The sequence below is a fragment of the Lacticigenium naphthae DSM 19658 genome (assembly GCF_000425865.1).
Lineage (GTDB): Bacteria > Bacillota > Bacilli > Lactobacillales > Carnobacteriaceae_A > Lacticigenium > Lacticigenium naphthae.
The window spans coordinates 1-230,686 of record NZ_AUEG01000001.1; the positions used below are offsets into that span (position 1 = coordinate 1).

Sequence of the window (230,686 nt, forward strand, 5' to 3'; positions counted from 1 at the left end):
AGCAACGAACAATGAAAAGCGCATAAAAAAAGGTAGAAAACAGTTCTGTTTTCTACCTCGGGAAATACTGACCAACACCATTTGACATAGAACCTTTATTATTTACGTGGGGGTCTTTTGCCCCAGTATTGGAAGTAGTCTACGCGTAAAGCACCGTTGTAGAGTTTTCTTTTCTTGGTCGCTCTTTTACCGTAGAATTGTTCAAAGTCTAGATCACTGGTCAAGATGTACTTGCTCCATGTGTCTAATGGTTTGAACGCTGCACCCATTTCTCTGTAGATCTGTTCAACTAACTCTTTGTCTCCTAACCGTTCCCCATAAGGAGGATTAGAGACGATGACGCCGAATTCTTTATCGGTACGGAAATCTTTTAACTGCAATTGTTTAAATACAATACTGTCTTGGACTCCAGCTTCCATGGCATTGCGTTTCGCAATTTCGATCATCGATCCGTCAATGTCGGTGCCGGTGATGTCTAATTCGATATCGTAATCGGCTTTGCTTTCAGCATCTGCCCGTTCTTCTTCCCAAACGGATGCATCAAACCAGTTCCAGTCTTCACTCATAAATGTGCGGTTAAATCCGGGTGCGATATTGTGGCCGATCAAAGCGGCTTCGATTGGGATCGTTCCTGAACCACAGGTAGGATCCACAAAAGGTTTGTCGGCTCTCCACGTTGTCAACATGACTAAAGCTGCGGCCATGTTTTCTTTTAAAGGAGCGCCCCCTTTTTCTGTCCGGTAGCCACGTTTGAACAAGCTTGGTCCAGTCGTATCCAATGTTATCAGCACGTGATCTTTTAAAATCGCTACTTCTAACGGGAATTTTGCTCCTGTTTCTGGAAGTTTTCCTCTTCTGTGGTAGACGTCACTGATTTTGTCTACAATTGCTTTTTTAACGATCGATTGACAATCCGGTACACTGTAGAGTTTCGATTTATGCGATTTTCCGTTTACTGGAAATTCGGCGTCCATGGGCAAGAAATCTTCCCAAGGCAATGCTTTTGTTTGTTCGTACAATTCGTCAAATGTGAAGGCATCAAATTCTCCTACAATGATTTTGACACGGTCTGCCGTACGTAACCATAAGTTTGCGCGTGCAATGTCATTGACGGTCCCTTCGAAACGGACACGACTATTTTCTGTCTCGGTTTCATAACCTAAGTCTTTCAATTCGCTGTTGACCAGCGCTTCAATTCCACTTGCGGCTGTTGCGAGTAGCTTAAAAGTTTTCATTTCAACATCCTTTCGTTCTCTGTTTTTTTTATGTTTAGTTAAAAAAGAATAATCCTCCTAAAAATAGGAGGACTACCTGAAAATGCAAATTACTGTAAGCCATGTTCTGTCTAGAAAGTGGATCAGGAATCACTTTCCGAGATAATCATCTGTCTGCAAAGTCAAAGACTCTGCCTCTTTCTTTCGTTCATTTCCGAAGAAAAAGTGCCCCTACCAATGTTTGGGTTGCTCGCTCGAGGGGTTTACCGCGTTCCACCATTTCCGTTTCCAAAAATGCTTCGTCACTGTGGCACTTTCAAGAATACTCAAGCATAGTCAAAGACCGTAGCTTTTTTTTCTGCCGTCTCTTTAGCAAATGCTAAAGGCCCCAGCTTATTTTTTCGCTGAGCACGAACACTACAAGCAATCTCAGCTTGTGCGAGCATGGACTTTCCTCACACATCTTTAAAAAGGTGTGCGATTATCCGTAATTTGCATTTAAATTATTCCTTTTAATCGTCTAGCTTTGAACCAAATACATGCCGCTCCAAATTTGACAACCGTTTGAGGATGTCAAAATTGGTGACCGTGGTAGTAGATCCTCCGCCACTTACGGAAGAAGATCCTCCTCTTGATGTTTCGTCTAATTTATTGACTAATCGATCATTTTCAGACCGCAAGTTGTTGATTTCACTTTGGAACGCTTCATAGTCGCGTATAACAACATCCAAAAATTCATCTACTTCTGTTTGGTTGTATCCACGCATACTGGTTTTAAATTCTTTTTCTAAAATTTCTTTAGGCATTAACTCGTTATTCATGTCAGATAGCACCTCTTCTGTTTAACTGGTTTACACAAGAATAGTTTTTCACTCCCTTAGTATACCAAATAAACTGTGAAAACAAAACACTTAACGGCATCCTTTCGTCTTTTTTTACTAATCGATAAATCCGTCATCTTCTTCGCGCACGCTTTCCTCCAGATCCTCGAATGTAATCAACTGTATCGGATACGGACTGTGTTCTTGCCGGTTTTTGAGATAGTTATATAAAAAGGTGCTCTTGCCTTCAAATTCCGTATCGTATAATAGCAGCGCTCCGTGCGTATGATCGACCATGAATTGTTGGTGCTGCTGCAATTGGCGAGGCTTCGTATAGCCCTCCTTGCTTGTCCAATTGACATAGTCCGCTCCGTTGGTCACTTTTTCTAAAAGAAGCTTGTTCTCTTCATTCCATTTTTCACCAAATCCCTTGAAGGGGAAAATAATGGACAAGCGAATGTCGGGATACTCTTTTTTTAATTCGATGAGCACTTCTCCGCTCCAGAGTTCGGTCCCGAGCTGCCCTCCAATCAAAAACCATTGCGTACCTTCTTCAATGGCTTGAATAAAATTCTCGCGTAAGACTTTCTTGATATAAGGTAACTTGGGATCTTTTCTATTAAAAACATTTAATTCGTAAGATCGGTACCCACTAATTAATAAGTTTTTCATAAATGTTTGCATACCTTTCCCTATTTAACTACAATTTGGTATAATACCAAAAGGAGCGTGATTTTTTTGACTATACATTATCCCAATGGTAAACTTTATCGACCTAAAAAATCAACTGCTTCAAAATCTGACACCCCTGCAAAAAAGAAAATCAATTACAGCAAACGCGGCATGTCTCTTGAACAAGAACTCAACGACAGCAATGAATATTATCTTGCAACAAATCGAGCAGTGATCCATAAAAAACCGATCCCTGTTCAAGTCGTGAATGTGCACTATCCAAAGCGAAGTGCGGCAGTGATTACGGAGGCGTACTATCGTAAAGCTTCCACTACAGACTATAACGGTCTGTACCGTGGGTATTATCTCGATTTTGAAGCCAAAGAAACAAAGAATCAAACCTTGTTTCCGCTAAAAAACTTTCATGAACACCAAATCGTTCATATGCGTCAATGCAGTGACCATGGTGGAATTGTATTTGTGATTATTCTCTTTTCATTTTACAATGAACTGTATTTAATTGAAACAAAAGATATCCTTCCCTTCTGGGATGATCAAGACACTGCATCTGGTAGAAAATCGATCCCGCTTGACTATATACGTGAAACAGGCTATAAATTAAATTATTCTCTTGCTCCTCGGATTCCTTATTTGGAAGCCGTCGATCAAATCATTGAGAAACACAAACAGTAAGGAGATACATTCATATGAGTAAAGATATGTCCCGTACAGAAAGAAAGCAAGCCAAGAAAAAAGGTAAGAAAACGACACCGGATAAAAAGAAATCTTCTTTATTGAAAAAAATCGTTATCGGTATTGTCGGTCTGCTCGTTTTACTATTTGTTGGAGGTGCCAGTTTATTTGCCTATTATGCTTCCGATGCACCCGAGTTAACAGACGAAGCGTTGGTTGGATTCTATCCTTCGACTTTATATGATAAGAATGGTGAAGAGTTCCATACGCTCGGTGCAGAAAATAGAGAACAAATCGAATACGAAGAAATTCCGCAAGTATTGGAAGATGCGATCATCTCGATCGAAGATCAGCGCTTTTATGATCACTTGGGCGTGGATCCTATCCGTATTTTAGGAGCGGTATTCGCAAATGTGACGGATGGCTTTGGCGCTGAGGGTGGAAGCACGATTACCCAGCAGTTGATCAAATTGTCAGTCTTCTCTACTCTGCAAGAAGATCAAACACTCGAGCGGAAAGCGAAAGAAGCTTGGTTGGCTGTTCAATTGGAACAAGAATTATCAAAAGAACAGATTCTTGCCTTGTATGTCAATAAAGTGTATATGTCAGACAATACGTATGGCATGGGTACAGCGAGTGAATATTACTATGGTAAACCCATCAGTGAATTAGAATTACATGAAGCTGCTTTATTTGCCGGTATGCCGCAGTCTCCTAATGGATACAATCCGTTTACAAATCCAGAAAGAGCAAAAAGTCGTCGCGATACTGTTTTATACGTGATGGCGCAAAATGAGGTCATTACGACTGAAGAAGCGGAAACAGCCATGAAGATTCCTGTTGAAGAAGGGTTGATCGATCATTCCGAAGAAAACATGGATGAATTGGTCTTCGATTCCTATATCCAAGAAGTGCTCGAAGAAGTACGTGAAAAAACGGATTTGGAACCCCAAACGGCTGGTTTAGACATTTATACCAATATCGATTTAGATGCACAACAGCGAATGTTTGATATTTTGAACTCTGAAGATTACGTCGACTACCCTCTTGAACAAATGAATGCAGCGATGACAATGGTCGATGTGAAAACCGGAGCTGTTCGCGCAATCGGTGGCGGAAGAAATCAAAAAGAGTTGCGTGGATTCAATTATGCGACGGAAAATAATAGCAGTGTCGGTTCAAGCATGAAGCCCCTTACGGCATATGGCCCGGCAATTGAATATTTGCAATATTCCACATACGAGCAAGTAGTTGATGAAGCTTGGCAATGGCCAGGTACCGATACAACATTGACGAACTACGATAACAGCTACAAAGGCCAGATGAGTATACGTGAGGCTTTAGTAGATTCAAGGAACGTTCCTGCAGCGAAGACGTTGCAAGAAGTTGGTCTAGACAATGCTGAAGGTTTTGTCAAAGGATTGGGTATCGATGTAGATAAACTAAATGCTGGCGATACAGACGGATTGGTTGCTTCCAATGCGATCAATGGAGCTATTTCTTCCTTTGATTTAGCCGCTGCCTATGCTGCATTTGGAAACAATGGTGTCTACAATGAACCGTATACCGTCAGCAAGGTCGTTATGCAAGATGGTCGGGAAATCGAATTGACACCAAAAAGCAATAAGGCAATGGAAGAATCTACTGCTTATATGGTTACCGATATGCTAAAAGATGTGACCAATTATTATCAAAGTTCTGTCGGCATTCCAGGATTGATCCATGCTGGAAAATCGGGTACATCAAACTTTGATGCTGAAGATTATAAAAAAATGGAAGAAAAAGGCGTCTCCGTCCCTTCTGACGGTGTTCCAGATACTTGGTATACAGGTTATTCTACAAACTATGCTATTTCTGTCTGGACAGGGGTAACCAACCGAACAGAAGGATATGGTTTAAGCTTCGAAGACGGCTCACGAACCACTGCCCGTGCAATCTATGCAGAAATCATGGGATATGTATCTGAATCGGTCGATAATGGGGACTGGAAGCGTCCAATTAATGTCGTCGAAGTGGCTGTAGAAGATGGCAGCATGCCCGCTAAACTGCCTGGACCGAATACTCCAGAAGATGAAATCGTCCGCGAACTCTTTATTAAAGGGACGGAACCAACCGAAGAATCGACTGAATTCGGTGTAGAATTATCTGAACCGACCGGCTTAAAAGCAACATACGATGAAAAATCAAATGAAGTACAAATTCAATGGGATGCGTACACATTGACAAATGAAGAGGATACTCCACTTTACGAAGTGACGATCAATGGTGAAACGACAGAAACCGAAGATACTTCTGCTGTCTACACTCCTTCTCCTGGTGAGAAAGTAACTATCAGTGTCGCAGTGGTCGCTTATGACATCACTGGACCTGCAGCTACCACTTCTGTAACTGTCCCGGGAATAGAGTTAGGAAAAGTCACCGGATTGAAGGCCACATACAATAAAGAGGCTGATCAAGTTCAAGTGAACTGGGATGATTATCCAAAAGATGACTCCATGGATTCTGTGACCTATAGTATTACGATCAACGGACGATCTGGAACTACTCAACAATCGCAGTACCAAATCGATGATCCTGAACCAGGTTCGACAGTTGAAATAGCTGTTGCAGTCGTTTCTAACGGAAAAACCGGACCAGCCACGACCACCAAAGTCTCCATTCCTAAAGAAGAAACCACTCCTCAAGACGAGGAAGAGCCTGAAAAAGAAACAGATGACACTTCCTCTCAAGAGCCTGAAGAAGAAACAACTCCAGATACAAGTGAAGACGATGGAAACACCGATGAGGCCGAAATGAATGGTGCCAATAAGCCCAATACCAATACGGCTGATGACACAGCAGATGAAGAATAATATATACAGATTTCAAGAGACGAGAGTGCCCCCCACTCTCGTCTCTTTTTCTCTTTCATTGGAACGATCAGCTGCGATCAATAGCCGCAAACAGCAAAAAAGCTAGGAGAGGTTTATTTTCTCCTAGCTTTTTTAGAACTCTTCTATTCGTTTGTGTTTGATTCTGTTCGTTTTTTATCTGCTTCGATCAGTTCTCTTAGCTTTTCCACACATTCCTCGTGATCGTGCGTACGGGCTGGACACTGATATCTTCCAAAGAATATCAAGCGATGATGAGCTACACTCCATAATTCTTTTGGAAGTTTTCGTTTCAATGTATTTTCCACTTCCAAAACAGTGGCCGATTGTTTCACTATATTCAACCGTTTGCTCACTCTTTCAACATGAGTGTCGACAGCGATGGCCGGTTCATTGAATGCTACACTCATGACAACATTCGCCGTTTTACGCCCCACTCCGGCTAACGATTGCAATTCTTTCATCGTCTGTGGTACTTCGCCATTAAACTCTTCCACCAATTGGCGTGCACATTTTTTGATGTATTTCGCCTTATTTCGATACAAACCAATCGTTTTGATCTGTTCCATGATATCTTCCACTGGAGCTTCCATCAGAGCCTCTGGGGTAGGGTATTTCTCAAATAATCTTGGTGTTACTTGGTTGACGCCCACGTCCGTCGTCTGTGCACTTAAAATGACAGAAATCAATAACTCAAAAGAATTTTGATGGATCAATTCCGCTTCTGCATGGGGAAACATTTTCCCCATGGCTTCAATAACATCCACCGTCTGCTGTTTATTTAGTAATCGCTTCTGTTTGATCATCCTGTTTCCTTTCTTGCTCGTTTCTTATTCCTCAGTTTCCAGCCAATTGTATAAAGAAATCGGTTTGTCATTGGTTTTTTTGTAAGAATCCGTAGACTTTTCAGCTTTCTTCTGCTTATACTTTTCACTTTCTTTTTGTACCTGTTGCAATGTAGTGATATTTTTCTTTTCCCAATTCAATAAAATGCGATCGACATAATTGAAATTATAAATCTGGTTCATCACAGCTTCTCTTAATGCGTATTCAATTAGATCAAGAGAATAATTATCCTTATCTATCCACGCACTGATTTTTTCTATCTCTATTTGAGACAATGGGCGACTAAATTCATGTTCAAATCGTTTGAAAATTTCCGTTTCAGATAATTCGTTTTTTGTATTTTCCACGCTTTTCTTTTCCTGCACTAACACCTGATACAATCTCTCCCACAACGAATCAAAGGAATAATAGTCTCTTGCTTTCCCCTCATCATTTTCTATTGTTTGAATGGAAAGAACTTTGTTTTGCAAAAGTTTGTGCAAAGTTGAATAGACTTGTTCAGTCGGTAATTGCATCGCTTCCCCAATGTTAGTCAAATCAGGAAAGGAGTTTCCCTTATCGATCTCATTTTTCAATTGTAAAATAAGAATAAATTCTTCATGTGTAATGCCTAATTTACGATAGTATGTCAATAACATACTGGGGATGGTCACATTGCCCTTACTGATCCATTCCATAAATATTGTTTCGTTCACACTATTCCTTCTTTCTTTAAGTGTAACTCCGTCACTCTCATCTCATAATTGAGGATGACAAAATGCATACAGACCCGCGTCACTTCATGAATATACTACGCTAGTCTACGACTAGGGAATACATACACAGTCTGCTGTAGTTGTCAGTTGCCAACTCCGTAAGCTTCGTTTCTTTGCATAAGGTACTGTAAACTGCTAAAACAGTGACAGCTTTTGCAAAGCAACAACAACTACAGCATCATTAAGTGGACGTCGGGTCTGCCTTTTGGAGCAGTTTCTTATAAACGGTTCCTTTGTAAAACCGGTAGAGGCTCGGACTGTTCGCCTAGCTTCTTGTGGTTATGGGTAAATCCTGTTCAACAAGCGTGGGAATGGAATAGCTTCACGAATATGTTCCGTTCCTGCTATCCACGTTACCGTGCGTTCTAGACCAAGTCCAAAACCTGAATGCGGTACAGATCCATATCTTCTCAAATCTAAATACCATTCATAATCAGCAACGGTCAACCCAAACTTCTTGATCTCTTCGAGTAAAAGATCGTAATGGTCTTCCCGCTCACTTCCACCAACGATTTCTCCATATCCTTCAGGTGCGATCATATCTGCACATAAGACGATTTCTGGTCTGTCAGGGTGAGGCTTCATGTAAAAAGGTTTGATCGCTTTAGGGTAGTTTAAAATAAAGACTGGACGATCAAATTGTCGCGCAATAAAGGTTTCTTCTGGAGAACCAAAATCTGCGCCCCACTTCACATCGAATCCGTTATCTTGAAGCAACGTGATCGCTTCATCATATGAGACACGTGGATAAGGTAATTTGGTATAGTTTTCAAGCAATGTTTTGTCTCTTTCCAAAACATCCAAAGACTGTGAACAATTATCAAGAACACTTTGAACTAGATAAGCTACATATTTTTCTTGAACTTCTAAACTTTCGTCTTGATCCATAAAAGCCATTTCGGGTTCGATCATCCAAAATTCGATTAAGTGACGACGTGTTTTGGATTTTTCAGCTCTAAAAGTCGGACCAAAAGAAAAGACTTTTCCGAACGCCATTGCCCCAGCTTCCATATATAATTGACCACTTTGTGTTAAATAAGCATCCCGATCAAAGTATTTGGTGCTGAATAAATCTGTCGTGTTTTCTGCTGCGGTCCCTGTTAAAATAGGCGGATCTATTTTGATAAAGCCTTCTTTATTATAAAATTCATATGTTGCTCGAATAATTTCATTACGTACCTGCATCACTGCATGTTGTTTTGAAGAACGCAACCATAAATGACGATTGTCCATCAAAAATTCTGTACCATGTTCTTTCGGTGTGATCGGATAATCGTGACTTTCACCAATTAATTCAATAGACGAAACATGAATCTCATACCCAAATTTGGAACGGGCATCTTCTTGAATCGTTCCCGTTACCCAAACAGAACTTTCCTGGTTAAGATTCTTAGCCAATAAGAATACTTCTTCTTCCACTTCACTTTTCACAACTACTCCTTGAAAGAAAGCTGAACCATCACGTAGTTGTAGAAATGCAATCTTTCCGCTTGAGCGTTTATTTGCGACCCAAGCTCCAATTTTGACCGTCTCGCCTACGTGCTGTTTAGAATCCTTGATTTGAATCTTTTCCATTCGTATAAACTCCCTTTTATCTAAATATTCTCAATATCTTTTATCCAATTTCCATTTTGCATTGAAAGAACGTAATAACCTAGTGACCCACTCTCAGAAAGATAACTCACTTCCCATACCGGTTCATTGTTCTCCATCCCTATTCGAGCTTGTAAAATTTCAGCTGGATTTTTTTCCTGTTTCGTTAACGCGATCGCTTCTTGTTCAGTCAAGCTTTCTTCTGCATCATGCGTCGTCACTTTGCCACTTTCACTCTCAATAATAGCAATGAGCTTTTTGTTTTCCGCATCATTTCCAATCACCGCAAAAAAAGTTTCTTCACCATTGTACCAGTAGAAGTCTTCAAATTCAGTTAAATCTGTTTTTTTTCTTACGTAAGACTCTGCCTGGGTACGTGCTGAATTATAAGGAGATTGGGTAGAATGGTAGACAGCTATCACTCCCAGTACAAAAAGTGCCAACAGAACGCTTATTCCTAAAATGATTTTTTTCATTTATTTTCCCCTTATGGTGTTTACAAAAGCAATGTTTTCATTATATCAAAAATTTAGTCATTTTCCCGTTAATTTTCAAAAAAATCTTTAAATTTCTGTTCATATTCAGTAGTGGCAACTGTTTGGATAGAAACTTCAGCGGGAAAACTCTTTTGGATAATTTTTGCATAGCTCGAATGGACAAACCGTTCGTCCATAATGATGAAAATCCCTTTATCTTCTTTTGAACGGATCAACCTTCCAAAACCTTGTTTCAAATTTAACATGGCTTTCGGCAATGTGTCTTTGATAAAAGGATTTTCTCCTTTTTTTATCCATTCACTCTGCCGCGCTTTCACTTCTGGTAAATCAGGCGATTCAAATGGCAATCGGGTCAAGCAAACGATTTTAAGATAATTTTGGGGAAAATCGATCCCTTCAAAGAAGCTGTTTGATCCAAGCAAAATGGAGCCTTTCGAGCGCATGAATCTTTTGTACAGGCGCTCTCTACTGCCACTGATGTTTTGAGCTAAAATTTCTCGGGAGTCGATTTTTCTAGATGTATACAATCTACCATAGACTTCTTGCAAGTCGTCTAAGGAGTTGAATAAGACAAGGAAACCTTCCTCTGTTGTTTTGGCGATCGTTAAAATTTCAGAAACAATCGCAGCAATATGTTCTTTCTTGGAAAACTGCTGTTTATCGATTGTGTTCTCTGGTATCCATATTTGTGCTTGTTTTGCATAGTCAAAGGAATCCGACAAGAAAACTTTTTCGATTTTCCCTTTTGTGTAGTCTTCAAGAACAAATTGATCCGGATAATAGAACAGCGTTCCACTCGTATAAACGATCTTCGGTATTTTTTTCAATGATTCTACAACAGTATTCACTCGTTTTCCTTGATAGTAACAAAGTTTAGCTGTATTTTTCGGGTTTTTTTCTTTAAATTCCAACCAAAACGAATCCAGTTGATTCGCCTGCTTGATCATCCAATCGATAAAGTCTGCGTGCTCGGCGATCCGTTCGATTAGAGCGAGAAAAAAGTTGACGGTCTCTTTTTGTTTTTCTGATAAATATCGTTCAGTCTCTATAAAAAGATTCCGTAATTTCTGTTGTAGAAATTCGTTCTCTTTTAAGAGGACTTGAATCGTTTTCAGTTGTTTTCGCAAATTAAAACGCGCATAGGAATCGTCCAGATTGATTTCGATCCGTTTATTTATTTGGGATTTCTTCCCTAAGTTTTGTTTTGCCTGATACAGATATTCTTCTAATAAATCTGCATATTCCGTTTCTAAGTATTCCAGATTCGCTGACCAGTTCGTTACTAGAGTGGGATTGTTTTTATTTACTAATTGAATCAATTGATCGATTTGAAAAACTAATGACTCTTCATCTTGTACTGATCCGACTTTTTTTCGCAGGTTCTTAATATACACAAAATCAAATTCTTGTTTGGATAAGGAAAAAGCTAAGTCGGCTAAGTGGTGGGCTTCATCCATAACCAGATAGTTAAAGCGCGGAAGGATGCGTTTATCCGATTGCAGCTGATGCAACAAGTACGCATGATTCGTCACAATAATTGCAGCGGATCGAGCTTTCCTTTTCATACGCTCGTAAAAATCAACTAACTCCCACTTTGACTGATGTTCTGGAAAAATCGACTCCACTTTCCGTATTCTTTCCCAAAAGGATTGGGTACTATTTTGAAGGGACAATTCATTCAGATCGCCTGTTTTTGTTTCCGTCAACCAAACGGTCGCTTGCATTAAATAAAAAGATTCCTGTGTATTCAAATCAGAAGTCCGTAGCAATTTAGAATAAAAAGCTAAATCGATAAAATGACGGTGACTTTTTAATAGAGCCACTTCTACAGGAAACGGCAGCATCTCTTTCAATTGTTCCATATCTTTATAGACCAACTGTTGCTGTAATAAAGTAGTATACGTGCTAATGACTGCTTTTTTTTGTTTTGTTGCTGCATAAAACAGTGGAAGCAGATAGCCATATGTCTTTCCCATTCCAGCTGGCGCTTCAATTGCCAGAGATTCTTTCTCCTGTGTCTGTGGTTTTTTTATATAGCGGTGAATAGCATCCATCATTTCTAGCTGATTTTCTCTTACTTGAAAAGAATCCGAGAGTATCGCCTGTTTTTCTTTAGTGGTTTCGGGGTAGGGAGAATCCCACTTATAATCGTATTCAAAACTTTCTCGATCATTTGCTAAAGCCAGTCCTTCAACGATTATGTAATCCTCAGAAAGTTTCGGTACATTCTGTTTGGTGCGTGCCAAAATCCCCTGAAAAAAGTCCACCGTATCATAAGACAACTGTTGCCCATGATCAACTAAGGTTTCTAAGGTGACCAAGGGTAACTTTTCAGCTTTTTGCGTGAGCGTTTCTAAAAGGTAGGCAGTTGCTTCGGCATCTCTAAGAGCATCGTGTGGACGGTTTAAATTGAGTTCAAACACATCAGATAAATCACTCAGGGTATAGCTATCGAGAGTAGGAAATAAAATTTGTGTCAACTCGACAGTATCTATTGCTGTATTTGTCAAGGGAGAAAGCCCCACTCGTTCCAGTTCATGATTCAAGAAATTAAAATCAAAATGAACATTATGCGCAACAAATATGCAATCCGATAACAAATTTTTCAAGTAACCAGCCACATCCTCAAAATAAGGAGCCGACTGAATATCATCCTGTGTTATTCCAGTCAACTTTTGTATTTGCTCTGGAATTTTGCGCAAAGGATGAACCAAGGTCCCGTATTGCTGAACAATTTTTCGCCCTTGTACAATGACACAACCAAATTGAATGATTCGGTCACCTTTTTGTGATCGACTTCCCGTCGTTTCTAAATCTACGATTGCATAATACGTGCTTTCATCCACTTCTCTCACCTCACCCTGCCTACTTCCTCTAATTAGTTGCTTCCTCTTTAAACCACGCTAAAATCTCTTCTCTCTGATTGCTCAACCTCTGCTCTACTATCGCTCTTTCAATGTCATCTAACGCATCAGCGATCCATTTTCCCGGCTTTCGCTCACTCGCTTGAATCAGATCTGTTCCTGTGATTGCAATATCTTCGCGCGTTTTGATCGGCAATTGATCCCATAGTTGATCTAATTCCGTAGAACTGTCTGGAAAATCAAACAACTCGACATAGCTTTCGATCGTCTTGACTCTTTCTAACCCAAACGTATACATATAATAAGCTGAAGGGATAGCTGTTTTTCGACAATAGACAGCCGCTAGTAATGCCTTAGACTCTTTGATTTCTTTCTTTGAGCATTTCCATTGTCGCAAGAATTTTTCCAACTGTTTGTGATTGAATTCCATAAAATAACCCAAAACAGCCCACATTTCTTCAGATGAAGAAAACCGAGTGGGGATTCCTTCTATTTTTTCTAAAGCTCGTTGCCCATTTTCCAGACTTGGACAATACCGATATAATTCAGATTCAATAAAATAAGCTAACCCTTTATTGCGTGCATTTCCTAACATCAACTTAATAAATTCGATTTGGATGCGTTCAACAGAAATCTTCTGCAGTAAAAAATTGTGTTCCTGGATAGCCAGAAAGGTTTCACTATCCAAATCGAAGTCTAGTTTGGAAACAAACCGGACTGCTCTCATCATACGCAAGGCATCTTCATAGAACCGTTCTTTCGGATTGCCGACTGCCCGAATTTTTTTCTCTTCGATATCTTTGATTCCATTGAAATAATCAAAAATTTCTCCCTTTTTATTCAAGGCGAGGGCATTGATGGTGAAGTCTCTCCGCTTCAGATCCTCTTTTAGAGAGCGTACGAAAGTCACTTCATCGGGTCTTCTAAAGTCTTTGTAATCCCCTTCTGTACGAAAAGTTGTTACTTCGTAGGTGCTTTCTTCGAATAAGACCATTACTGTCCCGTGTTCGATTCCAACATCTATGGTATGCGGAAAGATGTCTTTTATTTCGTAGGGAAAAGCACTTGTGGCAATATCGATATCATTTATCGTACTGTTTAACAGCACGTCTCTTACACTTCCGCCTACAAAAAAAGCCTCGAAATCGTTCTCTTCTATTCTTTTAATAACGGGCAATGCTTCTAAAAAAGGAGGAAATACATTTAAGTCAATTCGCTTTTTTTCCATTTAGACATCCCTTCTCATTCAGAAATACGTCCATCTTTTCGCTCAAATCTATACTTATCTCGTTCTGTAAATTTGTGCATGGTTAAAGCGAACGCCTCACTTAAATCGATTTCTAATGAATTAGCTAAAGAAATCAGAACAAATAATACATCTCCTAGTTCTTCAGTCAATTCCTTTGGTATCTCTGTTTCTTTCTTTTGCTTTTCACCATACACATGATTTATCTCCCGAGCCAATTCGCCTACTTCTTCTGTCATCCGGGCTAATTGAACAAGCGGAGAAAAATACCCCTCTTTAAATTGAGAAATGTATGCTTCCACTTCTTTTTGCATAGAGTGCATCTCTTTAGTCATTTAGGTGCTGCCTCCTCTATCGATCCGTTTCCAGTCCATTGTCGCTTTGTAAGCTTACAATAAAAACTTGAGACGAAAAGCAGTCTCAAGTCTCTTGCCTTTTCAATTGCTCCATATTCATAAAGAAAAATGCTTGTGCTCTTCTAGTTTCTTTTCTATTTCAATCAATTCTTGAGAAAGGACTGCAAATGATTCTTTGTTTTTATTTTCTAATGCTTTATCAATGTGAGATAAAAGGAGGTCCCTTTGTTGCAGGAGCTCGTACTCACTTATCCCAAGGGTCGCCTTTTGTTTGACTTGCATCGGAATGGTGTCATTCCAATCAAAATAAGGATTGTCTTCGAGTACGCCTAGGTATTCAGAAGACGTCCAGGCGTCGTTAAAAATCAATTCAATATACAAATCTTGATGCCAGTTTAATCTTACTTCGTGAAAGGCTTGTTCGGGGTTGTCAAAGGCGACACCTTCTTTAGAAAAAAGGAAAGAATCTGCATCACTTTCTATGGTCGACATAATGATCCCACGGGGCGTCTTATCCGCTCTTTCGACAAAATGGACCTTATTCAGCACAATGTCGTGATTGAGGAGATAATTTAAAATCCACATGGACTCTCTTCGCTTCAATTGATTATTTTCTAAAAACCAGCTTAAAAACTTTTTCTTTTGTTCTAAAGGAATCGTCCATTTCATTTTCAATTCCCCCTCTCAGCCCCATTAAAGATAGCTCTTTTACGGGACTTAACGTTCCTCTATGAAACTACTTAATTGTTCAATGAAAAGCAAGTCAGTTTCTTTCATCCGTTTATATACAGGCAAGATTTTTTTAATATCTTCTTTTCTTCCTTCATCACGCATGAAAGCAAGATAATCACTTAAGAACTGAATGTTATCTTGAAGGAAAGGGACGGCTTCCTGGTAATAGGTCAACGCCTGCTCGTATTCTTCCAATTCGTTATAAGCATAAGCGACTTTCCAATAGACCTGTGGTTCGATCCCTTCATCTTTACCCAATTCTTCATATTCTTTGATAACTGCTTCGTGTTCCTGGGTAGCGTTAAGGAATTCCAGATAGTGCAGCAAGATGGCTATATTGCTTGGAGCCAAAGTCCGCGCCTGCGTATAATATTCTGTTGCTTTTTCAAATTCTTGAAGTTGTTCAGCTAGTTGTGCAGCATTAGCATACAAGGCTTCATTCATTTGATCGTATTTCATTCCTTCTTCTACTGTAGCCAGTGCCTCTTTGTGTTCCTGCAATTTTTCTTTTGTGCCTGCCAAATATAGGTACACACTTGAATAGGTGGGATCGATTTCCACCACATTTTCAAAATGAGACCGTGCAGGGAGCCACTCTTCTAATTGATAATAGGTGAACCCCATTTGAAAATGAACGTCCGCTGTCTCTTCCAATTCCACTGCTTTTTCATAAAAGGGGATCGCTTGTGACCAATCACCCAAAGCACTGTAAGAATTCGCACAACGCAAGTGTAAATTAACACCTGCAAAAGTATCTGTCTGATCTTGAATAAGTTTTTCGTATAATTTGATTGCTTGAGCATATTTCCCGGCCGAAAAGAAAGACTCAGCTAGTGCAAAATCGATGACCGGTTCATCTGGCATCAATTTTTTAGCTTCTTGTAGTTTGTATTCGCTGACTTCAAACAATCCCTGTGACAAAGCTAAATCCGCTTGAACGAGTAAAGCTTGTGGATAGGCTGTGCTCGTGTCTTCAATGGATGCCAACCATTCGATCGCCTGACTTTCTTCTCCGTTCTCGATCGCAATTTCTGCTAAATTTATCCGTATTTCATCTTCATGCGGATAGCGTTCCAATAGATGGTGAAGAATTTTTTTAGTTTCTTCTAAAAATCCGAGTTGATAGAAAGCTTCTGAAAGTGCGAAGATTTCTTCATCGGAATCATTGTGGAGTGCATTAGAAACTAGTTCTTCATTGGTTTCATAGTATCCATTTTCTAATTGTTCTAAAATCATTTCTGCGTAACTCATAGTCGCTTCCTTTCTTTCATTCTTTCCTTCATTCTATCATATAACCGGGTGAAATTCATTGATTGTACCGAAGTTCTAAAAGAGGAAAAGGGAAAGGCATACCCGACTTTTGATTCCTCCAGCGTATGGGGACACAGATTATTTAAACGGTTCTGCATCTCTTGCATGCTTATTACTTTAGCGTGCAGTTGATCTGGATTTTTCCTTGTTCTAGCTTTACGTTAAGACCCATTTTAATAACCATTTCCAAAAAGAATTTTCCCCGTATTGGATGCTTATTATTCAGTGAACTCCTTTTTAGAAAATATAGCCGCACTCTTTTTCCTACGTTTAGTCAATACAGTACAAAAAAAAGTAGATCATCTCAAAGAGACGATCTACTTTTTTAAAAAATAACTTCAATTGATCTAATAGAAATTATTCAATTATTTTTTTACAGCATCTTTTAACGCTTTACCTGGTTTGAATGCAGGTACTTTGCTTGCAGCAATTTGGATTTCTTCCCCTGTTTGTGGGTTACGTCCTTTTCTTGCAGCACGGTCACGTACTTCAAAGTTACCAAATCCGATAACTTGAACTTTATCACCTTCGCTTAAAGTTTCTTTGATTGATTCAAAAACTGCATCAACTGCTGCTGAAGCATCTTTTTTAGAAAGATCTGTTTTTGATACTACGCTATCAATTAATTGTGCTTTATTCGCCATTTAACTTTCACCTCCCTCAAAAGAGAATCGATGTATTTTGAAAACAAAATAAACATCTTCAGTCACCCTTGAGTGGTCCAAGAATGAGTATAGTGAAATGCATAAGAAAAAACATTTCACTATAAAAGATATCACACAAATGTTGATATAGCAATGTATTTCCATTTAATATTCATTTTCATTCCCACTATTTGTGTAAATCTCTCATTTATTTTCGCTTACGTGGAATGAGTCGGATCGTTGTTCCTTCGAAAGTGAAAGTTTCTCTGATACGATTTTCTAAATAACGCGCATACGAAAAATGCATAAGTTCAGGATCATTTACAAAAATCACAAAAGTTGGCGGTTTGACAGCTACTTGAGTAGCATAATAAATCCTTAACCGTTTCCCGTTATCGGTAGGTGTTGGATTCATTGCTACAGCATCCATGATAACATCATTCAACAAGGAAGACTGAATTCTTAAGTTTTGATTCATACTCACTTGTTCAACTAAATCAGGAATTTGGGACAACCGTTGTTTCGTTTCAGCTGAAACGAACAAAATTGGTGCATAATGCAAGTAAGCAAATTCTTTGCGAACAGTTTTTTCAAATTCTCTCATTGTATTTGTTTCTTTTTCGATGACGTCCCATTTATTGACTAAAAGAACAATACCTTTACCTGCTTCATGCGCATAGCCTGCCACACGCTTGTCTTGCTCACGTATGCCTTCTTCTGCATTTAAAACGACTAATACTACATCTGAACGCTCAATTGCTGTGAAAGCTCTTAAAACACTATATTTTTCAGTGTTTTCATAAACTTTTCCTCGTTTTCTGATCCCAGCAGTATCGATGATGACATACTCTCGTCCTTCAGGATTTACAAACGTTGTGTCGATGGCATCCCGTGTTGTTCCGGCAACATTTGAGACAATTACTCTCTCTTCTCCGACCATTGCGTTAACTATTGAAGATTTCCCAACATTTGGTCTACCGATCAAACTAAATTTAATGACGGAATCGTCGTATTCTTCTCCATTGTTTTCAGGGAAATGTTTGAATACTTCGTCTAGCAAATCGCCGAGTCCTAATCCGTGACTACCCGAGATTGGATACGGATCGCCTAATCCTAATGAATAGAACTCATATATATCGCTTCTTTTTTCAGGATTATCGACTTTGTTCACAGCAAGCACGATCGGTTTTCCAGATTTAAATAAGATATTTGCAATTTGCTCATCTGCATCCGTGATTCCTTCGTTCACACTTGTTAAAAATATGATGACATCCGCTTCGTCCATCGCAATTTCTGCTTGGAAGCGTATTTGAGTCATCAATGGGGCATCATCCATTGTAATTCCACCCGTATCAATAACGGAAAAACTTTTCCCTAACCATTCTGCTTCTGCGTAGATTCTGTCACGCGTAACACCTTCAACATCCTCCACGATCGCAATTCTTTCTCCGGCAATACGGTTAAATATTGTCGATTTCCCTACGTTTGGTCTTCCTACTATCGCTACTACTGGTTTAGTCATATTCATCCTTCTTCCTTCTCTACCTTTTCCTTCATAAGAAAAGCGTTGCAAACCTACTCGCCTCATGCGCGAGTGGAGGCCTACATCGCTAGACATGTACTTGAGTACAAGCTAAAAATTGACATCAACAATAAATCAAGAAAAGACGACGTTTGGAATCACTGTCCCTAACGTCGTCTTCTGGGAATTCAGCGTTTTTATTCCTCTGAATCTTCGCCAGTAATCTCAGAAAGTTGATCACCTAACAAGTCACCAAATGTGAAGCCTGTTTCGGTTTCTTGATTTTGGAATTTTTCTTGTTTTGGTTGGTTTCTTTGTTTTTGTTTTGGTTCATCTGTTTCAGGTTTTTCTTCTAATGCTTTTATACTTAACGAAAGTCTTTGGTCTGTTGGGTTAACTTCCAATACTTTCACTTGGATTTTTTCTTCAGGAGTAAGCACTTCATGTGGAGTTGCAATGTGTTTGTGTGAAATTTGAGAGATATGAACCAAACCTTCTACTCCTGGGAAAACTTCAACGAAAGCTCCGAAATCAGTTAATCGCTTAACTGTTCCATCCACTACATCGCCCTTTTGAACTTTATCTTCAATTCCATCCCACGGACCCGCAAGTGTTTCTTTAATAGATAAAGAAATTCTTTCTTTTTCTTTATCTACAGATAGAATTTTCACTTCTATTTCTTCGCCGACTTCTAATTTATCGGAAGGATGTTTTACATGCTCATGTGAAATTTGGGAAATGTGAACCAATCCATCCACTCCACCTAAGTCAACAAACGCTCCGAAATCAGTTAGACGGGCAACTTTTCCAGTTACAATAGAACCTTCTACTAGATTATCTAAAATTTCGTCTTTTTTAACTGAATCTTTTTCTTCTAATAATGCTTTTCTTGAAAGGATCAAACGATTTTCGCTTGGTTCGATTTCAATGATCTTATACTCATATGTGTTACCTTTATAGGCAGAAAAATCATCTACGAAAGCTGTATCTACTAAAGATGCTGGTATGAAACCACGTACGCCTACATCTACAACTAATCCACCTTTAACAACATTTGTTACAGGTGCTTCAATTATTTCGCCAGCTTTATATTTTCTTTCAAGTTCTTCCCAAATTTTCTTGGCATCTACGCGACGTTTGGAAAGTAAATAGCCACCTTGTTCTTCATTTTTGATTTCCTTGATAACGACTACTTCGATTTCTTCACCTTTTTCAACAACTTCTGAAGGAGATTCAACTGGTGATGAAGCAAGTTCTTTAAATGGAATGACCCCTTCTTGACCATTTTCGAGACCCACAATTACTTGTTTCTCTTCAATAGCTAAAACTTTTCCTCGAACTGTATCACCAATAGTGATTTCTTTAAATCCTTCTAAAACGTCTGACATGGTTTGTGGAGATTCTTCATCTTGCGATGTATGTGTAGCTTGTACCTCAACTTCGGATTCAGCCATCACATCTCCAACTGATATGTCTAGAGGAGAGTTTACATCCACTTGCTCCTTGGCAACTTCTCTTGCTTCTTTACTTTCATTGGTCTCTTCGACCTCTTGGTTAATATCTTTTTCTGTCATAATCTACGTCCTCCTAATAGCCAATTATTCCTACATGCTTAATTGTAACGAAATTCCGGACAAAATTCCACCAAAACCTCTTGAAAATGCAAAACTATCGCTTTTAATTGGAATATTTTTCGTGTTTGATAATAATATCTTTGATTTTTCCAACTACTTCTTTAATAGATAAAGAAGTGGTGTCAACCAGTATTGCATCTTCAGCTTGCTTTAAGGGTGAAACTTTCCTGGTCATATCTTTATGATCTCGTTCTTTTATTTCTTTCGTTAATTCTTCAAGAGAAGATTCCATTCCTTTTTCAACGTTCTCTTTGTGCCTACGCATCGCTCTTTCTTCTACACTCGCATTTAAATAAATTTTCACTTCTGCATCTGGAAACACTACGGTCCCTATATCTCTTCCATCCATAACGACCGATTGATCTGCAGCCATTAACCGCTGCTGTTTCACTAATTCATTCCGTACATATGGGTGTGCCGCTACCGTGGAAACTGCAGCCGTGACATCCGATCGTCTGATTTGCTCGGTTATATAGTCGCCATTGACTTTTACATGTTGCCCACCTTTTGTTCTTTCAAATGAGATCTTGATAGAATGAATTAGATCTACTAATTCTGTTTGATTGGTAATATCCACTCCGTTTTTCAAGGCCATATAAGTTAAAGCTCTATACATAGCACCTGTATCGACATATATCATATTTAATTCATCCGCAAGTATTTTAGCTACTGTGCTCTTGCCCGAAGATGCGGGTCCATCTATAGCAATTCTCATAATTGACATATTCATCACTCACCTATAGTTAGTTTTCAACTAAAAAAGCTGAGACCTTTTGAGGTAAAGTCTCAGCTTTTCTCTTTTATCTTAAAAAAAGCTTGCTCATTCAACAATTAGTTCCGTTCCTACCATTACATCATTGCCTGTCATTCCATTTAACTCTTTCAATTCATCCGTTGTCATTCCATTGTTTAGAGCTATACGGTATAAATTGTCACCAGCTTGAACAACATATGTTTTCGTAGAAGCTTCTGGAGTCGTTTGACTTTCTTCTTCTACTACTACTTCCGTTTGTGTATCGGTTTCTTCTTCTTCAACCGGTTGTGTTGTTTCTGTAGTTTCATCTACTTCTTCAGGTTTCGATTCTTCTTCGGCAGCTTGTTCAGCCTCTTTTTGTTCTGCTTCTTTTTGTTTAGCTTCTTCTTGTGCAGCTTTTTCTGCTTCAAGTCGTTCAGCTTCTTCTGCCTTCTCTAATTCTTCATTTTCTTTTGTTTCCTCTTCTTTTGTAGCTGTATCATTCTCTGCTACCTGGACAGAACTTTCGTTCCCAGCGAACAGTGGAGAGACATCATTGTTTGTCCACCAGAAGTACGCTCCTGTTGGAAGAGTGATCAGTAAAATCAAAAATACAAACGTTAATTTAGCAAGCGGAGAAATTTCGCTTTCTGACTTTCTTTTTTGAGACCGAGAATAAATCTTTTCTTCTTCATTTTCTTCATCGAAGCGTTTAGACCATAATTCTTCATGATTGGACTGAGAATCTTTTTTAGTCATACTTCCATCCCCCCTGAACCATTTTTCACTCAGTATTATACCACACGTCAGTAGAGTACTTTCCTCTTTTTTATAATTTTAATAGTTTTTTCATTACAAATTGCCAATTCTCATTCACTGTTGCCTTCGATTTCACCATTTTTGTTTCTTTAAAGTGGGCGATCAACTGCTCATTGCAACTTGAACAACACCCATTGGAATTGCTTTTTATAGTTTCATCGAAGTACGCTAACAAGGTTTTTCGTTTGCAATCCGCGGTCCTGATAAAATCTAACATAAATTGCAACTGTTGTTGTTTTGTTTCACTGTACTGATCAACTCGATCGTAAGCCTCTTCTAAAGTAAAATGGTTGGAAAAATAATACCAACCAACTTGGGCTTGGACATTCTCTATTAATGCATGCGGGATTTTTCTTTCCATATAAATTTGATGAATGATTTCTTTGCTAGGAAAATTATCTGCTTGCAAGTATAAGGGAATTCTTTCATCTCCCGGTTCGTATAATAAAATAGCCAAACTTGCTTTTCCATCTCTCGCGCATCTGCCAATCTCTTGTAAGTACGATTCAGGATTTGCAGGCAAGTGGTAATGAATGACAAACCGTATATTTTGTTTATCGACACCCATTCCAAAAGCACTCGTAGCGCAAATAACTTGTAATTCGTCATCCAGAAATTGTTGTTGGATTTTAACTTTATCTTCTGATGGCACATCTGCATGATAAACCTCTACGGCTAAATCTGTCTTATCTTTTAACATTTTCGAAACTGATTGGGCCATTTTTTTGCTCGAAAAATAGATGATTCCCGGTTTTTGTAAATAATTCACATAATTGATTATCCGTTCATCTTTATCTCGTTGACAGATTTCCGTCATCAACTCGATTTCCGGACGATCCATCGAATAAACGATCTCGCTTGTCGTTTCTTTTTTCATGCCCAAGACTGTTTTGATATCTTGCTGAATAGCTTCCGTTGCCGTGGCGGTCAGAGCCATTGTTGTAGGAAAACCGAGTTTCGAGCGCACAGTTCCTAAGGATAAATATTCGGGTCTGAAATCAATTCCCCATTGGGAAATACAATGGGCTTCATCGATTACAAATAGAGAAATGTTTTCTTGCCTAAATTTTCTCAATACGTTCTCTTGTAACAGCATTTCCGGAGAAATAAATATAAATTGATAAGCAGACAACCGCTTCAAGATAGCCGTTTTCTCTTGATACGTTAACATGCTATTCAAGGCGACGACTCTTTTTTCTCCCTGTTGCTTCATTTTTTCAACCTGATCATGCATTAATGACAGTAAAGGAGACACAATAACTGTCAGTCCACCCAAAGCGTAGCCGGCCATCTGATAGCAGACAGATTTCCCGCTACCCGTCGGCAATAGTACGAGAGTATCATTGCCTTTCAGCGTCTCTTGAATGGCTTCTTCTTGACCCAACCGAAAAGATGCAAACTGAAATTTTTCACTCAGTAAATTCGTCAACTCATTCGTATCCATGTTTACGCATCCTTTCAATTTGAAGAAGGCGGTAATGGAAAAAATCAATCTCGCCAACTTTTTTTTGAACCATTTTAAAGGGTAAAAAGAACTCTTCCTCTTGTAATTTCTTGATTGTCTCTTTTCTTTCTTGGGGAATAAAATCAGCGACAGAAAAATGGTCCTGTGATAAAGCAATTTCTAATATATGTTCTTTAATTGTTCCAATTTTTAAATTGCGTACGTGCGCGATTTCTTCAATGGATTGGCTTTTTAATAATTCTACTGTAACAAAGGTACTTTCATTTAGTCCATAGAAGGTTTCTTTATCGACACTCGCTAGCAGCTTGGCGAGGTGTTTATATCGTTCAGGCGACTCCTGAATGTAGCGGACCAAAAGCAACTGTGTTTGAATAAGTAACAATAAAAAGCCGGTATTGCTTTTAATAGCCCATAGTTCTTTTAATTGATTCATGGTACGTCCATTTTTTTCGTGACCCGTTAGTAGAAGAGTTACTAATTCAGCTTTTTCTTGCGGCAAAGAAGCGAGGAGCGAAAAAATTTCTCCAGCAGCTTCTTCTGCCAAACCAGCAAAATCATCCTGGTTTTGAAGGATCCAGCCTTTGATCCACCTCTGATGGGACAATTCGTTTGTGATAGGCCGATAATTTACTTTTTGATGTCTTTTTTCAGAAACAATTTGGATGAACAACTGGAACCTGATCCAAAATACAGGCAAAAGTTTTTGGTAACGAAAAAAACCGAGCAGATACGTATCTAACTGATCTTTTGATGTATATCGGGATCTTTCTTTAACTGTTGACGGTACAGTATACACATCCGCTTCCTGCAGTTGAACGAATTGCTTTGTAATCAATTTTTTTAGTATCTGCTGAAATTGTTCACGTGTTAATTGTTCAAATAACGAAAAATAGTTCTCCAAACCCAATCGCTTTGCTTGAAAGAGGACAGACGGTGTCCTTTTCCCAACTAAAATAGAATAAAGCAAAGCAGCTTTCATTTCTTTTTGACTACCGATCAAGGCGAGTATAATTGTTTTTACTGTATATGCAGAAGTATCCATATAATCTTCCCTTTACTATCAAATTAGAATTTATATCGCATGACTTGATCCATTTTTTAGATCAACAAAGGCTTTTACTGAATATTTTCTATTAGTTTAACATAGATATCTATTTATCCTCGATTTAAATAATGAATGAATACTCATCACAACACTAGCTATCCAAAGGTAAATAAAAAAGACTGAGAATCAGGTCTCAGTCTTTTCCTATTATCTGCACAGGCTCAATTTAAATTGATTCTTAATGTGAATGTTTTCAAGAAGATTGAATATTCAATTTCGTTCTTTTTTTAATGCCTAATTTCTTTTTGTTTTTATCGATCCATGGTTTGAGTTTTGAGTAAACTGCAAAGAACGCAAATGCAACCATCGGCCCTTTCAATAAGTTAAAAGGAACAACTGCAAGCAGTAGATAGTTACGCATGGATCCCACATCAAATCCCATAACAGCCATATAAGCCGGAGCGATGACTGCCCAGTTCAAGAACGAAAGGACAATTGTCAACGATAAAGTTGCACTAACAGTCGCCGCAATTTTACTTTTTATTCCTGAGTAATGGTTCTTCACAATATAATAAATCGGTAACGTATAAACAATGGATGCTATAAAGGCTGTTGTGTCCCCAATTGGAATCCCCAATTCTCCACCTGTTTGTACGTAATGTAACAATGAACGGATAAATGCAATGACTATCCCACTTACCGGTCCGTATAAAAACATTCCAAGTATTACAGGTACATCACTGAAGTCTACCTTCAAGAAACTAGCAGCTGGAAGTATTGGAAATGATAATTGAGCGAGTACAAAAGCCATGGAAGCAAGCACCGCTATCCCAACGAGTTTCTTTGTCTTACTATTTTGCATATAAAATCCTCCTAAAAGGATTCATCGATTGGTGGCCGGGATTTTTAAAGTGAGTCATTTAGGCTGTTATCTAAAGTAAATAAGAGGATGGCATTCATGACCAATTTTTTCCAAAAGAAAAAAGCCCTATTATTTACTTCAGAGAAAATAACAGAGCTTAAATGATTTTGAGTTCACTTAAAAAGCCCCATCTTCTTTATCCAGACTTTACTGTCGGTACTGGAGTTACACCAGTTCAGCCAATCGAAATCAGCTCGTGGACTTTAACCACCGGTCGGGAATTACACCCTGCCCCTGAAGATGAATCTATATTTTTTTTAACACTTTTAATTATAGTTCATTTTTATGAAATGTCAAGACCTTATTCCTTCTCGCCTAACGGTAAATGAATAATAAATGAAGACCCTTTGTTTAAATCGCTTTTCACTTCAATTGTACCATCATGTGCTTCGACTATATTTTTTACTAAGGATAACCCTATACCTGTCCCAGAACGGTTTTCTGCGTTGTTGATGCGTGCTTTATCTGCTTTATAGAATCGTTCAAATATGAATGGAATGTCTTCTTTTGGTATTCCTGTCCCATTATCTTTGATGGTGATCAATAACTCGTCCGTTACCATTCCAGCTTCAACGATCAAAGAAACATGACCGCTTTGATTCTCAGCCTTGGCAGTATGACGAATAGCATTATTGATAAGATTGACAAACACCTGGTCCATTTTATCCGGGTCCATATAGATTTCGTTGATCTCTGGGTCAATTTGATAATCCAATACTACATTTTTTTCTTTAGCCATTTTATTAAACCGTGCAAGTAATTTCATGATGTAAGGACTCGTTTCGATCCACTCTTTATGAACATCGATGAAGCCGGCTTCCATTCGTGATAAATCAAGCATTTCATTGACTAAACGATTCATTCGTTGCGCTTCGTCTCGGATTATCGTAGCCATTTCGTGTTTCTCTTCTCGTGTTTCAGCTACATCATCTATTATCGCTTCGCTGTACCCTTGTACCATCACGAGTGGTGTCCGTAATTCATGGGAAATATTATTGATAAAATCAATGCGCATTTGATCCAGCTGATGTTCTTTCGTTAAATCTTGAGAAGAAACGACTACTCCCCTTACTTCTTGAGTGTCTTCATTCACTAAAGGCACGATATTCACAGAGAAATAATAATCGTTTACTGCAATGTCCAATTTTTTAGATTCTTTTTTCTCTATAACGATATTCATCTGATCATAGAGAATATCTTCATCATTCCTAATTTCATCTTTTTTGATTGTCTGATAATCAGTCAAAAATAAATCCCCCGTTGGATTCGAGAGTAAAAGCGTCTTTTCTACATCAAAGTAAAGCAGTCCGGGCTGAATATTGTTCAAAATTGTACTCAGTAGTTCTTTTTCTTGTCTAACAGCTGTCCCTTGCATTTCTAAGGAATGTCCCATTTTATTCATAGCCATCCCAAGTGCAGCTAAATCATCGCGCCCTTGAATAGGAACTTGCTTACTAAAATCATTTTTACTGTAGTCAAAAGCGATATTCGTCATCACATTTATTGGTTCAGATAATTTCCTTCTTAAATAATGATAAAAAAACAATACCAATAATCCATAGAAAAAAACTAAACTAACGAGTATCCACATCATGGTTGTTTCAATCTGGTGTAAAAAAGTTAGATCTGCATAAGAATACAGGATAGCTTCTTGATTCTCGTAAGTAAATTCTTTTCCTTTAAATAAAAAAGGAATAGCATCCCCCTCCTGATTCTCCAGCTCACCTCTAAGTGAAAATCCTTCATTTGAAGCTACAGCTTCTACTAGCATATTATTGGATAGAATATTTCCTCTAATAGCTTCTGGTAGCAGTTCAATACCGGCTAGCACATTTTCCTCTTTTTCATCCAACAAAGCATACGTATAAAATATTTTAGAGTTGACCAAGTCCAGGTCCGGTAACACATCGACCAACATATTTGTCCGGCTTTCGGCAATAAATTCCACCTCAGAAATCAACTTCTCAAAGTCTGTTAAATAGTTATTTTCTACTTGGTCAGAATAAAAATACCCATAGATAAAAGTTGTTGCTAGAAAAGAAAAGAGCGTGAGTCCAATAGTAAAGAGCCACACCCTTATTGCTACAATATTAAGTTTCAACAAATCCACCTACTTTTCATCAGTTGCTGGATAAGAATTGAATTTATAACCTAATCCCCATACTGTCTCAATCATCCTCGGGGCTTCTTCAGATTGTTTCGCCAATTTTTCACGTAAACGTTTGACATGTGTATCGACTGTTCTTAAATCACCAAAAAATTCATATTTCCATACTTCTCGTAATAATTGTTCTCTTCCGAATATTTGATCTGGAGATGAGGCCAGATAATACAGTAGGTCATATTCTTTTGGTGTGAGATTAACTTGTTTACCATCAGCGATCACACGGTGAGATCGGTTATCTATTTCAAGATGGGGTAGTTGAATCAAATTTGCATTTTTTATTTCAGTTTCCTTCAAAGATTGCGTACGTTTTAAAATTGCGGCTACACGTAACACAATTTCGCGTGGACTGAATGGTTTTACAATATAATCATCCGCTCCCACTTCGAATCCTTGAATTCGATTCAACTCTTCTCCTTTAGCTGTTAACATCATGATCGGCGAGTTTTTTTCTTCGCGAAGTTGTTTAGCCACTTCAATGCCATCCAGTTTTGGAAGCATAAGATCCAATAAAATTAGATCGTAGTCCTCTTCTAAAGCTAAATCTAAACCTTCCTGTCCGTCTGCTGCTTCTTCAATGATATAATTTTCTTTTTCCAAATACATTCTTAGCAAACGTCGAATTCTTTCCTCATCATCTACTATCAAGATAGTTTTTCTATCATCCGCCAAAATCGACACTCTCCTTCTACCTCAACTACATATTCTTTCAAGATTAAGTATACAGAAGAAAACGGTTAATTTCTATTGATTTGATTGATTTGCTTCTTTATAATGTTTTAACTATTCTTTAGAGCTTCTTTTTTCAACGAATCAATTTCGAAAGCTTTTAGTACTCTCGATTCACCTGGTTGCAAGCCTGCTAAATTTAATTGTCCGTAAGTTTCTCTCTTTAATTTTAAAACTGGATGTCCGACTGCTGTAAACATATTTTTAACTTGATGATTTCTTCCCTCATGAATCTTGATTTCAACCATAGTTACTTCCTTTTTTCTATCTTGTGAAATGACTCTGGCTTTAGCAGGAGAAGTTTTTTTACCTTCGATCACAAGACCCTTTTCAAGCTTCTTGATAGTTTCTTTTTTCACCAAACCTCTAACTTTGGCTACATATGTTTTTTCAATTTCGTATTTTGGATGCATCAATAGTTGTGCGAAGTCCCCATCGTTCGTCAGGATGATGGCACCAGTAGTATCGTAATCTAATCTACCAATTGGATAGATTCGCTGTTCCACTTGAGGAAAAAATTCTCGTACAGTCTTTCTCCCTTTATTATCTTCCACAGTTGAAATCACACTGCGTGGTTTATTCAGCAAATAATAAACAGGTTCTTCTTTATCTATGGGAACATTGTCAACTTTTATTTCATCTTGATTTGATACTTGAATTCCTAGTTCTCTTACAACTTCTCCATTGACTTTTACTCGTCCAGTCTTAATTAACTCTTCAGACTTTCTGCGGGATGCTATACCTGCATGAGCCATTACTTTCTGTAGTCTTTCCATGTTACTCCTCCTGTATTGTTTCAAAATTTTGATTGAAAGATTCAAAAAACAAACTTGTCTCATTTTCTGACTCTTCTTCTAATAATTGAATATCTGGTAATTCTTCTAAAGCATTTAAGTTGAAATAATCAAGAAAGTAATCAGTTGTAGCGTACAATATAGGCTTTCCTGGAACTTCCATTCGACTATGCTCACAAATTAAATCTCTAATGGCTAGCTTATGAATTGTATTTCCACATTGGACGCCACGAATTTCCTCTATTTCACTTCTCGTGATTGGCTGTTTATAAGCAACTATTGCTAATATTTCTTTCGCCGCTTTACTCAATGGAACAGTTAACGGTGATTGTGCATATTTTTTGATTAATTCAGAATAATGAGTTTTAGTGGCCAATTTATAGCGATGATTTGTTTCAATCACGGTTATACTTTTTCGTTCATCTTCTTCGTAGTTTCTTTTTAATTCGATAAGCCCTGCTTGTACTTCTGAATCTGAGCAGTTTAAAAGCGTTGCTAAATTCACGGATGTCATCCCTTCATCTCCGGATACAAAAAGCAACGCCTCAATTTGTCCAATCCCATTTTTTTCCATATTTACACCTACACCTTATTTTGCAGACTCAATTATAATTTCACTATAATTATTAACTTGGAATACAGCAATAGTATTTTCTTTCATTAATTCTAGCAATGCTAGAAAAGTCGATACAATTTCCTTGCGGTTCATCACTTCAAATAAATCTGCAAGCGAAAGTGGCGTACTTGAACCTTGAAGCTTTCGTTCGATCCACAGCATTTTTTCTTTTACTGAAATTTCATCTGCCTCAACCGTTGTTTTCAATGGCGCCTGATCTTTTTTCCTCTCAATGGCTTCAGAGAAAGCCGCAAGTAAATCCCTGGTATCTATCTGTTGCCTCTTCAAAGGGATTTTTTCTTGATAATGAGTTAAATCACTTTGTTCACGTGTGAAAAAATGCTGCCGTTCGCTTTCTTTTTCATCCAAGATAGTTGCCGCTTTTTTGAATTTCTTATATTCAATGAGCATTTCCACTAATGAATCTCTCGGATCTTCTTCATATTCAAAAGTATCATTGGCTAACTCATCAGTTCCAAGATCTACTCTTGGAATCAACAAGCGACTTTTAATAGACATCAACGTAGCAGCCATGTATAGATACTCTCCTGCTACATCTAGTTGCAGTATTTTCATCGAATGCAAATAGTCTAGATATTGCTCAGTGATTTTTGCAATAGGAATATCGTAAATGTCAATTTCCAACTTTTTGATTAAATGCAACAGTAAATCCAGAGGGCCCTCAAAGACAGTTGTTTTGATCGTCAATTCTGCCATTTACAAGGGACCTTCTTCTGATGTGATTTTTTGATTTGAAGAACGGTCATTAGCAGTCTGGTACTTTTGCCATTTACTAATTAAAGGAGCCGTTTCAAATGTCCCCATAATTTTTTTATCAAAAAATTTATGGGCTAATGCATCAAACATTTCGTAACTTAATTTTTCGTGACGAAAAGAAGGATTTAATGCAATATGCCTGATCAAGACAACATTATCGGTGATTTCTATACCAATAACTCCTACAAAATCTTCAGTTTCTTCACTTTTCCATAAATAAAGTACACGATTCTCTTCTTGATCGTACCAATCTAGTTCTGCCAATAGTCTTTTAGTTTCTTTTAAATCGGGTATAAAAGACAACAATCCCATCGTTATCTTTTGGTAATCAAGTTTGAATTTCACTAACATGTAAATTCCACCTATCAATTTCTTCCATTTTTTATTGTAGAGAATTTTCTAGTCTAAACATATCTTCCATTGTTTCTCTGCGAATAGCCAAAAAACTTTTCCCGTTTTCGACAAATACGACTGCAGGTTTCAAAAGTCGATTGTAATTGTTCGCCATACTGTATCCATAAGCTCCTGTAATGAATACGGCAAGCAGATCACCTGACTCTACTTCTGGTATCGGTAAATCCCATATTAACATATCGCCACTTTCACAGCATTTTCCCGCAATTGCCTGTTTTTTTAAGCTTTTTTCATTACTTATTTTATTCGCAACAATTCCAGTATATTTAGCACCGTATAAAGCTGGTCTTATGTTATCTGTCATTCCTCCGTCTACAGCTACATAGTCGCGCACATTCGGAATGTGTTTTTGCGACCCGATTGTATAAAGAGTCGTACCAGCTTCTCCGACTATACTTCTTCCCGGCTCTATCCATAAATCTGGAACAAATTTCTGCTGATTTATTGGTAAGTCGTGCAATTCCTTAGCTATGATATTAATTATTTCTTTGATCGGAAAAGTTTTGTCTTCTTCAGTATAGCGAATACCAAAGCCACCGCCAATGTTCAGAACCTTCATCGACAAACTAAATTTTTCATTCCATCCATGTAACGCTTTGCTCAATAGTTGGATCAAAAGTTGATAGCCTTTTGCCTCATGAATTTGAGACCCAATATGACTGTGAATGCCAATAACGTTCAAATGAACGGATTCGCTTAATAATTGAATGGCCTTTTCTGCTTGACCATTTTGGTAGTCAAACCCAAATTTAGTATCCACTTGTCCAGTCGATATATATTCATGCGTATGCGCAGATATTCCTGGCGCAATTCGAATGAGTACATCCATTGTTCTATTGGAGCGGTTCGTCAAATCGATCAAGCGTTCGATTTCTAGAAAATTATCAATGATGATGCTGCCAATTTGGTTATCCAAAGCAAATTGCAATTCTTCTAAAGATTTGTTGTTTCCATGAAAATGAATTTTTTCAGAAGGCAGTCCTGCTTTTAAAGCTAATTGCATTTCTCCGCCTGAAACAACATCAACAGATAAAGATTCTTGATTTATGATCTCGTACATTGCTAAAGATGAAAAAGCTTTGCTTGCATAAGAAATTTTCCCAACTAGAGCATTGTCTCTGTATGCTTGCTTAAATTCACTAATTTTATCTTTGATCAATCGTACATCATAAACAAAAGTAGGCGTCCCAAATTGCTCAGCAATTTTGACTGTATCCACTCCACCAATTTCTAGATGGTCTAAGTTATTGAATTTCATCGTTCCATTAAATTTAGTCATAGTTTAATCCCTTTTATTTTTTATCTTATATACTTTACCATAAACAAAATATGAACTCAATTTTTGCCAAGTATTCCCTTGGATTGCTTTATCTACTCCGAAAAAGCGACACCTCTTTCCCTCAAAGAGAACAAGCTCCATGTCACATTAAAAAATGACTTGGCGTCCGTTATCCATTGCAGAAAGAAATAAAACTTCCCTCAGTTAAAGAAAATTTTCTCTAACAGAGGGAAACTTTATTTTAGCAATCAGCCGCCTTAGATGAATTCGGCAACTGATTGCTCCAATAGATAGTGGTGATATGTTATTTGAATAGATTAGACACAGAGTGTTTAACCAATTTTTTAAATGTTTCTCTCACACGTGTTGTAGTTTCTACAACTTCTTCGTGATTTAAATTCGCTTGCATACCAGCTGCTAAGTTGGTGATACAAGAAATACCGACAACGCGCATGCCAGCGTGACGAGCAACGATTACTTCAGGTACAGTTGACATTCCTATCGCATCTGCTCCTACTGTCCTGGCCATTCTGATTTCTGCTGGTGTTTCATAAGTAGGCCCTGTCATGCCCATATAAACACCTTCTTTAAGGTCGATATTCAATTCTTTACCCGTTTGTTTAACGATATCGCGGTATTCTTTATCATAAGCAACACTCATATCAGTAAACCGTGGTCCCATATCTTTATCATTTTTCCCCATCAATGGATTGGTACCCATGAAGTTGATATGATCGGTAATGATCATCAAATCACCTGGAGTAAAGTTTTCATTTACCCCTCCAGCCGCATTTGTAACCAATAAAGAATCGATTCCCAATTCTTTCATGACGCGAACAGGGAATGTAACTTCTTTCATATCGTATCCTTCATAAAAATGAAATCTGCCTTGCATAGCTAGCACAAACTGGTCACCCAGTTTACCATAAACGAGTTGTCCAGCATGTCCTTCGACAGTCGAAACAGGAAATCCAGGTATGTCTTTATACGGAATAGTGATCTGGTCCGTAGCTTCGTTAGCTAATTCGCCTAATCCAGATCCAAGAATCAATCCAATTTTCGGGTTTTTGACACCTTGATTTTTTATATAATCTGCTGCTTTTTTTATAGAATCTTTCCATTCATTCATATTTTCCAAGTTAGTTGCCCCTTTATTTAATTTCATTTAAAAAACTATCTCCAAATCCAGTATCTTTTACTGCAAAGTTTTCGGCAATGGTTGCACCGATATCAGCAAAATGACCTTGCTTTATTTCTCCATGTCCCTCTAGGGATGGAGAATAGATGAGAACTGGTACATATTCTCTTGTATGATCCGTTCCTTCAGCAGTTGGGTCGTTCCCGTGGTCTGCAGTAATAATGAGCAAGTCATCTTCTTTTAACTTACTATACATTTCAGGAAGACGTGCATCAAATTCTTCTAACGCATCTGCATATCCTTGGACATTTCTACGGTGACCAAATTTCGCATCAAAATCGACTAAGTTCGTAAAACTCAATCCAGTGAAATCTTTCTCCATCACTTCAAAAAGTTTGTCTACCCCATCCATGTTATCTACAGTACGAACCATTTCTGTGATACCTTGACTATTGAAAATATCATTTATTTTCCCTACTGCGATGACATCTTTGCCGTCATCTTTCAGAAAATCAAGAACAGTTTTTCCAAATGGATCTAATGCATAGTCATGACGATTGCTTGTCCGAGCGAAATTGCCTCGAGTTCCTAAGTATGGCCGTGCAATGATGCGTCCGATCATATATGGTTCATCTTTTGTAATTTCACGTACATATTCACATATTTCGTATAATTCTTCTAACGGGATAACTTCTTCATGAGCAGCGATCTGTAAAACAGGATCTGCAGAAGTATACACGATCAGGTCTCCCGTTTCCATTTGATGTTCACCATATTCTTCGATGATTTCGGTTCCACTTGCCGGTTTGTTGGCAACAACTTTTCTTCCCGTATGTTCTTCGATTTGGTTAATTAAGTCCTCAGGGAAGCCTTCTGGAAATACTCGGAATGGTTTTTGAATATTTAACCCCATGATTTCCCAGTGTCCGGTCATGGTATCTTTACCGACAGAAACTTCTTCTAGTTTTGTATAGTACCCTTTTGCTTCATCGACAGGATCAATTCCTTTTAAACTTTCAATATTTCCTAATCCTAGTTCTTTCAGATTAGATAATGTAAGCCCTGCTTTTTCAGCAATGTGTCCCAAAGTATGTGAACCTTCATCTCCAAATTTCTTTGCATCAGGAGCTTCACCAATTCCTACAGAATCTAGTACGATTAAATGTATCCGCTTGTAATTCATTTGTGTATTCCTCCTATAATATTAAGCTCTTGGATGGTATGTCTTGTATACCGAGCTTAGTCTTTGTTTTGTGATATGGGTATAAATTTGGGTAGTAGAGATGTCCGAATGACCTAAAAGTTCTTGTACCACTCTCAAGTCTGCACCGTTTTCGAGCAAATGTGTGGCAAAAGAATGACGCAAAGTGTGTGGCGTGACCCTTTTTTTGATCCCAGCATCTCTAACAAGAGCATTTAAATTTTTCCAGATACCTTGCCGTGTGAGCTGTCCGCCTCTGTGGTTCAAAAACAAATAAGGGACTTCCTTGGTAACTTTTTTTAATAATTTTAACCGAGCTTCCGCTAAATAATATTGAATCCACTGTGATGCTTCTTCCCCAATAGGGATAATTCTTTCCTTATCCCCTTTACCTTTGGTTTGAATCAACCCCATTGACAAATGCAGATCGTCTACTCTCAAATCTACCAGTTCAGAAACTCGCAAACCGGTGGCGTACATCACTTCTAAAATAGTCCGATCCCTGATCCCTAAAGTTTTTTTCGTATCCGGCGTTTCAATCAATTTTTCAACTTCGACAGTGGATAAAATTTTAGGTAGCGTCTGTGCTTTTTTGGGTGTATCTATATACAACATAGGGTCATTGGTAACAATATTTTCTTGCTTCAAAAATTGATGAAATTTCCTAAGAGAAGAAACCATACGGATAATTGTGTTTGGAGATTTCTTTTCTTGTTTGAGTTCCTGCAGGAAATTCAAAATATCAAACCGATCGATTATTTCCCAATCTCCTATGTCTTCTGCTCTCAAGAAATGGGAATAACGCACCAAATCTCTCTGATAACTTTTAATGGAATTTTCGGCTAATCCCTTTTCAACAATTAAAAAAGTAACATAATCTTCAATGACTGCTGTCATTTTTTCGAATTGTTTCTCTTCCATTTTCAACACACCTACATTAGCTTTTTTTAGCTTTCTCCTGACAATCACTGCAAATCCCATGAAAAGTTAAGCGATGATCTTTCACGAAAAAATTGAATTTTTTTTCAACTTCTTTTTCAATCTCATCCAACATATCTTCATGCACTTCTTCAATATTGCCACATTGAATACAGAGAAGGTGATGATGGAAATGCCTTGCACCATCTCTATTCAAGTCATAGCGAGCTAATCCATCTTGAAAGCTGATTTTATTAACTATTTGCAAATCAGTTAAAATTTCCAACGTTCGATAAACTGTAGCCAGACCAATTTCAGCATGTTGATTTTTCACTTGCATATATATTTCTTCCGCACTTAAGTGATCCTTTTCATTTTCCAAAAGGATCTTTACAGTAACTTCACGTTGAGGGGTCAGTTTAAACCCCGCTTCATGAAGTTGTTGCTTGATTTTTTTTAGTGATTCTTCCATCACGATCATACGCTACCCTCATTTATCTCATTCATACAGAATGCATATACATCCAGTTTAATCAAGCAGAATAGAGTTTTCAACTTTTCTAAACACTCTTTAACCTTTTTCTTCTTCTTTCTCATCTAAAAGCCATGTTTCTTCTTTAGTCTGATTGATTTTTCTGCTTTTCATTAATCTACCTAGAGCTCTTTTGAATTGTGCTTTACTGATACCAAATTGTATTTTAATCGCTTCTGGATCACTTTTATCCGTAAAAGGCATTTTTCTTCCTGGAGAACGACTCAAGTATTCCAGTATCATCGCTGCATCGTCATCTATGACTTCGTGTGCGCGCGGAAGTAAAGAAACATTTGCAGTTCCATCTTCTCTTAAACCGATAACGCGGCCTTTCACTTGTTGACCCAAACGTGGTTCGATTTCTCTTTCGCTTGGATGGACAAATCCATGATAGCCATCATCAATGTAAATAAAAGTTCCAATCATTTTCGTAGAATAAGCTATTCCTTCGATATCTTTGTTGTGCATTTCTTTGGTAGCGGGGCGAGTCATTTCTTTCATGACCACATCATCTGCCAAATGGCCCCAAATACGGTCTTGGTTATCTACTTTAATGGAAATAAATAATTGATCACCTTTTTTGGGCCACAATTTGTTTTCGGAAGGTAAATCATCCATTGATACCACGATATCTTTATCTTCTAAACCGATATCAACAAAAACACCTAAATCTCTTCTCGTTTTAACGACCGTTCCCCAGCCATATTGATTTTGCGAGACAGTTGGGATTTTTGTAGTTAACTTATTGCGACCAGATTGATCTACGTAAGCAAAACCTTCAACTGTGTCACCAAGAGATAATTCCTTTTCTTGAACATTTACTATTTGATACGTGGTTCCTTCTTTTTGAGCAAAAATATCGTCTTCGTTTTTGTCCGTTACGAGTGCTGTAATTACTTGTCCTAAAGATTGATTCATACTTTCACCTATATCCTTCATTTGAATTCTAGAATAACCATACAAAAATCACTATGATGATCGTCCGGTTTAAATATTTTTTTAAAAAAGCCGTTTAACCTATATGAAGAACAATCAAACTCTCTTGATTTCCTCTAGATTAAACGGCAAAACTAAGCTTTTTTCAATAATTAATGATTAGATAGCTGTAGTTGCTCCACGGTATACAATACCACGACGAGAATCAACTGTTATTAATTCGCCATCTTCAATCAATCCTGTTGCATTTTCAGCACTTACAACCACGGGGATCCCCATAGCAATACCAATAACTGCAGCATGACTAGTTAATCCACCTTGCTCTACAATCAAAGCAGATGCTTTTTCAATTGCTGGCAAATAATCTTTGTCTGTTGTTTTTAATACTAAGATACTATCTTGAACTGCTTTTTCGTTTGCTTCTTCAGCATTTGAAGCCACAACAGCTTTACCAATGACGGATTCAGATCCTATTCCTTGACCTCTAACTAATTTTGAACCAATTAATTGAATTTTCATTAGGTTTGTTGTTCCTCTTTCACCAACTGGAACACCTGCTGTAATAATAATCAATTCGCCTTCTTTAGCAAATCCATGTTCTACTGTAATTTGTGTAGCAAGATTAAACATATCATCAGTAGAAGTAGGTTTTTTACTGATGGTTGGGTTTACTCCCCATTGTAAAGCGAGTCCGCGATAAGTTTCTTCAGAGAAAGTCACGGCTACAATGTTTGCTTTAGGACGGTATTTGGAAATCATACGTGCTGTATGACCAGATTCTGTAGCTGCAACAATTGTTTTTATATTTAAGTTGCGTGCAGTATGTCCGACAGCTTGTCCAATAGCTTCTGTCATGTCCGCTTCATCAAATGCTTTCAATGCATAGACATCTTGATTGCGAAGAGCTTCTTCTGTACGAATAGCAATGTTGTACATTGTTTGTACAGATTCTACTGGGTAATCCCCTGCAGCTGTTTCACCAGAAAGCATGATTGCGTCTGTGCCATCAAAAATAGCATTCGCAACGTCACTCGCTTCAGCTCTTGTCGGACGTGGGTTGTCTTGCATTGAGTCCAACATTTGTGTAGCAGTAATGACAGGTTTCCCTACCTTGTTACATCTTCTGATCATATCTTTTTGTACGATAGGAACTTCTTCTGCTGGAATTTCTACACCTAAATCTCCACGAGCAACCATCAAACCGTCAGCAACTTTAAGAATATCGTCTAAGTTGTTCACACCTTCTTGATTCTCGATCTTCGCAATGATTTGGACGTGTGTTTTTTCTTCTTGTTCTAATAATTCTGTGATTTCTAAAACATCTTTTGCTCTTCTTACAAAACTAGCAGCGATAAAGTCTATACCATTTTGTACTCCAAAACGAATATCAGAAGCATCTTTTTCAGTGATCCCTGGTAATTGTACAGAAACTCCTGGTACATTTACACCTTTTTTGTTTTTCAATGTTCCTGGATTTTGCACTGTAGTAACAATTTTACCATTTTTTGTATCGATTTCTGTAACTTCTAAATCAATCAATCCATCATCAAGAAGGATATGAGATCCCGGTTCTACATCTTCAATCAATTGTGGATAAGTGATTGAAAATTTTTCGGGTGTTCCTTCTACTTCTGTCATTGAGACACGGACGATGTCACCTTCATCAAATTCGATTTTTCCATCTTTCATGTTATGTGTACGAATTTCCGGACCTTTTGTATCCAGCATGATCGCAACCATTTTCCCAGTGATTTTTTGAGCTTCGCGGAGATTTTTTATACGGTTTAAATGTTCTGCATGATCTCCATGAGAGAAGTTCAAACGGGCAACATTCATTCCTGCCTCGATCAATTTGACGAGTAAATCTACTTCTTCACTAACAGGACCGATCGTACAAACAATTTTAGTTTTTTTCATTATTCATCCTTCTTTCTTATGATAGTTTCTTTATTTAGAAATTTCTTCATTTAACTTATACAATTCCAAATCTGGAACGTGTTTTTTGTTTTCAAGGGTGTCAATAATATCATTTACTACAATTTTATTATCTAAAATACCAATACATAGTCCACCTTCTTGATGTTCTTTCAAAACTTCAACTGCTTTGGAACCAAATATACTTGCTAAAACACGATCTCTTGCTGTAGGTGAACCGCCACGTTGAATGTGACCCAATACGGAAACACGCACATGGAAATTATCGATTTCTTCTAACTTCGCTGCAAATTCCGGACCGGACATGACGCCTTCTGCTAAAACAATAATGCTATGTTTTTTGCCCTTTTCACGACCTTCACGAATTGAATCGGCAACTTCTTCTATACTGTAATCCATTTCGGGCACAATGATTTGTTCTGCTCCACCGGCTACTCCAGACCACAAGGCAATATCCCCGGCATTACGTCCCATAACTTCAACAATAAATGTACGTACGTGACTTGTTGCTGTATCTCTTATTTTATCGATTGCATCTAATACTGTATTGATGGCTGTATCAAATCCGATGGTGAAATCTGTTCCAGGTATATCATTATCAATTGTTCCAGGAATTCCAACAGTTGGGTAACCGTGTTTGGTCAACGCGTATGCTCCCATGTAAGATCCGTCTCCACCGATAACCACTAATCCTTCAATACCAAACTTTTCTAATTGTTCGATTCCTTTGAGCTGACCTTCTTTGGTCTTGAATTCAGGATATCTTGCAGAATATAAAAATGTTCCTCCACGAGAAATTTTATCCCCTACATCTCTACGTGTTAATTTACGAATATCGCCAGCTACTAATCCAGCAAACCCATAATTGATTCCGTAAACTTCGATCCCTTCGTGGATTCCTTTTCTGACAACTGCTCTTACAGCAGCGTTCATTCCAGGAGCATCTCCTCCACTTGTCAAAATTCCAATACGTTTCATATTGATTCCACCTCATAGCTATTTTTTATGTGAGTCTTCATGAAACACAATTGAAAACTTGTGCCCACTACATTCACCATTTTAACATGTTTTCAAACACTTGTCTTATGAAATCTTTTAATTTATTCAATTTCTTCTCATTTTCGCTATTTTTTGACAACAATATTCTGAGAATCGACAATGGCAGCAAGCTCTTTTAAGAAGCCCGGTGACAATGTTATATTAAACTGTTTATTCATTTGGATTTTCTTTCCCGATTTTTCATCAAAGACTATTACAGGGACTGTTCCCGGATGGTTTTTCAACACTTGTTTGATTTCTTCAAAACTAGAGACCGTCTCAATAGCAGAGTGTATTTTTATAAAGCACGTTGCCGTTTCAACTGGATCCTCAGCTTGTTCCTTTAACACATTTTCAATAGCAGCAACTTTATTGACTAGGACATTCTTTTTCCCCTGTCTTGATTCTACTTTTCCCTCTATATAAATAACAGCATGCGGCTGTATCAACGCCCCAAATTTACGATAAACTTCTGGGAAAAAGGTCAAAGAAATCGTGTCTGTTTCATCCGTTACATCCGCAAATAGCATAAATTCCCCGTTTTTTGTCTGAATTCGTTTCGTGTTTTTGACATAAACGAGTGACCGAATCGGTTTACTCGGTTGATACTCCGAAATAAAATCTAACTTCTGTTGTTCTCTAAACACTTGATATTTTTCAACTGGATGACCAGACAAATAGAATCCTAAAGTTTCAAATTCTCCTTCTAATTTTTGTTCAACCGTCAGCTCTCCACCTTTTTCATATTTGGGTTTCAAAATGGCAAGCAACTCTTGGCTATCTCCGCTGTACTCAACACTCTTGATGATCCCTTCAACCGATTGAATCAACGCTCCCCTATTCATACCAAACGAATCAAAGCAACCAGAATAAATCAACTTTTCTAAATATTCTGATTTTCGGTATCTTTTTTCAATGCGTCCCACAAAATTGATGAAATCTTTATACGGACCGTGCTGATTGCGTTCAGATATAATGGACTCAATGAAATCCCTGCGTATCCCTTTGATTGCATTAAATCCTACGAGCAGATCATGAAAGTGAGTAGAAAAGTCTTTATTACTTAAATTAATATCAGGAGATAACACACTTATGCGTATTTTTTTTAATTTCAACAACATTTCAGCAGTTTTTTCCTTATTCCCCTTGACCGAATTTAATAAAGCTGTATAAAATTCAAGCGGATAATGTGTCTTGAAATAAGCTAATTGATAGGCCAACAACGAATAAGCAACAGAATGCGAACGGTTGAACCCGTAATTAGCAAACCGTTCAATATAATCATAAACTGTTTGGGCTACAGATTTTGAGTATCCCTTGTTTGCTGCACCTTCAATAAAAGCAATTCTTTTTTTCTGCAAAGCTTGCTGATCTTTCTTGCTCATCGCTCGCCGAAGTAAGTCTGCTTCCCCTAGACTGAAGCCAGCCATTGAAGTCGCAATTTTCATTACTTGTTCTTGGTACACGACTACCCCGTAAGTCACTTCTAAAATGGGTTTCAAATCAGGGTGCGGATAAACGATTTCTTCCTTGCCCTGTTTTCTCTTAACAAAATGAGGGATTTGTTCCATCGGGCCCGGACGATACAGAGCATTCACCGCAACTAATTCTTCAAGGGACTCAGGATGGATTTGTTTCAGCACATTTTGAATACCACGTGATTCAAATTGGAAAATACCCACCGTATCGCCTTTTTGAAACAGCTGAAATGTTTCCTCGTCTGTTGGAGAAATGGTTTTCAATTCAAATGCTGGTTCTTTTTTCTTCACAAATTGTAGAATATCAAAAAGAAGGGTCAAGTTTTTCAACCCTAAAAAGTCCATTTTTAACAATCCTATTTCCTCAATGTCTCCCATTGGAAACTGTGTTAATTGAAGGACGCCGTTCCCTTTTTGAAGTGGGATCCATTCATCCAAAGGACTTTCACTGATTACCACCCCCGCTGCATGCGTAGATACATGACGCGGGATCCCTTCTATCGTTTGGGCAATTGTAAAAACTTTTTGGTAGAGTGGTTTAGATTCTACCAATTTTTTTAAAGAAGCTGACTGTTTGTATGCCTGTTTCAACGTAAGTCCTTGTTCCTCGGGTATCGTTTTAGCAATCTCTGCTAATTCATTTTGGGATAACCCAAATACGCGGCCAACATCACGCAATGCTTGGCGCGCTTTGAATGTTCCAAAGGTAGCTATCTGAGCAACGTGATCTTTCCCGTATTTTCTTTCGACATATTCAAGGATCATCTCTCTTTTGTTATCTGGAAAGTCCAAATCAATATCGGGCATCGTTGCTCTTTCTTCATTTAGGAATCGTTCAAACAACAAATCGTACTGTATCGGGTCAACATCAGTGATTTTCAATACGTATGCCAATAACGAGCCGGCTGCAGAACCCCTGCCCGGTCCGGTCAATATGTTTTTTTTGCGGGCATACCCCATCAGATCCCAGACAATTAGAAAATAATCAGAAAACTCCATTTTTTCAATGACGGCTAATTCTTTTTTTAATCGTTGCAGGTATCGTTCGTCAAAGGACGGGACCCTTTCCTGCAATCCTTTCATGGCTAGATCTTTTAGAAAGATATTCCGATCCACACCTTCGCTCAAAGGGAAATGAGGCAACAATTTTTGATGAAGTGGAAAAGCAAGATCCATCTTTGAAGAAAATTCAGCAAATGGAGGAGTATAGTTTTTCGGAAAATAAGTATCCAGATGACTGTTTACTACCTGTGGTGTGTACAGATAAGTACCCTCTATTTCTGAATTCATCTTTTCTTCGATCTTGCTATTTTCATCAATGTATTTTAAAACCCCAACTGCTTCTTGCTGACTTTGGTGTAAGTAACGCACAGGAAAGAGTGGCAAAATATTAGCTGAATGATTAAACCATTCCTTTATTTCAGTTGGGGGTGCTTCTCTTATATAATCCTCCGGCATCCCTATATAAAAATCATCAGCAAATGACTCCTTCAAAAAATCCAGGAAATCCAAATCGACACGTCCACGAACTGTTTCCCCATTCATTTCTTTAGATTGTACAACTGGAACTAGTGCAACCAGATTTTCTTTCGATCGTATCAATTTTTCAATCGTTATTGCCTGATCGAACTGAGTTAGCGAAGAGAGCTTCGCTAACTCTTTAAATCCTTCATAATTTTTTGCATACAAAAGCAAAGAATACACTGCTTCTTTATGCTCGATCGGAATCGATAAACCCAAAATGGGTTTTATATTTTCTTTTTTACATGCCTTATAAAATTCAAGTGCACCATACAACACTTTTTCATCTGTTAAAGCGAGTGCAGTATAGCCTATTTTTTTAGCATAGTTGACATATTCTTGAATCTTTATTGTGCTTTGCAACAAACTGTAAGAACTTTGTACTTGAAGAGGTACAATCTCCATACTTTCCCCCCGTTAACAGATACTTTTCTTATAGTATACCGTATAAATTTAAATATAAAAATGAATGCCTAACTGATAAATAAATAATTTGAATTTTCTATTCTGTACAAAAGAATAATTACCTAAATCACTCGTCTTTTTTTCGCCTTTTCTTTTATAAAAAGAGAAGAAGCCAGGACAAAAGTCTCAGCTTCTTCGTTTTTATGAACGTTTCTTTTTAAAATGTGTCTCAAAAAGCAGACCCGGTATTCACTTTACACTAGGGAGACTACTATCTTTTCAATCTATTAGTTGGTCTCTTTTGGTTTGGTTTCAAATACAAGTGTATTGTTTTCTGCTTTGACATAAACAGTGTCTCCGGAGCCGATTTTTTCTTCAATGATCATTTTTGCAATCGGTGTTTCAACATACCGTGTTAAATACCGTTTAATGGGTCTAGCCCCATAATGTGGATCATAGGCTTGATCACCGATGAAAGCCGTCGCTACTTCACTGAAAATCAGAGAGATGTTTTGATCTTCCAATCTATCCATCAGATCTTCAGCAAGTTTGATTACGATCTTTTGAATGACTTCTTTAGTTAAGGGTGCAAAAAGAATCGTTTCATCAATTCGATTTAAAAACTCAGGTTTGAACGAAGAACGGAGTAAACTAAACACTTGGTTTTCTGTCGTTGCAGAAAGGTGACCTTCCTCATTTTCATCTTCTAACATCAAGTGAGACCCAATATTACTTGTCATTATCAAGACCGTATTTCGGAAATCCACAGTACGTCCATGTGAATCTGTTAAACGGCCATCATCCAATACTTGCAGAAGAATATTAAAGACATCCGGATGAGCTTTTTCAATTTCATCCAATAATAAAATACTATACGGATTTCTTCTAACTGACTCTGTGAGATGACCACCTTCTTCATACCCTACATAACCAGGAGGAGACCCAATCAGTCTCGAAACACTGTGTTTTTCCATGTATTCACTCATATCCAACCGAATCAAATGATCAACTGAATCGAATAGGTTCTCAGCCAATGTCTTCGCTAATTCCGTTTTCCCTACACCTGTTGGACCCAAGAACAAAAACGACCCCAAAGGCTTGTTCGGGTCTTGAATACCGGCACGTGCACGAATAACAGTATCTGTGATACTATCCACGGCTTTATCTTGCCCAATCACTCGTTCTTTTATCGTTTCGTTTAATTTGAGTAATTTTTCCCGTTCACCTTTAATCAACCGGTTAACCGGAATGGATGTCAGCCGAGCGACCACATGGGCTATTTCTTCTTCAGAAACAGTTTCTTGAATCATTTTTTTGCCCGATCCGTTGTCAGCTGCTTTTTCTAATTCAGCGAGCTCTTTTGTCAATTCCGGAATTTTTCCATGCCTTAATACGGCAGCTCTTTCAAGATTATACTCGCTTTCAGCTTCTTCAAGTTCTCTCTTGGCCCGATCGATTTCTTCACGTTTTTCACGAACTTTTTGTGTCTCTTCTTTTTCCTTTTCCCATGTGACCCGTAATTCTTTTTCTTGCTGATACAGTATGGATAACTCGTCTTGAATTGCTTGAAGTCTCTGTAAACTATTTTCATCCGTTTCTTCTTTTAGTGCTTCTTCTTCAATCTCCAGTTGCATCTTTCTTCTCAATACTTGATCTAATTCGGTCGGCATCGAATTCATTTCTACCCGAATCGTTGCACTAGCTTCATCAATTAGATCGATCGCCTTGTCTGGAAGGAAGCGATCGGTAATATAACGTTGTGAAAGCTTAACTGCAGCCACTAGAGCATTATCTTGAATAGAGACTCCATGGTGGATTTCATAGCGTTCTTTTAATCCCCTAAGGATACTCACAGCTTCTTCTGTAGTTGGTTCTTGGACCACCACTTTTTGAAACCGTCTTTCTAAGGCTTTGTCTTTCTCCATATAGAGTTTGTATTCATCGGTCGTAGTTGCACCGATACAATGCAACTCACCTCTAGCTAACATCGGTTTAAGCAGGTTCCCTGCATCCATACTTCCCTCTGTTTTACCAGCCCCAACAATCATGTGGATCTCATCAATAAATAAAATGATTTGACCGTTGCTTTTCTTCACTTCTTTTAAAACAGATTTTAAGCGATCTTCAAATTCACCACGATATTTAGCCCCGGCAATCAATGCACCCATATCAAGTGAATAAATCACTTTATCTTTTAAGTTCTCTGGTACATCTCTCTTGACTATCCGTTGGGCCAATCCTTCCACAATAGCCGTCTTGCCAACACCAGGTTCACCCATTAAAATAGGGTTGTTTTTAGTTTTCCTAGATAAAATACGAATGACATCCCGTATTTCTTCATCTCTTCCTATGATAGGATCTTGCTCATTTGATTGAATCAGTTCATTCATATTCGTCGCATATTGAGCCAATGCTTGATCAGTGTCTTCTTGATTATACGATTCCACTCGATCTCCCCCTCTTAACTTTTCTACGGTCTCCCTCATCATTTTTTCGTCTACACCAATTTTATTTAAATAGACTGTAATCGGATGCTTCTTGATCCGGTGTATAGCCACCATCACTGTATCAACTGAAATGAATTTGTCTTGCTGGTCAGTCGCTATTTTTTCTGCTTTTTCAAAAAGCTCAAATAAATTTCTGCTTAACGTTCTGCCATAAGACACCGAATCTCCCTCGACGACCGCAATTCTACTTAACTGTTCTTGAATATATCGATCAAATAATTTTAGCTGTTCCTCACTCAATACAAGACCATATACCTTTCTACCGAAATGTCCTGGAGCGAGCATGACTTTCCATATATGAAAAATAGAAACTTCTTGGTGTCTGCTCTGCTCGGCTAATTTTTGAGCAGATTTCACTGTTTCCTGTAATAATTGCGTCATTTTTTCTATATTCATCCGTACACCTCGCTTTGATAGTTTACTCTTATAGCCATAGTATACTTTCTTGGTCAATAAAGGTCAAACATTTTATCTAAAAAAATTAGCACGATGAAACATACTTTCCAGTAGTCATTCTGCTAATTTCTTACTATTATGTTTAACGAATCCCTAGGGCAATTCGTGCGTAGCGAGACATTCTATCCGTAGTCCAGGCAGGATACCAAATTAACTTGACCTCAGTTTCTTTAATTTCCGGCACATTTTTCATTGCATCCATAATATCTTGAGTAATGACATCAGCTAAGGGGCAACCCATGGTAGTCAATGTTATTTTAATTTCACAATAACCGCCGTTGTATAAATTCACTTCGTAAACTAATCCTAAATTGACTATATCGATTCCCAATTCTGGATCGATAACTTGTTCCAAATTTTCCATTATCACTTTCTTGATTTCTTCAATTTCTGTTTCAGACCACATTTTGTTTTCATCCATTATCTCTCACCTCTTCAATTACTTAGTTTATCTATTTCTCTTTAACTTGTCTAGTATTCCACTTTTTTTACATAAATTGCTCACAATTTATTTTGGCACTCAATACGTCCCATCAAAGAAACTGGACGACCGCTCATTCCATTTTCTGCAGGATCTATGGTATAATAGTAAAACAAACTTTTATACTAGAATAAAATCACGGGGGATATTATGAATAAAAAATTAATTGCACTAGATTTAGATGGAACAACTTTAAATAATGAATCTCAAATTACTGCACGTACAAAAGCTGTTTTGACCACACTCAAAAATGATGGACATATAATTTCTATCGCTACTGGAAGACCTTACCGTAGTAGTAAACAATATTATTCAGAATTGAATTTATCTTCACCTATTGTGAATTTTAACGGTGCCTTATGTCACAATCCTTATGACGACAACTGGAATAGACAATACCATAAAACACTCAGTCTAGAACTAGCTCATGACATGATAAAATTAAGAAAATGGAATCATGTTTTATTAGTTGCTATCGAAACAAAAAAACACGTATACGTAAGTGATTCGTTTATTCCGTATCCCGATTTTTTTGCAGATAGCAAAAAAGATATCCGTATCCTCACAAAGGATAATCTCAAAGAAAATCCAACCGCTATATCAATTTTCACTTCCAACAATGAACAACAACCCATAATCAAAAATCAAATCGTTGCAGAGTATGGCAATGCAGTTGAGGTACGCACTTGGGGAGGCGATGTTCCTTGTTTGGAAATTGTCGCTCCCGGAGTTCAAAAAGCATTGGGTGTTGAACAAGTTGCTTTTGAATACGCCATTGAACGAAAAGACATCCTGGCTTTTGGGGACGAAGACAACGACTTTGAACTGATCCAATTTGCCGGACATGGCGTCGCTATGAAAAATGGAATTACAAAACTCAAAGAAATTGCAGCGGATGTGACCACAGAAGAAAACAACGAGGATGGATTAGCAAATTATTTAATGCGCTATTTTAATCTCTCTACAGTTTAATTGAATAAAAAAGGTAGGAAGGTACCAACCCCCAAAAGTTAGAGTAAACAATCTAACTTTTGGGGGTCTTTTTGTATGGCTAAATATAGTGCTGAATTTAAATTGAAAATTGTGAAGGAGTATCAAAATGGAACGTTGGGATATAGTTTATTGGCAAAAAAATACGGTATGCCAAGTTCCTCACCTATAGAAAATTGGGTAAATCTATATACTCACTATGGGAAAGAAGGGTTAATTCGAAAAAAATCAAAAGAAGTCTATTCTGTTCATTTCAAACTAGATGTATTACACTTTATGAAACGAACAGGTGCTTCTTATCAAGAAACGGCTAATTCCTTCGGAATCAGAGAACCCTCTATCATTGCGAACTGGAATCGTGCATTTAATACAGAAGGTATAGAAGGCCTGGAATCTAAACTTAAGGGGCGACCTTCTATGTCTAAACAACCAAAGAAAAAGAAACCAAAAGATAATGGAACTATGTCTAAAGAGCAAGAACTTGAACGTGAAAATGAGCTTCTCCGTTTGGAGAATGCTTACTTAAAAAAGTTAAGAGCTTACGAGGAGAATCCGAATGCTTACCTCGAAAAGCACAAGCAGCGGTGGCATTCGAGCTCAAAGAAGAAGGATACAAATTAAAGGATGTCTTTATAGTTATAGGAATTCCAGAAGCTACGTACCATTACCATTTAAAGCGGTTGAACTCAGAAGACCAAGATAAAGATCTAAAAGATAAGATTTCAGAGCTCTTTTATCAATTTAAAGAACGCTACGGATACAAACGAATTACTAATGAATTGAATAATAATGGACTGGTGATCAATCATAAAAAGGTTTATCGTCTGATGAAAGAGTTGGGCCTGAAGTGCGTTAAATTCACTCGTAAGACTCGAAAGTATAACTCTTACAAAGGAACGGTTGGGAAAGTCGCAAAAAACCTACTAAACCGACGGTTTTCTACTCCATTTGCATTACAAAAATTGGTGACAGATATAACTGAATTTAAATGTTTAAATGATCAGAAACTTTATCTTAATCCAATTTATGATTTATATAATGGAGAAATCATCTCGTTTGGTATTAGTAAACGTCCAACATTAGACCTAGTATTAGGTCCTTTAGAAGATGCAATTCAGATAGTAAAAAAGAACGGTACAGTTCGCACAACGATTCACTCAGATCAAGGATGGCATTATCAGCATAAAAAATGGAGACAACATTTAAAAAAGAACAAAATCTTTCAAAGTATGTCTCGCAAAGCTACCTGTTCTGATAATGCCGCAATGGAGAATTTCTTTGGAATTATGAAACAAGAAATGTATCATGGAGAGCCTCTAGTTACCTACGATCAACTTAAGAAACAAATCGAAGAGTATATCGATTGGTATAATACAATCCGCACAAAACAAAAACTGGCGGGCTTAAGTCCAGTAGAATACCGAACTCAAACCAGCCAGTTGGCTGCATAATATTAAACTCTAACTTTTCGGGGTCAGCACCGAACCGTCAACAGTTCCTACCCTTTTTTCGTTTTCAGTTGTTTGCTCTCCTTGATGAGAATAGAGAAAAATACTCCTAGTCTTTTACAGGAGAACATACGCGTCAACGGATGATTGTTTCTTACCCGCACTCTACTTGAATCATCCCGTCTAGTTTAATTGATCGGTCTAGCTAAAAAAGATTTTTTGATTCAATTACAGTCACTGTTTATTTAGTTGTGGTTGTGTCTTCACCTGTGATTTTTTCGATTTCAGGAAGTAACGCTTTAGCAATGCTTCCACCCATGACCATCATTTCATATACTGGACGGATATCTTCTCCCGTTCTTGCCAAGAGACGCATGTATATTTCGCCATCCCCACCAATACATAAACGATAATAGCCAGCTTTCATTTCATTAAATTCATTGATCAAGTCCATCACTTCACTACGTTTACTATATTCTTTAACATAAGCTAATTTGTGATACACAATTTGATAATCCACTGTAGCTGAGTCTTTCGTATCAAATACGATCCCAAAAGGCAAACGTAGATTCTTTCTTATACGAAAAGCTCCTTTAAACAATATTTGACCATTTTTAATTTCTTGTTTCTTTAAAGGCATTTTTTTCTCTTCTAATACTTTCTCAAAATTCTCTGTTATGGTTGTCATGCTGATCCTCCAAAAGATTATTTGACTGATAAAAGCCATGTATTAGTTATTATAACTCAAAATAGGATAAAAAAACAGATAGCGTTTTCTCTTTTCCCTATTTTATACAAAAAAAATGTTGCATTAGAGACCAAATATGTAGCAAGAAAAAAGAAATGGGTTCATAGAGGATGCATTACACTCTGCTTTCTGCAAATCCCTTGTTGTTTATCTGGATAATCCCGTCACTTTTTTATGCAACGTGATCGTCCGCTCAACTAACCAACAGCCATCCCGTGAGAACCTAATTCATCGATAGTCTTTAGAAAACAGTCTGCACTTTTTACAACCGAATGATAACAATATAATTGAAAATAAAATCCTATCCAAAGAAAGTGATCTTCTAGGTATCTATAAAAAAAGAAGAGTTGAGTCTCAAATGAGAACTCAACTCTTCATCTTTTATCTTTTTAACGACGTCCGCGCTCAGGAATACGAGCAGCTTTACCGCGTAAGTTACGTAAGTAGTACAATTTAGCACGACGTACGCGACCTTGGCGTATTACTTCAATTAGTGCAACACGGGGGGAATGAACTGGGAATGCACGTTCCACACCTACACCATTAGAAATCTTACGAACGGTATACATTTCGCTGATTCCTTCACCACGGCGTTTAATTACAACACCTTCAAAAAGTTGAATACGTTCTCTAGTGCCTTCCACGATTTTTGCATGAACACGAACTGTGTCTCCAGGGCGAAAATCAGGAATATCTGAACGTAATTGTTCTTTAGAAATTTCTTCAATTAATGGATTCATTAATTATTCTCCTTCCGACAAATATTCTTATCATTTAAATAACAGCGGAATATTGTTAATTTTTTTGAGTAATCGAAATTACTCACTTAGATAATTTATCATAAATACACACCCGTGTAAAGTAAAATTGCTTACTTGTTTTCTTTTTTCCATTCTGTGATCCATTTTTTTTGTTGAACGGTCAGCTGATTAAAATGAATCAAGTCTGGTCTTCTTTCAAATGTACGCCGCAAGGACTCTTTATCGCGCCATTCTTCGATCAATTTATGATTTCCACTCATCAGCACATCCGGCACTTTTAATCCTTTGTATTCCGCAGGACGGGTATATTGAGGGTGTTCCAACAATCCGTTTGAATACGAATCGGTATGGGCAGATTCGGTATTTCCCAAAACACCAGGAATTAAACGGACAGTTGCATCCATGATCACCATAGTAGCCAATTCCCCACCTGTTAATACATAATCACCCAGCGAAATCTCATCCGTTACTAACTGACGAATTCTCTCATCATAGCCTTCGTAATGTCCACAAATGAATACCAAATGTTCCTCTTGTGACAACTCTTCTGCTACCTTTTGTGTAAAAGGCTTTCCGGCAGGATCCACTAAAATAATTCTTTTTTTAGTTTCCGGACTGTTCCGCTCGATTTGTTCAATTGACTCATAAACAGGTTCAGGCTTTAAAAGCATTCCTGCCCCGCCTCCATATGGGGTATCATCCACATGTTGATGTTTTCCTTCTCCAAATCGTCGAAAGTTCACATAGTTTACTGTTAGAGCTCCTTTATCGATCGCTCTTTTCATCATTGAATGACCTAGAGGACTTTCGAACATTTCTGGAAAAAGTGTCACGATATCGATATTCACTAATCATCCAGTCCTTCCATCACATCTACAATGACCTCTTGTTTTTCTAAATCTATTGATTTGATCACTTCATCAATATAGGGTAGTAATAAATCATTTTTATTTTGACGTTGGATCACCCAAACATCATTTGCGCCTGTGGCCAAAACCTCTTTTACTTTGCCTAAAATGTTTCCTTCAAGATCTTGTACAGTTAATCCGATTATTTCATAGAGATAATATTCATCTTGGGATAATTGTGTTAGATTCTCTTCGGAAACTTTCAGAACACCGCCAACAAATTCCTCCACATCATTGATTGTAGGGTATCCCGTCAGGGTCAACAAATCAAAAGTTTTATGTTTTCGATGTGCTTTTACAGTTACTTCGCGAACAAACTTATCCGCTTTGAAAAATGCAAGAACAGATCCAGGTTGATATCTTTCTTCAGGTGAATCAGTGAAAGAAATAACTCTGATTTCTCCTTTTAATCCATGTGTATTTACTATTTTTCCTACTTCATAATATTGTGTCATATTTTACTCCTAAAATTTCTTCATTTTTCCAGCCATTATGCTAAGAAAAACCATTTCATAAGGAAATGGTTTTTCTTTTTTATTCTTTTATTTGTCTTCTATAGTTAGTCGTACACGTTTATTATCCTCTGTACGAACACTATAAACAATAGTACGGATTGCTTTTGCAATACGTCCTTTTTTCCCAATAATTCGTCCTACATCATCTGAATGCACGGATAGATTGTATTCATGAAATTCATCTGATTCAGATACTTGAATAGCTATATCGTCTGGATAACTTACCAAGGGTTTTACAATTGTACAAATCAATTCTTTGATATCAGTCATCATTTTACATTCCTTTACTTGCTGTATTTAGCTTCATGGAATTTTTGCATGATACCTTCTCTAGAAAGGATATTGCGAACAGTATCGGATGGTTTTGCACCATTGTTCAACCATTTCATAACTAAATCTTCGTCTACTCTTATAGCTACAGGTTCTGAAACTGGGTTATACGTTCCAACTGTTTCGATATAACGACCGTCACGTGGTGAACGTGAATCAGCTACCACCATACGATAAAATGGATTTCTTTTAGAACCCATACGTTTTAGGCGAATTTTTACTGCCATTACTAACACCTCCATATTCAATCTCACAAGAAACATCTTACCAGTTTATAAAAGCTTTGTAAAGTGTTTTTTCTTTACAGTCTTATTTTTTCTTCTTTTTTATTTTCTTCTTGTTTTTATTCGCTTTGCGCGTCATCGTTTTCATAGCTAGTTTACTCATTTTTCCTTTTGGACCGTTCCCGAGCAACCCTTCCATTCCACTCATATTCCCCTTAGAAACTTTGCTCATCATTTTTTTAGATTCTTTAAATTGTTTAATAAGACGATTGACTTCCACCAAAGGCCTTGCAGAACCATTTGAAATACGTTTCCTTCTTTTTTGTGAAAGAACGTCTGGATCTTGTCTCTCATCGGGAGTCATGGATAAGACAATGGCTTTCATATGATCTAAGTCTTTCGGATCGACTTGCATTTGATCGAGTCCAGGCACGTTATTCATTCCAGGAATCATTTTGATCAAATCTTCTAACGGACCCATGTTCCGAACCTGGTCCATTTGTTCAATGAAATCATTTAAATCGTATGTGTTCTCTTTCATCTTTTCAGCCATTTCTCTGGCTCTATCTTCATCAACCTCTTGTTGGGCACGTTCAATTAAAGTGAGGATGTCTCCCATACCCAAGATACGATTGGCCATTCTCTCAGGATAAAACGGTTCTAAAGCATCTAGTTTTTCACCCGTACCTGTAAATTTGATTGGCTTCTCTGTCACAGCACGAATGGATAAGGCTGCACCCCCACGTGTATCTCCATCTAATTTAGTTAAAATGACACTACTGATTTCTAGTTTTTCATTAAAAGACTGCGCCACATTGACTGCGTCCTGACCGGTCATCGCATCTACCACTAGGAAAACTTCATCTGGGTCGACAACCGTTTTGATTTCGGAAAGTTCATCCATTAAACCTTCATCAATGTGTAAACGACCAGCCGTATCTATGATGACTACATCTCTGTTTTCATCTTTTGCTTGTTGGACCCCTCTTTTGGCAATTTCAACAGGACTGACTTGATCGCCCATTGAAAACACAGGCATTTCCAACTCTTTTCCTATCGTTTGTAATTGATCGATAGCAGCCGGTCTATAAATATCAGCTGCAACTAGCAGTGGTTTCTTATTTTCGTGTTTACGTAAATAGTTGGCTAACTTCCCAGCAGTTGTTGTCTTCCCTGCTCCTTGCAGACCGATCATCATATATACAGTTGGTGGTCTCTCAGAAAAAATGATTTTTTCCTGCTCGCCACCCATTAATTTCGTCATTTCATCGTTTACTATTTTAACAACTTGCTGACCAGCTGATAAACTGTTGAGAACTTCTTCTCCAATAGCTTTATCACGTACCGTCCGAACAAAGTCTCTCACTACTTTGTAATTTACATCAGCCTCTAATAAAGCTAAGCGAACTTCTCGCATGACATCTCTGACATCTTGCTCTGTAACTTTCCCTTTTTTTCGTAAAGCTGAAAAAGCATCTTGTAATCGTCCTGTCAATCCCTCAAAAGCCATAATAAGTTCCTCTCTCCATTCTTACTTCTTCAATAGTTGATTGGCTAGCTCTACTAGTCTTTCATCCGTAGAGTAATGCAAATCAATATAATCCTTCAATTGTTGAATTCGCCTATTGTTTTTGTTGAATTCTTCAACTAAGCGTAATTTTGACTCGTATGCTTCTAAAATTACTTCTGTCCGTTTAATATTATCATAAATGGCTTGTCGACTCACTTGGAAATCTTCAGCAATTTCTCCCAAAGAGAAGTCATCTGCATAGTATAATTGCATGTACGCTTGTTGTTTTATAGTTAGTAAGGACCCATAGAATTCAAATAGTGTATTCATATGATTCGTTTTTTCTAATTCCATACATATCCTCTTCTCATAGTGTATCTCGAATTAGCTCGCTGAAGAGACCGTAGACAAATTTTTCTGTATTGAATGGGCGCAAATCATTCATGGTTTCGCCCAAACCGACAAATTTGACCGGAATTCCTAACTCCTTGCCAATAGCCAGTACTATTCCACCTTTGGCTGTTCCATCTAGCTTCGTTAAAACGATCCCCGTAACATTGGTGGTTTCTCTAAATTGTTTTGCCTGATTTAGCGCATTTTGACCTGTTGTAGCATCTAACACTAACAATACCTCATGTGGTGCATCCGGTATCTCTCGTGTAATGACGCGTTTCATCTTATCCAATTCATTCATTAGATTTTTTTTGTTCTGTAAACGTCCAGCCGTATCAATAAATAATACATCCGCCTGTTGATCTTGTGCTTGCTTTATTCCATCGAACACAACCGCAGCTGGATCTCCACCTTGTTTGGTTGAAACTACCTCTGCGCCCACACGTGACCCCCAAACCTTTAATTGTTCTATAGCTCCCGCACGGAATGTGTCTCCTGCAACTAAAAGAACTTTCTTTCCTTCTTCTTTAAATTGATGGGCCATTTTTGCTATTGTTGTGGTTTTTCCGACACCATTGACGCCGACAAATAAGATAATAGTCAATCCATCTTTATTAAAATGAATACTCTCGGAATCCGGACTGACTTCACCATACATATCGACCATCGTTTCTACGATCACACGCTCGGCATCTTTCATTGATTTAACATTATTTACTTGAGCTTCGTATCTTAATTTATCAGAAATTTCCATCGTGGCTTCGAATCCAACATCTGATTCAATTAAGATATCTTCTAAATCTTCAAAAAAATCTTCATCGATATAACGAAAATTAGCAAACAATTCATTCATCTTACGAGAAAATGAACTTCTAGATTTTTCAAGACCTTTTTCGTATTTATCTATTTCGCCTAAATTCGCTTCCTCAGTTTTTTCTACTTTCTCGACTGGCTTATCTTCTACTCCAGTAAAAGCTTTTTTTATTTTATCAAATAGTCCCATTTGCTCACTCTTTCGTAAATTTATTAATGGCTACAGCTACACCATCATTTTGATAATCTTCTGTAATATACTGGGCTGCTCTTTTAACAGAGTCGATTGCATTTCCCATTGCAACTCCTATTCCAGCATACTCGATCATGGCCAAATCATTCTCTTGATCCCCTATAGCCATCACTTCTGATTGTTGGATCCCTAAAATTTCAACTAATTTCGCGATTCCGTTTCCTTTATCGACATCTTTTGGTAAAACTTCCAGCAATATCGGTCTGGATTTCATCAAAGTATATTTTTCAAAATACGATTGAGGAATCTTTTCGATTGCGTTATCCAGATGATATTGTGGAGTACAGAATACGATTTTGTTTATCTCAGCATCTGGTGTATTTTTCCCATTGATTTTTTCAAAAGGTAAGATGTTCATTATTTCTGGGTACATTGATGGGCGTCCCTCTGGATAAGAAGGTTCATAAACCTTTTCTAAATCAATGAAATTACAGGGCACGCCGATTGTTTGACTCATCTGATAAATATCTTCTACTTCTTCAAACTGAAAACTTTTGGAATAAATAGTTCCTCCAGTGTGCGTTTCTTGTACGAGTCCACCGTTATAAGTTATGGCATAATTCCCTGGATTATTCAGATCCAGCTCTTCCAATAAATGTTTCATTCCCAACAATGGACGACCTGTACATAGAATAACATGAATCCCTTTTTCTTTTAGCATTCCAATAGCTTTTTTGTTTTTTTCTGATACTATTTTTTTCTCATTCAATAATGTTCCGTCTAAATCTAACGCCACTAATTTAATCATTTGTTCTCCTTTGACCTTTTAATTTTTTAATGAAGTCATGTCTACTTCTTGTAATCTAACAGACACAATTTTAGAAACTCCTTTTTCCTGCATGGTTATTCCATACAATGAATCAGCTTCTTCCATTGTTCCTTTCCGGTGTGTAATTACAATGAACTGTGTATCTGTTTCAAATGTATGCAAATATTTCCCGAAACGCGCGACATTGGCTTCATCCAATGCAGCCTCTACTTCATCCAATACGCAAAAAGGAATGGGTTTTACTTGAATAATGGAAAACAACAAAGAAATAGCAGTCAATGCCCGTTCTCCACCAGATAATAAGCTTAACTGTTGTAATTTTTTCCCAGGGGGTTGAGCAATGATTTCAACTCCGGAAGACAAAAGATCTTCTGGATCTGTCAACTTGAGCTCTGCTTTTCCGCCACCAAACATTTGAGGGAAAACTTGTGAAAATCTTTCTTTAATATCCATGAAAGTTTTTTTAAATCGTTGAGATACTTCTGCATCCATTTCACCCATTGTCTCATACAACTGTTCTTTTGCATTAATCAAATCAGCCTGTTGTTCACTCAAAAATTCCCATCTTGATTTAACCTTGTGGTATTCGTCAATAGAGTTTAAGTTGACCGGTCCAATTTCGTCTATACTTCTTTTTATCAATTTAACTTTCTTTTTAGCTATTTCTAACTCTTCTTTCAAACGATAAGCTAGTTTTGCTTCTTCAAAACTGACTTGGTATTCTTCTTGAAGGTAAACCAACAAATGATCGATACCGACATCTTTCCTGTTATAAGCAACAGTCAAATCGGATTGTTCCAATAAATAGTTCTCTTTTTTATTCTCCAAACTTTGTATGGCTTCTTCAATCTGCTCCCTGTCTTTCTCTTTAGAATCCTTTTCTATCTTCATTTGGTGCAGTTGTATATTCAAATTTTCTTTTTCAGCCTTGAAATACTCTAGGTGCTTAATTATTTCTTCTATTGATAAAGAATTTTTAGTTGTTGAACGCAACTTCTTGACGTTTTCCAAGTCTTCAATTGTATTCTTTGCTTTTTCTATTTGCTTAGTTAAATGGTTCAGCTCATTTTCAAAATTTTTAATGATTTGTTCTAATTTGATTTTTCTTTCTCTTTCTTGACTCACTTTATCAATCAGATTCATTTTTCGCTTTTCTTTTTCATCTGTTTCTAAATTAAACAGATCCATTTCTTGTTTTAAATCTTTGATCTTACTAAGGGTAGACTCGATTTCCTTACTCGTTTCCCCTACCTTATTTTCGGCTATCAGACTGTCTTCGCTTAATTCACCTTTTTCATAACGAAGAGCCTTCATTTGTTTATTGAGTTGTTGCATACGTTCTTCTATTGCTTCTTTTTTGTTTGCTTCTTTTTGTTCGGCCAACCGCTTCTCTTCACCTTGAGTACGGATCGAATTAAACTGTTCCTCTAGCTTTTTTTTCTCTGACTTTAGTTTTTTTACACTTGATTCACGCTTTTCTAGTTCATCTTGTAACGTTTTCTTTTGAAGAGAGAGTTGCTTGATCTTGTTCTTTTGAGAAATCAAATTACGTGAAGAAGAATTCTTATTTTGACCACCAGTCATCGATCCACCGGCATTCATCAAATCTCCCTCTAAACTGACCACTCTGAATTTATATTGTAGTTTTTTAGAAATTTCCGTTGCTGCTTGTAAATTTTCTGCTATTAAAGTATTTCCTAATAAGTTTTTTATAATAGGCTGTAGTTTGGAGTCATAATCAACTACCTCAGCAGCTACTCCGATAAAGCCGTTACTGTTTTTTATCGTAGACAGCAGGGAATCGCTAATGTTTCTTTGCGATACAGTTGTTAAAGGTAGGAATGTTGCTCGCCCTCCCTTGATTTTCTTCAATAATTGTATAGCCTGTTGAGCATGTGTTTCATTATCCATAACAATAAATTGACTAGCAGAACCTAAAACAGTATCAATAGCTATTTCATATTTTTTCGAAACTTGAATGACATCTGCAACAGTACCTATTATTCCTGCTACTTGATCTTTTTGTTTCATAACAGTTTGAACACCTTGAAAGTATCCAGAATAATTGTTAACTATTTGCTGTAGGCTCTTCTCGTTTGCTTGAACTTGCTGTAAAACGCGTAAGGAATCATACATCTTTGTTTCATCGCTATCTAAATCCCGTGTTATCAATTGTATCTTATTGCTTATTTGTCTAAAGCTTTTAGTTAGCTCATCAAGTTCAGCTGTTATCTCTTGATGGTGTTGTGTTATGTTTTCTAAATTTATTTCTAATTTTATTTTTTCTTGGCTTAGTTTTTCAATCTCCAGTTGCAGTTTATTTAATGAAAATTCTCGCTGTTCCTTTTCTTTAGAAAAATAATTTAACTCATTTTTTAAAGCCGCACTTTTTTGTAGTGCAGAAAAATATTCCTCACGTAATGTTTCCGTGTTTCTCTGACTATTCCGATCAAATTGGCTCAAGCTTTTTTTCAACTGCGTAACCAAGCTTTGACTTTTTTTTAATTCTTTGTTTTTGGTCTCGATTTTTGCTTTTACTTCTTTTTTTACATTGATTAATTCAGTTAGTTCTTGATTATTTTGAACTAATTGTTGATCATAATAAGCTATCTGTTCTTCTGCATTTGTTTCTTTATAGTGAACGAGTTCTTTTTGAGACTCATATCTTTCAACATTTTTAACGGCCTCTAGATAGTTATTTTGAACAATTTGCTGATTACTTTCAATTTGATGTAATTCCACTTTTATTGCTCGAGTTGCCTCTTCTTTGCTTCTGATAGTCTCGTTGATTTGTTGAATATTTTTATTTGACTGACTGATTTTCTCGTTTAATTCTTTTGAATCTAGACTAAATTGTTCTATTTGAGTTACTGTTACTGAAATATCTAGGTCAGTCAATTCTTTTTTGTGCCCTACATAAGCATTAGCTAGACTTGCTTGCTCTTTTAACGGATCCACTTGCGCTTCTAATTCGTATAAAATATCTTGAACACGATCTAAATTTCCTTGTGTTTCATCTAATTTTTTTTCTGCAGCTTTTTTTCTTTGTTTATATTTCAAAACTCCCGCAGCTTCTTCGAAAATAGATCTTCTATCTTCAGCTTTACTGTTAAAAATTGCTTCAACCTGTCCCTGACTAATAATAGAAAAAGATTCTTTTCCTAATCCAGAATCCATGAACAAGTCCACTATATCTTTCAATCGACACGGTTGTTTGTTTAATCGGTATTCACTTTCACCATTTCTATGCAGGCGGCGACTGATACTTACTTCTTCAAAGTCTATAGGTAAGAAAAAATCCGAATTGTCTAAAAGCAAAGTAACTTCAGCAATATTAACTGGTTTCCGTGCATGAGTACCTGAAAAAATGACATCATGCATTTTTCCACCCCTGAGGTTGCGAGCTGATTGTTCTCCCATGACCCAGCGTAAAGCTTCAATAACATTGCTTTTTCCACTTCCGTTTGGACCTACAATTGCTGTGACTCCTTGATCAAAATCAATTGTAGTTTTATCGGCGAAAGATTTGAAGCCATTTAATTCTATTTTTTTTAATTCCACCGTCTCTGACTCCTTTACTGATCCATCGTCTGTTTGTTGTTTTCTTTTAAATGACGAAGGGCATTTTCAGCCGCAGCTTGTTCTGCATTTTTTTTGGAGGAACCTTTACCTTCCCCAACTACATCTTCTTCTACAAATACTTGTGTCACGAACTCTTTCATATGAGCTGGACCAATCTCTTCAACTATTCTATATTGAATAGATACTTCACCATTTTTTTGTAAAAATTCCTGAAGTTCGGTTTTAAAATCCATCCCATGTGAAAAAGCACCTGAGTCTATCTTCTTGTATACTGTTTTCTTTAAGAATGTTTGCACAGACTCCACGCCTTGATCCAAATATAACGCACCTATGAAAGCTTCAAATAAATCACAAAGTAAAGCGGGTCTCTGTTTTCCATTCATACGCTGTTCACCTTTGCCCAACAACACATACTGATTAAATCCGCATTCTTTTGCAAATTGGCTTAAACTCGCTTCACAAACTATGGATGCACGCATTTTAGTTAGGTATCCTTCTGGAAATTCGGGATATTTTTCGTATAAATATTCTGAAACCGTCAATTCCAATACGGCATCTCCTAAAAACTCTATTCGCTCATTATCATTTAACTTCTGTTTTTGATGTTCATTTACATAAGATGAATGTGTGAATGCTTCTTTCAATAGCTTAGGATCATTAAATTCAATAGCATATGTTTCTTTCAAAAATTGTTGCAATTTTTTCATACTGTGTTCTTCCTTTCTTTCAATCATATCCCTTTCATTATACTGGTTCTAATCAAAAAAATAAACCTTACGAATAATTGAATTTAAGCAAAAAAAAGAAAGCCGGTATTCCGGCTTCCCTTTCCTAATTTTTATTTAGTTATATTATTCGGTTGCAGCGTCATCAGACGTTACACCAACTGTGTGCCATCCGAAATCAGATGGAGCATCATAACCCCATTGATATTCACTTACACGATTATTGACCGGTAATGTTTCATTACGGAACAATGTAGGAATAATCGGTGCTTGTTCGCTAAAGTATTCTTGCCATTCGTGGAAGACACCTTCACGCCAATCAATATCAAAGGACTTATCACTAGTCATGTCAGCTAAGAACTGATCATTTTCTTCTGAAGCCCAACGAGTGTAGTTAAATGGAGCTGTACGGCCATATAAGCCTTCTGGAGTAGGATCTGTACCTGTTCCCCATGCTCCTTGATAAATATCGATTTCAGGATCATCCGCTTCAACACGGTCATAGAAACTATTGAATTCAAGCAAACGACCATCAGTAAGAGTTACGTTCAATCCTACTTGAGCCCATGACTGCATGTAATACTCAGCGATAGGTTCAGCAGTTTCTCCACCAGCCATTGATGCAAATTTGATTTCTAATGGTTTACCGTCTGGATCTTCACGGAATCCATCGCCATCAACATCTTCATAGCCAGCTTCGTCTAATAATTGCTCAGCCATTTCAGGATCATATGGATATCCTGCTACATCAGGATTGTGGTATCCACCAAATGCAGGAATGATAGCTGAGTTCGCACGGCTACGTAATCCATCATAGAATTGTGCCCCAACTGCATCGTTATCCATAGCGTATCCCATTGCTTGACGAAGAGCTAGGTCTGCCATCTTAGCATTTTCATCAGGAACAACTTCCCCAGCTTCAGCATCCCATTCGCCTAATTTAAATCCGATATAAGTATAAGCTAATTGCTCTCTACCTAAAATAGTATAACCAGGTAAATCAGAATAAGTTTCATACAAATCTGTTGGCATACTTAAAGCAAGGTCGTACTGACTATTTTCTAAAGCAGCCACGATACTTGAAGAAGGAACAACTTGAACAACTACTTTATCAAGCTGAGGTTCACCTTTATAGTAATGTGGGTTAGCTACGTATTCTACAGACTCACCTGCAACAATATTTTCAACATAGAAAGGTCCAAAACCAACTGGATTTTCTCTAACTTCTGGAGAAGATTCCAAATCAGCGATTGCAATGTCTTCTAGTTGATGTTTAGGCATAGCTCCTGACCAAATCCCACCACCAGATTGAAGCATTTGAACTCCAACTTCTTGATATTGAATTTCCATTGTTTGGTCATCGACCAATGTGATTCCAGAAATAGTATCAGCATCACCATTGTGATATTCTTCCATTCCAACAATGTTTGTCATTGTAGGGTCATAACGGATTCCTGTGTAATCAGGGTGTCCAATTACTTCATAAGAATAGAGTAAATCTTCAGTTGTTACAGCTTCCCCATCAGACCATGTAACACCATCTTTTAATGTAATAGTTGCCATATTATTTTCTTGATCTAAATCTAATGTGGCAGCACCTGAATCATCAATCTGGAAGTTTTCATCAGCTCCAAAAATTTCTTCGATTGTGAATTGGAACAAGTCTGCATCATATGCATCTTCATATAATTCATAACTGAATAATCCTTGGAATGGAGTGTCAGTAACTAATGCAACGTTTAATGTTCCACCATCTATTACTTCTCCATCATTTACTACTGCAGATTCGAAATCAACGACGCCTTCTGCTACTTCACCGTTAGAAGTATCTGAAGTATCGCCTGAGCCCGAAGAATCAGTTGTGTCGGTAGTATCCCCACTACCACCACATGCTGCTAATACAAAAGCAATAGCTGCCGTGCTAGTTAACAAACTATATTTTTTCTTCAACATATCTCTCTCCCCTTTTCTTAACCTAATCTTTGTTTAGCGTCAGCCGCACGTTTCAATGCTTGACCGACATAGTTTATACTCAACATCAGCGTTAAAATCAACAACGATGCTGGTAACCAAACCCACGTTTTATTCTCCAAAATATCTGGAGAAGATGCATAACTGACTAATGTTCCCAAACTAGGTGTGGAAGATGGTAATCCAAAACCTAAGTATGTTAAGCCAGTCTCAATACCAATGTTTGCCGCAAAGTTCAATGTAACGTTAACAATAATTAATGAACTAAGATTCGGCATGATTTCACGAAACATAATATATAGAGAAGGTGTTCCCATTGTCTTGGAAGCACTGATATAATCTCTTCTTCCTTCAGACAAAGCTTTACTTCTTATCAGGCGAGCTTGGCCGACCCAATAAAATGCGCTCATAATTAAAATGAAGGACCAGACATCATAGTTTTTTACAATAGTAACAAACACTATAATTAACATCGTTGTCGGAAGCAACATAATAAAATCTACAATACGCATGAGAATATTATCGATCACTCCACCATAAAAACCTGCAGTGATCCCTACAAGGACACCCAATATACTTGTAAGTATAGTAACGGCGATCCCGATAAGAATTGAGTTACGCGCTCCAACAATTAGTTGGCCTAATATATCTCTTCCGCCTGAATCAGTTCCAAGCAGAAAATCTGCACTAGGAGGTGCGTATTGGTCCATCAAACTAACCCGCATGACTTTATCTAAGTCAATCGCTAATGAACCCACAAAAATTCCTACTATCAATAAAACTAATATAACGAATGCTCCAAGAGCAACTCGATCTCTTAAAAATTCTCTTGCAATAACTCGAAATCCCATCGGTGGTGTACTAATGGGGATATCTCCAGTCATTACTTCAGCATCTGTGTTTTTATTTCCTGACATTCTTTTTCATTCCTTTCCGCTGTATGTTTCATTAGTCGATTCGGATACGTGGATCCACAATACTCATAATAATATCAGACAATAATGTCCCAAATAATGTAGCCACACCGAACAGCAGAACGAGCGCAGTAATTACACTGTAATCGCGACTATTAATTGAACTTACAAATAATTGTCCCATTCCTGGGAAAGCAAAAATTTGTTCAATAAATACAGATCCACCAATTAAGAAGGTAATTTGATAACCTAAAGTAGATGCAATTGGTAATGCAGAGTTTCTGAAAATATGGCGATTATAGACGACTGTTTCTGGTACTCCTTTAGAGCGTGCCGTTTTAACGTAATCTTGTGTTTTTGCATCAATGACTTCACTTCTTAAATACTGAATAATACTCGTTGTTCCTAGAAAGGCAGCTGTAATACCTGGCAAGACTAGATGGTATGCTCTATTTAAGAAGTAATCCATCGAACCGCTCGCATACGTTACGTCAACTGATCCGCTTGTAGGGAACCAATTTAATGTATAACCGAACAACCAAAGCATTAACAAGGCTAAAACGAATGTCGGAATAGCAAAACTGACATAATTGTAAACAACGACTGCTTTATCAAAAAACGAATCATTATATCTACCAGCAAACATTCCTAAAGGTAATGCGATCAGATACGTGAGTACCAATGACAAGGCAGACAGAAGTATTGTGTTTTGTGCACGCATACCTATAATAGTCATAACATCTTGTAAGGCATTTCCTAACCAACGAAAATATTGTACAGGGACTGGATCATTCAATCCAGCTCTTTCTCGAAGCATTTCGATAACCATAGGATCGGTTTCCGGTGTGATCAATCCTGTAAATGGGTCTCCAGGCATCAGTTTAGCAACACCAAAAACTAATATACTTAAAATGAAAATTTGCGGAATCATTAATAAAATTCTTCGTACAACTGTTTTCCACATTAGAGGTTCCCTCCTATACCATTTGGATTTAAGGCTACATAATGGTTTTCATTTAGAGGGCTTAAATCATATACCCGACCATCTTTGTCATAATATTCTTTTTCCTGATCCGTGTATTCTTTTTCAACTCTCAAACGCTCAATTTTATGTGCTTTTCGAGTCGTCGGATCCATATCTGGAATAGCAGATAACAAACGCTTAGTATAGATATGTTGTGGATTATTATATATTTCTGTTTTAGAGCCCTGTTCTACGAATCTACCTTTATGCATAATAGCTATATCATCAGACATGTGTTGTACTACGCCCAAATCATGAGAAATAAATAGGTAGCTCAACTCATATTCCTTCTGGATGCGTCTCATGAAGTTAAGCACCTGAGCTTGAACAGATAAGTCCAAAGCAGATGTTGGTTCATCTGCAATGATCAGCTTAGGATTACTTGCAACGGCTCGTGCGACCCCGATACGTTGTCTTTGTCCACCGGAGAATTCATGAGGATATTTATACATCGCCTCTTCATTCATCCCAACAATTTCTAAAAGTTCAATTACTCTTTTAGATGTTTCATCAGGTGATAATTTAAAGTAATTATCCATTGGTTCTGAAATAACATCTTTAATTCTCTTTTTAGGATTCAAAGAAGATGCAGAATCCTGAAAAATCATTTGAACATCTCGATTATAGTCTTTATATTCTTTTTTTCTACTTCTTGCCCGGTTAGTAACATCTATTCCATTGTAGAGTATTTTACCCGAAGTAATTTCTTCTAAACCAATAATAGATTTACCGATAGTTGTCTTACCAGAACCTGATTCTCCAACTAATCCATATGTTTTTCCTTTTTCGATTTTCAAATCAATTCCATCAACCGCTTTAACATGATCCTGAATTGTATTGAAAATCCCCCCTCTGATAGGGTAATGAATTTTTAAGTTTTTTACTTCAATAAATCCCATTATTACTCATCCTCTCCCTCAAAGTGAAAATGTTTCCAGCATGTGCATCTCACTTTATGACCTGGAGAAATTTCATGCAGAACAGGATTCTCTTCGTGGGCTTCAGCCGGTATCCACGGAATGCGTGGAGCAAAACGGTCACCTGTCCTTGGTAAATTTTGTAAAGATGGAACGGTTCCTTGGATAACATGCAGTTCATCATCGTCATCTTCTAGTTCATGTGGAATTGAATTCAACAACGAACGCGTATAGGGATGTTTCGGATTAGCAAACAATTCTTCAACCGGTGCTTCTTCTACAATTTGTCCAGCATACATAACGGCTACCCGGTCTGCAGTTGCTGCAACAACTCCTAAGTCATGCGTAATTAAAATAATACCTGATCCTGTTTCATCCTGTATATCATTCATCAAATCTAAAATTTGAGCTTGAATAGTAACATCTAAAGCAGTAGTCGGTTCATCGGCAATAATGATTGGTGGTTTATTTGCTAAAGCAATAGCTATAACCACACGTTGTCTCATCCCACCTGATAATTCATGCGGATATTGTTTCATTACCCGTTCAGGTTTTGGAATACCTACTTGATTCAATAATTCGAGTACACGTGCAGTTCGTTGTTGGCTATTCATACTTGAGTGATAAACAAGTGTTTCTGCAATTTGATCATGTATTGTCATCAATGGATTCAAAGAACCTAGTGGATCTTGGAAAATCATACCAATATCATTTCCACGAATTCCATTGTATAAATTTTCATTTAATTCTAACAAATTTATGTCATTATAAATTACTTCACCTTTGATTTGTGTGTTTTTTGCATCATGGAGTCCCATGATCGAAGTAGCAAGTGTGCTCTTTCCACAACCAGATTCCCCAACAATTGCTAGTATTTCATTTTTTTCTAAAGTTAATGATACATCATCAACAGCGTTATAATAATCGTCAGTAATACGAAACCCTGTTTCTAAATGATTGATTTCTAATAATGGACGTTCAATAGCCACTAAAAATACCTCCTAAACTATTCTCAACTTTATGAGAGAATTATTAAACGTTTATAAACATTTAATAATATATTCTGAATTATACACATTTTTTCAATACTAATCAACACAAATTTTAATCAGGCTATCATTATTCTTATACTACGCTCATTTACATTTAACAAATGTCATAAAAGAAAAAACAAACGTTTACTTATTCTTCTTGCTTTTCAATATAATCAACTGCTTTACCCACAGTAGTTATTTCTTCAGCATCCTCGTCGGATATTTCTGTTCCAAAAGTATCTTCCATTTCCATGACCAATTCTACTATGTCTAGTGAATCTGCGCCCAGATCTTCTTTAAATGTAGTCTCACGGGTTACTTTATCCTCGTCAACTCCTAGTCTTTCTACAATTATACCCTTTACTTTTAAAAATATTTCTTCGTTTTTACTCATTTATCTATACCTCCGATGTTTTTTATGCGTTACAGTTAATTGTACCTAAAGAAAAATGAAATTTCCATGATTAATTGGTGACTTTACTCATTTAATAAATTTAAACACTCAATTTTTATTACTATCTCCATTGTTAGATGTTTCAAAAAAGTTTACCACACCATTTACTACTTGTGAAGATAGCATCTCTTCAATTTGTTTAATTGTATAATAGACCGCTTCACTGTTTGCCGATCCGTGAGTTTTTACGACTGGAGCTTTCAACCCAAATAAAACAGCCCCACCGTATTTAGAGTAGTCCATAACATTTTTGACATTTTTTAGTCCATCTTTTAATAGAAGTCCGCCCAATTTTGATTTTGTATCTTTCTGAATACTTTCTTTAATTAAAGAAAGTAATGAAATTGCAGTCCCCTCAATGGTTTTTAGTACAGCGTTCCCTGTAAATCCATCTGTGACTACAACATCTACTTCTCCATTTAATATTGTCCGAGCTTCTATATTCCCTTTGAAAGTAATTTCTTTATTTTCTTTCAACAATGAAAAAGCTTGTTTAGCTAACTCATTGCCCTTGTTTTCTTCTGTTCCATTGTTCAATAGCCCCACCGTCGGTTTATTTCTTTTTAGTACATGTTTTGCATAATAGGTACCTAAAGTAGCATATTGATTTAAATTGATTGGTTTGCTGTCCGCATTGGCCCCAACATCTAACATGAGAAAAGAATCTTTGTGTTCAGACAAGGAAGGCATGATCGTCATTAATCCTGGTCGATCTATTCCTTTGATTCTTCCTACTATCAACATGCCCGCCGCAAGTAATGCCCCGGTATTCCCCGCAGAAAAGATAGCATCAGCTTCTCCATCTTTCACTGCTTGTGCAGCTAGAACCATTGAAGCTTTCTTTTTTCTGCGTACTGACCTTACTGGATTATCATCACTTTCGATTTTTTCATTTGTGTGAATTATTCTAATATTTTCTTTATTCGAATCATCTAAGTATTTTTCTATTTTTTCCTTGTCACCATATAAAAGAAATGTGACATGTTCAAATTGTTTAGATGCTTTATTCACACCTTCTACGATTGCTTGGGGAGCATGATCTCCCCCCATAGCGTCTATTGCTATTTTCATCTTTTTTCCTCCTCGTACTGTTAATCTAAAACGATTGAATCATCCATAGATATTTGACTATGTTTTTTTAGCTCAACAAATGAATCCTCTTGCTGGAATTCTTTTGAACGAATAAGTTTGATCGCTTCTTCTCTGGCAACTTGTAAAATATTAAAATCTTCCACCAAATCTCCAATTTTAAATTGTGGGACACCCGATTGCTGCTTTCCAAAAATATCTCCTTGACCTCGGAGTTCTAAATCTTTTTCACTCAGTAGGAAACCATCATTCGTTTCTGTCATAATTTGCATGCGGATCTTACCATTCTCTGTTTTGGGATTCGCTAGCAAAATACAGGTTGATTCTTTTTTTCCTCTTCCCACTCTTCCACGTAACTGGTGCAATTGAGCGAGGCCAAATCGATCAGCATCATTGATGATCATCAATGTTGCATTTGGAACATCCACTCCTACCTCTATTACGGTAGTAGAAACGAGGATTTGAATCTTATTTTGTTTAAAAGCCCGCATAATTTCTTCTTTATCTTTTGAAGGTAGTTTTCCATGCAGAAGACCTATTTCATACTCCTTGCCAAACTTATTGCGGTAACTTTCGTACGTTTCCACAGCATTTTGTAGGTCCATATTTTCTGATTCATCAATCAATGGATTAATTACATAAACCTGTGAGTTATTTTTTAATTGTTTCTTAGTAAAAGTATCGACTTGTTCTACCTGACTATTTTTTAACCAATAAGTCTTTACAGGTTTTCTCCCACTAGGCATTTCATCTAGAGTTGAAATGTCCATATCACCAAAAGCGCTAATGGCTAATGTTCGTGGTATCGGCGTTGCCGTCATGAATAACACATCAGGGTGAACACCTTTTTCTCTTAATACTTTTCGTTGATTTACTCCAAAACGATGCTGTTCATCTGTTATGACTAAACCCAAAGAATGGTATTCGACATCTTTTTGAATCAAAGCATGAGTACCGATCAGCACATCTATCTTTCCGGTTTTTAAATCGGTTAATATTCGCTTACGATCTTTAGCTTTAGTAGAGCCTGTTAATAATTCAATAGTTAGATCATTAGATTGAAACAATTCACTTAAATTTTTCATATGCTGCTCAGCTAAAATTTCTGTGGGAGCCATAAAAGCAGACTGGTAACCCGCAGTCCAAGTCGAAAACAATGCGGTCGCTGCCACTACAGTTTTCCCACTACCTACATCTCCCTGAAGTAAACGATACATTTGTTGAGGCAATTTCAAATCTTTTGCAATTTCATTGATTACCCTTTTTTGAGCCCCTGTGAGTTCAAAAGGTAACGTACTTAAAAATTCTTTGATTTTAGGCAAATCATATTCTTTTTTAATTCCATGATTCACTCTTTTGTTTTTTTCTTTCCATTCTTGCATTTTTAATTGATATACAAAAAACTCTTGAAAAATGAGAGAGCGCCTCGCAATCAAACTCTCCTTCTCAGAATTCGGAAAATGGATTATCTGAATAGAACGTGCGTTTGAAAGAAGTTTAAATTTCGTCACGAGAAAATCTGGCATGATCTCAGGAATTAAAGAATAGTAGTCTTTTAATGCACTATCAATTAACTTGACTAACGTTTTTTGTTTTATCCGCTTAGTAGTATGGTAAACAGGTTCATAATCTTTTTTTTCAATATCACTTGATAATAATTTAATTCCTTGTAAAGAACGCTTCTGACTATCCCATCGTCCGAAAACCCGGATGGTTTCACCTGTATTTATTTGATTTTTCAAAAAATGTTGATTAAAGAATGTTATAGGGATAACCACTTTATCAGAAACTATTCGAAAAGATAATCGATTTTTTTTTGGTGCATAGTAGCTGACCACCGGAGAAGCAACCACCTCTCCAATGAGCACGATTTTTTCTTTATCTTCTACTTCAGTTATATCTTTTACAGTTAAATCTTCATACCGAAAGGGGAAATGTCTAAGTAAATCGTAAATTGTAAAAATCTCTAACTCAGCCAATGCTTCTAAGCGTTTTTCTCCAACATTTGGTAGGTTTTTAACTGAATTATATATGGTTTTAGTTTGATTATTCATGGCACTCTATTCACATTCCTTCTCAAATCTTTATTTCATTTTTGATGATCATAAACTAATTACCCTATCGATACCTATTTCAACTTAATATAAGAAGAAGTAGACTCTGAGCAAAAGGTGAATACGACACCCTTGTTCAACAGTCTACTTTCTATTTTATCAATTATTCAACTGAGAAGAGGTACGGGTACACCGGTTGATTACCTTCATGGATTTCAATTTCAAGATCTTCATGATTTTTTTCAATCTGATTGGCTAATCTTTCTGCTTCTTCTTGAGAACCATCATCTCCTATGAGGATAGTCAAAATTTCACTATCTTCTTCTAACATCATTCCGACTGTTGCAAGAGCCGCCTCAAACAAATTAGCCTCCGCTAATTTAATTGATCCGTTAATAATACCCATGTAATCATCTTTTTTGATTTTTATACCGTCTATTTCAGTATCACGGATAGCGTATGTGACTTGACCGGTAATCACTTGTTCAATTTCACTGATCATTGCATCTTTATTAGATTCTAATTCATTGGTCGGATTGTATCCTAACATAGCTGTTAGTCCTTCAGGAATTGTTTTAGTAGGAACAACTACCGTAGGCGTTTCAGAAACAATAGCTGCTTGTTCTGCAGCCATTAAAATATTCTTATTGTTTGGCAATAAAATATAATGTTTGGCTGGGACGGATTTCATAGCTTTAAGGAAGTCTTCAGTACTTGGGTTCATCGTTTGACCACCCGAGATAACGTAATCAACGCCGACACTTTCAAACAGTTTTTTAATTCCTTCTCCAGAACTGACTGCAATTACACCATACTCTTTTAATTCTTTCACTTGTTTCTCCCCATCATTATCCATTAGGGAAGAATGTTGTTCACGCATGTTGTCTACTTTGATTTTCATCAATGAGCCAAACTTTTGACCATAGTTCATGACCTCGCCAGGACGTTCTGTATGAACATGAACTTTGACGATCTCATCATCAGCAACGACTAATAACGAATCACCTAATCCATCTAAATAATTGCGGAATTCTTCATAATCAAATTGGCTATCAACTGTTTCTCCTTCGTTCAATCGAACCATGATTTCAGTACAATATCCATAAGTAATATCTTCTGTATTAATATGGCTTGATACGTTCCTATGATGTTCAGCACGAACCATTTCATCTAAATTTTTCTCAGAAGCAAGATCTTCTAATGAAAAATCTTCTCCGCTTAACACAGACAAAAAACCTTCGTAAATATACAGAAGACCTTGCCCACCACTATCTACTACCCCCACTTCTTTTAGAATGGGTAATAAGTCAGGTGTTTTTTCTAATGCTTTATGTGCACTTTTTACAACAGTTTTCATTACTTCAACAATATCATCTGTTTCTTTAGATTTTCTTTCACCCGCTTTAGCAGATTCTCTAGCAACAGTCAAAATGGTTCCTTCGACAGGTTTCATAACTGCTTTATAAGCAGTTTCAACTCCATATCGAAAAGCTGATGCGAACTCTTCAGCAGTTAACTCTTCTTTTCCTTTTAAAGATTGACTAAAACCTCTAAATAATTGGGAAAGAATAACGCCTGAGTTCCCACGAGCTCCCATTAATAGTCCTTTGGCTAAAGACTGAGCCAGTTCCCCTATTTTTTCAGATGATGAATCCTTGACTGCTTGGGCGCCACTTGAAAAAGACAAGTTCATATTGGTCCCTGTATCACCATCCGGTACTGGAAATACATTTAACGAATTAACATAATCTACATTTTTTTCTAATCTTTGTTGTCCTACGGCAACCATTGCACGAAAGTTTTGTGCATCGAGTTTTTTAAGTTCCAATCACTGTTCCTCCTCCATTACTTACTTAGTTTAAGTAAACTAAGCATCTTGCATCACTTTCACACCATGAACAAAAACATTCACAGAATTTGCTTTAACACCCAACGTTGTATCTAATTGGTATCTCACACGCTCTTGAACATTTTTGCTAACTTCCGAAATTTTCGTACCATAGCTTACTACAACAAATACATCGACAGCCACAGCTTCCTCTTCTTGACGCACAACCACGCCGCGTGCATAGTTTTCTTTTTTCAATATTTCATTAAGATTATCGCGTATTTGATTTTTACTGGCCATTCCTACCACCCCGAAAATCTCTGTAGTGGCTCCACCAACAACCGTTGCAATAACTTCATTTGAAATTTCAATATTCCCATATTTTGTTTGCATGCTGATTCCCATAAATCTTTTCCTCCTTCTGACAAACTAGTCAAAAATACTCCACTATATTTTATCATAGCAGTCTTGAGAATGAAAGAACAAACAATATTGGAAAATCAGGAGCAGTTCAGTTTTTTGCTGTCAAGTAAAATTACTTGAATAAATATATTGCAAATTTTCCTGTTATATGATAAATTAGTCAAGTATGAAAAATGTTTCTATTTAATTAGAAGCTTGCTTAAAGGAGGATTATCAATGGCTAAAGAATGTTATGTAACAGGACGCAAAGCTAGAAGTGGAAATAATGTTTCCCATGCCCACAACAAATCTAAACGCACATTTGGAGCTAATTTACAGAAAGTTCGTATTTTAGTAGATGGCACACCTAAAAGAGTTTGGGTATCAGCTCGCGCATTAAAATCCGGTAAAGTTGAACGCGTTTAAACGTTTGCCTTTAATTGTTAACTGGGAAAAAAAGAGGTAGAGACAACTGTCTCTACCTCTTTTTTATTTAAAAATTTATTTGTAATGAGAGTGGGATAAAAACGTTCAGACCCGAATAGAGCTCCGCATGCTCTATCCGTAAGCCACTAAAGTGTCAACGGATACAGCAACTGGAGCGGATACTCAAAAGATAGTCGTAGACTATCGAAGAGTGTTCGTGAAGTGGCTGTCGGGTCTGTTTTTTGGAGCACGTTTTAGAAAGGAACGTTTGGAAAATGATTAGAGGCTGGGACTTTTGTCCCAGCCTCATCCTATTAAGCATCTTTACTTTGCACGACCATTATCAATCCTTTATTATAGGAAAAATAAGCTTCCTTTTCAACAAACTCATTGCTTACTAATGCAGGAGAGTACGCATAAGAAGTCGCATCTAAATTATATTTAAAATCTTTTAATACTAATTTTTCAATTGCACTTAATCCGATAAACGAAATGTATTTTTTATCTATTTCTTTTTTTATGAAATATTTTCCAGGCAAATAAAAAGAAATAGTATTTGTTTTATCCCTAAAAGTAATGCGGCTTGCAAACTGTTTAAACCGTGGTTGGTTGACCATTAACAAATTACTTAACAAATGATCGATACGACCACCTGTTGCACCAAATATATCTATTTTGGTTGCTTCCAGTTCATTCAAAGCATACAAAAGACTGATTTCTGTATCCGTGTCATCTTTTTCTGCTTCAAAAGCAATTACTTTTCGAGCTTCTTTTGTAATCTTTTCCATATTAGTTGCCGACACAGAATCAAAATCACCGATAGCTACATCAACGGGTATTTGCTTATTTAGTAAATAAACAGCTCCACCATCTACACCCAACCATTTATCGTAATCATTTTGAAAATCTTTTTCAAAATCGATCAACTCAATAGGCCCACCTAACATGATCCCTATCTTTGTCAATTGAAATCCACCTGTTTCAAAGATTCTATTTGTTGATGTCGATCCCCTTCATTGAATACATAGGACCCTGATACGAAAATATCTGCACCCGCTTTACGACATAGATAAGCTGTTTCCGGAACAATACCCCCATCAACTTCAATTTTAAAAGAATAATTGTTCATATCTCTTAATTCATCTAACTGTCTAATTTTGTGTAATGTTTGCTTTACAAAAGACTGCCCTCCAAAACCAGGATTGACCGTCATAACTAATACAAAATCGACCTCTGCCAGAATAGGTTTTATGGCCTCAACGGACGTCCCTGGGTTTATTGTTACTCCAGCCAAAACATTTTTTTGTTTTATTTGTTGAATAGCTTTATGGATATGGTTCGTAGCCTCTACATGTATAGAAACACTATCTGCTCCTGCATCGCAAAAGGCATCAATGTAATTTTCTGGGTTATCTATCATGAGATGAACATCCAAAGGTAACTGAGTATGTGGACGTAATGCCTTTACTATATTTGGTCCAAAAGTAATATTGGGTACAAAATGGCCATCCATCACATCCACATGTAACCAGTCAGCCCCCGCTGCTTCTAAACTTTGAACTTCTTCTTTTAAAATAGAGAAATCCGCGCTTAATAAAGATGGTGCAATAATCATATTCTTCCTCCTTTAAATTTTAATAGTGTGGTTTTCTGTTTTCAATTTCTTCTAAAAACATCAAATAATTTTCATACCGCTGTTTGCTTACGCCACCTACATCAACTTGCCTCTTCACTTCACACTTCGGTTCATTTTTATGCATACATCCACTAAACTTGCATTGGTCAGCATATTTCACGAATTCTGGAAACAAAAAAGGAAGATGATATTTTTCGATGTCATCGAGATTCAATGAACTAAATCCCGGAGTATCAGCGATTAACCCTCCATACATTTCTACTAATTCAACATGCCGTGTGGTATGTTTCCCCCGTCCTAATGCGGAAGATACTTCTCCTGTTTTTAATTTCAAGTCTGGTAACATTCGGTTCAACAAAGTAGATTTCCCTACTCCAGTCTGGCCCATAAATACAGTGACATTATTTTTGAATAACTCACTAAATTCGTTGCTTATATTATATTCTTCCAGAGAAGATTGCATAAATACTTGGTAGCCAATTTCCTCATATAAAGCTTTAGCCTGTAATATGGTCGCTAGTTCTTTTTCATTACATATATCTAGCTTCGTAAAATAAATGATTGACTGGATGTGTTTACTTTCCAACACAATTAAATAACGATCCAGTAGTCGATGAGAAAATGCCGGTTCTTTTGCAGATACAACGATCACTGCCAAATCGACGTTAGCGATCGGAGGTCTTTCCAATTGGTTTTTTCGGGGATCGATCGCTTGAATGACCCCCTCTTTTATGTTTGTACTTTCAAAATCTACAAAGTCTCCAACAAGAGGGGATTCATTTGTTTTTCGGAATAAACCTCTCCCCCTTGTTTGGAAAATTTCCCCCTCGGAATATACGTAATAGAAACCACTTAGTGCTTTACGAATCTGCCCTTTTTTCAATCTGTATCCTCACTTTCTTGGCCATCTACTCGAATTGTGTTATTTTCTTCGATAATTTCTCCATCTCTTTCTATACGATAAGCACCGACTGAATCAGGAGATAACAAGAACGTTAAAGTTATTTCACGATCTTCAGTAATTTCAAACTGCTGATGAATTTCATCTAGTGATCGTTCATTGTCTTCCAAGTAAATTATTACTTGATTGGTTGCGTCTGCTTCTTCACTTTCTGGATCGACATACGTGATGTTTACTGTTCGCGTCACCGTTTGTACTTCAATTTCTTCAGGTCCCAAAGAAATTTCTACAGAAATTCTTGAATTAGCATACAGAGTTTCGCCTGCTTCCGGCGATTGAGTAATAACTTGCCCTTCCGGTATATCTTCTGATGAGCGATAAGTCACGGCTACATTAATATTATTGTCTTCAGCATAGTCCATTACACTATTTTCTGAATAACCTGATAAATCAATTAATTCAAATCGAGGACGACCACTACTGACAACAAATTCTATCGTTGTCTCTAAAGGAACGACTTCAGCACCTTCATCAATTGATTGTGAGATAATATTTCCTTCTTCGATTGACTCATGAAAAGCCTTTGTACTTTCTACAGTGAATCCTAGTTCAGTTAGTTCTGCACGCGTTCGTTCATAGTTTTCATTACTATAATCCGCTACCGGCATTGTTTCTTTGCCAGTGCTGATATAAAGAGTAACTTCAGAATTTTCTTTCACAATACTTCCTATACGAGGATTCGTTCGCGTAACAGTATCTTCATCAAACTCATCGCTCGCTTCAAATAAAGTTTCTTTTATCACTAAACTTTGTTCAGTCAACGCCTCTTCAGCTTCTGTTTCTGTCATTCCTGCAACATCAGGAATAGATACATCATTAGGTAAGGACACAATATATATGATTCCCACTATAAGAGGAAGCAATAATAAAAATAACCATGGCCATTTTTTCTTTTTCGTATCTTTTTTCTGAATATTTCCTTCAGCTTTTGTCGATGATTCAATAGGAGTGTCAGACACCTGATCCACTTTTTTAGGAGGGACGATCGGGTTCAATACTTTGGTTTCTCCATTATCATCGATCACGGGCACAAATTTTTCTTCATGACTTCTTTCAGGAAACAAACTGGTCGCTAAATCAACCCGCATTTCTTCTGCACTTTTATAGCGATGCTCTTTTTCTTTCGCAGTAGCCTTTAACACTACATTTTCTAAAGGCTGTGGTATACGTGTATCCACATTTCTCAAAGAAGGGAGCTCCTCTTGAAAATGTTTTAAGGCCACAGAAACTGCAGATTCTCCATTAAATGGAACTTCTCCAATCAACATTTCATATAGGATAATACCCAGAGAATAAATATCTGATTGTTTAGTCGCCATTGAGCCACGCGCTTGCTCAGGGGAAATATAATGGACTGAACCCAAGAGCGAATTCGTTTGTGTAATTGAGTTTTGAGAAAGAGCAATAGCAATGCCAAAATCAGTTATTTTTACATTTCCTTCATGATCCATTAAAATATTTTGCGGTTTCAAGTCACGGTGTATTATTCCTTGTTCATGAGCGTAATTAACAGCTGACAACACTTGATCCATTATTGCTAAAACATTTTTATAAGAGATTGGATGATTTTCATGAATATATTTTTTCAAATCCATCCCCTCTACATATTCCATTACTATGTAGGGATTTTCTTCTTCACCAACGTCATATATAGAAACAATATTTGGATGATACAACTCTGTAGTTGAAAGTGCCTCTCTTTTGAATCTACGTATACTAGTCTCATCATTTCTAAAGTCATAACGCATAACTTTTACAGCTACATCTCGCTCTAAAATCAAATCTTTTGCTAAAAAAACATTCGCCATTCCTCCACTGCCGATGTTTTTTATAATTTTATAACGTTTGTTGATGCGTTCACCTATTTCCATATGAACTCTTTTCCTTTCTTATGCTTTTTCAGCATACACGATACTAATATTATCCGTCCCACCATTCTCTAAAGCACCATCTAGCAATGTATCAACTTTCTCTTCTTTATCTATATCTTTGCGTAGAATTGAATGAATAGTTTCATCAGACAACTGATTGGTTAAGCCGTCAGAACAGAGCAAGACACTTAGGAAATCAGTGTAGGGAATAGAAAAGTAATCCATTTCTACTTTGGATGCGATTCCCAATGACCGCGTGATCACATTTCGATTAGGATGTTTTTTTGCTTCATTCATCGTTATCTGTCCTTTTTTCATTAATTCATTCACATAAGAATGATCCTCTGTTATCTGGATCAGTTGATCATTCGTTAAAATATAACCGCGACTATCCCCCAAATTTCCAAACAAAACGACTGTTTCCAAAAAAACAGCTACAACGATTGTTGATCCCATACCTTGAAAATCTTCAAAGCGCAAAGACTTTTTATGAATTTCTTTATTAACTACATTAACCTCTTGTGTCATCCATTGTTTTATTTCTTCAATAGACAAAAGATTATTTTTACTCCAAGCATGACCCAAGTGCGTAGCTGCCATTTCACTAGCCACATCACCAGCGTTATGCCCGCCCATGCCATCACACAGAACAGCAAGAACTTGATCGTTTTTGTTCTTATATAAGCCAATATAGTCTTGGTTTGTTTTTCTCACTTTTCCTAAATGTGTTCGCATAGAAAACTGCATGCATACCACCATCTCTTTCTTACTATTCCTGAATTCTCTTTTTTCTCAATGTACAAATAAAGAAGCCATCTGTACCATATTGATGAGGTAATAACGAGATGCTACCCTCTTCATCATGTGTATCCATGGACTCATTTAATTTTACAGGAATCTGTTCAAAGTTCCCATGATAATCTAAGAATTCTTCAATAACTTCTTTATTTTCTTCTTTAGTAATTGTACATGTACTATATACTAATTTTCCACCAGGTTTTAATAAGGAAGAAACAGAATCTAATATCTCTAACTGTAAAAACTTTAATGCAATAATATCTTCAGGAGTTTTAGTATACTTGATCTCTGGTTTTCTTCTCATTAGACCAAGACCTGAACAGGGTGCGTCAACTAAAATCCTGTCAAAAGTTCCTTCAGAAAATTTTTCTGATAATTTTCTTGCATCATATTTCTCAACATCAATCAATTTTTCAACTTGTTGTCGCTTTGCATTTTGTTTAACCAAACTTACCTTGTGATCATATAAATCAAATGCCTTCACGATACCTCCGCCTTTTAAAGCTAGTTCTGAGGCGATGTGTGTTGTTTTTCCTCCAGGTGCAGCACAGGCATCCAATATTGTGAACCCTTCTTCTATATCCAAAGCAGGAGCTACAAGCATACTCGATTCATCTTGAATAGTTATTTTACCTTCTCGAAATAAGGAAGTATCTACAACATGTCCACTTTTAACTTTTAACCCTAGTTGGGATACTTGGCTTCGCTCAACCTGAATCCCCTCTTCATCAAGTCCTTTTATAGCCTCTTCGATAGATATCAAGTGTGTATTCACACGAATAGAAGTATGGCTTTCTTCAAGGAAAGCATCCAATATTGCTAGCTGTTCACTTTCATCATATTGATTTCCTATTTTTTTTACTAACCATAGAGGCATGCTATATTGAACCGATAACCGCTCTTCTTTATCGGAAATATCATCTAATGAACGTAGTGGATTCCTTAAAAAATTACGTAACACACCATTTACGAGTCCACTGATTCCTTTATGGCCTCTTTCTTTAGCGATGTTTACTGCCTCATTCAATACTGCACGGTCAGGTATTCTATCAAGATAAACTAATTGATACACAGAAAGCCTCAATAACTGGATAACCCAATTTTGTATTTTGTTTTTTTTCTTCAAATAAGGATCCAAATAATAATCTATGGTCATCTTATGTTGTGTGACTCCATAAACCAACTGTGTCAGTAAGTTGATTTCTTGCTTAGAAAGATCCTGTTTTTTTATCACTCGATTGAGTTCTAAATTAGAATAAGCCTGTTCCGCTTCCATGTTCTCCAATATTTCGGTTGCCAAATAGCGACTGCTCGTTTTTATTTTATTATTCTTTTTTGAATTATCCAATATAATCTCCTACTTCCAACTCTTTTCCTGCACCTGTTAGGAACCGTCTGACATTCATTCTTCCTTTTCCAGAAGTTTGTAGACTCAGTATGTCTACACATGTTTTCCCTCCACAGGCTACTCGAAGAGTATTTTTATCTACTTGTATTATTTCTCCGGGTTGACCTTCGCACTCCTCATCGACAACCTTAACGTCCCATATTTTTAGCCGTTTCCCATTTAGAAATGTATATGCTCCGGGAAATGGACGTAAGCCTCTCACGAGGAAATCGACTGTTTTCGCTTCGTTATTCCAATTGATTTGTTCTTGACTAGAAGTAATATTTGGAGAATACGTTACCTCTTCTTCGTTTTGTTCTCTTTCTTTTATTCTATCTTCGAATAATTGTGGAAGAGTTTCCAACAATAAACCTCTTCCTAAACTACTTAATTTACTAAACATACTACCCACGTCATCATTGTGTTCAATCGGGATACTCTTTTGACTTAAAATGGCACCAGCATCCATTTTCTTGACCATACGCATGATCGTGACCCCGGTTTCATCTTCACCAGACATCAAAGCATAATGAACAGGCGCTCCTCCACGATATTTAGGAAGCAAGGACGCATGGACATTAATTGCGCCATATCTTGGTACAGTCAATAATTTATTAGGCAAAAATTGACCATAGGCAGCTGTGATAATTAAATCTGCTGAAAGACTGATTAATTTCTCTAGTTCTTTCGAACCACTTAATTTTTCTGGTTGAAATATTGGAATATTGTATTTTAATGCAGCTACTTTAACCGGTGGAGGGGTAACTATTTTTTTCCTTCCAACTTTTCTATCAGGTTGAGTAACCACCGCGATGACTTCATAATTCTCATCTAAGACGAGTGCTTCTAAAATGGGAACCGAGAATTCCGGTGTACCCATAAAAATAATTTTTTTCATAACAGATTTCCTTTCTAATTAAATAAAATTGGTTGGTTCTGGATCAATTCCAATGCTCCATCCTTTTTGTAAATCTTTTTGAGTTAACAATAATAGTTCATGTAACTTTTCATATAAGGCTGGTTCATGTTTGTATTTTATGAGTACTTGATAATGGTATTTATTTTTTGTGCGTGCGATAGATTTAGGCGTTGGTCCCAGGACAATGGCTTGGTTGCTGATTGCTGGACGGATAAATTCAATAATTTCATTCATTTTTTTTGCAGCCTTCAATTCATTTTCATGACTCACACTAACACGTAATATGAAATAATACGGTGGATATTGACTTGATCTTCTTAAATTCATTTCTTTTTTATAAAATAAGTCATAGCGATGAGTTTGAGCTAGTTGAATAGAATAATGTTCTGGATTAAAACTTTGAACAATGACTTTCCCTTCTAGTTCGGCTCTTCCAGAACGGCCACTTACTTGAGTTAAAAGCTGAAAAGTTTTTTCGCTTGACCGGAAATCTGGCAAACTCAAAGCGGTATCTGCATTTAACACTCCCACCAATGTCACGTCCGGAAAATCCAATCCTTTTGCAATCATTTGTGTACCCAGTAAAATATTAGCTTTTTTAGAACCAAACTTTTTGAGTAATTTTTCGTGTGCTCCTTTTTTTCTTGTAGTGTCGACATCCATACGGATAATCTTTGCTTCAGGTATAAGTGCCTGCAGTTCTTCTTCAATTTTTTGTGTACCAGTACCGTAATAGCGAATACTTGCACTTTGACATTGCGGGCAACGGTTAGGAATGTTTTCCTCATGGCCACAGTAATGACATTTCATAGTTTTTGTGTCCATATGCAAAGTTAATGAGATATCACAATTTGGACAAGGCAAAACAAACCCACACTCTCTACACATCACAAAAGAAGAGTAACCTCTTCGATTAAGTAACAAGACACATTGTTCATTTCGATCAATTCTATTTTTAATTTCCTTTTTGAGCAATTCCGAAAAACTACTACGATTTCCTTTTTTTACTTCTTCTCGCATGTCAACCAAAGTTACTTCTGGTAATGGCTTTTTATTGGCTCTTTTTTTTAATTCTATGAGCTTATAAACATTTTTACTAGCACGCGCACGTGATTCCAAAGAAGGTGTTGCGCTCCCTAAGATTACTGGGCAATTATGGTGATTTCCTCTCCAAACAGCTATATCTCTAGCATGATAACGCGGATTTTCATCTTGTTTATAGGAATTTTCATGTTCTTCATCAATTATAATGAGCCCAATATTTTTTAAAGGCGCAAAAATAGAAGATCGCGCACCAACGACAACTTTTGCTTCTTCTCTATATATTTTTCGCCATTCATCATATTTTTCGCCGTTTGATAAGCCACTATGTAAAACAGCAACTTCTTCTCCAAATCGACTTTTAAATTGATTGACCATTTGCGGTGTCAATGCTATTTCAGGGACTAGCATCAATGCACTTTTATTATCCTTGAGGACTTCGGCTATAGACTGAAGATAGATTTCAGTTTTCCCACTTCCGGTGATACCCTTTAAGAGAAATACGGTTTTCTCTCTTTGCTCAATCGATTTCATAATATCTTCGTATGCGGATAACTGTTCCTCATTTAATGGGAGTGGATTTGTTTTTAAAAAAGTACTATTTTCAAAGGGATCTCTGTAAATTTCTTCTTTTTTTTGAAGTAGCCATCCCCTTTTTTCTGCTTCTCTTACGGTGGCCGCACTTATTTTTTTTTCTTTCACTAAACCATTTTTATCTATACCCTCGGCTTTCAATGATTGAAGTATATCTAATAGCAATTTTTGTTTGGTAGCTTGCGCTGTTAATCCAATTTTTATTTCTTCATATTCTTCGTATTTAAGTTGAGGATATATTATTGTTTTTTTCTTTGTTGTTGAACGATCAGAGACATTATAAATAATTTCTATTTTATCTAACTTCTTCAATTTCATTATTTCAGAAACTTTATCTTGCTCTACAACTATTTCCCATGGTATTTCATGTTTTCCTTTAAATAGAGAGAAGAGTAATTCTTCCTCTATTTCATCTATGATTCGAACAGTTTTTTGATAGGAAGCACGTAAAACTGAAGGCAACATGGTTTGATAACAACTGATTTGAAAACTGAATGTTTTATATGCCATATCTGTCCCCAATTGAATCAGTTCTTCACTTAGCACTTCGTCTACATCCATCAAATCATCAATTTCTTTTAAATTTCCATCAAATTCGGAATAATCAGTTAAATCAATAACAAAACCCTGAACCTTTCTTGTTCCTTTTCCGAAAGGCACGATTACACGCATTCCTTTTTTTACAGCATCTTCAAACTTTAAAGGCACTTTATAATCAAAAGGTCTATTGGTTTGCATAGTTGGAACATCAACTATTATTTTTGCGATTTGTGTCACTTTCCTCATCCTCTTTTTCCTGAATCATACTTATAATCTTATCAACTATCTTTTCAGCAATGACTTCTTTTTTATTTAAAGATAATTGAAGAGGTTCTCTTTTTAGAGTAAAGAGTGTTACTTCATTAGTATCAACATTAAACCCTCTATCTTTTTGACTCACATCATTCGCAATAATTAAGTCACAATTCTTTTCTATTAATTTTTTTTGTGCATTTTCTTTTAAATCATTTGTTTCTGCAGCAAATCCAACTAATAGTTGTTTTTTCTTTTTACTGCCCATTGTCTTCAAAATATCTACTGTTTTCACCAATTCTAATTGCACTAATTGATTGTCTTTTTTTATTTTTTTGTTTTGTTCGTATTTTGGAGAATAATCCGATACAGCTGCTGCCATAATCAAGCTATCCGCTGTTGCGAAATACTTATCCACTTCTTTAAACATTTCATGTGCTGAAGATACTGTTACCTTCTTTATTCCAGCTGCAACGTTCAATGAGCTAGTGGTTATCAGTAATACCTCCGCACCTTTATCGCGTAGTACTTTTGCTAGAGCATGACCCATTTTTCCCGAGGAATCATTTGAAATATACCGAACAGGATCGATTCTTTCTTTTGTGCCTCCAGCCGTAACGATGACCTTTTTTCCTTTTAATGGAAGATTGATTTCATGTTTTAAAATAAACTGTTCAAATTCACCCATTATACGAAAAAGTTCTGGATAGCGTCCCTTGCCTTCGTATCCTTCTGCTAAAAAACCTATATCCGGTTCCATTAAAGTATATCCAAATTGACTGATTTTCATCCGATTATTTTTTGAGGCGGGATTCATATACATGTTCGAATTCATTGCAGGAATAATAAATACGGGACAATGAATGGCTAACAAAGTCGTAGTAACAAAATCGTCGGCTATTCCATTCGCAATTTTTGCTAACACATTAGCCGTTGCGGGAGAAATGATTGCATAGTCTGCCCAATCAGCTAAGTGTATGTGACTAACATGTTCACTATCCTCTTCTTCAAATGTATCAAGAAAAACTTTGTTTTGACTCAGCACTTGGAATGTTAATGGAGCAACAAATTTGGTCGCATTCTCTGTCATTGCGACTTTGACTTGTGCGCCCTGTTTAATCAATTCTCGCACAAGAGCAACTGTCTTGTATACGGCTATACCCCCTGCTACAAATACGATGATTTTTTTATCTTTTAACATGACTTCACCTTCTCTTTTCTTGTATCTCTATTTTACTAGAAATCAAAGCGTCTGTCTTAACTTATTTGGTCTGTCTTTTATATAAAGATTGCTCATTTTTTATATAAAAGAAAAAAACGCCATTGAACAAAAGAAAGCTAGAAAAATAATCAGCTTACTTCATCATCCAATTGACGTTATCTTTATTTATTATTTCTTTTCACTGTAATCGATAACTAAATCCCCGGCTTCGATTTCTTCTAAAGCCTGACCTACTTCTTTGACAGATTGATATTCTGTTAACAAAGGCATTGCTCCATTTTGCAATTCGTGAGCTCTTTTACTAGCCAATATTACCAAAGAATATTTTGAATTAACCTTTTCCAATAGATTATCTTGTGAAGGGTATAATAACATTTATTCCATCTCCTCTATAAATTTAGCATACGTTTTAATATTCCGCGATACCTTCAAATGTTCACTCTCAATAATGTGCCTAATTTTTTCAGCAGCATTTTCTACAGTATCGTTTTCTACAACATAATCATAGAAACGAATCAGCTTCATCTCTTCTTTAGCTTTCTTCATTCGTTTTTCGATAATTTCCTTTTCATCTGTTCCACGATTTACAATTCGTGATTTTAATTCATCTAAATTCGGTGGGGCTAAAAATATAAATATTCCTTCAGGCATTTTTTCTCGTACTTTTAATGCCCCTTGAACTTCAATCTCTAAAAAAACATCTTTCCCTTTATCCAATGTTTCATTCACGTATTGAAGAGGTGTTCCATAATAATTACCAACGTATTCCGCATATTCTAGTAAGCCATCTTTTTCAATAAGATTCTCGAATTCTTCTCGTGTTCTGAAAAAATAATCTTTTCCTTCCATTTCGCCCTTTCTCTTATCGCGAGTGGTCATGGAAATTGAGTATTCAAATTCGTTATCTTTAGTGTCGAAAAGCTCTTTTCTAACTGTCCCTTTTCCAACACCCGAGGGACCCGATAAAACAATGAGTAATCCGCGTTCGGTCATTTTATTTCCCTTTCTGTCGATACATTTTCATAAAAAACTTGCTAATTAATAGTGTACCATATTTTTGCGAGAATATACTATTTTTCAGCCAGAAAATAAATAATCTAAATAAAATGCTAAAATCACAATTGTTGGTTTGAGCACAATTAACCATTCTATTCTGTTGAGCCAATCCTTCTCCTTTCCACAAAATAAAGCCTGATAAACTTTTTTGATCATTTCAATATCAGCTGGTAATAAAAGCTTTTGTTTCGTTTTGTTCTTCCAGTCCGCAAGAAAAATTTCTTGTAAATATTGATCTTTTGATTTATTTATTTCGTTGTTTTCAATTCTTTCTTTCAATTCTTTTTTAAATGATTGAAATGAAAAAACTCTATCCGGATAAATATAATTTGATTTTCCGATTAATTCGAGTAAAGCTAAGGGCAATGTTTCACCCTTTACACGTAGCCCCCACTCCTCTTTCAGTTTTTTTATTACATGTATTTGTAAAGACTCCTCTATAAAAATTGGATGTTGATAGGCAGCGTGGGACGAGGATAATCGTTTTGCAAGAAATTGATAGAATCTATCTTGCTCATCTTGCCAATCCTGTTGATTAAACGTATACCATCTTCCCATGTAGTCATTTGTTAAAACCTTTTTAGTTTCTAAATAACCTAATTGACTGTTCAAATGCATTCTTTCGCGATTAAAGACCAATAACCCACCTAAGTCCCAAGGAGTTTGAATCATTATTATTTTTTTATTTAAAGTTGGGTTCACTGATTTTGACAATCCGGGTCCTTGTACGTCCACAACAATAAATTGATTTCCACCTAACTTAACAGCAAAATCAATAGGTATATTATCTTTGATTCCACCATCAATATAATATTTTCCTTGAATTTTCACTTTTTCCATGGCTGGAAAAAAAGAAGCGCTCGCGAGCAAATAATTAGCTAACTGCCCATTGGGGATGTCTTCCAATGTATAGTATTCTGTCTGCAATGTTTTAAAATTTGTAACAGTGATCCCTAATTTTATTGAACTTTGTCGAATAGCATTCTCGTTTTCAATTGATCTGCGTATTAATTTTAGTAAAGGCTCTGTAGAAATCCCTTGTTTTAAAATTGATTCTTTAAATAATTCTCTTGCAACTTGTGTCTTATTTTCAGTGTTTTGCATTTCGATTGCTAGAATATTGTTTAATTCAATTTCTCTCCACAGATCTTCAGCAATTTCTCGTTTTCCTTGAGCATACATTACAGCATTCAATGCTCCAACAGAAGATCCAGTTACAATATCCACATTAACCTTCAGTTCTTCTAACGCTTTCCAAACGCCCAATTGAAAAGAACCTTTTGCTCCCCCGCCCCCAAAGACTAAAGCCGTCTTTTTACAAGGATCCATGTCATCACCTTCTTTTTTATCTCCTTATACACTTCATTTTATGTTTTACAATGCATTATAATTAACCTCGAAATTTTATAGTAACTTGATTTTAGTATACCCCACTTCATTATTTTATTAAAATAATCAGAAAAAATGGAGAACCTCATCTGATTGATATGAAATTTAAAATTGACAAAATATAGACATAAATACTCAAAAAAAGAGCCTAGACAAATTGTCTAAGCTCTATCGTTAATGTTCTTAAAAAATCTAGCCCATATCTTTGACTTTCATCAAGCGAGTAATTGCTGCACGTTCAGATTCATCTAATTTCATTTGAATGAAGTAAACCGTTTCTTTCAATTGAGGTATTGTCCGATATTCAAGTGCATTTACTCTTCGTCTAGTTTTTTCAATTTCATCAGCCATTAACTGACAAGTTTTTTCTATTTCAGATAACTCAAGTAAATCTGGCATTACGTCTGTCAATTCAGCTAATGAAGTGTCCAATTCACTATTTGAGTTCAAATAGCCATATTGCAAATTCTTAGGATCTGTATTTTCATCATACCGGAAATTCATGGTCGGTACACGCACGCTCATAATATTCCTTTGACCCATATCCAATTTGACTTCATGCTCAGGAACAGCCATTAATTCCTCAATAAAACTTTCATGTAGCAATGATTTAGCCATCATAAAAGATTGCATTGCATCAGTTAATTTTTTTTCAACTTCAGTTCTTAGTTCGTTATTCTTTCGAATTAAAGAAATGAATTGACGCATTAATTCATCTTGTTTATCTTTAAGCAATTTATGACCACGAGTAGCTAGTTGTAGACGATCTTTCAAGTTTGCCAGTTCCATACGAGTCGGATTGACATTTAATTTAGCCATCTAACTCACTCTCCTTTAGGCAAGTACTTTTTAAGCATATCATCTTTAATACGTTTCAATTCTGATTTAGGTAAAATAGAAAGTAATTTCCATCCTAATTCAAGTGTATCTTCAATTGAACGATTAGTGTAGTTTCCTTGATTGACATATTCTGCTTCAAATTTATCTGTAAATTGTACATATTTCTTGTCCGCCTCAGAGAGAGCAGCCTCTCCTAATACAACGGCTAATTCTTTTGCTTCACGACCTTGAGCATAGGCAGCAAATATTTGGTTCATTGTCGCTGCATGGTCTTCACGCGTTTTACCTTCTCCGATACCTTTATCTTTCAAACGAGAAAGAGATGGGAGAATATTAATTGGAGGTTGAATTCCACTGTTATACAAATCACGTGACAAAATGATTTGACCCTCAGTAATATAACCTGTTAAATCAGGGATTGGGTGCGTAATATCATCCTCTGGCATCGTTAATATAGGAATCTGTGTAATAGAACCTTTAGATCCTTCTAAACGTCCAGCACGTTCGTATAAGGTTGCCAAGTTAGTATACAAGTACCCTGGATATCCACGACGACCTGGCACTTCACGACGAGCAGCAGAAATTTCACGAAGAGCTTCTGCATAGTTTGTCATATCTGTCATAATGACCAAAACATGCATATCTTTTTCAAACGCTAAATATTCAGCAGCTGTTAAAGCCATTCTTGGAGTAGCGATCCGTTCAATCGCTGGATCATCAGCTAAGTTGACGAAGATAACAGAACGATCGATAGCACCTGTTTTCTTGAAATCATTTAGGAAAAATTCAGCTTCTTCAAACGTGATCCCAATGGCAGCAAACACTACAGCAAAGCCTTCGCCAGAGTTTTTAACGTTAGCTTGACGTGCAATTTGCGCGGCTAACTCTTTATGTGGTAAACCTGACCCAGAAAAAACTGGAAGTTTTTGTCCACGTACAAGAGTGTTTAAATGATCGATCGTGGATATACCGGTTTGAATAAATTCATCGGGATAATCACGTGCAATAGGATTGATTGCCTGACCATTGATATCTAGAGTTTTTTCTGGAATCAATTCTGGTCCTCCGTCGCTTACACGACCCATTCCATCAAAAGTCCTTCCAATCATATCTTCGGATACATCTAAAGAAAGTGGGCGTCCTAAGAAGCGCACCTTTGTATCCTCTAAGTTTATTCCACTAGATCCTTCGAAGATTTGGACCATAGCTTTGTCTCCATCAATTTCGAGAACTTGTCCACGACGGCGTTCACCAGTTTGTAATTCAATATCAACCAGCTCGTCAAATTTTACGCCTTCTACGCCTTCAACAGCCATCAGCGGTCCAACAACTTCACTAACTGTACGGTATTCTTTAAGCATCTGAGTCCATACCTCCTTTTTCAATAATTTCTTGAACAGTGTCGGTGATAGCTTGACGTAATTCTTTGTATTTAGAAATTTCCTCTTCAGGAATATATTTCATACGTCCAATTCTTTCACGCACATCAGCAGTTCCATCAATTAGTTCATCATAATAGGAACCCAATTCTAATCCACGAGCTGCTTTATCTTCAAAATGCAATAGTGTGCTGATCATTTCCAACTGCTTGTTTTGAGAAGTATACGTATCAACATCATCAAAGGCATTTTGCTGCAAGAAGTCTTCACGAATCATACGAGAAACAATCATTCTCAAACGGTCACGTTCAGATAACGATTCAATACCGACTAAACGCACGATTTCTTCTAATTCAGATTCAGTTTGTAACAATGCTTTCGTTCTAGTTACTATTGTTGGCCAATCAACATTCAATTTTTCACCAATAAACTTATTCATTTCATTTGAATAAAGTGAATAAGAATTCAACCAATTAATAGCTGGGAAATGTCTTCTTTGAGATAAAGAACTGTCTAAACTCCAGAAAACTTTCGCTACACGTAACGTGTTTTGAGTAACTGGTTCTGAAGTGTCTCCCCCTGGAGGAGAAACCGCACCAATAGCTGTTATGCTTCCTTCTCTTCCTTCGTCTCCCAAAGCAATTACTTTCCCTGCTCGTTCATAATACTCAGCGATTCGGCTACCTAAATAGGCTGGGTAACCTTCGTCCCCTGGCATTTCTTCAAGACGACCTGACATTTCACGTAATGCTTCCGCCCAACGTGAAGTAGAGTCTGCCATGATTGCAACGCTATAACCCATATCGCGGAAATATTCAGCAATTGTGATCCCTGTGTAAATTGAAGCTTCACGAGCCGCAACAGGCATATTCGAAGTGTTTGCTATTAATACTGTCCGTTCCATAATAGATTGTCCAGTATTTGGATCAATTAACTCTGGAAACTCATTGATAACATCGGTCATTTCGTTACCACGTTCTCCACAACCGACATAAACAACAATATCCACATCTGCCCATTTAGCAATTTGGTGCTGAACAACTGTCTTACCAGCACCAAATGGCCCTGGCACTGCCGCTGCTCCACCTTTTGCTACAGGGAAAAGCGTATCAATAACACGTTGTCCAGTAACTAGCGGTTCTACAGGATTGATTTTTGTTGCAATTGGACGTCCTTTACGAACAGGCCACTTCTGTAACATTGTGTAATCTTTGATTCCATCCTCAGTCTTCACAGTGTATATAGTATCTTCTATTTTAAATGTTCCACTTTGGATGGATTCAATTGTTCCATTTACTCCATTAGGTATCATTATTTTATGTTGGATAACAGAAGTCTCCGGAACGGTACCGACTATATCTCCAGGTCCTACTTTCGTTCCCGGTTCAATCGTAGCTGTAAATTCCCATTCATCTTCTCGACTCAATGGATCAATTTGCATTCCACGTTCAAGGAAATTGCTCTTTGTCATTTCCCTAAATTTATCTAAGGGACGTTGAATTCCATCAAACATCTGAGAAATCATACCTGGAGCTAATTCTACGGATAAAGCTTCTCCTGTAGAAACAACCGGTTCACCCGGTCCTACCATAGATGTTTCTTCATATACCTGAATAGATGCAACATCTCCGCGCATCTCAATAATTTCACCAATTAATCCAATCTCACCTACACGGCAAATATCTTGAATATTGGCAGTTTCCATGCCTTCAGCCGTAACTAACGGGCCTGAAACACTTACAATTTTTCCTTTACTCAAACTGGTAACCTCCTATAAAATATTTTGACCCACAGCTTTTTCGACATTTTCTTGGACTCGTTTTTTTCCAATTCCGAGCGATCCAGCATGATTTGGGATCAAAATGACGGCAGGTGTTATTTTTTCGTCATAACGCCGTATTGTATCAGGGATTTGTTCTGCGAGTTGCTCGGTCAAAAAAATGATTCCATAATCTTCATCAGCTAAACGGTCGACTGCTTTTCTTGCTTGAATACCTTCATCCGCAAAATAGACGTCAAAACCAAGCATCTTAAAAGGTAAAACGGAATCTTTGTCTCCGATGACTCCTATTTTACGTGCCATAGTTTAACCGCATCCTCTCTCTAATTTGTTCTGCAGGCAACCCATTTTCTTTTCCTGCTAGAACGAGACGTATATTTTTCACTTCTATTTCTTTTGCATAAAGGTAACCTAACGTAGGTAGAGGTCCAAAAGCTTGTAATCTGGCATCTTGCATTTTTTTCATATATGCATCATCTGTTTCTAAATCGACTTTCACTGGATCAAGTTCTTTAGTTTCAGAATCGATTGACCGTTCAATGATCGACCGATATTTGGTTTCGCTGAGTATTTTTCCCGCGGTGACCAAATCCTCTTTACCAAGCTCAACTAATTCTTTTTTTGGAATAGAGCCAGAACTAGACAAGATAGTTGTCAAAAAATTCTGGGTACGCTGTTGTTTGATCGCACGAGATACTGTTGATAAATTATTTAAATCAATATAATATTCGACGATTTCCATTACTTTAGGATGTCCGATTTTTTGTGCCAAAATCTTCAAATGCGTAAAGTAACGACGATCTAAAATAATGTCGACAGCTTGAACGTTATGGTACTCGTCAAGTTCCTGTTTTACCTCCTGAATACTGTCAATGTATTCAGGATCTAGAACATCTGATTTACCCGAATGAATTGCTTGACGCAATTCCGCAACAGGATATCGTCCAATAGGGATGAGTAAAGAAGAAAAATCATTCCCAGTATATTCTTCTTTAAATAAGACTTTTAAATTATGATAACTATAGCGAAGTGAGGAAATCTCCACTAACTCTGGTTGAGGTACAAAGCTGAATAAATCCTCATAAGCCATATGAAATTCATTCATCAATAATTCGTCATATTTTTTTGTTTCTTTAACAAAATCAACATCATTTCTATATGGTGTATCTTTGAGTATATTTACAGCCTCTTCAAAGTTAGAAGCTGAAAGCATTCTTTCATAATGTCCGCGTGTTAGGAGGTTATTTTCATAAACACGTATACGCACATTTGCGGAAGCATAAGCAGTATCTTGCATTTACGTCCCTCCTCTCATTGGAATAAATTTTTCGTAATAGCTGGAATCAAATCATTTCTAGAGGTTTCAATTAAATCTTCGAATAAGAAATTATATTCAATTCCTTTCTTGCGTAATACGAATCCAGATTGCCCTTTAATTTCGTCAGATGATAAAGTCAAATTTAAATGAGTCGGACTCATGCGATCTAATTTTTCTTGAGTAAAATGATTTAGCGATTCCTCACCAGGAACCACTTCAATTTCATTCGCTTCATCGAAACGATCAAGTACATTTTTTAAGAAAAGGTCAAAAGTTTCAGGATCCAACTGTTTAAATTTAGTTTTTGCATCATCAAAAACAGCAGTCAATATTTTTTGTTTACCCGATAACACATCATTGCGTTGTTTAACGTGAAGTGTGTTATTAGCAATTTCATATTCATGAAGCAAGTTCGCATCAATTTCTTTCTTTTTAACCTCTTTTTGTGTTTCAGCTTTTTTACTTTCATTTAGAAAGAACTCTTTTGCTTCTTCTTTCGAAGTATTAATTCTTTCTTGAACAGCTGCCTTTTCTTTCTCAACTACTCGTTCAGTAAGCAATTTTAAATCAGCCATTTTCTCCCTCCATTCACGTTAATTTTGTTTATCGTAAGAAAATTAAGCATTGAATACAAGTAGGAAGGAAATAACGAATCCTAAGATCGCATATGTTTCTACCATTGCTGAGTAAATAATACCTTTAGTTGAATGTTCAGGTTTTTTAGCTAAAATTTGAATACCTGCTGCTGCAACTCTACCTTGATACATTCCTGAAAATAGTCCAGTAAATGCGATAGGTAACGAAGCCATAAATAAATATAAACCTGTTGAAGCTGCAATATCAGGAGTTACGTTCAAGTAAATTAAAAATGCAATAACGAAACCATAAAGACCTTGAGTACCTGGAAGCAATTCAAGAATCAATGCTTGTCCAAATTTTTCAGGTTGTTCGGTTGTTAACGCTGCTGCTGCCTCACCTGTCATACTTACACCTTTAGCTGATCCAATACCAGAAAAGATTGTTGCCATTGCTATACCAAATGCTGCCCATACCATTCCACTTGTTTCTCCAAAAACTGTTGCTAAACTATCCATGTTTGTTTCCTCCAATTAGTATGATTCTTTAGTTTTTATTATCTATAAATATATATTTTTCTAATGTTCTCAGCGGATTTAATTTTTTCCCGCCACCTTCATAAAACTTCCCGAAAAATTCTACATATTGTAGACGTGCAGTATGCACGTAAGCACTCAAGAAGGTTAAAAAGATGTTTAAAGAATGTAACGCGACGATCAAGACTATCCCAACAGAAAATTTAGCTGCCGTTGGCAAGAAACCAACAATCATATTAAAGGCAAGTGCAATACTTGCACTTGATACTGCTAGAGCCATTAGTCGAGTATAACTTACTATGTCTCCAACATAACCAGTTATTCCGTAGATGTTATATGCACCTAAAGCAAAACCCAATCCCTTTTTCTTACTTGCCAATGTCGAAACGAATAATATTCCAACGACATTTAACACAGCAACGATTATTCCGATGGTGCTTAATAATGAATTATCTAATACCATTGAACCAAGTACCCATAGCAGAACACCTAAAAGTATCATCGCCCAAGAGTACCCATCAATATAAGCTGCTGCTTTTTGTCCTTGCTTACCTTTAACGATTCCCATCGTAATTAATCCTGTAAACATTTGAACAAATCCAAGTGCCACAGAGATGATTAATATAGGGATAACATCCTCTTGAACAGATAAGATTACAAATGGAAGTTCTCGGCCAAAAAAGCTACCGAATAAAACACCAAATGCCATTACACTATAGGAAAGAACATGGAAAAACTTGAGGTTTTTCCGCATACTACCTTCAATATTTACTCCTTTTAGAGCGAAGAGCGTTGCAGCGAATAATAACAATCCATAACCTAAATCCGCACTCATCATACCAAAGAAAATCATATAAAACGGCATCATCAACGGGGTTGGATCAATTTCATCATATTTCGGTAAACTATACATTTCTGTAACTGTTTCAAAAGGAGTGACCACTGCATTATTTTTCAATACAATTGGTACCTTTTTGTACTCATTCAATTCAACGTCTTCATCTAAAACAGCCACATTCTCTTTTCCTACAACTTTATCTATAGAATCAATTAATTGAGGAATTCTTTCTTCTTCAAGCCACCCATATAAAAGGAACAAGCTTTCCGAATTCATCAATAGCTGTTTCGCCGATTCTCTTTGAGAATAATTGTAATAATATTCTTCAGCTAATTCTAACTCTTTCATTGCCTCTTTAAAACCGGCAATTTCACTTGTTAAAAATTGCTTTTGGTGAATAATATCGTCTTGAACTTTTAAATTCTTTTCTAATTCAACTTGAGGTAAATCATTAAATAAATACTCTATTGGATTAAATTGGAAATTTTGCAAGACTTGTTCAATTTCTTTTTGCTGCTCTTTATCTCCAATAATTAAATAAGCAGAATCATCTTTACGAGAATAAATCTCCTCATAATACGCAGAACCTACGTTTTTCAATTCTTGCTTAAATTCATATGCATCTTCTGAATGAATTGTACCCAATTGAACAGTCATCAAGTGTATCTCACCAATTGTATTCGGATTGAACTCTAGAGTTGACCATTTTCTTAAGAAAGCTTCATCTTCTCTTAAAACTTTACGCTTATCCGAAAGACGGATCATTTCTTTTTCTTTCTCCAAAACTGTTTCGAGCAATTGATCAATGTTTTTTGATTCAATACGTTCCTCAAGATCAGCAAGAGACATTCTTTCTCTCTGCGTTTTTAATTTTTCTACCAAACCAGGTCCCTCTATATAATCATTCAAATAATCAATAGCATGTTGAATATCCTTTAATTTCGAATCAAATTTAGAAGTTTGGTTATTGGTGTCTTCAAAAGAGAATTGTTCATATAATTCATCTTCATTAGAATCTGAAAGAGGAATAATTTCCAAGCTTTGCATTTCTTGCACGGCTTTCAGTAAAGGATCTTTATTGGACTGTTCCGCTAAAAGCGTCATTTTCTTCATCTTGGCTATTGCCATAGCGACGCAATACCTCCTTCACAATAAAATTAGCTACATCGTCTTTTTTATCTTGATAGACGTTAGCAAACCGCTCGGATTCAATTGAAACCGTACGATTCACTTCTTCACGTTTCTCTTGAAGCTTTTTATCGTACTGCTCTTTTTGCATCCGTTTGTATTCATCTAGCTGTTTGTTCATTTCTTGATGAATCTCATCGATTTGTTCTTGTGTTTCTTTTTGGATCTTCTTTATTTCTTTTTCTCCATCTTTGCGTAGCTGAATAGCACGCGCCTCAGCTTCTTTCACGTAATCAATTGCTTCGCGGTTCATGAACATCCCTCCTTTCAATAAAAAAAGGACGTAGCTAACAAGCCTCTTCTCACCCCAGAAGAAGGAAAACCTTGAAAGCTTACGCCCAACCGTAATATTATTTGTTTAGCACTATACAATAATAGCACACAATTTGAAAAAATGTCAATCTACTGGACTCTTCTCAGGCAACCTTCAGACTTGTCTTATTCCAAAAAAAAAAAGGATATAATTGAACCAAACAATTTGTGTGATACGATGATCTTTCTTTTTGAGTGTTATAGATTTTCTCAATCTCCAACTTACTTTCGAATTTACTTCAAAAGCATTTTTCATCTCTCAGTATTCAATTGAAAATCGCTGTTATATATTTTTACTTCAATTTCACAAAAAACTATTTGCATACTAGCTCCTTTCCCTATTATCTATCGCTTTCTTCTTATCGCTTTAATTGTAAAACTAATTATGTCCATTTTATTGCAACTATATACACACAGTGAAGTGCAACAGAGAGTGATCATCCGTTGCGTTGTCCCATTGTTCATTGTTTTATATATCCATTCACTTACTTTGCCGCGTTTTAAAAAAACAAAAGAAAGAAAGAAAAAAATAAGTTGCTTTTTTGAACGTGTGTTCGTATAATAGAAATAGACAAACATACGTTCGAAAGGTGGAACTTCACATGGAACTCTTACTCGAAGAAAAAAATTATTTAAAAGAACAGATAAAAAAGACACCTTCTTTCATTCGCAGATGGACTATCTTTGAAAGTCGTTTACCCCAAATGCCTGAAAAACAAATTAGTTATTTTTTGAATCAGGCTACTCAAAAAAATAAAGCTATTGTTATTCAAATGAATGAATTAGACGAAAATGATTCCCCCCGCGAATGCGTGGGAATTCCTCAAAACTTTCGGAATAAAGAACAAATCATTATTAAACAAATGAATACACTATTTTTATGTAAATTTAATTCTATTCGTCATATTCGCCTTGTTTAAGCTTATTTCGTTATTTAAAAAGACACCTATTCCTTCCTAATTAATGATTAGGAAGGAATAGGTGTCTTTTGTTGTTTATTGAAACATGAAATATTGACCTAAAAAATTTAGTCTATTTCTATAGAGTGATAAGTCATACCAAGAATCTCAAAAAATCATAATACAGGAGATAATAACCGACTAGCTTTTTGTTTAAATGATTCCCATAGTGAAAAATTATCAATCATGTCTACAGTAAGTAGATAACTGTTCTCTCTATCTTCAAAAAATAATTTTTCTAATTTTTTAGTTAGTTTACGATCATAAATAAAAGTGTTTACTTCAAAATTCAGTTTAAAGCTTCTAATATCAAAATTGGCTGTTCCTACTGATGAAATTTCCCCATCGATCATAATAGTTTTGGAATGTAAGAATCCGTTGTCATAAATATATACTTCTCCACCCTTTTTAACTAATTCAGCTGCATAATATAAAGTAGCGCGATAAATAAAAGGATGATCGGGTTTGTTGGGAATCATCAATTTCACATCGATTCCTGATAATAAAGCGACTTCAAGTGTTTCAATCACCGATTCATCCGGTACAAAATAAGGTGTTTGAATATAAACGGTGTTCTTTGCCATACTGATCATTTTGAGAAAACCTTTTTTGATTGCCTGTAACTCAGAGTCCGGACCACTAGATACGATTTGTAGATCTGTAGAACCTTTTAGTGGGGCTACTGGAAAATAATTCAGATCATAATTCATTTTATGTTTTTTGACCGAGGCATTCCAATCCATTAAAAATCGTGTTTGCAATTGTAAAACTCCATTGCCTTCAATACGTAGATGAGTATCCCGCCAGTAGCCCATTTTCTCATATTCCCCTAGATAGTCATCTCCCACATTAAATCCACCAGTATAACCAATTTTACCATCAATTATAACTATCTTACGATGGTTGCGGTAGTTTAATCGTAAATTTAATAAGAGAAAAGGAGAACCAAAAAAAGGTTCAGCCTTTCCACCTAATTGAGTAAGTCTATCAAAAAAATCATTTCCAAGAACCTTTGCACCTAAAGGATCATATAGGATTTTAACTTTCACGCCCTGTTCAGCACGTTTTTCTAATGCATGTAATAATTTTCTACCTATTTTGTCTGCTCGGAAAATATAATAGGTTAAGTGTACGTGATCCTGGGCAGTATCTATATCTTTTATTAATTGTTCAAACTTTAACTTCCCATCGTCTAAAATATCCACTTGATTCCCTTTAGTTAAAACAGCAGCACTCGATTCGAGAAATAAATTGACCATTTCCATTGTTTTATCTACATAACGACTTTCTGGTAAATCAAAATTATCCTCATCGATTAATTTTTTTTGGGCTTCAACCAGTTGAGGAACACCAATTGCTTCCTGTGATTGAATATCAAATATTTGATTTTTAGAAATTTTCCTTCCTAAAAACAAATAAATAATAAATCCCAATACTGGAATTAAAACAAGAACTAACAACCAAGCCCAAGTGGCAGCTATATCTCTTTTTTCACGAAACACCGTAAAAATAGCTAACACTATATTTGCAAATAAAATAAATGAAACAATAAGTTGAAAAAGATCCATAGTAAATTCCCCTCAGGTAAACTTTATTTAATTGTACTAAACATATATAGAAAATGCTAAATAAAGCCCTTTAATAAATATTCAAAAAAAGTAGCTGGAATCAAATAATCTTTGAGTAGCAAAAAAAAAAAGGCAGATCACTCATCTAAATTCAATGACCGGTCCGCCCTCTCTCATTTTAAAAGTATGATAAGCTTTACCGAAGAAAACACATACTTCTTAACAGTTTTTTTCTCCTAGACTTTTTATTAATTGGATCAATGAATAGCTCCTCCAACTTCTTTTAAATCACCTTTTCCATCAAGCTTTATAATTGCCTCGATTGCTTTTTCTAATCCTTTAGTAATATCATTCAAATTCATACTAGGTTGATTGTTTTTATCTACCACTTGTTCCGGTATAAAGGGTACATGTATGAACCCTCCTTGAACATTTTGAAACTTTGTATCTATTAAATAAAGCAGTTGATACAAAATATGGTTGCACACAAATGTTCCAGCAGTATTTGATACTGAAGAAGGAATCCCTGCTTCTTTTATCTCGGATACCATAGCTTTGACCGGTACAGATGAAAAGTAAGCAGTTTTTCCATCTGGGCGTATGACTTCATCGATTGGCTGATTTTTTTCGTTATCTGGAATACGCGCATCGTCTACATTTATTGCAACTCTTTCAGGAGTGACTCCATATCTTCCGCCCGCTTGTCCAATACACAAGACTACATCGGGGTCAATTTTTTCCATCTCACTTTGTAAAACTTCAGATGATTTATGAAACACAGTCGGAATTTCCAGTTTGTAAACAGTTGCTCCTAAAATTGTGTCAGGAAGTTTCTTCACCGCTTCCAAAGCAGGATTAATAGCCTCGCCACCAAATGGATCAAAACCAGTTACTAATATTTTCATTAAACTCTCTCCTCATTAAATATAATTAAAATGCCCAGAAATACATCAAACCGACATGAACAATAATCATTACTATTGCATATGGAAATTGTTCTTTAATGACCCCATTAGGATTTTTCATTTCTAACAAAGCAACAGGTAAAGCATTGAAATTGGCAGCCATGGGCGTTAACAGTGTACCACAGTATCCTGCCGTCATTGCTAAAGCACCTGCAATTACCGGGTCAGCACCTTGAGAAATTACAAAAGGAATTCCAATACCCGCTGTAATTACTGTGAAAGCGGCAAAAGCATTCCCCATTATTATTGTAAATACAATCATACCTATTACATATGCTAAAACACCCGCAAGTTGATTTCCTTGAGGAATGACGGTGGAAATCATGTCCGCTATCACATCACCAACACCAGCAGCAGTAAATATCACACCTAGCGCCGCTAACAATTGAGGTAAGATACCAACTGTTCCTACTTGTCTTACCATTCGATCTCCCTCAGTGATAGCTTCTTTTGGTTTAGCTTTTGTTATCCAAATAGCAATTATTAATGAAGAAACAGCACCTAATCCGATCCCCACTTGTCCACTGAGTGGAGTGAATTGTGCAATCAAAATTGCTATTAATGCTAATGATACCACTGGAATAAATATTTTGTTTCCAATTCTATCGCTTCTTTTTTTGGCTTCTATTTCAGAAGTTTCTGAAATAGCTCCAATTTTAACTTGTTTAAAAAAAGTTAATATTCCCATTAATATAATTAATAAACCATTGATTACAGGTGGTATAACGTTTCCTAGAGCGAATGTTGCTGCTAGAAGCAACCAGAACATACCAGTTCCCCAGCGTGCAGGATGATTTTTGTCTAATACTGCCTTTATTCCGGTATATCCCATTAGTAATCCCGTAAGAATGAAAAATAATTCAAGTAGATTTGCTGACAACTGCTCCATTATTTGGCCTCCCTTTGACTATTTAGTTCAACTGCTGCCCCATATTTCTTTTTTAAAGAACGATCAAACCAAACATTCGAAATCAAAACCATTATTAAGGCTATAAGAGCTACTGGTAGTGAAGCCTGAGCTACATCGACTGCAGAAATTTCATAACCCAATGATTCCATAGTACCCGTAATCAAAAGAACCCCAGAGGCTGCAATAAATGTATTTTGAGCATAGAAGTTTCCTAGGTTCTCCATAGCAGCAGACCGAGCTTTAATTTTTTCTTTTGCTTTTTCAGATTCCAAGTTGTATTTTGTGGCCGCAGATGCTTGAGCCATGGGTTCAACTAAAGGCCGTACAAATTGAGTGTGACCTTGTATTCGAATCGAAAAGAAACCAGCTAACTCTCTAATAAACATGTACAGAGACAAAAACCTCCCAGGGGTTAATCCTTTTATGTCCTCAATTATTTTAGTAGCTTGTTGACGCAGTCCATATTTCTCTGTTAATCCTATCATGGGTAAAGTAAGAAAGAATAATGTTACTAGACGATTCGAAACAAATGCTTCACCTAATAATTGCAAAAATTCAATTATTGAAATCCCTGATACTAGTGCTGTAACTAAACCAGCTAATAAAACTACTGCTATCGTATCAATTTTAAAAACGAATCCAATTACAATAATAACAATACCGATTAAACGTAAATATTCCATATAGATCTCTCCTTTTATAATATTAATGACCCTATATTTGAGTATAAAGTAGAAAACACTTCCAATACAATAGATTTATTAAAATTAAATGAACAAACTCATCGATTTGCCATTTAATAAAAACGCTGTTTTCGTATAGATTGTTGCTTTCTTGACTATACTGTATAAAGGTTGGTATAATGCCGTTTGAGAAGGCGTTTAGGTATGTGGAAGAGTGTGTATGCAGACTTTACCGATTTAACTGAAACGGAGCAAATAGAACTATTTAATGCAATGAAACAAGATTTATTTCCAGATGAACCAGACAAAATCACAAAATTGCTTGATAAGATACGTGAAACCCGTTTTTCTTCGGGATTGGCGTGTGTTCATTGCGGAAGTACATCTTTAAAACGAAACGGAAAGTATCGAACACGTCAGCGTTATCTTTGTAAAGATTGCAATAAAAATTTCAACGATTTAACAAATACACCCTTTTCAGGCTCTCGTTACACCGAAAAGTGGGTTTCGTATATGGAAATGATGGTTGAAGGTTATACACTTCCCAAAATCGCTAAACGGCTTAAAATACACATATCTACTGCTTTTTATTGGAGACATAAGATATTAAATGCACTAAGTTCGCTTGGATACAATCAATTACAAGGAATTGTTGAGAGTGATGAAACTTTCTTCCACGAGTCTTTAAAGGGGAAAGAAGTTGCACATCGTAAAGCTGGAACGGGGCGTGTTAAAGCAGAAGAAATTGATGCGGTTATAGGGGAATTTATTCACCCTACTGCTTTGTTATGCACTGATACAGCAACCAACTATAAAAAGTTTGCAAAAATAAAGGGATTACAACACGAAACTATAAATGCTCGTCAAAAACAATTGGTCAAGAAGGGGATTTATCACGTTCAGAACGTGAATAACTTTCATAATCGTTTAAAGACTTGGATTAGACGTTTTCAAGGCGTTGCTACTAAGTATTTAGATAATTATCTATATTGGTTCCGTTGGCTTGAAATAGACAAACATTTAGCGTTTGAAAAACAAGTAGAGCAAATGCTTATTTCAGCGTGTCAAAAATCCAATTATAGGACTGTACAAATGCTCAGAACTGCATAAGAAAAGACCTCATTTTATTAGAGGTCTATGTGATTTCGATGTTTTATTGAGAATTCACGGCTTTCTTATAAGCTACACGTATTATAAAGTAACAAACTAATATGGTAATCAGTGATACAATCGTTGTCGAAACCGCATTAGGTTCTCCAAAGACTTTAAACCATACATTGGCTAATGAAATATCTAAACCTAACCAACGTAGAACTCCAAGAATGAAAATACCACCAACTATACCCAAAGTAATCACTAATGTAAATTTTGTTTTACTCATATTTTTCACCCCTTCAAATTAAATTAGCGAGACTTATTGTATTTATTATATATTATAGCAGAAAATTCTAATATTTAAGACAAACTATTAGTTTTTATGAAAACAACTATAAAACAACAATCTTTACGAAAACAGCGAATAAAAAAGAGCTGAATGATTAAATTCAACTCTCAATACCTCTTATTCGTTTTTTAATAATAATTGGATATATTTTTGCAATTCATATTCTCATCCTGTTTGCACAGAAACTTTATTATATCCCTATCCCAAAAATGGAACGGTTTGTTTTATAAATTAGCAGCAAAACTGTTGCTGTTGCTATGAATGTTGCCAATCCACTTACTCCATTCATTACAAAAGAATACCATACTGGGCTCATGCCTTCTGGTGCGTAATTCCCCCAAAAAATTATTCCTGCGATAAAATGCCAGAAAAACCTAGCCAAAACACCCACAAAAGAAGCTAAAGTGATAATAATTAGATGGTTCACTGTTCTTCCTGAATTACTTTTCAGTTGTCGATTAGAAAATAATCCAGCGAATCCGGCAAAGGCAAAAGCAATAACGTATTCAATAAATCCTTGCCAAAATGTTAAAATCACTGCATTTCCTATTAAAAAATGTAAAATCCCCCAAAGAAAACCTGCAAATACTCCTGGGACAAATCCTCTTCTTAAAGAGTATAAAGTGAGTGGAATCATACCTAATGAAATAGTAATTGAAGGTCCAATATTCGTGGGCAGTAATGATAATCCAATGGCTAAAGCTGCAATAATAGTTCCTTCAATCCAAACAGTTAATTTATTTTTCATAAAAAAAACTCCTCCTTTGATAGTCTCTAAACTGAACACAAAGGGGGAGTAAAATAGCAAAACTAGTTTATTCCATCTTGCTGCGACATTCCTACGTTTGTATTAACAAACAGGTTCGAAGGGTTAGAATAGGTATTCAATCTCAGCCAATAGGCACCCCTTGTGCAGTTTTGATTATTAAATTAATTTGTTAACGTCTTCTTTTTTTATTTGCACTAACTTCCATTATGACAGGTAAAATAATTGGACGTCTGCGAGTTTTCTGAAATAGATGTTTACCTAAAGCATCCCTAATATCTTGCTTCAAAGAACCCCAGTCGAATTTTTTGTTTTGCAAATTATCTTCAACTACATCTTTTACAATTCCAGAAGTTTCTTCTATAAGTTCCACACTTTCTTTAACGTATACAAATCCTCGTGTAACGATTTGTGGACCAGAAGCAATTTTTTTATTTTTTCTATCGATTGTAACAACAGCTACAAAAATGCCGTCTTCTGATAACAACCGTCTGTCACGTAAGACTATATTTCCAATATCTCCTATTCCCACACCATCGATTAAAGTATTCCCTGCTATCACTTGACCAGTAGCATGCATGCGGTCTTTATCATACGCAAGGACATCTCCATTCCCGAGTATAAAAATATTTTTAAAAGGAATGCCTACCTGATTTGCTAATTCAGCGTGTGCAGCCATCGTTCGATATTCTCCTTGAACGGGAACAAAGTAGGTAGGTTTCAATAAATTGATCATCAATTGTAAATCATTTGGAGTAGCATGCCCGGATGCTTTAAGATTATCGGTTATCTGTTTCACCGTTCCGCCTACTCTGTAGATCAAGTTTTCTGCCTCTGCTACAATTACTTCCATAGCTGTAGAGGGACTCGTGGCAATATATACTAAGTCCCCTTCTTTAACATTTACTTGTGAATGAGATCCTGTAGCCATTTTCATGAGTGCTTTGATCGGTTCACCAGGAGCCCCAGTTTCTAGAACAACGATTTGATCATCAGAAAATTTATTTATTTGTTCTATTGGAACAATCAGACTTTCATCCGGCAAAATCAATTTTTCCAGGCGAAGTGCAGTTCCAACAATTTCTTCTACGTTTTTCCCAGAAATAAAGATTTTTTTGTTTGATTTCACTGCAGCATCAAAAACCTGTTGGATTCTCAAGATATTACTGCCTACCGCAGCTACAATAATTCTGCTATTCGCATTTTGAAAAGTTTCTAGTACTTCTTCAGCTACTTTTAAATCTGAAACGTTCTCTATTGTACTCTCTGCTTCAGCGGAATCGCTAAGCAAAGCCAAGACTCCCTCTTTTCCAATTTCAGCTATTTGAGATAAGTCTGTTCGGTACATAGCTTTAGCACTTTGGTCAAATTTGAAATTCCCAGTATAAACTATAGTGCCTTCACCGGTTTTTATGGCTATTCCCATTGAATCTGGAATTGTATGTGTCGTATTAAAAAACTTCACAATAGTATCATTAAAGTCAATTTCTGTATGCTCATCAATGATATGATAATCATCAAATTCGATACCCATTCCGGTTTGTTTGGCAAATAATTTAGCCAATGCTACTGTCAATTCTGATCCAAAAACAGGAACGTCAAATTTTTCCAAGAAATACGGTAAAGCTCCTATTGCATCTTCATGACCATGAGTTAAAAAGACTCCAGCAATCTTCGAACGATTTTCTTCTAAATAACTAAAATCAGGAATGACTGCATCAATTCCAAATAATTCTTCTTCTGGATACATTAATCCACAATCTAAAACAAATAAATCATCATTAGACTCGACAACGTATAAATTTTTTCCATTCTCTCTTACCCCACCCAAGGGAATAATTTTTATTTTTTCCATTCTTTCACCTCTAAATTTTTTTATTATATTTTTAATATAAATTATCACTCTTACGTAATTTAATCATACGTACTCATTATTTATTGTAGCACAAAATATGAATAAATCATACTCACTGCATGTCATTAAAGAAGTTCATCTTTTTTTTGAGAGCTAGATTTAGTATAGTTGAACTGTACTATACGAGGAGGTACTTTAATGAATGAGCTTATTGACCAAGTTTTTTTTGAAGAATGCGCCAATTATTACCCTAAATCTATTGAAAAAAATTCTCTTCAACAAAAATTATCTATTTCATCCGACCAGCTTACTGATTTAATTCAGAAGTACAAAAAACATGAATTTCCACTAGAGGAGACAGCAAAAACTCTCAAATTCACTTTACCCATGCTTTCAATCAATCAGTTATCCCAGCAGCTTAAAGAAAAAACTATTGGAAGTACACTCAAGTTTTTCCCAGTAATAGACTCTACAAATCAATGGATAAAAAACCAGCCTACTCATGCCTTAAAAAATGGCCAAGTTGTATTTGCTCATAAACAACTTGCTGGATATGGTCGAAATGCTAAATCCTGGTCTACTCCCGCAGGGAAATCAGTTGCTTTGACGATTGTATTAAAACCTACTGTTCCAATTCTAAGACCTTACTTATTAACTCAACTAACGGCAGCAGCTCTTTATAATAGTCTGAAATCTTACGTACACTGCTCAATTAAATGGCCAAACGACCTCTTAGTCAATCAAAAGAAAATAGCTGGGATTTTAACGGAGTCAGTATATATTCAAAAAGATCCCAGTTATATTCAAATCGGTATTGGGTTAAATACAAACTTGCTGAATGCTGATTTACCTAGTTGTTTGCTGGGACTTGCAACTTCATTAAGAGAAGAAACAGGAATAATTGTTGACCCCAATGATATAATTACTGACTTTTTATTGCAATTTGAAAATCTATATAATAATTTTATTACTACTGATGATGCAGAAGAATTCTTATCCATCTGTCGAAAAAACTCAACTATATTGGGGGAAACTATCACTGTTCATCAACAAAATATCATTAGAGAAGGTACCGCAATCGATATTAACAAAGATGGATTTCTAAAAGTATTCTATTCTGATACACAGCAATCAGAACTACTGACCGCAGGAGAAATATCTATTCGCCCAGTATACTAATTTTTTTCAAAAAAAAAAACCGATCTCTGTTAAGTGAGTAACCTAACAGAGATCGCTTTTTTTATTCTTTTGATTCTTCTCTTTCTTTCATGACAGCTTTATGTGATAAATTTACTCTGCCTTGACGATCTACTTCTGTAACTTTTACTTCAATCTTATCTCCAACAGAAATTACACTTTCGACATCACTTATATATTTATCGGACAATTCAGAGACATGAACCAGTCCATCTTTGCCTTTAATTATTTCAACAAAAGCGCCAAATTTTTCTATACGTTTTACTGTACCATTATAAATTTTACCAACTTCGACTTCTTCTGTTAATTCTCCAATCATATCGATTGCATGTTGAATTGCTTTTGGATCTTGACCATATATATTTACATTTCCTTCTTCATCAATATCAATTTTCACACCAGTTTCATCAATAATCCCATTGATTGTTTCTCCGCCTTTACCAATGACTACTTTTATTTGAGCTGGTTTTATTTTAATTGATTCAATTTTCGGTGCGTATTCACTTAGCTCTTTTTTTGGTTCTGAGATTGTTGCTTCTAAATTATCTAAAATTTCCATGCGTGCTTTTCTTGCTTGGGTCAAAGCTTCTGAAAGAATTTGAGTTGTGATACCTTGGATTTTAATATCCATTTGTAAAGCTGTGATGCCTTTACGAGTTCCTGCAACTTTAAAATCCATATCTCCTAGATGATCTTCTAAGCCTTGAATATCCGTAAGCACTGTATAATTGTCATTTTCCATAACTAATCCCATAGCAATTCCACCGACTGGGGCTTTGATGGGAACACCTGCATCCATTAGTGCTAATGTTCCTGCACAAATACTTGCTTGGGAAGAAGAACCGTTAGATTCTAATACTTCAGCAACTAAGCGAATAGTGTAAGGAAAATCACTTTCATCAGGAAGAACTGCAGAAAGCGCACGTTCTCCTAAAGCTCCATGTCCAATTTCACGTCTGCCTGGTCCAAAGCGTCTGCTTGTTTCTCCAACAGAATACTGAGGGAAATTGTAATGATGCATGAATTGTTTACTGTCATTAGTTCCTAACCCATCAATAAGTTGATGTTCTTTTAAAGGAGCTAAAGTAGCAACTGACAGAGCCTGGGTTTGACCACGTGTAAATAATCCAGAACCATGAACTCTTGGTAGTAAAGAGATTTCAGAATCTAAAGGACGGATTTCATTGATTTTACGTCCATCAGGTCTTACTTTTTCTTCAGTGATCAGACGACGTACTTCATCTTTTTCCATACCGTCTACAATCTTTTTAACGTCTTTTATAATTGATTGAATATTCTCATCATCATGGTATTTTTCTTGATATGCATTCACAATTTCTTCTTTTAATGCACTTGTTTTTTCAGAACGGGCCATTTTTTCTTCAATCTGAATAGCTTTTTTCATTTCTTCAGTATATTCAGCATGGATTTCTTTAACCAACTCTTCAGACGGTAATACTAAGTCAATAGTCATTTTTTCTTTTCCAACTACTTCTGTAATTTCTTCTTGGAAATGAACTAATTCTTTGATCGCTTCATGCCCGAAAAGTAAGGCTTCTAGCATTTCATCTTCTGGAACTTCAAGTGCGCCACTTTCAACCATGTTGATTGCTTCTCCAGAACCAGCAACAGTTAGTTGAATATCAGATTTTAGTTCTTGTGCTTCAGTAGGATTCAATACATATTGTCCATCCACACGTCCCACATTGACTCCTGCAATCGGACCATGGAAAGGTATGTCCGAAACACATAAAGCGATTGAAGATCCAAACATTGCTGTAATTTCTGGTGAACAGTCTTGATCTACCGAAAGAACTGTATTTGTAATTTGAACTTCATTTCTAAAGCCTTCATCAAACATTGGACGAATAGGACGGTCAATTAAACGCGCTGTCAATGTAGCATTTTCAGAGGGGCGTCCTTCACGCTTGATGAATCCTCCAGGTATTTTACCAACTGCATACATTTTCTCTTCATAATTAACTGTTAATGGGAAAAAGTCTGCTGTTCCAGCTGATTTACTGGCAACTACAGCCGTCAAAACGGCTGTATCACCATATCGTACTAAAACTGCACCATTCGCTTGCTTTGCAAGTTGTCCAATTTCCACGGTAAGTGTTCTGCCTGCAATTTCTTTACTAAATATTTTTTTATTTGTCATATACTGTATCTCCTTTATCTGTACGATTGATTTGCTGCACACTCGACTACTAAACAAATGTCAATTTATAAGAACGTTTATAAAATCACATTTGTATAGTAGATCTTTAGCGGGCAACAAACCTTTTTCCACAAAAAACAAAGCGAGATTCATGCGAACCTCGCTTTAAAGAATTTATCGAATTAACGACGTAATCCTAGACGTTGAATCAATTCACGGTAACGAGTGATATCTTTGTTACGTAGATATGCAAGCAAGTTACGACGGTGACCGATTTTTTTCATTAATCCACGATAAGAATGGAAATCTTTTTTATGAACACGTGCATGTTCATTTAATGCATTGATTTCTTCTGTTAGTACAGCAATTTGTACTTCAGGAGAACCTGTGTCTCCTTCTTTACGTGCATAATCTTTAATTACTTCATTTTTGCGTTCTTTACTAATTGCCATGTTTCTAGCACCTCTTTCCTATTTTTTTGTCCTTTAACCGAGAAAAACGTTGGTGATGCGTCGATCCAAGTAAAAGGATGTGGTTTTTACGCACATATAAAATTTACAGTAAATACAGCTAAAAAGCAAGGGTTTTAATCATGATCTCCCATTCTTTTTTTATTTCAAGGAATACCGGGATCTTAACTCTAACACAATATCTCTTAAGCTAGCAGCTTTTTCAAAGTCTAATTCTTTAGCTGCTTGCTTCATTTCCAGTTCCATAGTTTCAATCACTTCTCTTCTTTCATCTCTTGAAAGGGAAGCCAATTTTTCAGATGTGGATTCTCCCTTTCCATCAACTAATGTCGAAATTTTGATTAAATCACGAACTTTTTTCTTGATTGTTGTAGGTGTGATTCCATGAACAGAATTATATTTTTCTTGGATCGCTCTTCTACGATTTGTTTCATCGATAGCAAATTGCATAGAATCAGTAATTCTATCTGCATACATTATTACTCTACCGTTTTCATTTCTAGCCGCTCTCCCAATCGTTTGTATAAGCGCGCGATTGCTCCGTAAAAACCCTTCTTTGTCAGCATCCAAGATGGCTACCAAGGACACTTCTGGAACATCTAATCCTTCTCTCAAAAGATTGATACCAATCAATACATCAAATTCGCCCAACCGCAAGTCCCGAATGATTTCTGTCCGTTCTAGAGTTTTAATATCACTATGCAAATATTTAACCTTGATACCTGCTTCTTTTAGATAATCGGTCAAATCTTCCGACATTTTTTTCGTTAACGTCGTAATGAAAACTCGTTCGTTCCGCTCGGTTCGTAGTGCAATTTCTTCAATTAAATCATCAATTTGTCCTTTGATCGGTCTAACCTCAATTTGAGGGTCTAATAGGCCCGTTGGCCGGATGATCTGTTCAATAACTGTGTTTGTTCTTTCTAATTCATAAGGTCCAGGTGTAGCAGAAATATACAAAATCTGGTTAACGTGTTTCTCGAATTCTTCAATTCTCAATGGCCGATTATCTAGTGCGCTTGGTAAACGAAATCCATGATCGATCAATTGTTGTTTTCGTGCTTTATCACCATTGTACATCCCTCTAATCTGAGGCATCGTCATGTGAGACTCATCAATAACGAATAAAGAATCATCCGGAAAAAAGTCTAATAGCGTATATGGAGATTCCCCAGGCTTTCTTCCATCCATATGGCGGGAATAGTTTTCTATACCTGGACAATAGCCCATTTCCATGAGCATTTCAATGTCATAGTTTGTGCGTTGCTCCAATCTCTGAGCTTCTAGTAATTTATTTTCCGAACGCAATTTTTCTAATTGCTCTACTAATTCTTTTTTTATCGATGCTATTGCTGAACGTGTTTGTTCATCATTAGCTACAAAGTGAGTAGCAGGAAAAATTGCAGCATGTTCTAAATCTGCTTTTACTTCCCCAGTTAACACATCGACCTCTCGGATTCGATCAATTTCATCTCCGAATAACTCCACTCGGATAGCTTCACTTTCTCTAGAAGCTAAGAAAATCTCAACTATATCTCCCCTAACTCTAAAGCGTCCACGTTGAAAATCAATATCATTTCTCTCAAACTGCATATCGACTAATCTTCTGAGTAAGTCATCGCGCTTTATTTCAGTTCCAGCTCTTAGAGATAAAACATGATCTCTATAATCCAGCGGGTTTACTAAACCATAAATACATGAGACTGATGCAACAACAATGACATCTCTTCTTTCCAGAAGGGAACTTGTTGCGGAGTGTCTTAATTTGTCTATTTCATCATTAACACTTGCTTCTTTTTCTATAAATGTATCGGTTGATGGAACATACGCTTCCGGTTGGTAATAATCATAATAACTCACGAAATATTCAACTGCATTTTCTGGGAAAAATTCTTTGAATTCACTATACAACTGTCCAGCTAATGTTTTATTGTGTGCAATAACTAATGTAGGTCGATTGACTTCTTGTATTACATTTGAAACTGTAAAAGTTTTCCCCGTCCCGGTAGCGCCTAAAAGGACCTGTTCTTTTAGATTTTCACGGAGACCTCTTATTAAACTTTCTATTGCAGCTGGTTGATCTCCACTGGGTTGATAATGTGATTGCAATTTAAATTGATCCAATTCCATATATATAACTCCTCTCTCTATATGTTGACATTAATATAGATTTTTCAATCTTCTTTTCCATTTTACTGAAGTATGGCAAGATAAGAAAGGAAAAAGCCCATACCTTTTAAAAGGTATAGGCTTTTTTTACTAAGTTAATTACTTAGATAATTTTGAGCTTAAGCGCGATTTGTCACGACTAGCTTTATTTTTATGGATTAATCCTTTTGAAGCAGCCATGTCAATAGCTTTTTTTGCTTTTCTATATAACTCATTTGCGTTATCGTCATTTGCTTCAGCAGCTTTCAAAAATTTCTTTTTAGCTGTGCGCATTGCACTAACATGCGTGACATGTTGAGCAGCAGTTTTTTCAGATTGACGGTTGCGTTTCACTGCAGATTCAATATTTGGCATTCCATACACCCCACTTTCAAGTCTAACCAATACATCTATTCATTGGTTCATTTCAACATTGTTAATTATACAGAATGACGAAGGATTTTGCAATCCTTAGCTGTAAAGTTTTTTTACTTGATAGGAAGAATCTTGTTTCGATACCGCACAGAAACTCAAAATGAACAGTTCAAATTGCATCTGAACATTCCCCTGTCCAGTTTTAATTCTGTAATCTGCTTCGATCAAACCATTGTATGCTTGCGATAATGTGGTTTGTTCAAACTTTTTTTCTTGTTGTAAGGCTAATTTCACACGATAAGGATGAACTTTGATCAATTTTGCAATATCCGCCTGCTGATACCCTTTTGTTCGTAAAATTTTCACTTGTAAAAGAAGTCTAAATTGAGACAGCATTAAGGCAATGATCTTAATCGGTTCTTCTTTTTGCAAGAGTAATTCCTGATATAGTTCTAATGCTTCTCCCGTATTCTTTTTAAGAATGTAGTCATTCAATTCAAAAATATTTTGTTCTAAGGATTTTGATACAAGATTTTCTACAGAAGTGAGAGTAATATGCTTGGTATCCATATGGTATATTTTTAATTTTTCGAGTTCATTCATGATGTGTGTAAGATGTAAATCAGTTAAAGCCAACAATTTTTCAAATGCTTCAGGCTGAATAGAATAACCAGAGGAACGAATTTCTTCTTTTATAAAAGATTTTGTTTCGTACTCTTTCATCGGCTGGGTATCGATTAATATCGCCACTTTTTTAAGTAGCTTAGTTATTTTTTTCCGTTGATCTAATTTAGAATAAGGTGCGATAAAAACAAGTACTGAAAATTCAGACGGGTTTTTCAAATAGTTTTCTAATCTAGTAAAATCATGTTCTATTTTTGCTTTATTCTTTTCTCCAGTTAAAAAAAAGGGATTCTCAATGAAAACAACTTTTTTCTCTCCAAAAAATGGAAAAGACTCGGCTTCTTCTAAAGCGCTCCCTAGAGGATGTTCTTCCATGTCATATTTCGCAAAGTTAAATTCATTCACTTCATTATTTAGGAAGCTATCAATCATATTCTCTTTTACGCGATTTACCAAATAGGATTCTTTTCCTAATATTAGATAAATAGGCTTGGGTTTATTTTGTTTTAATGAGATCAACACTTCTCCAATAGACATAATCATCCAACTTTCTTTTCATCCATCATTTTACAGTTTGAATTTTATTTTTACTCTTTATAAAAGAGTAGGTGAATCGAATAGCTCCAGATTCGTTTGTTTGGTACACTTTTACATTTTGGTTAAATAATATATTCAATACATCCTGATGAGGATGTCCATATCGATTGTTATCGCCGACTGAAATCCAAGCGTATTCTGGATCGATCCAATTTACAAATTCTTTGCTGCTTGACGTATTACTACCATGATGAGCAACTTTCAATATATCTACAGGTATTTGAGAATAACTCGATTGAAGAATGCTTTCTTCTATTTGAGAAATGTCTCCTGTAAATAACCAATCTTTCTTTCCAATTGTACCATATAAAATCAAAGAATCACTGTTGTTACCCGTACCTACACTCCTAGGACCCAAAATGGTCAAGGGGATATGTTTAGAAATATTCGATAAAACTTCTTCTGGATAAACTTCAGAGATGATAGGTTGTTGGGTTGAGAAATTCTTTTTTATAGCTAAAAATTTTTCGTTATTTAGAGTTCCGCTTGTACCTATTATCTCTTTTATTGTTATTTCTTTAGCCAAGTCGGAAAGAGCTTGGATATGATCAGCATCACTGTGAGTTAAAATCACCTTATCTATAGAAGAAACACCTACACTTTTTAATGTAGGAATTAAAATTGATTTTCCGATAGAATATGGCTCTTTTCTATTTTGCCATTCTTCTTCAGGAAAATCGATAGTACCACCCGTATCAATTAGAATAATTTCTCTTGAATACGGCGCTCTTAAAAGAATTGATTCGCCTTGACCGACATCAATCATCATTATTTCACCATAGAATGGATGCTTTTGAGCAAACATTAGTAAAAATAAGATGGATACAACAAAACAAGTTCTCTTTTTCTTGTACTCTCCCTTTTCTAATAATATATACAAATAAAGGCTAATAACAATTAACAGTACCATTATTATAGGGGGGAATCGCCCAGAATTAAACGTTAAAAAAGGTATTTTACTCAAGGATTCAGCAATTTTTTCCATACCATATATCAATAGCAAAGAAATTGCTTGAAATACCTGACTAACTATTGGTAACGGTATAATTATTGTTACAACTAAGGTTAATAATAGGACCGGAATGATAAACAGTGAGAAAAAAGGAATAAATACCAAATTAACGATTACTGCAGCCCAAGAAAATTCAAAAAAATGGTAACTAAGTATCGGAATAGCTGCCCAAAACAATACTACGGAAGTAACAAAATGAGTAGAAATAGAATAATTTTTTCGTAAAAACTTGGCCTCTTCCATTATTATGAGAAAAAAACTCAACGCAAAGCTAAGTTGGAATCCTACTTTCCATACATTATATGGATTTAGTATTATTACAAATACTAATGCAATGGACCATTTGTCCATTTGACTAAGCTTTATAGGAAGAAATAAACACAAAATTTGGATAATAGTTTGAGTGATCGATCGTAATACACTCATTCCCCAATCAGTTATAGTTCCAAACATTGGAAGTATAACTAATAAAAAAACACCACTTTCTTTCTTAGTTAATCCCATTTTCAATAATAAATGTTCACAGTTGTTTATTATTAAGGATACATGTAATCCAGAAATAGAGAGCAAATGCACAATTCCCAAATAGCGAAAATAATCATAAGTTTCTTGAGAAAATCCATCTCTGTCTGCGAGAAATAGTAATTGTATATAATTATTTAAAGGATAGGTAAAATGATTATCTATAAAAGAAATTGCTTTTTCTCTTAAATATGAAAAATATATCGGGAACATTCGAAATAAATTTCCGCCCTCAGAATGACTATCTTGAATAGACTGTGCTTCAAGAACCCAATATATATTTTCGGATAATAAAAAATTGCGGTAATTGAATTGATTAAAATTAGATGGTTCACTAGGATATTTCAACTCGCCTGAAAATTCTATAAGGTCAAGAGTCATTGAGTTTTCCCACTCTGTTTTCTCATCGCTAGTTTCCAGTTTTTTACGTATTATTACTTTTTCACTCTTGTTATCTGGACGTAACAGTTCAGCTTCAAAACGTACTAAATCTCCATCGACTTTAACAGTATCTTGATAAATATATCCTTCAAAAACCGTTTCATCCTTATTGATGTTTGAAGTTTCATGGTGAACAGTAAAATAAGCTAGTCCCCCGTAACTAAAAATGAACAGGAGAGAAACTAGCATGACTAACTTTTCTCTAAGAACTAGCACCCTGAAAATCCACAAAGCCAAAAGTAAAAGGCTCCAATATGACGCGTTACTTACAAAAACTAATGTACTGATTAAAGCGGAAAAAGCGACAAATACTAGACGATCATACAAATAACGTATAAATTTTATTCATCTAGGTCATTGATTATTATTTGATCGTTTGAATCTATTTCGAATTGAAGAGTTTGAAAAAAATCTTTTGGAATTGCAACCTTTGATACATCCACATTACTTTGCTTTAATAGATTTATTGCATATTCATTGTTATGATAGTCATTCAAATAATAAATATGTTTAATTCCAGCTTGAATAATCATTTTTGTGCATTGCAAACAAGGAAAATGAGTGACATAAATTTCAGCATCTTGAGTAGGAACTCCAAATTTTGCGCATTGGAGAATAGCATTCATTTCTGCATGAATCGTGCGCACACAGTGGCCGTCTATTACGTAACATCCATCATCTATGCAATGTACATCTCCACTTACGGATCCATTATATCCTCCGGAAATAACTCGCTTGTCTCTGACTATAGTTGCTCCTACAGTCAAGCGAGTACATGTGCTCCTTTGAGCTAACAGTAAGCTTTGTGCCATGAAATATTGATCCCACGGTATTCTTTTTTCCATTATAAACTCCCTTTAAAACATTTTTCATTAAGTATACAAAAGCAAAGTCAAAGGTGCAAACCCATTTTTTTACAAACTTATCATTTCTTTAATAGCTTCAAATGTTTTATCGCCAATTCCCGTTACATTCATTATTTCCTCTATTGTCTTGAAGCTCCCAACTTCCTCTCTATACTGAATGATTTGGTTTGCTTTTTTCTCTCCGATACCAGGCAGAGCCGTTAACTCTGTAGCAGTAGCTCTATTTAAACTAATTTTTTGATCGCTTGCTTCTCCCTCAAAGATGGTGTTCTCATTTATTTCTTCTTGATTTGGAATGTAAAGTAGCATTTGATCTGTTAATAGTTGCGCCAAATTTATTGTTTCTGTGTTTGCCTCTTCAGTTACGCCTCCTGCCTTTTCAATTGCTTGGTATATTCTTGTTCCGTCCTCAAAAGAATAAATCCCAGGACTCTTCACTGCCCCTTTTACATCAATAATCAATTCTGTAGGTTCGCTTTCTATTTCAGTGGATTCTAATTTTTGTTCTGTAATTAGTTGCACTTCACCAATTTTATTTTCTTCACCCTCAAAGATATTAGAAAGAAAGAAAATCATTATGACGAAAAAAATACCGATTACCCCAGTCTTAATTAGAGTGCTATATGAATTTATCCATAATTTTATCAAACTTAAAATTTTCTCAATCTTAGCATTGATCTATCTCACTCTCCTTTTTCACACAATCATATATACGAAACAATAAACAAAAAAATTTTGTCATGTTGGATCTATGAATAAAAAAAAGAGTCGGATAGATTCCCGACTCACTTGCTTCTTATTCAAACTTTTTTTTGATTGCTGTATTAATAATCGAAGGAAGAAAAGGTTCGACTGTCCCATTAAGTTTAGCTACTTCTTTAATCAATGAAGAACTGATATGCCGATATTTTTCATCAGCAAACAAAATAACCGTTTCTAAATTTTCATTTTGCACTTTATTCATTAAAGCAATTTCATATTCGTATTCATAATCTTTAACAGTCCGAACTCCTCTTAATAAAACGGTCGTGTCTAGTTCATTTGCCAGATCGGCAGTAAGTTTTCCTGAATGTTCAAGAACAGAAATTTTTGAATAGTCTTTTACAACCTCTTTTATTAATCCTACTTTCTCTTTTGCAGAAAACAGACCTTTTTTTGATGTGTTCGTAGCCACAACTATTATTACTTCTTCAAATAATCGAGTACCTCTAACAGCAATATCTAAATGACCCTTTGAAAAAGGATCAAAACTACCCGCATACAGTGCTTTTGCCATTAGTAGTTTCCCTCACCTTCCAGCATATACTCATAAAAATAACAGGTTGTATTTCCATAGTTCACCTTTTTTAACAAGGATACCTGATTAATATTTTTATCTAAACTTGTGTGTTTATCTACTTCGCAGACAATAATCGCATTTTTTTCTAGTAAATCGAGCTTTTGTAGATCCTGAATATCTTGCAGAATTCTTTGCTTTGCATATGGAGGATCCAAAAATATAATCTTGAATTTTATTTTTGATTGGGATAATTTCTCAAGTGCTAAAGCAGAAGTCGTTTTAATTATTTCGAATTTGTCTTCGTTTTTTGTTAACGCTACATTTGTCTGTATTGTTTGGATAGCTTGTCTAGATCGATCTATTAAATAAGCTTTTTCTGCTCCTCTGGACACCGCTTCGATACCCAGGGCTCCACTTCCAGAGTACAAATCTAAACAATCACCACCCTCAAAATATGGACCGATAATATTGAATATCGATTCTTTGATTTTATCTGTAGTTGGTCGTGTGTTTTGGCCAGGTACAGACTTTAACTTTCGACCTTTAAATTCGCCAGCTATTATGCGCATTTCAACATTTTCCTTCACTTAATATTTTATTTATTTGATTACAATAAAGATAAATCATCCATAGGATTTGAATGCTTTTCATCTTCTTTTTTTTCTTTACGAAGTGAGTCTAGGACCCCATCATATGTTACCTTGATTGCACCTCGATAGGATGGTTCAACTCGTCTCACGAAATGGAATTTAGTTATTTTTTTTATAGTTTCTTCCAATTTATCTTGATCAACATATAATACGACATAATTCATTTTTTTAGATATATAGTGTATTAAGCCGTATCTTTTTAATTTATTTATAAATTTCGGTGTATAAATCCAAATAATTAACCCTTGCCGGTTTTTTTCATTTTCCTCGCTCATGTATATCAACTTCCTTTCGTCTTTAACAGTATACCAAAATTTCAACATATCAGAAAGACTCATACTACTTTGCTCAAAAAAAGGGGAAAGCGCAAGCCTCTCTCCCCTCATTTTTCAAAAAATTATTTTAACGGATGATTATTTTGCTGCCGTATATATTTTTCTTGTGCAGAAACATTTAATACTGCACCAATTCCAATCGAAATAGTCAGTACGCTTGATCCACCATAACTAATGAACGGGAAAGTTACCCCGGTTACTGGCATTAGACCCAATACACCTCCAAGATTAATAGAGGTTTGGATCAATAATAAACTAGCTACCCCTATGCTTACTAACGAATTAAATGGGCTCTTAGCCCTTATACCAACTAGAAAAATTCGGAGAATTAAAAATGCTAATAAAAGAATCAACGCACCAATACCAACCAGTCCGAGCTCTTCTCCAACGATTGATACAATAAAATCAGTATACGGTTCTGGTAAATACCCCGTTTTCTGAACCGATTCTCCGATTCCAACTCCAAAAAGCCCTCCACGGCTCAGCGCATAATAAGAGTTTATTAACTGTAGTCCTGTACTTTCAGATAAGGAAAATGGATCCCAAAAAGCTAAAAACCGATTGTATTGGTAAGTATGTGGAAACATCTTTTCGCCAAAATGAATTACTGCAGCAAAAAAAGCAGAAATTCCAGATATTCCTAACCCTATAAAAAAGAAACTTATCTTTGTAGATACTCCACTACTAATAATCATGACAAAAGCGACTAAAAGCACTATTAGAGCTCCCCCCACATCTGGTTGGATAACTATTAAAAAGATAATAGAAACTACGAGACTAAGAGGTTTCACTATGAATTTACGGAAGTTATTCACGATTAGCGACTGTTTTTTTGAGAAAACACTAGCAAAATACCATATCACAATAATTTTAGTAAACTCTGCTGGTTGTAACCCTATCGGTCCCAAATCGATCCAGCCTTTAGCCCCATTTATTTCTTCACCGAAAAAAATCAAATAAATCAATAATGCCATAATTCCAAATACGGCGAGCATAATTATTTTTGTTGATTTTAAAATTTTTGTAGGCAAGAAAAACATAAATGAGGTTACAAAGAAACTAATACCAACAAAAATACTCTGACGAATCATATAATGCATAGGATTATCAAACTCACTCAATGCTAGATAAATACTTGCACTATAGACCATCAAGACACCTGTTACACTCAAAATAATGAAAGGTATTAAAATATAATAGTCAATAAATTTTGTTTTTTTCATATAATGAGGGTGCTTCCCTTCCCCCTCTCTCTATTTCACTTCTTTTTTTTTTCTTCAAATACGTCATCATAAACTTCACTTACATATTTTTCTAAATCACTCAACATGCGTTGCCCTTTTTGTTCTGAGATTATTTCCATGTGAATGGCAAATTCTATCTTTTTTGAAAATCCAAACATGTGAGTATCAACCACTTCTTCGAAGGCTGGACAATCTAAACACAAATAATTTTTTTGTTGGTGAATTAATTTATAAATTTTTTGAGAATCAGCAAGAAGCAAATCTACAGCTTTCTCTTTAAAATGAATATCCATGACCATAAACCCCATTTCTTAAACTAGCTATAATTATATCACAGAAAGTGAAGGCAATTACCAAATTCCTCACACTTCATCATACTTTCGTGATTATATTACTATTCTTCAAATGAGATTTTTCCGATTATATATTTGTTTACTATTTTCCTTACTATCGATTAACATCATCAAAAAAATAGGACTAGCAAACTAAATGATTTCATTTAGTTTACTAGTCCCATTCTAATTTTATTTAATAAAATTTATGATTCTGTTAAGCTTTTTTTCTTTTTTTAGCTACTTTTTCTCTTTCACTCTTATTCAAAATCTTCTTCCGTAAACGAATAGATTCTGGAGTTACTTCACAGTACTCATCCTCAGCAAGAAATTCTAAAGATTCTTCCAATGTTAATTTTTTAGGTGCTTTAATTACATTTGTTTGATCTTTGTTAGCAGACCGTACATTTGTTTTTTGCTTTTCTTTTGCAATATTTACTGTGATATCATTATCTCTTGAATTTTGTCCGACAATCATACCTTCGTAAATTTCAGTTCCTGGTTCAATAAATATTGTACCACGATCTTCAACGCCCATAATTCCGTAAGTTGTAGCAACGCCTGTTTCAGTAGAAACCAGCGCACCATTTCTACGTTCTCCAATTTTTCCGCTTAAAACAGGTAGATATTGGTCGAATGTATGGTTCATAATTCCATAACCACGAGTCATAGACATGAAGTCATTCGTAAACCCAATCAACCCACGAGCAGGTGCTAAGAATATCAAGCGAACTTGACCATTTCCTGTATGGATCATATCTTGCATTTCACCTTTACGCTGACTGAGATTTTCAATGATTGAGCCCATATATTCTTCTGGGGTGTCAATTTGAACACGTTCAAATGGTTCGCAATCTTTTCCGTTGAATTTTTTAATAATAACTTCCGGTCTGGAAACTTGTAGTTCGAATCCTTCACGGCGCATATTTTCAACTAAAATAGATAGATGTAATTCACCTCGGCCTGAAACGATCCATGCATCTGGAGATTCAGTGTTGTCAATACGAAGAGATACGTCTGTATGCAATTGAGTCATCAATCTTTCTTCTAACTTACGAGCTGTAACCCATTTCCCTTCACGTCCAGCAAATGGAGAATTATTAACTAAAAATGTCATTTGGAGCGTTGGTTCATCGATATGCAAAATTGGTAATGGATCAATGTGATTTGATGGCGTTACTGTTTCACCAACAAAGATATCTTCCATACCGGAAACTGCAATCAAATCTCCTGCTTTAGCTTCTTGAATTTCTTCTCTATCCAAGCCAAAGAATCCCAAAATTTTAGTAACACGAAAGTCTTTAGTTGTTCCATCTAATTTACTTAGTGTAACAGAATCGCCTACTTTGATTGTGCCTCTGAAGACTCTACCTATTCCAATTCTTCCGACATAATCATTATAGTCTAATAATGAGACTTGGAATTGTAAAGGTTCGTCACTGTTATCAATTGGAGCTGGAATTGCTTCCATGATCGTTTCAAAAATAGGATCCATAGTTGGTTCTTGATTACTTGGATCTTCAGAAAAACTACTAGTTCCATTTAATGCTGACGCATACAAAACTGGAAATTCTAATTGTTGTTCATTTGCGCCTAATTCGATAAATAAGTCTAACACTTCATCTACAACTTCTGCAGGACGTGCAGTGTCTTTATCGATTTTATTAATAACGACTATTGGAGTTAGTTTTTGTTCAAGTGCTTTTTTCAAAACGAAACGGGTTTGCGGCATAGTACCCTCGTATGAATCCACAACAAGAACTACCCCATCAACCATTTTCATGATTCGTTCAACTTCGCCACCGAAGTCTGCGTGTCCAGGTGTGTCCAAAATATTGATACGATTTTCTTTATATTGTACTGCAGTATTTTTTGCTAAAATTGTAATACCGCGTTCTTTTTCAATAGCGTTTGAGTCCATTGCACGTTCACCAAGATTGCTATGACTACCTAGGGTGTCAGATTGTTTTAATAATTCGTCAACTAATGTTGTTTTACCATGGTCAACGTGGGCAATAATCGCAATATTACGTATATTATTTCTTTTTTTCATTTGATTTATTCCTCCAAAACTTGTCCACTCATTTTCATGAGTTTATATAAAAAAAGCACCTACTCTTAAATATAACTGGTTAAGAATAAATACAGTGATTACTCAATTTATCTTCAACTTTTATATTATATCAGTTTCTAGCACTATTGCAACCTTTTCTTTTCTAAATAGCCTAAAAAATCTTTGATAGATTGCGGAGTGCCACATGCAAATGATTGTTTATTCAACAAATCAATTGCCATTCCATCAAAATTCCGTGTCACTAAACCTGTTTCAGCAATGAGTATTAAGGCTGGTGCGAAATCCCACGGCTCTAGTGAAGAAGCTAAATAGAGTGCCGTTCTGCCCTGTAAAACCTCCATCATTTCCAAGCCAGCGGAGCCGATCATACGCACACCGAGAGATTCGTTTCCTAAATTACGGTGAGTCTCAAATTCTTTCCGAAAAATTATTTGTGAGTTTAGAGCTAACAAGCCATTTCTCATAGAAATATTCTTCGGTTGGCTGATTTTTTCTCCGTTGACCCATGCTCCTCTACCTTTAGTTGCTTCATACAACTTGTTGTTGTATACATCGTAAATCATTCCTATTTGACCTACTCCATCTTCATATACGGCTATCATTACAGCATAATTTTTTTGTTGCATAATAAAATTCGTTGTCCCATCGATCGGATCCAAGTACCAGATATTACCGTCCAATTTTGTTACGGTATTTCCAAAACCTTCTTCACTAAAGATGAGTTCGTCAGGGAAATAAGTTCGGATTTTTTCAACAAAGTATTTTTCTATCTCTTTATCAATATTTGTAACTAAATCTGTTCGGTTACTTTTCTGTTGAACAGATAAATCATTTTTTAATAAAATTTGTATTTTATCTCCAGCTTCTAGAACCCACTTTTTTATCAACAGCGTTCTTTCTTCGAGATTCATTGCCATATATGTTCACCCCTCATCTCTCTATTTTATATAAAAAGAACTATTTTAACAAAATATAGCTATTTGGTCTTGTGGAGAAAAGGACTATTTAATACTCCTACTTATTAATTTTTAGAGTATCTTCTTTTTCTATGTATAAGTACTTTTTGCAATTTCTTACATATTATTTTTCATAAAATTTGATCCCCCCTTCTTACTTACATAAAAGGGGGGATCATTTTAAATTACATATGAATTGGCATACCCAGGGCAGCTTCTGCAGCATCCATTACTGATTCACCTAGTGATGGATGTCCGTGGATCGTCAATGCGATATCTTCCGCATTCATTCCACTTTCAACAGCTAAACCTAGTTCAGCAATAATGTCACTTGCATTTATTCCGGCTACTTGTGCTCCAACGATCACATTGTCTTCTTTAGTTGTAACTAAACGCACAAAACCTTCAGTTGCATTTAGAGACAATGCCCGACCATTTCCACCAAGTGGGAATTTAGTCGCTTTTACATTTAACCCTTTGTCCTTAGCTTCTTTTTCAGTATAACCTACTGAAGCAATTTCAGGATTCGTAAATGCTACTGCTGGAAGTGCACGATAATCAACGGCAACTTTTTTACCGGAGATAGCTTCAGCAGCAACTTTTGCTTCATAACTAGCTTTATGAGCTAAAGCTGGTCCAGGAACTATATCTCCAACTGCGAAAATACTATCTACATTTGTGCGACCTTGTTCATCGACCTCAATAAGTCCTCTTTCGCCGACTTCAACACCAGCTTGTTCAAGACCCATTTCATCTGTATTTGGACGACGGCCAACGGTAACCAACACATATTCAACATCTAGAGATTTCTCTTCTCCATTAGCTTCATATTTTACAGTTACACCATTATCCGTAGTTTGAGCTTCTTTAGCCATAGCTTCTGTAACAATATTTACGCCTTTAGCTTTAAAGTTTTTCTCAACTAATTTGACCATATCTTTATCAAAACCATTTAAAATTGAAGGTAGTCCTTCTAAAATAGTGACTTCTGTACCTAAATTAGCATACGCTCCAGCTAATTCACTCCCAATATATCCTCCACCAACAATCGCCATTGTTTTAGGAATTTCTTTGAGTGCTAACGCTCCTGTTGAATCAAGAACACGTTCACCAAATTTAAACCCTTTGATTTGAATTGGACGACTTCCTGTAGCAACAATTGCATTGTTAAATGAGTACGTTTGCGCACTCGTTTCAGTCATCACACGTAAAGTATTTCCATCTACGAAGAAAGCTTCTCCTCTAAGAATTTCTACTTTATTTTTCTTTAAAAGCATTTCTACTCCACCAGTAAGTTTATCAACAACTTGTTCTTTTTTCCATTTTTGAGTAGTTTCAAAGTTGATAGAAACATTTTCTGTTGAGACACCAAAAACGGATGAATCCAAAGCTTCTTGATAACGGTGACCTGCAGAAATCAATGCCTTTGATGGAATACATCCAACATTCAGGCAAACTCCTCCGATATATTCTTTTTCAATGATCGCAACTTTTTGTCCCATTTGGGCAGCACGGATGGCAGCTACATAGCCGCCAGGTCCAGCACCGATAACAACTGTGTCTAATTCAATTGCGAAATCTCCTACAACCATCTAATATTCACCTTAACCTTCCATTAATAATAACTCTGGATCATTTAATAATCTCTTCAGTTCGTTCATAGCTTTTTGACCTGTAGCCCCATCAATCACACGGTGGTCAAACACTAATGACAATTCTAACATAGGTGCTGCAACAACTTCGCCATCTTCGTTTACGATAGCTTTTTGTGCAATACGACCTACACCTAAAATAGCAACTTCTGGATAGTTAATAATTGGGGTAAACCAACCACCACCAACAGAACCGATGTTACTAATCGAAATAGATCCATCAGACATTTCATCTGATTTCAATTTACCTTCGTGAGCTTTGGCAGCCAGTTCATTGATCTCATCAGCAATTTTGAACATGCCTTTTTTATCTGCATCTTGAACCACTGGTACATATAATCCACGTTCAGTATCAGCTGCGATACCAATGTTGTAATAGTTTTTGTAAACTATTTCATTAGTAGTATCATCAATTGATGAATTTAGAGCAGGGAATTTACGCATAACCGCAACAATCGCTTTTACAACGTAAGGAAGGAATGTTAATTTAGTTCCTTGATCTGCAGCAACTACTTTAAATTTCTTGCGGTGTGCCATTAATTTAGTAACATCTACATCATCAAACAGCGCAACAGATGGAATAGTCAAATTACTGTTTACCATCGCATTGCCAATTGCTTTTCTAGTAAGAGACATTTTTTCACGCGTTTCTTGATCAGAACGTGAAGATTTGAATGGTTTAGCAGCTGCTGAAACAGAAGCTTTAGAAGGAGTTGTACTCTCTTCTTTTTTCCCGCTTGGAGAGCTTTTTGTTTCTTCTTTTGCTGAAACTGCAGGAGTTTCAGTAGCACTACTTTTACCATGTTTTAAGAAATTGTCTATGTCTTCTTTAATAACGCGTCCACCTTTACCAGTTGCTTCGACAACTGAAATATCAACGTCTTTTTCACGCGCATATTGACGTACAGACGGCATAGATAACACCTGTTTATTGGGATCTGAAGCTTTTACAACGCTTGAGTTAGCACTTTCACTTGCAGCATCCTCAGTCATTTTGCTTTCTGCTTGAGGTGAAGCAGGAGATTGTACATCTGCAGGAGCTGCAGTTGCAATATGCATTAATACGTCTCCTACATTGACCACTGTACCTTCTTCTTCAAGAATTTCCTTAACAGTTCCAGCTACAGGAGAAGCGATTTCAGTAACTGATTTATCATTTTGGATTTCTGCTAAAGAATCTTCTTCTTCAACAGTGTCTCCTTCTGATACTAACCATTTTACAATTTCACCTTCTGCCATTCCTTCACCAACGTCAGGCATTTTAAATTCAAATAGAGATCCTTCTGAAGAAGTTTTTGCTGTTTCAGATTGAGGGCTCTCTTGAGTTTGAGTTTCTTCAGTTTCAGATGAAGAATCTCCTTCTGCATCAATTTCTAAGATAGGATCACCTACATTAACTACGGTCCCAGCTTCTTCTAAAATTTTTCTAATTGTTCCATCAACTGGGGAAGCAATTTCCGTAACAGATTTGTCGTTTTGAATTTCTGCAACAGAATCTCCTTCTGCAACAGTATCTCCTTCTGAAATTAACCAGCTGACGATTTCGCCTTCTGCCATTCCTTCGCCAACATCTGGCATTTTAAATGTATAAGCCATATTATAAGTCTCTTCCCTTCTTTGTCCTTTTTAACTTACCTGAAAACTATGGAGAATAAGCAAATGCAATTTTAACAATCGCATTTGCCATTTTTAGACCTTTACTATTTTCTATTAAAAGTTATAAGCTTCTTTTACTTTACCAATGATATCTTTAGCATTTGGTAACCAGTCATTTTCAACTGTTCCAAATGGATACACTGTATCAGGAGCTGCTACGAAACCAATAGGAGCTTTTAATGATAAGATTGCACGTTGTGAAATCTCAGAAATGACCGTTGCACCGACACCAGCTTGGCGTTGTGCTTCTTGAACCATTACTGCTCTGCCTGTTTTTTCTACAGAATTTATGATCGTTTCAATATCTAACGGTGAAACAGTTCTCAAATCGATCACTTCTGCTGAAATGTTTTCTGCTTCTAATTGTTCAGCTGCTTTAAGAGCTTCGCGAACCATGTATCCGTAAGTCACAATAGTTACATCTTTACCTTCGCGAGCAATTGCTGCCTTACCTAAAGGAATTGTATACTGTTCTTCTGGTACTTCGTCACGGAACGAGCGATACAGTTTCATATGCTCTAAAAATACAACAGGATCTTCATCACGAATAGCGGATGTCAATAGTCCTTTAGCATCGTACGGATTGGATGGAATCACGACTTTCAAACCAGGTGATTGAGCCATTAATCCTTCTAAATTATCTGCGTGCATTTCCGGAGTGTGTACTCCTCCACCAAACGGTGAACGAACTACAACTGGTAAGTTTACTTTTCCACCCATACGGTAGCGTGTACGTGCCATTTGTCCAACAATTGAATCCATTACTTCAAATACAAATCCGAAGAATTGAATTTCTGCAATTGGACGGAATCCTTGCATAGCTAATCCGAACGCCATACCACCAATACCAGATTCAGCAAGTGGAGTATCATTGACGCGATCTTCACCATATTTATCAAAAAGTCCTTGAGTTGCACGGAAAACTCCGCCATTTTTACCAACGTCTTCACCAAATATCATCACTTTTTCATCTTTAGCCATTTCTTGATCTAAAGCTTCTGTGATAGCTTGTATCATTGTGAGATTCGCCATGATTATTTACTCTCCTTTGCTTCGTATTTAGCAATTTGCTCCTGAATGTTTTGTCCAGGTTCATTGAACATTGATTTTAGGAAGTTTGAAATTTTTTGTTTTGGAGCTTGATCTGCTTCTTTAGCAGCTTCTTTTATTTCTTCCATTGTTTTTTCAATTATTTCTTCTTCTTTTTCTTCAGTCCATAATCCTTTTGTTGTTAAGAATTTACGGAAGCGGACTAAAGGATCGCGCTGTTCCCAGTAGTCAAAACTCTCTTGGCTACGGTAACGAGTTGGATCATCGCCAGATGTTGAGTGAGGTCCAAAGCGAGATGTAATTGTTTCGATTAGTACAGGACCATTTCCGGCTGCTGCCCAATCACGTGCTTGCTTAGTTACAGCGTAAACTGCCAATGGATCCATTCCATCAACTTGAACTCCCGGAATACCGGCTGCTGCTGCTTTTTGAGCTAAAGCTTTTGCTGCAGATTGTTTTTCACGTGGAGTAGAAATAGCATATCCATTGTTTTGAATAAAGAACACGATTGGTGCTTTGTAGCGTCCAGCAAAGTTCATCCCCTCATAAACATCTCCTTGAGAAGATCCACCATCACCTGTGTAGGTAAATGTTACTGCATCTGATTTATTTAATTTTTGTCCTACAGCATTACCCATAGCTTGGATATATTGTGCACCAATAATAATTTGTGGCGGCACAGCATTTAAGTCTTCGGGGTAGTTATTTCCTTCGACATGTCCACGAGACCATAAAAATGCTTGAGAAACTTTTAATCCATGTTGGATCAGTTGTGGGATATCACGATACCCAGGATATAACCAATCTTTTTTCTCAAATGCAAAATGACTAGCTAATTGAGAAGCTTCTTGTCCAGCTGTTGGAGCATAGAATCCCAAACGCCCTTGACGTGCAAGAGCCATTGAACGTTCATGTAGTATTCTCGACCATACCATTCTCTCCATTAACTCTACTAATTGATCATCAGATAAATCAGGCATAATATCTTCATTAACTATGTTGCCATCTTTATCGAGGATTTGAACCATAGGGTACAAAGCTTCAAGTGAACTCATCAAAGCTTCAAAATCAACAGGTTGTTTTTTCGCCATTACTTACCCATTCCTCTCTTTAATAAAATATTTTTTTAGCATAATTTGAAACAGCAGAATAAACTGTTTCACAATTTGCCCATCACTCTTATAAACTACCACGCTACCACCTTTTTTGCAAGTGATAATACCCTGAAAATCGCTTTAGGGACAGAGATTTAACAACCACAAAGAACTGCGTGACTATTTTCACTAACTATCCAATAGTTCCTCTTTTTCCCAAAGGTGTTTACTTCACTCAACAACATTATTGTAACAGCATTTAAAACTGTTATATAAAATGGATTTCTCTGTGTTACTACGCACTGTTATCTGTTTTTTTTGATCGTGTTTGCACGGAGAATCACATAGCATTTTTTTTAATTTTTCCCTTCTAAAATCATTGCGTCAGCAACTTTAATAAATCCAGCTACATTTGCGCCATAAACTAAATTGCCTGCTTCCCCATAGGTTTTAGCTGCATTTGATGTTTGTTCATAAATACTATGCATCACTTGTTTTAATTTAGTATCCACTTCACTTTTCGTCCACTGTGTTCGTTGACTATTTTGACTCATTTCAAAAGCAGAAACTGTTACACCTCCGGCGTTTGCTGCTTTTGCAGGCGAAACACTGACTTTTTTTTCTTGAAAATGAGTTAAAGCTTCTTTTGTTAACGGCATATTTGCCCCTTCACCAACATATTTGACCCCATTAGTCAGCATTATCTTCGCTTTTTCTTTATTTATTTCGTTTTGGGTAGCACATGGTAGGGCTATCTCGTAATTCTCTTGTAGATTCCAGACACTACCTTTTACGTATCGAACGTCTGAATGAAACTTGCAATATTCTTCCAGGGAATGATTTGAATCTTCTTTTATATTTTTGATCGTGTTCAAATCGATACCCTTTTCTGTATATAGAAACCCTTTCGAATCGGAGCAGGCGATTACATGGGCTCCTTTTTCTATTGCCTTTTCCATAGCATATATAGCAACATTTCCTGCTCCGGATACAACAATCCGCTTATTGTCGAGTGATTGTTGATTATCCTCTAATAATTTCTCCATGAAATAAACTAGGCCATATCCCGTCGCTTCTTTTCTACCTAAACTTCCACCAAGAGCAATAGGTTTTCCAGTAATCGTACCAGGATCATTTCCGTTTATCTTTTTATATGCACCATATAAATAACCGATTTCTTTTTCTCCTACTCCAATATCACCAGCCGGGATATCTTTTGAAGAACCAATATATTTCTGCAACTCTATCATATAGCTTTCGCAGAATCGTAATATTTCTCCATCTGATTTTCCTTTAGGATCAAAATCACTTCCCCCTTTTCCGCCTCCTAGTGGCAAGCCTGTTAAAGCATTTTTGAGTATTTGTTCAAATCCGAGAAACTTGATAACACTTTCATTTACACTTGGATGAAATCTCAAACCGCCTTTATAAGGTCCTATAACCGAATTGAATTGGACGCGATATCCTCTATTAACATGAATAAATCCTGTATCATCTTTCCAGGTAACTTTAAAACTGATCATTCTATCGGGTTCGCTCAAACGCTCTAAAATGTTTTCTTTTATATAATGAGGATTTTTGTCTAAGACATTTTCCAAAGAATAAAATAATTCCTCTACCGCTTGGAGGAATTCATCCTGATTCGCGTGTTTTCTTTGGATTTGTTTCATTATTCTATTTATGTAGTCATTGGCTGCATTCATTGTTTGTCTCCTTAGTTTGGAATGATGATACTACACTAGTATCTCAAAACTTCTTATCTATCACAAGATGCAAAAACCGATAAAAAATGCTATACTATAAAAATAAAGGTAAGAATATTTCAAGGAGTGACAAGTAATGCTAACAATGAAAGATATCATACGAGAAGGACATCCGACTCTACGAAAAGTATCAGAAAAAATAGAACGTCCCCTCTCAGAAGAAATAATTAGTTTAGGACAAGAAATGATTCAGTTTTTACAAAATAGTCAAACTCCAGAATTAGAAGAAAAATACGATTTAAGACCTGGTGTAGGCTTAGCAGCTCCCCAATTGAATATCCTGAAACGTATCATAGCAGTACACATCCCATCCATCGAGGAAGATGGCGAACCAGAACTAAGTGCAGTAATGATTAATCCAAAAATTATTTCTCATTCTGTCAAACAATCTTGTTTGGGTGATGGAGAAGGCTGTTTGTCTGTAGATAGAGAAGTCCCTGGATACGTTCCAAGGGCAAGCAAAGTAACTATCTCGTATATAGATTTAAAAGGAAACGACCAAAAGATAAGATTACGTGACTATCCTGCAATAGTCGTTCAACATGAGATCGATCATTTAAATGGAGTTATGTTCTATGATCGAATCAATGAAGATCACCCATTTGAAGTGGATGAAGATACGATTATCTTAGGATAAGATAAATAAAAAAAGACACAGTTCATATATAACAATGAACTGTGTCTTTTTTTGCCTTAAACAGGCATAATAACGGGTAATATAATCGGTCTTCTTTCAGTTTCTTCATACAAGAGATTTTTTAATCCTTCAATCATTTCATTTCTCAATTTATATTCGTTCACTTGTTTATCTTTGAATACATTCTGAATGCTATGATAAGCTACTTTTTGAGCTTTTTGTATCAACTCTTCAGATTCTCGCATATAAATAAACCCACGAGAAATAATATCTGGCCCTGCTAAAACAATTTGATTTTCCATGTCTATTGTTGCAACAACAACCACTAAACCATTATCTGAAAGGATTTTACGGTCTTTCAACACAATATTGCCTATGTCTCCAACACCTTTTCCATCAACATAAACATCCCCAGCCTCAAATGACCCAGCATAACGAGCGGAATCTGCAGTGAACGCGATAACATCCCCATTATCTTGAATGAAGCAGTTTTCTTTAGGGACTCCCGTTTGTTGTGCTAAATCTGCATGAATTCTTTGCATACGGTGTTCGCCATGTATTGGCATAAAGTATTTAGGTTTCATGAGTCGAAGCATTAATTTTTGCTCTTCCTGACCACCATGACCAGAAGTGTGAACATTATTCAATTTCCCGTGGACAATGTTTGCTCCTGCCTCTAATAGTTGGTTGATTACACGATTTACACTGACAGTGTTTCCTGGAATTGGAGAACTAGAAAAGATGACTGTATCATTCGGCTGAATAGAAATTTGTCTATGCGTTCCATTGGCTATACGGCTTAAAGCTGCCATCGGTTCACCTTGAGACCCCGTACAAAGAATCATCGCTTGGTTAGCGGGAAGTTTATTTAACTCATTGGGATGAACAAACGTATCTTCATTTGCTTTTATATACCCTAATTCTTGACCCGTTTCTACTGAAGTAACCATACTTCGTCCAAATACAGCAATTTTTCTACCAGTTTTTATTGCTCCTTCTACTGCCTGTTGCACGCGGGAAATATTCGAAGCAAATGTAGCGAAAATGATTCGTCCTTCAACTTTCTGAAGTTGATTTAAAATCGATTCCCCAACAACTTTTTCAGATTTAGAAAATCCTGGTATTTCTGCATTTGTGCTATCAGATAAGAGAGCTAGTACTCCTTCCTCTCCGATTCTAGCCATTTTATGCAAATTAGCTGGTTCCCCAACAGGTGTAAAGTCGAATTTAAAATCGCCTGTGTGTACAATGTTACCCGAGGGTGTTTTTACTACGATTCCAAAAGCTTCCGGTACACTGTGTGTTGTGCGGTAAAAACTAACTGTTGTTTTTCTAAACTTCACCACAGTATCCTCTGTAATTTCATGTAATTCGGTCGTACGCAATAAATTGTGTTCAGTTAATTTGTTTTTTATGAGTGCCATTGCAAGGGCATTAGTATAAATAGGCACATTGATTTCTTTTAGTAAAAACGGAATGCCCCCCATATGATCTTCATGTCCATGTGTGACAAATAAAGCTTTGATCTTGTGCTTATTTTCTATTAAATAACTATAATCAGGAATAACATAATCGATTCCCAATAAGTCGTCTTCAGGAAATTTGATCCCCGCATCAATTAAAATAATTTCATCTTGAAATTGAATACCATAAGTGTTCTTTCCTATTTCATTTAACCCGCCTACAGCAAATACTGCTGTTTCATTGTTTTTTACATTCGGTTTCATTTTATATCTCCTTTAAATTTTCGTTGTTCTTTTTTATTTTAATAAATAAACATGATCCGCTCGTATGATTGTTTTTCAACAGTTACCCTCATTCTATCATAGTCGAGATGGGAAGTATAGAATCGCATCTCAAACTATTTATTTTTAACTTGCTTTTAACTATTAAATTAGCTAAACTTGGTGAGAGAATAGAGGGAGATTTACATGGAAAAAAAGTTTGTCTGTTTTGATATTGACGGGACCTTATTAGACGAAAACAAAATGATTTTGACTAGCACAAAAGAAGCTATTCATAAATTGCAGAACGAAGGACATACTATAGCTATCGCCACAGGAAGAAATGCTTACATGATCCAAGATATTCTTGCTGAAGTAAATGTTGACAATTACATTGTATGTAACGGTGCAGCTGGCTATTTAGGTAATAAATTGAGTTACTTTGACGGCTTAGATAAAGAAGGATTTGCTGATCTGTTGAAAGAAACAGATAAAAATAATCACTCTGTTATTTATCAAACAGCATTTGAACTCAGAAGACGAACAGAAAACATTAACATGAATATGGTAAATGCTATGCAATCTGTAGACTTTTCCGTTCCTGAACAAGACTTCAATTTTAATCAGAAGAATGATTTAACACAGGCGCTCATCTTTTATTCTGAAGAAGAGAAAGATCACTATGAAAAAGGACAATTCCCACAGTTTAGATTTGTTCGCTGGCATGAAAGTGGTGTGGATATTCTTCCGATAAATGGCTCGAAATTCAATACGATCAATGCTTTAGCAATAAAACTAGGCTTTTCAATGAGTAATGTAATAGCATTTGGGGATGGAATGAACGATATAGAAATGATCAGTGATGTAGGAACTGGTGTTGCTATGGGAAATGCTGTAGACGAAGTCAAACAAAAAGCTGATTATATCACTGAATCCCATAATAATCATGGAATTGCACTTGCATTAAAGCACTTAAAACTGATATAATCTTATTAGATTATTTCAGCTTTTTTGGGGGTATAGCTCAGCTGGGAGAGCGCTACGCTGGCAGCGTAGAGGTCAGGAGTTCGATCCTCCTTACTTCCATATATTCACTACGAATACACTTCGTTCAATAATGAAAAAAAGACTAAGTCATAGTAGAAACTCGTTGGCCAATCTGTCTTTACGTTAATCGAAAATATTAAACCAAAAAAAGGACTACATTAATTGTAGTCCTTTTTTTGTAATTATATAGCTGGTTTGTGAGTCACTTTCTTTCTTTTATCCTTCTCTAAGCTAACTAATTACAAAACTCACCTCACAACAGGTACTGATTCAGTTAACTTAAAAATTCGGATCAATTCAACCTTTTTTGTTTTTGTAAATTTTATATAATTCTGCAAATCTGACTGCTACTCATTTATCATTTCTTCTGCTGCATTCAACTTCTGAACATTACTTGCTGCTACCAGTTCTTTTTGTTCGTCTGTTAATGCGTCAAATGCTTCTCTCGCTTCTTTCACTTTGGAAATATACTGTTTTGAGATATTTTTTTCAGAAGATTTGAATCTTATGACCAATTTATCTACTTCCACTGCTGCTTCTTTATCTTCTTCATTTTTAATATTTTCTTCTGCTGTATTTAGCTTCTCTACATTACTTGTTGTTACGAATTCTTTTTGTGCATCTGTTAACGCATCATATGCTTCTCTTGCTTTCCTTACTTTAGAAATATATCCGTTTGAGATATTTGTTTCTGAAGATTTGAATTTTGATATCAATTGCTCTACTTCTACTGCTGCCGCTTTGTACTCATCTGTTGCTATTTCTATCATCAATTTCTCTAAAACTCTTACATTGGTATTTAGTCTCTCCATAATTCTTCCAGGATAATTCAGTTCAATATATTCTAAAGTATCGTTTCCCGAATGCATTATTGGTCCTTCTTCGGTCTCTATATATCCATCCAAGTAGTTTCCAGCTTCATCTTGAATCAACCAGTTAGTCGATTCAAAATAAGCTACTGGTATGTTTTTTTCGTTGAAAGGAGCATGATCACTCCAGTCTCCAGTTTCTCCCCACTTATGATCAGGATGTAATCCAGTTTGAGTAATAAGATCCAAACCTAGTTCTTCAGAGATGTTCAACGCTTGATCTCTTACCCAACCTTGTCCATTACTTCCCCCATAGACGTAGGCGTAATCACCGGCTAATATCGTGTCCAGATTTATCATAGCTATTGTATTTTCTATTTCATCCTCTGACATCGTTTCCACATAAGCATTTGATCCCTCTAAACCAACTTCCTCAGATCCAAATCCTACGAATATTATAGTGTGATCTGTTTTTACATTTTTTAATTTTTCAGCAACTTCTAACATTGCCCCTACTCCAGATGCATTATCAGAAGCTCCCTCGCTACCGCCTGATGTTACTTGGTCGTAATGTGCACCGAGAATAACTTGTTTTCCAGATTTACCTCTTTTTATAGCAACTACGTTTTGAGAATTAACAGTCTCTCCCTTATTACTTCCTCTTTTACTGATAAACGAAAAGTTTTCTAAGGCGGTTTCATATTTATTGCTTTCAAATTCACCTTTTATATAATTGGCTGCTTCCTTTTCAAATTCTGAACCCGCTACTCTAGCTCCACCAAGTCCTTTAGAGAGATGGTTAATATGTTCATATGCCAGTCCACCGTATTCACTTGAATTGATCACAACAGCGTTCTCTGCGCTCTCGGCCAGTACCACCTCTTGTGATGTCGGCGTAAACAAGGACAACCCCATTACAGAAGCGATTAAAACTGGATACCATTTTTTGTTTGTATTACTCTTGTACATATGAATCCTCCTTTAAATATTATATTTATATTAGTTTTCAATTACGACATTCTTTCTCCACTCCAAGGGATAATTAACTCATTTCATGTATCTTCCGTTCGCTTATGCGGTTTTTCTTTTTCTCACCTCTTTACTTTTTTCAATATTTGACTGTAAGTGAATTTCCTCTTTTTAAAAAAGCGCTTACATATCTCGTCTAAAAAAAAGTCTTGTTCAGCAATAACGACATTACGTCCAACCAAATTTCATATTAACATGCCCGTTTAGACTATTCAATAGTCCAATTAAAATATTACCAGCAAAAAAAGGTCTGTTTTGGTTTTAATTGTCCGCATACTATTCTTTATTTCGTATAAAGATAATCTTATCTTTCTATTTATTCTACTTATCATAAAAGAGTGCTATTCTATTTTTTTCGAAATCATTCACTAAATAAATACAAATTGTTATTCTTTATACTCACTTCGAGTCTCACCACGGCAACCGTATCTACTATACGCGGTTTAGCTTTTAAATGACCACGTTCCTGTCGAATTGCTTTTTTTTGATAACTTTTTCAAGATATAATTTGTATAATAAGAAATGGCCATTGTGTAGAAAGCTCAGATAGAAAATCCATCGTTAAAGGAATGGAAATAGAGAATGCAATTGAAGACGATACATACTGAGGCCCGTCTGCAGAGTACAAGTACACACAATATTTGTGGTGAAATTAAAGTTGATCCAGACATTTTTCAATGGAAAACAATTTAAAAAAGACAGAAGTACAGAATATGCACTAAACGAACGATTCCGTATTTCTGTCTTTTGTTTTATTCTACTATAATGTACATTTTTTATATGCAATACTTTTTCACAACATCTTTTCAATAGTTTAGTTGAATGACATCATGTAATCTTATGTAGTTCTTTGAAACATGAATATTTCATTCTATCAAACCGTGTTGAAAAGCATAAATGGTTGCCTGCGTACGATCTTCTACCTCTAACTTGAACAAAATGTTAGATACATGTGTTTTAACTGTTTTAAGTGTAATAAATAGTGCTTCTGCAACTTCCTTATTCGAATATCCTTTTGCAATCAGCATCAAAACTTCATGTTCTCTTTTTGTAAGTTCATTATGCAAAGCATTGTACTTGTGAGAAGTTTCGGGATTATTCAACAAGTTTTTAACTTCTTCTACATATACAGATTCACCATTATAAGTTTGGCGTATAGCTTCTGCAATCTCACTAGCAGTTGATGTTTTCAAAATATAGCTGGAGGCTCCCGCGTCTAAAGCTGGGAATACTTTTTTATCATCAATAAAGCTGGTTAAAATAACGATATTTGCTTCTGGCCATTTTTCAATGATCCCTTTCGTTGCATCTATACCATTCATCCGCTCCATGACTAAATCCATTAAAATTACATCTGGCTTTAATGCAAGTGCCTTTTCAATCCCTCTATCTCCATCATCAGCTTCTCCAACTACTTCGATATCATCTTGTATCGATAAATAAGTGGACAACCCTAGCCGGACCATCTCGTGATCATCTACTATTAAAACACGTATCATAAGAACTCTCCCTTCTTTACTTAATCAATGGGATGCGAATGTCTATACTTGTGCCTTCGTTAGGAACGGAAACAATTTTAACGGTCCCGCCTAAACTAGCTATTCGCTCTCTAACATTTTGTAACCCATAATTTCCCAAAGGTTTCTCACTTTTATTAAATCCGATCCCATCATCTACAATACGTAGAAGTACTATTGAATTAGCTTGTTTTAGACGCACTTCTATCTCTGTTGCTTTTGCATGACGCAAAATATTTGATAGGAGCTCTTGGAAAACTCTGAATAATTGATTTTCCACATTAAGTGGTAAATACAAGTTTTCAATATCCCATAAAATATCCGCTTCTATTTTCGATTTTAATTCGTTTAGCAATTGTTCTACCCCATCTTTAATCGTCTTACCTTCTAGTTGCGTAGGACGTAAATGAAGCAGTAAAGCGCGCATCTCTGACTGCGCTTCATTTATAATATGCTGAATGGTTTCTAATTGTTTGCGAGGTAAAATTATTTTTTCAGAATTTTCATCGATTGCAGATAAAAGCATCATGGCTGCAAATAATTGTTGGCTAACAGAATCATGTAGCTCACGGGCAATACGATGTCTTTCTTTTAAAACGATCTCCTCTTTTTCAGCTTCAGCTAATTTGTTTCCTGTTTGTCTGTTTCCTTGAGTCAACGTAGTAACCTGTATCATTTTATTTCTTAATTGTAACAAGCTTTCTGCTTCTTTAACTTGTCCAGAGTTAAAGCTAGTATCTATTCCTTTTTTTAAATCCTCAAATATACTTGATTGATATTGGCCTTCTTTCAATGCGTTGATTCCTTCTTCAATAAGTGAGTGGGCCTTTTTGGTTGTAATCACTAATTGGCTTATGAAATACCCACTTAAAAATAAAGCGAAAAGTAGTACATATAAAAGTAATGGAATATAGAAAAAATGAACTTTAAATAATGGCAAATAAAATTGTGCCGGTTGAACATAATAGCTCACCAACAATACACTCAGAATCAAAGTAGAAAACAATAATATAAAGTAGCGTAAAAATGTTTTTGCCAGACTGATTTTCAAATGCTGATCACCTCAAAGTCTCCAACCCAAGCATTAACAAAAATCTTGATTTTTTTTGAATTGGTAGAATAATCAGAAGAAGTAAATAAGATATTTTCATTAACTAATGAATCACTGTCATTATTAAGCGTAAAAGTACCATACATTGTACTAAATAAAATTTTATAAGCTAACTCTTCCGGTATAAACAAACGTGTTCGGCCAAAGCCTTTTCGTATAACAATCACATTTTCACTTTTAGGTAATATCGTATTTCCCAAGTCGATCAGTGTATCGCCTGCTAATTGAGTGAAATTGATATCATGCCACTCATATACTGATTGTCCGATGTGATAGTGTCCGATCCATTGTTGCTTTTGTTTGATAGCACCTGTCTCATTTTCGTTGATTTCTATTGGAGAAACAAACTGCTTTTTCTTCCAAAACCAACCCCAGCCCTCTTTTTTAAAAGTAGACAGATTCACAAATAAGAATATTCCAAATACAAGTCCCATTAACCAGAATGCCGTAGTAGAGAATAATGCTAATCCAATTAAAGTAATACCCAAGAAAGAATGGTGAAAAGAGTCAGAATGGGACGACTGTTGCTTACTTTTATAAACAATCAGGACCAGACCAGCGACAACCATAAAAAGCAAGAAAAACCGATTTGTTAATTGAAATATAAGCCACAAGGACAAGATTATCTCAATTATAGCAAAAAATTTCCATTTCATATCAGTTCACTCCTTCCATTCTAAATTGTCAGTAAAGTAATAATAACATAGTGTCGATACAAAAACTTCGGTCTCTAGTATGATTCACGTTATCGAAAGAATAATGCAGATCTGTTTTTCAAAAAAAAAAAAAACCGAGGACAGGAACACTCTCTTATTGAGCATTTCTGTTCTCGGGTAAAATTTTAAACCATCTCAGTTTATTATTTATACATGATATAAATAAGATTATTTTAAATTAATAGACATCTGTAATTTTGACTTTCATTTCTCCACCAGGAGTTTCAATCACAACTTCGTCTCCTGCTCTTTTTCCATTTAATGCTCTAGCTATCGGAGACTCATTCGAAATTTTCCCAGCAAAAGGATCTGCTTCTGCTTTTCCTACAATACTGTACTCTTCTTCTTCACCATCAGGTATTTCAATAAACTTAACTGAACGGCCAATGGATACTATGCCGGCAACTATTTTTGAGCTATCAATAATTTCAGCATTTTGTAACATTTTTTCTAACGTACTAATACGTCCCTCAATAAATGCTTGTTCATCTTTAGCAGATTCATATTCAGAGTTTTCTGATAAATCTCCAAATCCTCGTGCTATTTTAATTCTTTCAACCACTTCTTTACGTTTTACAGTTTTGAGTTCTTCTAATTCATTTTCAATTTTTTCTTTACCCTCAATTGTCATCGGGTAAACTTTTTCATTCATCATAGTTTCACCTCTTTATTTACTTTTCATACTGTAACAAGAATTGTTTTTAATTTCAAATAAATTTGAACTAATGATAGAAAGATACCATGTACTTATAAGTATGTAAAGCGTTTGTTTAAAATTATTTCTTTCTTTCGTCAAAAATAGTTCTGATTTTTGTAGTCATCAAATCAATTGCAACTTGGTTGCGTCCACCTTCGGGCATAATAATATCCGCATATCGCTTAGTCGGTTCAACAAATTGATTGTGCATCGGTTTTACAACACTAAGATACTGATCGATCACATTATCCAATGTTCTTCCACGTTCTTCTATATCTCTTTTAATTCGACGAATGATTCGAATATCATCATCAGTGTCCACATATACCTTTATGTCCATCATTTCACGTAGGCGAACATCATCCAGAATCAAGATACCTTCCAAAATAATTACTTCTTTAGGCTCTTGACGATAAACTTCATTACTTCTTGTATGTCGAGTGTAATCGTAAACCGGTTTATCTATTGCTTCATATTTCAGTAACTTCTTTAAATCTTCAATCAATAAATCTGTATCAAAAGCAAAAGGATGATCGTAATTTGTTTTTAGACGTTCTTCAAAAGGAAGATGGGTCTGATTCTTATAGTAGGAATCTTGTTCAAGCATCATAATCGAATGTCCCTCAAAATATTTGTATATAGCTTGGCTCACAGTCGTTTTTCCACTTCCAGATCCTCCAGTCACACCAATTACAATCGGTCTTTTGCTTGTTTGCATGCTCATCATTCTCCTTTTCTCATAGAAAAAGAGCTGGACAATGTCTCAACTCTTTTTTTTTCGTCTACTCTTAGTCTAAATATTCCGCTTTATATTCCAAATGTTGCTGATAAGTTTCAGAGAAATAAACTTCTCTTGTTTGTAAATCTGCTAAAAAATACAAGTAATCCGTATCAACGGGATTCAACGTTGCACGAATTGCATCTTCACTTGGATTATTGACTGGTCCTGGTCCAATTCCATTATGCACATACAAATTGTATTCTGACTCTACTTCTAAATCGTTTAAGGAAATACGTTCCTGATGTTCGCCCAACGCATAGGTTACACTTACATCTGTTTGAAGCGGCATCCCAATTTCCATTCGATTATAAAACACATCAGCAATTTTTTGACGATCCTCATATGAAATACCTTCTCGTTCAATTAAAGAAGCCAATGTTAGTACTTCATGAACTGTCCACTCACTATTTTTTATTGTTTTGTAATAATCATTTAGTATATTATTTGTTTTATTTAACATTGATGTGAGCAACTCTTCCAATTCCATTTCTTTATGATACTCATAAGTAGCTGGAAAGAGATAACCTTCAAGAACGTAATACACTTGTTCCTCATTTTCCATAACATCGGTAAGTAAATCCGGGAACTCTGCCAATTTTTGATTTAAAAAAGATTCATCTGTCATTTTCTCCATAATCTCCGTATCCGAAAACAGAGTATCCTTGGCGAGTCTTTCAGAAATTTCCTTTACCGTAATTCCCTCCGGGATAGCAATGGTAGCAATATCAGCTTGGGATATTGGATCGCCACCTTCTTGTAGTTTTTCAACTATTTCTTCCACAGACATGGATTGAGAAAACTCATAGTATCCTGCCTTAAAACCTGTAACATTATTAATTCGTACATATATATTGAATGCTGATGCATTTTTTATCATTTCTTCTTCTTCTAAAATTTTCGCAATATCTGTTCTCGATGAGCCCATCGGTATTTCGATCTCTATTGTTTCTGCACTGCTTTCTTGTACTGGTTCTAAGGATTCAGTATAAAACGAATAGCCTGAATAGCCTAGAACAAGGATAAGAACTACTAAAATTGAAACAATAAAAAAAACGATTTTTCCGACAGAGCGTTTATGATTGTCTACTGACATGTAGTTCCCTCATTTTCATTAAATTATTAGTGCTTTTTTTCACACCATCTCAAACATGAAGACAAATGTAACCTTTTACTCATTTGGACTATTGAATTTAATTCAAAACAATAGTTTAAAATTTAGTTCTCATCTGCTTTTCCTTTATATTATCTTTTTTATTATACACAATAACAGGCAAAATTTAAATACAGACAATAAGAAATGTCATTTAAATTTTTTTCGTTGATCGACTGGCTATTTTAAAACAAATTATACGTCAAAAAAGGACAAAAGTTGTTAACCTTTGTCCTTTTCGCTGTATTTTTATTCTTCTTCTTCTTCAATAAAAGTATTTAAGACTTCTTCGATCATGTCCCATTCTTCGTCTGATTCTATCGGACTTAGCGTACCTTCTAATCCACCATCAGTTTCTTGGTAAGAGAAAGCTTCTAATTCAACTTCGTCCCCTTCGCTTGAACTAGCTGGAAAAACTAAAACGTATGATTTTTCATAATCTACTGAATCAAAAGTAAAGAGGATCTCATATAATTCTTCATCACCTTGTTCATTTACAATTGTGATATATTCATGTGTATCTTCGTGGTCGTGGTCGTGGTCATGCTCGTGATCATGGTTGTGCTCTTTGTTTTCAGACATTTTTATTGCTCCTATCTTTTTGTATTTATTTAGCTGCAATACTATCTAAATAATTTTGTAGTATCATTACAGCCGCTAGTTTATCAATCACTTTTTTTCTTTTTTTTCTAGATGTATTTCCTTCTTCGATAAGCATTCTTTCAGCCTGAGCAGTAGTTAAGCGTTCATCTTGATATATGATTGGCAAATTAAATTTTTCTTTTACCATATCAGCGTACACAATCGAAGCTTCAGCTCTTGGACCAATCGTTCCGTTCATGTTTTTGGGTAATCCGATTACCATCTTTTCTACTTCAAACTGTCTAATTAATTCTTCTAATCGTTCAAAACCATATTGCTCTTTTGCTTCATTGATTTGAATTGTTTCAATTCCTTGTGCGGTCCATCCAAATGGGTCACTTACAGCGACTCCAACTGTTTTAGACCCCACATCTAATCCCATTACTCTCATTTTTCCTCCGATTCACCAACGTGCATATAATTTTTCACTAATACTTCCAATATTTCATCACGTTCATGACGTTTCATCTTATTTCTCGCATCAGCATGTCTGGGTATATACGCGGGATCTCCTGACAAGAGGTATCCTACAATTTGATTGATCGGATTATATCCCTTTTCTTCAAGTGCACGATACACTTGTTGGAGAGTGTCACCTACATTAGTATCATCTTCATTTTGCACGGTAAATCGTACTGTATGGTCGTTATTACTCATGATTCATCCTCCATTTGTCCGCTTAACTTATAAGTATTATTGTACTAGAAACTACCTCAAACTACAACTCAATCTCTGCATAATTTCTTTAGTTATTCAAAAGCGACTCAATCAAATTCTTTTTATGAATTTTAATTCCTTTGATATAATACGAAAGAAGTGACCCTATCAACTTTATCGTTTGAATATTTCACAACTATTTCTTTTTTAATTTTACCACACCTCAACTACTTACCAAAAAATAGTTGCTCCCCATTTCTTTATAACTATCCTTTTCATTAAAAATATTCTAATCGTATACTAATACTATCAAGAAAAAGAGGACTCCAAACTCGAAGTCCTCTCATTGATTAACTTAATTTTTTGTTTATCCATTCATCAACTGCTTCTAAAGCTTTAGTAAGATTCTCTGGGGTTTTACCACCTGCTTGAGCCAAGTCTGGTCGACCGCCTCCTCCACCACCAACAATCGGAGCGATAGCTTTGATCAAATCACCAGCTTTTAGACCTTTGTTTATGGCTGACTCACTCATACCTACTAATAGATTTGCCTTATCGTTATTCACTAGTCCGAGAACGAGTACATCGGAATAGCCTTCTTGCTTCCACTTATCACCTAGTTGACGTAAATGATTCATGTCCTTGACCTGCGCTTCTTCAACAATGACCGTTACACCTGAAACTTCTCTCTTATTCATAAACAAATCACTGGCTTGAGTATTAGCCAATTTTGCTTGAAGAGATTCATTTTCCCGTTGACTTTCTTTTAACTGGGCTTGCAAAGCTTCAATTTTATCCGGAATATCCTGCCACTGTTGAGCTTTGACCAACTGAACTGTCGTTTTTAATATATCCTGTTGTTTAGCTAGCCAATCGTATGCCCCTTTACTCGTTTTAGCTATGATCCTCCTGGTTCCAGCCCCAATTCCTGATTCTGAAATAATTTTAAACAATCCAATTTCATTTGTATTTTTTACATGCGTACCTCCGCACAATTCCAGCGAATAGTCTCCCACAGAAACAACACGAACCTCATTTCCATACTTTTCACCGAACAATGCCATCGCGCCCATTTCTTTCGCTTTTTTTATGGATGTTTCCACGGTTTCAACAGGTAAGTCGGCCCAAATTTTTTCATTTACCTCTTGCTCTATTTGTTCTAGCTCTGCTGCAGTCACAGGTCCAAAATGAGTGAAATCGAAACGTAAAAGATCTTCATTGACTAAAGATCCAGCTTGATTTGCATGATCCCCCACTGCACTTTTAATAGCTTGATGAAGCAAATGAGTAGCCGTATGATTGCGCTCAATGAATTTTCGTCTTGATTTATTGACTTGAATAGTATAGGATTCTCCAACCTTTAACTCTTTTTCAGCTTTCACATGATGTAATGGTTGACCAGCTGGTGCTGCACCCATATCGACTACTGTACCGACCACTTCATTGAATTGATTCAGTATCCAACCTCGGTCAGAAACTTGTCCACCTTTTTCAGTATAAAAAGGGGTGCTTTCAAATACTACTCGTCCCATTTCACCGGCCTGCAAGCTATTTTTTATTTCATCATCTAAAAAGATGTGTGTTAATTTACTTTCAATTATGGTTTGATTGTATCCTTTAAACTGGCTTTCTGCCTGAAAATCAGCAAAAACTGACTGCTGAACTTGCATAGACTGATCATCAGAACGAGCTGCACGTGCTCTTTTCTTCTGTTTAGCCATTTCAATTCCAAATCCGTCTATATCGATTGTCATTTCGTTATCCAACGCATATTCTTGTGTCAATTCTATTGGGAATCCATATGTGTCGTACAATTTAAATGCATCTTTACCAGGAATCACGGTTTGATCATTCTCTTTTAACTCAGTCATCCAGTCGTTTAAGATGGCTAGTCCCTCATTTATCGTTTCAAAAAAGCGTTCTTCTTCATTTACAATTACCTTCTCGATAAATTCTTGTCGCTCTTTTATTTCTGGATAATGAGCTTCCATAATCGTTCCGACAATAGCTACCAACTGATGCAAGAAAGCTTTCTCTATACCCAATTTCCTGCCATGCATCACTGCTCTTCTTAATAACCGTCGGATGACATACCCTCTACCTTCATTTGAAGGTAGAGCTCCATCGGCTACAGAAAATGTTACTGCACGTATATGGTCAGCTATCACTTTGAAAGATACTTGCATTTCTTTTGAATCACTGTACTTTTGGCCACTAAGTTCTTCAAGTTTATCAATGATCGGCATAAATAAATCAGTTTCAAAATTCGTTGGTGCATTTTGAATGATAGATACAATACGTTCTAGACCCATTCCAGTATCAATGTTTTTGTTGGGTAAAGGTTCATAGGTATCATCCGGTTTGTGATTGAATTCTGAAAAGACTAGATTCCAAATTTCTAACCAACGCTCATTCTCTCCACCCGGATAGTTTTCAGGATCATCGGCTGTTAGATTATTAAAATCATGACCACGATCATAGAATATTTCAGAATCAGGTCCACTCGGTCCGGCTCCAATATCCCAGAAATTTCCTGCTTCTTCAATAACATGATTTTCCGGTAACCCAATTTTTTCTAACCAAATTTGTTTTGTTTCGGTATCACTAGGGTAAACAGTAACGTATAATTTTTCGGAATCTAATCCTAACCATCTATCACTAGTTAGAAATTCCCAAGCCCAATTTATTGCTTCTTCTTTAAAGTAATCTCCAATTGAAAAGTTTCCTAACATCTCAAACAATGTGTGGTGACGGGCTGTCCTTCCAACGTTTTCAATATCGTTTGTTCGTATACTCTTTTGAGAACTTACGATCCGAGGGTTTTCTGGTTTTAGAGTTCCATCAAAATATTTTTTTAATGTCGCAACTCCAGAATTGATCCATAACAGAGATGGATCATCAACTGGTACGAGTGAAGCACTTTTTTCAACTTTGTGTCCTTTTTCTTCGAAAAAATCCAAAAACATTTGGCGTATTTGACTACTGGTTAATTCTTTCATAACTATCTTCCTCTCTTTTCAAAAAAGTATCTTTTCTTTTCCATCCGTTTTATTTCATTTATATAAGCAAAAAAAAAACGACACAACTCTCATGCATACAAGGACGACTAAGCGCGGTACCACCTTGTTTGCAATGAATTCCTGTGACGGTTCACTACCTCTTCTATCTCTATATCGTGAGCAACGGCAAATAAATTTGCAATCTCAAAGGGAGCACTTCACTAGTCCTATTGATTCTTTTTCAGCGACAAGAATCTCTCTATAAACACTTCTAGCAAGCATGTCCTTCTACTCTTTTGAGTATAGAAAAGAATTCCTTTCCTGTCAATTATTATTTTTGTATTTATCTAAAAAAGAGCACGGCTTCTCAAAAGAAAAGTCGTGCTGTGACTATTAACTTAAATATTCTGCATCGGGTGCTCCCCCGAAGTTTTTGTGAAGCGTGAAGCCTCGTCCCATAACTTCGCTCGCCCCCATTACAACAACGAATGCATCCGGATCAGCTTCAAGCACGGTATCTTTCAGCATTGTAAATTCGTGTTCTGCAATAACTACCATGAGCATATCTTTTTCAGTGTTGCCATAACCACCTTTTACACCTAAGTTGGTTACTCCTCGACGCATAGTGTGTAAAATTTCTTCGCGTATATCTTGTGGACTGTCTGAAATAATAAACACATTCTTCGCACGATTCAACCCTACTTGCATCAAGTCAATGGTTCGAGATATAACAAACAGAGTGATCAAAGAAAACATAACCGTTTCGATATCAAAAGCTATTAAAGCAAAAAATATTATTGTCCCATCAACAATTGCTGTACTGATTCCTAAAGGAAGATGACCATATTCATAAATGATTTGAGCTAATATGCTCGTCCCTCCTGTAGATGCTTTACTTCGGAAAACTATTCCTAAACCAATACCAGTTGTTAACCCACCAAAGACAGAAGCTAACAATGGATCCTGAGTTAACGGTTCAAGCGGTGACATAATTCCAATCAATAAAGGTAACAATAAACTGCCTAATATTGTTTTATACCCGGCAGATTTTCCTAAAAGCCAAAAACAAAGCACTAATAGTGGGATATTTATAGCGTATTGAACAATTGCTGGACTCCAACCCCATAAAGAGTTGACCACAATACTGAATCCTGATACGCCTCCTGAAACTATGTTATTCGGTAGTAAGAACACCTGGAAAGATAATGCTGCAATAACAGAGCCTGCTATAATATAGATAATATCAACAAAATTGAATTTATACATTTTTGCGATTCGTGTCATTGATTTTGACCTCCTTTGTAGTTTTGTATGACTGGACTATTTTAACATCAATTAGTGAAAAAATATTGCTTTTTTTTCACTAAACTTAGTATAATCTCATTATTGCTTTAATAATCACTTTTTTGTTATTTCATTTTACAGTATAATTAAATTTAACAGCGAAAATTATCTTGAAGGAGTAATTATGAAACTCGAAAAAAATATTTATTTTATTGTAAATGAATCATCTGGACGGTTACATCCAGACGAATTTGAATCTCTACTTAAAAAAATGATTTCAAACGATAACAATTTTATTCATATTTTTAAAACTGAGTATCCAAAGCATGCCATTACTTTAGCGAGTGATATTGCTTCTAAAATCACTCAAAAAGAAGAAGCTGCTGTAATCTGTGCCGTTGGTGGTGACGGGACCTTAAATGAAGTTTTAAATGGGGTGCGCAAAATCAGTTCTAGTTTGGTTCTTGCATATATCCCTACTGGCTCTGGAAACGACTTTGCTCGCTCCCATAGTTTTTCTTCTTCTCTTGAAAAGAATATTGAACATGTACTTTATCATTCTAATGAAGAAATTTTAGACATTTTACATTATGAAAATTCAGAAACTAAAGAAGTAAATTATGCTATTAATAGTATAGGGGTCGGTTTGGATGGATCCACTATTCAAATTTTAGAAAATCAGCACATTAAAGAAAAGCTGCAACGTTTTCGCTTGGAGGATTTTTCTTATATATATTCCTTATTGAAAGCATTTTTCCGCCAAAAACCGTTTGCCATTGAATTGGATACCGAAAATGGTAAAACTATTATTTCCGACGCCATCTTGGTCGTATTCACAAATCATCCGTTTTTCGGTGGAGGCATCAATATCAGTCCGAAAGCAAATCCTTATTCGAATGATTTTGGCATAGTGATAGCTCGGCAATTAAATTTTCTTCAGTTACTTTATCTTTTTGCGCTCATTCTTATAAATGGAAACCATCTTCATTCAAAACATGTTCACTACGAAGAAACAAACCTGGCCCATTTACATATCAATACACAACAGCCTGCCCAAAAAGATGGGGAATCATTCCTTCACTCGACTCAATTATTTATGCTGAATATAGAAAAACAGAATTTCCAATTATAAAATTGAGAGGCTGGGACTTTTGTCCCAGCCTCTACTCATTTAACGAACGTTACTTTCTAAAACATGCTCCAAAAATAAATTCCGATAACCATTTCCCGCTCCGTTTTGGTTCCTGTTAATTAGTTGTTTTAAAATCATCTGGTTTTAAACCGTCCATTCCAATCAAGGGGTCAATGGTTCCTTTCTTGATGGATTCAATTGTTAAAATATACTTTTTCATTGTAGAGGAATTTTTTTCGTTTGTCGTTCCTTCTTCTATGGGTTTTTCATCGTCCCCTATATCTATTCTTTCTGCCTCGCTATTGTCAAAGCTACCAGTCATCCGTTCTTTCAGACTCGTTTGCCTATTTTTTGAATGGGACTGCAAAGCTCGTTGAAATGCCTGTTCATTTCCCAATAAGATGAGTTTTTTACTTGCTCGGGTTATGGCCGTGTAGAGTAAATCCTTTTTCAGCATGCGATTGTAGCCCATGACCATCGGCAAAAGAACCATGTCAAACTCGCTTCCTTGAGCTTTGTGTATGGAACAGCAGTAAGCTAAAGTGATTTTATTCCATTCATTCCGTCTGTAAGTCACTTCGTTTGCATCAAATGCGATCGTCAGTTCATCTACTTTATCTTCGGAATCCTTTGCTAAAGTAATCCCAGTGATCACACCCATATCCCCATTAAAAACATTTGATTCTGAATCGTTGACCAATTGAAGAACTTTGTCTCCGATACGGTAAACTTTATCAATGAACTTGACTTCTTTTCGTGACTGATCTTCATTGGGATTGAACAAATTTTGCAGTGTTTCGTTTAATTGATTAATACCCGCTGGTCCACGGTACATTGGGGCCAATATTTGGATGTCTTGGGCTGTATAGCCTTTCTCAATTGCTTTTTGAATGATTTGTGACAAGACTTTCTCAACATCACGTGTGTGACACGGAATAAATGAGCGGTCTGCTTTTTTGTCATGAAAATCGGCTGGTAGTGTTCCGTTTTTAATTTGATGTGCCAACGGGATGATCGATGATTCGTTCCCTTGCCGGTATATTTCATTTAACTCAGCTGCTGGGATGCGGCCACTTTCCAACAAGTCATGCAATACTTGTCCCGGTCCGACAGATGGTAATTGATCTTTGTCTCCCACAAGTATGACCTGCATATCTTGTGGGATCGCCTTGAATAGTTGATTGGCTAACCAAGTATCTACCATGGACATCTCGTCAACGACGAGCAAGCGCCCGCTTAAAGTCCTACTTTCAAAATCATCTGCTGTTTCTTCTTGTCCAGTGAAACCCAATAAACGATGAATTGTACTACTCGGCAACCCTGTACTTTCATTCATTCGTTTAGCCGCTCTTCCTGTAGGCGCGGCTAATAAAAATGGAAATGTTTCATCTTTATAGGCATAGGGATCGAGTCCCAAGTCATGTATTTTTGCGAATAACTGAACTATACCATTTAACACGGTGGTTTTCCCGGTTCCTGGACCTCCAGTTAGGATAAAGACTGGGGAAAAAATTGCTTCTAAAATTGCCTCTTTTTGTGAGCGACCATAAAGGATACCATTTTCTTTTTCAATTTCTTTTAAATAGTGCTTAATTTTTTTTATTTTTATAGGCACATCGGGTTGCCCTTGTAGAATTCTCTCCATTGCGCTAGAAATACCCCACTCAGAAGCATATAAACTCGGTATATAGAGTCTGCTTTCCTCTTGAATGATTTTACTTTCATCCACAAGGATGATCAAGTTATCCGCTACTTTTTCTGGATCAATAATAAAAGGACGACTGTCTTCGAGTTCCTTTATCGTTTGGAGCAGTATTGGTTCACTCTCTGCAAATGTGTGTCCATCATTAAAACACAATTGTTTAAGAGAATACAGTATTCCGGCTTTGATTCTTTCAGGAGCATCAGCTTCGATACCAACTCGTTCGGCTAAAGCATCTGCTCGCTTAAACCCAATATTCTCTACATCTTCTGCTAACTGATAAGGATTCGTTTGAATAATTTCTAAAGTTTTTTCTTCATACAGCTGATAAATTTTATATGCTAATGCATTGGTCAGTCCGTACTCGTTTAACGAAAGAATGGTCCGTTCTGTAGTGTGTCCCTGGTCTAGCTGGTTTAAAATGTTCTTCCTTTTCTTTGGTGCCAATCCCGGAACATCTTTCAAAATTTCTGGATCTTTCAAAATTTTGTCAATTGTTTGATCCCCGATTGTGTCTACAATTTTTTCTGCTGTTTTTTCGCCGATTCCTTGAAAACGAGAACTTGATAAGTAAGAAATAACTGCCTCTCTGGAAGTTGGTCGGTCTTGCGTATAACGTGTGCTTTCAAATTGCTCACCATATTTTGGATGATTTTTAAACTCTCCATAAAATTTATAGCTTACTTCTTCTTGAATTCGTCCGAAATTCCCAGTGACCACGATTTCGTTTTCTTTATATTCTGCATTTGTTTTCTGAACTTTTATTAACAAAACCTTATAATAATTAGAAGGGTTCTGGAAGAAAATGGCTGATACTTCGCCAACAATATACTTCTCATCATCATTCTGAAGTAAATCCCCCATCATTTTCTCCACTCCTTCCTCAGTCTAAATTTCTCTATTTATTTTACATGATACAGACGCAAATTACTAGAAAACTCCAAAATCCCAAGTCACTTCTTATTCTAAACACAGTATATGTAATATTAAAAAAATCTGGAACGTGAGTCCCAGATTTTTCCGACTAAATATATTGTAACTTTACTCCATCACTATAGGCAGCATCAATCGTGCCCCCACCTAAACATTCTTCTCCATCATATAGAACTAACGCTTGTCCTGGTGTGATCGCTCTTGCTGGTTCATCAAATTCAACCATTGCTTCAGAAAAATCTGTATTGAACTTTACAGTCACGCCGACATCTTTTTGTCGATAACGGAATTTAGCAGTACATTTCAATAGTTGTGGTATCATTTCTGGATTCACAAATGAAAAGTCGCTCGCTTTTAAATGCGTTGCATACAATCTTTCGTTTTCATATCCTTGTCCAACGTAAAGTGTATTGGTTTCCAGATCTTTCCCCACAACAAACCAGGGAAGATTTGATTTACTGCTTCCACCGATACCCAAACCTTGTCTTTGACCAATCGTATAATACATCAGTCCATCATGTTGGCCTTTTATCTCGCCATCAAAAGTTTTCATTTCCCCGGATTGGGCAGGGAAATAATTCATTAAGAATTCTTTGAAATCTTTTTCCCCTATGAAACAAATACCTGTAGAATCTTTTTTCTTAGCGGTTGCTAACCCTGCTTTTTCTGCAATTTTGCGCACTTCTTTTTTATCCATTTCTCCTAAGGGGAAGATAACTTTTTCTAATTGTTTCTGAGATAATTGGTTCAAAAAGTAAGTTTGATCTTTGTTTTGGTCTATTCCTCTTAGCAGATGGGTTTTACCGTCCTCATCTCGTCTTACACGAGCATAATGACCTGTAGCCACATAGTCTGCCCCAATCTCTAGGGCATAGTCTAAAAAGGCTTTAAACTTGATCTCTTTGTTACACATTACATCTGGATTAGGAGTCCGCCCTTTTTTATACTCTTCTAAAAAATAGGTGAACACTTTGTCCCAATACTCTTTTTCGAAATTCACAGTATAATAAGGTATTCCGATTTGATCTGCCACAGCTGCGACATCATTAAAATCTTCGGTTGCTGTACAGAAACCATTTTCGTCAGTGTCATCCCAATTTTTCATGAATACGCCAACTACGTCATAACCTTCTTGTTTTAACAGATAAGCAGTTACAGATGAATCCACACCACCGCTCATTCCAACGACAATGCGCGTTTCACTTTTTGCTTTCATTTTTTCACCATCATTTCATTTAGATTCTGAATCTTTACGATTTGAAGGTCGTAGTTTTCAGTCCATTTCATTATACTTACTTTTTGTCAGATTGCAAGTTTTCTTGAACAAGAAAGAAATCCACCCTGATTAAATAACTTAATAGAATGGCATTTCCTGTTTATTCGACTGTAGATAATGCTTTTCCCTCAACTAATTGGTACAGCACCGATTGTGCGATTCCATACGCTTCCTTAAAGTTTTCTTTATTTGGAAGAATTAGACTTTGTAAGCCATTCTGTGTTGTTATTGAAATTTTCAGTGTTGTTAAATCAGATCCAATATTTATTTTTAACAAAGGGGCTTTTTTGTCCATTGGGTTGACACTTAACGTGCGCGTTAAGTGATACTTGCCACTCTTGCTTTCTTGAAATCCGTTATCTCTTAAAGTGTATTTTTTTACCTCTGGATGTACACGATATTGTTTGCTTTCTCCGGGTATACTGGCTGTTTTCTCTAAGCCCATATTTATCGTCCTTTCAACCGTTATTTTCTTTCGAATACTTTTATATAGAAGAAAAAGAGTTGCTATCTTTACTTTTTTCCAAGCGTTTTCTTCTTATTATCATAGCATGTTTAGTTTGTTATTTCTTTGTTAATTGAATGATTTTCTTTGCCAGGTAAAGAATGTCCGATTCCTTCGTATTCAATCCCATACTTATCCGCAAGCTTTCATGGACTGCCGTACCATTTTGCCCATGCAACGCCTGAAGGACATGGCTCGGCTCAGGACTTCCGGCAGTGCAGGCAGAACCCACTGAGACTGCTATTCCATTTAAATCTAATTGAATAATCAATTTTTCAGCGGCTGTACCGACTAAGTGGATACTTAGAATATGAGCTAACTTATTGTCTAGCGTACCATTAACTCGAACATCGATGTTGGCTTTCTTCAACTCTTCTAGCAACACTATTTTCCAGGCTGTATAGCGTTTTTTTCTATCAGATTGGTCACGTTGGGTTATTTCAACTGCTTTATCAAACCCGATTATGGCTGGTAAATTTTCAGTTCCCGCACGTTTTTTCATTTCTTGATTCCCACCGACGAGCATGGCAGGTAAATGGATATTTTCGTTAATATAAAGGCACCCTACACCCTTAGGACCATTAATTTTATGTGCTGAAACAGAAAGCATATCTAAATGGCATTCTTTCACATCTATGGATTCGATTCCATAAGCTTGTACTGCATCTGTATGAAAAATTATATGTGAATAGTTTTCATTCAACATTCTTCCAATAGATTGAATAGGCATGATCGAGCCAATTTCGTTGTTCCCATACATAATGGTCACGAGGATGGTTTCCGATGTTATAGCTGCCTCGACTTGTTGAGTTGTTACTTCTCCCTTTGAATCGACCGGGAGGTAAGTTACCTTGAACCCTTCAGATTCTAGTTTTTCCAGTGGACGCAAAACGGCTGGATGTTCGATTGCTGTAGTAATAATATGTTTGCCTTTATTTTGATGTGCCCGTGCACATTGAAAAATAGCCATATTGTCACTTTCAGTACCCCCACTAGTAAATACAACTTCAACCGGTTTTGCATTTATACTTTTTGAGATCGCCCGTCTTGCACGATCCAAACGGCCACGACTTTTTTGTCCGAATTGATGAATACTGCTTGCATTTCCTACATACTCTGAAAATGCTTCAGTCATATTTTGGATGACTTCAGGGTGCATTGGGCTAGTCGATGCATAATCTAAATAAATTTTTTCCATAATTATCCCTCTCGTCTTTACTGACCACAACTAGAGAACGCACGTTCTTTTTGTAGTGAATAGGTTTAAAAAATGCTATACTTATCATAACATATTACTAAAGGAGGAAAAACAATGAGTCAACCGCTCGCTTATAGAATGCGGCCTCAATCCATTGAAGAACTAGTCGGTCAAGAGCACCTTGTTGGAAATGGAAAAATCATCTGGCGCATGGTGCAGGCCAAAAGATTATCATCAATGATTCTTTATGGTCCTCCAGGTATTGGTAAAACAAGTATTGCTAGTGCAATTGCAGGATCAACAAAATATGCTTTCCGTAACTTAAATGCAGCAACTGATTCGAAAAAAGAATTGAAAATCGTGGTTGAAGAATCAAAAATGAGTGGGACAGTAATCTTACTTCTCGATGAAATACACCGCCTAGATAAACCTAAGCAGGATTTTTTGCTGCCTTATTTAGAAAGTGGACAAATCATTATGATTGGAGCAACCACAGAGAATCCTTACATTTCTATACATCCGGCAATAAGAAGTCGGAGTCAGATATTTGAATTACATCCTCTTACAGAGGAACAAATTATATCGGCACTTGATCGAGCAGTAAATGATCCAGAAAAAGGTTTAGGTTCAAAAAATGTATCGGTCACCCCAGAAGCTTTAAACCACCTTGCTCGAGCAACAAATGGGGATCTTCGCAGTGCTCTGAATGCTTTAGAATTAGCTGTCGAATCTTCCCAAACAGACAGTCAGGGAAACATTATCATATCCTTAGAAATTGCTGAAGAATGCGTTCAAAGAAAAGCGTTGACACATGATAAAGATGGAGATTCCCATTACAATGTCATATCCGCTTTCCAGAAATCGATTCGTGGAAGCGATGTGGATGCGGCCCTTCATTATTTGGCTCGTTTAGTTGAGGCGGGAGAACTGATCACGATCTGTCGAAGATTGATGGTCATTGCCTATGAAGATATCGGTCTGGGTAACCCTGCTGGTGCAGCTCGGACTGTTGCAGCTGTACAGGCTGCAGAAAAGCTGGGTTTCCCTGAAGCACGTATTCCTTTAGCTAACGCCGTTATTGAAATGGCTTTATCTCCAAAATCTAATTCCGCAATAGTGGCTATCGATCAAGCTTTGGAAGGAATACGTTCGGGTGATTTCGGAGACGTTCCAGCCCACCTTAAGGATGCTCATTTTAGTGGAGCAGATAAATTAAACCGGGGAATCAATTATAAATACCCTCACAGTTATCCGAACGCCTGGGTTGAACAACAATATTTACCAGATAAAATCAAAAGTCGCCATTTTTATAAACCAAAAGAAACGAGCAAATTTGAAGAGGCCTTAGCTAAACAATATAAAAAGTATAACTGATCATTTTGTAAAAGATTGCGGTTACATCCCTGAAATTTGTTTGATTTTTTCAAATTTCAGGTTCCATATATTGACAGATTCACATGCCTATGCTATTATTTAGATAAGATATCTGAGGTGTTCGTGATGTCTAACTATGTGTTGACCGAACAAGTAATAACTCAAAGGGATTCGAAAGAATAGATGGATAACAAACCTTATCACTTGGTAGTTAGAAATTTATTTGGCGAAACCCACCTGCTAATTGCGGGTTCAACCAAACTTGACATAAAAACGGCACCATCGGATTTCTCAATTTGTACTTTATGTACTTGAAAAGAGCTTAAGGTTTATCCTTAAGCTCTTTTTATTTGTATCCCTCTGTCGTTTTTCTATGAAAACGAAATCATTTGCGTTAAAATAGAATTACCAATAAGGGATGGAGTGATAAACATGTTACAAGAATATAAGCGCATTTTAGTTGCTATAGATGGATCAAAAGCTGCTGATCATGCTTTTAAAAAAGCTGTAGCAGTTGCCAAAAGAAATGATAGCGAGTTGGTCATTGCTCATGTAATCGATACTCGTGCCTATCAAAGTTTCACTACTTTTGAGGGTGGATCAATGCAAAACAATGCAAAAGATGAAGCAAATCGTACATTAAATGAGTATGAACGGTATGCTAACAATCATGGTTTGGAAAAAGTGAAAATCATTTTAGAATTTGGATCTCCTAAATCAATAATTGCTAAGCAATTACCGAAGCAAGAAAAAGTAGATTTAATCATGTTGGGTGCTACAGGATTAAATGCAGTCGAACGTTTATTTATAGGCTCTGTTTCTGAATATGTAATTCGCCATGCGGAGTCTGACGTTCTAATTGTAAGAACTGATTTGGAAAACGAAGCTATAGACTAAAAAATAGGGGTGGAAAAAGTCAACATGACTTTTTCCACCCCTTATTTTTGCTTATCTCAAGCGTTCAATATCTCTTGCAATCATAACTTCTTCATCAGTAGGAATCAAGAATACTTTGATTCGAGAATCTTCTGTGGAGATCTCTCTTTCTTTTCCTCTAACATTGTTTTTTTCTTGATCTAGTTCCACACCAAAACTTGTCATACCATCTATGACATTTTTGCGTGTTTCCGGACCATTTTCTCCAATACCTGCAGTGAAGACAATTGCATCTACGCCATTCATTGTTGCTACGTAGGATCCAATATATTTTCTTACACGGTCTTCAAATATACGCAATGCAATACGCGCATTTTCATTTGTATCTTCGACTTCTTCTAGGTCGCGCATATCACTAGAAATTCCGGATAAACCTTTTAGTCCAGATTCATTATTTAGAATTTTGATCATATCGTTGATATCTGTTAAGCCTAATTTATCCATTAAAAATGGAAGCAATGAAGGATCTATATCCCCAGAACGTGTACCCATTGTCACACCAGCTAATGGAGTGAATCCCATTGACGTGTCAACTGATTTACCACCATCTACTGCCGTTATTGAAGCTCCGTTACCTAAATGACAAGTAATGATTTTCAGCTCTTCTATCGGACGCTCCATCAATTCAGCTGCTCTTTGTGCAACATATTTATGACTAGTTCCGTGAGCTCCATATTTACGGGCATTATATTTTTCATAATATTCCATAGGGATACTATATAGATAATTTACTTTAGGCATTGTTTGATGAAAAGATGTATCAAACACAGCTACGCTAGTAATACCAGGTAATATTTTCCCAAATGCTTTTATTACAGAAGCATTTGCCGGATTATGCAGAGGTGCAAACTCTGATAAAGATTCAATCTGTTCGATTACTTCGTCAGTAACAAGAACTGAATCATCAAAGATTTCCCCACCCGCTACTACTCGGTGTCCAACTCCTTCGATTTCTTCAAAGTTTTCGATAATATTCAATTTTGTTAATTGCTCCAGTAACATTTCAACTGCTATTTCGTGATCGTTAATGTCTCTGATATCTTTATATTTTTTCCCTTCGCTATACTTAATGGTAAAAATAGAATCATTCAAGCCGATTCTTTCTACTACGCCGGAAGCTAAAACTATTTCTTCAGGCATTTCAAATAATTTCCATTTCAAGCTTGAACTTCCTGCATTGATTGCAATTGTTTTTGTCATTCTATACTCTCTCCTCTTTTAGTGATACTTTTAAAATTGTTGTTTCCATAATTTGATTTCCTGCGTAAATCTTTTCACTGCTTCTGCATTTTTGAAATCAGGAGCAGTTGCTAGCAAGACTTCTTTTGGCTGTCTTGCTTTGGAACCTTTCTTTTGAACAATAAGAATTGCTTTACTCATGGATTGCTCTTTAAACCATTCTTTTGGTAACTGCACGATGCCATAAAAATACCCAAGATTTTGAATGGTTTCGAGTAATTTAGGAGCTTCAGCCGTATCAAAAAGATTTCCCGGAACTAAAAAGAAGCCGAATCCACTCTCTTTTAAATAGTCCATACTTTGTTCAATGAACAAGTGGTGTACAAAGGAGTGTCCCTCTTCAGATTTAGTTTGAAACCGTTCTGCATTGTCATCTATCGGATAATAACCCACAGGAAGATCACTAACTACTAGGTCTGAAGGTTCGTAGAGCAAATTAGTTAAGGCATCCTGATGTGTCAAATGTATTTTTTTTTGTTGCAACTCAGCACTTATTGCTGTTAAGGATAACAGCGTTTCGTCATTGTCTATTCCTCTTAAAACTAATTCTTTATTATTTTCATCAAAATAATTTTTTAATACAAATACTAAGTTTCCAGTTCCAATAGCAGGATCCAATAAAGATACAGAATCATTATCTAACTCCACAAATATATCAACGAGAAAAGCCATAAGAAGACCTATAGCATCGGGTGTCATTTGGTGGTTAGGTTGTATGTAATCCTCTTTTGTACCTTTGATGATCGCTAGTTGCATTGCTTTCCGGAAATCCTCACTTGTTGCATCTAGTTCTAAAATATGACTATATATACTCTTTAATTGACTGTTTGTGGATTCAGTTAAATTATATTCTGCAGGAATCATTCCATTTTCCGAAATATTTTGACCTGTTTCAATTAAACTTTCAAAATAAGAAAGCTCTAACTCTTTTTTTAAAAGTAAAACTGATTCATTCATTAAGTCAAAAAGAGAATTTACATTTTCAATAGCCACAGTGACCCACCTTTCTAAAACTAAAATCTATTTCTATTTTAACTGAACCTTTACTAATTCACAAGCTATATTCCCATTTTGCTGTACTAGTATTACTAATATACTGTACTATAAAAAATCCAATCTATTCTTTTGAATGCTTACTTTACTGTATTTTTATAATAAAAAAGAACTTAGGTAGATACCTAAGCTCTTTTAATTATTCTCGATTATTGAGCAACTGGATAAATAGAAACTTGTTTTTTGTCGCGTCCTTTTCTTTCAAAACGAACAACGCCATCACATTTTGCGTATAATGTGTCGTCTCCACCTATTCCTACGTTTACTCCAGGATGAATTTTAGTTCCGCGTTGGCGGTATAAAATTGATCCTCCAGGAACAGTTTGACCATCCCCACATTTTGAACCTAATCGTTTGGATTGCGAATCACGACCATTAGTTGTTGAGCCGCCACCTTTTTTGTGGGCAAATAATTGTAAATTCATTTTTAACATCCGAATGCACCTCCCATTTTATTTTATAGTCCGTACATTGATATGATCTGCATATTCATTAGCTATGTCTGAAATAGAAATAAATAAGCTCTCCAACAACAATTGAATGATCTCTTGCTGCTTAATCGAAAGCTCATTAAGTGGAAATGTCACATATAAATAACCACCATTTTTTTCATCTATCTCTGTAATCGGTTTGACATGACTTAATTTTTCGATGCTATTGACCGCTCCTATACTAAGAGCGGAAGCAGCTGCACATACTATATCGTAACCATAAGGACCTGAATCAGCATGTCCAGTCATTTCAACTGAAACTATCTCGTTAACATCATTGCGATGAAAAGATGCTTGTATCATTACCTCATCTGCCTTTGTTCTTATGCATTGATTTTGTTGATCATAATTTTTGAATAAGGTTGACGATGTCCTTGTTTACGGTGAGTGTGTTTTTTAGGTTTGTATTTATACGTTACGACTTTTTTCGCACGTCCCTGTTTTTCAACAGTTCCTTCAACACTAGCTCCAGAAACAATAGGAGATCCTACTGTAGTTTCTTCTCCTCCGAGAAGTAAAACTTCATCAAAAATAACTGTGTCACCTGCTAATACGTTTAATTTTTCTACGTAAATAGATTGACCCTCTTCAACTTTGATTTGTTTTCCACCAGTTTTAATAATTGCGTACATTCTATGCACCTCCTTAATAGACTTAGACTCGCCAAGATAAGTGGTTGTTGCCAACGCTTAAGACTTATCGATGCGCGGTTGTAGTTGTGGTGCTACACATTTACAACATTAATAGCATATCAAATTTGACCAGGAGAGTCAATTCTTATTTTCATCTGGAGAATTATTCATTTAAAAATTTCTTTGAAGAAACCGTGCGTTGACTAAACTGTTCTGCGAATCTCAAATCATGTGTGATCATCAATATTCCAATTCCTTCTTCAGCAATCGTTGTTAGCAGCTCACCAAATCGGTCTGCAGTCTCATGATCTAGTGCCGAAGTCGGTTCATCTAAGCATAGTATTTTCGGATTGAGCATCAATGCCCTTGCAATGGCCACTCTTTGTTTTTGCCCACCGGATAACGCACTCGGATAAACATTTTCTTTTTCAATTATATCTAATTCTTCTAACAATTTTTCTGCTTTTTCATTTGCTTCTTCCCGACTCATTTTTTTATTGAGGATAGGACTAAGTGTACAGTTCTCTTTCACAGTTAAATGAGGGAACAGTTGAAAGTCTTGAAAAACCATCCCAATTTCATCAGGATTCGGTTTTTCATTTCCTTTATTTTCATTGCTAGAAAGATAAATTTTGCCCCCCAAATATATTTCCCCTTTATCCGCGGGTTCTAACTTATTCAATATACGAAGAAAAGTTGTTTTTCCAGAGCCTGAAGATCCCACTATCGAAACTATTTCCTTTGGTTTTAGTGTTAATGAAAAATCATCAATGAGTATTGTTTCATTCATTACTTTTCCTAAATTCTTTACTTCTAACACTTGATCTCCCCCTTTTTAAAACTGGAATTTCTTCTCTATATAGTTCAATAAATATGTCAGAATACCCGTAATGATCAAATATAAGATGCCTACAAAAATAAATGGGATGAGTGAAGCATAACGATTAGCCGCTATTTGTCCAGCTCTTAAAACTTCACCTAATCCTAGAATGTATACTAGCGAAGTATCTTTTACCAACGCAAGAACTTCGTTGCCAACACTTGGAAGAGTTGTTTTTAATACTTGCGGTAAGATAACTTTAGTATATCCCTTGAAATGACTGATCCCTAAAACTTTTAAAGCTTCAAACTGTCCGTTGGGTATTCCAACCATCCCTCCTCGGAAAATTTCTGCAAAATATGCTGTATAATTTAGTATAAAAGCAAATGTCGCAGCGGGAAAACGATCTAATACTATACCAATATAGGGAAGACCAAAAAATACAAACATAAGTTGTAGCAAAAGAGGTGTTCCCCGCATTACATATATATATAGTTGGATGGCCGGCTGCATTATTTTAGGACCATATACTCTTAAAACAGCTACCGCTAAACCTAGAGGAAGCGAGATAGCGAGTACGATACTAAATAAACTCACTGTTACTCCTAATCCATCGATTATAGAAGGGATGGTTGACCACAACATAATTATTTCCTCCAATTCTTAATTCTTGAATTTTATTCTGTAAACCATTCTGCATAGATACTATCGTAAGTACCATTTTCCATTAAGTTTTCAATTGATGCATTTATTTCTTCTCGTAACGTATCATCATCTGGTCTGAATCCAATTGCGTATTCTTCTTTTCCAAAGTCTTCATCTAATACTTTGTAGGCTGCATCAGGATTTTGGTTCATATAAAAGCGTCCTAGCGTTTCGTCTACGACGATCGCATCGCTTCTTCCAGAAATCAAATCATTGAACACGTCATTATTCGAAGGATATTGGACGATTTCTCCATTTTGAAATTTTTCACTGATATTACTCGCATCACTTTCAATTGCTTCCACAGCACTTGAAGATTGTTGGGCTGCAACCACTTTACCCTCTAAGTCAGATTTTTCATTAATTCCATTTTCCTCTAGAGTAACAATTAGTTGGCTATTATTTAAATACGGTATTCCAAAGTCCACTTTTTCTGCTCGTTCATCCGTAATAGTATATCCATTCCAAATCATATCGATATTTCCAGCGTTTAGTTCAGTTTCTTTCATCGCCCAGTCGATTGGCTGGAAGGAAATCTCATAATCTAAATCTTCAGCTACCGCATTGGCTAAATCAATATCAAACCCGATCAATTCACCTTCATCATTTCTGAAACCCATTGGAGCAAATGTATCATCTAGACCAATAATTAATTCTTTTTGTTCTTCTACATTGGTTTCTTCTGGTGATTGACATGCTGCAAGAAACATTCCTGTGAGAGCTAAACCTGTCATAAGTGTTTTTTTTGTATAGTTTTTCATACATTTATCCTCCTAGTTTAAATTAACAGTGAACTTTTCAATTAAAAATATTCTCTCTATTTAAGGCTGCAGTCCTTAAAATAAAAAAATCGTCCTTTAATCCTCTCCAAACGGAAAGAATTAAAGGACGATTGGAATAATCGTGGTCCCACCTTTATTCGTAACAATAATTGTTACCTCAGCACGTTCAAACTACTAAACGCCGGCATGTTAACGGATGCGACCGGATAAGCTTACTCAACTTCAGCCATCAGCTCAGAGATGTGTTTTCAAATTCGTCTGTTAGTTACTCGCACCGACCGTAACCTCTCTGAAATAGACATCCTTTTACTTTTTCTCTTCATTGCTTTTGATTTTTTTATATCTTAGCATACTTATTTGTTTTTACCAAATAGTTTTTGCCAAATACTTAATTTTTCTTCTTTGATACTCATGAGAGGAACAGTTTCTCCCAATATTCTTCGTGCTATGTTCCGATATGCCTGAGAAGCTGAATTATCTGGATTTAAGACAACCGGATTTCCTTGGTTAGAGGAACGTACGACATTATCATCATCAAATATGATCCCTAGTAAGTCAACAGACAAATGGCGTGTGATTTCGTCAACGTCCATCACTTCTCCACTTTGCATCATATTTTTTCGAATGCGGTTGATTATTAACTTGGGTCCAATAATATCCGTTTTTTCTATTAATCCAATAATTCGATCTGCATCTCGGATAGCCGATATTTCCGGGGTAGTGATAAGAATCGCTTCATCTGCTGCCGCAATAGAATTTTTGAAACCTTGCTCAATTCCTGCTGGACAATCAATCAATATATAATCATAATCAGATTTTAATTCGCCGACTAAATCTATCATTTGTTGTTCATTAACAGCACTTTTGTCTGCATTTTGTGCAGCAGGCAACAAATAGAGATGATCATTAAATCTTTTATCTTTAATGATTGCTTGATGCAACTTAGCTCTTTCTTCCACAACATCTACGATATCATAGATAATTCTATTTTCAAGGCCTAATACAACATCGAGATTCCTCAATCCTATGTCCATATCGACCAAACAAACTTTTTTACCTTGTAACGCAAGTGCTGTTCCGATATTTGCAGTAGAGGTCGTTTTTCCTACTCCACCTTTTCCAGATGTAATGACTATTGCTTTACCCATTTTCATATAGCCTCCTCGACAAGTTACCTAGTTGGGGTCTAACTTTTTTCAGTCCATTGACTGGTTCAAAATCCAAAATATGTAAGTCATTCATATAAGCAGCTTTATACGAAAACTTAGTAGACGATTGATTTTCTTCATTTTCTTCGCTGTTTTCTTCCATCACATGAATATGATCTGCGATTCTTACTTGAGATTTGTGTGCAAAATTAGAAACAACCACTGCTTGATCATTTCCTTCAAATCCCGCATGCGCAATTCCTTGCAGTTCTCCGATAATAAATATATTACCTTTAGATCGAATCATCCCACCAGGATTGATATTTCCTATTAAAAGAATATCCCCAGATGCTTCTATAATTTGTCCACTTCTTACAGTTGCTATTTCTAATATTAAGCTAACTTCTTTTTGCCACATTTCAGCTTTTTCAATCTCAATTACATCTGACGTGATTGCTTTCACTTTAAAAAGAGGAATCTCTTCAATAGTTTCCCGTATTTTAATCTTTTCAGATTCCTCAAATAGACGTTTACCGGTTTTAACGAGAACTTGAATTTCTTTATGTTTATTTGAGAAAGATTGGCTATCTTTTTTTATTCCTTGAATCAATTCAGCTAATTCTTCCATCAATTCATCATAAGATCCGGAGTCCTGTAAATGTATCTGATAGCCATCTTTTACCCCTTTTAAAAGGATTTTCTGAGCCAAGACAACTCCTCCTTAATTAATGCCATATTTTATTTAGAATTTACCGTTTTTTTCATTAAGTGGTTTAGTGGAAAGTAAATTGTCGGGAACATCATCACATTTAACAGCAAAGTATACCCCAATCGAATAGCTAAAAAATCTATTAGTGTGAAACTAGTAAAATCGATCATATAATAAATTCCGTAAACCATAAATTCGAATACTGTTATAAATAAAATTTGAAATAAACCAATCGTCCAAAAATTTCTATTAAAAAAATTTTTAAAATGAAAAACCATGTTCACTAATAAAACTAAAAAAAACATATAAATACCCAAAATACCACTATAGTAACTATCGTAAACGAATCCTATGAGGAAAGTTAACATGATCAACTTCTTGAAATCCAAGTGAAATGAAAAAAAGATTAGACCCATGAGCATCATTCGTGGAACCATCATTTTTAAATCATCTGGGAAAAATGACTTGATCACTATACTTAAAAAACCATCAGTCAATAATAATCCAAACAGAATAAGTGAAGGAAGAATGAAAGGAGATGTCTTACTCTTCATTTTATTCTTCCCCACTTTCTATGTTTCGGTTAACAATTGTTACATAACGAATATCATTATAGTCACTAGCTGGTTCAATAAAAACTTTTTGGGATAGGCCAAAACTATCTAATGAAATTTCCTTAACGGTTCCGACAACTAACCCTCGTGGAGTCTTTCCTCCCAATCCGGAAGTAATGACCTGTTCACCTATTTCAATTTTTACTTCAGTAGTTATTTGCTCCATAATCAATCGATTCGTTGGTTGATCATATGCATTTACAACTCCATGAACAACTTTGCCTTCAGCTGATATGACTTCAGCAGATACTTGGTTATTTCTTTGATCTAACGTTGAAAGCAATTGAACTTTCGAGCTAGTTGGGCTCACCTCTGTAATGCGTCCTATCATTCCATTACCGGAGAGTACAGCCATCCCCTCTTTAATTTGGCTTTGACTACCTTGATTAATAACAATTTGTTCTAGCCATCCATCTGGATTTCTTGAGATGACTGTCCCCGTTATCTTTTGGTAATCTGTCAATGTTTCTTGAATGTTTATTTCTTCTCTCAATTGTTCATTTTCATTTTTTAAAACGCTAAGTTCAGCTTGAGTTTCGTAAAGTTGCTCAATTTCTCTTTTTAATCTTTGATTTTCGGTATACGTATCTTGTATCTGATCTACTGTTTCAAAAAGATTATTCACCGCATTTGCAGGTTTAGAGAATACTCTCCCAGAAATAGCAACTACATCATTAGAAATACGTTGGACGAAAGGAGCAGAACCTGAACGGTTTAAAGAAAGTGAAAAAATTGCGAGAAAAAAAATTACACTAACCAGGATAATTATAAGCTTTTTGTTGGAAAAAAACTGATTCACTCTTAACACCTCTTTATTTCGCAAGCTCCAATTATTTTACCATAATTCAAATCTAAAATGCAGACTTCCTTTAAAATTAATGAAAGAAGCGGGAATTTAGATTCCCGCATTTCCTTCATCTATTTTATTGGTTTTTTGCTTGTTTACGATATATTTCAATATGTTTCAAGGCTTCTCCTGTTCCTATGGCAACACAATTAAGTGGGTCGCTGGCGACAAACACAGGAACCTCAGAATCGTTTGCTAAAACATCTGTTAAATTTTTCAACAAAGCTCCTCCACCGGTCAACACGATCCCACGATCAATTACATCCGCAGATATTTCTGGAGAGGTTTCTTCTAATGTCTCTTTAACTGCACTTATTATACCTTCGATGACTTCTTGTATCGCAATAGCGATATCTACAGCAGATATTTCAATTGTTTTGGGCAATCCACTCAGTAAGTCTCTTCCCCGAATTTCTGTTGTTCCATACTCTTCAGCCATTTCCTTTGAAGCACAGCCAAGATCTATTTTGACCTGCTCTGCTGTTCTCTCACCAATGAGTAAATTATATTTCTTTCGAATATAATGAATAATTGATTCATCCATTTTGTCTCCAGCCATTTTTATGGTGCGACTACTTACTATACCACCTAATGATATAGTCGCAACGTCAGTAGTGCCTCCACCGATATCCACAACCATGCTACCGGTTGGATCCATAACAGGTAGGCCCGCTCCTATTGCTGCTGCAAAAGGTTCTTCTATCAAATAAGCTTCTTTGGCACCTGCGCTCATTGTTGCATCAATAATTGCTCTCTTTTCAACTTCCGTACCACCGCCAGGAACACAAACCATTACTGCGGGTTTAGAAGCTGATTTCCCAACAGCTTTTTCAATAAAATGTTTCATCATTGTTGTTGTCACATCAAAATCAGCAATAACCCCATCTTTCATTGGACGTATAGCCAAAATTGATCCCGGAGTCCTACCGATCATATTTCTAGCATCCATTCCGACAGCAACTACTTCATCTGTTGTCGTATCTTTAGCTACAACTGAGGGTTCACTGAGAACAATTCCTTTTCCTTCTAAAAATATATTTGTATTTGCAGTTCCTAAGTCAATTCCAATTCCTTTTTTACCAAAAGTAAACACCTTTGTCATCCTCTCTTGAATAAAACACAACTCTGTTAATGAGATAATGGGGTCAGCACAATCGCAATTCAAAAAAAATTGTTTCTGACACTCACCTTCCTATTCTACCATTATTTTCAAAATAATATAGGCTTCACTTATTTTTTAATCCAATTTTAAATCCTTGTTACATCATTGCAATGTTCCAGTTAGACTTATTTATATATTCTAACATAGAATCAAAAAAAGGCTGGGAAAACATCCCAGCCTTTTACTATTTAAGTTTAAGTTTAAGTTAAATTAGTTTTTTGTTACGTTAGCAGCTTGGGGTCCACGGTTTCCTTCTTCAATACTGAAAGATACTGATTGACCTTCATCTAATGATTTGAATCCTTCTTCTTCGATAGCTGAGAAATGTACGAATACATCGTCTCCTCCGTCACGTTCAATAAATCCAAATCCTTTTTCTGCGTTAAACCATTTTACTGTACCTGTTTCCATCTTTTAAATTCCTCCTCGTGCCTTGTGCACAAATTATTTCACATTATTGCTAAAGGTCTGAATTGGAATGCTTAAACATTTCATTGTTCTTTTTCTCTAACATAATGCTACATTTATTTTACCATTTCAACTAGTGAACAATATATCTAAATTCAAAAGAATTAAATTCTTTTAAAAAATTAGTTTTTTGTTACGTTAGCTGCTTGAAGACCACGGTTTCCTTCTTCTACGTTGAAAGATACTGATTGTCCTTCTTCTAATGATTTGAATCCTTCTTCTTCAATAGCTGAGAAGTGTACGAATACATCATCTGCTCCGTCACGTTCGATAAATCCAAATCCTTTTTCTGCGTTAAACCATTTTACTGTACCTGTTTCCATATTACATTTCCTCCTCGTGCTTAAGCACTATTTATTCACATTATTGCTAAAGGTACGAATTGAAATGCACTACACATTACTAAGTTCTTCTCTAACAAAACGCTTAGCTAAGTATAGCATGTTGAAAAAAGATGCGCAAGTATTGATTTCTCCATTTCAATTTTACGATTGTTCCCTTTCATTTTTAAAAGTAATTGTGTTCTTTCAAACTATAATAACTACTTTCTCCTATTACAATATGATCTAATATTTCAATTCCCATTAATTCTCCGCATTCAATCAAACGCGTTGTAAATTGAATGTCAGCTTGACTTGGCTCAGGATTCCCTGAAGGATGATTATGAACCAAAATAATTCGAGCTGCGGAATATCTCATGCCTTGTTTGAAAATTTCTCGTGGATGGGCAACCGATTGAGTAAGCGACCCAACAAATACTGTTTCTTTTTTTATTATTTCGTTTTTCGTATTTAAATAAATAGCAATAACATGTTCTTGCTGGAGTCCCTTCATTTCTGATATTAATAAATTTCCAATTTGCTCACTAGAAGTGATTTGTCCACTTTTAATTTGTGTCGCTGTTGCAATGCGAAATCCTAGTTCAATCGCGGCTTTTAATTCGATTGCCTTAGTCTTACCAATTCCAGTTATTCCCATCAATTCTTCAATGGAAATGTATTTTAGATAAAAAAGATCTTCAACTTGATTTAATAACGACATGGCCACTTCCATCACACTACTCCCTCTCGTCCCCGTACGAAGTAATATCGCCAATAATTCATAATTCGCTAAAGCTTTTTCTCCATATTCTATCATCCTTTCTCTCGGTCTTTGCGAAAGAGGATAGGTTTTAATATTTGTTACTGATTGATTGTCCAAAAAAGTCCCTCCTTATAACGTAAAAATAAATACGCAATCAGGAGGGGACTGAATTTAATTTTTTTCTAAAATTTTACGAACTTCATCTAAATCTTCGCAAATCATCAAGGATTTTTCTTTTGCTTCACTATTGGGTTGAAATAAATCAGGGACCATTATTACTAGCATTTCAGCAGCGTTTGCAGCACGAACTCCATTCAAAGAATCTTCTAGTATCAAAGTTTCTTTCGGATCAGTGCCTAGTTTCTCCAAACTTTTCAGAAATATATCTGGAGCTGGTTTGGAATTCACTACCTCATCTCCACCAGTTATTTCATCAAAAAAATGACTTATTTTATTTTTTTTCAAAAGAAATTCAACCAATTCTCTTTGTGAGCTTGAGGCTACAATTCGCTTAATATTATTTTTTTTCAAATAATCAAGTAAAGGAATCAAGCCTTTTTTTAGAGGAACCGGTCTGTTTTGCATCATTTCTTTCACAGCTAATTCACTTTTTTCTATAAACAAATCAACTAATTCTTTTGATTCATGTTGCTTGTACAGACCTGCAAAGAAAACTTCATCCGCAGTTCCAATATATTTTTCATAAGTTCCATAATCAAACGGCATGTTTATTTCATCAGCGGCGGCTTGATTTGCCTGATAATATATAGTTTCTGTATCAAACATTAATCCGTCCATATCAAAAATCACTGCTTTGATTTGATTCATTTTTCACCCTCATTTGATTTTTTCAGTATAATTAATTGCTTTTCTACAGCCTCATATTTTTCTGTATAAACGGCTTGTTTTTCTTTTTCTTCTTGAACAACTTTTTCAGGAGCGTTTGAAACAAATTTTTCGTTAGCTAATTTCTTCTTCGTCCGTTCTACCTCACTAGCCCATCTAGTTTTTTCTTTTTCTAAACGTGCAATTTCTTCTTTTATATCAACTAAACCAGATAAGGGTAGGAACAATTCTGCTCCTGTAACTACAGCTGATTTGGCTTCAACTGGTGAGTGGATGGTTAAAGAAATTTCTAGTTTTTCAGGATTGCAAAATCTTTCAATATATAATTTGTTCTCATTTAGAAATTCATTGATTTCTTCATTTTTGGTTTTGATCAATAGTTCGATTTTCTTGGAGAGTGGTCGATTGACCTCAGCTCGTATATTTCTAACTGCTCGAATCAAATCAATGAGTACAGCCATATTTTTAACTGCCTTGTCATCTTGCAAGTCCGTGTTTGCAACTGGATAATCAGCTGTAACTAACGAGTCTCCTTCCATAGGAAGATAACTCCAAATTTCTTCTGTGACAAACGGCATAATGGGATGCAGTAATCGCAAAGTCTGGTCAAGTACATAGACTAAAATAGATTTAGTTGCTTGTTTTTCCTCTTCTGTTCCATTGAACAGAATTTCTTTGCTCATTTCTATATACCAGTCACAGTAATCATCCCATATGAAATGATAGAGTTGTCGTCCGGCTTCACCAAATTCAAATTTCTCAAATAATTCAGTGACTTGTTTAATGGTCTCGTTTAGCCGAGCAAGTATCCAGCGATCCGCGACTGTTTTATTTCCCTCGATGTCCTTTGGATTGTATTGAAAATCGCCTAAATTCATTAAAACAAATCGGCTTGCATTCCATATTTTATTAATGAAATTCCAGGAAGCATCCATTTTCTCATAGCTAAATCGCATGTCTTGTCCTGGCGCAGAACCATTAGATAAGAACCACCGTAACGCATCTGCTCCATACTGATCAATAACTTCCATTGGATCGATACCATTTCCAAGTGATTTACTCATTTTTCTACCTTGTTCATCTCTTATTAATCCATGAATGTAGACATTTTGGAAAGGACTTTCATTAGTGAATTCGAGACTTTGAAAAACCATTCGACTGACCCAGAAGAAAATAATATCATATCCAGTCACTAAAGTACTTGTAGGGAAATACCTTTTATAATCCTCTGCATCTTCATTTGGCCAACCCATTGTTGAAAATGGCCATAATGCAGATGAGAACCATGTATCCAATACATCTTTATCTTGTTCCCATTCGCTTTCGTTTTCAGGTGGCGTCATTCCAACGTACAATTCACCTGTCTCTTTATGGAACCAGGCTGGGATGCGGTGTCCCCACCATAATTGACGAGATATGACCCAGTCATGTACATTCTCCATCCAATTCATATACGTTTTTTCAAATCGCTCGGGTACGAAATCAACTCGTTTATCTGTTTTTTGATTGTTCATGGCTGTTTCAGCTAGAGGCCCCATTTTAACGAACCATTGTGTTGACAATCTTGGTTCGACAACAACGCCAGTTCTTTCAGAATGGCCGACACTGTGAAGCATTTTTTCGATTTTTATAAGTTCTCCAGTTTCTTCCAAATCAGAGATGATCGCTTTGCGCGCTTTAAATCTGTCTAAACCTTCATATTTTCCGGCTTTTTCATTCAGTGATCCATCTTCATTCATTACATTTATTCGTTCTAAATTATGGCGATTACCAACTTCAAAATCATTTGGATCATGTGCTGGTGTTATTTTGACAATACCCGTACCAAAATCTTTTTCTACATAATGATCGGCTATGATGGGGATTTCTCTTTTCATAAGAGGGAGGATCACTGTTTTCCCAATCAAGTGCGTGTATCGCTCATCATCAGGATGAACAGCTAAAGCGGTATCGCCCAACATTGTTTCTGGCCTTGTAGTAGCAATTTCGACTTTCTCTGATCCATCTGTAAGCGAATAAGCTACATGATAAAATGCTCCTTCGACCTCTTTATGATCGACTTCTATATCCGATAAAGCAGTTTTGGCTTTCGGATCCCAGTTGATAATGTATTCTCCACGGTAAATCAATTCTTTTTCGTACAGGGAAACAAATACTTTTCGTACAGCTTCATTCAGACCTTCATCTAAAGTAAAGCGCTCTCTGCTATAGTCCACGGATAAACCTAACTTAGCCCACTGTTCCCGGATAACTTGAGCATACTCTTCTTTCCAATCCCAAACTGTTTCAACAAATTTTTCTCTGCCGAGATCATAACGACTAACATTTTTTTCAGCCAGTTTTTCTTCGACCTTAGCCTGTGTTGCTATCCCTGCATGATCCATTCCCGGAAGCCATAGAGTATCAAACCCTTGCATCCGCTTTTGACGGATAAGCATATCTTGTAGGGTGGTATCCCATGCATGTCCAAGATGTAATTTTCCAGTCACGTTTGGAGGGGGAATAACAATCGAATAGGGCTTTTTGTCTTTGTTTCCACTCGGCTTAAATAGATTCCTCTCATTCCAAGAATCGTATTTACCTTCTTCAACCTTGCTAGGCTGATATTTTTTTGACATTTCAATTTGTTCCATAATATCCTCCTTAAATTTTTTCATAAAAAAAACCCCAATGTATTGTCTACATTAGGGCGATTGTTTTCGCGGTACCACCTAAATTACTCAACCAGTGAGTCACTTATTGACAATGATATTGGCTGTCATCCCAGGTGAAGTTACTTATTTCACTTTACCGGCTCCCAAGCTACATTCTTTTCTCCATCATCGGGAATTTCCAGCAAACTACCCGTCTCTATTGAATGATTGGAAGAAAATACTCCTCTTGATCAGCGCCACGTCTATTTAGATTTAAGTCAAAAAAATTATACCATGAAAATGGCTATGCGCAAAGCGAAAAATCATTCCTCTCACGCTTTAATTTCATCATCCTAAACAAATAGTTAGTATATAACGTATAAAAATTTTGCATTAAGTCAAGTCTGCGGTTGCATGCCTTGCTTCTGCAATTGCTTCTTCATAATCTGGATCATCTGCTATTTCTTTTACGATCTCACGATAAAGAAGTTGTCCTTCTCGGCTGATCACGAAGACAGCACGAGCAAGCTTGTCTTTTTTCTCAAGATAGAGTCCATACTCTTTCCCAAATTTTCTTTCCGCATCAATAAGCATTTCCATATCGACAGACTTTCCAGCACACCAATTATCGAACTCTTCTGCGGAATTCGCTGATATAGAAATCAAACGGACATCGGTTAACTCGGCTGCTTTAGCATTAAAAGTTGCAGTTTGTCTTGAACAAGTACTCGTATTAATATCAGGGAATACATTCAACAAAACTACTTCTCCTTTATAATCTTCTAAGGATACCGTTTTTCCTTCTTTATTATTCAACTGAAAAGAGGGTGCTTTTTCACCTACTTTTGGTAAATTTCCTACAGTTTCCATTTCATGACCCTTCCAGGTTATATTCATATACTTCCACTCTCCTTCTAAAAATTTCTCTCTCTACTTTTCATTGTACAAGTTAGAGCTAGTGAAAAGCAAAAATTACACTTTTCTCAAAGCAATTCTGAAATTTCTTGATTCAGACGATTATCTATTCCTTCGCCAACGTGAATTTCTGTAATAATCAACTTGCTTAAAGCTCGTTCAATCATTTCTTCCCCATTTAATCTATTTTCAAAATGGATTGCTCTATCCAATTTTGGCTTTGTTTTTGGACGAGGCGGTGCAAATATAGTACAACAATCCTCAAATGGTTGGATCGACAGGTCAAAGGTATCAATATTTTTAGCAATTGCTATAATTTCGTTTTTATCTAATGTAATAACCGGACGTAAAACAGGCGTGTGGGTTACTTCATTGATTACGTACATGCTTTCTAATGTCTGAGAAGCAACTTGCCCTAATGATTCTCCATTAATAATGGCTTTTCCTTTTCTCATTTCGCGAATTCGATCGGTTAAACGCATCATCATTCGACGTGTTATCGTCATGCTATATCCTTCAGGAACATGTTTTTTTATTTCTTCTTGAATTTCTGTAAAAGGTACTTCTATAAACCGAATGCTTCCGGAGTACGCTGCTAACTTAGCCGTTAATTGTTTTGCTTTTTTTAAGGCTTGTGGGCTCGTGTATGGAGGACTGTGGAAATGTACAGCCTCTATCTCTACTCCTCTTTTCATGGCCAAATAACCAGCAACTGGGGAATCTATACCACCCGACAACATCAACATTCCTTTTCCACCTGTACCAATTGGCATACCGCCAGCTCCATTCACTGTATCAGTCGAAATAAACACCCCTTTTAAGCGTATTTCTATTCTGATTATACAATCTGGATTTTTCATTTTAACTTGAATATCTTTAAACTGATCGACAATTGCTTGTCCAACTAATTGATTAATTTCATTGGTGTCATGTTCGAAATCATGATCTGCTCTTTTGGTATTGATTTTAAAAGACATATTTGGTTTATACTGGGTCCCCATTATAGCAATGGCGGCCTCTTTTATAGCCTTTATATTTTTTTCGCTTGTATATACAGGAGAAAAGGTTTGTATCCCAGAAATTTTCTTCAACCGGTCAGCCACTATTTCTCCATCGATTCCATTTAACATTATGTGCATACGATCACGTTTTGCCCTGATTTTTATTCCGGTCAAATCGGATAATGCATTATTTACATTTTGTTCTAATCTTTTTATAAAATATTTTCTGTTTTTTCCTTTTGTAGATAATTCTCCATAACGAACCATTAATTCAGTACATTCCATTTTTCCACCCCAAAATTATCTGATATCTTTAAATTTCACTATTGTTTCTTGTAGACTATCTACTAATTGATCGATCTCTGCTGATGTATTTTCCACGTCCATGCTTATTCTGACTGCTGATTCAGCTTTCCGTTTAGGAATATTCATAGCATACAATGTACTCGAATTGAGCTGTTTCTTACTTGAACACGCACTCGTTGTTGAAATATAAATCCCTTTCTTTTCGAGGGCGTGTACAACTACCTCTCCTTTGATTCCACTGATACCAAAGCAAATGATATGCGGCGCACCTTTGCTAGAAGAAAAAACATCTACGGTGGATTGATTATCCAAAAAACCCATAATGATTTTATGCTGTTTCTCTAATTGGATCGGAGCGTCAGTTAACTTATCCAAACTCATTCGCAAGGCTTTAGCCATAGCTACGATAGCTGGTAAGTTTTCTGTCCCACTGCGCAGATTGTTTTCTTGTCCTCCACCTGTAAGCAACGGAGCAAGGACCCTACCTTTTTTAATGTACACAAATCCAATTCCTTTTGGTCCATGGAACTTATGAGCAGAAAAAACGGCCATATCTACCCTCGGATAATCATTTAAATTAAATGGGATTTTCCCCAAAGTTTGTACTGCATCTACATGAAAATGGATCGAAGGGTAGTTTTCTAAAATTTTGCCGATTTCTTTTAGTGGTTGAATGCTTCCTACTTCATTATTTACAGCCATCACAGAAACTAAGACAGTATCTTCTCTCAGAGCTTCTTCAAGCAATTTCACTGAAATAATCCCATTCTCATCGACAGGAACATAAGAAACTTCCCACCCTAAAGTTTCTAGTTGCTTCATCGATTGATAGACTGCCGGATGTTCAATAGTACTAGTAATTATATGTTTTCCATATGGCATTTTTTCAATAGCGGTCCCTTTTATTACCCAATTATCGCCTTCTGTTCCACCACTTGTAAAAACAATTTCTGATGCCGACATACCTAATAGGTCAGCAATTTGTATACGAGAACGTTCCATTAAAATTGAAGCTTCTTCTCCTAATCTGTGTAAGCTAGAGGGATTCCCAGAAAAGTTGTTTGCAACAGTTGCAAACGTTTCTACTACTTCTGGGTACATTTTAGTAGTGGCACTATTATCTAAATAAATCACAAAAGTCTATTCCTTTCTAAGCGTTCTTCTGATACGACTCTCTATTTTTACATCAAAAATAAACTTGTCATTATTACAAAATTACAAAGAAAAAATAAAGAAAAGAATCTATACTATAAGACGCTCTATATCTGGCTTATAGCTTGATTCTTTTCTGATTCTTTATGCTTTTGCTAAAAACTCTTCTTTAATCCTTTTGACTGAGTCAGATTCGATTTCTTCCAATTTTTCCTCTAGCAGAGTTGCGGCACGCGTATATTCGTATTCTTCAGTAAACAAAATATAACTTTTTTCCATCACTTCTTCTACAGTCTCATTTGATTCCTGATAACGTCGTATATATTGCATATATTGTTCAGTTAGTAATGCACTTTCAATCAAAATTTCTGTTTTTTCTTCCAGGTCCTTCATATCTTCTTTTAAAAATTGATAACTTTTTCCAATCGATTTCATGTCAATTTTCAATTGGCCAATTTCTTTTTTCAGGCTTTCAATATGATCGGTCACGTAAAAAAAATATTCCAGATATTCTGCGGAAAGCCCCGGTAAATGATGCATTTCAATTTTGCGTTTTAATTCACGCATTTTTGTTTCCATCATTTTTAAATCCTCTTTAATAGCCAATTCCCTGGTTCGTAAGTTGAGAAGATTTTCATTGAGTTTTGTTATTTTTTTGTGAATAGTTTCTAAACTCGTCATCAGACTATCCAGTCTATCATTTATCAACGAGTATATAATTGTTTGATCAGCTAGTTGATCTTCAATCGATTGATAGGTTTCTTTTTCAATAGCAATTTCTTCATATAAATCAGTAAGTTCAGTTTTCATTTGCTTATCCAGAACATAATTTTGTTCTAATCTGTCAAATTCTAGTTCTATTTGATGCAATCTTTTTTCGAAATAATGAAACGCTTGTCTCAATTGTGTTTGCTTTTCTATTACTTTATCTTTAGCTCTAAATTCTGTTTCAATGATACTAAAATAGGTTTCTAATTTAGTATCAATTTTTTCACTGAGTCTATTTGCATTATTCAAGTTTAATGTTTTTATTTCTGTTTCTAAGTCATTTAGATCTTTTATTAATTCATTTTTGATTTTTTTCAAATCAAAATCAGCCACTTCGCATCCTTTTTGCTGTATTTTTCCATAAGCATTCTCTAAATCATCAACGTCTGTAGGGAAAATTTCTTCTTGAAGATTTACAAGCTCTGGTAGTTCCGAGAGATAAACGTTCATTTCATCTAACAAGTTATGTATAGAGGTAATAATGTTTTTTGCTCCAACATAATCCCTAGCTTCTGTAGCATCATAAAAAGAATTGAATTTTTTTTCAATAACTGTCAATTGGTCTTCAAGTCCCTCTAAGGCTTCTCCATATGCGAAACTATTTGTCAGCAGATTTTTCCGAATAGTTTCATATCGATTCTTCGTTTCTTTCACTTCTTTTAAATTGTTCTCATGATCTTTCAAAACTGCTTGTAAGTCACTATCTACTTCTTCGAGATTTTTCTTGACCATTTCTATATTATCTTTTATTTCTTTTTCTAGTCTGGATGCTTTTTTCAATCGGTATTGATCTACACATTTTTCTGCTTCGTAGAGAGAGTTTTCAATTTGAGAGAGCAAAACAGTTTCAATTCTTTTCCAATCTTCTTTTAAAGAAAGAAATTTCTTTTCTGATTCTCCAGTTATTTGTAAGTCTTCTATGGATAAAACTTGTTGATCAATGGTATGTTCAAAAAGTTGACTCTTTTTCTCGTCCAAACTGTCGATTACTGCATAATGTTTATTTTTTAACTGTTTTATTATAAAATAAATAACAATGAGTAATCCCATTATTCCAATAAATAGTAATTCTTGATTCATACTTTCTCCCCCAGTATCAATTGCATCTCTTTTATGAATGAAACAAAATCGTTAATATTAATTATAACAAAAATTACTCGCTATGTTATACTGAATAGAAAAATTTAATCAAATTGTATTTTAAAGGATGAGAAATTTATGACGAAAGATACTTTATTGAATCAACAACTGGAGGCCATAATTGAAGGTGAAGAAAACTTCATTGCCAATTTAAGCAATGCCTCTGCACTTCTCTTTGAGAATTTAAATGATATCAATTGGGCCGGTTTTTATTTATATGACGGAATTACTGATGAACTCGTTTTAGGACCGTTCCAAGGTAAAGTAGCCTGTATTCGTATAAGAAATGGTAAGGGTGTCTGTGGGACTGCTTTTAATACTAGTCGATCTTTTATCGTGGATGATGTGCATGCTTTTGACGGACACATAGCTTGTGATGCACAAAGTAATGCTGAAATTGTAGTCCCCTTAGTAAAAGATGGTAAAAAAATAGGTGTTCTTGATATTGACTCTCCTACATTTTCTCGCTTCAATGAAAATGATCAGAAAGAACTAGAGCGTTTTGCTGACATACTCCTAAAGCATTCTAAAATTTAAATCAAACCACTCTTTTCTTGACTATTTCTCTATAAAACGGTACAATATGCTTTGTGTAAAATAAGCAGCAGGGAATGGTAACCGCGTCAACAGTTTGTTGCCTATATAAAGCCTATATAGATTGTGCAATTGTGTAACCAGCGGCTGCAAATGGTGAAGATTGAAAAACAAACTGCACGTATTACTGAATTTCTGGACATTATTTTACTCCAAAAAATTATTGGAGGAATGAATATTATGGCACGTTTTACAGGATCATCTTGGAAAAAATCTCGTCGTTTAGGTATTTCATTATCAGGTACAGGAAAAGAAATAGAAAGACGTCCGTATGCTCCAGGACAACATGGACCTACTGCTCGTATTAAATTATCTGAGTATGGATTACAATTAAGAGAAAAACAAAAATTACGCTTTATGTATGGATTAAATGAACGTCAATTCTTTAACTTATTTAACAAAGCTAGCAAAATCAGAGAAGGTAAACAAGGTGTTAACTTCATGATTTTACTAGAAAAACGTTTAGATAATGTTGTTTATCGTTTAGGATTAGCAACTACTCGTCGCCAATCACGTCAATTAGTTAACCATGGCCATATTACTGTTAATGGAAAACGCGTTGATATCCCTTCATATAGTGTTGAAGTTGGAGACGTAATTGCTGTACGTGAAAAATCTAAAGACATGAAAATTATCAAAGAAGCTATTGAATCTATTTTTGGTCGTCCTGAGTTTGTTACTTTTGATGATGAAAAATTAGAAGGTTCACTAACACGCTTACCATTGCGTGAAGAAATGTCTGCTGAAATCGATGAAGCATTCATCGTTGAGTACTACAACCGTTAAGAAGGTCATCTTCTTTACAAGAATTTCAAGAGGCAAGAACGTTGTTATTACAACATTCTTGCCTCTTTTATTTTTTTAGAATTACATATTGTGCTTTGTTTTCCTTTTATTCTGGGGAACATTTGGGGAAGATTAAAAATCTTCCCCACTTTTGTTTAAGAGTAAAAAAGAAATGTTGAAGGAAGTGTTAGCGAGACATATAATAAACATTGGTTAAGTTGTTTATTTCTTCTACTGACACATACTAAAAATGAAAGGAGCCTATTTTGAATCTAATAAAAAAATATTATGATCCATTGATTATTCTACTTGCACTGTTGTCTATTTCTCTAGTGATTTTAGATACCACAAACTACATAAGCTTAGTTTTATCTCCTTATAAAGAATTAGATATATTAATTTTAATAATATTTGCGATAGATTATTTCACCAGGTTACTACTATCTAGAAATAAACTTAATTTTATTAAAAGAAATGTTTTTGACTTAGTCGCTATCATTCCTTTTAGTTCATTTTTTTACTATTTTAGAATTGCCAGAATTTTTCGAATCACACGTCTATCTCGACTGTCACGTTTAAATCGTTTTTCTAAAATACTACGTCTGACTAAAATAGCTGCAATTACAGGAAAAGCAAGCAAACACTTGAAAAAGTTTCTTAAAACGAATGGGTTTATTTACATGATTTACACTGCAAGTACTGTTCTGCTTATAGGTGCTTCAATTTATTCTATTACCGAAAACACCAATTTTTCAGATTCATTATGGTGGGCTTTTGTTACTGCAACAACTGTGGGATATGGGGATATTTCTCCTTCAACTACTATTGGAAGAATAACTGCTGTTATACTAATGTTAACAGGTATTGGGTTATTTGGAACACTCACTAGTACTATCACCTCTTTTTTTATGAATGATGAAGATGAAAGTATTAAGGAACAAAATCTTGAAATCAAAGAACTAAATAAAAAGATTTCATATTTACTAGAAAAATTAGATGATAAAAATTTTTAGGAGGTGTCCAATGTGGCAAGCATATTATCATAAAGGAAATGAATCTATACATATAAATGAGAATAAAGTCATGATCCAAATTGAGGATCGTGTACAGATGAGAGTTTTTAAACAGCGAGAGCTTGCGAGTTTAGAAGCGTTCATGCTACGGTTTTCGTTGGAAGTTTTAGGGAAATAAAAAAACAGATACAATTTTAAAAAGAAAAGATAAACTACGGAAGGTTTTTAGTTTTACATAAATAAAAAGAGCAGATTATTAGTCTGCTCTTTTTATTATGGTTCTATGTCAAATAGTGACCCACACTACTAATCTTAGTATATTTGACAAAGAACCTTTATAGTCTAGTATCTTAGCACCGCTGCTAAACCTTCTGAAGCAGGCATTCTCTCGTTATCAAGTACATACACTTTACCTTTAGCTCCTAATACATTTTGTGCTAATTGATTCACGTATAGATCTTCTGACCCTTCGTGGTACCGACCGTTCTCATCAATATAGCCTTTAACTTCATAGCCTTTTTCAAGAAGTAAATAATCAATTTTACCCTCAACACTTGAAAATGCTAAGTCCCCATATTGAGCTCCTAACTTAAATTCTGGAGTTGTTTCCGTAAATTGATTTCGCATAGCATTGAACCGTTTATCGATTGTTTCCTTAACAATTTTAGCAGTTTTTTCTTCAATTTCATTATTCGATAGTTGAGCTGGTGATGCTTCAATCTTCTCTTCTGATAAATCTGGATTTTTTGACAGTCTATAAAAATCAGCTAAATTTTCAGGCAATCCAAATACTAACAAGGGTAGCCCCTCTTTTTTAGTGAAATTTTCCAGAATATATTTGTCTACTGCTCTGAAATAATTCACCTGGTCAATTTGTACTTCATGACTTTTTTCGTTGTGACCATGGTGCATACCACCGATTGGCCCACCATTATAACTGTCAACATTCAATTCTCCGCCAGTGAATTCATTATCCCCCAGGGCTATGTCTATTGTGGTTGGTGCCTCTTCTGGCAATTCAATTTCTTCAATTTTTGTTTGTCTTCCTCTGAATAATTTAATGTGATCATGATTGAGGCATAATAAATGATAATCACTAATAAATTGGAAATTTTCAATTAAAGGAAGAACCAGAGGCTTTTTAGAAACTGTAGCATAATTCGCAACTGGAACAGACAAGCGGTAATAATAAAGTTCTTTAGGAGTAGCATAAAATGCTAAGCTTCCTGAGACTGATCTCCAAAAACCATCGTGGTTTTCCATAAATGGTTTCAATTGATCCATGATTTTTTTCATAACTTCTTCACTATAATTTTTTGTTAATTCGCTTTTCACTTCTTTTACTAGATTTTGAAATTGAATTTGCTTTTTATCAATTTCAAAAGGAGTGCTTTCTATTAATTGTGTTATAGAAACAACAACTTCATGTTCCTCCAGTAATTCATTTGTTGGAAATGTCATTAATTCTCTCATTCGTATCTCCCTCCAATGATTATGTTAACCTCATTTTAAAGAAAACGTGTTCATTTGTAAAACAAAAGGGCATTGAAAGTAAAAGTTCCTCTGAATCTACGTATTAATTTAGAATAAAGACGGGAATTAAACTGTCTCTTCTCCTTAAACCTAGTACTTCATTCTTTTTTTTGGAGTTCAACTAAATCCTGAAATAAAGGCAGCAGATATTCGACTGTATCCTTTATATACTTTTTTTGTTCTATAGGATCACTTAGAAGATAGCTGTTATTCGAAATAATTCTACCAACCAAAAACTCCGCCTTTTTAACTTTTTTAGCTCTAGATAATACGGTAGTTAAATTGTCAGTCGTACAAGGTTTTACAGCCGATACCGTATGATCACCTGATAGAATAAAATCATCGGGTAATTGGGTTATTGTATCCGGATGATTTTCAATGTACTTTAACATATTTAATTCATTAACGGGATTATCTATTAGAGCCAACCAAATAAAAACATGATCTTCGTTGATTCCAATTTGAAAATGAGGGAATTTTTTATACCCTCTCCTATCCCCGCCGATTCCGACCCATGTGCTCTCAGCTGGATGGACAGTTCTTCTTTTATGCTGAGCGATATGATATGGAACTTTTTCGTTTATATTTTTATCGAAGTACTCAACAAAGTATTCTCCCCATTCTTGAAATGTAGGTTGGATTATTTCCCGAATGGCTTGCATTCTATCATCTAAAGTATTCACTTGAAAAATATTGAAGTCACATTTATTGAACAAATGGGGTGCTCCTAACTTTATTTTTAAATGGGGTACTAAACAACAATACTTAAATACTCCATCATTTTTATTGATCCTCTTTTTGTAACTATAATAATTATTTCATTTCTAAATAAAATCTATTCCTACTTTAAAAGAGCTCTTGGCCAAATAGTTCGAGCTCTAATAAAACATTTTGTTAATTTCCGAGTGCCGTTTCTTAGCCTAAACGTCTTGAACAATTTTTGCTCCAAGAGTATTCTTGAAATGGTCCAAGGCCCATTTATGCCCTAACTCGTTAAAGCTTGCTACGCAACTTTCAACGACCACTATAGAATATCCCAAATTGTATGCGTCAATTGCCGTATGAAGAACACAAATATCCGTAACTACGCCCGTCAACCAAATCTCTTCTATTTTTCTTTCTCTTAAGCGAATATCTAGGTCCGTGCCACTAAACGCAGAATAGTGACGTTTATCAATCCAATAAACAGTTTCTTTATCCTTGATATCTTCATAGGTTTCTTTCAAAGAACCAAATAATTCTCGCCCCCAAGTTCCCTTTACATTATGTAGAGGAAACAAGTCTTTTTCTGGGTGATATTTTTCATTCGGATCATGAGCATCAATTGTAAAAACAACATACTCACCTTTTTCTGCCATTTCTCTGGTTAGTCTAACAATATTGTTTTCTATTTCTTGAGCGGGTCCCCCGGCCGTCAGTGCTCCTTTTTCGTCTACAAAATCATTCGTATAATCGATAGATAATAAAGCTTTCATTTATTCCCTACCTCCCTTTAGAAATTTCTTTTATAAATAATAAAACCATTTCTGCTGATTTTTTACCTGCTTCGATAATAAATTTATCAAAAGAAATATTAGCATCTTCGTTAGCTAAATCAGAAACAGATCGAATAACTAAAAAAGGGATGTTAAATCTCCATGCAGTTTGTGCTACAGCAGCTCCTTCCATCTCAGTAACCATTGCGGATGGGAAGTTTTCTTTCATCCTGTTTAGAACTTTCTTATTGGAGATAAATGAATCTCCTGTTAAAATCAATCCTTCATGTGTAGTTAATTCTGCTTGGGTAGCTGCTAAATCCATTTTATCAAGTAAAATTTCATCTGCTCTGTATTCAAATGGCATTTGTGGTATTTGACCAAATGAATATCCAAAAGCAGTGGCATCCGCATCATTATATGCTAACATTCGGCCCAATACCACATCTCCTATATTTAAACTTGAATCTAATCCTCCAGCAGATCCAGTATTAATTATGGCTTCAACGTTATATCTTTCAATTAAAATAGTTGTAGCAATCGCTGCATTGACTTTTCCGACACCGCATTGAACAACCACTGTCTCAACATTATAAACGAGTCCTTTATAAAAGCTCATACCTGCAATCTCGCTTTTACTTTCACTTTTCATTGCTGCAATAAGTATCGTAACTTCTTGATCCATTGCACCTATAATGCCTAATTTTTCCATAAATTTCCTCCTGTGATTTAGACAAATATGATAAACAAAATCAAAATTACCAGCAAAAGTGCCACAAATAATATTGCTTTGTTTAAAATGTTTTCCACTTGTCTATATTGTTGTAACGTCACTTTTCTGCGACTCTTTGTCTTGCTAGAATGAGCGGGTTCATATTTATTTTTTTTCTTAAATTTAGAAATAATATTCTTCAATTGACTTCATCCTTATTCGATTCTAACTTATTTTTCCAATAAAATAATGCGAATACCGATTTTGCATCGCGTATTTCACCTTTTTCATAATAACTCCATGCTTCCCTAAATGTTAATGGGAATACTTCTAAAAATTCATTGTCATCTAATTTTAGAACATCATTATTTCTAATTAAATCTTTTGCTTCGTATATATATAAAAATTCATCTGTGAATCCCGGGCTGCTATAAAAAGAAGTGATGAAATCCCATTTCTTTGCCTTATATCCGGTTTCTTCTTCTAATTCTCTTTTAGCAGTTGACAGACCCTCGCCTTTATCACCACTATCCATTAATCCAGCGGGTATTTCATAAAGGCTCCTTTCAATTGGTTTGCGAAATTGTTTCACAAAAACTACTGTATCTTCATTTAAAAACGGAATAACTGCTGATGCCTGATCATGTTTAACGATTTCCCTGATTGACGTCTTTCCATCAGGTAATTCTACTTCTTTGAGCACATATTCAGTAATATTTCCTTTGTATATTGTTTGAGATGAGAGAGTCTTTTCTTCATTAACCATTTTTTACCTCTTTTCCACGTTTTTTTTATCATACCGTTGTTTATTGTTTTTTTCAATATAAGCTATAATGAATCACATATATGGTACAAAGGTCGGATAACATTTATGTCCCCATTTATGATAAAATATAAATACAAGCATACGAATGTTTTATAAAATAGGAGTGAAAAAAATGAAACCATTAATTAAAGATTTTAAAGATATTTTCATTTATACTTTTACGAGTATAACTACCTTGGTCGTTTTTATTGTATTACTAGTATTTATAGAAATGGATATAACTTTATCCCTCTTACTGAGTTTGATTTTAGGAGCATTCCTTTTTTATCAACAAGATAAAAACAAAGCATACTCAAAAAAGGATAAAAAAGTAAGATTAAAAAAACTGTCTGCTGAAAAAGAAGATTTCTATTCGGCTAAGGGACTTACTAAAGAAGAAACCCAATATTTTAGAGAAACTATGAATACTGCCAAAGCAAATATCTTAGAACTAGAAAAAAATTTCAATTCATCTTCTAAACTTAAAGCTATAGAGCATAGAAATAACACCATTAGTTTAACCAAAGGTCTATTTAAAGCTATAACCAATGAACCCAATCGGTTACATGAAGTGGATAAGTTTTTATATGTACATCTCCCTTCACTGGCTGAATTGACAAAGAAATATTTAGAAATCAATGATCATTTAGCAAAAAGCAAATCATCCTTCCAAATTTTAGAAGAAAGTGCAAACACAATCGATGATATGTGTGAGTTAGTAGCTGAAGATTATGTAAAATTTAAATCTGGTGAAATAGAGGATTTAGAGTTAGAAGTTGAATTAGCTAAACAAACTTTAAATAGTCAGGATAAACTAACAGAAGCTGAGTCATTCAAGTCAAGCGAAATATAAATTTTAGGAGTTGATGTTGTTCATGGTAGAGTTTAAAAATAACCAATCAGAAGAAACCGAAAAAGATTTAGAAGATTTATTAAGTAATCCATTTTCAGAATCTACTTTAGATTCTGAAATCCAACCGCTACCTTCAAAAAACTCAATAAAGGATTCTGTTAAGAAAGAAGAATCAATTTATTTCAATCTTTCTACTAAAAGAAAAAATCAAGCTGAGGAACTAGCAAAAAAAATCAATGTTACGGATTCTGACTCTGTTTTAAATTATGGACAAGATGCTCAGAAACAATTAACAGATTTTTCTCATTCTATGCTCACTCATGTTCAAAACCAGGAAACTGGTGCTATTGGTGAAACGCTGAATGATTTAATGTTTCATCTACAAGAGGCCAATCCAAGTGATTTAAAAGCCGACGATCGAAATCTTTTCAAAAAATTATTTGGAAAAATTAGCCGCTCAATTTATGAAACTACCGCCAAATATCAAAAAATTGGTGCTCAAGTAGATAAAATATCTTTAAAGTTGAGCAAAGAAAAAGATTTGCTTCTTGATGATAACAAAATGCTTGAAGGATTGTATCAAAAAAACTTAGAATACTTTGATGCCTTGAACGTTTATATTGCTGCCGGAGAGTTGAAAATCAATGAAATAATCGATGAAATCCTTCCGAAAGCAGTAAACAAAGCAGAAACTAGTACAAATCAAATGGACATCCAACGTGTGAATGATTTAAATCAATTTTTAGATCGATTAGAGAAAAGAGTTTATGATCTTAAAATAGCTAAACAAATGACAATTCAACAAGCGCCTCAAATCCGATTGATTCAAAATACAAATCAAGTTTTATCGGAAAAAATCCAAACTTCCATCAATACTGCAATTCCTTTATGGAAAAATCAAATTGCCGTCGCATTAACTTTGTTACGACAAAAAGAAGCAGTGACAGCTCAAAGACAAGTATCTGAAACAACTAATGATTTATTATTGAAAAATTCTGAGATGTTAAAACAATCATCAATCGAGACTGCAAGAGAAAATGAAAGAGGCATTATTGATATTGAAACTTTACAAAAAACTCAATCTAGTCTTGTTGAGACTTTGGAAGAAACCTTATCGATTCAAAAAGAAGGGCGTATGAAACGCATAGAAGCCGAAAGAGAATTGGTCACTATGGAGAATAATCTGAGAGATCAACTGCTAAAATTAACGACCGAAGATAAATAAATTTCAAAAAAGCCACCTTTTAAAAGGTGGCTTTTTTTGAGCGTTAAATTTGAACATTTTGTGACAATTGACTATACTAAGAATTGTAATACATTAATATTTTAGGAGGAATAGATTATGGGATTTATTTGGTCATTAATTGTTGGCGGTATTATTGGAGCAGTCGCAGGTTATATTGTAGGTAAAGATGTACCAGGTGGTATCATCGGAAACATCATAGCTGGTTTCTTAGGAGCTTGGATTGGCGAAAGCCTTTTCCCTAACTTGGGACCAGAAATTGGTGGATTTGTTATTATACCGGCTTTAATTGGTGCAATCATTTTAGTGTTTGTATTCTCGCTGATCATTGGCAGAAAAAAATAACAAGGTTTAAAAAAGACTCCCAGTTAACTATCAAAATAGTTAACTGGGAGTCTTTTTTACTCACTGTGATCAAGCTTTAACCACATTAGCTGCTTGAGGTCCACGATCTCCCTCTACGATTTCAAACTCTACTTCTTGACCTTCTTCAAGAGATTTGTATCCTTCTTCATTAATTGCACTAAAATGAACGAAAACATCATCATGACCTTCGACTTCAATGAAACCGAATCCTTTTTCTGCATTAAACCATTTTACTGTTCCTCTTTCCACAATATTACCTCCAAAGTATTATTGTAACAAACTCGATCGATCCATAGATGATACATTTTATTGCAAACTCTATTTCAATAAATCAAAGTCTATCACTATACAAATTATATAAAAAAATGGCTATTTATGCAAGGGCTACCATTATAAAAAAATGCAAAACAATAAAAAAAACCTCCCCATATCGAGGAGGTTTTTCCCATTGTTTATTGCTAGTTATTAGCTTATTTTTCTGAATCATTTTCCTCAAAATATTGTGGATAATGGTCTGTAACAATAGTATGGCATCGCCCACATAAATTAGGCGCTTCTTCGATTGTACCAACTTCTTCACTTATAATTCGACATCTCTCACAGGTCTCTCCATGTTTATGTTCTACTTTGATGGACAGCCCTTCAAATTCAAGGAGATCTGAAGATGGTTCTTCTTCGCTAATTTCTAATTCTGAAACAATCAACACTTGACGTAAGTCAGTATCTAAGCTTTCTAAAATAGCTCGTGTATCTTCGTTAGGATATAGAGTCACTTTCGCTTCAAAAGACTTCCCGATAACTTTTTGATCGCGAGCGACTTCTAATGCTTTTAATACATTATCTCGTATTTTCATAAATTTGGACCATCGAATCATGAGATCTTTAGCATTAGCATATTCACTAGTTTCTGGCATGTCTGCTAATTGGATATACTCTTCTTCCTCACTTAGATATGTCCAAATTTCTTCAGTAGTATGAGGTAAAATTGGAGTAAGAAGTTTCGCCATTGTTAGAGCTGCTTGATAGAAAACAGTTTGCATAGCTCTTCTCTCATAGGAATCTTCTGCTTCGATATAAACGACATCTTTCGCAAAATCTAAATAGAAATTAGATAAATCAACCGTTGTAAAGTTACTAATAGTCTTATAAATAACAGAGAATTCATAGTTCTCATAGGCAGTCTTCACTTTTTTTGTCATGTCATTTAAGCGGTTGACCATGTATTGATCGACCGATCTCAAATCTTCATAGGCAACACCATTCTGAATCGGATCAAAATCACTAGTATTTGCAAGTAGAAAGCGAATGGTATTTCTTATTTTTCTATAAATCTCTGAAACTTGGTTGATTATCTCCATGCTCACGCGAACATCTGCTTGCGAATCTACACTAGAAACCCACAACCTAATAATATCTGCACCCTTTTGCTTGATTATTTTGTTAGGATCAATAGTATTCCCAATTGATTTGCTCATTTTTCTTCCATTTCCATCTAAAACCATTCCTTGGGATAAGACTGCCTTGTAAGGAGCAGTACCATTGATAGCTACACTAGTTGTCAAACTAGAATTAAACCAGCCACGATACTGATCAGAGCCTTCTAAATAGAGATCTGCAGGGAATTTAAGGTTTTCTCTATTCTTTAAAACAGCTTCATGAGATGAACCTGAATCAAACCAAACATCCATTATATCAGTTTCTTTAGTAAATATTCCATTTGGACTTGACGGATGACTAAAACCATCTGGAAGCAAATCTTTTGCTTCTCTTTCAAACCAAACATTTGAGCCAAACTCTCCAAATAATTCAGCTACATGATTAGTCGTTTCAGGTGTAATGATCGATTCTCCATCCTCACCATAAAAAATAGGTAGCGGAACCCCCCAGGCACGTTGTCTTGAAATTACCCAGTCGCCTCTATCTCTAACCATATTGAATATTCTTTGCATCCCCCATGGTTGTAGCCAGTCAACAGTCTCAATATTGTCTAAAATATCTTGTCTGAATTTATCTATTGAAGCAAACCATTGCGGAGTTGCTCTAAATATAACTGGTTTTTTTGTACGCCAATCATGCGGGTAACTATGGACAAAGAAATCTAATTTTAATAATGCATCTTCTTTTTCGAGCCAATCAGTTATGACTTTATTTGCATCATCATAGAACATTCCTTCTAATCCTGGAGCTTCATTTGTAAAACAACCTTTGCTATCAACAGGAGATAGTATAGGTAGATTATATTTTTGTCCAACTATATAATCATCATCCCCATGGCCCGGTGCAGTATGGACCAATCCAGTTCCTTCTTCTAAAGTAACGTAGTCACCTAAAATAATTAGAGAAGTTCGATCGTACATTGGATGTTGAGCAGTCATTTGTTCCATATCGGATCCTTTTAATTCTTTTTCAATTGATACCGATTCCCAGCCTATTTTTTCTGAGACTTTATCAATCATCTCTGAAGCTATAACATATTTTTTCTCGTTGACTTTTACTACAGCATATTTGACATTTGGATTAACTGCTATTGCAAGGTTAGACGGAATCGTCCACGGTGTAGTTGTCCAAATAACAAATGCAGTATCTGTATCCAGTAAGCCTTTCCCATCTTTAACTTTAAATCCAACATAGATATTTGCTGATTTTACATCATGATATTCGATTTCTGCTTCAGCTAAAGCTGTTTCACTTGATGGGGACCAATAGATTGGTTTTAGCCCTCTATAAATATATCCTTTTTCAGCCATTTTTCCGAAAACTTTTATTTGGGATTCTTCGTATTCTTTTTGTAGAGTAACATAGGGATTATCCCATTCACCAGCTACTCCAAGACGTTTGAAATCGATTCTCTGTTTATTGATTTGTTCCCAAGCGTAGTCTTCACATAATTTACGGAATTCAGCCACACTCATATCTTTTCTGTTTACACCCTTATTAGTCAACGCTTGTTCAATAGGTAAACCATGCGTATCCCATCCTGGAACGTATGGAGCTTTAAATCCTGTCATAGACTTATAGCGGACTATGATATCTTTACTGATTTTATTTAAAGCATGACCCATATGAATATTCCCATTTGCAAATGGGGGGCCGTCATGTAATACAAAAGTTGGTTTTGATTCATTCACCTGTTGCCTTTTTTCATATATCTTTTCTTTTTCCCACTCAGACTGTCTTTCAACTTCTTTTGTCGGTAAACTTGCTCGCATAGGAAATTTAGTCTTTCCTAATTGTAACGTTTCTTTCATTTTCATTTTATTTTCTCCTTTTTTCCAAAAAATAAAAAAGACTTCTCCCATAAGGGACGAAATCTTTTCGCGGTACCACCCAATTTAAAAAGCATTAGCTTTTTCTCTCTCTTGTTAACGCCAATATACGTCTTCAACTACTTAATTCGCTGAAAAATGTACTGAATGATCAAATCATAATAGTGACCTCATCGGACTTTCACCAATCTCCGACTCGCTAAAAGGTTTATTTAGAATGCTGTTTCAGATTATACATTTGTTTTATTTAGTTGTGGACATTTCTACCGCGGGAACATTTCCCTCTTCGTCTTCCATGCCTTCTTTAGCTTCTAATATTTCTTCATCAATATTTTCGCTTTGATTCTTATTATCTAATTCAGAAGACACTTTATTTATTGTAGGGAGTTCAACTTTTTCGGTTGCTGAAACTTGTAAAATATCATCCCATTCACCTTTTTTTATTAATTCTAATTGAGATTCTATCATCAATTGTAACCTTTGTCTAAATACACGACTTTCTTTTCTTAAAGATTCAGTTTCGTGCTCGATTGTTCTCGCTTTTTCTACAGCATCTTTGAGGAGTTGATCTGCATTACTTTCTGCTTCTCTTACAATCATTTCTGCTTCTTTAGAAGTATTTTCTTTTAATCTATCAGCAGCCTCTTGTGCGACTAAAATTGATCGATTTAAAGAATCTTGCAAACTATCATAATGAGTCAGCTTTTCTTCAGCAAAACTTAATTGTTTTTCTAATTCTTTTTTCTGCTTTAGCAAAAGTTCATAATCTTTAATAATTTGGTCGAGATAATCATTTACATCATCTTGATCATAGCCGCGCATTTTGACTGAAAACTCTTTGTTATGTATATCCATAGGAGTTAAAGCCACATTCCCACCTCCATAAATTACTTTCATAATCAGTATAATCCAATTCTAACAATCAAACAAGACTTTATAAGTTTAATTGTTTTTATCCAGTATCCCTAGTTCCAACTTAACTTTTTCTTTCTTAGTTTTACCATTAATATTTTTTACTAGAAGTCTCCCTCGACCTCTAATTGAAACAACATCTAAAATACCTAATTCAAAATCAGGTTGGGTCATCTCAACCCAGTTTACTTTTATTTTCCCAGAAGAAATCATCTCTTTGGTTTTTTGTCTTGAAATATGAAAAGCTGCTGATAACACTGTATCTACTCTTAATGATGACACAATGTTTTCTTGTGTAGTCCAATTATCTTTAGGAATTATAATATCAGTATATTCCTTTTCTTCTAATTGGATATTAACTTTTCCCACTTGTTGAAATTGAGAGGCTATAAAAGGCTCCATTCCTCTATCTAGAAAAAATTGCCACCTTTCACCATCTGTGATGATATCTCCAAAAAGTTCTCTCTTCATCCCTAAAGATAGCAAACTGCCTAATATCTTTCCATGAGAAAGATGTGCAAATTTAATTGGATATCTAATTTCTAAGAGAGTAATAGAGTAATCATCCTGTGATGGTTCATAATACGGTGGAGCAATGTAAGCTCTTTTTCTTTCGGCTTCTTCGTATCCACCATAAAGGAAGAGCTTGACATTATCGTTTTTACCTACAATAGACTCCACAATAAATTGTTGTCTCGGATCTAAAAAGTTGCTTAAATAGGGTGTATACTGATCCTCGCAAATTCTGACCCAATCGTAAACGTTGTCAATGAAAGGTCGCTCATTTGCTCTGAAATGTTGATAAATCTCTTCCATATCCATCGACTCCTTCATCGTTTAGAATAAAGAAATAATTATACGAAATATCCCCAACAAACCACGATCAACTAAATCCAAAAAGAAGTATGAGGCTATACCAGCTAAACTAATCATTCCAATTGGGGGAACAATTTTTCTGAAATAACCAACATAAGGTTCACAAATGCGGATTAAAATCTGTCCCAATTTTGAATTGTATGCTCCAGGTAACCATGACAACAGGAAATAAACTACCAATAACATCTGATAAATATCAATTCCTTGTGATAAGACTCTATATAATATACTCAAAAATGAAACCATATTTTTATTATTTCCTCACTTCTCTATTAAAATTCATTTGACAATTGTTCTAATTCGTCCCCATCCATTTCCACACTCTGAGGTGTGCAAATAAATATTTCATCTCCAATACGCTGAATGTCCCCTTTAATGGCATAAACAGTTCCCATTAAAAAATCCACTATCTTTTTCGCATGGTTTTTTTCAATTCGTCTAAAGTTCAAAACAACAGATTGATTGTCTAACAACAAATCAGCGATGTCCTGCACTTCGGAGTAAGTTCGTGGCTCTACAACTTTTATTTTAGGTTTTTGAGGTGATGAATTATTCATTGTGACCACGTTCCCTCCACCGATTTGATTGATTGCTTTCTTCTGTTTTGAATCATTTTTTATTGTACTAAATTGTTTTTTTGAATCTGCAAGAAAGTCTTTTCTCTCGTTCTTTTCTTTTGTTGAAGGAGCTTCTTCAATAAAATCTTCCGCATCTTCTTCTAAATAAAAGAAGCTATTGAGTTTATTCTTGATATCCATGTTATTACTCCTTTCCTAGAGATTAATAATTAATCTCTACGTGAATTTCTTTTTCTTCTGAAAAACGGTGGAGTATTTATTTCTGAATCTTCTTCAGTGGAATCATCCCTTTTTTCATTTCTTTTAAACAAATCAAAATCGGGTTTATCCTGTTCAACTTCTTCATCTAAATCAGCCGTATTTCGTTCACGTATGCTTGGTTCTTTGCGGATATCCCAATCTCCGAACGGATCATTGCCCTTAGACGCGTTTGTTTCACGACTACTATTTAATCCTGTACTTCTCTTTTTTTGTTTGGAATCTACCGTTTTTCCTGAATCGATACCTGTTGCAATTACTGTGACAATGACTTCATCACCAAGATTTTCATTGATTGAAGTACCAAAAATAATATTTAGCTCTCTTGTAGCTGCTGCAGACACTATATCTGATGCATCTTGTGCTTCAAAGAGAGTTAAATCAGAACCTCCGGTAATGTTGAGTAATACTGACTCTGCTCCATCTATAGAAACTTCAAGTAACGGAGAGGAGATAGCCTTTTTAGTAGCTTCAGCAGTACGATTTTCGCCACTTGCAGTACCTATTCCCATTAATGCTGAACCTTGATTTTCCATCACTGTTTTAACATCGGCGAAATCTAAGTTTACGTATCCGGGTGAAGTAATTAAATCAGAAATCCCCTGTACACCTTGGCGTAACACGTTGTCCGCTTCTCTAAAGGCTTCTAGCATAGGAGTCTTTTTATCAACTATTTCGAGCAAGCGATTATTCGAGATGAGCACAAGTGTATCTACGTGCTCTTTCATTTGTTTAATACCGTCAGCAGCGAATCTACCTCTTTTAGGACCCTCAAAGGAGAACGGTCGAGTTATTACCCCAACAGTGAGTGCTCCTTGCTCTTTAGCAATTCTAGACACAATAGGTGCGGCTCCTGTACCAGTTCCTCCACCCATACCAGATGTTATAAAAATCATATCTGCACCTTTCAGTGCCTCTGCAATTTGTTCTTCACTTTCTTCTGCAGCCTTTTTCCCGATTTCAGGATTAGCCCCTGCCCCTAAACCTCGTGTTAATTTGGGTCCTAATTGAATTTTAGTCTCAGCTTGAGTATTTGCAAGTGCCTGCAAATCAGTATTGGCTACAATAAATTCAACACCTTGAACATCATCAGCAATCATACGATTTACTGCATTTCCTCCTGCTCCACCTACACCGATCACTTTAATTTTTGCCCCAATTGAAGCTAACGTATCAAATTCTAATTCCATTCGTAGTTCCTCCTAGTTTAAACTCTAATATGCTAATCTACTAATCAAAAAATGAAATAAAAAACTCTTTGATCTTGGAAAACCAACTTGTTTCATTTTCTTTTTTCCTTGATAAATCATGCTGATTATCCTTATCATCGTCTAAATTTTGCTCTCTTTGCTTTTTCACATTTACAACTTTGTTATTCAATCCCAAAGTTCCGCGATTAATAAAGTTTTGAATTTCATCTTGCTTATAAGCATAGTTAACTAATCCTACAGCATTCGTGAAAGATGGGTAACGCACTCCCATAAAATCTGGAATATAAATTTTAGCAGCTGTTTCAAAAATCTCTTCAGCTAAGTCTGTCAACCCAGGAATGGAAGATCCTCCACCTGTTAATATTATCCCCCCTGGAAGATCTAACGCCCCGATCGTATCTAATTCATCTTTAGTCGTTTCAAATATTTGAGCAACTCGTGCTTCGATAATTTCAGAAAGATATTTCTCATCGATGATTTCCGGGTCTTTATTCCCTACAGTTTTAACTTTAAATGTCTTGTCAGCTGAAGTTAAATCTGTAAAAGCATATCCATGTTCACGTTTGATTTTTTCAGCTTGGTCCATTGTTGTATTTAATACAATGGAAATATCTCTAGTAATAAAGTCTCCACCTTCTTGATCAACAAAAGAATACTTCAGTTTGCCATCATGAATAGCAGCAACAGTAGTTTGCCCTCCACCAACGTCAACAAGAACGGCTCCAAATGATTTTTCACCCTCACTTAAAGCTACACTTGCTGAAGCTAAAGGTTGAATTACCAAATCACTAATTTTCAAACCCGATCTTTCAACACATTTTTTTATATTGTGCAGAATTGTTTTTGGTCCGGAAAGCACAAAAGCTTCCAGATCTAAATTGATTCCAACCATGCCCCTCGGATCCTTTATCTCATCAAATCCATCTACAATGAATTCTTCAGGCAGGATGCCGTAAACAGAATGATCTACATCATTTATATTTTGCGTAAGTTTTTCTAAAACATTTATAATGTGTTCTTCAGATATTTCATTATTTTCATTTGAAATTTTTATTGATGCATGTCTTGGTTCAATCACTAATTGATTAGCAGGTACTCCTACGATTACTTGCTCCACTTTTACGTTCGCCTTTGCTTCTGCTTGAGCGACTGCATTTTTTATAGCTTCAACTGTTTCATCTATGTCAATAATTATTCCTTTACTGACACCTTTTGATTTTTCACTTCCTACTCCAATAATATTCATTTTCCCATTTAAAATTTCTGCAATGATAACTTTTATTGAAGTGGTTCCAATATCCAAACTAGCCAAAATTTGATTTTGAATCATGTAGATTGAAACCTCCTTTTTCCCAATGATTACGTATAATGTTGCTATTTACCATTTTACCATAAATTGAGCGTTTTCCTAGTCAATTAAATGAATTCGTCCTCATTTTTAGATTAACTTTTGGTATCAGTCTGATTGCAGATATAATTTAGTTCTCTATCAAATTTTCTTCGATAATATCTTCTTCTGCTTCAAACGGAGTAAAATAAGCTCCTACTTCTAAATCAAAGACTCCTTGAATGTTTCCAACGCTCTCTTTCATCTCAGGATAATAACTCATTTTGTTTGAAAAACGGGGTATGGACGCAATAACAATGTTTCCATCATTCATTATGACTTCAACTAATCGGTCATTATTATCATCATCGACTAAGTCAATTTCAGAAATATACTTTTCACTTCCAGATTCTAGGCTTTGTATTTCTTGAATCAACCGATCAAGTACTTCCCCTTCACTTAAATTTTTCAGTATAGGATCGTTTCCGTGTGTCACTATCTCTGATTTCTTCACAATGACCCCATTTTCTAAAACTTTGTGATAACTGTTATCTTTTTCAAGATAGGCTACTGTTTCAAATTCATTAGCCTTTATGATAATGTTATTAAACTTTTCAATTGTTAAATTTGCAGAAGAAATTTGTTCTATTTCATCTATTATTTCATTCTCTATTTCTTTTTTTTTAAATAAAGTCTCCCACAAAGGTTGATCAGCTTTAATAAGACTTGCGTCAATTATAGTTTGCTCTCCAACCGCTTTTGCTCCTCTAACTTCCACATTATTTATTACACTTAATGGACTTAAAAAATAAATAACAATCAAACTACTTGTTATAAAAAAAGAAAAGAGAAAAATAATTTTTATAGTCCATTTTCTTTTTTGCTTTTGAATATATTCTTTTTTCTTATTTTTAATAACACTCATTGAATATCACCTACTAGCTACTTTTTTTCTGTAATTTCAATATTAACTCAATTAATCGATCAGCAGAATCAGGTACACCCATTTTTTTAGCCTGTAAAGCCATTTCTTCCCTCAGTTTATGATTTTCAAGTAATATATCAATTTCTTCCACAAGAGCTTCTGCTGTCAAATCCTTCTCTTCTAATAATAGTGCAGCTCCTTTATTCACTAAACTTTTTGCATTATATGTTTGGTGATCACCAGTGACGTTTGGACTAGGTATTAATATTGTTGGGACACCTAAAGCCGTCAGTTCAGCTAAAGAGGTCGCACCGCTTCTAGATATAACAACAGACACACTTGCAAAAACACTCGGCATGTTTTTGATATAAGGCACTACTTTAATATTCCCTTTGCTATTTTTCCTTAATTTTTCTTTGATTTCATTCATAACAAACTCATAATGCAATTCACCACTTACAAATAAAACTTGATATTCTTTTTGCATGAGAGCATCAAATGCTAAGATGAATGCTTCATTTATTCTTTGAGCTCCCCTACTACCTCCAAAGATAAGAACGGTCTCTTCTTCAGGGTTTAAAGAAAATTCTTTTAGAACAGAGCTTTTTTGAACATTTGCAACTTCCTGTGCTCTAGGATTTCCAGTATAGACAACTTTATTGGCATATTTACCGAATTGTTCCTTGGCTTCTTCAAAACAAATAGCAATTGCATCTACATACCTTGCTAAAAACTTATTTGTAATTCCGGCCAGGCTATTTTGTTCATGAATAATACTTTTTATTCCTAATTTACTAGCGGCATAAACGACAGGACCACATACGTACCCACCTGTTCCGATTACGATGTCTGGTTTGAATTCAGCTACAATTTTTTTTGAAGTCTGAACACTTTTTAAAAACAAATAAATTGTTTTTAAATTATCTAGGGACAACGATCTTTTAAATCCTTGAATAGCGATTGCTTTAAATGGCACATTGTTTTCAGGTACAATACGACTTTCTAAACCACGTTCAGTGCCGACATATAAAAATTCTGATTCTGGATACTGCTCCTTGATAGACTTCATTAGGGCTAAGGCAGGATATATATGGCCACCTGTTCCTCCACCGGAAAGTAATACTCTCATAAATTGTTAAGGCGGTTAAGCCTTTTCCCCCTTTGTAAATCTTTTTATATTATGCTTGACATTATCTTTGAAATCTTCTCCACGTTCTTCAAAATCATCATATTGATCCCAGCTTGCGCAAGCTGGGGAAAGCAAAACTACATCGCCTGGTTCGCTATTCGCAAAAGCGATGTCAACAGCCTCGGCAATGGTTTCAACTTCAAATATCTTCTGAATATTTGCATTTTTAGCTAATTCAATTAATTTGCTTTTTGATTCCCCAAAAGCAATCACAATTTTTACATGATCACTCATACTTCTTTCAAGAGATTCAAAAACATCTCCTCTATCTAATCCACCTACTAATAATATAACAGGGGCAGTAAAAGATTCTAGAGCTGTTATTGTAGAGGTTTCATTTGTTGCTTTAGAGTCATTATAAAATCTCACTTTATTATATTCAGCAACGAATTCCATTCGATGAGAAACACCATAAAAATTTTGAATAACATTGACTATACTATTGTTGTCTAATCCCTTTATTTTTGCTACAGCGATAGATGCGAGAACATTTTCCAAATTATGTTTTCCAGGTAATTTGATTAATTGGACATCCATTATCTTTTCTTCTTTATAATAAATATAATTCCCTTTAATATAAACTCCTTCGATAGCTTCCTTTTTTCTCGAAAAAGGTACTAATCTGGCTTTAGATTCTTTAATCAGCTCATTGAGCTCTTCTTGGTCTGCATTAAAAATCAAACAATCAGTTTCAGTTTGATTTTGTGTGATTTTCATTTTAGCTTGAACATATTCTTTTCTAGAATTATGATAATCTAAATGAGCTGAAGTAATATTCGTTATTATAGCTATTTCAGGTTTTAATTGGTCAACCCCCATTAGCTGAAAACTGGATAATTCCATAATAACATCATCTTGTTCTTTTGCTATTTGGGCAATTATAGTGGCTGGGATACCAATATTTCCAGCAGAATAAGCTTTGCCTTTTTTTCTTTCGGCGTTTAATAAATCAGTCACTAAAGTAGTTACCGTTGTTTTCCCATTTGTCCCTGTTATTCCTACAATTGGTGCTTCTAAAACTTGAAAAGCAATCTCTACATCTGTAAAAATAGGCAGGTTTAATTCCCGAGCCCTTTGTACCATTTTATTCTCATACGGAATTCCTGGGTTTTTCACTATACAGTTAAAGCTATCATCTAGTAAATCAATAGGATGATATCCTGTAATCAACTGTATGTTTGCTTCTTCTAATTCTTTTTTTACAACTTCATCATCAATTTCTTTTAAATCATTGATTATTACTTTTGCTCCCAATTTTTTCAGAAGCAACGCTGCATTGAAACCTGTTTTTGCTAACCCTAATACTAATATTTTTTTATTTTCATATTTCTTTGTGTATTTCAAAACACTCATCCTTTTTTTCTCTATTCCTTACAGCATCCAATACAGTTAAGTTTACTATAAACTGACGCTTTAATCCTTTTTTTTTGTTATATTTATCAAAAAAAGACTGAGAAAAAATTCTCAGTCTGTTAATTAAAATATAATGAGATACAAAATAGAACTTATCAATCCAATTCCCCAAAAAGTAAACACTATTTTTTGTTCACTCCAGCCACTCATCTCAAAGTGGTGATGAATGGGACTCATTTTGAATACACGTTTTTTCCTTATTTTCATTGAACCTACCTGAATTATCACACTTGCAGTCTCCATAACAAATATGAACCCGATTAGTAACAATGACCATTCTCGTTCTAGTAATATTGAGATAGTTGCCAATCCACCCCCGAGTGCGAGCGAACCTACATCACCCATAAATATTTGCGCTGGTTTTTTATTGTAAAATAAGAAAGCCAAAAGCCCACCGATAATAGATAAGCTCAATAGTAAGACTGAGTATTCTTCTTGCTCCCATGCTATGAATGCATAGGTTGAGTAAGCAATTAGTGCTGTTCCGGTCGCTAAACCATCCAGTCCATCTGTTAAGTTTACAGCATTAGAAAATCCAACTATCCATATGATGATGAAGATAAAATAGAGTAATGGATTATTTAGGATCTCTAGTGCAGGCATAGTCCACTCCCGTTGAAATTCACCGAAGAAGAGGATAGCAGCAAATAAAGCTGCTCCTAGAATTTGTCCCATCAATTTTTGTAAACTAGTTAAACCTAAGTTTCTTTTCATGACTACTTTTATATAATCGTCTAAGAAGCCTAACATCCCATAAATAAATAGAATGAGTAATACTAAAAATAAACTTAAAGAAAAAGCATTAGTGAAAAACGATGTCACAAGAGATATAAGCATAGCACTGATTAAGAATACGACCCCTCCCATAGTAGGCGTACCACTCTTAACTTGATGCCACTTAGGACCTTCCTCTCTGGTGGTCTGTCCCAATTGTTGTTTTCTGAAATATGAAATTACTTTTGGTAAGGCTAGAAAAGTTAAAATATAACTAACTGCCACTACTACTATACCGTTTAACAAACTAATCATCTAAAAAAGTTCCTTTCTCTTTAAGTTGTTCATTTTTTATTCCCCGTCTTCATTTTTCAAACTAATTTCTATCTTATCTCCTATTTGAATATGACTTCCAGGTTGAACAGATTGCGTCTGAACAAACCCTTCTCCATCAATTGCAAAAGGCACCCCCGTAATTTCTTGAACTTTTAGCACGTCATTCTTTGACCAACCGTGTAAATCGGGCATGGTCATAGCACCATCAGTCAACAAAAACATTGTTTGGTTTTTGTCTATTTTATCATCAGGAAGTGGATACTGTTGCACAATTTTTGTTCCATCCCCAATAATAACATATTCATTTTCAAAAGTGGATAATTGTTTTTCCATATCCTCTACTAAAAAATCTGTTAACTTGGGCATGTTGATTTCACTCAATTGTTTATCACTATCTTTATCCTGATATATATATTCCAATGCTCGTTTCATTACAGGATTAAATATTTTTTGGACTACATCACTACCATGATATTCGGTTGATTTTAAAGTTGGCTGTTGGACTGTCACATATAAAATCACGGATGGATTTTCTGCCGGAGCCATTCCAACAACAGAGTATATATAATTTGAACCGCTAGAATAATATTTCTTTGTTTCTGGATTAACTAATTGTGCTGTCCCAGTTTTTGCTGCAATTTCGAATCCCTCTATTTGATATTTCTTGGCTGTCCCATTTTCTCCGTAAACAACTTCTTTTAGGTATTCTAAAGTTGTTTTGGCAGTTTCTGCACTTATCGGGCTCTCTACTGGAGAAGGATCGGCCTCCTCATTTGTTCCCGTTTGGGATCCATCTATTTTATCTACAATGTGAGGCTTAACTAGTGTACCTTCATTTGTAATGGCAGAAAAAGCCTGCAACATTTGAACAACGGATACTGTAAATCCCTGTCCAAATACTGTACTTGCTTTTTCTAAAGGCCAAGTGTAAGGGTTAGAACCCGTTATCTCAGGTACTTCCATTCCTACTTCTTGAGTAAAGCCAAAAGCATCGAGGTATTCTTTCCACGTATCGTAACCCATTTTTTCAACTAAATTGACAAATGCTACGTTACTTGAACGTTGAAGGCCTTCTGAATAAGTGATCGTACCCCAACCACCTCGTTTAACATCCCTTACTAACCCTCCACCCTCTATTTCGATACTTCCTGACTCAAAGTATTCATTGGGATTGAATACTCCTTCCTCTATGGCAGCTGCTAAAGTAACAACTTTCAAGGTTGAGCCCGGTTCAAAAGCATATTCCGTTAAGAAATTTTGCCACGTTTGAGCAATTCCTTCTTTTGTCGTCGCGTTAAATGTAGGTCTTTGTGAAGCAGCCAAGATTGCACCTGTCTTAGCATCCATAAGAGTGGCAGTCATTATTTCAGGACTATTTTCCTCATTCACTTTTGTCATTTCATTTTCTAATAACACTTGCAATCGTTTATCGAGAGTTAAATAGATATCGTTACCATCTTTAGCTTCGGTAATATTCATCTCCCCATTCGGAAGTGCGTAACCAAACCGATCTTTTTGATAATTCACCGATCCATCATTTCCGGCTAAAACATCCTCAAATGCTTTTTCTAAGCCCATTACCCCTTCTAATCCTTGTTTTTCTTGGTTTGTCTGAGCCAATCCAACTAAATGAGAAGCAAATGTACCATTCGGGTATAATCGGGTTTGTTTTTCTTCAAAAAATATACCAGGTAACTGTTCTTCTTCAATTTGAGACATTGTATCATAAGACAAATTATTTCCGGCGGATCCGAATTCAACTTGGACCACATTTTTAGTTTGCAATCTACTTGCAATTTCTTCCTCGGTCAGGGAAAGATATTGCGCCAAAATACGAGCTGATTCTTGTTTATCCATAATGTGTTGCGGAACTTTAGAATTTTCAGACCACTCATCGGTTAAAACTGCAAAAATTTTATAAGAAGAAGCGTCCATAGCAATCGGATTTCCATTTCTATCATAAATGGTTCCTCGTTTTGCCTGTAGGACGCTACTTTTTGTATACAACTTATTCACATTTTGTATGAGATCTTTTCCAGCTATTTCACCTTTGACCATTATGTAAGAAATTCTTCCCAAGAACAAACCGAATAAAACTATAGTAATTAGAAATAAAAATACGGAAATAACTTTTCGGTTTAAAAATGGATTTTTTGTTTTCATTTCTGTACATTCCTCACGTTTTGTTCGTTCATTAGTAATCCGGCCGACTCTGCTATTTCTAGTACTCTATCATAACGAGACAACTCTTGAACCTTTTGTTCTAAGTTTTCATTTTTTACAGATACTTGTGTAATTTCTTGTTTTACATCCTGAACTTCACGGTTCACAGAATTCACTTCAAAACCAGAGTTCACCGTTAAAATTGCTAGACCAAAGACTAAAAATGACATTATACTCATCAAACTTTTTTCAAATTTTGTCCATGATATTTTCCTAGGTTCACGCCTTGTAATCTGTTTTTTTTCTTTTTGGGGTTGCGTAGGGGGAACGATTTGAGGTTGAATATTTCCATAGTATTTTGTCTGGCTTTCTAAAGGCATATTACTCTTCCTTTCCTACGTTTCATCTACTTTGTTTTTTTCAACTATTCTAAGTTTTGCACTGCGGGCTCTGTTGTTTTTTTCTAACTCTTCAGTTGAAGCAACAATTGGTTTCTTATTAATCAATTTTAATAAGGGGACTTCTTCTTCAGAAGGAAGAATAGGCAAACCTCTTGGCACTTCTTTTTTTTGGGAATATTCTTTAAATATATTTTTGACAATGCGATCTTCCAATGAATGGAAAGTGATTATACTGATCCTTCCACCCGGTGCTAACATCTCGATTGCTTGTTCTAATGAGTCCTCTAAGGCACCCAGTTCGTCATTTACAGCGATTCTCAATGCTTGAAAAGTCCGTTTAGCAGGATGCCCTCCTTTGCGTCTAGCAAAAGCAGGAATCGCATCCTTGATAATTTCTACTAATTGGTCGGTTGTTTCTATAATATTATTTTCTCGATATTTTTCTATTTTCCGAGCAATTTGTTTAGAAAATTTCTCTTCTCCATATCTAAAAAATATTTTCACTAATTCTGAATAATCCCATTCGTTCACAATAGTTTTCGCATCAAGTAATTGACTAGTATCCATTCTCATATCTAATGTTGCATTTTTATGATAACTAAATCCTCTTTCAGCTTCATCTAATTGAGGAGAAGAGACCCCTAAGTCATAAAGAAAACCATCAACTTCAAATACTCCTCTGTTGTTTAATTCCTTTTTGATATTTCTGAAATTTGATTGAATTAAGCTTATTTCTTGTTTATTAATGTTTTCACTCAGAATAATTTCTGCATGTTTTATGGCTGATTCATCTTGATCAAATGCATAAAGATGTCCATGATTCAGATTTTTTAAGATTAATTGTGAATGTCCTGCCCCTCCCATGGTACAATCCACATAAATTCCATCTTCTTTTATATTTAATCCATCCACAGTTTCTGTTAAAAGTACTGTTTCATGTACAAATTCATTCATTAGTTAACTCCTCACTTTTTTATAATCCAAAATCGATCATATCTTCTGCAAATTCTTCAAATGATTCTTCAGCAGTACTAGCATATGTTTCCCATCGTTCTTCGCTCCAAATTTCAAATCTCTGGGATACACCAATAACTACACAATTTTTTTCAAGTTTAGCATAGTCTCTTAGAGTTTGAGGTATATTCACTCGCCCTTGTTTGTCTAATTCACATTCTGTTGCAGCAGAATAAAAGAAACGTGCAAAACTCCTTGTTTCTTTTTTTGCTAAAGGCAACTGATTAATTTTATCTTGTAAAACTGACCATTGTTTTTGAGGATAACCGAACAAACAGCCATCTAATCCTCTAGTTACTATAAAACTTTCGCCTAAGTCATCTCTAAATTTTGAGGGGATAATTAGTCGACCTTTTGCATCCATATTATGTTTATATTCACCTAGTAGCAAAGAGTCGTCCCCCTTTCATCCTTTAGATATTAACAGTCTACCATAATCCCCCACTTTCTACCACACTTCTCCACAAAAATGGCAAAAAAAATAAACCGCTAACATACGCGGCTTATTCCTTAAACTAAAAATTAATTAACGCGCCAACTGGTTTAAAACCAAGAATAATATAGGCGACAAAATAAATAATGAAACCGTACCTCCACCAAATATGGAAAAAATGAACGAGACTGAGGTCCCTTTTTTTCCTTGCAAGTTGAACCGTTAGGAAGAAACCTGCAAAAAGATGAATAAGTAAAGATACTAAGAACCAATTTTGACTATAAAAATTAATTGTGAAAAAATATATATTTAGAAGTAAGTAAGGAAGAAGAAAATCAACTAAACGAAAGCTTCTTTGCTGATTTTTCATTAATCTTTTTATTGGTCTGTTTAAGAAAAGCAAAAGTACTATAGGCAAAAAATAAAGAGCTACATATTCTATTCCTATTGAAATCTGAAAATTATTCATAGCTGACACCCTTTTATAGTTGATGGTTTAAGTGTACGCTAATTTCATCAAAAAAAAAGCTTTTTTGACCCTAGGTGTCAAAAAAGCTTTTTTACATATGCAATTAAAGAATTATACTTCTTTATTCACTACTTCTTTACCTGCATAATGGCCACATGATCCACATACATGGTGATTTTTTTTCATTTCTCCACAATTAGGACAAGCGCTCATGTTTGGCATATCTAATTTAATATGTCCACGACGTTTAGCTTTTTTAGCTGTAGAAGTTCTTCTTGCTGGTACTGCCATTCTATACACCTCCTTAAAAGGTTTATTAAAATTATTGAAAATATAGTTTACTGTTCCTCTTCTTGAGTGAATAATGATTTCAAAGCAGAAAACCGTGGATCTCCTTCTTCTGATAAATGATTTTTCACACTATTCTCATATTCTTCTTCCGGAACGACTTTCCAATCATTACCACTCGGCATTTCTTTACTGTCCAATTCTTCTTGAGTATAAACTTGGAAAGGCAAAGCTGCGATGACGTTATCTGTAATGATAGGTATTAAGTCTAACATATCTTTTTCTAATTCAATAACAATATCTTCATCAGAAAAGAGTTCTGCTTTTTCTTCTGAACCAGTCGGTAAATAAATTTCATCAATAACAAAATCCATTTCAAAAGGAACAGGATTCAAAGATCTCGAAGAAGGTAACACTAAATGAGCATGTACATTTAAATATAAAGAGTAGAAATCTTTTTCTACAGTAATGAGTCCTTTTATTTTCAATGGTTTTGCACTCAGAATTTGAGAGGTTTTTTCTTTTAATTCTTTTTCGAGATTTACCTCACCTTCAACAGGTAAGCCTTCATCTTGATATTTCTTTAATTCATTTAAAGCCCATTTCAATTTCATAGTCTTCACTCCTAAAGCAACAAAATTTATTATACCGATGATGAAAAAGTTTGTCAATGTATTTTACATGACAGTTCATTTCTATTTAATATAAATAGGTTTTTTTTGAAACTCATTATTATTCTTATAGTCACTTGAAGACAAAAAAGAGTGTAAATGACTTGCAACATGATTATAAGCCCATTTTTCTTGATTGTTTCTATTCAAATTTGTTATCAAGGTACTTTGACCTCTTTTTTTTATTTGCCCAAGATAGGTTCTGCCAATTTCTGAAAATCCTAATATTCGCCCTGAAGCTTCATTCTTTAATTTTTCAGCTATACCATCTTTGGTCCATTGCAAAAGGATATAAACAAATATTCTTTGAATGCGTGTGCGAGTATATCGTTTTGTTTTAACCAAATTCATATATTCCTCAAATGATTCAGCTAACAGCAATTTTTCTTTTAATCGATACTCAATTCCTTCTCGCACCTCATAAACTTCTCTTAGCTGTTCTACTGATTGCAGATGAATCTGGTAACGTAAAAGTGGCCAAAGTTTATTCCAGTCTACATATTCACTGTTTCCCAATAATTTAAACATCGGTTGGGGAACATATTTTTCTATCGAATCAACAGGATTCGATAGAATCAGTTTGCGAATTGCCGTTGCACTTGCAATGGTTGCATCTGATATGTTTTGAGCATGATAATTCGCACCCTTACGTCTGATAACGATGGGTTTCATAGGTGCACTATAGGCTTGGTTAATTTTTTCATACGCAATCCCCAATTGATTATTCGGTAGTGAAAAGTCAATTGGGGATTGCGGGAAAATTTCTTTCATTACTTTTTCCATTTGAGCAGGATAAGAAAGACCATTGTTTTTTTGCTTTAAAAATAAATGGTCTACTTCTTCTTCTCTTTCAAGAAACACTTTGGCAGTTTTCATAAAGTCAAAAGAATCCCCTGATTCTGCTCCAAAACTATAGCACTTGACGGCTAAAGAATGGAGCAAATCGATTGCTCCTTCGGCAAAAACATCTGAAGATTGCACACTATATTCCAGAGGCATTTCAATAACTACATCTGCCCCAGAACGTATTGCTGCTTCTGCTCTACTCCACTTATCTACAATAGCAGGTTCTCCTCTTTGTAAAAAATCGCCACTCATTACTACTACTATCAAATCGATCCCCAATCTCCCTTTGAGTTCTTTAATTTGATAGGCATGCCCATTATGAAACGGATTATACTCAGCAACAATACCACAAGCATTTAAGGTTACTTTCTTATTCTTCTCCATCATTTCTCCTTTTCAAACTAGACTAATCAGTGATCGATCTAATTTTCAAGTTAATTATGACATAAGAGGATTGTATTTTTCTTTCAATTCTATTTTTGACAAGAAAAAAACCATCGTTCAGTATTTGATTTAACGTTTTCTGATCCAAAGTTTGCCGTTACACTGACTTTAGAAAAACCAGCCTCTTTTAACATTTCTCTATATTTCTGCATTGGATAAGTTCTTTCCTTGTGAGTTTCATCAAATCTTTCATAGAGATGATTAGTTTCATTTAATATAAAGAAAGTTAAATCATGCTCGATGGAATTAGGAACTTCTCCTTTATAACTAGACCATAAAAAAGTAGCTTTTTCTAAATCAGCATGAAACATATAGCCAGGAAAAACATCATTAATTTTATGAATCGAATGAACATCAAATAAAAAATAGCCTTTTTCTTTTAACTTGGCATTCACTTCTTTAAACATGCTGAGCATTTCATTCTCATTAGAGAGGTAACAGAGGGAATCAGAATAGCAAGTGATGATATTCTTTGAGTCAAAACTTTCTAAGTCTCTCATATCACCTTGAATTAGCGGAAAATAATTATTACTATCCATTTGTAAAGAATATGCTTCCGTTAACATCTCTTCTGATAAATCTAGCCCCACCACAGCATGACCAGCTTTACTTAACTCCAGACCAAGTTTGCCCGTTCCACAAGCTAGTTCTAGTATCTCCATAGAAGTCCCATTGGTATGAGATTGAGTAAAATCAAACCATTTATCATACAATGTATCATCCATGATTTCATCGTAAACATACGCAAATTTTTGATAACTCATTTTAAATATACTCTTGAACATCTACGAGTTCGGCGTCTTCCCATAATTTTTCCAAACTATAAAGATCACGTTGTTCTTCATCGAAAATGTGTACTATAACATCCCCTAAATCTATCAATATCCATTTAGCAGAGTCTCTGCCTTCAATACGATTTATGGTAGTTTCATTTTCTGCTGCCGCTTTGATAATTCCGTCACTAATAGCTAAGACCTGACGATCACTATTTCCGTGCATAATCACAAAATAATCGGCAAGTAACGATAGGTCTTTCATGTTTAATGCAACAATATCTTCTGCAAGTTTATCATCCGCAGTTTTTACTACCCATTTTAAAATTTCATTTGCTTTATCTGTCATTTTTTTCCTCCTGTAATTGAACAACCCACTTATTGTACGTATAAATCGACCCTGGGTAAATTCTCATTTTCTCTTTTAATAAATAGTTCAGTGTTTCCTCTGTAATATAGCCAACTGTTTCATCTAAATTGCTTTTTGCTAATTCTCTTGCTCTTTCTATTCCTTTAAAATTCCTTCCAGGTTCAATAAAATCGGCTACATAAATTATTTTTTCTAAACTGCCCATATGAGGTGAGCCCACAGTATGATATTTTATAGCATCTAATATCTCTTGGTCATTGATACCAAATCTTTTCTTCATTAGAACCGCGGCCACTGGTCCATGCCATATATTGCTACCATATTGTAGCAACTCAAGATCCATGTTTTCGCTAATAATGACATCTCTCATTTCCTCGTCCGGTAAATCTTTTACGTAATCATGACTTAATGCTGCAATACTAGTCTTTTCTGTATCTACTTTATGGATTTTTGCCAACAATAGAGCTGTCTTTTCTACTCTTAATACATGTTGGAATCGAAGCTCGGTCATTTTTCCCTGCATTTCACTTATTAGTTCATCACGTGTTAGTCGAATGTTCTTCGAAGAATATTCTTTCTCTTCACTCATTACTTTTGTACAACCCTTCCTTTTGTATATACTCTAAAACTGTAGAAGAAATCAAGTAATTTACTGAGCAATTTTGTCTGATTTTTTGCCGGATAAGTGTTGAACTGATTTCTATTTCTGGAATATCTACCCAGATCACAGGGTATTCAGTTTCTTTAGCATAATGAGGCCTTCTGACTGCGACAAACTGAACTATTTTTAATAACTCTTCAATTTTGTACCAATTTTTTAAATCTGCAACCATATCTCCACCTATTATGAAATAATACTCTGTCTCCGGATTTCTTTCTTTCAACTCCACAATTGTATCAAAAGTATAACTTTTTCCTCCGCGTACAATCTCAGATAGATCAACAGAAAAATTCGGATTCTCTTCAATTGACAAAGTGATCATCTCGATTCTATGTTCGGCTGAAATAGTTTCTTTTTTTGAAACATGTGGTGGATTGGCTGTAGGTATAAAGAGTATTTTTTCCAACCCTAATTGATTTTGAACTTGGTCAGCGATTATCAAATGACCTATATGGGGTGGATTAAAAGATCCCCCGAAGATTCCTATTTTTTTTTTAACATGCGCTTCTTTCACACGAGGAGAACTCTGTGTGCTCACACTGCTATTATTTTTGTGTTCCAAAACAGTCATCTACCCTTCATTTATATTCCTGTTTATTTTGGTAATTCTTTTGAAATCCGCTGATATTTTTCTTGGTTGGATGGTTTAAAAACGATGATCACTCTACCAATAGTTTTAACTACTGTCGCTCCCGGTATTGACTCAATCGCTGTCTCTACTTCTTCTACAGAACTCTCTGTATTTTGTAAGAGAGACACTTTTAGTAATTCACGCTTCTCTAATGCTTTTTCTATTTGATTTACTGTCTCTTCGCTAATTCCATTTTTACCAATTTGAAATAGAGGAGATAGTTTATGTGCCTTACTTTTCAAAAATTGTTTTTGTTTGCCTGTTAATTTCATTTCATTCCTACTTTCTTATTTTATACTAGTGCTTTTCTAACTATTATGTCAACGCCCTGGGGAGCCCAAGCAGCAACAACAGTATTCGGTTGATCAACCGTTATCCATCCTAATCCGGAAAAGACAACATCTGATTTTTCTTGTATTGTAAATTCAAATCTTTTTAATTCTGGTAATTTTTCAATATTATCTAATGAGGGGGGAGAAAGCAGTTCTCCTTTATGATTCTCGTATAACTCAGTTGCTCTTTCAGTTTTTGTACGGTGAAAGTCAATTCCATTTGCAAAATATAATACAAAAGGTTGTTTGGCATCTCCCTTTACATAATCAAACCGAGCTAATCCACCCATGAAAATAGTTTGAGCTTCATTTAATTGATAGGTTTTTGGTTTTATTTCTTTTTTCGGTGTAATAGCTTTTAAATCCTTGGGTTCTAAAAATTGTGCCATTTGTTGAGGTTGTATTATACCAGGTGTATCAATTAAGAATGAGCCGTCATCTAAAGGAATTTCAATTTTCCCTAATGTTGTTCCTGGAAAATATGACGTGGTGATAATTTCCTGTTCATCACTAGATAATCGAATAATTTGATTAATAAGCGTTGATTTACCAACATTCGTAGTTCCTACAACATAAACATCTCTGCCTTTACGGTGTTTTTCTATCATGTCCATCAACCTAGTGACATCATCTTTCTTCATAGCACTAATTAGTGAAACCTCAATAGGTCTGATTCCAATTTCATGTGCTCGTTCAGTTAGCCATTGAGTCATTTTCCCAACTTTCAAAGACTTAGGCAGTAAATCTTTCTTATTTCCAACTAAAATAACTGGATTATTTCCTACGAACCTATGAATCCCCGGAATAACACTTCCGTTAAAATCAAATATATCTACTAAATTAACGATCAATGCATTTTTTTCTCCTATTTCATTTAGCATTTTCAAAAAATCGCTGTCTGTTAGTTCAATGTCTTGTATTTCATTGTAATGTCTAAGACGGAAACACCTTTGACAATATACATCCTCTTCGCTGTTTAGATGCGATGCAGGAATATACCCCGATGCATTCTTATTCTCAGATTGTAATTTTGCTCCGCAACCTATGCAATATAATTCTTCATTATTTTCTAATTGGGTCATGTAACGAATTCCTCCACTTCATATCCGGATTTTTTTTTATCAAATAATTCATTATTTTCAACTCGATAAACCGATTGAACTTCGTGTTCCATGCATCTGAATCAAGTAAGGGTTTAACTAATGCGCTCCGGATGCCAAAAGCATTAGCTCCCCTTATATCTGTAACAATTTGATCTCCAACCATAATAATCTCTGATTTTTTATACGGAAGTAAGTTTAGTGCCACTGTAAATCCTCTTGTTAATGGTTTCAGTCCGCGTGAGACAAATTTCAGTTTTAAAATACGAGCAATTTTACCTACTCTTTTTTTGCTATTATTTGATAAAATAATTACTTCAATATCATTTTTTTTCATTGTTTCAATCCATTGAATTGTTGCCTGGGTACCTTCTGGATTGTCCCAAGCAATCAGTGTATTATCCAAATCGGCCAATACTGCCTTAACATTTTGTTTCTTTAATTGTTCCGGTGAAATCTGATAAATTGATTCGACCATCCATGTCGGTTTAAAACTATTTAGCATTTTGCTCTCCTTATATAATAAAACAGGAGCACATTTATGTACTCCTTATTTTTATAGATTAGTCTCCGCATACATAAAAACAGTTTGATAAAAAGAACAGTATAGCATTTTATCTGTTTTTCACTTATTTAGAGTTTTCTACGGGTTGAACAAGCTCTAGCACTTCAATCGCCACATAATCTATATTATCAAATTGATAGGTTTGTCCCGAGGACCGTTCTTCCAGTTCAAAAGTTCCAGTTTTTTTATCATACTTAACGATGCAGCGTTCAGATCCGTCACTCTCAAACCTACGAATTTGAATTTCTTCACCTTTATCTTCTTGCATAGCTTCTAATCTACGGATAATTGGAATTAGCTGTGATGATTTCATCTAATAATGCCCCTTTCTATTCATCATTATTTTACCAGATTTTAGGATAAATTACATTAACACTGACTATATAATCTGCTTTTCCCACAATTTAATTAATGCTTGCGTCCCATAATCAGAATAACCATTTTTAGAAAGCTTTTCATAGAGATCTTTCGCCATTTTAGTTGCCGGTAATTCAATTTCTAATTTCTCAGCTTCATCAAGGGCAATCGATAAATCTTTCAAGAAGTGTTTAATAAAAAAACCGGGGCTATAATCTTTTTTCAGAATCCTGGGAGCATAGTTTTCTAAAGACCAATTTTGTGCCGCTCCACCATTCAAGGTTTTAAAAACTTTTTCCAAATCAAGTTCAGCTTCTTGTGCGTAGACGATCATCTCTGTCATTCCAGTCATTGTTCCTGCTATCATTATTTGGTTAGCCATTTTAACATGTTGTCCATTCCCATGCTTCCCGTGATATTCTATTGAATTAGAAAAACATTCAAATAGTGGTTTCACTTTTTCAAAAGCATCTTTATCTCCTCCAACCATTAAGGTTAAAGCACCTTTTTGGGCTCCTATATCCCCTCCAGATACTGGTGCGTCTAAAGAACTCATTTCATGCTTAGCTGCTGTGTCTCCGATTTTTTTAGCCAAAGTTGGAGTGCTGGTTGTCAAATCTACTACAATTTTGTTTTTTTGCGGATGCTGAAATATTCCGTTCTCTCCATAATATACTTCTTCTACATCTTTAGGATAACCCACCATAGTGAAAATAACATTTGATTCCTGCGCGACCATCCCCGGCGATTCACACCAAATCGCTCCCAATTTTATCAATTCGTTTGTTTTTTCTTTCGTTCGACTGTAAACTCGTACAACGTATCCTCTTTTTAATAAATGTTTAATAATTGATGACCCCATTACTCCTGTACCGATAAATCCGACTTTTTGTTTCATAATCATTCCATCCTTCCTTTTTGTCTTCTTTCTTTTTATTATAAAGTAAAATAGGATGTTTAATAAATAATAGGTATTTAATAAAATAAAGAGGTTGAAGAAAAAATCTTCAACCTCTTTATTATGAAACTAATCTTAAAGTAATTTCCAAATTATTTTTTTGTATATTTATTAACTAATTCGATTACTTCTTCAGCAGTTTCACAATCATTCACTGCTTTTTCAGCTAACTCTACCATTTCATTGGTATCCAATTCCAATAAGAAACTACGCGTTTTCAAAATGCTAGTAGCGCTCATTGAGAACTCATCTAAACCTAATCCAAGTAAAATAGGTACAGCTATTTGATCTCCAGCCATTTCTCCACACATTCCAGCCCATTTGCCTTCTTTATGCGCAGAATCAATCACAAATTTTACTAACCGTAAAATTGACGGGTTATATGGTTGATATAAATAAGATACTCTCTCATTCATACGATCTGCCGCCATTGTATATTGAATTAGATCGTTTGTTCCAATACTGAAGAAGTCTACTTCTTTAGCGAATTTGTCAGCTAGGACTGCTGCCGCAGGAATTTCGATCATTATCCCCACTTGAATATCGTTAGCTACTTTTATACCTTCATTTGTTAATTTTTCTTTTTCTTCTTCATAAATTGTTTTTGCCTGACGGAATTCGTTTAACGTAGCAATCATTGGGAACATAATGCGCAAGTTGCCATGAACAGATGCACGTAGAAGTGCGCGCAACTGAGTACGGAAAATATCATCTTTGTCTAAGCTTACACGTATTGCTCTATATCCTAAGAACGGATTCATTTCATTAGGTAATTTCAAGTATGGAAGTTCTTTATCTCCACCGATGTCCATTGTACGAACAACTACGGGTTTTCCTTCCATTCCCTCTAATACTTTTGTATATGCTTGGTACTGGTCCTCTTCAGTTGGTAATTCGCTAGAATCCATGTATAAAAATTCTGTGCGATATAAACCAACAGCTTCAGCGCCATTTTCTTTTACTCCTATTAAATCTTTCGGAGTTCCGATATTAGCAGCCAGCTCTACATGGTTTCCGTCTTTTGTAATTGTTTTTTCATTTACAAGACGATCCCATTCTTTTTTCAACTCAGCATATTCTTCATTTTTCTTCTTGTATTCTTTCAATTCGCTTTCAGAAGGATTAATTAAAATTTCCCCTTCTAATCCATCTACGATTAGCATATCTCCATCTTTTACATTTTCAGTAATCGATTTAGTTCCCACTATAGCTGGGATTTCTAGAGAACGGGCCATAATAGCAGAATGGGAAGTTCTCCCACCAACATTAGTGACAAACGCTTTAACAAATTGTTTGTTTAACTGAGCAGTATCACTCGGCGTTAGATCTTCTGCAATAATGATAACTTCTTCATCAATTGTAGCAGGACTAGGAAGCTTCACACCCAATAAATAAGCAAGTACACGTTTGCGAACATCTTTAATATCGGCTGCACGTTCTTGCATATATGGATTATCTTCCATCGCTTCAAACATTGTAATGAAGGTATCAGTTGCATTTTGCAATGCAGTTTCTACATTTATTTTTTCTTCTCGAATAGCGTTTTCAATTGATGAAATCAAATCTGGATCTGAAAGAACCATTAAATGGGCATCAAAAACTTTAGCTTCTTCTTCGCCTAGTGTTTTCTTAGCGTTCTCTTTTATCATCTCTAAATCAGATTTAGATTTATCAATAGCGTCACTTAATCTGTTAATTTCACCATCAGCATCACTAATATTTTTGCTTTCAAATGACAAGTCTGGTTCAACTAATAAATAAGATTTTGCTATTGCAATTCCATCACTAGCGGCAATACCGGACAATTTAGCAGTCATTATTTCGCAATGCCTTCTTTCTCAATTGTTTCTTGAATACCAGTCATAGCTTCTACTTCGTCAGCACCTTCGGCTGTAATTGTAACATCAGCACCTTGGCCTACTCCAAGAGACATAACCCCCATAATAGATTTAAGGTTAACTGATTTCCCTTTGTATTCCAAAGTTATATCAGAATTGTATTTGCTTGCTGTTTGTACTAATAATGTAGCCGGACGTGCATGGATCCCTGTCTCTGCTGTTACGTGAAATTCATGTTTTTCCATTAAAATTACCCCTTTTATTATATTTTGAAATGAAAGAAAAACTTTTTTTGTGCTTGTCCTGTCTTTCAATCCTTACATCTATAAACATTACCATTATTTGATCAATTTAACAATAGTTTTTACCTAAAAGCCTACTTCTACACGATTTATATATTCCATGATCATAAAATAAATAAAAGAGTTTCCATATTTTGTTATTGAATTTCATTAAAAGTCACTGTATAATAAAATTAGAATTGGTCAATAAAGGTCAAACAATCTTTTCGCGTGAGAATACCACCTATTTTATATATACTAAATAGTAGAAAGTAGATCAATAAAAAGAGAAGGGTAGTGAAAAATATGCTTTGCCAAAGATGTAAACAACGAGAAGCAACCATTCATCTTTATACAAGTGTAAACGGACAGAAAACACAAATCAATCTTTGCCAGCAGTGTTATCGTGATTTGAAAAATCAGCAAAATCAATCTTCCTTCAATGCCTCTGGACCACAAGATCCATTTGGATTTGGAAACATAGATGATTTATTTCGTGCGATGAATAGTCCAACCGGAAGTCAAGATCCTGGTCAACAAATCCCGCCTAACCAAAGCGGCTTCGGGGGTAATCAACAGCCCCCTCAAAAACGCAAAGGACTCTTGGGAGAGTTCGGTGTAAACTTGACCGATCTTGCTAGAGAAGGAAAAATCGATCCCGTGATCGGTAGAGATAGAGAGATTGAAAGAGTTATCGAAATATTAAATCGACGCACAAAGAACAACCCTGTATTAACAGGAGAAGCTGGCGTAGGAAAAACTGCAATTGTTGAAGGCTTGGCTACAAAAATCGTTGACAACGAAGTACCGCAAAAACTTTTAGATAAAGAAATTATTCGTTTAGATGTAGCCTCTTTGGTACAAGGAACTGGAATTCGTGGTCAATTTGAAGAAAGAATGCAGCAGCTGATGAACGAACTCAAAAACAATCCAGAGATTATTTTATTCATTGATGAGGTTCATGAAATTGTTGGTGCTGGATCTGCAGAAGGAAGCACAATGGATGCAGGAAACATTTTAAAACCTGCCTTAGCACGAGGAGAACTTCAAATGGTCGGAGCCACTACAACCAATGAATATCGAAAAATCGAAAAAGATCCAGCCTTAGAGAGAAGACTCCAACCAGTTCGAGTCAATGAGCCCACTTTAGAAGAAACATATACAATTTTAAAGGGAATACAGAAACAGTATGAAGATTATCATAAAGTATCTTATACAGATAAAGCCATCCACAGTGCGGTAGAACTATCTCATCGTTATATCCAGGATCGCTTTTTGCCCGACAAGGCAATTGACTTGCTTGACGAATCAGGTTCCAAAAAGAACTTGACCATACAAACTGTAGATCCCACAGCTATGGAAGAAAAAATCGATGAAGCAGAAAAAAATAAACAAATGGCTCTTGAAAAGGAAGATTATGAAAAAGCTGCCTTTTATCGAGATCAGGTAACAAAATATAAAGAGATGTTAAATCAACAAAAACCAGAAAAAGAAAAGCCTGTGGTTACCGAGCAGGACATGATAAATATTATCGAAATCAAAACGGGTATCCCTGTAGGAGATCTGAAAGAAAAAGAGCAACAGCAATTACGTGATTTAGATAAAGAACTAAAAAAACATGTTATTGGGCAAGATGAAGCTATAGAAAAAGTAACAAGAGCAATAAGACGGAACCGAATTGGATTAAAGCAAAAAAACCGTCCAATTGGCTCCTTCCTATTTGTTGGCCCAACTGGTGTTGGTAAAACAGAACTAGCAAAATCGCTTGCTCTCGAACTGTTTGGAAGTAAGGATGCTTATATACGTCTGGATATGAGCGAATACATGGAAAAACACAGTACTTCTAAATTGATCGGTTCTCCACCTGGCTACGTCGGATATGAAGAAGCTGGACAGTTAACAGAAAAAGTGAGAAGAAATCCTTATAGTCTAATTTTGATCGACGAAGTAGAAAAAGCTCACCCAGATGTCTTACACATGTTTCTTCAAGTACTAGATGATGGAAGATTAACAGATGCTCAAGGTCGAACAGTCAATTTCAAAGAATCCATTATTATTATGACTAGTAATGCTGGAACAGGAACTCTGGAGGCTAATGTTGGGTTCGGTGCAGCAATGAGTGGCACACAACATTCTGTTCTTGATCATTTACAGGACTATTTTAAGCCAGAGTTTATCAATCGGTTTGACGGTTTAGTCGAATTTAATTCTTTAACTAAAGAAAATCTATTGGAAATTATAGATATTATGCTAGATGAAGTTGAACAAATGTTGGAAGAACAAGATATCAAGCTCGATGTAACCCAAGATGCCAAAGAGAAATTAGTCGACTTGGGCTATGATCCTGCTATGGGAGCTCGTCCACTTCGTCGTGTGATTGAAGAACAGATCGAAGATAAAGTTGCTGAATACTATTTATCCAATCCTGGATCTTCTCACTTACTTGTACAATTGGACAATGATTCTATAATTGTCACAAAAAAAGAAGATACTATTGAAAAATCCGAATCAACTGATGAAGAAAAATCAACTGATTCATAAGCTTGAACAAAAGAAAATCTATCCCTATTCAATCAAATAAAGAGTCACAGTGATCCTTTTTAATCGAGGATCACTGTGACTCTTTATTTTATTTTACAATAATGAATCTAATTCTATATCAGGATACTTATCTTGAAACCATCTTAGAGCAAACTGATTTTCAAACAAGAATAGCGGATTATCAAATCGATCTTTAACTAGAAGATTTCGATTAGACGCCATATTCTCATCAAGCTCTTCCGGTTTAACCCAACGTGCTACACGGCTACCAATTGGTGTCATAATAACTTCAGAATTGTATTCGTGACGCATTCGATATTCAAAAACCTCGAATTGGAGTTGCCCCACAGCCCCAATAATGTAATCCTCCGTATGGTAACCTTTATACAATTGAATTGCACCTTCTTGAACTAATTGATTAATGCCCTTGTGAAAAGATTTTTGTTTCATAACATTTTTTGGATCCACTTTCATAAATAATTCAGGTGTGAATTGAGGTAAACGTTCATAAGAAATACCCATTTTACCTTGGTAAATGGTGTCACCTATTTGAAAATTTCCAGTATCATACAAACCTATAATATCACCCGCGACAGCTTGGGTAACTTGTTCTCTATCCTCTGCCATAAATTGTGTAGAGTTTGAAAGTCTAATTTTCTTTCCAGTACGCGACAAAGTTACATCCATTCCTCTATCAAATACACCCGAGCATATCCTTAAAAAGGCTATGCGATCTCTATGAGCTGGATTCATATTTGCTTGTATTTTGAAAATGAAACCAGAAAACTCTTCGTTGTAAGGCGAAATCTCCTCTCCTGAACGCGTGATGTGTTCTGAAGGCGATGGAGCAAAATTCAAAAATGTTTCCAAGAATGTTTGAACACCAAAATTAGTTAAAGCTGAACCAAAAAATACTGGAGTTAATTGTCCATCTTTAATTGCTTTTTCTGAAAAATCATTTCCTGCCTCTTTCAATAAAAGAGCTTCTTCTAAAACTTGATCATATATATTTGAGTGTTTTAGAGGATGATCACCTTCGATTTCCCCGTCTTCATTTAAAGAAACGAATTTTTCTCCGTTTAAACCATTCACTTCGGGACGATGGATCTCAATCCGATTATTAAAAATATCATACAGACCAAGTAAGTTTTTTCCCATGCCAAAAGGCCAATTCATAGGATATGCATCTATACCTAAAACTTCTTCCAATTCCGCAACTAGTTCTAATGGTTCTCTTCCATCTCTATCAAGTTTATTAATAAAAGTAAAAATAGGAATTCCACGCATACGACAAACCTTAAATAATTTTTTTGTTTGTTCTTCAATACCTTTACCACTGTCAATTACCATTACAGCGCTATCTACGGCCATCAAAGTACGGTAAGTGTCTTCAGAAAAGTCCTCATGTCCCGGTGTATCTAGAATGTTTATTCGTTTTCCATCATAATCAAATTGCATAACGGAACTGGTTACAGAAATACCTCTTTGTTTTTCTATATCCATCCAATCTGATTTTGCGAACTTTCCACTTTTTTTTGCTTTCACGGTCCCAGCTTGCCTAATTGCTCCACCAAACAAAAGCAATTGTTCGGTGATAGTTGTCTTCCCGGCATCCGGATGAGAAATAATAGCAAATGTTCGCCTGCTGTCAACTTCGTGTTTTATTTGTTTCGTATTTAATTCAGTCATAATTTCTCTCCATTTATTTATTTTTTCTTCTTAGTGATTCTGTTAACTTATTATGGACGGAACCCATATTCTTCTACATAATTTTTTATTCCCCAAATGTTTTTATCATCTTCATTTGCCTGCGTTTCTGATTTTTGAAGAATTTCAAAATATTTTTCTTCGCCCGATTCATACGCTAATCTAGCATAACCTTCTTCTAATAATAATTTTTGCACGAAAATGTCTCCGGCAAAAAGGTAGGCTAATTCTCTACCATATTTATCGGTTTTTTCTTGAACTGGTTCGTATTCTATGTGCAACGTTTCGTCTGCCAGAATATCTTTTAAATATTCTTTCGCTTCTAAGCCAAAGGGTTGAGCCTCACCGGTTTTGGTAGTTGAACTTTCCGGTGTATCTACTAACAATAAACGTAAGGTATAATTTTGGTCGTTTTTTTGATAAACAATGGTGTCACCGTCAATCACGCGCACTAATTCGACAGCCTCTCTATTCTCTACTGTATCAGAAGAAAAATCAAGAAAATCCGTATTTAATATCCATGTGATAATAATTATTATTGATATAACAACTGAAGTCACATTTTTTTTCAATGAGTTTATATTCCCTTCTTATGAGCCTTTGACTGCTTTTTACTCTCTACAATAAATAGTACAATTGTTTTAAAGATTGCATACAAAGGAACTCCGATCAACATTCCTAATAAGCCGGCAATATTTCCGGCTGCTAACAAAATCAAGATTACAGTCAATGGGTGAACGGCTAGAGATTTCCCAACAAATAGAGGCGTTAAAAAATTGCTATCAACTTGTTGAATAACAAGGACCAATATAGCTGCAACAACTGCTGTTACGGGTGAAATAGTTAGCCCAACAATAACCGCAGGGGCTGCACCAATAAATGGTCCAACATAAGGTATAAAATTAGTCAGTCCAGCGAAAACGGAAATCAATAATGCAAATGGTAAGGATGCTAGAGAATAGGTTATATATAAAAATATACCTACGATTAAAGAAGCCATGCCTTTTCCACTTATATAACTGGAGATAGTTAAGCCAATTTGTCTTATTAATGCTTCTACGGATTCCTGGTACTTTTCTGGAAATATCTTGGATGCTGCATTAGGAAATTTCCATCCATCATGTAACATATAAAATAGAATTACAGGTACTGTAATAAACAAGAAAATCGTATCAGTAATTTTTGAAATCGTTTCTCCAACGCTACTTACAAGATTATTCAATAAATTTGTTCCCGTATCACTCAACCAAATATCGATACTGGCAAGGATCGCTTGAAAATCAATCTGTTGCGCCCAACCTTTTTGCGATATTTCGATGGTTAAGCTTTCCAATTGCTTAATAAACGAAGGGATTCCGGCAATTAGTAAACTGAATTGTTGCAATAACACAGGAATACCCAAAGTGATAAACAAAGTAATGATTCCAAGGAGAACTATTAAGGCTAAAATAATTCCATATATTCTTTTCAGTTTTATTTTTTCAAGCAAGATTACAAAAGGATTCAATAAATAATACAAAAAACCAGCTACAAGCAATGGTGTGAATAATGCTGTTAATATACCAATTAACGGATTCAAAAAAAATTCTATCTCTAAAGAATAATAAACTAACATAACTATTATCAACAACCATAAAGTAACAAAAAACACATTTGAGTCTTTCCAGTTTTTCATGTAATTTGATCCCCGTCTCTAAATTAATTAGTTGCACATTTCGTGTTCGTATTCGCTATTCTCATTCTACAGATTTTCTCAGTGCTTTTAAACACTTTCTCCTATTTATTATTTAGATTCTTGTTCTTCTGCCCCTTGTATTCCTTAACACTATTCAGTTGCTAAAAACTGCTTGGCTGGAGTTGCTATTTATCGTATAATCAAATCACTTAACCCAGACGGGATTTCTTTATTCAATAAAAGGAGGGTATCAAAAAAGTGGAGTTTGAATGGACAAAAGACATATCTTCAGATATATTCAAGGAATCTTGCGAAATAAGAGAAGCAGTCTTTATACAAGAACAAAAAGTACCAAGAGAGATAGAGTTAGACAGGAAAGACGACATAGCTATGCATGTGGTCGGTTATATAGACAATGTACCTGTAGCTACTGCTAGAGTCACACACATGGATAATTTTTTCAAAATCCAGCGTGTGGCTCTTAAGAAAGAGTACCGCAATAAAGGGTTTGGCTATCTATTGTTACAAGAAATTGAAAATAAAGCTTTAGAGCTTAGTGTTCCATTGCTCGTCCTAAATGCCCAAGAACAAGTTGTGTCTTTTTATAAAAAAAACGATTATGAAGTCACCAGCCACCCTTTTAGTGAAGCAAATATAATACATTTGGAAATGAAAAAAAGACTTTAATCAGTCTTTTTTCTATTTAACAATTTTTCTCTTTTTTGTTGGAATACTTTTTTTCTTTTTTGTGTTTCATTTTTCAACAAAACAATCTGACTTTTTTCAATTTCGCTTTCATCCAAAGTAATTTCTACAATGTCTTTTAATTCATAATTTTCAGGCAAAAGCGATACAGGTAAAACAATGACTTCACTTACCTCGTCTCCTATTAATGTCGCTTTTTCCCCTTCAATTTCTTCTATAATCATTTTCATTATTCAGACTCCTCATTTTCCACCTCAATAAAAATCTCAGCAGTAGAATTGATTTTTAGAATGATTTCTCCATATTCGTCAGTACCATAATAAGGAATATTTTTTTTTTCCAAAAGATTTAGTACACTTGGGGAGGGGTGATTATAAGAATTATTTTGCCCAGCAGAATAAATCGCTATTTTAGGATTGATTTTATTTAAAAAGACCTCGTCGGTACTCGTCTCAGAACCATGATGTCCTAAAAGTACGACCTCACTTTTTAGTGAAGGATACGAATTAAAAATTTCTATCTCTCCGCTAGTTGATAAATCCCCGGGAAATAAAATATTTGTATCATTCACTGTGATATTCGTAACAATTGATGCTTCATTCTGATTGTTGCTGACAACATTTGAAGGATTTAGTACAGTAATATCAAAAGGACCTTTCTTGAATTTTTCTCCTCTTTTAGGTTCTAAATACTCTATGGATTCATTTGCGAGCAGCCCGTCCAGGATTTTTCCATAAATTTGACTAGTAGAATCCACACCATTCATCCATACTTCTTTGACATCGTAATAATCTAATATTAAATCACCATAACCAATGTGATCAGCATCATTGTGTGAAAAGATGAGTAAATCGATTGTACCGCCTGTTCCAATATATTTATCCAAGTACTGTAGTATTTTTTTGTCTTTGTCTTCGTATCTACCTGTATCAATTAAAATAGTTGTTCCATCTTCAGATTGCAATAAACTAGACGAACCTTGACCAACATCAAAAAAATGAACAGAAACAATATCAGAATTTTCTTCTTTGCCCGTACTTTCTTGAAATTGTTGGCTAAATCTTTCTTTGATTTCTTCAATGTTTTTTGAAATGTTTGATAATCCATTACCTTTACCCACCGAAAGACCAAATAAAAATGTAAATATTAAGGTTAATACAAAACCAATTAATTGATTTCTTTGTTGTTTTTGTTTTTTTGTTTTTCGTTTTTTTGCCACGTGTCCTACATCCTTTTAGTTTCTACTTAATACTATACAAAATAAGGGAGGAAAATTGCTGCTATTGAGAAATAAATAAATACGCTAGTCAAATCACTCAATGTTGTTATAAATGGTCCGCTGGCTACAGCAGGGTCAAATCCAATTTTTTCTATTAGTATAGGGATAAAACTACCAGCGATACTAGACATGATTACTGCAAATATCATGGCAATTGCAACTACAAAACCTAAGACAAAATTTTGTTGCCAAACACTTACTATAAAGAAAATGGCTAATCCAGTAACGACTCCAGTAATCAAACCAGTAATGATTTCGTTTTTTACTAATTCTCGAATAGAATTCTTCTTATCTTTGGTTTCAGATAATCTTCTCACTGCAACAGCTAAAGATTGTGTCCCCGCATTCCCAGCTGTTCCTGTTATTAGCGAAATGAAAACAGCCAGAATTGCTGCTTCCCTAACTAAATTTTCATAGTAATCGATTAAGGAAGCTGTTCCCATTCCTAAAAAAAGCAACGTAATTAACCAAGGCAATCTTCCGGCTGCTGCTTTCATAGGTGTTGTCGCCTTTTCAGAGACATCTACTGCGGCCAATCCAGAATAGTCACTATCTCTTTCTTCCTCGATAACATCAATAATATCATCAACCGTTATTATTCCTTGAAGGTGCTGTGTTTCATCAATTACTGGAACTGCTAAGAAATCATAGTCACTCATTATATGTGCTACATCTTCTTGGTCGTCCAATACATTAACTGAAATAATGTTTTCTATCATTATTTCTTTAATAAATGTTTCGTCCTCGCTCACAATTAAATCTCTTAAAGAAACAACGCCGAGTAATCTATTCATCTCATCCACGGCATACAGATAGTAAATAGTTTCTGCATCCGGAGCCTTTTCCTTTATCTCTTTCATAACACTACTAACCGTTTGGTTGATATACACAGCTATATATTCCGTAGTCATGATCGAGCCAGCTGTTTCTTTAGCATATTGAAGTATTTTTCTTATTTCATTGGATCTTTCTCTAGACATCAATGTGAGAAAATAATTGATGTCTAACTTATCAAAATTTTCAAGTAAAGAAACCACATTATCCGTGTACATTTCATTGAGTATATCGGCTAGATAGCGTGTATCCATTTCTTTCAAATAATCGATATGGTCTTCCTCATAATTTTCCATGCTATCAAATAAATCGGCTAAATCAATAGGTGATAAATAGTGGTATAGCTTGACTCGCTCGTTTTCATTTAAGGCCAAGAAGAAATCGGCCTGATCCCTGTCATGAAGATTATGGAAACGATTTAAAAACTCATGATAATTTTCATTTTGTATAGCTTCTTTAATTTGATTTAATTCGTTTTCTAATTCAAATGTTTCTTTTTCCATGAATAAAACTCCTTAATCACTACAAACAAATCTTTATAGACTATAAAAACAGTCCGGTTCGCTTGCTCTAATAGTGATGTCTTCATTCGTAAACGGATGGGGAATTGTGAGCTCATAGCAATGAAGAAGATGATGAGGAAATATTGGTGAAGCTTCGCCATATAAACTGTCGCCCACCAATGGGAATCCTAGAGCGGCAAAATGAACACGAATTTGGTGAGTTCTTCCAGTATGTAACTGAATATCCACGATCGTTTCGTTCCCCATTTTCTCTCTCATCCAAAATTCAGTTTTAGCTTTTTTTCCATGCGGGCTAACTTCCCTTTTTATAATAGAATCTGCATTCCTAGCAATAGGCAGATCTATTATTCCATGGTCCTGATCAACACTTCCTGAGACTCGCGCAGTATATTTTTTTATTATGACTCCTTCTTTAAACTTTTTATCCAATAAAGAGTGGGCGAAAGAGTGCTTAGCAAAAATCATTATACCGCTAGTATCTCTATCCAATCGGTTTACAACATGAACAACTTGATAATGTTGTTTGTGCTTCTTCAAATAGCCTTTGACTCTATTTGTCAAAGAATGATACCTATCATTTACAGAGGGTACGGCATAAATACCAATAGGTTTATTCACGATTAAATAATGGGAATCTTCATACAGAATTTCTATTTCTTTTTGAGATATTTCTAAGCCATCTGAATGTTCTTCCGGAGGCATTGAAATAGTAATTAAATCACCATTAGTTATGATTTCTCTAACGGTCACTTCCGTTCCATTTAATGCAATGTGTCCCCCACGGTATTTAATTTTACTTAATAACCTTTTGGATATTCCGACATTAGTTATAAATTGTTTCATCGTACAGCCGTCTGGTTTTGTATATTTCCATTCAAATCTCATCTTTGTATTTAGCTCCTATAAAGGCGTCTTCCACTCTGTTCCAAAAATGAGTATGCTTATAACGCGCAAAATGAATCCGTTCCTTTGCAATTTTAAAATTCAATTTTTTTACATTTTTCTCAGTGGTAGTCAATTGATCGACCGTTAGAATGAAATTATCTGTATTTTTTGGTTCGAGGTTAATCCACTCATCTGGAGCAATAATTAAGGGGGAACTCAGTGTTCGAAAAACTCGATTGTTCAACGATGCCATTTCTGTTAATTGCAGCGCCTCTAATCGGGGATGAAGCACGGCTCCGCCGATTGATTTATTATATCCAGTAGAACCTGTAGGGGTTGAGACACATATCCCATCTCCTCTAAACCTTTCAAAATGCTCTTCACTTATAAAAACGTCGCAGACTAGTGTTCCATCTACCCTTTTCAAAGTTACTTCGTTTAAAGCAAGGAAATGGGTGTGCGGTTGATTGTTTTTATAAATCAATTCGACATCTAATAAAGGGTAACTTACACTCTCTCCCTTATCGTTCACCAAGCTTTCAACTAATTCTTCTAAATTAAATTCTCTCCAGTCAGTATAGAAGCCTAAATGTCCAGTATGGACTCCAATAAATCGAATAGAGTCCAACAGGTGAGCATACCGATGGAAAGCAGAAAGTAGTGTCCCATCACCGCCAACTGAAATTACTATATCTGGTAGAATATTATTCAAGTTCAATTTGTGACTTAAACAAAGCATTTTTAGTTTTTTTGTCACTTCATTTGATTTTTCTGTATTATTGCTGAAAATAGCAATATTCAATATACTCCCCCCATTGGTCACTTTTTCTTTGGCTTGATATTTTTCTGTTTATTTTTACCTTTGTCTTGAGAATAAGATCTTTGTGCTTCTTGGATTTGTTCTCTGATTTTTGACATTTCTTCATCTAATTTAAAAGCAGATTCAGCTGCATTTTGTAGTCTTTCATTGATTTCTTCGGGATAAACGCCTTTATACTTGTAATTCAAAGAATGCTCAATAGACGCCCAAAAATTCATAGACAATGTCCGAATTTGAATTTCAACCAAAACCTTTTGTTCTCCAGAAATCAATTGGATCGGATATTCACATATTAAATGATACGAACGGTATCCGCTGTCTTTTTTATGTTTAATATAGTCTTTCGTCTGCACGATTTTTAAATCTTTACGCTTCCTCATTAATTCAACCACAGTATATATATCTTCTACAAATGGACACATTATTCTTAAGCCAGCAATGTCCTCCATTTCTGTATCTATACTGTCTAAAGGGATATTTCGCAATTCAACTTTAGATAGTATACTGTCCACTGGTTTCACTCTTCCTGTTACAAATTCTATAGGGACATGTCTATTTTCTAATTGATATTCTTTTCTTATTCCTTTTAGTTTGATTTTTAGTTCCTCTACAGTTTGTGCATAAGGAAATAAATACATTTCCCATTCCATTTCCATATAGTACACCTTCTTTTTCTACTTATTTCTTTAAATGTCCTCTCATATATATTAACATAACCTAAGAAGATACAGTACTTTTGTAACAAGGTGTCTTAGATAATTTTATTTAAAAAATGAAAAGGGGAACTCATATGTCTGAAAACAAAGAAATCGAATTCAAATCTCTCTTGCTAAATAGTGAATATGATAGATTGTTGAATTATTTTCAGTTGGATAAAGTCGATAAACAGTATCAAATCAATCATTATTTTGATACGAATAATTTAGACCTTAAAGAAAAACGATCTGCATTGCGCATTCGTATAATAAATGATAACCATGCTGAAATAACTTTAAAAACTCCTGAAGATAATTATTTACTGGAAACTTCTGAAGATTTAACAGTTGATGCAGCTAAAAGGATGATTCAATCAAATACACTCGAGGTTCCCATCTCTATTCAAACAGTTCTTCAAAATATCGGAATCAACTCCACTAATTTAAAAAAGATAGCTACATTAGAAACAAATCGTATTGAAAAAGATATCCCAGAAGGTCTATTAGTTTTAGACGAAAGTCACTACAAAAACATTGTAGATTATGAATTAGAATTAGAAGTTACAAATTACGAAAAAGGCAAAGTAGACTTCTTGAACTTTTTAGCTAGTCATAAACTTCCCTACCGTAAAGCTAGAAACAAAATCGCTCGTGCATATGATGTTCCTTCTAATTTAGATAATTGACCATAAATCCACCTGGTTTATCAAATAAAACAAACTTTTGTTGTAGACAATCTAGATATTTTGTGGCAAAATATTGACATTTTATAAATAACACTAAATATTTAAAGCGCAATATTATCTTTACTAGTTTATCTTTGTTAATCTATTAATATAGTAAATTTAGTAAAAATAATAAGAATTAGGTGTGTTAAACCATGGAATTTTCAAAAAAAATTATGGAAATCTTTTTATTCGTTAATCCTTTAGGACCCCGTTGTTATGAAACAGAAAAAATAGTTTTAGATTTTGTACAAGAAAGAAATGAAAAAGTTAAACTTAGGTTCATTCCTTTTGTTAATTTTCATACTATTTCTACACAATTATCACTCCACCCCATCAAAGAAACAACTATCGAGACAAGAAACAAACTTTACATGGATACTTACGAAACAGCTTTAGCATTTACTGCCGTGTCTATGCAAGGGAAAAATATTGGTCGTCAATTTTTAATGGCTCTACAAAAATCTCTGATTGAACAGCAAAACAAAGTTTCTAACAAATTGATCTCTGAAATCATTTCATCACTTCCGATCGATACAGAAATGTTTTTAGAAGACTGGCATGCGGATTTCACCAAGCAGTTATTCCTTAAAGATCAAAAAATAGCTCGAGAAATGGATGTCAGTCAGACTCCTTCCCTTGTTCTATTTTCAAGTATGTCTTCAGATTATGGTTCTGTAATTGAATCTACTGTTTCTAAAGAAGTTTTACATGGATTGTGTGATAGCCAAAATCAAAAAATACACAATCTCTCTTCCAAAAAAATTATAAAAAGCTATTCAAATTAATTTGAATAGCTTTTTATTTTCGTTTTTTTTGATTGGAGTATCAATCAAATAATGTTGTACATACAAAAATGATTATATGCGTAATAGTGACTGTGTAGTGTGCCACTTTTATATATTGAGTCAGGAGAAACCATTATTTAGAAGCCATCAATAAACTCTCCAACTCATTTAGTCTGTTTTCAAATATTTTGAACGCTCTTTCAAGATACTCACTGTTGGTCATATCCACACCTGCTTTTTTCATTACATCGATAGGATAATCACTATTGCCTGATTTCAAATAAGCTAGATAGCGATCTAATGCCCCCTCTTCCCCATTTACAATTTTATCTGCTAAAGCAGTTGCAGCACAAAAACCAGTAGAATATTGATATACATAATAATTATAGTAAAAATGAGGTATTCTAGACCATTCTACAGCGATTTCGGGATCACTCTCTACCGCCGGTCCGTAATATTTATCGTTTAATTTTTTATATGAGTCACTTAAATACTCTGCTGTTAATGGAACTCCCTTAGCGGCCTCTTCATGCATAAAGTGTTCAAACTCAGCGAATTGGGTTTGTCTAAATACAGTGCCTTTAAATCCATCTAAATAATGATTTAAAATATTAATACGAACCTTGGCATCTTCTTTGGTTTTTAAAAGATAATCAGTCAATAAGTTCTCATTTGTAGTAGATGCAATTTCTGCTAAAAATATTGAATAATCTCCGTATACATACGGTTGATTATTTCTTGTGAAATAACTGTGCGCACTGTGTCCCAGTTCATGGACCAAAGTATACAAATGGTTTAATGAATCATGCCAATTTAATAAAATATACGGATTTGTATCGTAGGCTCCCGAAGAATATGCACCACTTCTTTTACCTCTGTTTTCGACAACATCGATCCAACGGTCAGTAAAGGCAGCATTAAGAACCGCTTTGTACTCAGTTCCTAACGTTGATAGCCCATTAAAAGTTTCTTCTTTAGCTTCCTCATAACTATATTTTATTCCTGTTTCTCCTGTAATTGGAGTATATAAATCGTACATATGCATTTCTTCAATATTCAAAAGAGTTTTTCTTAAACCCATATAACGATGCAGTAAAGGTAAATTCTTATTTACAACATTGATTAATGTATCATGAACAGTCTCAGGAATATGGTTCTCACTAAGAGCACGTTCGCGAGCCGATGAAAAATGATGTACTTTTGCAGTATAGTTATGGTAGCGTACATTTGCTGCCAAAGTACTGGCAAAAGTATTTTTCAATCCTTCATAGACTTCATAAAGTTTTTTGAATGCATCTTCCCTAACTTCTCTATCTGTACTCTCCAATAATTGACCATACATACCATGCGAAAGTTGTACTTCGTTTCCGTCTTCGTCTTTTACTGATGGAAACTGGATATCTGCATTATTTAAAACACTAAAAGTCTTACTTGATGCCTGAAATAAATCATTTGCTCCAGCAAGCAACCCTTCCATTTCAGAAGACAAGACATGCTCGCGGTTTGACGTCATTGAATCAATGTAATGTTTGTATATCTTCAATTCATTAGATTCAATAAAATAATTTTCTAGTTTATTAGGATCTAATGCTAAAACCTCTGGTTCAAACCATGCAATTGCTTCACCGGCTCGAGTAGCCAACATTTGAGCCCTGTCATTCATTGCCTGGTAAAAGGAATTAGAAGTATCTTGATCATTTTTCAGATGAGAATAAACATAAACTGTCTCTAGTTTTTGTGACAATGCAAGCAATGATTCCAGTGCTTGCAAGAAAATGGTTGAATTCTCAGCCAACCTTCCCTGATAAGTCTTAACTTCAAGGATCATTTCTTCAACTTTCTGATAAGCTTGATTGAAATCTTCATCCGATTCAAAAATCACACTGAGATCCCACATTGATTTTTCAGGTAAATCTTGACGATTTGGTAGTTGCTTCACATTTGACATTAGAAAACCTCCTGTTTTTTTCATCACCCTCTCATTTTATCATAATTTTATTTCATTTAAAGCTTCTTTAACTATTTGCATAAAAAAATTTGCTTGTATTTTGCTCTTTCGTTTCTATAGAATATAGGTCTTTTATTAATTCTCCATACTTGATCTCCTTTATCCTTTAATATATTTTGTTTCACCAAAAAGTTGCAGAATTCTTTCAGGGGAGTATCCAAAACATCAGAACTGACCAATGGAAAATCAGATAAAATTAATAGTTTATTTGTAATTAATTTTTCCCACACACATTTTAATTCTTTGGTCGTGAATTCATTCTTTGAATTCAATTGTATAAATTTTAGCAAGTAATATTTCCAAAGCATGTTGGAACTCGAAATCATCCAATCACATGGCAATGTGACATAGCATTCAATTGGGATACTTATTAATGAATCTCGATTCTGATATATTTTTTCCATAAACAATTTCGTAGCTCTATTTGAATAATATGCGTTCGATCGAATATAATTGTCTCGAATGGATAAGTTATATCGAGGGAAATTGTTAACCTCAAAATTTAAACCGTTACTATTTCTCATGAATCTGATGATATTGTCCTTACTTTTGATAGGCCAACTTTTAATCTTGTAGTCTATTCTTCGAGAGTGATTGATAGAATTCAAATTATAAATTACGGTAAACATTTTATTGGAAACATCAAATTCCAGGGAATAAAAAATCCCGCTATCAGTGATACCTACAAAAGTTTTTTGTAGGTTTGTTAGCTTGTTTTTTATATGTAAGTTTTTACCTAAAATCCAAATTACTTTATAGCCCCTCCTTTTGTAATTAGACGTACGTTCTTTCATGCGTCTAATATTTAATGTAGTACACTGAAATTCGATAGCAATTTTTTCTTCATCTGTTTTCCACAAAATATCGGGTCGTTGTTTCAAATCGGATAAATATGCTTCTAAATAGACCTCTTGCATATTTTTTCTCAACATTTCAAAAAGCAATTGTTTTCCAAGAAGATGTTCCTCTGTTTCCCCTTCTGAAAAACTGATGCATTCACTCTTCTTTTTATGAGCGAAATGAGCAATTTTAATAGTCCCTTTTTTCAAAACAAGATCTTGTTTACAACTCGGGCATACATACTTCGTCGTTTTATTATTACTATCTATACAGTCTTGAGCATTTACACGCTTTTTGTCTTTGTTTAATGCAATTAACATATCTTTATCCTCCTGCTATATAATACGATAAAGATGCTCAAATTTTTTTTGTCTATGCATTACGCAAAAAAACTGTTACATCTAAACTGAGTGGTTTAGATGTAACAGGTCTTAAATCAATCTATTTACTATTTAAAATAATATCTCAAGGATTTTAGAGCAGTCTCTTCTAGCAAAATTTTCCCGTGTTCCATCAAAAAATCGCCAGTAAGTTTAGTCTTATGTCCATATTCTAAAGCTACTGCCCACTCTTCAGTCGGGTTTCTTAAAAGCATTTCTTCTTTATAGAATAAGAAATATATATAGTATTTGTTTTGATAACTTATTAAATAGGATAGTCCGCCCTCTAAATATAATCTTTCCGACAATAGAATAGCATCATCAAAATTTTGGAGTTCGACAACTTTTTTTACTATATCTTCTTTCTCATTATCTACCAAGTTGTTCTTTTCTGCTTCTTTCATTTCGCGTATTCTATTGAAAAAATTAGAAGATTGCTTAGCATCTATACTTTCAACATTATTTTGTGTTGTAGAATCAATGTCTGGTCCAGCAGAATCTTTACTTATATATAATTCTAAACCCTCACTAGTTGGCATCACTTGAAAAGTAACTGCATCTGATTCCTGAAATTCATCTTCTAAATCTACTTCCTCTAAAATACTATAAAAGAATTTTTCGATTTGCTTTTGATTTCCTAATAAATCCAAAAATTCTATGCCTCTTTCTTCTAAATCAGCATGTTTTATTTGTACCCTAATTGTATCTTCGTTGATATGCTCCATTTCCATAGTCCCACACCCCTTTTCTTACGATCTCTTTACCGATGGACTATCCCCTCTTATTTTAAAGATTATTTTGAGAATGTAAAGCGTCTTTAGAGAAAACTAATTTTCAAATGATAAAACCCCTTTTTGTTTGCTTAACAAAAAGAGGTTTTATATTCTCATGAATGTTTTTTTATGATAGAGCGATGCCAGCTATTTGTTGAGCTTTTTTAAGTTCGAGTGCCCTAACTTCACGTGGTAGAAAACGGCGAATTTCATCTTCGTTATATCCCACTTGGATTCTTTTTGAGTCAATCATGATGGGTCTTCTTAATATACCTGGTGTTTTTTGGATAAGATTATATAATTCTAAAAGTGATAATTCTTCTATACTTATATTTAATTGATTAAACGCTTTGGATCTAGTAGAAATAATATCTTCCGTTCCATTTTCTGTCATTATCATAATTGATTTAATTTCTTTAATTGTCAATGAGCTAGAAAAGATATTTCTTTCTTCATAAGAAATATTGAATTCTTCTAACCATGCTTTAGCTTTCCTACAAGATGTACAACTCGGTGATGTAAACAACGTTACCATATGTATTGCTCTCCCTTCATTATTTCACACTGAAAATTATGATTGTATGAGTGCTTTTCTGCATTAGTGACGTCTACATTAATCAGTATACAATATTTTCTATGAATTATCTACGCTTTTGTCAAAATTTAGACAAATTTCCGTGTTAATTCGTTAATCTTTCGGAAGAACATTATTTTTAATCGTTGATTTTATTGACTTTTGTTTTTTTGAAACCAAGCTCCACATTAAAATAAATACAATCTGAAACGTTATAAAAAAGATAGAATAATATTAAATTATTTTAATTCATAATAGTGGTTTGATTTCTTCATCGCTTAACTTATAATTGACTTAGTTTAGTAAAAAGAAAGGGCTGTAAAAATGAAGAAAATTTTCTCAGGAATTCAACCAAGTGGTACACCCACTATTGGAAACTATATTGGTGCCATGAAACAGTTTATTTCGATTCAAGAAAACAATCAGTGCTATTTTTGTATAGTTGATGAACATGCGATTACTGTTCAACAAGAACCAAACAAACTTAGACAACAAACAAAAAGTCTCGCTGCTCTATATGTTGCGATTGGTTTAGATCCTAAAAAAAGTGTAATATTTATTCAGTCTGAAGTTTCTGCACATGCTGAAGCAGCATGGATTGTTCAATGCAATACTTCTATTGGTGAATTAGAAAGAATGACACAATTCAAGGATAAATCTTCTAAATATGAAAAAAGTGGCGTACCTACTGGAATATTGACTTATCCCCCCTTAATGGTAGCTGATATCATTCTTTACCAAGCAGACGAAGTTCCTGTAGGAGAAGATCAAAAACAGCATATCGAATTAACCAGAGACTTTGTTAACCGATTTAATACAAGATATGGTAATGGTAATATTCTTTTAA

At 35.5% G+C, this 230,686-nt stretch carries 221 protein-coding genes, 1 tRNA gene, 2 other RNA genes, 1 pseudogene, 2 riboswitches and 5 other annotated features (1 of these 232 cut by a window edge); of the genes and pseudogenes, 28 read left to right on the forward strand and 197 right to left on the reverse strand.

Annotated elements, in window-relative coordinates; genetic code table 11:
- Positions 1–98: 98 nt before the first annotated feature.
- The 4 genes from H626_RS0100005 to H626_RS0100020 all read right to left on the reverse strand — a co-directional run bounded on the left by H626_RS0100005 (position 99) and on the right by H626_RS0100020 (position 2,719).
- Positions 99–1,235, reverse strand: a complete 1,137-nt coding sequence (locus H626_RS0100005) for a THUMP domain-containing class I SAM-dependent RNA methyltransferase (RefSeq protein ID WP_027107487.1) — start codon at positions 1,233–1,235, stop codon at positions 99–101.
- A gap of 90 nt (positions 1,236–1,325) precedes the next feature.
- Positions 1,326–1,707: RNase P RNA component class B (rnpB, locus tag H626_RS11240), an RNA gene on the reverse strand.
- A gap of 19 nt (positions 1,708–1,726) precedes the next feature.
- Complete coding sequence (gpsB, locus tag H626_RS0100015; RefSeq protein ID WP_035618091.1) at positions 1,727–2,035, reverse strand: cell division regulator GpsB; 309 nt, start codon at positions 2,033–2,035, stop codon at positions 1,727–1,729.
- Positions 2,036–2,152: 117 nt separating this feature from the next.
- Positions 2,153–2,719: an SLOG family protein gene (locus tag H626_RS0100020; protein ID WP_245570046.1), complete on the reverse strand. Its 567-nt coding sequence runs from the start codon at positions 2,717–2,719 to the stop codon at positions 2,153–2,155.
- Positions 2,720–2,773: 54 nt separating this feature from the next.
- Between H626_RS0100020 and recU the strand changes: the two genes are divergently transcribed.
- Complete coding sequence (gene recU / locus H626_RS0100025; protein ID WP_027107490.1) at positions 2,774–3,400, forward strand: Holliday junction resolvase RecU; 627 nt, start codon at positions 2,774–2,776, stop codon at positions 3,398–3,400.
- Between the two features lie 14 nt (positions 3,401–3,414).
- Positions 3,415–6,252 (forward strand): PBP1A family penicillin-binding protein, encoded by a 2,838-nt coding sequence (locus tag H626_RS10255; protein ID WP_051237678.1) that lies wholly within the window; start codon positions 3,415–3,417, stop codon positions 6,250–6,252.
- 143 nt (positions 6,253–6,395) lie between these two features.
- Here the strand turns inward: H626_RS10255 and nth are convergent, their stop codons facing one another.
- The 34 genes from nth to H626_RS0100200 all read right to left on the reverse strand — a co-directional run bounded on the left by nth (position 6,396) and on the right by H626_RS0100200 (position 46,513).
- Complete coding sequence (gene nth, locus H626_RS0100035) at positions 6,396–7,076, reverse strand: endonuclease III (RefSeq protein ID WP_027107491.1); 681 nt, start codon at positions 7,074–7,076, stop codon at positions 6,396–6,398.
- Positions 7,077–7,100: 24 nt separating this feature from the next.
- A complete protein-coding gene (locus H626_RS0100040; RefSeq protein WP_027107492.1) occupies positions 7,101–7,811 on the reverse strand; it encodes a DnaD domain-containing protein in 711 nt (236 codons plus the stop codon).
- Between the two features lie 339 nt (positions 7,812–8,150).
- Complete coding sequence (gene asnS / locus H626_RS0100045) at positions 8,151–9,446, reverse strand: asparagine--tRNA ligase (protein WP_027107493.1); 1,296 nt, start codon at positions 9,444–9,446, stop codon at positions 8,151–8,153.
- A 20-nt stretch (positions 9,447–9,466) separates the two neighbouring features.
- On the reverse strand, positions 9,467–9,940 hold the full coding sequence (locus H626_RS0100050) for a cell wall elongation regulator TseB-like domain-containing protein (RefSeq protein WP_027107494.1): 474 nt from the start codon (positions 9,938–9,940) through the stop codon (positions 9,467–9,469).
- 68 nt (positions 9,941–10,008) lie between these two features.
- The gene (locus H626_RS0100055; RefSeq protein WP_169449754.1) at positions 10,009–12,807 is read right to left on the reverse strand and encodes a helicase C-terminal domain-containing protein; all 2,799 of its coding nucleotides are present in this window, start codon (positions 12,805–12,807) and stop codon (positions 10,009–10,011) included.
- Between the two features lie 28 nt (positions 12,808–12,835).
- Complete coding sequence (locus tag H626_RS0100060; RefSeq protein WP_027107496.1) at positions 12,836–14,053, reverse strand: CCA tRNA nucleotidyltransferase; 1,218 nt, start codon at positions 14,051–14,053, stop codon at positions 12,836–12,838.
- A 14-nt stretch (positions 14,054–14,067) separates the two neighbouring features.
- Positions 14,068–14,406, reverse strand: a complete 339-nt coding sequence (locus H626_RS0100065) for a nucleotide pyrophosphohydrolase (RefSeq protein WP_027107497.1) — start codon at positions 14,404–14,406, stop codon at positions 14,068–14,070.
- A gap of 117 nt (positions 14,407–14,523) precedes the next feature.
- Complete coding sequence (locus tag H626_RS0100070; RefSeq protein WP_027107498.1) at positions 14,524–15,096, reverse strand: ReoY family proteolytic degradation factor; 573 nt, start codon at positions 15,094–15,096, stop codon at positions 14,524–14,526.
- 48 nt (positions 15,097–15,144) lie between these two features.
- Positions 15,145–16,410, reverse strand: a complete 1,266-nt coding sequence (locus tag H626_RS0100075; RefSeq protein WP_027107499.1) for a tetratricopeptide repeat protein — start codon at positions 16,408–16,410, stop codon at positions 15,145–15,147.
- A gap of 425 nt (positions 16,411–16,835) precedes the next feature.
- A complete protein-coding gene (locus H626_RS0100080; RefSeq protein WP_027107500.1) occupies positions 16,836–17,114 on the reverse strand; it encodes an HU family DNA-binding protein in 279 nt (92 codons plus the stop codon).
- Positions 17,115–17,322: 208 nt separating this feature from the next.
- Complete coding sequence (gene der, locus H626_RS0100085; RefSeq protein WP_027107501.1) at positions 17,323–18,636, reverse strand: ribosome biogenesis GTPase Der; 1,314 nt, start codon at positions 18,634–18,636, stop codon at positions 17,323–17,325.
- 197 nt (positions 18,637–18,833) lie between these two features.
- A complete protein-coding gene (gene rpsA, locus H626_RS10260; RefSeq protein WP_051237726.1) occupies positions 18,834–20,090 on the reverse strand; it encodes a 30S ribosomal protein S1 in 1,257 nt (418 codons plus the stop codon).
- A gap of 223 nt (positions 20,091–20,313) precedes the next feature.
- Positions 20,314–20,994 carry a (d)CMP kinase gene (cmk, locus tag H626_RS0100095; protein ID WP_027107502.1) on the reverse strand — a complete coding sequence of 227 codons (681 nt, stop codon included), beginning with the start codon at positions 20,992–20,994 and terminating at the stop codon, positions 20,314–20,316.
- Positions 20,995–21,090: 96 nt separating this feature from the next.
- A complete protein-coding gene (locus H626_RS0100100) occupies positions 21,091–21,762 on the reverse strand; it encodes a LysM peptidoglycan-binding domain-containing protein (RefSeq protein ID WP_027107503.1) in 672 nt (223 codons plus the stop codon).
- A gap of 70 nt (positions 21,763–21,832) precedes the next feature.
- The gene (locus tag H626_RS10265) at positions 21,833–23,266 is read right to left on the reverse strand and encodes a RecQ family ATP-dependent DNA helicase (protein WP_035618095.1); all 1,434 of its coding nucleotides are present in this window, start codon (positions 23,264–23,266) and stop codon (positions 21,833–21,835) included.
- The gene (locus tag H626_RS0100110; protein ID WP_027107504.1) at positions 23,253–24,329 is read right to left on the reverse strand and encodes a helix-turn-helix domain-containing protein; all 1,077 of its coding nucleotides are present in this window, start codon (positions 24,327–24,329) and stop codon (positions 23,253–23,255) included. Before H626_RS0100110 ends, H626_RS10265 begins: the two co-directional genes overlap by 14 nt.
- A gap of 256 nt (positions 24,330–24,585) precedes the next feature.
- Positions 24,586–25,194 (reverse strand): ECF transporter S component, encoded by a 609-nt coding sequence (locus H626_RS0100115; protein ID WP_027107505.1) that lies wholly within the window; start codon positions 25,192–25,194, stop codon positions 24,586–24,588.
- Between the two features lie 185 nt (positions 25,195–25,379).
- Positions 25,380–25,500, reverse strand: a riboswitch (FMN riboswitch).
- A 55-nt stretch (positions 25,501–25,555) separates the two neighbouring features.
- Positions 25,556–27,355 (reverse strand): sensor histidine kinase, encoded by a 1,800-nt coding sequence (locus H626_RS0100120; RefSeq protein WP_051237679.1) that lies wholly within the window; start codon positions 27,353–27,355, stop codon positions 25,556–25,558.
- 9 nt (positions 27,356–27,364) lie between these two features.
- Positions 27,365–28,090 (reverse strand): response regulator transcription factor, encoded by a 726-nt coding sequence (locus H626_RS0100125; RefSeq protein WP_027107507.1) that lies wholly within the window; start codon positions 28,088–28,090, stop codon positions 27,365–27,367.
- A gap of 107 nt (positions 28,091–28,197) precedes the next feature.
- Positions 28,198–28,923 carry a pseudouridine synthase gene (locus tag H626_RS0100130; protein WP_027107508.1) on the reverse strand — a complete coding sequence of 242 codons (726 nt, stop codon included), beginning with the start codon at positions 28,921–28,923 and terminating at the stop codon, positions 28,198–28,200.
- A gap of 1 nt (position 28,924) precedes the next feature.
- The gene (gene scpB / locus H626_RS0100135; protein ID WP_027107509.1) at positions 28,925–29,515 is read right to left on the reverse strand and encodes an SMC-Scp complex subunit ScpB; all 591 of its coding nucleotides are present in this window, start codon (positions 29,513–29,515) and stop codon (positions 28,925–28,927) included.
- A gap of 15 nt (positions 29,516–29,530) precedes the next feature.
- Positions 29,531–30,274 (reverse strand): segregation and condensation protein A, encoded by a 744-nt coding sequence (locus tag H626_RS0100140; RefSeq protein ID WP_027107510.1) that lies wholly within the window; start codon positions 30,272–30,274, stop codon positions 29,531–29,533.
- Positions 30,275–30,685: a GNAT family N-acetyltransferase gene (locus H626_RS10270; protein ID WP_051237680.1), complete on the reverse strand. Its 411-nt coding sequence runs from the start codon at positions 30,683–30,685 to the stop codon at positions 30,275–30,277. It abuts the gene before it with no gap.
- A 31-nt stretch (positions 30,686–30,716) separates the two neighbouring features.
- Complete coding sequence (gene lysA / locus H626_RS0100150) at positions 30,717–32,027, reverse strand: diaminopimelate decarboxylase (protein ID WP_027107511.1); 1,311 nt, start codon at positions 32,025–32,027, stop codon at positions 30,717–30,719.
- 304 nt (positions 32,028–32,331) lie between these two features.
- Positions 32,332–33,156 carry a purine-nucleoside phosphorylase gene (locus H626_RS0100155; RefSeq protein WP_027107512.1) on the reverse strand — a complete coding sequence of 275 codons (825 nt, stop codon included), beginning with the start codon at positions 33,154–33,156 and terminating at the stop codon, positions 32,332–32,334.
- Positions 33,157–33,178: 22 nt separating this feature from the next.
- Complete coding sequence (deoB, locus tag H626_RS0100160) at positions 33,179–34,348, reverse strand: phosphopentomutase (protein WP_027107513.1); 1,170 nt, start codon at positions 34,346–34,348, stop codon at positions 33,179–33,181.
- A 21-nt stretch (positions 34,349–34,369) separates the two neighbouring features.
- Positions 34,370–35,263 carry a site-specific tyrosine recombinase XerD gene (gene xerD, locus H626_RS0100165; RefSeq protein WP_027107514.1) on the reverse strand — a complete coding sequence of 298 codons (894 nt, stop codon included), beginning with the start codon at positions 35,261–35,263 and terminating at the stop codon, positions 34,370–34,372.
- A 40-nt stretch (positions 35,264–35,303) separates the two neighbouring features.
- A complete protein-coding gene (gene fur, locus H626_RS0100170) occupies positions 35,304–35,765 on the reverse strand; it encodes a ferric iron uptake transcriptional regulator (RefSeq protein ID WP_035618098.1) in 462 nt (153 codons plus the stop codon).
- Positions 35,766–35,855: 90 nt separating this feature from the next.
- Positions 35,856–36,734 carry a CvfB family protein gene (locus H626_RS0100175; RefSeq protein WP_027107516.1) on the reverse strand — a complete coding sequence of 293 codons (879 nt, stop codon included), beginning with the start codon at positions 36,732–36,734 and terminating at the stop codon, positions 35,856–35,858.
- Positions 36,735–36,911: 177 nt separating this feature from the next.
- Positions 36,912–38,669, reverse strand: a complete 1,758-nt coding sequence (gene pyk, locus H626_RS0100180; RefSeq protein ID WP_027107517.1) for a pyruvate kinase — start codon at positions 38,667–38,669, stop codon at positions 36,912–36,914.
- A 30-nt stretch (positions 38,670–38,699) separates the two neighbouring features.
- Positions 38,700–39,665, reverse strand: a complete 966-nt coding sequence (gene pfkA / locus H626_RS0100185; RefSeq protein ID WP_027107518.1) for a 6-phosphofructokinase — start codon at positions 39,663–39,665, stop codon at positions 38,700–38,702.
- Between the two features lie 146 nt (positions 39,666–39,811).
- Positions 39,812–43,129, reverse strand: coding sequence for a DNA polymerase III subunit alpha (dnaE, locus tag H626_RS0100190; protein ID WP_027107519.1), 3,318 nt, complete (start codon positions 43,127–43,129; stop codon positions 39,812–39,814).
- Between the two features lie 287 nt (positions 43,130–43,416).
- On the reverse strand, positions 43,417–46,032 hold the full coding sequence (locus H626_RS0100195; protein WP_027107520.1) for an ATP-dependent Clp protease ATP-binding subunit: 2,616 nt from the start codon (positions 46,030–46,032) through the stop codon (positions 43,417–43,419).
- Between the two features lie 142 nt (positions 46,033–46,174).
- Positions 46,175–46,513, reverse strand: a complete 339-nt coding sequence (locus H626_RS0100200; protein ID WP_027107521.1) for a metal-sulfur cluster assembly factor — start codon at positions 46,511–46,513, stop codon at positions 46,175–46,177.
- 210 nt (positions 46,514–46,723) lie between these two features.
- On the opposite strand from H626_RS0100200, the gene H626_RS0100205 reads away from it, so the two are divergent.
- From H626_RS0100205 to H626_RS0100215, 3 genes and pseudogenes are all read left to right on the forward strand, one after another.
- The gene (locus tag H626_RS0100205; RefSeq protein ID WP_027107522.1) at positions 46,724–47,545 is read left to right on the forward strand and encodes a Cof-type HAD-IIB family hydrolase; all 822 of its coding nucleotides are present in this window, start codon (positions 46,724–46,726) and stop codon (positions 47,543–47,545) included.
- A 75-nt stretch (positions 47,546–47,620) separates the two neighbouring features.
- Entirely contained in the window at positions 47,621–48,184 is a 564-nt protein-coding gene (locus tag H626_RS0100210) for a helix-turn-helix domain-containing protein (protein ID WP_027107523.1), read from the forward strand.
- A pseudogene (locus tag H626_RS0100215) lies at positions 48,145–49,014 on the forward strand (IS3 family transposase); the annotation flags it as partial. The gene H626_RS0100210 and the pseudogene H626_RS0100215, both read left to right, overlap by 40 nt.
- A gap of 238 nt (positions 49,015–49,252) precedes the next feature.
- On the opposite strand, the gene H626_RS0100220 reads toward H626_RS0100215, so the two are convergent.
- The 22 genes from H626_RS0100220 to H626_RS0100325 all read right to left on the reverse strand — a co-directional run bounded on the left by H626_RS0100220 (position 49,253) and on the right by H626_RS0100325 (position 72,232).
- The gene (locus H626_RS0100220; RefSeq protein WP_027107525.1) at positions 49,253–49,699 is read right to left on the reverse strand and encodes a hypothetical protein; all 447 of its coding nucleotides are present in this window, start codon (positions 49,697–49,699) and stop codon (positions 49,253–49,255) included.
- A 449-nt stretch (positions 49,700–50,148) separates the two neighbouring features.
- A complete protein-coding gene (gene rplS / locus H626_RS0100225) occupies positions 50,149–50,499 on the reverse strand; it encodes a 50S ribosomal protein L19 (RefSeq protein ID WP_027107526.1) in 351 nt (116 codons plus the stop codon).
- Positions 50,500–50,630: 131 nt separating this feature from the next.
- Positions 50,631–51,368: a tRNA (guanosine(37)-N1)-methyltransferase TrmD gene (trmD, locus tag H626_RS0100230; protein ID WP_027107527.1), complete on the reverse strand. Its 738-nt coding sequence runs from the start codon at positions 51,366–51,368 to the stop codon at positions 50,631–50,633.
- Positions 51,368–51,883 (reverse strand): ribosome maturation factor RimM, encoded by a 516-nt coding sequence (rimM, locus tag H626_RS0100235; RefSeq protein ID WP_027107528.1) that lies wholly within the window; start codon positions 51,881–51,883, stop codon positions 51,368–51,370. Before rimM ends, trmD begins: the two co-directional genes overlap by 1 nt.
- An 87-nt stretch (positions 51,884–51,970) precedes the next feature.
- Complete coding sequence (locus H626_RS0100240) at positions 51,971–52,213, reverse strand: KH domain-containing protein (RefSeq protein WP_027107529.1); 243 nt, start codon at positions 52,211–52,213, stop codon at positions 51,971–51,973.
- 14 nt (positions 52,214–52,227) lie between these two features.
- Positions 52,228–52,500, reverse strand: a complete 273-nt coding sequence (rpsP, locus tag H626_RS0100245; RefSeq protein ID WP_027107530.1) for a 30S ribosomal protein S16 — start codon at positions 52,498–52,500, stop codon at positions 52,228–52,230.
- Between the two features lie 82 nt (positions 52,501–52,582).
- Positions 52,583–54,007 carry a signal recognition particle protein gene (gene ffh / locus H626_RS0100250; protein WP_027107531.1) on the reverse strand — a complete coding sequence of 475 codons (1,425 nt, stop codon included), beginning with the start codon at positions 54,005–54,007 and terminating at the stop codon, positions 52,583–52,585.
- Between the two features lie 21 nt (positions 54,008–54,028).
- Positions 54,029–54,361, reverse strand: a complete 333-nt coding sequence (locus tag H626_RS0100255) for a putative DNA-binding protein (RefSeq protein ID WP_027107532.1) — start codon at positions 54,359–54,361, stop codon at positions 54,029–54,031.
- 13 nt (positions 54,362–54,374) lie between these two features.
- On the reverse strand, positions 54,375–55,403 hold the full coding sequence (gene ftsY / locus H626_RS0100260; protein ID WP_027107533.1) for a signal recognition particle-docking protein FtsY: 1,029 nt from the start codon (positions 55,401–55,403) through the stop codon (positions 54,375–54,377).
- Positions 55,404–55,407: 4 nt separating this feature from the next.
- A complete protein-coding gene (locus H626_RS0100265; RefSeq protein ID WP_027107534.1) occupies positions 55,408–56,214 on the reverse strand; it encodes a Cof-type HAD-IIB family hydrolase in 807 nt (268 codons plus the stop codon).
- 18 nt (positions 56,215–56,232) lie between these two features.
- A complete protein-coding gene (gene smc, locus H626_RS0100270) occupies positions 56,233–59,796 on the reverse strand; it encodes a chromosome segregation protein SMC (RefSeq protein WP_027107535.1) in 3,564 nt (1,187 codons plus the stop codon).
- A gap of 14 nt (positions 59,797–59,810) precedes the next feature.
- A complete protein-coding gene (rnc, locus tag H626_RS0100275; RefSeq protein WP_027107536.1) occupies positions 59,811–60,524 on the reverse strand; it encodes a ribonuclease III in 714 nt (237 codons plus the stop codon).
- Between the two features lie 144 nt (positions 60,525–60,668).
- Positions 60,669–62,495, reverse strand: a complete 1,827-nt coding sequence (locus tag H626_RS0100280; RefSeq protein ID WP_035618103.1) for an oligopeptide ABC transporter substrate-binding protein — start codon at positions 62,493–62,495, stop codon at positions 60,669–60,671.
- A 17-nt stretch (positions 62,496–62,512) separates the two neighbouring features.
- A complete protein-coding gene (locus H626_RS0100285; protein ID WP_027107538.1) occupies positions 62,513–63,397 on the reverse strand; it encodes an ABC transporter permease in 885 nt (294 codons plus the stop codon).
- A gap of 64 nt (positions 63,398–63,461) precedes the next feature.
- Complete coding sequence (locus tag H626_RS0100290) at positions 63,462–64,391, reverse strand: ABC transporter permease (RefSeq protein WP_027107539.1); 930 nt, start codon at positions 64,389–64,391, stop codon at positions 63,462–63,464.
- On the reverse strand, positions 64,391–65,350 hold the full coding sequence (locus H626_RS0100295; RefSeq protein WP_027107540.1) for an ATP-binding cassette domain-containing protein: 960 nt from the start codon (positions 65,348–65,350) through the stop codon (positions 64,391–64,393). Before H626_RS0100295 ends, H626_RS0100290 begins: the two co-directional genes overlap by 1 nt.
- Positions 65,351–65,352: 2 nt before the next feature.
- Positions 65,353–66,351: an ABC transporter ATP-binding protein gene (locus H626_RS0100300; protein WP_425411620.1), complete on the reverse strand. Its 999-nt coding sequence runs from the start codon at positions 66,349–66,351 to the stop codon at positions 65,353–65,355.
- 199 nt (positions 66,352–66,550) lie between these two features.
- Positions 66,551–66,796, reverse strand: coding sequence for an acyl carrier protein (gene acpP / locus H626_RS0100305; RefSeq protein WP_027107542.1), 246 nt, complete (start codon positions 66,794–66,796; stop codon positions 66,551–66,553).
- 108 nt (positions 66,797–66,904) lie between these two features.
- On the reverse strand, positions 66,905–67,927 hold the full coding sequence (plsX, locus tag H626_RS0100310) for a phosphate acyltransferase PlsX (RefSeq protein WP_027107543.1): 1,023 nt from the start codon (positions 67,925–67,927) through the stop codon (positions 66,905–66,907).
- A 20-nt stretch (positions 67,928–67,947) separates the two neighbouring features.
- The gene (recG, locus tag H626_RS0100315; protein WP_027107544.1) at positions 67,948–69,999 is read right to left on the reverse strand and encodes an ATP-dependent DNA helicase RecG; all 2,052 of its coding nucleotides are present in this window, start codon (positions 69,997–69,999) and stop codon (positions 67,948–67,950) included.
- Positions 70,000–70,162: 163 nt separating this feature from the next.
- Positions 70,163–71,827, reverse strand: coding sequence for a DAK2 domain-containing protein (locus tag H626_RS0100320; protein WP_027107545.1), 1,665 nt, complete (start codon positions 71,825–71,827; stop codon positions 70,163–70,165).
- A gap of 39 nt (positions 71,828–71,866) precedes the next feature.
- Complete coding sequence (locus H626_RS0100325; RefSeq protein WP_027107546.1) at positions 71,867–72,232, reverse strand: Asp23/Gls24 family envelope stress response protein; 366 nt, start codon at positions 72,230–72,232, stop codon at positions 71,867–71,869.
- Positions 72,233–72,466: 234 nt separating this feature from the next.
- Here H626_RS0100325 and rpmB point away from each other — a divergent pair, with 234 nt between their 5' ends.
- Entirely contained in the window at positions 72,467–72,655 is a 189-nt protein-coding gene (gene rpmB / locus H626_RS0100330) for a 50S ribosomal protein L28 (RefSeq protein ID WP_027107547.1), read from the forward strand.
- A 314-nt stretch (positions 72,656–72,969) separates the two neighbouring features.
- Here rpmB and H626_RS0100335 read toward each other — a convergent pair whose 3' ends face one another.
- The 21 genes from H626_RS0100335 to H626_RS0100435 all read right to left on the reverse strand — a co-directional run bounded on the left by H626_RS0100335 (position 72,970) and on the right by H626_RS0100435 (position 95,029).
- Positions 72,970–73,620 (reverse strand): thiamine diphosphokinase, encoded by a 651-nt coding sequence (locus H626_RS0100335; protein ID WP_084140115.1) that lies wholly within the window; start codon positions 73,618–73,620, stop codon positions 72,970–72,972.
- Positions 73,617–74,270 carry a ribulose-phosphate 3-epimerase gene (gene rpe / locus H626_RS0100340; protein ID WP_027107549.1) on the reverse strand — a complete coding sequence of 218 codons (654 nt, stop codon included), beginning with the start codon at positions 74,268–74,270 and terminating at the stop codon, positions 73,617–73,619. Before rpe ends, H626_RS0100335 begins: the two co-directional genes overlap by 4 nt.
- A 19-nt stretch (positions 74,271–74,289) precedes the next feature.
- Positions 74,290–75,174, reverse strand: a complete 885-nt coding sequence (gene rsgA / locus H626_RS0100345) for a ribosome small subunit-dependent GTPase A (protein ID WP_027107550.1) — start codon at positions 75,172–75,174, stop codon at positions 74,290–74,292.
- Entirely contained in the window at positions 75,171–77,123 is a 1,953-nt protein-coding gene (gene pknB / locus H626_RS0100350) for a Stk1 family PASTA domain-containing Ser/Thr kinase (protein ID WP_027107551.1), read from the reverse strand. Before pknB ends, rsgA begins: the two co-directional genes overlap by 4 nt.
- Positions 77,124–77,141: 18 nt before the next feature.
- The gene (locus H626_RS0100355; RefSeq protein ID WP_027107552.1) at positions 77,142–77,870 is read right to left on the reverse strand and encodes a Stp1/IreP family PP2C-type Ser/Thr phosphatase; all 729 of its coding nucleotides are present in this window, start codon (positions 77,868–77,870) and stop codon (positions 77,142–77,144) included.
- A 22-nt stretch (positions 77,871–77,892) separates the two neighbouring features.
- Positions 77,893–79,269, reverse strand: a complete 1,377-nt coding sequence (rsmB, locus tag H626_RS0100360) for a 16S rRNA (cytosine(967)-C(5))-methyltransferase RsmB (protein WP_027107553.1) — start codon at positions 79,267–79,269, stop codon at positions 77,893–77,895.
- Entirely contained in the window at positions 79,262–80,206 is a 945-nt protein-coding gene (gene fmt / locus H626_RS0100365) for a methionyl-tRNA formyltransferase (protein WP_027107554.1), read from the reverse strand. The genes rsmB and fmt overlap by 8 nt, the downstream gene beginning before the upstream one ends.
- Positions 80,207–80,224: 18 nt before the next feature.
- Positions 80,225–82,639, reverse strand: a complete 2,415-nt coding sequence (gene priA, locus H626_RS0100370) for a primosomal protein N' (RefSeq protein WP_027107555.1) — start codon at positions 82,637–82,639, stop codon at positions 80,225–80,227.
- Positions 82,611–83,855 (reverse strand): bifunctional phosphopantothenoylcysteine decarboxylase/phosphopantothenate--cysteine ligase CoaBC, encoded by a 1,245-nt coding sequence (gene coaBC, locus H626_RS10275; RefSeq protein ID WP_051237682.1) that lies wholly within the window; start codon positions 83,853–83,855, stop codon positions 82,611–82,613. Before coaBC ends, priA begins: the two co-directional genes overlap by 29 nt.
- Before the next feature lie 189 nt (positions 83,856–84,044).
- Positions 84,045–84,251 carry a DNA-directed RNA polymerase subunit omega gene (gene rpoZ / locus H626_RS0100380; RefSeq protein ID WP_027107556.1) on the reverse strand — a complete coding sequence of 69 codons (207 nt, stop codon included), beginning with the start codon at positions 84,249–84,251 and terminating at the stop codon, positions 84,045–84,047.
- Complete coding sequence (gene gmk / locus H626_RS0100385; RefSeq protein WP_027107557.1) at positions 84,252–84,869, reverse strand: guanylate kinase; 618 nt, start codon at positions 84,867–84,869, stop codon at positions 84,252–84,254.
- Between the two features lie 84 nt (positions 84,870–84,953).
- Positions 84,954–86,261 (reverse strand): patatin-like phospholipase family protein, encoded by a 1,308-nt coding sequence (locus H626_RS0100390; RefSeq protein ID WP_027107558.1) that lies wholly within the window; start codon positions 86,259–86,261, stop codon positions 84,954–84,956.
- Positions 86,262–86,513: 252 nt separating this feature from the next.
- On the reverse strand, positions 86,514–87,140 hold the full coding sequence (locus H626_RS0100395) for a V-type ATP synthase subunit D (RefSeq protein WP_027107559.1): 627 nt from the start codon (positions 87,138–87,140) through the stop codon (positions 86,514–86,516).
- Between the two features lie 5 nt (positions 87,141–87,145).
- Positions 87,146–88,522, reverse strand: a complete 1,377-nt coding sequence (locus tag H626_RS0100400) for a V-type ATP synthase subunit B (RefSeq protein WP_027107560.1) — start codon at positions 88,520–88,522, stop codon at positions 87,146–87,148.
- On the reverse strand, positions 88,515–90,299 hold the full coding sequence (locus tag H626_RS0100405) for a V-type ATP synthase subunit A (RefSeq protein WP_027107561.1): 1,785 nt from the start codon (positions 90,297–90,299) through the stop codon (positions 88,515–88,517). Before H626_RS0100405 ends, H626_RS0100400 begins: the two co-directional genes overlap by 8 nt.
- Before the next feature lie 12 nt (positions 90,300–90,311).
- A complete protein-coding gene (locus H626_RS0100410) occupies positions 90,312–90,623 on the reverse strand; it encodes a V-type ATP synthase subunit F (protein ID WP_027107562.1) in 312 nt (103 codons plus the stop codon).
- Positions 90,613–91,617, reverse strand: a complete 1,005-nt coding sequence (locus tag H626_RS0100415; RefSeq protein WP_027107563.1) for a V-type ATPase subunit — start codon at positions 91,615–91,617, stop codon at positions 90,613–90,615. Before H626_RS0100415 ends, H626_RS0100410 begins: the two co-directional genes overlap by 11 nt.
- Before the next feature lie 14 nt (positions 91,618–91,631).
- Positions 91,632–92,213: a hypothetical protein gene (locus tag H626_RS0100420; protein WP_027107564.1), complete on the reverse strand. Its 582-nt coding sequence runs from the start codon at positions 92,211–92,213 to the stop codon at positions 91,632–91,634.
- A gap of 42 nt (positions 92,214–92,255) precedes the next feature.
- The gene (locus H626_RS0100425; protein WP_027107565.1) at positions 92,256–92,732 is read right to left on the reverse strand and encodes a V-type ATP synthase subunit K; all 477 of its coding nucleotides are present in this window, start codon (positions 92,730–92,732) and stop codon (positions 92,256–92,258) included.
- A 28-nt stretch (positions 92,733–92,760) separates the two neighbouring features.
- Positions 92,761–94,716 carry a V-type ATP synthase subunit I gene (locus tag H626_RS0100430; protein WP_027107566.1) on the reverse strand — a complete coding sequence of 652 codons (1,956 nt, stop codon included), beginning with the start codon at positions 94,714–94,716 and terminating at the stop codon, positions 92,761–92,763.
- Positions 94,664–95,029, reverse strand: a complete 366-nt coding sequence (locus H626_RS0100435; RefSeq protein WP_027107567.1) for a hypothetical protein — start codon at positions 95,027–95,029, stop codon at positions 94,664–94,666. Before H626_RS0100435 ends, H626_RS0100430 begins: the two co-directional genes overlap by 53 nt.
- 43 nt (positions 95,030–95,072) lie before the next feature.
- Positions 95,073–95,120, reverse strand: a sequence feature (sodium ion sensor (DUF1646 type); this cis-regulatory element may regulate processes involved in with the transportation of sodium ions).
- Positions 95,121–95,690: 570 nt separating this feature from the next.
- Between H626_RS0100435 and H626_RS0100440 the strand changes: the two genes are divergently transcribed.
- On the forward strand, positions 95,691–96,008 hold the full coding sequence (locus H626_RS0100440; protein ID WP_027107568.1) for a hypothetical protein: 318 nt from the start codon (positions 95,691–95,693) through the stop codon (positions 96,006–96,008).
- A gap of 155 nt (positions 96,009–96,163) precedes the next feature.
- On the opposite strand, the gene cls is transcribed toward H626_RS0100440, so the two are convergent.
- The 4 genes from cls to H626_RS0100460 form a co-directional block, all read right to left on the reverse strand.
- Positions 96,164–97,615, reverse strand: coding sequence for a cardiolipin synthase (gene cls / locus H626_RS0100445; protein ID WP_027107569.1), 1,452 nt, complete (start codon positions 97,613–97,615; stop codon positions 96,164–96,166).
- 257 nt (positions 97,616–97,872) lie between these two features.
- On the reverse strand, positions 97,873–98,520 hold the full coding sequence (gene pcp / locus H626_RS0100450) for a pyroglutamyl-peptidase I (RefSeq protein ID WP_027107570.1): 648 nt from the start codon (positions 98,518–98,520) through the stop codon (positions 97,873–97,875).
- Between the two features lie 25 nt (positions 98,521–98,545).
- Positions 98,546–99,469 carry a DUF979 domain-containing protein gene (locus tag H626_RS0100455; protein ID WP_027107571.1) on the reverse strand — a complete coding sequence of 308 codons (924 nt, stop codon included), beginning with the start codon at positions 99,467–99,469 and terminating at the stop codon, positions 98,546–98,548.
- Positions 99,469–100,173, reverse strand: a complete 705-nt coding sequence (locus tag H626_RS0100460) for a DUF969 domain-containing protein (RefSeq protein ID WP_035618108.1) — start codon at positions 100,171–100,173, stop codon at positions 99,469–99,471. Before H626_RS0100460 ends, H626_RS0100455 begins: the two co-directional genes overlap by 1 nt.
- Positions 100,174–100,377: 204 nt before the next feature.
- On the opposite strand from H626_RS0100460, the gene H626_RS0100465 reads away from it, so the two are divergent.
- Positions 100,378–101,283, forward strand: a complete 906-nt coding sequence (locus tag H626_RS0100465) for an IS1595 family transposase (RefSeq protein WP_027107573.1) — start codon at positions 100,378–100,380, stop codon at positions 101,281–101,283.
- A 43-nt stretch (positions 101,284–101,326) separates the two neighbouring features.
- On the opposite strand, the gene H626_RS0100470 is transcribed toward H626_RS0100465, so the two are convergent.
- The 3 genes from H626_RS0100470 to H626_RS0100480 all read right to left on the reverse strand — a co-directional run bounded on the left by H626_RS0100470 (position 101,327) and on the right by H626_RS0100480 (position 104,238).
- Positions 101,327–101,554, reverse strand: coding sequence for a hypothetical protein (locus tag H626_RS0100470; protein ID WP_027107574.1), 228 nt, complete (start codon positions 101,552–101,554; stop codon positions 101,327–101,329).
- A 253-nt stretch (positions 101,555–101,807) separates the two neighbouring features.
- Positions 101,808–102,365 (reverse strand): energy-coupled thiamine transporter ThiT, encoded by a 558-nt coding sequence (gene thiT, locus H626_RS0100475; RefSeq protein WP_027107575.1) that lies wholly within the window; start codon positions 102,363–102,365, stop codon positions 101,808–101,810.
- A gap of 70 nt (positions 102,366–102,435) precedes the next feature.
- Positions 102,436–102,536: riboswitch (TPP riboswitch) on the reverse strand.
- A gap of 19 nt (positions 102,537–102,555) precedes the next feature.
- Positions 102,556–104,238 (reverse strand): ribonuclease J, encoded by a 1,683-nt coding sequence (locus tag H626_RS0100480; RefSeq protein WP_027107576.1) that lies wholly within the window; start codon positions 104,236–104,238, stop codon positions 102,556–102,558.
- 198 nt (positions 104,239–104,436) lie between these two features.
- Here H626_RS0100480 and H626_RS0100485 point away from each other — a divergent pair, with 198 nt between their 5' ends.
- The gene (locus H626_RS0100485) at positions 104,437–105,417 is read left to right on the forward strand and encodes a biotin--[acetyl-CoA-carboxylase] ligase (protein ID WP_027107577.1); all 981 of its coding nucleotides are present in this window, start codon (positions 104,437–104,439) and stop codon (positions 105,415–105,417) included.
- A gap of 61 nt (positions 105,418–105,478) precedes the next feature.
- Here the strand turns inward: H626_RS0100485 and pnp are convergent, their stop codons facing one another.
- The 20 genes from pnp to gdhA form a co-directional block, all read right to left on the reverse strand.
- Positions 105,479–107,596 carry a polyribonucleotide nucleotidyltransferase gene (gene pnp, locus H626_RS0100490; RefSeq protein WP_027107578.1) on the reverse strand — a complete coding sequence of 706 codons (2,118 nt, stop codon included), beginning with the start codon at positions 107,594–107,596 and terminating at the stop codon, positions 105,479–105,481.
- Positions 107,597–107,778: 182 nt separating this feature from the next.
- The gene (gene rpsO, locus H626_RS0100495) at positions 107,779–108,048 is read right to left on the reverse strand and encodes a 30S ribosomal protein S15 (RefSeq protein ID WP_027107579.1); all 270 of its coding nucleotides are present in this window, start codon (positions 108,046–108,048) and stop codon (positions 107,779–107,781) included.
- Positions 108,049–108,207: 159 nt separating this feature from the next.
- On the reverse strand, positions 108,208–110,196 hold the full coding sequence (uvrB, locus tag H626_RS0100500) for an excinuclease ABC subunit UvrB (protein ID WP_027107580.1): 1,989 nt from the start codon (positions 110,194–110,196) through the stop codon (positions 108,208–108,210).
- Positions 110,197–110,334: 138 nt separating this feature from the next.
- Positions 110,335–110,589: a 30S ribosomal protein S20 gene (gene rpsT / locus H626_RS0100505; RefSeq protein WP_027107581.1), complete on the reverse strand. Its 255-nt coding sequence runs from the start codon at positions 110,587–110,589 to the stop codon at positions 110,335–110,337.
- Positions 110,590–110,685: 96 nt separating this feature from the next.
- Positions 110,686–111,750 (reverse strand): DNA polymerase III subunit delta, encoded by a 1,065-nt coding sequence (gene holA / locus H626_RS0100510; RefSeq protein WP_027107582.1) that lies wholly within the window; start codon positions 111,748–111,750, stop codon positions 110,686–110,688.
- A gap of 25 nt (positions 111,751–111,775) precedes the next feature.
- Positions 111,776–114,022: a DNA internalization-related competence protein ComEC/Rec2 gene (locus H626_RS0100515; protein WP_169449756.1), complete on the reverse strand. Its 2,247-nt coding sequence runs from the start codon at positions 114,020–114,022 to the stop codon at positions 111,776–111,778.
- Between the two features lie 104 nt (positions 114,023–114,126).
- Entirely contained in the window at positions 114,127–114,630 is a 504-nt protein-coding gene (locus H626_RS0100525) for a ComE operon protein 2 (protein WP_084140119.1), read from the reverse strand.
- A 69-nt stretch (positions 114,631–114,699) separates the two neighbouring features.
- Positions 114,700–115,299: a helix-hairpin-helix domain-containing protein gene (locus H626_RS0100530; protein ID WP_156883193.1), complete on the reverse strand. Its 600-nt coding sequence runs from the start codon at positions 115,297–115,299 to the stop codon at positions 114,700–114,702.
- A 148-nt stretch (positions 115,300–115,447) separates the two neighbouring features.
- Positions 115,448–115,927, reverse strand: a complete 480-nt coding sequence (gene coaD / locus H626_RS0100535) for a pantetheine-phosphate adenylyltransferase (RefSeq protein ID WP_027107586.1) — start codon at positions 115,925–115,927, stop codon at positions 115,448–115,450.
- On the reverse strand, positions 115,927–116,499 hold the full coding sequence (gene rsmD / locus H626_RS0100540) for a 16S rRNA (guanine(966)-N(2))-methyltransferase RsmD (RefSeq protein ID WP_027107587.1): 573 nt from the start codon (positions 116,497–116,499) through the stop codon (positions 115,927–115,929). The genes coaD and rsmD overlap by 1 nt, the downstream gene beginning before the upstream one ends.
- Positions 116,500–116,537: 38 nt before the next feature.
- Positions 116,538–116,855: a YlbG family protein gene (locus H626_RS0100545; RefSeq protein WP_027107588.1), complete on the reverse strand. Its 318-nt coding sequence runs from the start codon at positions 116,853–116,855 to the stop codon at positions 116,538–116,540.
- Positions 116,856–116,977: 122 nt separating this feature from the next.
- Complete coding sequence (locus H626_RS0100550) at positions 116,978–118,138, reverse strand: FtsW/RodA/SpoVE family cell cycle protein (protein WP_027107589.1); 1,161 nt, start codon at positions 118,136–118,138, stop codon at positions 116,978–116,980.
- A 35-nt stretch (positions 118,139–118,173) separates the two neighbouring features.
- On the reverse strand, positions 118,174–118,452 hold the full coding sequence (locus tag H626_RS0100555; protein ID WP_027107590.1) for a DUF1507 family protein: 279 nt from the start codon (positions 118,450–118,452) through the stop codon (positions 118,174–118,176).
- 256 nt (positions 118,453–118,708) lie between these two features.
- Positions 118,709–120,544: a translational GTPase TypA gene (gene typA / locus H626_RS0100560; protein ID WP_035618112.1), complete on the reverse strand. Its 1,836-nt coding sequence runs from the start codon at positions 120,542–120,544 to the stop codon at positions 118,709–118,711.
- Positions 120,545–120,687: 143 nt separating this feature from the next.
- Positions 120,688–121,482: an inositol monophosphatase family protein gene (locus H626_RS0100565; RefSeq protein ID WP_051237684.1), complete on the reverse strand. Its 795-nt coding sequence runs from the start codon at positions 121,480–121,482 to the stop codon at positions 120,688–120,690.
- A gap of 224 nt (positions 121,483–121,706) precedes the next feature.
- The gene (lpdA, locus tag H626_RS0100570; RefSeq protein ID WP_027107593.1) at positions 121,707–123,113 is read right to left on the reverse strand and encodes a dihydrolipoyl dehydrogenase; all 1,407 of its coding nucleotides are present in this window, start codon (positions 123,111–123,113) and stop codon (positions 121,707–121,709) included.
- A 12-nt stretch (positions 123,114–123,125) separates the two neighbouring features.
- Positions 123,126–124,769, reverse strand: a complete 1,644-nt coding sequence (locus tag H626_RS0100575) for a dihydrolipoyllysine-residue acetyltransferase (protein ID WP_027107594.1) — start codon at positions 124,767–124,769, stop codon at positions 123,126–123,128.
- Positions 124,770–124,883: 114 nt separating this feature from the next.
- Positions 124,884–125,861: an alpha-ketoacid dehydrogenase subunit beta gene (locus H626_RS0100580; protein ID WP_027107595.1), complete on the reverse strand. Its 978-nt coding sequence runs from the start codon at positions 125,859–125,861 to the stop codon at positions 124,884–124,886.
- A 2-nt stretch (positions 125,862–125,863) separates the two neighbouring features.
- A complete protein-coding gene (gene pdhA / locus H626_RS0100585) occupies positions 125,864–126,970 on the reverse strand; it encodes a pyruvate dehydrogenase (acetyl-transferring) E1 component subunit alpha (protein WP_027107596.1) in 1,107 nt (368 codons plus the stop codon).
- Between the two features lie 359 nt (positions 126,971–127,329).
- Complete coding sequence (gene gdhA, locus H626_RS0100590) at positions 127,330–128,676, reverse strand: NADP-specific glutamate dehydrogenase (RefSeq protein ID WP_027107597.1); 1,347 nt, start codon at positions 128,674–128,676, stop codon at positions 127,330–127,332.
- Positions 128,677–128,812: 136 nt separating this feature from the next.
- Here gdhA and def point away from each other — a divergent pair, with 136 nt between their 5' ends.
- Positions 128,813–129,373, forward strand: coding sequence for a peptide deformylase (def, locus tag H626_RS0100595; RefSeq protein ID WP_027107598.1), 561 nt, complete (start codon positions 128,813–128,815; stop codon positions 129,371–129,373).
- Between the two features lie 56 nt (positions 129,374–129,429).
- Here def and rnjA read toward each other — a convergent pair whose 3' ends face one another.
- Positions 129,430–131,100 carry a ribonuclease J1 gene (rnjA, locus tag H626_RS0100600; protein WP_027107599.1) on the reverse strand — a complete coding sequence of 557 codons (1,671 nt, stop codon included), beginning with the start codon at positions 131,098–131,100 and terminating at the stop codon, positions 129,430–129,432.
- 204 nt (positions 131,101–131,304) lie between these two features.
- Between rnjA and H626_RS0100605 the strand changes: the two genes are divergently transcribed.
- Together H626_RS0100605 and H626_RS0100610 are read left to right on the forward strand one after the other, a co-directional pair.
- Positions 131,305–132,084, forward strand: coding sequence for a Cof-type HAD-IIB family hydrolase (locus H626_RS0100605; RefSeq protein ID WP_027107600.1), 780 nt, complete (start codon positions 131,305–131,307; stop codon positions 132,082–132,084).
- Between the two features lie 26 nt (positions 132,085–132,110).
- Positions 132,111–132,183, forward strand: a tRNA-Ala gene (locus H626_RS0100610).
- Positions 132,184–132,491: 308 nt separating this feature from the next.
- Here the strand turns inward: H626_RS0100610 and H626_RS10280 are convergent.
- From H626_RS10280 to H626_RS0100670, 12 genes are all read right to left on the reverse strand, one after another.
- A complete protein-coding gene (locus tag H626_RS10280) occupies positions 132,492–133,922 on the reverse strand; it encodes a M20/M25/M40 family metallo-hydrolase (protein WP_051237685.1) in 1,431 nt (476 codons plus the stop codon).
- 926 nt (positions 133,923–134,848) lie between these two features.
- Positions 134,849–135,481 (reverse strand): response regulator transcription factor, encoded by a 633-nt coding sequence (locus H626_RS0100620; RefSeq protein ID WP_027107601.1) that lies wholly within the window; start codon positions 135,479–135,481, stop codon positions 134,849–134,851.
- Between the two features lie 16 nt (positions 135,482–135,497).
- Positions 135,498–136,550: a sensor histidine kinase gene (locus tag H626_RS0100625; RefSeq protein ID WP_027107602.1), complete on the reverse strand. Its 1,053-nt coding sequence runs from the start codon at positions 136,548–136,550 to the stop codon at positions 135,498–135,500.
- Complete coding sequence (gene liaF, locus H626_RS0100630; RefSeq protein WP_027107603.1) at positions 136,547–137,266, reverse strand: cell wall-active antibiotics response protein LiaF; 720 nt, start codon at positions 137,264–137,266, stop codon at positions 136,547–136,549. The genes H626_RS0100625 and liaF overlap by 4 nt, the downstream gene beginning before the upstream one ends.
- 238 nt (positions 137,267–137,504) lie before the next feature.
- Positions 137,505–137,978: a transcription elongation factor GreA gene (greA, locus tag H626_RS0100635; RefSeq protein ID WP_027107604.1), complete on the reverse strand. Its 474-nt coding sequence runs from the start codon at positions 137,976–137,978 to the stop codon at positions 137,505–137,507.
- Positions 137,979–138,102: 124 nt separating this feature from the next.
- Positions 138,103–138,741 carry a uridine kinase gene (gene udk / locus H626_RS0100640; RefSeq protein ID WP_027107605.1) on the reverse strand — a complete coding sequence of 213 codons (639 nt, stop codon included), beginning with the start codon at positions 138,739–138,741 and terminating at the stop codon, positions 138,103–138,105.
- Between the two features lie 70 nt (positions 138,742–138,811).
- The gene (gene mltG, locus H626_RS10285) at positions 138,812–139,897 is read right to left on the reverse strand and encodes an endolytic transglycosylase MltG (RefSeq protein WP_051237686.1); all 1,086 of its coding nucleotides are present in this window, start codon (positions 139,895–139,897) and stop codon (positions 138,812–138,814) included.
- Between the two features lie 306 nt (positions 139,898–140,203).
- Positions 140,204–140,536: a DUF1292 domain-containing protein gene (locus tag H626_RS0100650; protein ID WP_027107606.1), complete on the reverse strand. Its 333-nt coding sequence runs from the start codon at positions 140,534–140,536 to the stop codon at positions 140,204–140,206.
- Positions 140,537–140,561: 25 nt separating this feature from the next.
- Positions 140,562–140,987, reverse strand: a complete 426-nt coding sequence (gene ruvX / locus H626_RS0100655) for a Holliday junction resolvase RuvX (RefSeq protein ID WP_027107607.1) — start codon at positions 140,985–140,987, stop codon at positions 140,562–140,564.
- Entirely contained in the window at positions 140,984–141,253 is a 270-nt protein-coding gene (locus H626_RS0100660; RefSeq protein ID WP_027107608.1) for an IreB family regulatory phosphoprotein, read from the reverse strand. Before H626_RS0100660 ends, ruvX begins: the two co-directional genes overlap by 4 nt.
- A gap of 350 nt (positions 141,254–141,603) precedes the next feature.
- On the reverse strand, positions 141,604–144,252 hold the full coding sequence (gene alaS / locus H626_RS0100665; RefSeq protein ID WP_027107609.1) for an alanine--tRNA ligase: 2,649 nt from the start codon (positions 144,250–144,252) through the stop codon (positions 141,604–141,606).
- 393 nt (positions 144,253–144,645) lie between these two features.
- Complete coding sequence (locus H626_RS0100670; protein WP_027107610.1) at positions 144,646–145,536, reverse strand: YitT family protein; 891 nt, start codon at positions 145,534–145,536, stop codon at positions 144,646–144,648.
- A 184-nt stretch (positions 145,537–145,720) separates the two neighbouring features.
- Between H626_RS0100670 and H626_RS0100675 the strand changes: the two genes are divergently transcribed.
- Positions 145,721–146,668: a diacylglycerol/lipid kinase family protein gene (locus tag H626_RS0100675; protein ID WP_027107611.1), complete on the forward strand. Its 948-nt coding sequence runs from the start codon at positions 145,721–145,723 to the stop codon at positions 146,666–146,668.
- A gap of 115 nt (positions 146,669–146,783) precedes the next feature.
- Here H626_RS0100675 and recD2 read toward each other — a convergent pair whose 3' ends face one another.
- The 4 genes from recD2 to H626_RS0100695 form a co-directional block, all read right to left on the reverse strand.
- Positions 146,784–149,237 (reverse strand): SF1B family DNA helicase RecD2, encoded by a 2,454-nt coding sequence (recD2, locus tag H626_RS0100680; protein WP_051237687.1) that lies wholly within the window; start codon positions 149,235–149,237, stop codon positions 146,784–146,786.
- 157 nt (positions 149,238–149,394) lie between these two features.
- Positions 149,395–150,519, reverse strand: a complete 1,125-nt coding sequence (mnmA, locus tag H626_RS0100685) for a tRNA 2-thiouridine(34) synthase MnmA (RefSeq protein ID WP_027107613.1) — start codon at positions 150,517–150,519, stop codon at positions 149,395–149,397.
- A 160-nt stretch (positions 150,520–150,679) separates the two neighbouring features.
- Positions 150,680–151,024 (reverse strand): hypothetical protein, encoded by a 345-nt coding sequence (locus H626_RS0100690; protein WP_027107614.1) that lies wholly within the window; start codon positions 151,022–151,024, stop codon positions 150,680–150,682.
- Between the two features lie 118 nt (positions 151,025–151,142).
- Positions 151,143–152,282, reverse strand: a complete 1,140-nt coding sequence (locus tag H626_RS0100695) for a cysteine desulfurase family protein (RefSeq protein WP_027107615.1) — start codon at positions 152,280–152,282, stop codon at positions 151,143–151,145.
- A gap of 114 nt (positions 152,283–152,396) precedes the next feature.
- On the opposite strand from H626_RS0100695, the gene H626_RS0100700 reads away from it, so the two are divergent.
- The 3 genes from H626_RS0100700 to H626_RS0100705 all read left to right on the forward strand — a co-directional run bounded on the left by H626_RS0100700 (position 152,397) and on the right by H626_RS0100705 (position 154,553).
- Positions 152,397–153,656, forward strand: a complete 1,260-nt coding sequence (locus H626_RS0100700) for a replication-associated recombination protein A (protein ID WP_027107616.1) — start codon at positions 152,397–152,399, stop codon at positions 153,654–153,656.
- A 106-nt stretch (positions 153,657–153,762) separates the two neighbouring features.
- Positions 153,763–153,949, forward strand: a non-coding RNA gene (gene ssrS, locus H626_RS11245) — 6S RNA.
- 139 nt (positions 153,950–154,088) lie between these two features.
- Positions 154,089–154,553 (forward strand): universal stress protein, encoded by a 465-nt coding sequence (locus H626_RS0100705; protein WP_027107617.1) that lies wholly within the window; start codon positions 154,089–154,091, stop codon positions 154,551–154,553.
- Between the two features lie 51 nt (positions 154,554–154,604).
- Here H626_RS0100705 and H626_RS0100710 read toward each other — a convergent pair whose 3' ends face one another.
- The 22 genes from H626_RS0100710 to H626_RS0100815 all read right to left on the reverse strand — a co-directional run bounded on the left by H626_RS0100710 (position 154,605) and on the right by H626_RS0100815 (position 175,046).
- Positions 154,605–155,792, reverse strand: coding sequence for an acetate/propionate family kinase (locus H626_RS0100710; protein ID WP_027107618.1), 1,188 nt, complete (start codon positions 155,790–155,792; stop codon positions 154,605–154,607).
- A 30-nt stretch (positions 155,793–155,822) separates the two neighbouring features.
- Positions 155,823–156,824, reverse strand: a complete 1,002-nt coding sequence (locus tag H626_RS0100715) for a class I SAM-dependent methyltransferase (RefSeq protein WP_027107619.1) — start codon at positions 156,822–156,824, stop codon at positions 155,823–155,825.
- Between the two features lie 209 nt (positions 156,825–157,033).
- The gene (gene rpmA, locus H626_RS0100720; RefSeq protein ID WP_027107620.1) at positions 157,034–157,318 is read right to left on the reverse strand and encodes a 50S ribosomal protein L27; all 285 of its coding nucleotides are present in this window, start codon (positions 157,316–157,318) and stop codon (positions 157,034–157,036) included.
- A gap of 18 nt (positions 157,319–157,336) precedes the next feature.
- Positions 157,337–157,678: a ribosomal-processing cysteine protease Prp gene (locus tag H626_RS0100725; protein WP_027107621.1), complete on the reverse strand. Its 342-nt coding sequence runs from the start codon at positions 157,676–157,678 to the stop codon at positions 157,337–157,339.
- A 20-nt stretch (positions 157,679–157,698) separates the two neighbouring features.
- Positions 157,699–158,007 carry a 50S ribosomal protein L21 gene (gene rplU / locus H626_RS0100730; protein WP_027107622.1) on the reverse strand — a complete coding sequence of 103 codons (309 nt, stop codon included), beginning with the start codon at positions 158,005–158,007 and terminating at the stop codon, positions 157,699–157,701.
- 14 nt (positions 158,008–158,021) lie between these two features.
- Positions 158,022–158,097, reverse strand: a sequence feature (ribosomal protein L21 leader region).
- 73 nt (positions 158,098–158,170) lie between these two features.
- Positions 158,171–158,827, reverse strand: a complete 657-nt coding sequence (locus H626_RS0100735) for an amino acid ABC transporter ATP-binding protein (RefSeq protein WP_027107623.1) — start codon at positions 158,825–158,827, stop codon at positions 158,171–158,173.
- 15 nt (positions 158,828–158,842) lie between these two features.
- The gene (locus tag H626_RS0100740; protein WP_027107624.1) at positions 158,843–159,472 is read right to left on the reverse strand and encodes an amino acid ABC transporter permease; all 630 of its coding nucleotides are present in this window, start codon (positions 159,470–159,472) and stop codon (positions 158,843–158,845) included.
- A 32-nt stretch (positions 159,473–159,504) separates the two neighbouring features.
- Positions 159,505–160,293, reverse strand: a complete 789-nt coding sequence (locus H626_RS0100745) for an amino acid ABC transporter substrate-binding protein (protein ID WP_027107625.1) — start codon at positions 160,291–160,293, stop codon at positions 159,505–159,507.
- Positions 160,294–160,413: 120 nt separating this feature from the next.
- Positions 160,414–160,646, reverse strand: a binding site (T-box leader).
- A 21-nt stretch (positions 160,647–160,667) separates the two neighbouring features.
- Positions 160,668–161,462: a septum site-determining protein MinD gene (gene minD, locus H626_RS0100750; protein ID WP_027107626.1), complete on the reverse strand. Its 795-nt coding sequence runs from the start codon at positions 161,460–161,462 to the stop codon at positions 160,668–160,670.
- On the reverse strand, positions 161,455–162,171 hold the full coding sequence (locus tag H626_RS0100755; RefSeq protein WP_027107627.1) for a septum site-determining protein MinC: 717 nt from the start codon (positions 162,169–162,171) through the stop codon (positions 161,455–161,457). The genes minD and H626_RS0100755 overlap by 8 nt, the downstream gene beginning before the upstream one ends.
- Before the next feature lie 29 nt (positions 162,172–162,200).
- Positions 162,201–162,725, reverse strand: a complete 525-nt coding sequence (gene mreD / locus H626_RS0100760) for a rod shape-determining protein MreD (RefSeq protein WP_027107628.1) — start codon at positions 162,723–162,725, stop codon at positions 162,201–162,203.
- 1 nt (position 162,726) lies between these two features.
- Positions 162,727–163,584 (reverse strand): rod shape-determining protein MreC, encoded by an 858-nt coding sequence (mreC, locus tag H626_RS0100765; RefSeq protein WP_027107629.1) that lies wholly within the window; start codon positions 163,582–163,584, stop codon positions 162,727–162,729.
- 124 nt (positions 163,585–163,708) lie between these two features.
- Positions 163,709–164,725: a rod shape-determining protein gene (locus H626_RS0100770; RefSeq protein WP_027107630.1), complete on the reverse strand. Its 1,017-nt coding sequence runs from the start codon at positions 164,723–164,725 to the stop codon at positions 163,709–163,711.
- 279 nt (positions 164,726–165,004) lie between these two features.
- Positions 165,005–165,205, reverse strand: coding sequence for a cold-shock protein (locus tag H626_RS0100775; protein WP_027107631.1), 201 nt, complete (start codon positions 165,203–165,205; stop codon positions 165,005–165,007).
- A 179-nt stretch (positions 165,206–165,384) separates the two neighbouring features.
- Entirely contained in the window at positions 165,385–165,585 is a 201-nt protein-coding gene (locus H626_RS0100780) for a cold-shock protein (protein ID WP_027107632.1), read from the reverse strand.
- A 184-nt stretch (positions 165,586–165,769) separates the two neighbouring features.
- Positions 165,770–166,462, reverse strand: coding sequence for a RadC family protein (gene radC, locus H626_RS0100785; protein ID WP_281170647.1), 693 nt, complete (start codon positions 166,460–166,462; stop codon positions 165,770–165,772).
- 54 nt (positions 166,463–166,516) lie between these two features.
- Positions 166,517–167,173: an HAD family hydrolase gene (locus H626_RS0100790; RefSeq protein ID WP_027107634.1), complete on the reverse strand. Its 657-nt coding sequence runs from the start codon at positions 167,171–167,173 to the stop codon at positions 166,517–166,519.
- Complete coding sequence (locus H626_RS0100795) at positions 167,170–169,824, reverse strand: valine--tRNA ligase (RefSeq protein WP_035618126.1); 2,655 nt, start codon at positions 169,822–169,824, stop codon at positions 167,170–167,172. The genes H626_RS0100790 and H626_RS0100795 overlap by 4 nt, the downstream gene beginning before the upstream one ends.
- A 49-nt stretch (positions 169,825–169,873) precedes the next feature.
- Positions 169,874–170,088, reverse strand: a binding site (T-box leader).
- Positions 170,089–170,217: 129 nt separating this feature from the next.
- The gene (gene tpx, locus H626_RS0100800) at positions 170,218–170,721 is read right to left on the reverse strand and encodes a thiol peroxidase (protein ID WP_027107636.1); all 504 of its coding nucleotides are present in this window, start codon (positions 170,719–170,721) and stop codon (positions 170,218–170,220) included.
- An 86-nt stretch (positions 170,722–170,807) separates the two neighbouring features.
- Complete coding sequence (gene thiI, locus H626_RS0100805; RefSeq protein ID WP_027107637.1) at positions 170,808–172,025, reverse strand: tRNA uracil 4-sulfurtransferase ThiI; 1,218 nt, start codon at positions 172,023–172,025, stop codon at positions 170,808–170,810.
- A gap of 15 nt (positions 172,026–172,040) precedes the next feature.
- On the reverse strand, positions 172,041–173,180 hold the full coding sequence (locus tag H626_RS0100810) for a cysteine desulfurase family protein (RefSeq protein ID WP_027107638.1): 1,140 nt from the start codon (positions 173,178–173,180) through the stop codon (positions 172,041–172,043).
- Positions 173,181–173,342: 162 nt separating this feature from the next.
- Positions 173,343–175,046: a septation ring formation regulator EzrA gene (locus H626_RS0100815; protein ID WP_027107639.1), complete on the reverse strand. Its 1,704-nt coding sequence runs from the start codon at positions 175,044–175,046 to the stop codon at positions 173,343–173,345.
- 138 nt (positions 175,047–175,184) lie between these two features.
- On the opposite strand from H626_RS0100815, the gene H626_RS0100820 reads away from it, so the two are divergent.
- The 4 genes from H626_RS0100820 (at position 175,185) to H626_RS11405 (ending at position 177,677) form a co-directional block, all read left to right on the forward strand.
- The gene (locus H626_RS0100820) at positions 175,185–175,643 is read left to right on the forward strand and encodes a GAF domain-containing protein (protein WP_027107640.1); all 459 of its coding nucleotides are present in this window, start codon (positions 175,185–175,187) and stop codon (positions 175,641–175,643) included.
- Positions 175,644–175,880: 237 nt separating this feature from the next.
- A complete protein-coding gene (rpsD, locus tag H626_RS0100825) occupies positions 175,881–176,486 on the forward strand; it encodes a 30S ribosomal protein S4 (protein ID WP_027107641.1) in 606 nt (201 codons plus the stop codon).
- Positions 176,487–176,752: 266 nt separating this feature from the next.
- Positions 176,753–177,499 carry a potassium channel family protein gene (locus tag H626_RS0100830; RefSeq protein ID WP_027107642.1) on the forward strand — a complete coding sequence of 249 codons (747 nt, stop codon included), beginning with the start codon at positions 176,753–176,755 and terminating at the stop codon, positions 177,497–177,499.
- 10 nt (positions 177,500–177,509) lie between these two features.
- Positions 177,510–177,677, forward strand: coding sequence for a hypothetical protein (locus H626_RS11405; protein WP_156883195.1), 168 nt, complete (start codon positions 177,510–177,512; stop codon positions 177,675–177,677).
- A 164-nt stretch (positions 177,678–177,841) separates the two neighbouring features.
- Here H626_RS11405 and H626_RS0100840 read toward each other — a convergent pair whose 3' ends face one another.
- The 6 genes from H626_RS0100840 to H626_RS0100865 all read right to left on the reverse strand — a co-directional run bounded on the left by H626_RS0100840 (position 177,842) and on the right by H626_RS0100865 (position 181,985).
- A complete protein-coding gene (locus tag H626_RS0100840; RefSeq protein ID WP_027107643.1) occupies positions 177,842–178,972 on the reverse strand; it encodes a baeRF6 domain-containing protein in 1,131 nt (376 codons plus the stop codon).
- Between the two features lie 158 nt (positions 178,973–179,130).
- Positions 179,131–179,748, reverse strand: coding sequence for a DUF1054 family protein (locus tag H626_RS0100845; RefSeq protein WP_027107644.1), 618 nt, complete (start codon positions 179,746–179,748; stop codon positions 179,131–179,133).
- 204 nt (positions 179,749–179,952) lie between these two features.
- Positions 179,953–180,507, reverse strand: coding sequence for a cysteine hydrolase family protein (locus tag H626_RS0100850; RefSeq protein ID WP_027107645.1), 555 nt, complete (start codon positions 180,505–180,507; stop codon positions 179,953–179,955).
- A gap of 7 nt (positions 180,508–180,514) precedes the next feature.
- Entirely contained in the window at positions 180,515–181,219 is a 705-nt protein-coding gene (locus H626_RS0100855) for a 5'-methylthioadenosine/adenosylhomocysteine nucleosidase (RefSeq protein ID WP_027107646.1), read from the reverse strand.
- A gap of 17 nt (positions 181,220–181,236) precedes the next feature.
- Positions 181,237–181,422 carry a hypothetical protein gene (locus tag H626_RS11825; RefSeq protein WP_027107647.1) on the reverse strand — a complete coding sequence of 62 codons (186 nt, stop codon included), beginning with the start codon at positions 181,420–181,422 and terminating at the stop codon, positions 181,237–181,239.
- Positions 181,419–181,985, reverse strand: a complete 567-nt coding sequence (locus tag H626_RS0100865; protein ID WP_027107648.1) for an NUDIX domain-containing protein — start codon at positions 181,983–181,985, stop codon at positions 181,419–181,421. The genes H626_RS11825 and H626_RS0100865 overlap by 4 nt, the downstream gene beginning before the upstream one ends.
- A 172-nt stretch (positions 181,986–182,157) precedes the next feature.
- On the opposite strand from H626_RS0100865, the gene H626_RS0100870 reads away from it, so the two are divergent.
- The 3 genes from H626_RS0100870 to H626_RS0100880 all read left to right on the forward strand — a co-directional run bounded on the left by H626_RS0100870 (position 182,158) and on the right by H626_RS0100880 (position 184,465).
- Positions 182,158–182,877: a 5-bromo-4-chloroindolyl phosphate hydrolysis family protein gene (locus H626_RS0100870; RefSeq protein ID WP_051237688.1), complete on the forward strand. Its 720-nt coding sequence runs from the start codon at positions 182,158–182,160 to the stop codon at positions 182,875–182,877.
- Between the two features lie 22 nt (positions 182,878–182,899).
- Positions 182,900–184,102, forward strand: a complete 1,203-nt coding sequence (locus H626_RS0100875) for a toxic anion resistance protein (protein WP_027107650.1) — start codon at positions 182,900–182,902, stop codon at positions 184,100–184,102.
- Positions 184,103–184,216: 114 nt separating this feature from the next.
- A complete protein-coding gene (locus tag H626_RS0100880; RefSeq protein WP_211221935.1) occupies positions 184,217–184,465 on the forward strand; it encodes a GlsB/YeaQ/YmgE family stress response membrane protein in 249 nt (82 codons plus the stop codon).
- 69 nt (positions 184,466–184,534) lie between these two features.
- Here the strand turns inward: H626_RS0100880 and cspD are convergent, their stop codons facing one another.
- The 31 genes from cspD to H626_RS0101040 all read right to left on the reverse strand — a co-directional run bounded on the left by cspD (position 184,535) and on the right by H626_RS0101040 (position 212,050).
- A complete protein-coding gene (gene cspD / locus H626_RS0100885) occupies positions 184,535–184,735 on the reverse strand; it encodes a cold-shock protein CspD (protein ID WP_027107652.1) in 201 nt (66 codons plus the stop codon).
- Between the two features lie 221 nt (positions 184,736–184,956).
- Positions 184,957–187,740, reverse strand: a complete 2,784-nt coding sequence (gene ileS, locus H626_RS0100890) for an isoleucine--tRNA ligase (protein WP_027107653.1) — start codon at positions 187,738–187,740, stop codon at positions 184,957–184,959.
- Between the two features lie 43 nt (positions 187,741–187,783).
- Positions 187,784–187,995, reverse strand: a binding site (T-box leader).
- Positions 187,996–188,622, reverse strand: a complete 627-nt coding sequence (locus H626_RS0100900; protein WP_084140121.1) for a DivIVA domain-containing protein — start codon at positions 188,620–188,622, stop codon at positions 187,996–187,998.
- A gap of 72 nt (positions 188,623–188,694) precedes the next feature.
- Positions 188,695–189,480: a YlmH family RNA-binding protein gene (locus tag H626_RS0100905; protein WP_425411615.1), complete on the reverse strand. Its 786-nt coding sequence runs from the start codon at positions 189,478–189,480 to the stop codon at positions 188,695–188,697.
- Positions 189,481–189,501: 21 nt separating this feature from the next.
- Positions 189,502–189,786 carry a YggT family protein gene (locus H626_RS0100910; protein ID WP_027107656.1) on the reverse strand — a complete coding sequence of 95 codons (285 nt, stop codon included), beginning with the start codon at positions 189,784–189,786 and terminating at the stop codon, positions 189,502–189,504.
- A gap of 26 nt (positions 189,787–189,812) precedes the next feature.
- Entirely contained in the window at positions 189,813–190,298 is a 486-nt protein-coding gene (locus H626_RS0100915) for a cell division protein SepF (RefSeq protein ID WP_027107657.1), read from the reverse strand.
- A 29-nt stretch (positions 190,299–190,327) separates the two neighbouring features.
- Positions 190,328–191,566 carry a cell division protein FtsZ gene (ftsZ, locus tag H626_RS0100920; RefSeq protein WP_027107658.1) on the reverse strand — a complete coding sequence of 413 codons (1,239 nt, stop codon included), beginning with the start codon at positions 191,564–191,566 and terminating at the stop codon, positions 190,328–190,330.
- Between the two features lie 40 nt (positions 191,567–191,606).
- Positions 191,607–192,917 carry a cell division protein FtsA gene (gene ftsA / locus H626_RS0100925; protein ID WP_027107659.1) on the reverse strand — a complete coding sequence of 437 codons (1,311 nt, stop codon included), beginning with the start codon at positions 192,915–192,917 and terminating at the stop codon, positions 191,607–191,609.
- A 148-nt stretch (positions 192,918–193,065) separates the two neighbouring features.
- Positions 193,066–193,839 carry a cell division protein FtsQ/DivIB gene (locus H626_RS10290; protein WP_051237689.1) on the reverse strand — a complete coding sequence of 258 codons (774 nt, stop codon included), beginning with the start codon at positions 193,837–193,839 and terminating at the stop codon, positions 193,066–193,068.
- A gap of 13 nt (positions 193,840–193,852) precedes the next feature.
- Positions 193,853–194,968 (reverse strand): undecaprenyldiphospho-muramoylpentapeptide beta-N-acetylglucosaminyltransferase, encoded by a 1,116-nt coding sequence (gene murG, locus H626_RS0100935; RefSeq protein WP_027107660.1) that lies wholly within the window; start codon positions 194,966–194,968, stop codon positions 193,853–193,855.
- Between the two features lie 15 nt (positions 194,969–194,983).
- Entirely contained in the window at positions 194,984–196,372 is a 1,389-nt protein-coding gene (gene murD, locus H626_RS0100940) for a UDP-N-acetylmuramoyl-L-alanine--D-glutamate ligase (RefSeq protein WP_027107661.1), read from the reverse strand.
- 132 nt (positions 196,373–196,504) lie between these two features.
- Positions 196,505–197,470, reverse strand: a complete 966-nt coding sequence (gene mraY / locus H626_RS0100945) for a phospho-N-acetylmuramoyl-pentapeptide-transferase (RefSeq protein ID WP_035618135.1) — start codon at positions 197,468–197,470, stop codon at positions 196,505–196,507.
- A 36-nt stretch (positions 197,471–197,506) separates the two neighbouring features.
- Complete coding sequence (locus H626_RS0100950; protein WP_027107663.1) at positions 197,507–199,654, reverse strand: penicillin-binding transpeptidase domain-containing protein; 2,148 nt, start codon at positions 199,652–199,654, stop codon at positions 197,507–197,509.
- Positions 199,651–200,034, reverse strand: a complete 384-nt coding sequence (ftsL, locus tag H626_RS0100955) for a cell division protein FtsL (protein ID WP_027107664.1) — start codon at positions 200,032–200,034, stop codon at positions 199,651–199,653. Before ftsL ends, H626_RS0100950 begins: the two co-directional genes overlap by 4 nt.
- Before the next feature lie 15 nt (positions 200,035–200,049).
- Positions 200,050–201,009 (reverse strand): 16S rRNA (cytosine(1402)-N(4))-methyltransferase RsmH, encoded by a 960-nt coding sequence (rsmH, locus tag H626_RS0100960; protein WP_027107665.1) that lies wholly within the window; start codon positions 201,007–201,009, stop codon positions 200,050–200,052.
- A 19-nt stretch (positions 201,010–201,028) separates the two neighbouring features.
- Positions 201,029–201,460 carry a division/cell wall cluster transcriptional repressor MraZ gene (mraZ, locus tag H626_RS0100965; RefSeq protein WP_027107666.1) on the reverse strand — a complete coding sequence of 144 codons (432 nt, stop codon included), beginning with the start codon at positions 201,458–201,460 and terminating at the stop codon, positions 201,029–201,031.
- A 124-nt stretch (positions 201,461–201,584) separates the two neighbouring features.
- Complete coding sequence (locus tag H626_RS11760; protein ID WP_027107667.1) at positions 201,585–201,971, reverse strand: DUF3397 family protein; 387 nt, start codon at positions 201,969–201,971, stop codon at positions 201,585–201,587.
- A 111-nt stretch (positions 201,972–202,082) separates the two neighbouring features.
- Positions 202,083–202,262 (reverse strand): 50S ribosomal protein L32, encoded by a 180-nt coding sequence (rpmF, locus tag H626_RS0100975; protein ID WP_027107668.1) that lies wholly within the window; start codon positions 202,260–202,262, stop codon positions 202,083–202,085.
- A gap of 47 nt (positions 202,263–202,309) precedes the next feature.
- Positions 202,310–202,873, reverse strand: a complete 564-nt coding sequence (locus H626_RS0100980; protein WP_051237690.1) for a YceD family protein — start codon at positions 202,871–202,873, stop codon at positions 202,310–202,312.
- Between the two features lie 81 nt (positions 202,874–202,954).
- Positions 202,955–204,160: a nucleotidyltransferase gene (locus tag H626_RS0100985; protein WP_035618138.1), complete on the reverse strand. Its 1,206-nt coding sequence runs from the start codon at positions 204,158–204,160 to the stop codon at positions 202,955–202,957.
- A gap of 89 nt (positions 204,161–204,249) precedes the next feature.
- Positions 204,250–204,984, reverse strand: coding sequence for a class I SAM-dependent DNA methyltransferase (locus H626_RS0100990; RefSeq protein WP_027107671.1), 735 nt, complete (start codon positions 204,982–204,984; stop codon positions 204,250–204,252).
- Between the two features lies 1 nt (position 204,985).
- On the reverse strand, positions 204,986–205,342 hold the full coding sequence (rsfS, locus tag H626_RS0100995) for a ribosome silencing factor (RefSeq protein WP_035618142.1): 357 nt from the start codon (positions 205,340–205,342) through the stop codon (positions 204,986–204,988).
- Positions 205,332–205,952 (reverse strand): bis(5'-nucleosyl)-tetraphosphatase (symmetrical) YqeK, encoded by a 621-nt coding sequence (yqeK, locus tag H626_RS0101000; protein WP_027107673.1) that lies wholly within the window; start codon positions 205,950–205,952, stop codon positions 205,332–205,334. The genes rsfS and yqeK overlap by 11 nt, the downstream gene beginning before the upstream one ends.
- Positions 205,945–206,595, reverse strand: a complete 651-nt coding sequence (locus H626_RS0101005; RefSeq protein ID WP_027107674.1) for a nicotinate-nucleotide adenylyltransferase — start codon at positions 206,593–206,595, stop codon at positions 205,945–205,947. The genes yqeK and H626_RS0101005 overlap by 8 nt, the downstream gene beginning before the upstream one ends.
- Before the next feature lie 23 nt (positions 206,596–206,618).
- Positions 206,619–206,927 (reverse strand): ribosome assembly RNA-binding protein YhbY, encoded by a 309-nt coding sequence (gene yhbY, locus H626_RS0101010; RefSeq protein ID WP_027107675.1) that lies wholly within the window; start codon positions 206,925–206,927, stop codon positions 206,619–206,621.
- Between the two features lie 20 nt (positions 206,928–206,947).
- A complete protein-coding gene (gene yqeH / locus H626_RS0101015) occupies positions 206,948–208,069 on the reverse strand; it encodes a ribosome biogenesis GTPase YqeH (RefSeq protein WP_027107676.1) in 1,122 nt (373 codons plus the stop codon).
- A complete protein-coding gene (locus tag H626_RS0101020) occupies positions 208,050–208,592 on the reverse strand; it encodes a YqeG family HAD IIIA-type phosphatase (protein ID WP_027107677.1) in 543 nt (180 codons plus the stop codon). Before H626_RS0101020 ends, yqeH begins: the two co-directional genes overlap by 20 nt.
- Positions 208,593–208,716: 124 nt before the next feature.
- A complete protein-coding gene (locus H626_RS0101025; protein ID WP_027107678.1) occupies positions 208,717–208,965 on the reverse strand; it encodes a YkuJ family protein in 249 nt (82 codons plus the stop codon).
- A 66-nt stretch (positions 208,966–209,031) separates the two neighbouring features.
- On the reverse strand, positions 209,032–209,913 hold the full coding sequence (locus H626_RS0101030; protein ID WP_084140122.1) for an NAD(P)-dependent oxidoreductase: 882 nt from the start codon (positions 209,911–209,913) through the stop codon (positions 209,032–209,034).
- 146 nt (positions 209,914–210,059) lie between these two features.
- A complete protein-coding gene (gene ptsP / locus H626_RS0101035; RefSeq protein WP_027107680.1) occupies positions 210,060–211,784 on the reverse strand; it encodes a phosphoenolpyruvate--protein phosphotransferase in 1,725 nt (574 codons plus the stop codon).
- Positions 211,784–212,050 (reverse strand): phosphocarrier protein HPr, encoded by a 267-nt coding sequence (locus tag H626_RS0101040; RefSeq protein WP_027107681.1) that lies wholly within the window; start codon positions 212,048–212,050, stop codon positions 211,784–211,786. Before H626_RS0101040 ends, ptsP begins: the two co-directional genes overlap by 1 nt.
- Positions 212,051–212,392: 342 nt before the next feature.
- On the opposite strand from H626_RS0101040, the gene H626_RS0101045 reads away from it, so the two are divergent.
- Positions 212,393–214,627 (forward strand): ATP-dependent Clp protease ATP-binding subunit, encoded by a 2,235-nt coding sequence (locus H626_RS0101045; protein WP_027107682.1) that lies wholly within the window; start codon positions 212,393–212,395, stop codon positions 214,625–214,627.
- A gap of 93 nt (positions 214,628–214,720) precedes the next feature.
- Here H626_RS0101045 and H626_RS0101050 read toward each other — a convergent pair whose 3' ends face one another.
- The 3 genes from H626_RS0101050 to H626_RS0101060 are packed head-to-tail and all read right to left on the reverse strand — an operon-like array spanning position 214,721 to position 218,009.
- On the reverse strand, positions 214,721–216,316 hold the full coding sequence (locus tag H626_RS0101050; protein ID WP_035618143.1) for a peptide chain release factor 3: 1,596 nt from the start codon (positions 216,314–216,316) through the stop codon (positions 214,721–214,723).
- A 50-nt stretch (positions 216,317–216,366) separates the two neighbouring features.
- The gene (locus tag H626_RS10295; RefSeq protein ID WP_035618144.1) at positions 216,367–216,906 is read right to left on the reverse strand and encodes a thermonuclease family protein; all 540 of its coding nucleotides are present in this window, start codon (positions 216,904–216,906) and stop codon (positions 216,367–216,369) included.
- 5 nt (positions 216,907–216,911) lie between these two features.
- Positions 216,912–218,009, reverse strand: a complete 1,098-nt coding sequence (locus H626_RS0101060; protein WP_027107684.1) for an AI-2E family transporter — start codon at positions 218,007–218,009, stop codon at positions 216,912–216,914.
- A 258-nt stretch (positions 218,010–218,267) separates the two neighbouring features.
- Between H626_RS0101060 and H626_RS0101065 the strand changes: the two genes are divergently transcribed.
- Entirely contained in the window at positions 218,268–218,696 is a 429-nt protein-coding gene (locus tag H626_RS0101065) for a GNAT family N-acetyltransferase (protein WP_027107685.1), read from the forward strand.
- On the opposite strand, the gene H626_RS10300 is transcribed toward H626_RS0101065, so the two are convergent.
- Genes H626_RS10300 through yjbM form a run of 6 tightly spaced genes read right to left on the reverse strand, consistent with a single transcriptional unit; the run spans position 218,693 to position 223,712 of the window.
- Positions 218,693–218,944, reverse strand: a complete 252-nt coding sequence (locus H626_RS10300) for a DUF3006 family protein (RefSeq protein WP_035618145.1) — start codon at positions 218,942–218,944, stop codon at positions 218,693–218,695. The two genes, H626_RS0101065 and H626_RS10300, sit on opposite strands and share 4 nt — an antisense overlap.
- Positions 218,944–219,933, reverse strand: coding sequence for a ComEC/Rec2 family competence protein (locus H626_RS10305; protein WP_051237691.1), 990 nt, complete (start codon positions 219,931–219,933; stop codon positions 218,944–218,946). Before H626_RS10305 ends, H626_RS10300 begins: the two co-directional genes overlap by 1 nt.
- A 32-nt stretch (positions 219,934–219,965) precedes the next feature.
- On the reverse strand, positions 219,966–221,330 hold the full coding sequence (gene mgtE, locus H626_RS0101075; RefSeq protein WP_027107686.1) for a magnesium transporter: 1,365 nt from the start codon (positions 221,328–221,330) through the stop codon (positions 219,966–219,968).
- A 33-nt stretch (positions 221,331–221,363) separates the two neighbouring features.
- Positions 221,364–222,236: an RluA family pseudouridine synthase gene (locus H626_RS0101080; RefSeq protein WP_027107687.1), complete on the reverse strand. Its 873-nt coding sequence runs from the start codon at positions 222,234–222,236 to the stop codon at positions 221,364–221,366.
- Positions 222,226–223,038 carry an NAD kinase gene (locus tag H626_RS0101085; RefSeq protein WP_027107688.1) on the reverse strand — a complete coding sequence of 271 codons (813 nt, stop codon included), beginning with the start codon at positions 223,036–223,038 and terminating at the stop codon, positions 222,226–222,228. Before H626_RS0101085 ends, H626_RS0101080 begins: the two co-directional genes overlap by 11 nt.
- 17 nt (positions 223,039–223,055) lie before the next feature.
- On the reverse strand, positions 223,056–223,712 hold the full coding sequence (gene yjbM, locus H626_RS0101090) for a GTP diphosphokinase (RefSeq protein WP_027107689.1): 657 nt from the start codon (positions 223,710–223,712) through the stop codon (positions 223,056–223,058).
- 134 nt (positions 223,713–223,846) lie between these two features.
- On the opposite strand from yjbM, the gene H626_RS0101095 reads away from it, so the two are divergent.
- Positions 223,847–224,437, forward strand: coding sequence for a CYTH domain-containing protein (locus H626_RS0101095; RefSeq protein WP_027107690.1), 591 nt, complete (start codon positions 223,847–223,849; stop codon positions 224,435–224,437).
- 194 nt (positions 224,438–224,631) lie between these two features.
- Entirely contained in the window at positions 224,632–225,264 is a 633-nt protein-coding gene (locus H626_RS10310; protein WP_051237692.1) for a DsbA family protein, read from the forward strand.
- A gap of 133 nt (positions 225,265–225,397) precedes the next feature.
- Here the strand turns inward: H626_RS10310 and pepF are convergent, their stop codons facing one another.
- The 4 genes from pepF to spxA all read right to left on the reverse strand — a co-directional run bounded on the left by pepF (position 225,398) and on the right by spxA (position 229,800).
- On the reverse strand, positions 225,398–227,212 hold the full coding sequence (pepF, locus tag H626_RS0101105) for an oligoendopeptidase F (protein ID WP_027107691.1): 1,815 nt from the start codon (positions 227,210–227,212) through the stop codon (positions 225,398–225,400).
- A gap of 71 nt (positions 227,213–227,283) precedes the next feature.
- Positions 227,284–228,432 (reverse strand): competence protein CoiA, encoded by a 1,149-nt coding sequence (locus tag H626_RS11135; RefSeq protein WP_051237693.1) that lies wholly within the window; start codon positions 228,430–228,432, stop codon positions 227,284–227,286.
- A 128-nt stretch (positions 228,433–228,560) separates the two neighbouring features.
- A complete protein-coding gene (locus tag H626_RS0101115) occupies positions 228,561–229,223 on the reverse strand; it encodes an adaptor protein MecA (protein ID WP_027107692.1) in 663 nt (220 codons plus the stop codon).
- Positions 229,224–229,392: 169 nt separating this feature from the next.
- Positions 229,393–229,800 (reverse strand): transcriptional regulator SpxA, encoded by a 408-nt coding sequence (gene spxA / locus H626_RS0101120; RefSeq protein ID WP_027107693.1) that lies wholly within the window; start codon positions 229,798–229,800, stop codon positions 229,393–229,395.
- Positions 229,801–230,163: 363 nt separating this feature from the next.
- Here spxA and trpS point away from each other — a divergent pair, with 363 nt between their 5' ends.
- Positions 230,164–230,686: the 5' portion of a tryptophan--tRNA ligase gene (gene trpS / locus H626_RS0101125; protein ID WP_027107694.1), read on the forward strand. 479 nt of this gene lie beyond the right edge of the window; the window shows 523 of its 1,002 coding nt (coding positions 1–523); the start codon lies at positions 230,164–230,166; its stop codon lies off the right edge, out of view.

Bases quoted from the DNA above. Each gene is read 5' to 3' on its own strand.
- H626_RS0100005 (WP_027107487.1), bottom strand. From the start codon at position 1,235: ATGAAAACTTTTAAGCTACTCGCAACAGCCGCAAGTGGAATTGAAGCG.
- gpsB (WP_035618091.1), bottom strand. From the start codon at position 2,035: ATGAATAACGAGTTAATGCCTAAAGAAATTTTAGAAAAAGAATTTAAA.
- H626_RS0100020 (WP_245570046.1), bottom strand. From the start codon at position 2,719: ATGCAAACATTTATGAAAAACTTATTAATTAGTGGGTACCGATCTTAC.
- H626_RS10255 (WP_051237678.1), top strand. From the start codon at position 3,415: ATGAGTAAAGATATGTCCCGTACAGAAAGAAAGCAAGCCAAGAAAAAA.
- nth (WP_027107491.1), bottom strand. From the start codon at position 7,076: ATGATCAAACAGAAGCGATTACTAAATAAACAGCAGACGGTGGATGTT.
- asnS (WP_027107493.1), bottom strand. From the start codon at position 9,446: ATGGAAAAGATTCAAATCAAGGATTCTAAACAGCACGTAGGCGAGACG.
- H626_RS0100050 (WP_027107494.1), bottom strand. From the start codon at position 9,940: ATGAAAAAAATCATTTTAGGAATAAGCGTTCTGTTGGCACTTTTTGTA.
- H626_RS0100060 (WP_027107496.1), bottom strand. From the start codon at position 14,053: ATGGAAAAAAAGCGAATTGACTTAAATGTATTTCCTCCTTTTTTAGAA.
- H626_RS0100065 (WP_027107497.1), bottom strand. From the start codon at position 14,406: ATGACTAAAGAGATGCACTCTATGCAAAAAGAAGTGGAAGCATACATT.
- H626_RS0100070 (WP_027107498.1), bottom strand. From the start codon at position 15,096: ATGAAATGGACGATTCCTTTAGAACAAAAGAAAAAGTTTTTAAGCTGG.
- H626_RS0100075 (WP_027107499.1), bottom strand. From the start codon at position 16,410: ATGAGTTACGCAGAAATGATTTTAGAACAATTAGAAAATGGATACTAT.
- H626_RS0100080 (WP_027107500.1), bottom strand. From the start codon at position 17,114: ATGGCGAATAAAGCACAATTAATTGATAGCGTAGTATCAAAAACAGAT.
- der (WP_027107501.1), bottom strand. From the start codon at position 18,636: ATGACTAAACCAGTAGTAGCGATAGTAGGAAGACCAAACGTAGGGAAA.
- rpsA (WP_051237726.1), bottom strand. From the start codon at position 20,090: ATGGCTGAATCCGAAGTTGAGGTACAAGCTACACATACATCGCAAGAT.
- cmk (WP_027107502.1), bottom strand. From the start codon at position 20,994: ATGTCAATTATGAGAATTGCTATAGATGGACCCGCATCTTCGGGCAAG.
- H626_RS0100100 (WP_027107503.1), bottom strand. From the start codon at position 21,762: ATGACTAAAAAAGATTCTCAGTCCAATCATGAAGAATTATGGTCTAAA.
- H626_RS10265 (WP_035618095.1), bottom strand. From the start codon at position 23,266: ATGGATACGAATGAGTTGACGAATTTACTGAGTGAAAAATTTCAGTTT.
- H626_RS0100110 (WP_027107504.1), bottom strand. From the start codon at position 24,329: ATGGATACTTCTGCATATACAGTAAAAACAATTATACTCGCCTTGATC.
- H626_RS0100115 (WP_027107505.1), bottom strand. From the start codon at position 25,194: ATGCAAAATAGTAAGACAAAGAAACTCGTTGGGATAGCGGTGCTTGCT.
- H626_RS0100130 (WP_027107508.1), bottom strand. From the start codon at position 28,923: ATGGAAAGACTACAGAAAGTAATGGCTCATGCAGGTATAGCATCCCGC.
- scpB (WP_027107509.1), bottom strand. From the start codon at position 29,515: ATGGAAAAAAATGGGATTGGACAAATTGAGGCGTTGCTTTTTGTATCC.
- H626_RS0100140 (WP_027107510.1), bottom strand. From the start codon at position 30,274: ATGGCAGAATTGACGATCAAAACAACTGTCTTTGAGGGCCCTCTGGAT.
- H626_RS10270 (WP_051237680.1), bottom strand. From the start codon at position 30,685: ATGTTAGTGAAATTCAAACTTGATTACCAAAAGATAACGATGGGATTG.
- lysA (WP_027107511.1), bottom strand. From the start codon at position 32,027: ATGACTAAATTTAATGGAACGATGAAATTCAATAACTTAGACCATCTA.
- H626_RS0100155 (WP_027107512.1), bottom strand. From the start codon at position 33,156: ATGAATGAATGGAAAGATTCTATAAAAAAAGCAGCAGATTATATAAAA.
- deoB (WP_027107513.1), bottom strand. From the start codon at position 34,348: ATGAATTACAAGCGGATACATTTAATCGTACTAGATTCTGTAGGAATT.
- xerD (WP_027107514.1), bottom strand. From the start codon at position 35,263: ATGACAGCAGTCATTGAAGATTATGTTACTTTTTTAATTGTTGAAAAG.
- fur (WP_035618098.1), bottom strand. From the start codon at position 35,765: ATGATCGTGATGGAAGAATCACTAAAAAAAATCAAGCAACAACTTCAT.
- H626_RS0100175 (WP_027107516.1), bottom strand. From the start codon at position 36,734: ATGAATCAATCTTTAGGACAAGTAATTACAGCACTCGTAACGGACAAA.
- pyk (WP_027107517.1), bottom strand. From the start codon at position 38,669: ATGAAAAAAACTAAAATTGTTTGTACGATCGGTCCTGTTAGTGAAGAA.
- pfkA (WP_027107518.1), bottom strand. From the start codon at position 39,665: ATGAAACGTATTGGAATTTTGACAAGTGGAGGAGATGCTCCTGGAATG.
- dnaE (WP_027107519.1), bottom strand. From the start codon at position 43,129: ATGGAGATTGTACCTCTTCAAGTACAAAGTTCTTACAGTTTGTTGCAA.
- H626_RS0100195 (WP_027107520.1), bottom strand. From the start codon at position 46,032: ATGAATATAGAAAAAATGACGCAATTATTACAGGAAACAGTGAAATCT.
- H626_RS0100200 (WP_027107521.1), bottom strand. From the start codon at position 46,513: ATGGATGAAAACAAAATGTGGTCTGAAACAGAAATTGAAGAAATCAAG.
- H626_RS0100205 (WP_027107522.1), top strand. From the start codon at position 46,724: ATGAATAAAAAATTAATTGCACTAGATTTAGATGGAACAACTTTAAAT.
- H626_RS0100210 (WP_027107523.1), top strand. From the start codon at position 47,621: ATGGCTAAATATAGTGCTGAATTTAAATTGAAAATTGTGAAGGAGTAT.
- H626_RS0100220 (WP_027107525.1), bottom strand. From the start codon at position 49,699: ATGACAACCATAACAGAGAATTTTGAGAAAGTATTAGAAGAGAAAAAA.
- rplS (WP_027107526.1), bottom strand. From the start codon at position 50,499: ATGAATCCATTAATTGAAGAAATTTCTAAAGAACAATTACGTTCAGAT.
- rimM (WP_027107528.1), bottom strand. From the start codon at position 51,883: ATGACACAATATTATGAAGTAGGAAAAATAGTAAATACACATGGATTA.
- H626_RS0100240 (WP_027107529.1), bottom strand. From the start codon at position 52,213: ATGACTGATATCAAAGAATTGATTTGTACAATTGTAAAACCCTTGGTA.
- rpsP (WP_027107530.1), bottom strand. From the start codon at position 52,500: ATGGCAGTAAAAATTCGCCTAAAACGTATGGGTTCTAAAAGAAATCCA.
- ffh (WP_027107531.1), bottom strand. From the start codon at position 54,007: ATGGCTTTTGAGGGATTGACAGGACGATTACAAGATGCTTTTTCAGCT.
- H626_RS0100255 (WP_027107532.1), bottom strand. From the start codon at position 54,361: ATGGAATTAGAAAAAACGAATCATATGAATACACTATTTGAATTCTAT.
- ftsY (WP_027107533.1), bottom strand. From the start codon at position 55,403: ATGGGACTATTTGATAAAATAAAAAAAGCTTTTACTGGAGTAGAAGAT.
- H626_RS0100265 (WP_027107534.1), bottom strand. From the start codon at position 56,214: ATGATTAAATTAGTGGCGTTAGATTTAGACGGAACATTATTGAATGAG.
- rnc (WP_027107536.1), bottom strand. From the start codon at position 60,524: ATGAAAAAATTGCAACAATTTTTGAAAGAAACATATGCTATTGAATTT.
- H626_RS0100280 (WP_035618103.1), bottom strand. From the start codon at position 62,495: ATGTTGAAGAAAAAATATAGTTTGTTAACTAGCACGGCAGCTATTGCT.
- H626_RS0100285 (WP_027107538.1), bottom strand. From the start codon at position 63,397: ATGACTGGAGATATCCCCATTAGTACACCACCGATGGGATTTCGAGTT.
- H626_RS0100290 (WP_027107539.1), bottom strand. From the start codon at position 64,391: ATGTGGAAAACAGTTGTACGAAGAATTTTATTAATGATTCCGCAAATT.
- H626_RS0100295 (WP_027107540.1), bottom strand. From the start codon at position 65,350: ATGGGATTTATTGAAGTAAAAAACTTAAAAATTCATTACCCTATCAGA.
- acpP (WP_027107542.1), bottom strand. From the start codon at position 66,796: ATGAGTAAAAACGAAGAAATATTTTTAAAAGTAAAGGGTATAATTGTA.
- plsX (WP_027107543.1), bottom strand. From the start codon at position 67,927: ATGAAAATAGCAATAGACGCTATGGGGGGAGATCATGCTCCCCAAGCA.
- recG (WP_027107544.1), bottom strand. From the start codon at position 69,999: ATGAATAATCAAACTAAAACCATATATAATTCAGTTAAAAACCTACCA.
- H626_RS0100325 (WP_027107546.1), bottom strand. From the start codon at position 72,232: ATGGGAATCAGCATGCAAACAAAATATGGGAATATTGAAATTTCAAAT.
- rpmB (WP_027107547.1), top strand. From the start codon at position 72,467: ATGGCTAAAGAATGTTATGTAACAGGACGCAAAGCTAGAAGTGGAAAT.
- rpe (WP_027107549.1), bottom strand. From the start codon at position 74,270: ATGATTATTGCACCATCTTTATTAAGCGCGGATTTCTCTATTTTAAAA.
- pknB (WP_027107551.1), bottom strand. From the start codon at position 77,123: ATGGAAATAGGTGAACGCATCAACAAACGTTATAAAATTATAAAAAAC.
- H626_RS0100355 (WP_027107552.1), bottom strand. From the start codon at position 77,870: ATGCAGTTTTCTATGCGAACACATTTAGGAAAAGTGAGAAAAACAAAC.
- fmt (WP_027107554.1), bottom strand. From the start codon at position 80,206: ATGAAAAAAATTATTTTTATGGGTACACCGGAATTCTCGGTTCCCATT.
- coaBC (WP_051237682.1), bottom strand. From the start codon at position 83,855: ATGTTAAAAGATAAAAAAATCATCGTATTTGTAGCAGGGGGTATAGCC.
- rpoZ (WP_027107556.1), bottom strand. From the start codon at position 84,251: ATGTTATTATACCCTTCACAAGATAATCTATTGGAAAAGGTTAATTCA.
- gmk (WP_027107557.1), bottom strand. From the start codon at position 84,869: ATGACCGAACGCGGATTACTCATTGTTTTATCGGGTCCCTCGGGTGTT.
- H626_RS0100390 (WP_027107558.1), bottom strand. From the start codon at position 86,261: ATGGATCCTTGTAAAAAGACGGCTTTAGTCTTTGGGGGCGGGGGAGCA.
- H626_RS0100395 (WP_027107559.1), bottom strand. From the start codon at position 87,140: ATGGCTAAATTAAATGTCAATCCGACTCGTATGGAACTGGCAAACTTG.
- H626_RS0100400 (WP_027107560.1), bottom strand. From the start codon at position 88,522: ATGCTTAAAGAATACCGTACAGTTAGTGAAGTTGTTGGACCGCTGATG.
- H626_RS0100410 (WP_027107562.1), bottom strand. From the start codon at position 90,623: ATGGCACGTAAAATAGGAGTCATCGGAGACAAAGATTCCGTTTTACCT.
- H626_RS0100415 (WP_027107563.1), bottom strand. From the start codon at position 91,617: ATGCAAGATACTGCTTATGCTTCCGCAAATGTGCGTATACGTGTTTAT.
- H626_RS0100420 (WP_027107564.1), bottom strand. From the start codon at position 92,213: ATGGCTGATTTAAAATTGCTTACTGAACGAGTAGTTGAGAAAGAAAAG.
- H626_RS0100425 (WP_027107565.1), bottom strand. From the start codon at position 92,732: ATGGATAGTTTAGCAACAGTTTTTGGAGAAACAAGTGGAATGGTATGG.
- H626_RS0100430 (WP_027107566.1), bottom strand. From the start codon at position 94,716: ATGGCAATAGCCAAGATGAAGAAAATGACGCTTTTAGCGGAACAGTCC.
- H626_RS0100435 (WP_027107567.1), bottom strand. From the start codon at position 95,029: ATGAACCGCGAAGCAATTGATTACGTGAAAGAAGCTGAGGCGCGTGCT.
- H626_RS0100440 (WP_027107568.1), top strand. From the start codon at position 95,691: ATGGAACTCTTACTCGAAGAAAAAAATTATTTAAAAGAACAGATAAAA.
- cls (WP_027107569.1), bottom strand. From the start codon at position 97,615: ATGGATCTTTTTCAACTTATTGTTTCATTTATTTTATTTGCAAATATA.
- pcp (WP_027107570.1), bottom strand. From the start codon at position 98,520: ATGAAAATATTAGTAACTGGTTTTGATCCATTTGGTGGCGAGGCTATT.
- H626_RS0100455 (WP_027107571.1), bottom strand. From the start codon at position 99,469: ATGGAGCAGTTGTCAGCAAATCTACTTGAATTATTTTTCATTCTTACG.
- H626_RS0100460 (WP_035618108.1), bottom strand. From the start codon at position 100,173: ATGGAATATTTACGTTTAATCGGTATTGTTATTATTGTAATTGGATTC.
- H626_RS0100465 (WP_027107573.1), top strand. From the start codon at position 100,378: ATGTGGAAGAGTGTGTATGCAGACTTTACCGATTTAACTGAAACGGAG.
- H626_RS0100470 (WP_027107574.1), bottom strand. From the start codon at position 101,554: ATGAGTAAAACAAAATTTACATTAGTGATTACTTTGGGTATAGTTGGT.
- thiT (WP_027107575.1), bottom strand. From the start codon at position 102,365: ATGAAAAATAAATTAACTGTTTGGATTGAAGGAACTATTATTGCAGCT.
- H626_RS0100480 (WP_027107576.1), bottom strand. From the start codon at position 104,238: ATGGAAAAAATAAAAATTATTCCCTTGGGTGGGGTAAGAGAGAATGGA.
- H626_RS0100485 (WP_027107577.1), top strand. From the start codon at position 104,437: ATGAATGAGCTTATTGACCAAGTTTTTTTTGAAGAATGCGCCAATTAT.
- pnp (WP_027107578.1), bottom strand. From the start codon at position 107,596: ATGACAAATAAAAAAATATTTAGTAAAGAAATTGCAGGCAGAACACTT.
- rpsO (WP_027107579.1), bottom strand. From the start codon at position 108,048: ATGGCAATTAGTAAAGAACGCAAAAATGAAGTAATTAAAGATTATGCA.
- uvrB (WP_027107580.1), bottom strand. From the start codon at position 110,196: ATGGAATTGGATCAATTTAAATTGCAATCACATTATCAACCCAGTGGA.
- rpsT (WP_027107581.1), bottom strand. From the start codon at position 110,589: ATGCCAAATATTGAATCTGCAGTGAAACGCAACCGTCAATCTGAAAAA.
- holA (WP_027107582.1), bottom strand. From the start codon at position 111,750: ATGTCTATTGGAGAAGTGTTGATCTCATTAAAACAAAATAAACCCAAG.
- H626_RS0100525 (WP_084140119.1), bottom strand. From the start codon at position 114,630: ATGGAAAAAAGAATACCGTGGGATCAATATTTCATGGCACAAAGCTTA.
- coaD (WP_027107586.1), bottom strand. From the start codon at position 115,927: ATGGCAAAAGCACTGTATGCGGGTAGTTTTGATCCTTTTTCAAAGGGT.
- rsmD (WP_027107587.1), bottom strand. From the start codon at position 116,499: ATGCGCATAATAGCTGGCGAATTTAAAGGTCGAAAGTTAAAGTCTGTA.
- H626_RS0100545 (WP_027107588.1), bottom strand. From the start codon at position 116,855: ATGAGCGAGGAAAATGAAAAAAACCGGCAAGGGTTAATTATTTGGATT.
- H626_RS0100550 (WP_027107589.1), bottom strand. From the start codon at position 118,138: ATGAAAAAAACAAAATTTATTGACTATTATATTTTAATACCTTTCATT.
- H626_RS0100555 (WP_027107590.1), bottom strand. From the start codon at position 118,452: ATGGATATTCATTTTAAAGAGAAAGCTGTAGATTTGCTTCTTGCTGAT.
- typA (WP_035618112.1), bottom strand. From the start codon at position 120,544: ATGAAAAAAAGAAATAATATACGTAATATTGCGATTATTGCCCACGTT.
- H626_RS0100565 (WP_051237684.1), bottom strand. From the start codon at position 121,482: ATGGCAATGAATCTCGAAGAAAGAACGCTGTTGATAAAAAAGTGGGTT.
- lpdA (WP_027107593.1), bottom strand. From the start codon at position 123,113: ATGGTTGTAGGAGATTTCGCAATTGAATTAGACACAGTTGTTATCGGT.
- H626_RS0100575 (WP_027107594.1), bottom strand. From the start codon at position 124,769: ATGGCTTATACATTTAAAATGCCAGATGTTGGCGAAGGAATGGCAGAA.
- H626_RS0100580 (WP_027107595.1), bottom strand. From the start codon at position 125,861: ATGGCGAATCTCACAATGATACAAGCTATCACAGAAGCTTTAGATCAA.
- pdhA (WP_027107596.1), bottom strand. From the start codon at position 126,970: ATGGCGAAAAAACAACCTGTTGATTTTGAAGCTTTGATGAGTTCACTT.
- gdhA (WP_027107597.1), bottom strand. From the start codon at position 128,676: ATGAATGCAGCCAATGACTACATAAATAGAATAATGAAACAAATCCAA.
- def (WP_027107598.1), top strand. From the start codon at position 128,813: ATGCTAACAATGAAAGATATCATACGAGAAGGACATCCGACTCTACGA.
- rnjA (WP_027107599.1), bottom strand. From the start codon at position 131,100: ATGAAACCGAATGTAAAAAACAATGAAACAGCAGTATTTGCTGTAGGC.
- H626_RS0100605 (WP_027107600.1), top strand. From the start codon at position 131,305: ATGGAAAAAAAGTTTGTCTGTTTTGATATTGACGGGACCTTATTAGAC.
- H626_RS10280 (WP_051237685.1), bottom strand. From the start codon at position 133,922: ATGTACAAGAGTAATACAAACAAAAAATGGTATCCAGTTTTAATCGCT.
- H626_RS0100620 (WP_027107601.1), bottom strand. From the start codon at position 135,481: ATGATACGTGTTTTAATAGTAGATGATCACGAGATGGTCCGGCTAGGG.
- liaF (WP_027107603.1), bottom strand. From the start codon at position 137,266: ATGAAATGGAAATTTTTTGCTATAATTGAGATAATCTTGTCCTTGTGG.
- greA (WP_027107604.1), bottom strand. From the start codon at position 137,978: ATGAATGAAAAAGTTTACCCGATGACAATTGAGGGTAAAGAAAAAATT.
- udk (WP_027107605.1), bottom strand. From the start codon at position 138,741: ATGCAAACAAGCAAAAGACCGATTGTAATTGGTGTGACTGGAGGATCT.
- mltG (WP_051237686.1), bottom strand. From the start codon at position 139,897: ATGTCAGTAGACAATCATAAACGCTCTGTCGGAAAAATCGTTTTTTTT.
- H626_RS0100650 (WP_027107606.1), bottom strand. From the start codon at position 140,536: ATGTCTGAAAACAAAGAGCACAACCATGATCACGAGCATGACCACGAC.
- ruvX (WP_027107607.1), bottom strand. From the start codon at position 140,987: ATGAGAGTAATGGGATTAGATGTGGGGTCTAAAACAGTTGGAGTCGCT.
- H626_RS0100660 (WP_027107608.1), bottom strand. From the start codon at position 141,253: ATGAGTAATAACGACCATACAGTACGATTTACCGTGCAAAATGAAGAT.
- alaS (WP_027107609.1), bottom strand. From the start codon at position 144,252: ATGAAAGAATTAACCAGTAGTCAAATACGCCAAATGTTTTTGGATTTT.
- H626_RS0100670 (WP_027107610.1), bottom strand. From the start codon at position 145,536: ATGACACGAATCGCAAAAATGTATAAATTCAATTTTGTTGATATTATC.
- H626_RS0100675 (WP_027107611.1), top strand. From the start codon at position 145,721: ATGAAACTCGAAAAAAATATTTATTTTATTGTAAATGAATCATCTGGA.
- recD2 (WP_051237687.1), bottom strand. From the start codon at position 149,237: ATGATGGGGGATTTACTTCAGAATGATGATGAGAAGTATATTGTTGGC.
- mnmA (WP_027107613.1), bottom strand. From the start codon at position 150,519: ATGAAAGCAAAAAGTGAAACGCGCATTGTCGTTGGAATGAGCGGTGGT.
- H626_RS0100690 (WP_027107614.1), bottom strand. From the start codon at position 151,024: ATGGGCTTAGAGAAAACAGCCAGTATACCCGGAGAAAGCAAACAATAT.
- H626_RS0100695 (WP_027107615.1), bottom strand. From the start codon at position 152,282: ATGGAAAAAATTTATTTAGATTATGCATCGACTAGCCCAATGCACCCT.
- H626_RS0100700 (WP_027107616.1), top strand. From the start codon at position 152,397: ATGAGTCAACCGCTCGCTTATAGAATGCGGCCTCAATCCATTGAAGAA.
- H626_RS0100705 (WP_027107617.1), top strand. From the start codon at position 154,089: ATGTTACAAGAATATAAGCGCATTTTAGTTGCTATAGATGGATCAAAA.
- H626_RS0100710 (WP_027107618.1), bottom strand. From the start codon at position 155,792: ATGACAAAAACAATTGCAATCAATGCAGGAAGTTCAAGCTTGAAATGG.
- rpmA (WP_027107620.1), bottom strand. From the start codon at position 157,318: ATGTTAAAAATGAATTTACAATTATTTGCCCACAAAAAAGGTGGCGGC.
- H626_RS0100725 (WP_027107621.1), bottom strand. From the start codon at position 157,678: ATGATACAAGCATCTTTTCATCGCAATGATGTTAACGAGATAGTTTCA.
- rplU (WP_027107622.1), bottom strand. From the start codon at position 158,007: ATGTACGCAATTATTAAAACTGGTGGAAAACAAATCAAAGTTGAAGAG.
- H626_RS0100740 (WP_027107624.1), bottom strand. From the start codon at position 159,472: ATGTTGTGGTCAACCATCCCTTCTATAATCGATGGATTAGGAGTAACA.
- H626_RS0100745 (WP_027107625.1), bottom strand. From the start codon at position 160,293: ATGAAAAACTATACAAAAAAAACACTTATGACAGGTTTAGCTCTCACA.
- minD (WP_027107626.1), bottom strand. From the start codon at position 161,462: ATGGGTAAAGCAATAGTCATTACATCTGGAAAAGGTGGAGTAGGAAAA.
- mreD (WP_027107628.1), bottom strand. From the start codon at position 162,725: ATGAAGAGTAAGACATCTCCTTTCATTCTTCCTTCACTTATTCTGTTT.
- H626_RS0100775 (WP_027107631.1), bottom strand. From the start codon at position 165,205: ATGGAAACAGGTACAGTAAAATGGTTTAACGCAGAAAAAGGATTTGGA.
- H626_RS0100780 (WP_027107632.1), bottom strand. From the start codon at position 165,585: ATGGAAACAGGTACAGTAAAATGGTTTAACGCAGAAAAAGGATTTGGA.
- H626_RS0100790 (WP_027107634.1), bottom strand. From the start codon at position 167,173: ATGAATCAAATCAAAGCAGTGATTTTTGATATGGACGGATTAATGTTT.
- H626_RS0100795 (WP_035618126.1), bottom strand. From the start codon at position 169,824: ATGGAACAAATTGAAATGTCAAAAAAATATCAGCCTAGCAAGGTTGAA.
- tpx (WP_027107636.1), bottom strand. From the start codon at position 170,721: ATGAATATAACCTGGAAGGGTCATGAAATGGAAACTGTAGGAAATTTA.
- thiI (WP_027107637.1), bottom strand. From the start codon at position 172,025: ATGGAATGTACTGAATTAATGGTTCGTTATGGAGAATTATCTACAAAA.
- H626_RS0100815 (WP_027107639.1), bottom strand. From the start codon at position 175,046: ATGAATCAAGAATTACTATTTATTGGAATAATGGGATTACTCATTGTT.
- H626_RS0100820 (WP_027107640.1), top strand. From the start codon at position 175,185: ATGACGAAAGATACTTTATTGAATCAACAACTGGAGGCCATAATTGAA.
- rpsD (WP_027107641.1), top strand. From the start codon at position 175,881: ATGGCACGTTTTACAGGATCATCTTGGAAAAAATCTCGTCGTTTAGGT.
- H626_RS11405 (WP_156883195.1), top strand. From the start codon at position 177,510: ATGTGGCAAGCATATTATCATAAAGGAAATGAATCTATACATATAAAT.
- H626_RS0100840 (WP_027107643.1), bottom strand. From the start codon at position 178,972: ATGAGAGAATTAATGACATTTCCAACAAATGAATTACTGGAGGAACAT.
- H626_RS0100850 (WP_027107645.1), bottom strand. From the start codon at position 180,507: ATGAAAGCTTTATTATCTATCGATTATACGAATGATTTTGTAGACGAA.
- H626_RS0100855 (WP_027107646.1), bottom strand. From the start codon at position 181,219: ATGGAAAAATTAGGCATTATAGGTGCAATGGATCAAGAAGTTACGATA.
- H626_RS0100865 (WP_027107648.1), bottom strand. From the start codon at position 181,985: ATGGTTAATGAAGAAAAGACTCTCTCATCTCAAACAATATACAAAGGA.
- H626_RS0100870 (WP_051237688.1), top strand. From the start codon at position 182,158: ATGAAACCATTAATTAAAGATTTTAAAGATATTTTCATTTATACTTTT.
- H626_RS0100875 (WP_027107650.1), top strand. From the start codon at position 182,900: ATGGTAGAGTTTAAAAATAACCAATCAGAAGAAACCGAAAAAGATTTA.
- ileS (WP_027107653.1), bottom strand. From the start codon at position 187,740: ATGAAAATGAAAGAAACGTTACAATTAGGAAAGACTAAATTTCCTATG.
- H626_RS0100905 (WP_425411615.1), bottom strand. From the start codon at position 189,480: ATGGAAGAGATTTATCAACATTTCAGAGCAAATGAGCGACCTTTCATT.
- H626_RS0100910 (WP_027107656.1), bottom strand. From the start codon at position 189,786: ATGGTTTCATTTTTGAGTATATTATATAGAGTCTTATCACAAGGAATT.
- H626_RS0100915 (WP_027107657.1), bottom strand. From the start codon at position 190,298: ATGGATATCAAGAATAAACTCAATAGCTTCTTTTATTTAGAAGAAGAT.
- ftsZ (WP_027107658.1), bottom strand. From the start codon at position 191,566: ATGGAATTAGAATTTGATACGTTAGCTTCAATTGGGGCAAAAATTAAA.
- ftsA (WP_027107659.1), bottom strand. From the start codon at position 192,917: ATGATTCAAAATCAAATTTTGGCTAGTTTGGATATTGGAACCACTTCA.
- H626_RS10290 (WP_051237689.1), bottom strand. From the start codon at position 193,839: ATGAGTGTTATTAAAAATAAGAAAAAAGAATATATTCAAAAGCAAAAA.
- murG (WP_027107660.1), bottom strand. From the start codon at position 194,968: ATGAGAGTATTACTTTCCGGTGGAGGAACAGGTGGCCATATATATCCT.
- mraY (WP_035618135.1), bottom strand. From the start codon at position 197,470: ATGATTAGTTTGTTAAACGGTATAGTAGTAGTGGCAGTTAGTTATATT.
- H626_RS0100950 (WP_027107663.1), bottom strand. From the start codon at position 199,654: ATGAAAACAAAAAATCCATTTTTAAACCGAAAAGTTATTTCCGTATTT.
- ftsL (WP_027107664.1), bottom strand. From the start codon at position 200,034: ATGCCTTTAGAAAGCCAGACAAAATACTATGGAAATATTCAACCTCAA.
- rsmH (WP_027107665.1), bottom strand. From the start codon at position 201,009: ATGAATGAATTTGTACATGAAACAGTACTTTTAACAGAAACTGTGGAT.
- H626_RS11760 (WP_027107667.1), bottom strand. From the start codon at position 201,971: ATGAATAATTTTCAGATTTCAATAGGAATAGAATATGTAGCTCTTTAT.
- rpmF (WP_027107668.1), bottom strand. From the start codon at position 202,262: ATGGCAGTACCAGCAAGAAGAACTTCTACAGCTAAAAAAGCTAAACGT.
- H626_RS0100980 (WP_051237690.1), bottom strand. From the start codon at position 202,873: ATGAAATTGAAATGGGCTTTAAATGAATTAAAGAAATATCAAGATGAA.
- H626_RS0100985 (WP_035618138.1), bottom strand. From the start codon at position 204,160: ATGGAGAAGAATAAGAAAGTAACCTTAAATGCTTGTGGTATTGTTGCT.
- H626_RS0100990 (WP_027107671.1), bottom strand. From the start codon at position 204,984: ATGAGTTATCAAAAATTTGCGTATGTTTACGATGAAATCATGGATGAT.
- rsfS (WP_035618142.1), bottom strand. From the start codon at position 205,342: ATGACAGATAAAGCAAATGAAATTTTAAAATGGGTAGTAAAAACTGCG.
- yqeK (WP_027107673.1), bottom strand. From the start codon at position 205,952: ATGAGTGAAGAGAAAGAATATTCTTCGAAGAACATTCGACTAACACGT.
- H626_RS0101005 (WP_027107674.1), bottom strand. From the start codon at position 206,595: ATGACTGTTTTGGAACACAAAAATAATAGCAGTGTGAGCACACAGAGT.
- yhbY (WP_027107675.1), bottom strand. From the start codon at position 206,927: ATGAAATTAACAGGCAAACAAAAACAATTTTTGAAAAGTAAGGCACAT.
- yqeH (WP_027107676.1), bottom strand. From the start codon at position 208,069: ATGACCCAATTAGAAAATAATGAAGAATTATATTGCATAGGTTGCGGA.
- H626_RS0101020 (WP_027107677.1), bottom strand. From the start codon at position 208,592: ATGCTAAATAGTTTTAAACCGACATGGATGGTCGAATCAATTTATCAG.
- H626_RS0101025 (WP_027107678.1), bottom strand. From the start codon at position 208,965: ATGAAATCATCACAGCTAATTCCAATTATCCGTAGATTAGAAGCTATG.
- H626_RS0101030 (WP_084140122.1), bottom strand. From the start codon at position 209,913: ATGATTATGAAACAAAAAGTCGGATTTATCGGTACAGGAGTAATGGGG.
- ptsP (WP_027107680.1), bottom strand. From the start codon at position 211,784: ATGACTGCTAAATTGTCCGGTATTGCCGCTAGTGATGGAATTGCAATA.
- H626_RS0101040 (WP_027107681.1), bottom strand. From the start codon at position 212,050: ATGGAAAAACATGAATTTCACGTAACAGCAGAGACAGGGATCCATGCA.
- H626_RS0101045 (WP_027107682.1), top strand. From the start codon at position 212,393: ATGCTTTGCCAAAGATGTAAACAACGAGAAGCAACCATTCATCTTTAT.
- H626_RS0101050 (WP_035618143.1), bottom strand. From the start codon at position 216,316: ATGACTGAATTAAATACGAAACAAATAAAACACGAAGTTGACAGCAGG.
- H626_RS0101060 (WP_027107684.1), bottom strand. From the start codon at position 218,009: ATGAAAAACTGGAAAGACTCAAATGTGTTTTTTGTTACTTTATGGTTG.
- H626_RS10300 (WP_035618145.1), bottom strand. From the start codon at position 218,944: ATGAAAATGATTATAGAAGAAATTGAAGGGGAAAAAGCGACATTAATA.
- mgtE (WP_027107686.1), bottom strand. From the start codon at position 221,330: ATGGAAAAAGAAACATTTGAATTAGAAAACGAATTAAATCAAATTAAA.
- H626_RS0101080 (WP_027107687.1), bottom strand. From the start codon at position 222,236: ATGAGATTTGAATGGAAATATACAAAACCAGACGGCTGTACGATGAAA.
- yjbM (WP_027107689.1), bottom strand. From the start codon at position 223,712: ATGGAAATGGAATGGGAAATGTATTTATTTCCTTATGCACAAACTGTA.
- H626_RS0101095 (WP_027107690.1), top strand. From the start codon at position 223,847: ATGTCTGAAAACAAAGAAATCGAATTCAAATCTCTCTTGCTAAATAGT.
- H626_RS10310 (WP_051237692.1), top strand. From the start codon at position 224,632: ATGGAATTTTCAAAAAAAATTATGGAAATCTTTTTATTCGTTAATCCT.
- pepF (WP_027107691.1), bottom strand. From the start codon at position 227,212: ATGTCAAATGTGAAGCAACTACCAAATCGTCAAGATTTACCTGAAAAA.
- H626_RS11135 (WP_051237693.1), bottom strand. From the start codon at position 228,432: ATGTTAATTGCATTAAACAAAGACAAAAAGCGTGTAAATGCTCAAGAC.
- H626_RS0101115 (WP_027107692.1), bottom strand. From the start codon at position 229,223: ATGGAAATGGAGCATATCAACGAAGATACAATTAGGGTACAAATAAAA.
- spxA (WP_027107693.1), bottom strand. From the start codon at position 229,800: ATGGTAACGTTGTTTACATCACCGAGTTGTACATCTTGTAGGAAAGCT.